The organism is Mucilaginibacter sp. Mucisp86 (assembly GCF_047324315.1).
In the GTDB taxonomy this organism is placed as follows: Bacteria; Bacteroidota; Bacteroidia; order Sphingobacteriales; family Sphingobacteriaceae; genus Mucilaginibacter.
Window position 1 is genome coordinate 57,672 of record NZ_CP168503.1, and the last position, 230,686, is coordinate 288,357.

Genomic DNA, 230,686 nt, shown 5'->3' on the forward strand with positions numbered 1-230,686 from the left:
ATCGTCCATTGTAAAACGCCTTTATTGTTTGCCAGCACCACAATGTGCCTTTTTGAGCAGCATACCAGCGTAGTTGTATCATTGATCATGTAAGCGCTGCCCATCCTGCCGTTAAAAATTTCTTTAGGCAATTTGATATGCATGGCGATGGCTGAGGTCTGGGCTTTCTCATCAATTTTCATTGCATACACGCCCGACTGGTGTTTCTCCACCCCGTTATCAAAAAACATAAGGTTTCCCTGCTTATTAATGTGGGCGGCGTGGGCTTGGGTAAAGTTGCAGTCGGCAGGCATAGCAATCGTGCCACCCTTACCAAACTTGTAAATTACTTTACCATTATGCGAATCTATCTTCCAGATCTGCCCGTTGTTATAAAACGACATCAGGTAGTTACCATCAACATCATAGTTAAGGCTGTTGGCATGCATCCAGTCTTTCTTAGTTTTCAGGATCTTAGGATCTTTCAGCGGATCCATTACATCAAACACACTCCACTTATAAAGCTGTTTACCTGTTTTATCCATCACCATAATGCCATCGCCGTTAACAGTATCCTGCTTGCCGCCACCAACTGATGTGAGATCCATGATTTTTTTATCAACAAAAATGGTTACCAGCTGGCCTTTATCGTTCTTCAATATTTCGTGATGAATGGTTTGTTTAAAATCGCCCTGCCCTTTGGTGAGGTGGAGCAAAGTATCGCCCAGCATATTGATCTCCAAAATCTCGCTGCCGTAACTTGTAGGTTCGTCGTTGCGGCCTAAAATAGAAAGCAAGGTTTTATCCTTTGTAAAGTTGATCACCTTAAATCCCAGCCTATCAATCATGTGGTACCACCTGATCTGTCCTTTAGCATCAACCAAAAACGCCACACCGGGCGCATAACGTTTATTGATAAGCATTAAACCATCATTGAACTGTGCTGGCAAGGTGGCTTTCGCGGCAACTTTTGCATTAAATTGCTCCTGCAAAAACAGTGGTAACTGGTGCGATTTAAAGGTATGGGGTTTGCTCACAACCGTATCGCCACCATCTACAGTTACGATATGATATGAGTAAGTGGTATCAGGCAAAATATTGCAGAGTACAAGCTTATACGATGTGCCGTTGCCGGTGGTGGTCGACCGGTATTTTACCGGCTGCTTACCTTCTATCCAGTATTCGGCGTACAGATCAACAGGCTTGCTGGTCATAACATCAAGCTTAATCTTTAACTCGTTGTTGTTGTACAAACCTATATGAATTTCTTTTACCAAGTTACCGCCCGAACAACCACAGATGATTGAAACTAATAACCCCGCCGCTAAGACTTTAAACCAATGCTTCATCACTAAATTTTGTAATACCGGTTAAACAGTAAAGAATATACAACCTTTTACAAGCTATATATTCTTTACCAATATTTGAATTGTATGCTTATTGTTGTCTGCCCGAATTATTCAGGTTAGGGTTAATGTTAACCTGGTTAAGCGGATACGGGAAATACTCGTCGCGCGGCAACTGTACGGTATTGGTTTGGCCAATACGTTTTAAGTAAGCATTCACGACCACATCATATTTTCCAAAACGTTTCAGGTCGGCCCTTCTTTTGCCTTCATAATACAGCTCCCAGCCACGTTCCTGTAATAAAGCATCGCGGAAAGTTGCCTGGGTAAGGTTAGCTTGTACCAATAACTTGGCGTGTGCCCTGCCTTTAACCTGGTTTACCAATGAAACAGCCTCGGCAGTTGGCCCGCCTAACTCGTTTAAAGCTTCGGCGCGGCTCAATAATACATCTGCATAGCGTAAAACATCAACACTATGACCATCATAGTAAGTGTTAGCACCGTTTGGATCGGCATACTTCATGGTTGCAACGTCCGGCATATATAATACGCCATCCGGAGCGGTAGCGCCCTGCGAAGGAGCTTGTTTGTGCGTCAGCCCGTCAACACCCTGGTATTGAGTAAAGAACATTTTCTTGCGATCGTCCTCATCGCCGTAGCTGTTGTAAAAATCCCAAGTTACAGCATAGTATTGCCACCTGTCGGTTAACACCGGATGGCTCAGCGGACCAAAGTGGTTCAATAACTCTGTTCCATTAACATTAGCATCGCTTAATACCGAAAAGATATTTTCAGAGCACCATGTATTAGATTCTTTAAACAAACCCTCGTAGGTTGGATATAACTGGTAAATTCCTAAATCTATTACCTGTTTAGTCAAATCAGCAGCCTTTTGCCATTGGTGCTCACGCAGATAGATTTTGGCCAGCAGGAACATCGCTGCCCCCTTGGTAGCGCGGCCAACATCATTGGTTGTATAGATATCGCTTTTGGTATAATCTGTAGGCAGCACATTGATTGCATTTTGCAGATCGCTGATCATCAGCGCATCAACATCCGCAACAGGACTTGGCGCAGTCTGGGCCTTATAATCAGGATTGGCTACATCTTTTTCGGTATTCAAGATCACCGGCCCCCAGGCGTCGGTAAGATCAGAATAAGCAATTGCACGTAAAAATTTCATTTCGGCTAAAAACTGATTTTTCTGAGCATCTGTGATACTCTTCATTCCCCCGATATTGTAGATAGCGTTATTGGCATTGGCTACCAGCTTATAGATCTGCTTGTAATCCTCAGCTATCAAACCATTGGCCGAGTTCCACTGCACCAGTGATAATTGCCCAGGGTCGCCAGCGTAGCTACAGTGGCCTACATCGGTGGTTAAATCGGTAAGGGCGAAGTGCCTTACTGTCCAATAGTCGAAGTTATCACCAACAGACGGACCTTTCAGACGGGCATAAACCGCGTTCACGGCCGCAATAGCGTCAGACTTGGTAAGAAATGCATTTTGGCTTGTTAAGCTACTGTATATTTTAGGTTCAAGGCTGGATTTGTTACACGAAAATTGTGTAATAACCGTAGCTGCAAGGAGTAGAATATTATATTTTTTCATTTGATTTAAATTTTGTTGATCCCTTAAATGGATAATTCATTAATGGATAGATGCCTTAATACCGAACGTTACCGTTTTAAATGCCGGGAAGGAGTTAAAATCTAAACCACCTCCAAGAGCAGACCGGATCGGAACCTGGCCAGGGTGTGCGCCAGTGTCATCGGCATGTACGTTTGCTTCCGGGTCGGTACCTTTATAACCGGTAATGGTCCACAGGTTTTGCGCTTCGGCATAAATCCTGATGCCTTGTAAAATTTTCATATTTTGAAATAACGAGGCCGGGAAGTTGTATGCCAGCGTAAGCGATTTCAAACGCACATAAGAGGCATTTTCAACAAAACGTGAGTTTACGTAGCTACCATAGGTGCTCAGGTAATAACCTTCACGCGGGATAGATGTATTTTCGTTTTTACCTGCAACAAACCTGTTCAATGCAGCTGCTCCGGTTGTTGATTCCAATACCATGTTGTTCATATTGTACAGGTAGTAATCAAATGCTCCCTGGAAAAATATACCCAGATCGATGCCTTTGTAATGAAAATCGTTACCAAAACCGGCCATGTAATGTGGGTTTGAGTTGCCCAGGTAAGTACGGTCGGCCGGAGTAATTACACCATCGCCATTAACATCTTTGTATTTAGGGTCGCCTGCTTTTGAATTTGGTTGCGGGGCATAGCTTCCCCCTGTTTTTATAACACCCTGGTATACATACCCATACAGCTCACCAAGCTCAATACCTGGTACAACCCTTGTAAACTCCTGGCCCGAAACGGTACCGCTTGGGTTGGCGGTATTAGTGCTTATTATTGTAACCCCCGGACCTAAATCTAACGCCTTTTGTTTGTTGTAAGCAAATGTCACTGTAGTATTCCATGACAGGTCTTTGCTGCGCAGGTTGCTGGTATTTACCGAAAGCTCAATACCCCTGTTTTGGATAGCACCGCCATTGATCCATTGTGTTCCATTAGTAGCGCCCCATTGTGCCCCAATCGGTACCTGGATAAGCAGGTCGGTAGTTTTTTTACTGTAATAATCGATACTTGCGTTGATACGGCCATTAGCAAAGCCCATATCTAAACCAATATCCAATTGTCTTGTTGCCTCCCATTGCAGGTTAGGGTTTGCAAGATTTTTGGGCTCGATACCTGGTTGTAGCTGGCCGCTTCCGTTAAGCACTGTGCTGTAGGGCCCAAACGTTGCAAGATATAAACTTGCAGGGATACGGTCGTTACCGGTAACACCGTAGCTGACACGGGCTTTTAAATTAGAAAAAGTATTCAGATCTTTTACAAAATCTTCATCAGTTAATTTATAAGCCACAGCACCAGCCGGGAAAAAGCCAGAACGCTTGTTTGAACCAAACTGCGATGAGCGGTCATCACGATAAGAGAATGACGCAAGGATCTTATCCTTATAGGCATAATTTAACCTTGTGAAGTACGAGGTAAGAAAAGCCTCCGCTTTGCTGCTTCCGTAACCATTACTTAATGATCCTGCATTTAAATTATAATAAAGGAACGCATCAGTTGAAAAACCTTTTGCGCCGGAAAGTAATGATTCGGCAACATCTTTTTGGTTTGACGTACCTAACAATACAGTAAAATCGTGGTCTTTTTTAATATTGAACTTATAAGTCAAATAGTTTTCAGCAATCCACCTGAAGTTTGAATAGATCTGCTCTGCTGCCACACCACCCTGTTTTGCGCCTGCAATTGTTGTTGATGGCAGGTATTGGCCTGTAGTGGTTTGATTAAACTCCGTACCAGCTGTAAGATGGTAAGTTAACCCATTGATGATCTTATAATCCAAACCAACATTGGCATTGATCAATTTATTGCCACTGTTATTTGTTGGCTCCAGCAAACCTGCTAATGCGTTGGTTTTGGTACCCTGGGTAACGTAATAATTGTATGTGCCATCAGCATTATAAGGTGCCACGTTTGGTGGTGCAGTCAATAAGCTAAACAAAGGTGCGGTGATATCGCCTGAGTATGATTGTAAAGTTGAGGTTGAATTTGCACCATAGAAGTTACCGCTGATTTTAATGTTTTCATTCACCGTTTTTTCGGCGCCTATTCTTGCGGTATACCTTTCAAAACCGGTATGTTGCAGTACACCTACCTGTTTAATGTGGTTACCGGCGATATATAATTTTGAGTTCTGGTCGCCTGCGCTTAAGCTGAGGCTTTGATTTTGAACTGTAGCATTGCGGGTTGCCAGTTTTAACCAGTTGGTATTGGCCACCTGGAAACTTGATGGATAAGGTTGAGGCTTGCCATCTTCAAGAGCGGTAGCATTTTGGATATCAGTATACTGCTGACCGGTTAACAGGTTGGGCTTATATGTTAAATATTGCGTACCGCCAGATATATCAGCATCTAAAGATACTTTACCATTTTTTCCTTTTTTGGTAGTGATCAAAACAACACCATTACCACCTCTTGAACCATAGATGGCAGTTGCAGATGCATCTTTCAGCACCTGGATGTCTTCAATATCGTTAGGGTTTACCTGGCTACCGGCTTCACTAATGAAACCGTCAACCACATACAGCGGCGCTGTAGAAGTATTGATGGAGTTACCACCCCTTACGGTGATATTGATTCCAGAGCCTGGCGCAAAGCTGGCCTGTTGTACCTGTACACCGGCTGCTTTACCCTGAATAGCCTGGCCGATGTTAGATGTAGTACCGCCAAGCGTGAGGTTATCACTTTTGATTGAACTGATGGACCCGGTAAGGTCGCCTTTTTTAACGGTACCGTAACCTACTACTACTACTTCATTCAGTTTGTTGAGGTCTTCCTGCAAAGTAATAGTTACGTCAGAGGAACCGCTAATTGATACTTCCTGTGGTTTATACCCTACATAAGAAACAACCAATATTGTTGAATTACCTTTTAATGTAATTTTAAACTTACCATTAACATCAGTTGTAGTGGTATTTTTAGCACCTTTTTGGGTAACGGTAGCGCCAATTACCGGACCGTCTTTATCTTTTACGCTACCGTTGATTACTGTTTGCGCATTGGCAAGTACCGGCAATAATAGTAGCAGGCAACAGCACATCAATTTAAAAAGGCCGTTGATCTGCCTCCTTAAATAAATGTGTTTGCTGAAGCCCTGATCGGGGTTTGAGTAAATTTTAATCATACGTGGTGGTGTTAGTATTAATTAATTGTTAGTTTTCTGTTGCGATTTAGCCCTGTTTTTGAATATTGGAAATTAGAGATACCGGATTTTGAAAGCAAAAAATCGCCCCTCCAAACACAGCGCAAACGTTTGCTTTGACCTAAAACAAGCCTACGCAAACGTTTGACTCAAAGTAATTTGCGGTGATAATTGGCAATAATTGAGGTTATTAGAAGTGTTAAACAAGCCTTTATTATGAGGAATCAGGAATTAATTTTACGCAATCGGCGTATTTAGGGCTAACGATCAAAGAATTTGATTATGAGCAGGTTGAAAAAAAATTATGTCATTGCGAGCGCAGCGTGGCAATCGCATGCTATACAGAGCGGCCTGCTTCCGTGCGATTGCCACGTTGGCTTATAATGACGCAATCGTAAGTTATTGATTATTAAGCATGTTTTTTGATCGATTTTTATAACATGGGCGTTGCCTTCGGCCCGGGCTTTCCGTTACAAGTCCTCGCCTTGCCCGCGCACAAACCCAGCGCTCGCTGCGGGCTTTTCACTGCAATCCCTCGCGGCCCCCGCGCAACATCCTTAAAATATATTTTACGCGTCACCATGGTTTTTCTCAGGGATTCCCTGGTGGTTACTCAATGACATGTATTTTGGCTATTACGTTAAAAAAGTAAAGCCCGGATTTTGGCCAGGCTAAACATAGAACATGCAAAAAATATAAACGATAATTAAAAGCCGCTATCATCAAGCGCGAAGGTATTTTTACGCTCCTTCCATTTGCCTTTGGTAAAATCAGGGAACTCCACACTGGCGTTACCTTCTTTTAATGATCTGGTTGATAAAGGTGTAATTACACTCATGGTAACAGAGTCATAAACATCAATAGGTGTTTGACGTTTTTGCTTAACCGACTCTACGAAAGCGTTAAACACAAACCAGTCCATACCTCCGTGACCGGCGCCTTCGGCAAACTTTTCGTATTTTTTCCAAAGCGGGTGGTCATATTTATCAAACCATTCTTTTGCAGGGTCCCATGAATCGTCTTCCTTTGATTTATGGTCGATGTACACGCTTTGGTTTACATCCATCCACAAACCTTTAGTACCCTGCACCCTGAAGCCTAATGAATACGGGCGAGGCAGGTGAGTGTCATGGCTCAGCATTACGGTCTCGCCATTGGCGCAGTTGATCATGGTGGTAGTAACATCACCGTTTTTATAATTGATCTTAGCATTCGGGTGGCCCGGAGATAGTTCCTCTACATAGGCCGCCAAACCGCGGGCTTTTGAACTGAATGACACCAGGTTGGTAAAACGGTTACCGGCATTGATATTGGCATAGTGCATACACGGACCAGCGCCATGTGTTGGGTAGATATCGCCATCCACATCAATATTGAATTGCGTTCGCCATTGCGCTTCGCTCAAAGCTTTAGGGCCAAACTCAACGCCGCCTCCGTAATAATGCTTGCCGTCATTGAATAATACACCTCTTAAATTGTGCTGATATCCGCCTTCCAAATGCAGGATTTCGCCAAACAGATCCTGGCGTGCCATGTTCAAAGCAGCCATCACATCACGACGATAGCAAACGTTCTCGAGCGTCATGTACGGCATCCCTGTTTTTTCAGATGTACGCACAATATCCCAATGATCTTCTACCGTAAGACCTGCAATCACCTCGCAACCTACGTATTTACCGGCTTTCATGGCATCAATGGCCTGCGAATGGTGAAACTGCCACGGCGTAGCAATAATTACCGCATCGATATCTTTATGATCAAGCAGTTTTTTGTAGGCATCCAGTCCGCCGGTGTATTCCTTTACGGGCGCATGGCCTTTTTTGGCGATGTATTCGCGGCAAATTTTCAGTGAACTTTCCTGCGTATCGCAAATGGCTACGATCTCCACATCATCACGAAGCAAGCCTTCGGCAATATGGCTCATACCACGGGCACCTACGCCAATGTAACCTAAACGGACTTTTGCAGGAGCCGAAGCAAACAGGCTTCCCGAAGGTAAAATGCTAAAACCGGCTGCCGCTATTGCGCTGGTTTTCAAAAATTGTCTTCTTTCCATATATAATTTTGAGGTTTTTGGGGCTTATTTATTAGGGAGTTTTTCAAATTCAATTAAAGGTTTTTGCTTTGTTGCGCTGCGATCGTAGGGAGTTTTAAGCGGGACATAATTATTAAAGAAACCGCCATTCTGAAGGAAGAACTTATCGCCTTCTTTTCCTCCTGCATAATCCTTACGATAGTTGGCATTAGCCGTAGCATCGCCGGTATAAATAGCATGCGTAAGCTCCAGCCAGTTATTTTCGCTGTCTCCTATCCACTGGTTGGTAAAAAAAGCCTTGCGGATCTTATCACCGTTTTCGGGTTCAAAATTTTCCACAAACGAATACAAATGTGTTAAGTAAGTGGCCTTTTGCGGGCGGGTAAAGCTCGCTACCAGAAACCATTTATCTGCAGCTACATCTTTAAAGTATGCAGTATAAGTAGTTGTATGTTTTGCATTATCCGGCTCGGCACCAAGCAAAAAGGCGTAGGCTTGCCCGGCTTTCCAGGGAAAGCGCATATAGCTTTGGCCGCCAGATCCTTCATTGCCAAACTCGCCGATGTGTACATTACTGCCGTGTTTAACAAGTTTAATACGCATGCTATCGGGTATGCTTTTAGGATCTTCGGTATTAAAGGGGCTCCATACCGAAAATAATACACGGCGTTCGGTTGCCGAATTTACCTGCATACCGAAATATCCCTCGCCAAAACCATCGGCCATAAAGTATGAACCTATTACGTCCTGTCCTTTGGGTACTATGATCTCATTATAAAACCATTTTACTTTATTCTCCTTATCTGCAGCCACAGGATAACGTAAATGCACCGACGGGCCCCTCCTGCCAAAATGAAACGAGCTGCCTTTTGTAACATAAGCAATATCGCTATCCGTTTTTTGCAGGGTAACTACCAGGTCAGATACATCTGCATAAACAGCACCGGTTTTGTTGATCCCTTTTAAACTTACCTTTATATAGCCGGGGTTGGTAATATGTACCTTTCCGATGCTTATGGTATCAAATGTAGTGTTGCTTAGTTTTTTAGTGAACGTATTTTTCCCTGTTGATAGTTGTAACGCACTACTACCTTGCGGAACCCGTACCACCAGCGCAAGCTGAATATCCTGCGGAACGCTAAGTCTGAAATAAATATCAGCAGTTGATTTTGGGCTTTTCAGACCAATTAAGCCTTCATCAGTAATTGTATCTGGCGCACTTACCCAGGCGTTGCCGCCAAGCGGAATTATATGACGCAATTTGCTTACGTCGATACGTGTGTTTTGCGCGATAGCAAATTTGCTACTGATCGTAATAAATAATAGCGAGAGATAAAATATGGTCGTTTTCTTAATCATTGGCTTATCAAGCTGGTACGGTTTCATAAATGTAATCGCATTAATGGCTTTAATAAAAAATAAACCGTGCAATTTTCAACGCAAACGTTTGAAAAATGGCCATAATTATCCTTTTATTGGCATTAATTGATTAGCAGGCATTTACTACATATAACTTCCTTTTCAAAAAATGGAGGCAAGCATCACTTCAGTAGCCTTTATTTGTTCAGAATCTTCATCACAGCCAGGTGCATCTGTGATTAAAACAGATGATTTCAAATGCGGAAAGGCCGATATTCAAATCTCACCAATAACAGCTGAGTAAGGTTTATAAATTAGTTATCATAAACGCAAAACGCAACGCAAACGTTTGCAATTGAGCCCAAAACGGCCATAATTTGATAATAATCGCTTAACTTTAACTATAAAAACAACATTAGCTCATCATTAATGCAAACAAAGCCAACTACTATAAAAGAGATAGCGCAAATATTAGGCATCTCAGTGTCCACTGTGTCAAGGGCCCTGCATGACCATCCAAGCATAGGGCTAACCACGAGGGCAAAAGTTAAGAAACTGGCCGGCGAATTAAATTATGAGCCTAATCAAACTGCCATTTTTTTGCAAAAAGGCAAAACACTTACCATCGGTGTTATTTTACCCGAGCTCTCGGAAGCCTTTTTCTCATCGGCGATAAGTGCTATTGAAGACACTGCCTACAAAAAAAATTATACGGTACTGCTGGCACAATCACATGACGATGAGCAAAAAGAAAAGCAACTGGTTGAAAAAATGAAAAATCACCGGGTTGATGGGCTGCTTGTATCGGTGGGGAAAAACACCTCATCCTATCAACACTTTGAAAACTTAAAGAAATATAATATCCCTGTAGTTTACTTCGACAGGATCCCGTCTATCCCTAATATCCATTATGTGGCTTGCAACATGGAAATCGGCACTATCGAAGCAGTTAGCTATCTTTTAAAAAAGGGTCACCGCGCAATTGGTATGATCAACGGGCCGCAAACCATGGTTGCCACCGGCGAACGTAAAGAAGGTTACATCAAAGCCATGACCAAAAACAGGCTTAAGTATGACCCTTCGCTTATAGTTTCGTGCGATTTGACCGAAGAAGGAACAAAAAAAGCATTGGATGAATTATTAGCCAGCAAACGCAAACCAACCGCAATAGTAACGTTTAATGATTATGTGGCGCTTTTTGCTATTAAACATGCAACTAAATTAAACATCAGGATCAATAAAGATCTTGAGTTTGTAAGTTATGCCAATTTACCGCTTATCCATTATATGGAGAATATTCCTGCTGCCTCGGTTGAACAATTTCCTTATTTACAGGGGCAAAAAGCAACCGATATACTGATGGACCTCCTGCATCACCAGGATACCGGAAGCAATGAACCAAGCGCCTTTTATAAGGTTATCATTGAATCGCAACTGGTTGAAAACAAAAAATAAATCCAAACAAAAAACACTCAAACGTTTGCGCATGGCTATCGCTTTTCAATTAGCTATGTTTGATGAGTTAATACCTATAATATGTTTAATGATATCCTTATAAATTTTGGATTAAACGTTTCTGAACATGATATCCAGCCTTTTGGCTCGGGTTTGATAAACCATACTTATAAAATAAGTAGTATTAACCAGGCTTACATCCTTCAGCAAATCAACGATTCTGTTTTCAAACACCCCAATCATATCGACAATAACCTGGTACTGATAAAACAATACCTTGATGAAACCAATCCTCAATACCTTTTTGTAGCACCGTTAAAAAGCCAAACAGGGAAGTCCATCATTCAAGCTGCTGATGGCAAGTATTACAGGTTGTTTCCCTTTATTGAAGGTTCGCATACGGTAAATTTTTTGCAGGACACTAAAGAAGCTTATAGTGCCGCCGTACAATTTGGCCGTTTTACCAGGCTGTTAAACCATTTTGATATCAGCAAACTTGAATACACGCTTACCGATTTTCATAACCTGAAATTACGCTCTGAGCAGTTTGAACAAGCACTTCAAACAGCATCCGATGAAAAACTAAAACAAGCATCCAACGAAATAAAAAAAGCCCGCGGCTATGTAGAAATACTGCATACCTATAACCAGTTTACTGCAAACGAGGAAATTAAGCTACGCGTAATCCATCACGATACCAAAATAAACAATGTATTGTTCGATCAAGATCAAAATGCGCTTTGCCTTGTTGACTTGGATACAGTAATGCCTGGTTATTACTTAAGTGACGTTGGCGATATGATGCGCACCTATTTATCACCGGCTAACGAGGAAGAAAAAGATTTGGATAAGATTGTAATCAGAACCGATTTCTTTAAGGCTATATATAAAGGGTACATGAGCGAAATGGGGAGTATTCTTACCGAAACCGAAAAGCAATACTTCATTTTTTCGGGTAAACTGATGATCTATATGCAAGGGCTCCGCTTTTTAACCGATTTTTTAAATAATGATGTTTACTACGGGGCACAATACGAAGGCCATAATTTAATTCGCGCTAAAAACCAGTTTAAACTGCTTGAGGGTTATATCTATGCCGAACCCGCATTCAAAGAAATAATTGCAGGCGTTGATAAAGAATTACTGGCTGTCACTAACGATATTTAAAATACTATCCGGCGAGCCGGGTGGCATAATGTTACCAACAAACCTTGCACCGCCATCACTAAATTCATACTTTCGACGCCCGTATCAGCGCGCGTTGGTATGAATCAACGTTGAGAGAGCAGGATTTATGAAAGTAATTATAGCCGAAAAACCATCTGTAGCCAGGGAAATTGCAAAAGTTTTTGGAGCAACCACCAAAAAGGATGGCTATATTGAAGGCAAAGGTTTCACCTTTACCTGGGCTTTCGGTCACCTGTTACAGCTTGCTGCACCGCAGGAATATGGTTATTATGGCTGGAGCGTTCAGCACCTGCCTATGCTGCCTCCAAAGTTTAAACTTTCTATCCGTAAGGTAAAAACCAAAGATGGACTGATAGATGATCCTTCGGTAAAAAAACAACTGGATACTATTCAAAAACTATTTGACGAAGCCACTGAGATCATTGTTGCAACGGATGCCGGGCGCGAGGGAGAACTCATCTTTCGTTACATTTACTATTATTTAAAGTGCAAAAAGCCTTTTAAAAGACTTTGGATCTCATCCCAAACTGATGAGGCTATAAAAGAAGGTTTTCGCAACCTGAAACCAGGCAGTGATTATGACACACTCTTCAATTCGGCTCACTGCCGGTCGCAGTCAGATTGGTTAGTGGGGATGAACGCCACGCAGGCACTAAGCCTTTCATCGGGGATTCGTGGTGCCGTACTGTCCCTGGGCAGGGTGCAAACCCCTACCCTTGCCATGATCTGTTCGCGGTATCTTGAAAATAAAAACTTTGTACCCGAAACATTTTACCAGGTAAGTATTCATCCCGATAAAGACGGGCAGGTATTTAAAGCCATATCTTCCGAAAATTATAAAACAAAGGAAGAAGCGCAAGCTGTGCTTGACCAGGTACAGGATGTTGAGGGCGGCTTTCCGCAAGGCGGCCACATTTTACAGGTGGAAGCAAAACCGCGTAAAGAACCACCTCCGCTATTGCATGATTTGAGCAGTCTTCAACAGGAGGCCAACAAACGTAAAGGCTTTACTGCCGACCAAACCCTTACCATCCTCCAAAACCTGTACGAAAATAAGTTGGTTACCTATCCGCGTACCGGCAGCCGCTATATAGGCGATGACGTTTTTGCAGGTGTGCCGGCACTAATTGCAAAACTGGAACAGCACCCGCTTTTTGGCAAACAGGCCATTGCACTGGGCAGTGCCACATTGAATAAACGAAGTGTAAATGCTAAAAAAGTAACCGATCACCACGCCGTACTCACTACCGGCGAAAACCCGCACCAGCTTTCACCCGATCAGCAGGCTGTTTATGATATGGTAGCAGGCAGAATGCTGGAAGCATTTCATCAGGATTGTATTAAAGAGGTAACCAAAATTGTGGTACAATCTGGCGCAAAGTTCAACGCCAGTGGTACGGTGATCCATACTGCAGGTTGGCGTTCTGTGTTCAACGATAAAGAAGACGATAAAAAAGACGAAGAAAACGCCACGCTACCAAAAGTAACCCAGGGTGAAAACCTGCCCATAACAGCCAAAGCCCTCCTCGAAAAGCAAACCAAACCCCGACCGTTGTATAACGAGGCTACCTTACTGAAGGCGCTGGAAACAGCAGGCAAAGAAATTGACGATGAAGAACTTCGCTATGCCATGAAAGACAGCGGTTTGGGTACGCCGGCAACAAGGGCAGCCATCATTGAAACCCTGCTAAAACGCAATTATATCATCAGGGAAAAGAAAAACCTGGTGCCTACTCCCACTGGTATTGCCGTTTATGAGGTAGTAAAAAACCAACAGATAGCCCAGGCCGAACTTACAGGAACATGGGAAAAACGTTTGGAAGAGATTCGTTCAGGTGCATCTGTCACTGATTTTCAGAATGAGATTAAAACTTACACGCGCGCCATTACTTCCGAACTGCTGGCGCAGGGAAAATCATTAAAAATTCCAACTGCACAAACCTCTGAAACTAAAGCAACCGCATAAATGGTTTAGCTTACCTTTTTCTGAGCGAGATAATATAGTAATCGCCAATATATTTGAACGGCCAGGAACCTTTTAAGCTATCTTCCCAACCAGTCAATATTTTATAAGCCCGCGGATGTTTTTCGGCAAAACCTTCAATATATGATGGTGGTACTATGGTACATAATCCCTCAACGCCCAGTATATCAAATTCTTGCTTTAGACGTTTTTTTATGTACGACGGATTGTAATAAAAGCAATCAAAATAAACTCCTTCAACATGGGCTTTGCGGCCTTTACTGCTAAAGAACCTGCGGAAAGCCGTTTTGAATTTACCTTTAAATACCAATAAAGTTTCCCAAAGGCAAAACTTTGGTAACACCACTAAAGTCACCATGCCTCCCGGATTTAACAATCCGGCAAATGAACTTAATACTTTATCCAGTTCGCCGGTACAATTGAGGCCCGCGAAATTGGAAAAGATCAAATCGTAAGGACCTTTATTGTTTAACTTCTCAAGCTCTGTGTAGGAACAAAGCTCATTGCTTACCAAATGCTGTACTCCATGTTTTGCTACCTTTTCACGTAATTGCTGCTGCATCCCTTTTGAAATATCCGTGGCATGGGTTTTGAAACCTTCCTTTGCAAAAAACAGCGCATCCTCACCGGTGCCACTGTTCAGTTCCAGGATACTGCCGCCGGATTTAAGATATTTCAAAATATGATCGCGCACCCGTTTGCGTTTGTAACCGATAATGGTATCGCCCGAATACAAGTCATCAAAAATTACCGATTGGTTGCTGAACGCGGCTTCGGCAAATTGCTCATTTATATGTGGTGCAGCTCCGGTCATATCGCCTTTTCAAATTTTTCCAGCTTTAGTTTTTCAAAATAGGTAAGCGGCGCATAATAAAACACAGATAATGCCTTTTTTATACTGTTTGCCGAACTTCCGAACGGATCTTTAAGCAACTTTTGCAAACTGTTTTTAGCCAGGTGCTTGTGATAGTTACGGTGTACATATTTATGCAATTGCTTATAGTAATAAGCCGGATAGGTATTCTTGAACATCAGGGCCATTTCGTCGGAATCTGTCCAGTTGGTTTTCTTCTTCAACTCGGTTTTAACACGCTCATAAAAACCAGTACCGGGCAGCGGGTATGACACTGATATACCTATCTCATAGGGAAGTAACTGATTGATCATATCAATGGTAAGCGTGATATCATCACGGGTTTCTTCCGGGTAACCAAATTGGATAAAAAACGATGGTTTAATTCCATGCGCCTTCATGAGGTGCGTGGCAGTGTGGATCTGGTTGATAGTAATGCCTTTATCCATGGCATCAAGTACTTTCTGCGACCCACTTTCGGCGCCTATCCATACATTTTCACAACCGGCTGCAGCCAAAGCCCCTACAGCTTCCTCCTCTGCCAGCAAATCGGCCCGCGACTGGATCTTGAAACGGATCCTGATACCTTCCTGCCCCAATAGGTTGGCAAATTCCTGCACCCAACCCGGTTTCAGCCCGAAGATATCATCACAAAACCAGATATGGTCCATCCCATATCTTTCTTTCAGCATTTTGATCTCACTCACGATATATTGCGGGCTGTGCGAGTTGTACCGGTTGCCATAAATTGGTTTGGCGCACCAGTTACATTTAAAAGGACAACCACGGGTAGTAACCACGTTAATTGAAAAATAGCCCGCGTTCTTCATCCACATTTCCCGGTAGCTGTCCATATTTACCAGGTCCCACGCTGGCATTGGCAAGCTATCCAGTTCCTTCAACACGCCGCGGGCTGGTGTTTTAACGATCTCGCTGCCGTTCATATAAGCTAATCCTTTTACGGCAAAATGATCGGTGCTACCATTTTTGATATGCTCGGTAAGCTCAACAAGGGTTTGCTCAGCTTCGCCAAGGATAACAAAATCGGCACCCGCGGCCAGATAGGCCGCATATCTGTCAGTCGAATCCGAGCTTGAAACAATTACCGTGCAGCCTCTTTCCTTCGCCAGTTTAGCCATTTTAAAAGCGGCTTCGCGCATGTTGGTGAGGCACATTTTGGTGAGGTAGTTGAACCCATCATCATAAATCACAAAAAAATTGGGTTTATTCTGCTCAATGACCTGTATTACCTCATCGGGGTTACTTACAAACATGGTATCAAACAGGCTTACGTTATAGCCATGTTGGCGCATTAAAGCAGCAGCATATATAGTTCCGAGCGGTGCATAAGGCTGGCCTATGCCCCATTGCTTGGGATCAAACCGTAAAAAGTAAGAATGTGTAAACAGTATATTGTTCATACGTTTTTTAAACCCTTTGTTTTAACTCCCCTCTTGAGAGGGGGCGCGTAGGGCGGTGTGGCTGCTGGGGTGTGTTTCTGCGCTGGTTATATCTTATAAATAACACACCTCTCCACCCCTCTCAAGAGAGGGGAATCGCACCGCCCTGCGCTTTTTTTATAGTTATTTTCCTTATCAATCCAACCTCGCCAAAGGCGATAAATTAAGTGAGCATACACACTTCATACAAGTAGGGTCATTAGCCATATCCAGTGTTTTACGAAATTTGATCGCTTCTTTGCTATTCAAAATATCCTCCAACCTATTATCCCGAATGTTACCTATCGCCTCATGAAAAAAACATGGACGAACCACACCATCAGCCTCAATCACTGCCGACACCCACGGCGCATTGCACTTTTTAAAGGGAAACGCATTATGGCCATAAAAAGCAGCATAGTAACCATAAATATCCTGGATCTTAGCAGGTGATTCGGCTACGAACCTGGCGGTAAAATCACTTTTATTGGCAAGCACCTGGTTTACTATCTCCTGAAACTCGGCAAGTTCATTTTCGGTTGGCAATATCTCATGTTGCCGGGGTTCGGCCCAGGCGGTTTGGCGGTTAAAGGCATGGCTGCTAACATCAGCAGGTAAAAAGCTTACCTGGTCTATACCCATCTGCCTTGCTGCTTCAATAATGGCCGGCCAATTCCTGTAATTTAACCTGTGAATCACTGTACGGGCAGTAATGCGATATTGGGGTTCGAGAGATTTGATATACTCCACTCCTTCCTTTAGTTTCCTGAATGCCCCCGGCACATTTCGAATAGCATCATGCAACGGCTCATCACCATCTAAGGAAACAATCAAATCATCAACCCATCTTAAAATATCAAAAGCGTTTTTCCTGATAGACAGACCGGTCGACAGCAATGTGACCTTGATCTTTTCGGCACGCAAAATTTCGCATAGCTTGAAAAAATTAGTATTCAACAAGGCCTCTCCACCCGACATCAGCACCTGTTTGGTACCAAATTTTCGTAAAGCGCCTAACAGATCCGTTACATCGGCTTCGGTAAGCTGTTTCAGATTTTTGTTATCCTTCCAGATATCACACATTACACATCGGCAGTTACAGGCGCTATGCGGCATCAGGATTACGATAGGAAGTGCAGCAATGCGGTGCGTTTGCAGTGTGCGGAAACGCTGAAAAGTATGATATAATGATTGACCTGTCATCTGCATCAATTAAAATCCCTGAATTTCTGGCTGTCTGTAGCGCCAAACCTTTTGTAACAGTTTTATCTCGTAAGGATACCGGTACATACTGGCCTTATAGCGCATAGTAGCTACCAGTTTAATAGCCATACGTTTTATCATATTCAGCCTGATATCGGTTACTGTTGGATACACCCCGTTCAGTACCGTTTCAAAATTCCTGATCTTATCTATCATCTCAGGCGTAAGCCAGGGTGTAAGCGGGTTTTTACGAAGATCAAAGGCTTCCCATGCCGGGCTGATCCAGTCTTCCAGCGTTTCCGGAAAGCGAAAACCGCTTTTCATTACCTGTTTAAACAGTTCCGAGCCTTCGGTTGGCACGGGGCTATAGGTATAGATCACGATCTCTGTTTTGGGGTTAACAGCTTTTACCTTTTTGATAAAATCTATCTCAAAATCAATTTGCGATTGTACCTGTTCCTGCGTCGGAGCCGGCGTGCCGAGCACAAATGAATATTCGGGAATGATGTCAAATTTCTTCAGGCGCTCAGCAAATTCAATGATCTGATCACCGGTTTGGGTGCCACCTTTGTCCATTTGCTCCAAAATAGCATTGTTGCCGCTCTCTGCCCCAAAGAAGATTATCTTACACCCCGATTCGCGAATAGCTGCCAGCGACGAATCCTTGAACTTCGACATGGTATCAATGCGGGCCATGCCCCACCAGGTCATGTTTTCGGGTTTTATCAACCGGGCAAATTCAACCGCCCGTTTTTCTGATACAAAAAAGTTATTATCATGAAACTCAATAGCATCGGCGCCCCATTTGTCTTTGATATATTTTACATCATTATAAACATTCTGAGCTGATTTTGCCTTCCACCTCGCTTCATAAATTGGCACCACCGCACAGAAAGAGCAGGTAAACGGGCAACCGATACTGGAATGATAAGCCATCGTTTTTTCGCCCAGATAGGTTTTACCCAGAAACTTGGTGATGGGGTAAAAAGTATTCAGCTTGTCGTAGGGCAACGCCGGCAGGCTGTCCTGATCTAAAAGGTCTTCTTTAGCCGTTTTGATGATCTTGCCATCCGTTGCTTTATAAATGAGGTTACGGATAAACTCATAAGGCTCATTCTTTTCCAAAGCATCAATTAAAGCCGGGAAGGCATGATCGCCGGGCCCATTGATAATAAAATCAACGTAGCCCGAATATAAAACCGCGTTAGGTTGATTTGACGGAAAATATCCGCCCCAGATCATTTTAGTATCAGGATATTTTTGTTTGATAATTTTTGCCGCGATAATGGCCTGTCTTAACTGCGGCCCGGGCATCACCGTAAAACCAAAGTACTTAAATTCGCCCGTGCTCAAATAGCTATCTATCTTAACCATCGGGTCGTGCTCACAATTGCCGTCAACAATTACCCAATCATATTTTCCATCAACCGAGGCCGCGATATTGAGTATCGAATTAGGTATGCGATACTTGTTATTAGCGCTACGCGGGTTAAACAATAATATTTTGTTCATCTGTTAGTATCAATACTTTGCTTTCACTTTCAATCCCCCGGCAATGGGTTTATTTTTTAATTTAAGCGACCAGTAAAGCACCCCTGCCAGTACAAAGCCAACATTTCAAATAAAACCCATTGCCTAACTCAATCACAAATGCGGGGGATTGCCCATACAACAATTATCTCTGAGCCTCTGCACAATTGCTTCTACATTAATAAATACGCCCCGCTTTTCGCTCTGGTTGCCTGAGTTTATAAATAAAATAGCTGGCAACCATTATTATTTACCAGCCGTAATTGCTGATATAAGGTTATTAATTAAACACCCCGAAACAGTGATCCAAACCGTAAAAAACTATATTAAGCAACGCTTTTTTCCGCCCAATATCCTCGAGAAAAGTTCGGTGGATGCCTATGATATCTGGGCTGAGAATTATGATGCGCAGCCCGGCAACCTCATGCTTGACCTTGATGAGATGTTATTCCCCCGTTTGGTTACCGGGACAATCATCACCGGTAAAAATATAGCCGATATCGGCTGTGGTACAGGGAGGCACTGGGAAAAGTTATTTGCGCTGAACCCCAAAAAACTAACCGGGTTTGATACCTCGGGCGGCATGCTGGCGCGCTTACAGCAAAAATTTCCTTCGGCTAATATTTACCGCATTACTGATGATCTGTTTGGCGGTATATCCCCGGGAAGTTTTGACACCATAGTTTCAACGCTTACTGTTGCCCATATTAAAAATATTGAGGCCGCCCTGCAGGCCTGGATGCACATCCTGAAACCTAAGGGCGATATCATCATTACCGATTTCCACCCGCATACGCTGGCCAATGGCGGTAAGCGCACATTTAAACATGGCGATAGTTTTATAGCGGTTGAAAACTATGTGCACCCGGTAAATACCATTAAGAACCTGCTGTTGACCAGGGGTTTCAGACTGGTTGCCGAAGAAGAAATTAAGATAGATGAAAGCATGAAGCATTATTATGCCGATAAAAACGCGCTTCATGTTTATGACAGATATAATGGATTCCCTATTATTTACGGATTGCATTTGAGAAGAACAGATGGTACTGAATAATGTGACGATACCGGGAAACGATGCCGCGGTGAGCATAAGTATAAACGAGGGCAAAATTACACAGGTTGGCCCCTCCGTTGCTTACGACCGCGAACAGCTGACCTTTGTTGACGCCATAACTTTCCCGGGATTGATCAACTCGCACGATCATCTTGATTTTAATCTTTTTCCGCAACTCGGCAATCAAACTTATAAAAGCTATACCGATTGGGGAAAACATATCCACCGTACATATGCCGAAGAAATTTCGTCGATATTAAAAATTCCCGTTGCCCTGCGCGAACGCTGGGGCATTTATAAAAACCTGCTCTGCGGTGTAACCACAGTAGTAAACCACGGCGAAAAAGCTACCATAAATGACCCGCTAATTACCATTTTTGATAATTGCCAAAGCATCCACTCGGTTCAATTTGAAAAAAATTGGAGAAAACGGCTCAATAATCCCCTTAAAATAAACCAACCTGCGGTGATCCATACCGGTGAAGGCACAAACGCTGCAGCCCACGCCGAAATTGATGATCTCATTAAATGGAATTTGTTTAAGCGCAAACTGATAGGTGTACACGGCGTAGCTATGGATGCCCGGCAAGCTAAACATTTTAAAGCATTGATCTGGTGCCCCGAATCCAATTATTTCCTGCTGAATAAAACGGCGGCTGTTGATCAGCTTAAAACAAAAACCCGTATTTTATTCGGTACCGATAGTACGCTTACCGGGTATTGGGACATCTGGTACCACATCCGGTTTGCGCGAAAGACGAAAATGCTTACCGACCATGAACTGTATCATTCATTGACATCGTTGCCAGCGCTAACCTGGAACCTGAATACAGGTAACATTGCCGCCGGACTTGATGCCGACGTAGTTATAGCCAGATCAAACGGTAAAACAAGTTTGCAGGCGTTTTATAATGTAACCCCTGATGATATTTTACTGGTAATGCATAAAGGGCAGATTCTTTTATTTGATGAATCACTTTACCACCAGCTTACCGGCATCATAAACCAAAGCTACAGTAAGCTATTTACCGGCAGGCATTTCAAATATGTACAGGGTGATATCTACGGGTTAATGGCCGAAATAAAACGCTATAAACCCAACGCCAATTTTCCAGTACCTTTTCCCATACAGCCGGCAGCATGAGCATCATTAAAAAAATATGGTCGGGATCAAAGCGCAAAGCAGCTTATTTAAGCGGCGATGCCCGTCATGTTTTAGGCCTGGACAAGACTCTGTATCAAAATGCCCGCGGAAGCCGGATTGTGCTTTATCACAACGTCTGCAAAAGTGATCCGCATAAATTTAACACACTGTTTTTAACCGCCGAAAGGTTTGAAGAACATCTGCAATACTATAAGAAGTACTTCAATGTGGTTTCGCTTGATGATTATTATAAGGGCAATTTCAGCGGTCAAAAATTTAATATAGCCCTTACTTTTGATGACGGACTGGCTAACAACTACCATTATGTATTGCCTTTGCTCACTAAATACCGCATTCCGGCTACATTTTTTGTTACAGCCATCCGCGATGCCGGTTTTGATATTTTATGGAACGATATGCTAAGCATTGCCGGGTATTATGGGCCCGCCAGGTTCACTTATAAAAATGAAACTTATCGTAAAAACAGGAACAACAAATACGTTGATGAAAACGGCACACTTTACGCCGACAAGCTGAGATCGACAGGATTTAACGAAAAAGCTGCGTTAATGAGTTTTCTGGAGCAGCTTACGGGCTTAAGGGCAAACCGGCTGAATGACGATTACTGGTTGCAGATGACTCCTGCACAGATCAAAACCATGTCTGCCTCGGCATTTGCTGCTATTGGCGCGCATAGTTACTACCATAATGATTTGGCACGTATTGGCCCGGCAAGCGCAGCCAGTGAGATGACCATGTGCAAACAATATCTTGAAAACATTACAGGAAAGCCAATCAACAGTTTTGCTTTCCCTTATGGCTCATACAATGAGCAGGTTTTAAAAGATGCTAAAGCAGCCGGTTATACCCAACTGCTTGCCACAGATTTTATTAAACCCGATGACGGGCAGGATAACACCATGCGTGAACGCTTAACCATTAATCCGTTCATATCCATTCCTAACCAGTTAAACGCGATAATAAGGGGGAGATATGCATAACGACGAGTATAGGATAGAACGATTGACAGGGGAGCGACTTGCCGATATGACAAGCCTGCACAAGGCTGTTTATGGCAAAACATTGCCATCAGACTTTTTTTCAAGGAAGTATAACACCGCATTTACCAGCGTAATGTACACCGGCTACCTGGCCTATGCGGGCAATGTACCCGCGGCCTTTTACGGTGTGATCCCCTGTTTTATTGAATGCGATGGTCATCCCGTTTTGGCGGCGCAATCGGCAGATACCATGACCCATCCCGATCACCAGGGTAAAGGATTGTTTATTACACTCGCCCAACGCACCTATGAGCTTTGTCATAAAGAGGGAATCCAAATCCTGTTTGGTTTTCCGAATCAAAACTCCCTGCCGGGCTTTGTAAACAAGCTCAACTGGCAAGTATCGGCACAAATGGAATGTTTCATCATCCCGGTTAAAGCGCTCCCGCTTGAAAGATTGGCAAACAAATTCCCGGTTTTAAACGGATTATATAGGTTTTATGCTAAAAACCTAATTAAAAGGTACGAATCTCCTCAAAAAGGAATAACAAGCTCATTAATTAACGAAGGTTTCTACAGCCTGCACAGAGACAGCAGCTACCTTAGCCATAAAACATATACCGAAAGTTTCACTATAAAAACCGGCAACTCTTCGGTTTGGTTCAGGATTGCCGGAGGTATGGTGATAGGCGACATTGACTTTGTAACTGATGACCTTAGCGATATTATACCCCGGCTCAAAAAAATAGCCGGGCGATTAGGGTTACAAAAACTTCAGTTCCAGGCCGACAAACGATCTGAATTAAATGCGTTTTTAAAACTCCATGCAGAGCCTATCCCCTCGTTCCCTGTAATTGTTAAAGACCTTAGCTCACGAACACCGCTTGATAAATTGGCATTTGCATTTGCTGACATAGACATTTTTTAGATATGATAACTCAACCGATTAAAAAGCTGCTGTTTAACGGGAATCCCGTCAAAACCTTCTATATAACTCGCCTGCAACAAAGCCAGATCAGGGAGAAGGTTTTTTTAAACGTTGCAGGCAAAAGTTTGGATATCACCCGCAACAACAGCATGATCTGCCTTGATCCGTTTTGTATGGCGGCCTGGTTGCCTGCTAATGAAGCGGCCAACCTAAACCCGGCAAATGCGATTATCGAATTTAAAACGAATGGCATGCTGAGCGCTTCTATCAGTGTATCGCTTATTGAAAAAATGGATACAACAAAAGGCAGCCTGCTTTTATTCAGAATAGACCAGGTAAAAAACCATCAGCTTAATGCGTTGAAGCGTGAAATGCTTTTCAGGTATTTTTTACGATCAAAGAAGAATACGTATGATAGCCGCAGGATTGTAAGCGCCCTATACTCCTATCCCCGCAGTATTATCATCGTTTCTTATGCAGATGAGGCGTATTGCAATGTTTTCCCGATGGATATTCATGGCTTTATTGAGGAAGAGGGCATTTACCTGCTGGGCCTGCGTACAACCAATATCACCTTAGATAAGATCCTGAATGCCGGTAAGGTAGTGGTTTGTGATACGGATACAGTTGATATCAACTCGGTTTATAATTTAGGCAAACATTCCAGTACCGCTCCTACCCCTGTTAAAGAGCTGCCTTTTGATACGATTCAAAGTGAAGTATTTGGGTTTCCCGTACCGGCATGTTCGGGTGGCTATAAAGAAATAGAAGTATTTGAGCATAAAAAAATGGGCTACCATATGCTCATGATCGGTAAGGTGATCAACAACAAGGTTATAAAGACCAATCCCGAATCATTATACCATGTAGGTTTTCTACAATTTCAAAACAGTAACTATACCAGTATCGAGGGGCTATTTTAATGAGATACGTTTTTGTAAGCTATAACTATACACCCGAGTTTGATGATCCTAAAGCATGGTTTGTTCGCACGTTAGGCTATACCGGCCTTATGGACCAGCTAAGTAAACGGCATGAGGTAATTAACGTGAAACAGATCAGCTATGAAGGCATTGTTCATCATAATAATATAGCCTATCACTTTGTAAACTTCAGCAAAAAAAAGCTTTATTTTAATTTCAGGCTTAACCTGTATGTCAAGAGTTTAAACCCTGATATTGTGATATTCCACGGACTTCATCAGCCGGTTCAATTGATTCAGCTTGGATTAATGTTAGGTAAGCGCACCCGAATAATAGTTCAAAACCATGCCGAGAAACCTTTCCCCGGCGGTATAAAAAAGAACCTGCAAAAACTGGCAGATAACTATGCTGATGCCTACTTGTTTGCTTCGCATGATATGGGGCTGGAATGGGTAACTGCCGGCAACCTCAAATCACCGGATAAAATACACGAGGTGATGGAAGTTTCCTCTGTATTTTTTCCGATTGACCGTACAGAAGCTATGGCTAAAACAAACGCAAAAGGTAAGCCGGTATTTTTATGGGTGGGTCGGCTAAATGACAACAAAGACCCGCTTAACGTGGTCAGGGCTTTTTTGAAATTTGCCGAAAACGCGCCAGGCGTAAAGCTATACATGATCTATCACACGGAAGAGCTATTGCCCAGGGTAAACGAGTTAATAAATGCCTCGCCAAATAAAGAAGCTATTGAACTGGTTGGTAAAGTACCTCATGCCGACTTGCTCTACTGGTATAACAGCGCGGATTTTATTATCTCCGGGTCCCATTATGAAGGCAGCGGAACTGCAATTTGCGAGGCCATGTCATGCGGGTGTGTGCCGATTGTTACTGATATTTTATCGTTCAGGATGATCACCAATAATGGTGAGTGCGGTACGCTATATGAACCGGGGAATGAAACCGCCTTACTTGAGGTACTCATGCAAACCAGTCAAATGAATGTGGCAGAAAAGCGTCGCCTATCCATTGAATATTATAAACAAAACTTATCATTTGAAGCCATTGCAGAGAGGATTGAAGAGATAGCAGCGAGCCTTTAAATTAAACTTATAAACTAAGAGCGTAGAATTTTGTCTTGCGTTCGTTTTAACGAGCGATGCAATAGCTAACCCATGTTAAGAGGCTGTATCATAAATCGTGATACGGCTTTTTTTTGACTTATTCGGATACTTAACCGACATATTGTTTTCGGTTGACTCTACTGACAAAAAGGGGGTTAACAGGGTTAACACAATTTAGCGCTAATTTTCAATTAAAATATTCATAATAAGATAGTTAAGTGTTTTTTAAACCCAAAAAGCGTTAACCCCCTTTTTATATAAACATTGTCGGCTAAATTTCAATTCATAGGTGACACAACACCAAGGGGCGTCAATTTAATTTATGACACAACCTCAAGGTGGTAAAGACGGGAAAATAATGCTTTAGATACTAAACACATCTTTCATTTTCCTAACATTATCCCTGATATCGTAAACCAATACCGGGTCATTTTCAGTATCAGTACTGTCGAGCACGCTGTGAATAGCCTGCTCAACCCCGGCCATATCATTCACAATATGCCAATTGGCTATATCGGCATCCATAGGCTTAACAAAACTTACCACTTTGGCACCGGCGTAAAGGGCTTCAAGACACACAGAGCCAAAACCTTCATATTCCGACGGGTGAAATAAAACCCTTGAGCGCTGCATCATTTTAAGTACATCGTCATGCTGAAGTTCGCCTGCCAGAGTGATATTATTTTCAAGGTGTTTTGATTTAATCAGGGCTAATAAATTCTCCTTTTCCGGACCGTCACCACAAATTACAGTTTTGATACCGGGGTAACGCTGCTTCAGGATAGCAACAGCTTCAACAAACAGGTGAAACCGCTTTAATGGGATTAATGAACCTGCACCTAAAATATCAATGTCTTTTTCGGTGATTAACTGGTCAAACAATGAAGTGTCAATCCCTACCGGAATGATATTTGCAGGCTTTACCTGATAGTTTTTAGTAAACTCCCGAACAATAAAATCTGACAACGCTATCAATTCCTCCCCTTTTGGTTTTATCCGCTTAGCGTACCTGTTTCCGGCTTTGGCATCCTGCCCCAGCATCCAGCAGCGATGTTTAATATTGTTTGTCCGGGCAAAATAGTGCCCAACAAAAACACATTCGTCAAACCAAAAACTTAACAAGCCCACTATTTCATACTTTTTATTCAGAGCAGATAAAGTTCTCCATACCTTCATCCATGTGTTCAGCCTGAACAGTTTACCGCGCCCCATCCCTCCAAAACTCATGACTTTTACACCATGCCAGTTATATCTGGCTGCAAAAAACGGATATTGAAAACTTAATACAATGATATTCAGCTCCGGATTTTCGGCCTTCAATGCCCGTACAAAAACCTGTTGAGGGGGCAAGCAGGTAGTATCAGCTTCATTTTCGGGAAAACCGGGACTCAGGATAACTAATGTTTTTTTGCGATTATACATTGGGGGATATTACTTTATTACAAATAGCCAAACTGTTTTTGTTATGCGTGATCAGAATGATCATTTTACCCATCCGGGCCAGTTGCTGCAATTTCATTAACAACTCATTTTCGGCATCTGCATCCATCTCACTGAAAGGTTCATCCAATATCAGCAGATCATGATCATGATATAGTGCCCGTGCCAGCATAATCCTTTGACGCTGTCCACCGCTAATATTTTTACCATTTTCAGTAATGACCTTGCCCATGCCTTCATGATATCCGGCAATCAGTTTATTTAATCCACAGAACGCTAATACCTCTTCCACCTTCTGTTCATCGGGCGCCACATCATCAAGTATTATATTTTTAAGAATGGTATCGTATAAAAAAAACGGTTGCTGCTTTACCAGCGAGATATTTTTACGATAAAGCCGGCGCACTGCCGCAGTAGCGTTTTTATTATTAATATAAATCCCTCCTTCAGTTGGTTCTAAAAAGCCCGTCAAAAGATTAATGATAGTTGTTTTCCCCCGGCCCGAATTACCCGAAATGCCTGTAATATCGCCGGGGATTATTTCAAAAAAAAGTTTATCTAAAACAGGTTTATCGGGATAATTAAAACTTACGCCTTCAAATCTCAGCGATATGATGTGTTCATCAATGATTTCATTTAGCTGTGGCTTTTCGTTTTGCCAGATTATCAAATCGGCCAGAATAAACTCATAAGTTTTCATTTGCCCGCTGCTATTCAGGATTTTTACAATACCGGGGATGATCTTATACGCCGCCGCCACAAAAATGCCGATGGTAAGGATGCTAACTATGGGGGTACCGCCGATTAATTTATTTACGGCGATGAGAATAAAAAAGCCCAGCACAGCAAATACTTCCATCAAACGCGATGGCAGGTTTTGCCAGGTTTGCTGCGATGCTATATTATGATTAAGCTGCCGCTGATAGCTAAAAAAACGGCGGCTGAAGAAATCGTTTTTTTGATAGATATTACTCTCCACATAGCCCGACAATGACTCGTTTAAATGCTGAAGCGTTTTTTCACTTACCGTTTTGATCTGCCCCCGGATGGATTTTAGCTTGCTCTTGATAAACCAACCCAAAGCTGCAACGGGCGGCAGCAGTAACACAAACAGCAACACAAACAAAGCCGGATGATATAGCATAATAGCCCCAATGGTAAAAAATATCAATACCGTTTGAGATATTATTTGCTGAAAATTGGTGAGGATATAATGGCTGAATTCGATAGGTTGCTGGCTGATTCGCCGGGTATGTATCGATGAATCAATATGGATAAACTGATCAAAACCTGAATCAAGATAATTTCGGATATTACGCTCGGACAGTCTCGACGCTACCTGATAAAAAAAATGATGCTGCGCGTTCTGGGCAAGGAAACCGATACAATTTTTTATCGCGAAAAGCACCAAAAACACCCCGATAAACCACAATGATTTATCATTGACAAGACTGGCCGGTAAAAAATTATAATTATTATTGATGCCTTGCTGCGTATAAAAATTCACCATTAGCAGCAGCATTGCTAAAAAGGCAACATCCAGCAAGGCTATAGCAATATCCGCAATAATTAACCCGATAAGCCTTCGCTTTTCAGATTGATTAAGGATGAGCAGAATACTTTTTAAAATTTGCTTCAAGTGGGCGATAACAATAAAACCAGGTTCATCGCTGGCTTTATTATTGATTACGTTTTACACAGCTTTAGGGTTGCTTTGCACATTTGGCGTAAGGCGCCCCAGGATACAATTAAAAATGTACTATTCCAATCTGCCACTCCGATAAATTACAAGCATAGTTTAATAATCGTTGTAAAATTGTTAAATTTCGGCTTCGCATTTATATAAAGAAGTAAAACAACCTTCATGAGTTTAGAACCTTTCCTTGCCGTATTTGTGATTACCCAATACAGGAGACACTTAAAAATTGATGGACTGCTTACCAAGTGGAACAAATACCTTAACATAGGCTATTATATAGCTATAGCAATTTTTATATTCGGTGTAAGCTTTGACCACGGGGAAAAGCTTACAACGATAATTTCGCACTTGTTTTTTTTAGGCGTAGTAATATGTCCTTACTATATCGACGACCTGAAATCAGGCAAACAACTGGCCTTTGCGTTGATCCCCTATGCAATTTTAGGATTGATAAAAGATGTATTTGAAAAGTGGTTTCCCAACTTTTATGACAACCATGAAGGCACTTTTCAAAGCTTCATTGGATTCGCACTCATCTGGGCGTTTTCACTTTGGCTTATCAGCCGTAAGCAAACCAAAGCGCTGGAAAATGAAAGAAAACAACGCTTTGCCGAGCAGGAGCAAAACCGTATGATGGCCGCTATGAAAGTAAACCTTGAAAGCGAAGTACGAGAACGCACAGCCGAGTTGACAAAGCAAACAGAAGAATTACAACAAGCCCTTTCTGAACTTAAAAGCACCCAGGCACAGTTGATCCAATCGGAAAAAATGGCCTCCTTAGGTGAGCTTACAGCCGGTATTGCCCATGAAATTCAGAACCCACTGAACTTTGTGAACAACTTTAGCGAAGTGAGCATCGAACTGCTCGAGGAACTAAAAGAAGAGGTACTTGACAAATTACCCGATGATGTGAAAGAAGATGCGGGCGATATCATTAACGACATTACCCAAAACCTGAGTAAAATAAATCAGCACGGCAAACGCGCCGACGCCATTGTCAAGGGCATGCTGCAACACTCGCGCGCTACAACCGGCAAAAAAGAGCCAACCGATATCAATGCACTTGCTGATGAATACCTCCGCCTAAGCTATCATGGCTTACGCGCTAAGGATAAATCATTTAACGCCGGCATGAAAACCAGCTTTGACCCCGATCTGGGTAAAATAGAAGCTATCCCGCAGGATTTAGGCCGTGTGTTGCTTAATCTCTTTAACAATTCATTTTACTCGGTTTCCGAAAAAAAACGAGGTCTTGGCGAGGGGTATGAACCGACAGTAACGGTTAATACTAAAAGGGTAAAATCGCCGGCAGGGGTCAATATGGTGCAAATTACGGTGGAGGATAATGGTACAGGCATCCCGCAAAAGGTGCTGGATAAAATTTACCAGCCCTTTTTTACTACCAAACCTACCGGGCAGGGCACGGGTCTCGGGCTTTCTATGAGCTATGATATTATTACAAAAGGGCATGGCGGCGAATTGAAGGTTGAAACTGCCGAGGGCGAATTTGCACGTTTTATAATTTGCATACCCGTTGGCAACGTTGCCCAGAGTTAAACGCCGGTAATTTTTACGTTTAAGCCCAATAAAACCACACAAAAATTTAACTTTGAAGTACTATGAAAATACTTGTTGTTGATGACGAGGCCGATGTTCAACCCTTGTTTTTACAACGTTTCAGAAAAGAGATCAAAAGCGGCGAAGTAGAGTTCAATTTTGCGCTATCCGGAGAGGAAGCGCTCCATTTTTTGGAAGAACATCATTCGCAGGTGGTCCTGATCTTGTCTGACATTAATATGCCGGGGATGAGTGGTTTGGAGCTGTTACGTAATATAAGGCATAACTATGAACAACCACCACCGGTAGTAATGATGATCACCGCCTATGGCGATGACGAAAACTATAAACAATCAATGGAGCTTGGCGCCAACGACTTTTTAACCAAGCCGCTTGATTTTAACAACTTAAAAGACAAACTTAAACACTTAGAACAATAATGGCCAAGATACTGGTAGTAGATGACGAGCAGGACCTGGAATTACTGATCAGGCAAAAATTCAGGAAAAAGATACGGGAAGGCGTGTATGAATTTGTATTTGCCCAAAACGGTTTTGAAGCGTTAACTCAACTGGCCTCCCACCCCGATATTGACGTGGTTTTAAGCGATATCAATATGCCCGAAATGGATGGGCTAACCCTGCTTACCAAATTGCCCGATGCCAATCCTATATTAAAAGCGGTAATGGTTTCTGCCTATAGCGATATGGATAATATTCGCACGGCCATGAACCGGGGCGCGTTTGATTTTGTTTGCAAGCCGGTAAATTTTCAAGATCTTGATATCACCATCGAAAAAACGCTGCAACACGTTATCGAGCTCAAAAAAACCATGCAGGCCATTAAGGAAAACAATATCCTGCGTATGTATGTGGATGAGAACGTGCTCAACTTCATGACCCACAAGGAGTTTGAGAACAGCCTGCTAAGTAATGAAACCATTGAAGCGACAGTGCTCTTTATCGATATATGCGGTTTTACCGCCATTACCGAGCACGTTGCTGCAAATACCGTTGTTGGCATGATCAATAAGTACTTTGATGTAATGGTACAGGAAATCATAGCACAAAATGGCCATATAGATAAGTTTATGGGCGATGCCGTGATGGCCGTTTTCCGTGGCGATTACCACCTTGACCGTGCCATTGATGCAGCTTTGGCTGTGCGGGATAAAATGCATGAGGCCGATGAGATCCAGGCGGGCGACAAAACTTTTAAACCCTCTGTTTCTATAGGCATCAATTCGGGCGAAATGATCTCTGGCAATATCGGTTCGGCCACATTAAAACGGCTGGATTATACTGTAATAGGCGATGCCGTTAACCTGGCCCAGCGCCTGCAAACCGTGGCACAAGCCAACCAAATCATTGTAAGTGCCGATGTTTATGAACAGGCAAAAGGTTCGTTTGCACTTAATAAAATTGGAGAGGTAAGTTTGAAAAATAAGGCTAATCCTGTGGAGATTTACGAGGTGGTGGATTAAGTCTTAAGTCGGGAGTAAGGAGTACAAAGTCGTCAAGAATCAAAGCTTCAACAATTGCACTCGTCTTCAACGGGCGCTTAAAATGGGTTGGCGATTTCATCGCATGGGCGTTATAAACGCAAGCCTTTATTAAGCACTTCTGCCGTTGTTGGTGTTGCCACCACAGGTGTTCGGAAGATTTTTAATTCCCTCCTTGGGGAGGGGTGCGTCAGAGTTGTGTAGTGGCAGGGAGGGGTTTATGCGCCATTTCAAACGGGTAATCCTATCGGTGAAACCCCTCCCTACACCCTCCCAGGGGCTACTGTGTGTACACAATTAATAAAAAAAGGTTAGACATTTGGGAGATGGAAAAGCCGGTTAACTCTAACCCCGATTTTGAGGGGGTATTTGGAGACAAGCGAATAGGAAAACGTGCAGCACAGGTATTAAGAAAGCTGACAACAGGTCGAAGTAGTAGTTTACGGGAGATCACGGAAGATGAATCGGAACAGCGTAGTTTTTACCGATTATTTAATAATGAAAGTTTTAGTGAATCGGGGATTATAAAAAGTATCACAGCGCGATGCAGTGAATTAAGCAAAGGCAGACATTTATTGTGTATACAGGATACGACAGAGTTTAACTTTTCGGCAAAGCAAAGGCGTATAAAGCCGGAAAGTGGATTGGGGACGACATCCAGGAATGATATCCTGGGATTTATGTTACATAGTAGTTTGGTGGTGGATGCTGACAGAAGCCATGCATTAGGCTATTCTTTTATCAAGACATGGGAAAGAGCGGAAGCGACACCCGAAAAGCAGGGCCGTAATTACCGGGATCTTCCTGTCAAAGAAAAAGAGTCGTACAAATGGATAGAGGCAGCCAGGGAGAGTAAAGATTTGTTGAAAGATGCCAGTACGATAACCATTGTTGCTGACCGTGAAAGCGATATTTATGACCTGTTTGGTGTAGCAGAAAAAGATCGGGTGCATCTGCTTATCCGTTCCAACCACGATCGTCAGATCAGCGGAAAATTAAAGCTAAGTACATGCCTGGAGGCCTTGCCTGTAATGCATACTTATAAGTTATCCATAGCAGGCGATATCAGGAAAAACACCACTAAGCGTGTTGCTGAAATGGGGCTAAAATGGTCAGGGGTTGAACTGTTAAAGCCAAAGTCATGCAAAGATGAGCAATTGCCGGACGTTCAGCAGATTTATGTAGTGGAGGCCATTGAGCAGGGCCGGAAAAATGGTATTCACTGGCGGATATTAACAACCCATCAAGTCACTACATCGGAACAAGCTTTACAGATCATCCGCTGGTATAAGGAAAGATGGCACATTGAACAGATTCACCGGTTATTGAAAACAGACGGCTTCCGGATCGAACGATCCCAACTGGAACAGGGATGGGCTATTCGCAAGCTTACTTTGCTGGCTATGATGGCAAGTCTGCGGATCATGCAGATGATGTTATCTTATTTAGATGATAATGAACAATCTATAGATGAGGTTTTTGATAAGCAAGAGCAAAAGTGTTTACAAATGATAGGCAAGAAAATGGAGGGAGAAACCGAAAAGTTAAAGAACCCAGTAAAAACAAATACCTTAAGATGGGCTACATGGATAATTGCACGAATGGGCGGTTGGAAAGGATATACATCACAAAGAAAACCAGGCCCTATTGTATTACAAAAGGGCCTGGCCAAATTTTACAATGTGTATGAAGGATGGTTACTCTTTCAAGATTATAACTAAAAAGATGTGTACACACAGTAGCTCCCAGGGGAGGGAATCGCACAATCCCCAGCTTTTTTTATTTCTTCCGAACACCCGTGGTGACAACACCAACAATGGCTACGGTTATAATTTTTTCATTGAAGCTGGAAGCTTAAGCAATGCCCACTCCGGGTTACGCTCCGCTAAACCCGAAGTAGTCTTGTTATTTAACAGTAATGCCATCCTTTTGGGATGGCATTACTGTTTTTCGCTGTAAACGACTTATGACTTAAAACTAAAGACTTAGAACTTTCAATTAATGATCCCTTACCTTTTTCTTCAACACCCCGCCGGCAGCTTCTTTAATACTATTAGTAAATACGAAAGCTTTAGGATCGATGCTATGAACCAGGTTTTTTAACCTGCGTACTTCTAAACGGGTTACCACAGTGAAGATGATATCTACCGGTTGGTGAACATCAAAACTCTCCTTCATAAAGCCACGCTCACCTTTGTAAATCGTGATCCCACGACCAAGTTCCATCACAAGTCGTTCTTTAATGATCTCACTTTGACCAGAGATGATATTTACCGCCGTGTATTCTTCCAAACCGTCAATAACAAAAGTGATGGTGCGCGATGCTGTGTAATAGGTTAAAATGGAGTACAATGCTGTAGGCAAACCCAATTCAACAGCTGCTATCAGGAAGATGATAATGTTGATACCTAAAATGATCTCGCTAATGGTGAAACTGCTGCGTTTCAGCGTATATAAAGCCAATATCTCTATACCATCCAGTGCGCAACCGCCACGAATGGACAGCCCTACACCCAGGCCCATAAACACGCCACCAAAAATAGACACCAATAGTTTATCCTGGGTTATAACCGGGTATTCTATAAATTGCAAACACAGGCCAAGTCCAATTACACATGCAAACGTTTTTAATGCAAATGATTTATTAACCTGGAACATGCCCATGATAATAAAAGGGATATTGGCTATGATAATTACATAGGCTATATTGAAATGATAAAGCTCATGAATTAACAATGAGATGCCGGTTACCCCGCCGTCAAAGAAACTATTGGGTACCAAAAAACCTTTTAAAGCGAAACCGCAGAATAAAATACCAATGATAACTGTTACTACATCTTTGATAACTTCTTCAATTTTTAAACCCGGCTGTGTCATTAATAGCAGTATTTTATAGTCGTTGTGTGATAGCTGTTAAGTGTTCGTTCTTACATTCAGCCCTGAGCCTGAGCGCAGTTTGGGTGAAGTAGTGATGGCTCTGCAGGAATTTCACCTGCTGCCTGTCCCACTCCAATTCCGATTCAAGGTGATCTGTAATTACAAGTTCCGAAAATAACCTTTTACTGAGGATAAAAAAATCATTTCGGCCCAAATAATCTAAATCGGCATCACAAATTATCTGCCCTAAATGATTATGAGGGCTTTGCGGCATTTTGGTTGCCATAATAATATCGCAAACCTGCTCAATTTCATCAGTAGTATAACCAAATTGAGGTAGATATTCTCGTGCGTTTTTGCATGAGCTTTCCTCATGATTGGCTTGCCCAAATAAAAAACCCGAATCATGATAATAAGCTGCAGTGAGCAATAGCTGTAATTCGTGCCCGCTTACCTCCTCACCCGCCGCAATTTGTTTTGCCGCGGTATAAACATCAAGGGCATGATCGGCATTATGGTAATGAAAATGTTCGGGGAGTTCGTTTTTTATTTTGTCGAGGATAAAGTCCCCGGCTTGTTCTACTTGCATTCAGTATTTATAATAGGCGCTAATATATAAATTTAGGAGGGATGCGATGATCGGGAAAAATCTTATTTAAGATAGGAGGCTCCTATGGAGCCATTTAGATTCTGTCTATTTTACGACTCCATCGGAGTCTCCTATATCGATAATGATGATTGCCCTTTTTTTATCAAGAACAAAGAGATTACATTTCCACAAACATGTCAAATTCAAAATAGATATGGATTCAACTGGCACAATCATGTACCTCTACATTAAAAACAAAACCTAAACAATTATCTTAGCACAATGAACAGCTGGTTTAAAAACTACAAAGGCATCATCCTATTAATAACAGGTATCATCATTGGCAGCATTGCCGGAGCTGTTTTAGGTAGTAAGGTGGAAATAATTAAGCCCATCGGTGATATTTTCCTAAACCTGCTGTTCACGGCTGTTGTGCCGCTGGTTTTCTTTGCCATAGCTTCGGCCATTGCCGCGCTGGATGGCTCGCAAAAACTGGGGAAATTACTTGGCGTTACCTCGCTGGTATTTGTGTCAACTGTTGTGATTGCTGCTGTAGTTACCATTATAGCCATCTGGATCTTCCCAATTCATCAGCACCTGGTAGCCAGTCCTATCACCGAGGCTATCACCAAAAAGCCCTTCGGCGATCAACTCACAGCTTTGTTCACCACCGGCGAGTTTTACCAGCTATTATCCCGTAAAAGCATGCTCGCCATGATCATTTTTGCAGTGATTACCGGTTTTGCCACACTGCATGCAGGTGAAAAAGGCAAAGCTTTTGCCGGCTTTTTGCATAGCGGTAACGAGGTTTTCAAGAATATTTTTAGCCTCATCATGAAAATAGGGCCAATTGGATTGGGCGCTTATTTTGCATACCAGGTTGGCGTGTTTGGCCCGCAATTATTTGGAGGTTATGCGCGCTCTATGGCTTTGTATTATGGTGTCGGCGCTTTTTATTACCTGGCTTTGTTTAGTCTTTATGCATTTATTGCAGGCGGAGTTAGCGCAGTTAAGCGCTATTGGAAAAATAATATCGTACCATCAGCAACGGCTGTGGGCACCTGCAGCAGTATAGCCACTATACCGGCAAATTTAGATGCCGCTAAAAAAATGGGGATTTCCGATGCTATTGCCAATATCACTATTCCGCTTGGGGGTACTTTGCATAAAGATGGTTCAAGCATCTCATCTATAGTAAAAATGGCGGTGGTGTTCGCGCTATTCGGTAAAAGTTTTAATAATGCCGAAACTATAATCATAGCACTTGCCATGACCGTTTTGGTGAGCCTTGTTGAAGGCGGCATACCCAACGGCGGTTACATAGGCGAGTTACTTTTTATTTCCGCCTATGGTTTCCCGCCTGAAGCGCTTCCTCCGGCTATTATCATTGGCACCCTGGTTGACCCAATGGCAACCTTATTAAACGCCACCGGAGATACTGTTGCAGCAATGTTAGTAGCCCGGTTTACGGAAGGAAGAGACTGGTTACCCCCTGCCCCCTAAAGGGGGAATCCTGATAGATTATTCACTTAATATTACCGATATGCTTCACATCCTTTATATTATAGCTATCATCGCCGAAGCCATGACGGCTGCCCTTTCTGCAGGACGAAGAGATATGGATTGGGTTGGCGTTTGTATTATAGCCTGGGTAACAGCATTAGGTGGCGGCACTGTTCGCAACATATTATTTAATCACTACCCCATGAGCTGGGTTGAACATCCCGAGTATTTGGTGATTACAGCCGGGGCAGCCATATTAGCCGCTGTCATCGCCCGCATCATGACCAAAATGAAAACGTTGTTCCTTTACCTGGATGCCCTCGGTTTAGTGGTATTTACCATTATTGGCTGCCAAATAGCGGAACAGATTGACCTTCCCGCACTTATTATTTTGCTAAGCGGCATGATAACCGGCTGTGCCGGCGGCGTACTGCGCGATGTATTATGTAATGAGGTACCGTTGTTGTTTCGTAAAGAAGTTTATGCAAGTGCATCCATTGTTACCGGGGCATTTTATTTAGGGATTGAACATTTAGGTGCGCCCGCTGGGATATCTATAGTAATAGCCTGCGTTATTGGTCTAACGCTGCGTTTGCTGTCGATCAAATACAACTGGCAAATGCCCAAGTTTGTGTACCGGGAAGAATGGCATTGATTCTTGATTTCGGAATTGGGATTTTCGATTTCGGATTTTGCTTTACGTCAGCTGAAAGCTGACACGTTGGTTCACCACGGGCTGAAAGCCCGCGGCAGTTGTGTATAAAACAGCAAGGCGAGGTTTTCACCTCGCCTTGCTGTAAAAATATCCACCATTGTTCCCCCTTCAGGGGGTTAGGGGGTTACTCCGTACTCAACGAATACGGAACATCGCTAACCTTAACACCTCTTGCTTTATTGGGCTGAGGTGCCATATTAAAGTTAAGCACAGCGCCCTTTTTTAGCTCTGAGTGGCTTAACCAGGTTAAATCATATGGTTTGCCGTTAACATTTAATGTGTTGATATATTTATTAGCAGGGCTGTTATTGACTGCGTTGATCACAACTTTTTTACCATTATCGAGATTTAGCGTAATTTTCTTAAACAGCGGTGTACCTAACACGTATTGGTCGCTGGCCGGGGTTACCGGGTAAAAGCCCATAGCCGAGAACACGTACCAGGCAGATGTCTGGCCATTATCCTCATCTCCGCAGTAACCATCAGGGGTAGCTTTGTAAAGTTTTTCCATAGCATCACGCACGTGGAATTGGGTTTTCCATGGCTCGCCTGCATAGTTGTACAAATATATCATATGCTGGATAGGCTGGTTGCCATGCGCATACTGCCCCATGTTCATGATCTGCATTTCGCGGATCTCGTGAATGGTTTCGCCGTAGTAGCTATCATCAAATACCGGCGGCATGCTGAACACCGAATCAAGTTTGGTAATAAACTTCTGACGACCGCCCATCAAATCAATCAAACCCTGCATATCCTGAAATACGCTCCAGCTGTAATGCCAGCTATTACCTTCGGTAAAGGCATCACCCCATTTAAACGGACTGAATGGTTTTTCAAACGTACCATCCTGGTTTTTACCACGCATCAATTTGGTTTCCGGGTCAAACAGGTTTTTATAGTTCATGGCCCTTGTTTTGTAAATGCCTATCTCTGACTCTGGCTTGCCAAGCGCTTTACCTAATTTATAGATAGCAAAATCGTCGTAAGCATACTCCAATGTACGGGCCGCATTCTCGTTGATCTTAACATCATAAGGCACATACCCTAATTTGTTATAGTACTCTACACCCTGCCTGCCTGTAGCCTGCGGACCAGCATTGTTGGCACCATGTACCAGTGCGTCCCATAAAGTATTGATATCGTATCCACGCAAACCTTTTAAATAAGCTTCAGAAACAACAGAAGCTGAGTTATTACCGATCATCACCGCCGAATAACCCGGGCTTGACCATTCAGGCAACCAGCCACCCTCTTTATAGTCATTGATGAGCCCTTCCTGCATTTCTTTATTGATAGACGGATAAACGAGGTTCAGGAAAGGATATAAAGCCCTGAAGGTATCCCAGAAACCGGTGCCGGCAAATTTATAACCCGGGAACACTTTACCAGTAGATGCGCTGTAATGTACAATCTTATTGTCTTTGTCTATTTCGTACAATTTGTTCGGGAAGAACACCATGCGGTAAAAGCATGAGTAAAAAGTACGCATCTGATCAACCGAGCCTCCTTCAACCTGCAAATGGTTCAGGGTTTTGTTCCAAACGGCTTTTGCTTTTTGGCAGGTTACATCAAAACTATCCTTACCCTGCTCGCGCTCCAGGTTAAGCTCAGCCTGTTCAATGCTGATGAATGACGATGCCACACGCAGATGAACTTTTTCGCCTTGCGTAGTTTTAAAACCAACTAAAGCGCTCGCATGCTCAGCTTTCAGCTCAAGGCCATCAGCCTGTGTGGTATCGCTGAAAGTATGTGCATAAGTGATCGGTTTATCTACATAAATAACAAAGTAGTTTTTAAAGTTTTTAAGCGGTCCACGCCCGTATTTAGTAGAGTAGCCTACGATCTTCTTTTGATCGGGCATGATTTTTACATATGAGCCTTTATTCAGCGCATCGATCACAATAAACGAGCTATCAGTTTGAGGATAAGTAAACCTGAATTGAGCCGAACGCTCGGTAGGCGTAATTTCGGTAGTTACGTCGTGATCGGCCAGGTAAACGCTGTAATAGTAAGGTTTAGCGGTTTCGGCCTTGTGCGAGAACCAGCTGGCCCTTTTATTTTGGCCTACCACAGCGTGTTTGGTAACCGGCATAATGGCAAACTGCCCATAGTCGTTCATCCATGGTGATGGCTGGTGGGTTTGTTTAAATCCGCGGATCTTGTGCGCATCGTAGGTGTATGCCCATCCATCTCCCATAACACCTGTTTGCGGTGTCCAGAAGTTCATGCCCCATGGCAGGGCGATGGCGGGATAAGTGTTACCATTTGAAAGGTCGTAGTGTGAATCGGTACCCATCAACGGATTGATGTATTCAACAGGGTCGGTAACTTTATTAACCTGCTGAGCAAAAGTACCCGAGGCCAGCAACACGGATGTGATAAGTACCAGGGCTTTTTTCATTGTCTAATGTTTTGTTTTTTGGTGAAACGTTTTACCAGCCGTAAATATAAAAGACTGGCTTGATATGGCCAGTCTTTTATGTGTATTATTTGCAATATACAATTACCAACCCGGATTTTGGGTCAATTTACTGTTAGTGCTGATTTCACGCTGCGGTATAGGCCACAGGTAGTATTGTGTTTTAAAGGTTACCCCCTGTTCAGTTTGTGAAGCTGTAGGATCGGCAAAGGTATTTGACTGAGGCAGGTAAGCCATGTGGGTACGCTGCATATCAAAGTACGCTTTGTTTTCATAAGCAAGCTCATGATAACGCTCCCTCCAGATGGCCTCGCGAAAGGTATCTTTAGTTAAATTGCTTAACGGGGCCAGTTTGGCACGTGCACGGATAGCGTTAACCGCCGCATAAGCATCGGCAGTTGGACCATTTACTTCATTTGAAGCTTCAGCATAAATTAACTGAGCTTCCGGTAAACGCAATAAAGTCCAGTTCTCATCACTGTTACCGCTTTGTGCAGCACTTTCAACATGGAAATATTTGTAAAGTGCATGCTCACCAAATTGGATGATGTTGCTCGGGTTACCGTACTGCGGATAGCTTGAGAAATAAAACTGACGCTCCTGTGTACGAAGATCACCCGATTCATAGCTTGCTACAAATTGGTTGGTTGGGATCATAGCACCCAGGTGGTCACCATATGCACCAACCAACAGGTTGAAAGGAATAGTTAACTGAGGTATAGCATTGGTTTGAGTACCTACCAGGTAATTGATCTGGAATATTAATTCCTGTTGATTTTTATGAGCATTATCATGCAGGTAAGCATAATCGGTAAACAATGAATACCAACCCAAAACAGGTTGAATTTCAGATGCTGCTTTAGCATAGTTTTCAGTTTGCTTAAGCGGGAAACCTGCAGTTGTTAAGTAAACGCTGGCCAGTAAAGTTTTCACCGCACCCAATGAAACACGGCCGGTTGCATCAGTATTTGGCATACCGGATGCTTCAGCTGCCTGCAAATCGGCAATGATTTGTTTATAAACATCGGCTACAGGTGTGCGTGAAGGATACAAATCAGGGCTGCTTACACTTTGGCTTTTAGTTATCAAAGGAACATCGCCATACAGCCTAACCAGGTGATAGTAATAAAATGCCCTAAAAAAGTAAGCCTCACCTATCAGCTTCTTTTTTAACCCGTCATCCATAGGTGATATGCCGGGGATATTTTCAATAGCAAGATTAGAGTTGGCAATGCCTTTATAGCAGTTGTACCATACAGTTTCAAAACCTGGGTTAACCGCGTCTGTACGCTGGTGGATCACGTTACCGTTGTTCACGCTTTGTCCTAACGAAGTAGCGTGGCCGGCAAATAGCTCCAACGTAATAAAAGGGCTTTCACCATAAGCATCTCCGTTCTGGAAAAAATACATTACGTTATATAAACCATTTACAAAGGTTTGAGCCTGATTTGAGCTGGCAAAATAATTACTCTTAACAAAGTTACTCTTATCTTTTTCATCAAGATATTTTTTGCAGCCACTGCCGGTAGTAGCAGCAAGGATAAGTAAAAGACCACCTACCCGGTATTTTTTTAAGTTAAATTTCATAATATGATATTTTAACATTTTTTAAATTAAAGACTAACATTAACACCTAACAGGAAAGTACGTGGTTTTGGATAATCGTAAAACTGGATACCCTGTGTAAAGTTGCTTGAGCCGTTGTAGGTTGATACCTCTGGATCGTAACCGGTGTATTTGGTTATCAGGAACAAGTTTTGCGCCTGTGCATAAACCCTTAAGCGGCTCAACTTTAACTTTTTAAGAATATTGTCATTAAAGGTATAGCCAAGTGTTACTGCCCTGCCACGGATAAAATTACCGCTCTCAACTTTGGTTGAATAGATCTCGGTTTGATAACGCACGTACGCAGGTCTGCTTTCGGCGATGCTGGTGTTTTGGTTAGTTGGTGTCCAGGCGTTAAGTACAGTTGCGTAGCTGTTAGCCTGACCTGTACGGTCCTGACCAGAGTGACGGGTAAGGTTCATGATCTGGTTACCGTAGTTAAACTGCAGGTCAACACCTAAGTCGATGTTTTTGTAACGGAAGTTGTTGCTGAAAGTACCGTAGCCATCAGGTATTGATTTACCCAAAACCACTTTATCGGCAGCGCTAACTTTGCCGTCGCCATTAGTATCCTGTATTTTCAGGTCGCCTGGTAACAAGCCATATTTAGCAGCTTCAGCGGCTTCAGCGGTACCCCAGGTTCCAAGCACTTTGTAACCATAGAAGCTACCGGCCGGCAAGCCAACACGCATCAGGTTAAATTGCGACAGGAAGGTTGGGGCAAGGAAAATATCATCATTAGATGCACCTAACTGAAGGATCTTGTTTTTTAAGAAAGAAATATTAAATGTTGAGTTCCAGGTAAAGTCCTGAGTTTTTATCGGAGTAGCATTGATCGTAAACTCCAGACCTTTGTTTTGTAAACGGCCTATATTCTTATATACCGTTTGAAAACCACTTGTTTCCGGTAGCGGTGCATTTAATAATAACGCTTTGGTTTTTTTCAGGTAAGCATCAGCTTCAATGTTTAAGCGGTTGTTGAACAAGCCTAATGAAAAGCCTAAATCATACTCAGCAGTTTTTTCCCATTGCAAATCCTCGTTACCGATAGAAGTTTGGGTAGTACCTACTGCGCTGTTACCGCCGAAAGCATAGCCAACAGTATTGATGTTTGCCAGTGAACGGTATTCGCCAATTTCGGAGTTACCGGTTAAACCATAGCTCAACCTGAATTTCAGATCCGATATAGTTTTATTATCTTTTAAGAAATCCTCCTGCGATGCTCGCCATGCAAACGCCGCAGATGGGAAGAAACCATATTTTTTATTAGTACCAAAACGTGATGAACCGTCTTCACGACCGGTTAACGTTAACAGGTATTTTTCGTTATAGTTATAATTCAACCTGCCGAAAAATGACTGCATTTGCCATGCATCGTAGTCAGACTCCGGCTTGTTAGGTACAATACCGGCAGATAAGTTGTAATACTGATAAAAATTGTCAGATAATGTACCGGTTGATCCTTTTAACCGCAGCTGCTGATAGTTTTGACGCTCGGCACCTACAACAAAGTTTACATTATGTACCTTATTAAAGGTTTTGTTATAGGTAAAGTAGTTTTGCCATTGCCAAAACGTTCTGTTAAATTCTTCTATTGAAGCCGAGCTGTAGCTTTGACCGGCAACAGGGCCACCAACAAGCCCGCTTTGGGAAGCAGGATTATAATTGGCAGATGTGGTTACACCTAAAACACTGCGGAATTCAAGACCTGGCAACAGGTTTAAGTTCAAATAACCATTACCACTGAATATACGGTTACGGGTAAGCGACTGAATTTCATTGGCCTGGGCTACCGGGTTATCACCGCCTTCAAGGTTTGGATAATCGGTACGTTTGCCATAGGTTCCGTCAGGATATCTTACAGGAATAAAAGGCACCATCTCAATCAACATACGCGGGATATTGTTACCGCCTGTACCCTGATCCTGGTTGCGGCCATCCTGGTAGTTATAGTTTAACGTAGCGCCAACTTTAACCCATGGCTTAATCTGGTTATCAACTGTTAAACGCACATTGTAACGTTTCAGGTAGCTGTTAAGGATAATACCTTCATCATCGGCGTAGTTCAGGAATAAACCATAGTTGACATTTTCGGCACCACCGGTAAACGAAACGTTATGGTTTTGGCTTACTGAAGTACGGGTTGTAGCTTTTTGCCAGTCAACATCATACAACGGGTTCAGATTTTGGTCGAACAGTTTACCGATGAGGGCTGTTCTTTGTGTTACAGGATTGCGGTCGGTATAGTCGCCTGCAGCCCAGCCGGTAGGGTCGTATTTTTTGATATTAGCGTAAGAAACATCCTCAATCTGCATAAACTCTTTTGAGTTAAGCACAGGTATTTCCTTAAACATATGGTTTACTGCCATATAGGCATCATACGAAATAGTACCGCCTTTTTTACCTCTTTTAGTAGTAACCAAAATTACACCGTTTGCACCGCGTGTACCATAAATAGCGGTTGATGATGCATCTTTCAGTACGTCGATAGTTTCGATGTCATTAGGATTAATAGCGTTACCGCCTTCAGTCCAAACTACACCATCCACAACATACAATGGATCGGTATTGGTATTGATAGAACTGTAACCACGGATCCTGATTTTGGTTGCGCCACCTGGTGCACCAGAGTTACTTGATACGTTTACACCGGCAATTTTACCTGACAATTCCTGCTCCAGATTGGTTTGCGGGCGCTCCTGCAGTTGCTTTGCACCTACGCTGCCCACCGAACCGGTAAGGTCAACCTTTTTAGCGGTACCGTAACCAACTACAACCACTTCGCTCAGCGCTTTTGGCTCTTCTGTCAAAACAACGTCGATCTGGCTTCTGCCGCCGATAGGTACTTCTTTGGTTGTATAACCAATAAATGTAAAAATCAGTGTACCGTTACCATCGGGTGCATTAATGGTGTATTTACCGTTAATATCGGTTTGCAAACCAACATTGGAACCCTTTACCCTAACAGTAACACCCGGAAGCGGACCTTTGGCGTCGCTTACCGTACCTGTTACTTTAATTGGGGCAACAGCTACCTGCGATACAACAGGCTCATCCTTCTTTTTTACAACAATGGTTTGGTCAAAGATTTTGTAGGTAAGAGGCTGATCTTTAAAGCACTGATCAAGTGCATTTTCTATAGATACATTTGCAACTTCAATGTTGATAGCTCCGGCTTTTGATACATCCTGTTTATCATACATGAAATGATAGCCTGTTTGCTTTTCAATTGAACGGAGTACTTTTTCAACGGTAGTGTTTTTTTGGTGCAAAGTAACTATCTGGCTATAACTTTTGGCACTCACATTGGTAAGGGCCGCAATTATAATAAAGGCAGTTAGCTTCATGGCCAATATAAATTTGCGTAATTGAGGCCATGCCAAAGGCGTGGCCTTAGAATTAAAATTCATAAGTTTGTAGAGTTTGGGTTAAACATTAACTTTCAATTCGTCGATTGTAGATTTTTGGGACCCAGATATTTAGGCCGGGAAAGTACTGCGAATACTTCCCGGTTTTTTTATATGCTGATTTTGGGGTTCAATACACATGTTCAAACACATGATAAACCGTTTTACCATCTTGGGCCCAAGGGGGGTCGGGCTAAATGATCTTAGGTATTTCTTCCATCATAGGGTTGTTTAAATTGTTAACAATTGGTTGCTTAATATAGTAGGTATAATAATTATGCTATTGTTGTATGGTAATGCGCTTATCTTCAATTTTAAATTTCACCCCGGCATAACCAAGCATGTTCATTAATTCGGATGCTTTTACATTTCGGGAGATCCTTCCTGTAAATTCGCGCTGCGGTATTTTGCCTTCATAGGCCACCTCAACATCATACCAACGGGCAGCCTGCCTCATAATGGCATCTATCCCCGCATCCCTGAATTGAAATATTCCGTCTTTCCAGGCTATTTCATCATCTACATCAACATCGTTAAGTACTTTCAGTCTGCCCGCTTTATTGAGTAAAGCCTGCTGTCCCGGCTTTAAAATGCCGCTTGCAGTACCGTTAGTTATTTTCACCGAACCTTCTAATAAGGTAGTTTTCATTTCGGCTTCGTCATTATAAGCCATTATATTGAAATGCGTACCTAAAACCTCCACTATTGTGTTGTCAGATTTAACCCTGAAAGGCATCTGCGGGTTTTTACTAACCTCAAAGTAAGCTTCGCCGGTGATGGTGACCTCACGCGTTTTGCCCGTAAACCGGGTTGGAAAACTTAATGATGATGCCGAATTCAGACAAACCTTGCTCCCATCCGGCAAAACCAGCTGATATTGGCCGCCACGCGGAGTTGAAATAGTGTTTATAACCGGAGCATCAGCATTAGTACCAGCTTCATAAACCAGCTGGCCGTTACGGGTTTTATTGATCCTGGTAGTTCCCTGCTGTGCCAGCAAACCATTTTGTGCACTATCAAGTGTGATGTTTTTGCCATTGGCCAGAGTTAAAACAGCTTTGTTGCTACCCGGTAAAGCATCATTCTTAAGATGAGTTTTGGCAATGGTCTTTTTTGTGACAACCTGTTTTTTTTGATTGCTGTACATGTAGGCGCCAAAGCCAACAATAAATAAAAGCGAAGCGGCAACACCCAACCTTCTCCAGTGCAAATTATTCTTCTTCACAGGCAGAGGATCGGCTTGTTCGATATTCTCCCGTAAGATCTGGTTGAGCATATCCTCACTTTTCGCCCTGTCAAAAAGAGGCCCCTGATCATCAAGTTTATCCCAGGCTTGTTGTATAACCGAAGCAAGCTCCGCATCAGTTGCCGATGAGTTGATGATTTCAAATAGTTCATCACGCTCGGCCTGCGTTGCGGTGCCGTTATAATAAGTATTAAACAAATAATCAAGCCGGGCGTAAAGTTCGCTCATAGTAAATGTTTTTCGGTATAACTGTATAATTGGCTACAGTGAGTTGGGGCAGATCTCATATACATGACACCTGATAGATTAAAAAAGGGGGTATTACTTTTTAAAAAAAATAAAAAAAGTGAATTAATGCCATTACCAATGCTATAACCTCCATATGCTCATGCACATAGTCTTTGATTGAAGTAGTAGCAATTTGCAGGTATTTTTTAACAGTTTCGCGGGATAGCTCCAACTCGTCGGCAATTTCGTGATACTTTAAACGGTTATGCCTGCTCATGAGGTAAACCTTTTGCTGCTGGGGAGGCAGCTGATCGATGGCCTCGTCAATCAAATTATAATACTGGTCTGTTACCTGCACTTCGGCGTTAAAAGGTACAATGCGGGTTTCTTCTAACTTTTTTAGCTGTATTTGCTCACGGGCGACCTTTCGCAAACAGTTTAGAGCGTGGTTTTTTGAAATTACAAACAGGTAAGCCTTGAAATTATCAACCCCGGTTAGTGTTTCGCGGGTCATCCAAATCTTCATGAAAACGTCCTGCACAATCTCCTCGGCCAATTCAACAGAATGGGTTATACGCAAAATATGAACGCCTAAACGCTGATGGTAAGCTGAAAACAACTGCCGGAAAGCAAACTCATTACCCTGAGCTACTTGCAAAAGCAGTTCTTTCTCATTTGATTGAGTAAATTCAAACATAGGCTAATGTATGGTTGCTGCAAATATTATAAAAATCGCAGTATTTGCAGCATTAATAATTATATCGATGAAATCAACATATAACTATAAAGAAATCGGAATGTTTTAATAAAAATACAACGGGCTCCTATTCCCAATAATTATTTAACTATTAAGTATGTATTAAATAAAAGAGAATCAATACAATGGCGTTGGCAAACCATCCAAACTAACCCTGTTTTTTTCTTGTTTATAATCGGCCAGCCCCTGCTCGCCTTTCTTTTCGGCCCATTTCATAGCATAATCACGCTCGCCTAAATACTCATAAAGTGGTACGCTGAAACCACATGAAGTTTGCACCATGTCAATATCTCCCACTATTATTTGCCGGGTTGCCATATGGATCTTAAAATGTGACGACAACTCATTCCACTCATCATTACTACTATCGGGTAAAATACTGTAACCTTTACCATATAAGCGCAGAATGTTTGGAGGTCCGTCAAAAGCGCAAAACATAAAAGTTATGCGTTGGTTTTCGAGCAGGTGGGCGGCAGTTTCATTACCACTGCCAATAATATCCATATAAGCTACCCGGTTATTGGAAATAATCCTGAAACTGGCATTATCTTTTGGTGAAAGGTTTACATGCCCACCGGAACTCAACGGAGCTGTTGCCACAAAAAATATTTTTTGATGGGCGATGAAATCCTTGTGATGGTCAAGTATCTCATTAAAAAACTTACCCATAATAAAAGGTTTTAATTAACGATACTCAAATATAAGCATAATCGTTTTAGCATCACGAAAAATAAATAGCCTGGGCCAAAATCATCTCTGAATATTTTGGTCCAGGCTCAACGTTAATCCCTTCAATGTCTCTATCGTATACTCCACCTGCTCGGCGTGTACATCAAGATGTGTTACAAAGCGGATTCGGTTTTTACCTGTATCACTTGCTTTAATACCCTTTTCAGCAAGTTTAGCAAGTACAGCGGCAGCCGGTTCAACCGTATCAAACAACACGATATTAGTTTCAACCGGGACCACATTACCTACCCATGGCAAACGGCCCAACTCCTCACCTAAAATACGGGCATGGGCGTGGTCTATCTTCAGTCGTTCAACATGATGGTCAAGCGCGTAGATCCCCGCGGCAGCCAAAAAGCCGGCCTGGCGCATACCACCACCTAATACTTTGCGAATGCGGCGTGCATATTTGATGGTTTCTTTATCAGCTAATAAAACCGAGCCTACGGGTGCGCCTAATCCTTTTGACAGGCAGACCGAGATACCATTAAAATACTTTCCATATTCAACCGCAGCATCACCGGTGTGGGTGAGCGCATTAAAGATGCGTGCACCATCGAGGTGAAGTTTTAAACCTTTCTCCCGGCACAGACTGGCTATAGGGTTGATATTTTCGAGCGTATAACAACTACCACCACCTTTGTTAACGGTATTTTCCAAAACTACCAAGCTGGTATGCGGATAATGGATATTTTCGGCATTGATCTCGGGCTCTATCATTTCGGACGTAAGGATCCCGCGGTAACCCTCTAATAGCCGGGTTGAAACCCCGGAGTTAAAGGCTATCCCCCCACCCTCATACCGATAAACGTGCGCTGTTTGATCGGCAATGAGTTCATCAAGCGGTTGTGTAAAACATTTGATAGCTATCTGGTTGGTCATGGTGCCCGAAGGGCAAAATATAGCCGCTTCCATACCAAACATGGCGGCGGCTTTAGCTTCAAGGGCGTTTATGGTTTCGTCCTCGCCAAAAACATCATCCCCTACTTTGGCGCTCCACATAGCTTCGAGCATGCCGGGCGTTGGCTTGGTTACTGTATCGCTTCGTAAATCAACAGTCGTCATATTAAATTTATAAAATTTGCGTTCTTTGTATCAGTATTCTGAACATGTTATGCGCTCAATTTTAATCATTTTATTTTTCATGCTGTGTTTTGTATCAGCAAAATCGCAAAAATGGCAACAAGGTAGCTTTACCGATATAAAGGGCAACCGCGAAACCGGGCTGATCCGCACCAATCCTTCAGGAAAAGGGCCGATAAAAGGTGAAGGTTTTATTGAATTTAAGGACAATGAAAAAACTAATCCCTATAAATTAAGCGCCAGCGATTTAAGATCATTTGTTGTTGGACAGGATAGTTTTGTTGTGGCACACGCTCCGGCAAACGAATCATGGACCAAAGAAGAGACCGACTTTGTGAAAGTGGTACTTGATGAGCCCGTGAGATTATACATGGCTAAAGGAGGCAAAGGTGGCGGTGGCAGCGGCTTCGGCATTACACCCGGGATAGCTGCAGGATACGGCACCGGGGGTTATGGCGGTGGAATTGGAGGCGGCATAGGTATTAACCTTGGCGGCGGCGGTGGCCGGGGTGGCAGCTCAAAAACAACATACTATTATGGCGAAACCACCGCCGGCATGAAACGCCTTACTGACGAAAACTTTGAAGATATCATGAGTGACATCATGGGCGATGAACCGGACCTGGTTGATCAGATCCACGAGCATAAATTTAACCTTAAGAGCATTGATAAGCTCATCGCTAAATTTGATGAGCTGCAAAAAGCAAGACAATAGATCTCTTTATCAACCGACAAACCAATAGATGACTATCTGATACTTTCAGGTAGTCATTTCTGTTTATAAACATGTGTAATTTACTTTACTCGATACAGTTTGTCTCAAATCTCACGTCTCAAATCTACTATCTCAATTTCTTTTTTCTTCCCTGACCATCACGTGTTTAACCACAAATATTAACAAACCAAAAACTATTTATCGTAATTAAAAGTTATTAAACTATAGTAATTAACCAAATAAATAACTTTTAATTAAAAAATATCGATACAAACGGCTACTCATTACATTTTAATTCACTAACAAAAACAGAAAGAAAGATGAACATGAAAAAGTCAGTTTTAATAGCCGTTGCTTCGTTAGCTATCGGATTTTTCTCAACCCAGGCGATGGCTCAGACTCAGGACACTGCTAAAACAACTGCTGCTCCTGCAGCTACATCAACAGCTACTGCATCGGGTGATGTGGTTGGCGTGATGGCAACTTCAACTAATTACGCGCCAATGGCACTTGCAATAAAATCAGCACAGCTTGAGCCAACTTTGCAGGCACCTGGCCCGTTCACCATATTTGCGCCAAACGACGTAGCTTTTAGCAAATTGCCAAAACCGCAGTTTGACGCACTGATGAAAGATCCGGCCAAATTTGCACCTATATTGAAATATCACGTAGTTGCAGGTAAATACACCAAAACGGATATCATTAAAGCCTTAGGCGCAGGTAAAGGTAAAGCCGACCTGAAAACTATCGACGGGCAAACATTGCATTTGTCAGTAAATGATAAAAGCAACCTGCAGATCACCGATGCGAAGGGTAACGCCGTATTGGTTACCGCATTTGATACAGAAGCAAGCAATGGCGTAATACATGGTATTAATGGCGTTATGATGCCTTAGTCACAAAACACTTTGTTTAAATTTTAAATCCATGAAAAACCCGGCCTATGAAGCCGGGTTTTTCATTTATGGCTGCGCGCAACCCAGGAATCTTTGGTTAGCTGATAGTCAAGAAAAATATGCTCGCCATTATCGGAAGGGAAATGACCAGCGAGATAAAAACCATTTTTTATAAGTAGCTTAACTGAGCTTTCATTTCCCCCGACCGGACAGGCAGCTATCACCTCAAAGCCTGCCGTTTCAAAACCATACTTAAGCACCGCTGATAAAGCCTCCTGCATTAAACCCTTTCCTTGTTGGTCCGGGTAAAGCTCATACCCAATTTCTGCCTTTTTATCGGTCAGCTCAAGGTTCCAGTAGCAAATGGTTCCAATGAGATCGTTATCGTCTTTTAGCGTTATAGCCCAGTAAAAACCCTCGCCCCTGCTTATTATGCCTTCTATCTTTTTAATAAATGAGCGTGCTCCATCAATAGTAATATCGTTGGAACGCCCAAGATATTTATTCACTTCGGCATTGGAGCGGATTGCCATAATCTGCGGAGTGTCGGAATCAAGCAATCCGCGCAAGTGCAAACGATCGGTAGTTAGCAAAGGCATTTCAGACATATGAATAGCTATTTGATTTTCTTATTTTCCCTGTCGGCAATAAATACAACGGGTAAGCCTACACAAATTACCAGTGTTAACATCCCCGATAGGATGGTGCTTACAGGGATATGATATCCCGGCTTCGTGGTTATTTTGCTTAAAGGCACTACACCTAAATTCATAATAAGCCACGCCGCAATACCGTAAATAACCGCTACGAAGTATTTATTGCGCAACCCGTTATAAAAGAAAGGATAAAGCAGGAAAAATACCGCACTAAATGAAAAAGCAATAACGTAATGAAATATTACGCCAGCTACGATAATTTCGGCACCTCCCGCAAAAGCCGCCGGACCGAAGGCGCCGCTGGCAATAAATTTAAAAATAACGCCAGGATTTACTTTATAATTCAGGATCATGGCTGCAAGCCCATCGAGCGTACCCGTTATAAACCCGGCGAACAGAATATTGACAAGTTTACTTTTCTTCTTCGGGTTTACTTTTTTTAACATGGGTAGAAATTATAGGGGCTAAATTTATGCTTTTAGAACGCTGTTTAAAAAAGAACAGAAAGTTTTTTGTAGAGATGCATAATTGCGTCTCCCGGAGGACAAGCCGATTTAAAGGCTCCTAATCCTGTCGGAAATTGCATGCGGGAGACGCAATTATGCGTCTCTACATTAAAAACAATCAAATTTAAATAGCTTTTAAGATGCTATAAATTATATATGAAATACATTTTTAACCAATTGGCTTCCAGCAATCAGATTATCACTTCAGATATTTATCCATAAAATAAAACACCCTTTTTCTGATATCTTCAGCATCAAACATTACCCCGTAGTGAGGTGCATTAGGCACAATGATAAGTTCATTTTTTACTCCTGCAAGTTTAAGGTATGAACTTAGCAAAACCGATTGCGTATAATTGACCGATTCGTCCTTTTCGCCCTGAACGATGAGAAATGGAGGATCGTTTTTATCAACGTAGGTGACCGGACTTGCTATATTAGCCAGATCGGGCCGGTCGATAGGGCAAGCGCCGAGCAGCAGGTTAACCGGGCTTTTAGGATCATTCACATCGCTGCCTTTTAGCGACAGGAAATTTGACGGGCCATAAAAATCAAGCGCGAGCTTGATTTTAAAATGAGGCTTGTTTCCGTTGGGATAAAACTCCTTAACATTATTGTTATTGGATAAAGTCAATAACGATGCCAAATGCCCTCCGGCCGAAAAGCCAATCACCCCAAACTTATCCCTGTTAAGCTTATATTTTGAAGCGTTTTGATACAGAAACTCAATGGCCTGGTTACAATCCTGGATCTGTGCTGGAAATGGCGCAGTGGTACTCCAGCGATAATCGATAGAGGCCACAGCATACCCATTATCAATAAAGCCCTGAACGGTTTTCTGCATATAGCCCATGTCGGCATATTTATCGTTCAGCATCCAGGCACCGCCATGAATCCAGATAATAACAGGGTAGCTACCTTTTGCCGTTGGTGGCAGATAAATATCCAGCAGATGCTTTTTTAAAGTATCACCGGCATAGTTTATATCTCCGTACAATATAGTACCCTTTGGAAAAAATGGTTGTTTGGGGCTTGAAGTTTGGGCATGCGTTAATGCAGATAAAATGCAGATCAGAACGATCAGCAGGGTTTGGGCTATCTTTTTCATAATTGGTTAATTGCTTAAAGATAACGCATATCCTTAAAAATCAGCAATTAAATCCCCACCGAAAAATACAATACCCAGGCTATAAATAACAATTGCAAAGGAATGCGAAACCATAGGTAGCCGGTGCCGCTGCCATCATAAGTGGCCTTTTCAAAATTTACATGCTTGATAGTGGCATTGATATTTGCAGGAAGCATCACTACAAACATGATGAGTAAAATAATGCCTGCTATGTGCCTTGTGGCATTAACAATTAGCAAAGGCCCAAGGACTATCTCCATTACACCGGTTAAATGAACTAACGCACCTTTAAATGGAATAAAACCCGGCATCATCATGACCATGCCTTTGGTAAACATAAAGTGCCCCAACGATGCAAACCAAAGCATCAGCATCATGGCAACGTTACCACTCAGGATAATATTCCAATCGTCAATAAAAAGCCGCGAAATAACGGCCGTAAGGATAAAACTTATGATGAGAACGAGCAGGACTTTCATAAGGATTAAAGTAAGGTTAGATGTTAAGGTTAAGAGACTTCCTGTTTTATTAAAAGAATCAAAAAATCGTATTCATTAGCGGGTAATTTCAACTCACTTGCAATATCGACTACCATTGAGTAGAGTGCTTTGTTTATCTCAACATTATATTCATATATCTGGGTTATCACATGATCAAAACTTAGCCCTAATTCGTTATATTCAAGATAGTCTTTAGCTATTGCCAAATCTTTTCCACTTAAGCCCAATTGCCCGGCTAAATCTATCAGCACTAATATGCGGCCTTTGATACCTTTGTTTTTAAACCAGCCAACATATCATTGATCTTATTTACGCCTTGATCAACTGCTCCCCTTCAATCTTCTTTTGCAGTTCCAAAATAGCACCAATAAGTGCTTCGGGGCGTGGCGGGCAGCCCTGTACGTATACGTCAACCGGGATCACCCGGTCAACGCCTTTTACAACGTGGTAACCATGCTGCCAGTACGGGCCGCCGCAGTTGGAGCATGACCCCATCGAGATCACATATTTAGGCTCGGGCATTTGCTCGTACAGGCGTTTAATGCGTTCGGCCATTTTAAAAGTAACAGTACCTGCAATAATGATCACATCGGCCTGGCGGGCAGACGGGCGGGGAAAAACACCAAAACGGTCAAGGTCATAGGTAGAAGCCATAGAGCCCATCATTTCAATGGCGCAGCAGGCTATACCAAAGCTAAGCGGCCATAATGATGATAAACGCGCCCAGTTAAGCAGGTCGTTCATTTTGGTTACCACTACACCACCGTTCTCACTTGTTATATCGTTATTCATTTGCAGGCTTTTTAAAGGCGGGTTTAAACATAGGCTTACGTGCAGGCTCTGTTGACGGAGTGGCAGTAGCAGCGGCGGTTGCTGCAGTAGTTGTTATTACCGTATCAATATTAAAATCTTTTACTGTAAACCTGCTCTGCTCCTGGTTTAACTGCTCATACAATGATGGCGGGATATGCACATCAGTGTGTGGTACAATAGGTTTGGGTTTTATCCAATCCAAATCGCCTTTGCGCCAAACGTATATCAATCCTACTATCAGGATGCCTAAAAACACAAACATTTCGGCAAGCGAAAGCCAACCCCAGCGCGCATCCTGCGCAGCAATTTCATGACTGCCAAACACTGTTGCCCATGGAAAAATAAAAACCATCTCTACATCAAACAGCAAGAAAACCAGTGCTATAACATAAAAACGCGGATTAAAGGGTAACCACGCATTACCGGTAGGTTCTTCACCGCATTCATACGAACTTAATTTTTCGGCATTGGGATTATTGGGCGCTAAAAGTCTGTTGATAAAAAATATCACGCACACCATTATTATCCCCGTAATAATAAAGATGAGTATCTTTCCAAATTCTGATATTTGCGAAACATCCGTCATGAGTACAAATTTAGTAAAACAAACAGATTTTGACGCTATAATAATTGGTGGAGGCGCATGCGGCCTCATGTGTGCCGTACAAGCAGGCTTTTTAGGCAAGCGGGTACTGGTGCTTGAAAAAAACGACCGCGTTGGCGCCAAGATCCTCATCAGCGGTGGAGGGCGTTGTAACTATACCAATCTTTATGCTACCGATCAACAGTTTATTTCTCAAAACCCACATTTCTGTAAATCAGCCTTTTCGCAGTGGACAGTTGATGACACCATCAGCTTTTTTGAAACTTATGGCATTACCGGCAAGGAAAAAACATTAGGCCAGCTTTTCCCGGTAAGCGATAAAGCAAAGGATGTAGTTGAAGTTTTTACTAACCTCTGCGATGATCTTGGACAGGAAATCTGGGTTAATGCCGAGGTTAAAGCAGTTGAAAAAACTGACGATGGGTTTACAGTACGCGCCGAAGTAAATGGCAAGCAGGAATATATAAGCGCCACCGGCGTAGTAATGGCTGCAGGCGGTTTACCCATCCCCAAAATGGGCGCTACCGATTTTGGTTTGCGTACTGCGCGAAACTTCGGTTTAAAAGTTACCGATACCGCCCCTGCCCTGGTGCCGCTAACCATTACCGGTAAAGACCAGCCCTGGTATGAGCAACTTTCAGGTAACAGTATTTTCTGTAGAGTTTGGAACGACAAGGCCAGTTTTGAAGAAAACATCCTTTTCACCCACTGGGGCCTCAGCGGACCGGCTATATTACAGATCTCCTCCTACTGGAAACCCGGTGAAACCATTAATATCGATCTTCTCCCCAATCAAAACATTGCCGACCTCATTCAACAGGAAAAAGAAACCAATGGCAAAAAAATGCTGCTGGCTTACATAGCATCCTTATATACCCGCAAGTTTGCCGAAGCTTTAAGTGATAAACTCCCGGCCGAGAAAAACATGGCATCATTGACTAAAGCTGAAATCGAAAGTATCAGCGCACTCATTCACGATTTTAAAGTAAAACCTGCAGGCGATAAAGGTTATGACAAGGCCGAAGTTATGCGCGGCGGAGTGGCTACCGATGAGTTATCATCCAAAACACTGGAAGCTAAGAAAGTACCCGGATTATTTTTTGGCGGTGAATGCGTGGATGTTACCGGATGGCTTGGGGGCTATAATTTTCAATGGGCCTGGGCAAGCGGCTTTGTTATTGCGCAAAACATATGACCGTTGATTTTTTTGATTACGCTGATTCGTTGATGTTATTGCCCATTTGCCGTCGCTCGGCTCCAGCCGAGTGTCAGTTATTTCCAGGCCTCTGGCCTATATGCCCTCAATAGGCTGACGTCGTCGGCCAGAGGCCGTGGGATAGTTAGCCACTCGGCAGGAGCCGAGCGGCGGCAAGGATAATTGTATTTTGAATAGCGTTTAATTACCTACCGCTCCACTATCTTATAATTTCTATACTCGCCAACGCGCCAGCCGGTAAGGTCCTCAATTTTTTGCAGTGCCTTTCGGCGGAAATCCATACCTGCCCTCAGCTTTTTGGAGTCGAAATCGATATTCCAGTTGGTAGCCGCTATGCGTTTTTGTATAGGTGCAGGGTGTGTGCCGGTAAAGCGGATCAGGCGATCTGCATTACCATAATCAAATTCATAAGTTTCGGGCAGGTGTTCAGCAAACCAGGTTTCATCGTGATAAAACTTGTTGAAGTTACGTACCTTATGGGTTAAGCCCTGCGGAGGCTTGGCCCAGCCGTAATGATATATATAAGCATCAATAAGCTTTACATTTATCTTGCGATCATCAAGCCTGAACCCTTGAGCATCGCGATACGAGTGAATCCCTTTAATATTTTTCAGCAAACGGATCTCGCGGCGGTACCAGCGTCTTGAATGCCCGTAATAATCATAGGAGCCATAAAAGTGTAAATACTTAAACAGTAAGCCTTCAATATTGGGTTTATTTAAAGCTTCCTGCATTTCCTTTTTGATAAGCGGGTGATATTTCTCATGTACCGCTTCATCTCCCTGGATATAAAAGCACCAGTCGGCATCGGGCGATATGGCGGCGAAAGCTTTATCAGTCTCCACTGCAAATACCCTTCCACCTTCCCGTAATGACTCGTCCCAAACAGAGTCAATAATTTTAATGATCGGCGAGTTAATGCCCTCAATCAATTGCCGGGTACCATCATCTGAATTACCCACTACTACAATAAACTCATCGCAAAGCGGTAATATTGAAGTAATAGCCTCAACAATAGGATAATCGTTACGTACAGCGTTTCTGATAAAGGTAAAACCGGATACTTTCATAAGCGGTGTAAAGATAGGCAAGAGAATTAAAATTTGCGGATAGAATCAAGACTAGCAGATGCAAGATTAAGGCCTTCTTTCAATGAGTACTATCAATTTGTGACATTGGGATTAACGCATTTTGCCCGCCGATGCGTTACTTTGCACATAATAACATACTGTACAATTAGCAGTAATCCATATCAATAAATATCACTATGAAGGCACTCGCCAGGCAACTTTTTAAAACTTTTCTTTTTTCGGTAATCATATCTATAGTAGCAAGCTGTATATATTACGCACTTCAGCACAAAGGTGTAGGTGAAGATCTGAAAGCAATATTGCCTTCTATATCTGAAGGTGTGGCCTTTTTGAACATCATCATTTTTGTGATGACATTACCTATGCTGTTTTTAGCAAACCCGGCTTATTACAATAATCTCTCGATACGACTGGTGCTTTACTATGCAGGATCAATTGTGTTCACAATTACCGCTTTCAGGCTGCAGCTAAGCCCCGAAAACAAAGCGGTTTACTTTATCACCGCAATTACATTTGTTATAGTGCATAGCGTTTTTTATTACCTGATGACCAAAAAACGTCGTTGAACCATTGTAGTTTAAAGCATTTGTAGGCTTTTTGAAAGATTTAGGCTAAACTTGCAGTTGCAAAATATGAAAGCATTTTACGGAGATTTAAAACTGGGTATTTTAGGCGGCGGGCAACTGGGCCGCATGCTGATACAGCAAGCCATAAACTATAACGTTACTGTTAAAATACTTGATCCCGACCGTGAAGCACCTTGCCGCAAACTTTGTGATGAGTTTACGGTAGGCTCACTGGGCGATTATGAAACGGTATATAACTTCGGCAAAACTGTCGACCTGCTTACCATCGAAATAGAGAAGGTTAATGTTGATGCCCTCGAACAATTGGAAAAAGAAGGTGTAGCGGTTTATCCGCAGTCACGTATTATCCGATTGATCCAGGATAAAGGCCTGCAAAAGCAGTTTTTCAAGGAAAATGATATCCCAACTGCCGACTTCCAGATCATATCATCGCCACAGCAGCTTCAGCAAAGTTTAATCCCTTTCCCTTATATCCAAAAATTGCGTAAGGATGGCTACGATGGCAAAGGCGTATATAAAGTAATTGACGAAAGTTATCTTGCCGGCGCCTTTAAAGAGCCGAGCCTTATTGAAAAATGGATAGATTTTGAAAAAGAGATTGCAGTAATTGTTGCCCGTAATGAAAACGGCGAGATCAGCACTTTCCCAATGGTTGAAATGGAATTTAACCCTAAAGCCAACCTTGTCGAATTTTTGATAGCCCCATCTACCCTTCCGTTCGCCATACAGCAAAAAGCAGAACAGATTGCCAAAAAAATTGCCGACAGCCTTAAAATTGTAGGCTTACTGGCAGTTGAAATGTTTTTAGATAAGCATGGCCGCATCCTGGTTAATGAATTGGCCCCGCGTCCTCATAACAGCGGTCACCAAACCATTGAAGGCAACGTAGTATCACAATTTGAGCAGCATTTAAGGGCGATATTTAACCAGCCCTTGGGTGATACCGCCTGCCTTAACAATGCCATTATGGTGAACGTATTAGGCGAAGCCGGTTACGAAGGTCCCGCAATTTATCAGGGCATTGAAAAAGTATTGAAGGTACCGGGAGTATATATCCATCTTTACGGCAAAGCGCTAACCAAGCCATTCCGAAAAATGGGTCATGTTACTATTGTTGACGCAGACAGGGAAAAGGCGATAGAAAAGGCAAGATTTGTACAAAAGACACTGAAAGTAATTAGTTAGTTTAGTTGATGGTTCATAGATCATAGTTCATAGCAGAAGCAATGGCATTTAGATTTGAAGATCTCCAGATTTGGCAGAAGGCCATGGATTTGGATGAACAAATAAATCAGCTAACAAAAACATTTCCCAAAGAAGAAATTTATATTTTAACATCACAGATAAAACGCGCAGCTGATTCTGTTGTTCTGAATATAGCAGAAGGATCAACCGGGCAAAGTAAAGCAGTTTTTAAGGTCTTTTTAGGTTATTCTCTAAGATCTGCCATTGAAGTGGTAAGCTGTCTTTTTATTGCAAAAAGAAGAAACTATATCGCTGAAGAAAACTTTAAAGATTTATATACTGATTATGAAGTTTTGGTAAAGATGATCACGGCTTTGAAAAATGCCATTTAACTGATCTTCCCATGAACCATGATCTATGAACCATGAACTATCAACCATGAACAACAACACTACAAAAGTCGCCATTATAATGGGCAGCAAATCGGATCTGAATGTAATGCAGGATGCTGCTGATGTTTTAGCCGAATTAGGCGTTGAATATGAAATAACCGTGGTATCGGCCCATCGTACGCCTGATCGTATGTTCAGCTATGCCCGTGCCGCTGCTGATCGTGGCATAAAAGTAATCATCGCCGGTGCCGGCGGTGCAGCTCACCTACCGGGTATGGTGGCATCATTAACACACCTGCCGGTTATCGGTGTGCCCGTAAAATCAAGCAATTCTATCGATGGCTGGGATTCTATCCTATCCATATTACAAATGCCAAATGGTATCCCTGTAGCAACAGTAGCTTTAAATGCAGCCAAAAACGCAGGGATCCTTGCAGCCCAAATCCTTTCAACCGGAGATGAATACCTGGTAAAGAACCTCATCGACTTTAAAGAGAACCTTAAAAAGAAAGTTGAAGAATCGGCAAGGGAAATGGAGGATAGTGATTAGAGATTGGAGGTTAGAGATTAGTTAGCTCAAGCTTATACAAATTGAATGAGAAAAGGCCATAGTTTACTACGGCCTTTTCTCATTTCTAAATATTATAGTCTAATCACTAATCTCCAACCTCTAATCTCTCACACTAATTCAAAGCCGGATTTTCAGGAAAATTAGCAATGTGGGCATAGCGCTGACCAAGGCCGATTACTACCTGTCGCCATAGATTTTGTTCATCGAGGGTAAACAATGTTTCTATATCAAACTTGTTGGTCACAATCCAGCTGTCTTCTTTTATTTCTTCATCAAGCTGCTGAGGTGTCCAGCCCGAGTAACCGGCAAAAAACTTAATTTCTTCGGTGCTTAACTGATAATTGGATACCAAATATTTCACCTGTTCAAAATCGCCGCCCCAGTAAAGGCCGTCGGCTATTTCAATGCCCCCTTCTATTTTATCAGGTGCGCAATGGATAAAATGCAATGTGTTTTTGGCTACGGGGCCGCCCTCATAAACAGGCATTTCGGAGTATGAAACATCGGGCAGTACATCGCCTAATAAATATTCACTTTGATGGTTCAGGATAAAGCCCATAGCTCCGTCCTCAGAGTATTCTGTCAAAATTATTACGGATCTCCTGAAATTCGGATCCATCATAAATGGTTCCGAAATAAGTAAATGGCCTGCCGCGGCCGCTATAGGACTAAGCATAAAGTTTAGCGTTTAAATACATAACAAGCATAGTAAAAATATGTTCAATTATGAATAATGATTTACATCATTATATACGGTTTAATTAATTTGTAAGTTTGCATTGAAATGAATCAGCAGGAAATACAAAATTTAAGGCAGGACTATAGCGCATCTACGCTGTCGGAAAATAGCACCAAAGCCGATCCTATTAAACAGTTTGAACAATGGTTTAACGAAGCTTTGGAAGCAAAATTGCACGAACCCAATGCTATGACGCTTTCAACAGCTACCATAAATGGCAAGCCCTCGGCACGTATTGTACTTTTAAAAGGCTTTCATACAGGTGGTTTTATATTTTTCACCAACTACTTAAGCCGTAAAGGGAAAGAAATAGCCAAAAACCCGCAGGGTGCACTTACATTTTTTTGGGGAGGCCTTGAGCGCCAGGTGCGTATTGAAGGCACTATCGAAAAAGTAAGCAAGGAAGAATCTGAAAAATATTTTCACTCGCGCCCTAAAGGCAGCCAGGTTGGTGCGGTAGTATCGCCACAAAGCCAGGAAATTGAAAGCCGTGAACAGCTTGAACAAAAATGGAATGAACTCGAAGCTGAATATGCCGATAAGGAAGTGCCCAAACCATCCTATTGGGGCGGATATGTCTTAAACCCACAATTGGTTGAGTTTTGGCAGGGAAGGCCAAGCCGTATGCACGACCGCATCCTGTATAAAAAAACTGATAAAAAAACCTGGAAAAAAGTACGCCTTGCACCATGAATTTTGATGATATTAAACAACTGCTCACCGAAAAATTTGGTGATACTGTAATTGCCGGCGAAGAAACATCGGGCTTACAGCCAGCCCTGCTCATTAACCCTGATGATATTACAGCCGTATGCATGGAGTTACGTAATAATCCAAAAACTTATTTCGATTTCCTGTCGAGCTTGAGCGGAGTGCATTATAACGACGAATCAAATCGCTTTGGTGTGGTTTATCACCTGGCTTCTATCCCATACAAAACACAGCTTACTTTAAAAATAAGTAAACCCCACGAAAAAGAAAGTTCTGAACTGCCCGAATTTAAAAGCATAACATCCGTTTATCGTACTGCCGACTGGCACGAGCGTGAAGCCTACGACTTGCTGGGTATTTACTTTGAAGGTCATCCCGATCTTCGCAGGATTTTGCTGCCCGACGATTGGGAAGGCTTTCCTTTAAGAAAGGATTATCAGAACGCAGAGTTTTATAAAGGCATCAGGATAGATTAGTAGCTTATTACAAACCTATATTTTGCTATTTTAAGGTTTAAGCAATTTATCCAACTTTAGCCGCTACTACAAACAGGGGATTGCTCTTTAAAATAATTTGATGCGTCTGAAAAAATCGCCAAAAGAAATTCTCGCACTAATTATTTGTCAGGCTTACCACAATTAATCGAATTACACGAATTTTCAATTGCATAAATTAAAAATTCGTGTAATTCGATTAACTTGAGAAAATTAGTGTAAAAATTTCTTATTCGCTCACCTCCATTTTTTAAAAGCAATTTCCCTACTACAACAGCCCTATAATTGAAAAAAAAAGCTGATTTTTGATATCTATATTATAGTATAACTATACTATATACGGCTACTAATTTAACAGCATATAAAATTGGTCATTACAAACCCTAAATACGAAGAAGCCCTACTCAGGTACAATAAAAAGATAGCCGACGCCAGCGTTGAGGATATGATCCTGAATGTAGGTCCGCAGCACCCCTCAACTCATGGTGTTTTGCGTCTTGAACTCATTACCGATGGTGAAATAGTAAAAGAGGTTATTCCCCATATTGGTTACCTGCACCGCTGTTTCGAAAAACATGCCGAGTCGTTAACCTATCAGCAAACCATTCCTTTTACTGACAGGCTGGACTACCTGGCTTCCATGAATAACAGCCATGCCTTTGTAATGGGGGTTGAACGTATGATGGGTATTGATAAGGATATCCCTAAACGTGTAGAATATATCCGCATGCTGGTTTGTGAACTAAACCGTATAGCGTCGCACCTGATAGCCATCGGTACTTATGGTATTGATATAGGCGCATTTACCCCCTTCCTATGGTGTTTCAGGGATAGGGAACATATTATGGGCATGCTGGAGTGGGCATCGGGCTCGCGCATGTTATATAACTATATTTGGGTAGGAGGTTTATTTTACGATCTGCCGGTTGGCTTTGAAGAACGCTGCCGCGAATTTGTAGAATATTTTAAGCCCAAAATGGTTGAGCTTAACCAATTGCTTACCGATAACCAGGTGTTTATATCCCGTACAGCCAATGTTGGTGTTTTACCACTTGACGTAGCTATAAACTACGGCTGCTCGGGCCCCATGTTACGCGCCTCGGGTTTGAAATGGGATTTACGCCGAATTGATAACTATTCGGCCTATCCTGAGATTGATTTTGAAATCCCAATTGGCCGGGGCCTGATGGGTAAAGTTGGCGATTGCTGGGACAGGTATAAAGTACGTGTTGATGAAATTGAACAATCATTAAAGATTGTTGAGCAATGCCTTGACCGTTTGCAAAAAGAGCTGAAGCGCACGCCCGATTTTGATCCCCGTGCTAAAATGCCGCGCAAAACCATTCCTAAGGCGCAGGATTATTATGTACGCTGCGAAGGCGCCAAAGGTGAACTGGGCTTTTATTTTATGACAGACGGCAAATCAGAGATCCCAACCCGCGTAAAATCCCGCGGACCAAGCTTTAATAACCTTTCAGTATTGCCCGAATTATCCAAAGGTGTATTGATTGCTGATATGATAGCCATTGTAGGCTCAATCGACTTTGTTTTAGGCGAGGTTGACAGGTAAGCTGTCTGAACTCGAATTTATTGAACTAAAGGAATTTATTGAATTTTTCCTACATTCTGTCCATTATTTAATTTCATAAATTCGAGTTCAGACACACAAAAAAAGAGACCCCTCACGGCGTCTCTTCTCATTTTAATATATTAATTTTTATTGAGTGGGCTAATGATTACTGGTTATATACTTTAACCATAAAAACATAGTTTTTAAGCTTATTGCTTTGTTGAGTACGGCTTAAGCCGGCCAATTTGTTCTTAGTATTCAAATTAAGCGTTTTTGACAATGAATCTGTTGGGATGTTCTGTATCGCTTTTAGCAGGTAAGTTGACTTTTTAGCAAAATATGCGCCTGCAACCTGCGTTTGACGCGCGGTAATAACACCTATCACATTTCCTTTCTCATCAAGCAACGGGCCACCTGAATTGCCTGGGTTTACAGGCACAGAGATTTGATATTCGGTGGTGTCGCCCGAATAATTTGCTGCTGAAGCAAGATAACCTCCTCCATAAACCATATTATCGGCAGGGTAACCAAGTGTGTATACGCTTTCTCCCAGATCACCTTCTGCCCTTTTAAGATTGTATGGTATAGGGCCAAGATTTTTAAATAAAGGATCATTGATCTGTAATATGGCCAGATCATACTTAGGCTCCGTATAAATAACCTTTGCATGGAAGGATTCCCCCGCTGCATTCTGTACATAAACTGAATCAGCATTTTTTATCACATGGTAGTCTGTAGCCAGGTAACCATTTGATGTTAGTGCAAAACCAGTGCCCCTGAAATTGGCGGGCGGGGTAGTTGCTTTAGGCCTTACAGGCGTACGACTGCCCACGTTAACATTAATACGCTTAACTTTATTATCAATAGAATTGATTTTGCCTATCAGTTCCTCATACTTTGACTTATCGTTATTAAGCTTACCTGTAACAATCAATACGCTTAACACTGCAAATATCAGCACCGAGGCTGCTACAGATATCTTTGAATGATGGTTACGCCACATACGTACAATCCATACCGGGTGGATCATCACTTCTTCTTTCAGTGCATGAACATCAATTTCGGCATGAATAGCGTTCAAGCGATTTTCAAGCTCAAGGCGTTCGCCATATTGCTTAAGTAAGCCAATAAACTTAATATGTTCAGTAACTTTACTTTCAACAGCCGCATCGTTTTTGCGGAGCAGCTCAAATTGAACACGCTCTTCTGCAGTCATACTGCCGTCAAGGTACCGTTCAATAAACTCCGTAAGTTGGTTATCACTCATCTCTTGATCTCCTTATTTTTGCTGAAAAAACAATTTCTTCAGCCTTTGCAGGCATTTGTACTTTTGGGTTTTGGCATTATCCGCATTGGTATAGCCAAACCGCTCGCAGATCTCCTGCATCGATCTGTTTTTTATATAAAAGTCCTCCATAATGGTTTTACAGGGTTCGCCTAATAACTGGAGCGCACTCTCCATTTTACCAAACTGAATATCCCGCTCACTATGGTTGTCTATTTCTTCTTCAACTGGCAGGTGCTCTTCAAAATCCCTGATATCGCCACCGTACCTGTTCATCTGGCTTAACCTTTTTAGCCAAAGCCGCCTGCAAACCGAGTATATATAGGTTTTAAGCTTACTGTTAAGCTCAAAATCACCTGCTTTAACTTTATTGTAAAGAACTATAATGGCTTCCTGATAAATGTCTTTGGCATCATCCTCATCGCCATTGTTGTTAATGATCAACTGTAATATCATCGGAAAATAAGTTAAGTAGAGCTTCTTCAGCACTATTTCCGAATTATTAAGTATCCCAAGAACTATTTCACTATCTGTTGGAGCCGAAGCTTTTAAGTCTTTATTCACTCTTAATACTATTTAGGCCAAATTGTAACCCACTAATTATCAAAAAAAATCAAACTAAAATAAATTAATAACATTAGCATTACATTTCATTCCCTGTAACAATTGCATTCCGCTTAAAGTTTATATTTAATACCGTATGGTAAACAAGGTAACCCAATGTTAAAAACTATGCAGGCAAATCTGCAATAAAAAAACCGCTTGCAAAAACGCCTGCATTAAACTAATAATCCCAAGAATTTACAATTAGTTAAATTTTGATGGGTTACCTTTTTCAATAACTTGTATTAATCATCAAACGATCACAAAAAAAATTAACATTTAAAACTTCAAAAAATGAAAAATTCATTCAAATTAGGTTTCTTAGCTTTAGTTCTTGCAGCTTCTTTTTCAGCTTGTGGCGGTGACGCTAAAAAAACTGAAGGCGATACTACTAAAACTGTAGTTGATTCAACTAAAGTTGTTACCGATTCAACTAAAGTTTCTGCAGATACTACTAAAACTGCTGCTGATACTACTAAAAAAGACACCACCAAGAAATAATTATTTCTGATAAAATAGAAAGCCGTTAAATATCATTTTTAATCTTTTTCTATTGATTTTTTAGTTATCCATCAATAAAAAAGGTGACTCGTAATTTTTTTCAAAATTATGGGTTACCTTTTTTTATTTCTGGTATTAAGGTGTAAACTATTAAATCACTTATTTAAAAAATTAAACATGAAAAATTTCAAATTAGGCTTTTTAGCTTTAGCTATCGCTGCTTCTTTCGCTGCTTGTAAAGGTTCTTCTTCAGCTTCTTCTGCTGATTCAACTAAAGCTGACACTTCTAAAATGGCTGCTGACACTACTAAAGCTGATACTACTAAAAAAGACACTACTAAAGCTGCTGCTGACACTACTAAAAAAGACACTACTAAAAAGTAATTTAACTTTTTATGTTAAAAAGCGCCCTGGTTTTCCGGGGCGTTTTTTTTTGCTCAACACCAGCCAAACAATTTCAACTGATATTGCTTAATGTGTTAAGCAATAAAACATGAGATATTCAGAATGGAAAACGCTTAATGCCGATGAGCGCAAAAACATTGGCTGGCACCGCCGCCCTCACATACGTACCGCTACCCTTTTTACTATAATTTTTGCTATAACATTTACTATTATATTATTCGGGATAAGCAAGAACAGCACCGTACATCTTAATCGTAAACCAACGGCAAAAGAAAGTTTTATTATGGCAAAGCTTTTTGTGAAAGAAAAACTAAAGCAACCTCAGAAAGCGGTTTTCCCTGACGCAGGCTTTAAGTCGGTCATTGATACAACAGCCAATATCTACCAGGTACAATCAACTGTAAAAATTGAAAACGATAATGGTAAAATGGAACAATCGGCATGGGAAGTTAAAATGCTCTATACAGATGGCGACTGGGCCGAGAAAAACAGCTGGCAGGTTAAGGATATTACTATCCTTCCGCAACCCTTAAACTAATCCTTATTACTACAAATGAAAAGGAGCAGTTATAATACCGCCCCTTCTGCTAACTTAATAATAAAAAACAACCCTTTTAGTGAACGCTATCGCGCAGCGCTTTGATCTCATCGTGCGCGTCAAGCAATTCACTTTCCTGTTGGCTGATAGTTTCGCGCAGATAAGCCGGCAAATTTTCATCTTCAAGTGCTGTGCGATAGGCCTTTAAAATAGCATCTTCACCAAATTCGCATTCTTCTAATACGTTATGGGTATCATGTCCGGTAAAAGCAGCTTTTACGTCGAGCCAAACCCTGTGTATTTTACCACTGGTAGTTGTGCCGGTTTCAATATCTTTTCCAAAAGCACTAACCTCAGTACCCAAAGCAAGTTTGTAACCCTGGCTTTGACCTATAAGCCTTGTGAAAATCGACTTTAATTCAACGTCATCATCTTTCAAATCTTTTGAAGCACGTTGATAGCCTTCAATCCTGTCATTGTTGATCTGAATCAGATCATTCAAAATTTGTACGGTTGCTTGTGTGTTTTCCATGATTAGATGTTTTTATACTATAATCAACCCATCAAAAATTAAATTGTTTAATTAATTATATAAAAAATATCTCAAAATGAAATTAACCTTTGCCACGAAAAAGCGAAATAATCCAGATGATAACAGCGATTACCACGACAACAGCTATGATACCGGTGATAGCCCCTGCTTTAAATATTCCGGTGATAACGGAACAGCTGCTTAATGTTAACAACACAAATCCCAAAAGTAAAAAATGTAAGTTTTTCATGATAAATATTTAAACAGATAAAGTTTAATGATTGGTTTATTCCAGGTCATTATTATGATAACAGGAATACAATAATCAGGCCTCTTTGATGTTAAAACTAAACGGATTGAATGTATGATAGCAGATGAGTAATTCCGAGCTAATAACTGTATACGGATGTATACAATTTACAGCGGTATTGTTAAAAATAACTTAATGTTACAACTGCACTTCGATCAATAAAATATTTTGCAAATAACAGTAGCCTGAAAAACAAATGTTAACAGCATGTGTTAATATAGTAACATTATAAACCACCATAAGATTATCAAAAATTTATTGAAGGTTTTAAGTTTACACCTGACTCTGTAGTTGGGTGATGTTTTATAGTATAATTTATTTGTTAACACTTTATTCCCACCAACTATGACAATACAGGTACAACCCAACATTCAATGTGAAAACTGCATTAAATGCGGCAGAAGGCCCCATGTTGAACAACATAAAAAATACTGGGTGCTCACCTGCCCAAACAAGGCCTGCAAAAATTCGGTAAAATCCCTCATCGTTGATTTTGCCACCTGGAACAGGCTCAACAAAAAGGCAAACGAAATACCAACCACAACTGAAACATTAAAACGTATCGCTTAACAGAAAAGAAAGTAAGAATAGTAAATCCACAAAAAATTTCATGGCTTTAACCCAGATGAGTACTTTTACGCGCTACTCTACTTGCTAAGCTATGACAAATGCACTTCTATCAATAAATAAAGCAACTGTACGTTTTTTAAATACAACATTATTTACCAGCTTAAACTTTAATATAAACAAAGGCGAAAGCTGGGCCCTTATCGGCGAAAGCGGATCAGGAAAGAGTGCGCTGTTACAAACCATAGCAGGACGTTTTAACATTACGGGAGGCGCAATAGATTATCATTTTTGGAATGACTACTCCAAATTTTTCAACGCAAATGATATTGCCACGCCACATAAACTGATTGCGCTGGTTGAACCTAAGCACCATTTCCGCAATCTTTCAAATACTACAGATTTTTACTATCAGCAGCGCTATAATTCATCTGATTCCGAAGACGCACTTACAGTTACAGACTATCTAAATACAGTGCCCCGATTTTCATATGGCAATGCATCCTGGACAATTGATAAAGTAGCTTCCTTATTAAGGCTGGAAACATTACTTAACAAACAGATCATCAAACTATCAAACGGCGAAACCAAACGCCTGATGCTGGCTGCCGCATTGCTTAAAAACCCGCTACTATTGATGCTTGACAGCCCCCTAACCGGGCTGGATGTAAAAACCCGTGAAGAATTTAATGGCATTATTGAGCAAATTACAGCTTCGGGTATTGATATTATCATGGCTACCTCAATTCATGAAATCCCTTCTGCCATCACTCATGTTGCGGTATTAAGTAAGGGGGCTATTGTTCATGAAAGTATCAAACAGGATTTTAAAGCCGAACTTTTTGAACAGGATAAAACCGATACCATTGACACAGACCAGTTACGCGCCCTGCTCAATATTGATAAAAACCCTGTTGCTTACAATCATATTGTAAAAATGGATAAGGTACATATTCAATATGGCGATAAGGTAATACTGGATGATGTAAACTGGCAGATCAATCCCGGAGAACACTGGGCTTTATTAGGGCCAAACGGGGCTGGCAAATCAACATTGCTAAGTTTAATTAATGGTGATAATCCGCAGGCATACGCCAACAACATTGTTTTATTTGATAAAAAACGCGGCACCGGCGAAAGCATCTGGGACATCAAAAAGAAAATCGGTTTCGTATCGCCCGAACTGCACCAGTACTTTCCTACCGATAACAGCTGTTTACAGGTAATCGAGTCCGGCTATTACGATACCCTTGGCCTTTTCAGACAGAGTAATAAAGAACGCGCCGAAATAGCTTTAAGATGGATGAAAGCTTTAGAGATTGAAAAGTACGCCCGTGTGCTGCTCAAAAACATCCCGGCAAGTGCACAACGCCTTTGCCTGCTGGCCCGTGCATTGATCAAAAATCCGGCATTGCTGATTTTCGATGAACCCTGCCAGGGCATGGATGATCATCAGCAACTCCATTTTAAAAACCTTGTTGATACCATTTGCAGCCTCGGTAGTGTTACCCTTATCTACGTTACCCACTATCAGCATGAAATACCTAACAGTGTTGATAAAGTTTTAAGGTTGGATAAAGGGAAGGTGGTTTCTTGAGATTAAAGGTTAAAGGGAAATACTTTCAATAACCGATTGTTTTAACCATTACATTTATTTGTCAATTATTTAACAGCGCACAAAATCAAATTATCAACTTGCGTATATTTGCCTGATATGAATACAGCCGATCTGTTGCAGCGCGCGTTGCGGTTTGATTTTTTAACGCCTGAAGAAGGCGTTTACCTGTATAACAACGCCTCAACTGCCGAGTTGATGTACACCGCCAACGAACTTCGTAAAATACAGGTTCCGCATGGTAAGGTTACCTGGCAAATTGACCGTAATGTTAATACCACCAACGTTTGTATAGCCAATTGTAAGTTCTGTAACTTTTTCCGCCGCCCGGGCCACGAAGAAAGTTATATAACCGATATTGAAACTTATAAAAAGAAAATTGAGGAAACTTTCCGTTATGGCGGCGATCAGCTGCTGTTACAGGGAGGCCACCACCCCGATCTGGGACTAAAATTTTATACCGATCTCTTTCGCGAACTGAAAAAGCTTTATCCTAAGCTGAAACTACATTCATTAGGTCCGCCGGAAATTGCGCACGTTGCCAAATTAGAAGGCATGCCACATATTGAGGTGTTAAGGGCGATGAAGGAAGCGGGTTTAGATTCATTACCAGGAGCCGGTGCCGAGATCCTGAACGACCGTGTTCGCCGTCTGATATCAAAAGGCAAATGCGGCGGTAAAGAATGGCTTGATGTAATGCGTGCAGCTCATCAGCTCAACCTGCCAAGCTCCGCTACGATGATGTTTGGCCATATCGAAACTATCGAAGAACGTTTTGAACATTTAGTTTGGATCCGCGAGGTACAAGCCGAAAAACCGGAGGGGCACTACGGCTTTATAGCATTTATTCCATGGCCATTCCAGGACGATGGAACCCTATTACGCAAAGTACGCGGTATCACCAACAATGTAACCGGCGACGAATATATCCGCATGATTGCCCTGAGCCGCATTATGCTTCCCAACATTAAAAACATCCAGGCTTCATGGCTTACCGTTGGCAAACAGGTTGCTCAACTTTGTTTACATGCAGGAGCCAACGATTTTGGATCAATCATGATTGAAGAAAACGTAGTATCGGCTGCCGGCGCACCACACAGGTTTACAGCCAAAGGTATCCAGGAGTCCATAAAAGAAGCTGGCTTTGAGCCTCAGCTCCGTACCCAGCGGTACGAGTGGCGCGATATCCCCGTTGAAATTGAAGAACAAATTATAAATTATTAAGTCCTTAGTAGCAGTCGCAGTTGCAGTAAAACAAAATAGCTGCAACTAAAAACTGCAACTGCCACTAACTAAAATGGAACAATACATAGAGGCCCTAATTTTCGCGTCTGAGCAGGCAATCCGGCTGGAAGAGATCATGTACTGCCTCCAGGCTGCTTTTGAACGCGATTTTACCAACGAGGAAGTAATCGATGCCGTAAGCAGGATCCATGAAAAATATCAGCATCATAGCTTAGCCATCGAGCTGGTAAAAATTGGAAATGGCTACCAGTTTCTCACCAAAAAGGAATACCATGCCGTTATTAACCTGCTGCAACTGCAACGTTCAAAGAAAAAACTGAGCCAGGCAGCTTTGGAAACTCTTGCTATTATCGCCTATAAACAGCCGGTGACCAAGCCCGATATTGAACAGATCAGGGGTGTAAACTGCGATTATTCGATCCAAAAATTACTCGAAAAAGAGCTGATAGCTATAGTAGGTAAATCAGAAGGGCTCGGAAAACCTATACTTTACGGTACAAGCAACTTGTTTATGGACTATTTTGGAATCAACAGTATTGAGGAATTACCTCAACTTAAGGATTTTACAAACAATAATGCCACTATAGGCGAGCAATCAGAATAATTTTAATTTCTGTTTTAAAAAAAATCAATTTTAGTTATTTTTACTATTGAATCGATAGGGATAACAGATTTGAAAAAACGCTTTTCTTTATCTGATTTTAATTATTATTATTGACGAAGTTTAATTTATAAAATCCATTACAATGGGAGCGCCAAAGAAACCGAACACTAAAAAGATTCAAGACTCTGATAACGATGCGGAGGACGATGATCTGGAGCCAAAAGCAAAGAAGAAGTACGATGACGATGATGATGACTTTGACGGCCCTTTAGATGACGATCTGGGCAGAGGGGGCTATGAGTCATTTGATGACGACGACGAAGACGATTATTAATATATAAAAATATACTATTTTGTAAAGCATTCAGACTATGCCTCTGGATGCTTTTTTTATTATCTACCGGCAACAAAACGCATGAAAGTAACTGAAATACAGGACAAAGCATCAAAAAAAGCATTTCTGGATGTGGCCCGCATCATTTATAAGAATGACCCTAACTGGGTTTGTCCGCTTGATAATGATATTGAAGCCGTGTTTAATCCGGCGAAAAACAATTTTCATCAGCATGGTAAATGCACACGCTGGATCCTGACCGATGATAACGGCCAGCTGATTGGCCGTGTTGCGGCTTTCATCAATGAAAAAAAGGCATATAACTATGAGCAACCGACAGGCGGCATGGGTTTTTTTGAGTGTATCAATAGCAAAGAAGCTGCTTTCCTGTTATTTAATACTGCAAAAAACTGGCTCAAAGAAAATGGCATGAAAGCCATGGATGGCCCTATCAACTTTGGCGAAAACGATAACTTTTGGGGCTTGCTGGTTGAGGGCTTTACTCCTCCCTCCTACGGTATGAACTATAATCATCCATATTACCAGGCTTTTTTTGATGAGTATGGCTTCAAAACCCAATACGCACAAATCACCAACCATGTTGATGCCCATAAACCCTTCCCCGAGCGGTTTACCAAGATAGCCAATTGGGTGGCCCAAAAACCAGGATACGATTTCAGGCATTTTGAGATCAAAAAAATCGAAAAATTTGCGGCCGATTTTATTGAGGTTTATAACGATGGCTGGAAAGATTTCGAAAATTTTGTGCCCATTACTCATAGTACCATTATGGAAAGCTTTGAAAAAATGAAGCCCCTGATGGATCCCAAGCTAATTTGGTTTGCCTATGTTGATGATGAGCCGGCATCCTTCATGATTATTTTACCCGATGCCAACCAGATGCTTAAACCGCTTAACGGTAAACTTAACCTGATAGGCAAGCTCAAATTTTTATATTACCGGTGGAAAGGCGTATCCCGTATGCGGGCTATTGTAATGGGCACCAAACAGAAATATCAAAAACATGGCCTCGAATCGGCAATGTTTATAAAATTAAAAGAATATGTATTGCCATTAAAGCGCTATGACGAACTTGAATTATCGTGGGTAGGCGATTTTAACGACAAGATGATAGCCATTCATGAAGCAGTTGGTGCTACATTCGGCAAAAAGCATTTAACAATGCGTTATATTTTTGATTAGCCCGGCACAAACCGGGCCTCAAAAATTATGCGGTTACTTTTGAATGTCGAAGTTCTTCAAATAGTTCAATTACTTTTTTCTGCAAATCAATTACTTCAGTTTCGCGGTCCATTAGGCGCTTGTTAACAGTTTCCAGCTCATTAACAAATTTCTGATCCTGCTCGGTATCATTAAAGGTAAGCAACTGAACTACAGACATTTCAAACAGATTGGCGATCTGCTCAAGTCTTGACAGGTTTATATCCGTAATCCCCGTCTCAATCTTTGAGAAAGCAGGAATTGAAATATCCAATCTCTTTGCAACGTCCTCCTGACTCCACCCCTTTTGATGACGTAATAATCTGATTTTTTTTCCGAGAGTTTTCATTTGGTTAAATTAATAGTGTAGGTTTCGCAAAAGTTAATTACTTTACAATAATATTTATTATCACGCTAATTATCAACTAATTTGCGTAAAATTTTATTTTAAAGTGTAGTTAATTGTTGCGATTTGTAAATCCTTTAAATTAAAGCAAATTAATCCTTTTAAAACATACCCGTAACATGGTATTTTTCCGAATAATTCAGGTTCGGGATTTTCATCCCATTGTAATTTAGTGCGCAAAAAAGCGTAAAAAATTCTTCTTTTTAAAATTTATGTTTCATTTTTGTACTGTAATATTTTTTATTACAGATAAATGAACGGACAATTTCAAATAGCAACCCATGTATTAACCCTGCTTTGCAAGCAGCCGGGCGAATTATTATCGTCCGAATACGTGGCCGGCAGCATGAATGTAAACCCGGTTCTGGTACGTAAAGAGATGCGCAAATTGCGCGCCTGCGGGCTTATTGAAAGTAAAGAAGGTAAAACCGGCGGCTACAGCCTGGCCCTTCCTCCGCAAAAAATCACCCTTGCTGATGTTTATAAGGCTGTAAAACTACCACCAGCTTTGGGTCAGGCCAAAAACAAGCCAAATCCCGCCTGCCCTGTCGGCAAGCAAATTGGAGCACATCTTGATCATTTAGCCGATGACGTTGAAGCGGCCATTATTAAAAAATTAAGCACTATAACCATTTTTGATTTTGTAAATCAATTCGATTAAAAAAATTTAAAACAAACTGTAACAAATTTAATTACAATATAAAAACCAAAACACCATGAAATTAGCACTAATAGGAGCCACAGGCTTTGTAGGAAAAGCAGTATTAGCCGAGGCTTTACTACGCGGATACGATGTAACCGCCATTGCCCGTAACCCGAAAACTGATGTTGAAAACGCTAAACTAACGCTTAAAACCGCCGACGTATATAATGTTGATGAATTAACAGAAGCTTTGAAAGGCCATGACGCTGTAGTAAATTCATTCAATGCCGGCTGGACAAACCCCAACTTATACAATGACTTTATCAAAGGCTCCGAAACTATACAACAGGCAACCAAACAAGCCGGGGTAAAACGCCTGTTAGTTGTTGGCGGTGCCGGTAGTCTTTACATAGCTCCGGGCGTACAACTGGTTGATAGCCCACAATTCCCGGCCGAATGGAAAGCCGGCGCTACCGCAGCCCGTGACTACCTGAACGTCATTAAAAAAGAAGAAGATTTAGACTGGACGTTTCTAAGCCCAGCTATTCACCTGCATCCTGGCACCCGCACAGGCGTATACCGCACAGGTACAGACGAGCCGGTATTTAACGGCAAGCACGAACACGAAATTTCAGTTGAAGATTTAGCAGTTGCTATTTTGGATGAACTGGAAAACAATCAGTTTGTGAAGAGACGGTTTACTGTGGGGTATTAAGCCCCCTCTAAATCTCCCCCTAAAGGGGGAGACTTCTAATAAGCCCTCTCCCTTTAGGGGAGGGTTTGGGTGGGGCTTTACTTAATAAACTTAGCAGCCACCCATTCTTTATCTTTTTTGTGGGTGATATATTTTAAACCATACTTCCGCGCCTCATCGGTAATGATATCCAGATCAGGTGATTCATAGAAACCGCTGAAATAGATTTCACCATCTGTTTTTAACACCTCGGCGTAGCGTTGCATCTGATCAAGAAGAATATTACGATTGATGTTTGCCAGGATAATATCGTATTGCTCATCCGGGATAACTTCTTTTGAACCACAAAGCGGCTTGATGTTGCCCACATTATTCAAAGCCGAATTCTCGATAGTACTTTCATAACAAACCTGGTCGTAATCAATAGCCGTGATATCACCGGCACCCAATTTAGCGGCTATAATAGCGAGAATTCCGGTGCCGCAGCCCATATCAAGTACTTTTTTACCGGCAAATTCATTCTCCAGCATCAGCGCCAGCATCATGGCCGTGGTTTGATGGTGACCGGTACCAAACGCCATCTTAGGATCGATAACAATCTCATAATCAAATTCGGGCTTAGGTTCATGAAAGGTAGCCCTTACGTAGATCTTATCCCCTATTTTTATCGGCTCAAAATTACTTTCCCATACCTCGTTCCAGTTTTTTTGTGGAATAAGGTTTACCTCATAACTAAATGTAAACAGATCTTTATAAGGCAATAGTTGCTCATCAAGCGCCTGCTGATCAAAAACATCTTCGGGAATGTAAGCTTTAAAGCCAAGCTCAAGCTCTTCAAAAGTATCAAAACCAATTTCACCCAAAGCGTTGATTAGCAGGTCTTGCTGGTAATCTTCGGTTGTTATGGTAGTAAAAAATAGTTCGTAGTAATTCATTTTAATTTTTTTGCCATTAAATTCAACGGGATTGCCGCCGATAAATAGAGTGATTTTAACCTGCAACTTCGGGTTCAATCGGTTCACTGTCATTGCCTACTCTTTTTCTGTCGAGTAAATACAGTACAACGAAGTTAACCAGCCAGTAAACAGCCTGTATTTCGGTCATGTACCACCAAAAGCTTAGTAAGGGTTTGTATCCTTCTTCGGGCAGCCATATGATATAACTGAGGGCTCCGGCAAATAGTATGCAAACCAGGGCAATGCAGGCTCCGGCAATAAAGCGGGCCGAAGCACCTTTATGTTTAACCCAATTCCATAGTGGTATAATGATCAGGTATTGGGTGAGGACTCCATCGGCAAGCAATAGTCCCCAAAAAAGGCTAAAGTAGGCCATGAGGCTATACAGGTTACCATTACCAATTTCACCAATGCGCATAGGATGATTGGGCATATTAAAATACACCACCGTCCAAAACACACCAAAGTCGACCAAAACCGGTAAAAGAACTTTTAAAAGCTTCATGCTTTTTAGATTTGAGACGTGAGATTTGAGATATGAGATTTTATTTTTTCAGTAAACATCACATACGCTCATTATGTTTGGAATTAAGCCCGGGATTGTCTCAATACTCAAATCTCACGTCTCATATCTTATTAATTTGAGACGTGAGATATGAGATTTGAGAGTTTATTTTTTTATAAACAGCACAAACCCTATTTCTGTTTGAAATTAAGTTTGAGCATTGTCTCAGATCTCATATCTAAAATCTCATATCTAATATTAATTAAATGTTTTAACGATATCTGTAAAATCGCGGGACTTCAGGGAAGCACCACCGATAAGGCCACCATCGATATCCGCCTGCGCAAACAGTTCAGCAGCATTGGTTGGGTTGCAGCTTCCGCCGTATAAAATGGTTGTAGCATCAGCAACTTCCTGGCTGTATTTAGCAGCTATCTCTTTACGGATAAATTCGTGGATTTCCTGTGCCTGCGCAGATGTAGCAGTTACACCTGTACCGATAGCCCAAACTGGTTCATAAGCGATAACCAATTTTGCAAATTGTTCAGCATCAAGATGGAAGATACCTTCAACCAGTTGAGTTTTGATCACGTCAAAATGTGTATTGGCTTCACGCTCCTGCAAAGTTTCACCAATGCAAAAGATAGGGCGAAGATCATTTTTTAAAGCAGTATCAGTTTTTTTTGCAAGCAAGGCATTGGTTTCGCCAAAGTACTGGCGGCGCTCTGAGTGGCCAAGGATCACATAAGCAGCACCTGTAGATTTGATCATCTTAGCCGAGATCTCACCTGTGTAAGCACCTTTTTCTTCCTGGTGGGCATTTTGTGCACCAACAGCTATTTTGCTATAACCTTTCGACAATTGTACCAGGCTATGAATGTGGATGAACGGACTGCAGATCACTGCTTCCTGCGTGCCGGTAGCCTCATCTTTTACCATGTTGATGATCTCTGAAAATAAAGCTAAACCTTCATTGTAATCAAGGTTCATTTTCCAGTTTCCGGCAACGATTTTCTTTCTCATGATTTTATTTTTTTAGTGAGTGGTTGATTAGTTGATTAAGTGAATGGCTATTAACGGGGACCAAATGATGTAATGAGTTTCCAACTACTCACTTAATCAACCCAATAAACCAATCACCGAATTAAAACTGACGATACTCCTTCGTCTGTTCAAATATGGCTGTTAATATATTCTGTTCTGTTTCGTCAAAATCACGGTGTTCGCGGCGGTCAAACACTTTTTGCGCGGTTTCAAACATTTTGTTCATCAAATAAACATCAAAGCCCTGCGCCCCGCCCCATGAAAAATCGGGCACGAAATGACTTGGGAAGCCTGCACCAAACACATTGGCACCCACGCCTACTACAGTCCCGGTATTAAACATGGTATTGATGCCGCTTTTAGCATGATCGGCCATGATTAAACCGCAAAATTGCAAGCCCGTTTTACGTAAGCGCTGCGTGCTATAATCCCAAAGTTTTACCTCGGCATAGTTATTTTTCAGGTTGGAATTGTTTGTATCAGCACCAATATTACACCATTCGCCTAAAACCGAGTTACCAAGGTAGCCCTCATGCCCTTTAGACGAATATCCCCAGATCACCGAGTTATTTATCTCGCCGCCAACACGGCAATATGGACCAATGGTTGTTGCGCCATAAATTTTAGCGCCCATTTTTACCTGCGAGTGTTCGCAAATAGCAAACGGCCCGCGGATATGGGTACCTTCCCAAACTTCGGTATTAGCCGAAAGATAAATAGGCCCATTAGTGGTGTTAAATGTAGAGCATTCGGCTACAGCCCCTTCTTCGGCAAAAAAATCGCTGCCAATAACAACGTTAGTTGAGCTGATGGCTGCACTGGTGCGCCCTTTGGTAAGCAGTTGAAAATCTTTACGCAGCTCTATATCATTTTTCCTGAAAATATCTTCAGGATATTTGATCGATACAAAAAGGTTAGCGTAATTTATCGCATCGGTAAAATCGGCACCGGCATTAAAGCTTTCTGCATCTGTAGCATTGAGCCTAACAGCTATTAGCTGCTCGTTGTATTTTAGCGCCTGCCCAATTTGCAACTTATCAATTGCTTCAACCAGGTTTTCATCAGGACATACGGCACCATTAATAAAAACGTTATCAGCTTCAATATTGGCCGGAAACTTTATTTTTAAGTAATCAAGCGTATGAAACGAATAAGCGCTGTTTAAATGGCTGGCCCATTTTTCGGCAATGGTGAATATACCGATGCGAAGATCGGCTACAGGCCTGGTAAAGGTAAGGGGCAGCAGTGAAAGGTGTGCGTTATCGTCAAAAAGGATAATTGCCATGGCGCAAAAATAAAAAAAGTCCCGACTGCAAAGCCGAGACTTGTAAATATTTAATCACACAAAAATTACTTTTTGTTGTAACGTGAGCGGAATTTATCGATACGACCTGCAGTATCAACCAGTTTCATTTTACCGGTGTAGAACGGGTGCGAAGTGTGCGAAATCTCTAATTTAACCAATGGATATTCGTTACCATCTTCCCATTTAACGGTTTCGCGGGTATCGATGCAAGATTTAGTGATAAAAGAGTAGTCGTTTGACATATCTTTAAATACAACTAACCTATAGTTTGATGGATGCAGATCTTTTTTCATTATATTATATAAACTTACCTTCTGTACTTTACTTAAAAGAGGTGCAAATGTAATAATAAAAGTGAAAACTGGAAAAGCAAATTAAAAATAGTTTATTATTGTTCATGGATGACAGTTCATGGTTCATAGCCGGGTATAGAATCGCATTTATAAAACTGGATATTAGGCAATTAAACACCCTCTATCTTTTTGTCTGAATCCGGATTTATTGAATTCAGGGAATGTGCAGAATACTAATCAAATTCGAAAAATTTTCAAAATTCAATAAATTCGAGTTCAGACACTCATCTCCTGGCACAACTCAATTAAAACGCCATTAGCACTTTTAGGATGCACAAAGCATACCAGTTTATTATCAGCGCCCAATTTGGGCTTATCGTTAAGCAAAACAAAACCTTCAGCCTTTAACCGTTCCATTTCGGCATTAATATCATCTACCTCAAAAGCTATATGATGAATCCCCTCGCCTTTTTTTGTTATAAACTTAGCTATAGCGCTATCATCATTCAGGGCTTCGAGCAATTCAATTTTATTTGGCCCGCTTTGCAGAAAAGCAGTAAGCACGTGTTCGCTCTCTACAGTTTCGGTTTTATATACCGGTGTATTCAGTAGTTTGGAGTAAATCTCGCCTGCCAATTTAACACTGTTAACCGCTATGCCAATGTGCTCCACTTTGTTCATGTCCAAATATTGTAAATTATTGGTCAGCTTTGATAAATTGCGAAGTATTTTAGCTGAATTTAGATAAAAACTTGCGTATCTTTGTTTTGTTAATATATTTCAAAAGGACTATGAATATCCCAATTTATTTAGATAACAATGCAACAACACCGATGGACCCAAGGGTACTGGAGGCTATGTTACCATATTTTAACGAAAAATTTGGTAATGCGGCAAGCCGTAACCATGCATTTGGCTGGGTTGCAGAGGAGGCGGTTGATTACGCACGCGAACAGGTTGCCAAATTGATAGGCGCATCTGAAAAAGAGATCATCTTTACCTCTGGTGCTACAGAATCAGATAACCTTGCTATTAAAGGGGTATTTGAAATGTACAAAGACAAAGGTAACCACATCATAACCGCCGTTACAGAGCATAAAGCTGTGCTTGATGCCTGCAAACACGTTGAAAAAATGGGCGGTAAGGTAACTTACCTCGCTGTTAAAGAAGATGGTTTGATTGACTTGGCTGAACTTGAAGCAGCAATGACCCCTGAAACCATCCTGGTATCTATCATGTATGGCAATAACGAAATCGGCGTTATACAGCCGGTTAAAGAAATAGCTGCCATTGCGCACAAACATGGCGCTTTGTTCATGACAGATGCTACACAGGCAGTTGGTAAGATCCCGGTTGATGTAAATGCCGACGGTATCGACTTATTAGCCTTATCAGCTCACAAAATATACGGCCCCAAAGGTGTTGGCGCATTATACGTACGCCGTAAAGGACCAAGGGTTAAAGTTACCGCTCAGATGGACGGTGGCGGTCACGAGCGCGGTATGCGTTCTGGCACCCTTAATGTACCGGGTATTGTTGGTTTAGGTAAAGCCTGCGAACTTTGCGCCCAGGAAATGGAAAGCGAAGCAAAACGCCTTTCAGCTTTACGCGATAAACTGCAATCAGCTTTAACAGTACTGGAAGAAAGCTATGTAAACGGTAACGTGGAACACCGCTTACCACATGTTGCTAACATTTCATTTAAATATGTTGAAGGTGAAGGTTTGATGATGGCAATGAAAGATCTGGCTGTATCATCAGGTTCGGCTTGTACTTCTGCTTCGTTGGAGCCTTCATACGTATTGAAAAGCTTAGGCTTGTCTGATGACCTGGCACACTCTTCTATCCGTTTTGGCTTAGGCCGCTTTACCACCGAAGAGGAAGTTGACTACGCTGTTGAAGTAACCAAGAAAGCGGTTACCCACCTGCGTGATCTTTCACCACTATGGGAAATGTTTAAAGAAGGTATCGACCTTAACTCAATTGAGTGGGCAGAACACTAATTGAATTTGAAGATGTGGCAATTTGAAGATTTGAAAATTGCCCGTAATTTCAGTAAATTAAGGATTAAAAATATATTTAGATAAGATTTTTGAGAGCGATCCATGTATCATTTTCAAATTTTCAAATCATAAAATTTTCAAATTAAAAAGACAATGGCATATTCAGATAAAGTAATCGATCACTACACTAACCCCCGCAATGTGGGCACTTTGGATAAAAGCAGCCACAAAGTAGGTACCGGTTTAGTTGGTGCACCTGAGTGCGGCGACGTAATGCGCCTGCAAATTCAGGTTGATGATAACAATGTTATCACCGATGCAAAATTTAAAACTTTCGGTTGCGGTTCGGCAATCGCTTCTTCATCATTAGCTACTGAGTGGCTTAAAGGCAAAAGCATTGATGATGCTATGAAAATTGACAACATGGACATCGTTGAAGAGCTTGCCCTTCCACCGGTAAAAATTCACTGCTCAGTTTTGGCAGAGGATGCTATCAAAGCAGCGATCAATGATTTCCGCGTTAAAAACGGCTTAGCGCCAATTGAAAGCGAAAAAGTACATCACTAAGAAGATGTGAGATGTGAGATTTGAGATCTTGTGTGACTTTACAAAAAGTATTTTTCAATCTCTCATATCTAACGTCTCACATCTCAAATCTAATTAATTTGATTTGATGATTTGCGATGGAGCTTGGTCTCATATCTCAAATCTCATATCTCAAATCTATAAAAATGGTAACTGTAACTGATAAAGCAAAAAGCAAAATAGAACACCTGATGCAGGATGCAGGGCTTGATGCCTCTTATTTTCTGCGTGTATCTGTACAGGGCGGAGGTTGCTCTGGCTTATCATACAATCTTGATTTTGATAACGAAGAAAAAAAAGGTGATCAGTTTTTTGAAGACCGCGGCGTTCGTATGGCGCTCGACATGAAATCATTCCTGTACCTTGCCGGTACTGAGCTTGATTTCTCTGACGGCCTTAACGGCAAGGGCTTCAATTTCCACAACCCTAACGCCAGCCGCACCTGCGGTTGCGGCGAAAGTTTTTCGGTATAAATATTCAACCTTAAAATATAAAAAGAGGCGCGATGAGCGCCTCTTTTTGTTTACACTCTGCCGTGGGCTTCCAGCCCGTGGGCGTTCGGAAGATTTTTTAATTCCCTCCTTGGGGAGGGGTGCGGCAGGCTTGTGCAGTGACGGGGAGGGGTTTATGCGTCGTTAAAGCAGATAAGCCTGCCGTCGAAACCCCTCCCTACACCCCAATGTCATTAAGTTAAGAAAATCCCCCAGAGGGGGAACAGGTTTGTAGCACATAATATACCGAGAATAACCGTGCCAGAGGTACGGAACATCGGAGTTGTGTACCTCTGGCACACTAAAAATCCAATTTATTTCTATTTCTACAAACCTTTTGCACCTCTGGTGCAGCCTCTAAAACTGTTAACTTAATGACATTGCCCTACACCCTCCCAAAGGAGAGAATCGCACAATCTCCTGCTTTTTTTATCTTCCGAACACCTATGGCTTCCGGCCCGCGGTTAAGTATGGCTTTATCTTTTAGCTAAACTATTTAAAACATATCCTCAGGCTTAACATCATCGGGTACAGCTTGTTCCACACTCCAGTGTTCTGCAATTTTACGCCCGGCCACCCTGAATATCTCATAAAACACAAACGTTTTGCCGTTCCTATTAAACTGCGACTGTACTACAACAAAATCACCTTCGGAAATAATCCTGTGAATTTTCACAGCTCGTTCAGGCTCCGAAAGATAACCTGCCAATCCCTTGCCCGATGCAACCACAGAAGCATCATGCTCAACATAAGCAGGATTAATAAACTGACTGGCAGATTGTTTATTTAAGATTACTTTATAAAATTGATCGACAATAAGCCTGCTATCTTCTGCAGAAGCATGATGTTCAATTTCGGTTGTGCCATTGGTAGCAGTTATGGCTTTCCCGCTTTCATCGGGCAGGGGCTGTATAGCATCCCAGTGTTCCGTTAACATCCCATCCTTTAACTTAAACAGGTCAATCACAGCCATACGCTTGCCCATAAATGAAACATCAAGGTGAAGTACTACTAAGTCACCATCCTGTATCGCCCTTACTATTGGTGACCTTGCACCTTCGGGCGGTGACGGCAAGGTTTTCAGAAAATTAATCATTTCCGTTATCCCTGCCCTCCCCTGCTTAACGGTTGGATTATGTTGCTTATAACCTTCAATTATAAATTCGGGGATCAGTTCGGTTTTACGTTGCCCTACTATCTGCTTATAAAAAGACAGTACTTTTTGTTTATTGGTTATGGTATCCATATAGGTACGTGATTTTGCAGCCCGGGCATTGCATATTAAAATGCAGCATACACCCAATGCCAATATTTGAGTAATTTTCATTACCGGTTAAATAAAAATGATCAGAAATTTTCAGATAATACTAAACACTGCCGCAAAAAGCAGCGTGTTATCGAGCCCGTACCAACAGGCCGGGCCTTTAGGCGACCCTTGTTTTATATGTAGAGATTGTAATTATCCCGTGAAGATAGGGAAAGTTTAGAGATTTCAGACTTACGAAGTTTTAAAAACTTCGTAAGTCTTTTTCGGGCTTGGCAATGCCTGTCAAAATACCTTAATCACCTGCCCTGTAATGGCCCCAAGCACGCTTTTAACATAAGCATTGGCTACTTTGTCCATAGCAACAGGCTCATGGCCAGGAAAATACTCAAAGAAACCCGGCGAATCTTCAACAACTCCGGGGCTTACCGCATTAATCCGCACGCCGTTTTGCAATTCGATGGCGGCACTGATAACAAAGGAATTTAGCCCTCCGTTAATAGTTCCCAGATTTACACCATTTATAACAGGATCTTCGGATAGAATACCTGATGTAAGCGTGAATGAACCTTTGGCATTAATATGACGCTGGCCTATCAGTACCAAATTTACCTGTCCAAGCAGCTTGCTTTCAATTCCCTTTTTGAAATCAGCCGGCGTTGTACTTGAGAGCGGACCAAAATGCCCTGAACCGGTGGTACTTATCAACGCATCAAACGGCCCAATCTTTTCATAAAACGATTCAATTGATTCGGGCGAAGTGATGTCTAACTGAAAAGCCCCGCTTTTAGAACCTGCTGTTATAATCTCGTGCCTGCCCTGCAACACTTCAGTAACCTTTTTGCCAATAGTACCCGAAGCACCAATGATAATTATCTTCATAGTATATGTTTTTTGTACAAGTTAACAAGTGTCAGCATAAATCAACATCATCACAAAGTAAAACACACCCAGTTTGTCAAATACCTGTGTCAATGCTTGTTTTTATAAAAATAGATTTAGATTTGTTTCCAATATCCGATTATATAAATGACTAAAAACACTGCGCTTTCAACTGTTCCGGGTTTCATTCGCAATACCGTTGCCAACATTCACCCTTTAGATCATACTTTCCTGCTTCATAAGGTTAAAGATACCTGGGTTGAGATCAGCTACGGCGAGGCACTGGAAAAAATAGATGCTATTTCGGCCTGGTTTCTGCATATCGGCATCAGGAAAGGCGACAGGCTTTCGCTCATTATCGAAAACGGCCCAAATTACGTTTATTATGATCAGGCCCTGCAACAGATCGGTGCGGTTAATACTTCGATATATCCAACCCTTACAGAAAACGAGATAGAATATATCCTGAACGATTCAGGTGCACGTACCATCATTTGCGGCAATCCATTCCTGTTTAGGAAAGTTTTAAAGGTGGCAAACAACTGCCCTGAGCTGATCCGCCTGATACCTGCATTTGATGACTTCGAAAAATTCAGCGATAAAGTAAGCTTAAATGCAGGTGTAATTGGCTTTGAAGAAGTAATTGCCGAGGGGCGCAAATTGTTGGAGCAATATCAGCACGCCATTAATGCGGCACGTGAAGCCATCTTGACAACTGATACTTCATGCCTCATCTATACTTCAGGCACCACAGGTGTACCTAAAGGCGTGGTTTTAACACATCATAACCTTACTCAAAACGCGATCAATAGTTTAATCCAGATCCCGTTTGTTGAAAAAACCGACAGGTTTTTATCGTTCCTGCCACTATCGCACGTGTTTGAGCGTACCATTTACCATATAGCCATTTACCGGGGATCACAAATAGCCTTCGCTCAAAGCCTTGAACTATTGGCAAAAAACATGGCCGAAGTTAAACCTACTATACTTTGTTGCGTACCACGTTTGCTGGAACGCATCCACGACAGGGCTATCAAAAGTGGCACATCAGCAGGTGGCATCAAAACCAAGATTTTCCTTTGGGCATTTGAAATTGGCAAAAAAGTGCGCCTTGCACAGGAAGCAGGCAAATCGCCCAATGTGATGTTAAAAGCACAGCATGGCATTGCCGAGAAACTGGTATTCAGCAAAATCAAGGAAAAAACCGGCGGACAACTTAAATTCATGGTATCGGGCGGCGGTGCACTGCCTAAAAATATCGGTGAGTTTTTTGGCGATCTTGGCATTGTGATTTTAGAGGGCTTTGGCTTAACCGAAACATCACCGGTGATGGCCGTTACAGAGCGTCACAGGGTAATTTATGGTACCGTTGGCCGCATCATTCCCGGTATTGAAGTGGCCATCCAAAATGTGGATACCAAACACATCTACAGCATACAAACGCATGATAACTTTAAGGAGGATACCCTGACCGAGGAAGGTGAGATCATTGTTCGCGGGCATTGCGTAATGAAAGGCTACTGGAACAAGCCGGAAGAAACCGCCACAGTTATCGATTCGCACGGGTGGTTCCATACCGGTGATATCGGTCGTTTCTTCCGTGGCAACCTTCAGATCACTGATCGCCTGAAAAACATGCTGGTGAACGCATATGGTAAAAACATCTATCCAACCCCAGTGGAGAATACCTACCTCAAAAGCCCTAAAATTGAACAGGTATTTTTAGTAGGCGATAAACGTGAATACATTGCGGCTATCATAGTGCCCGCACGTGAAACCCTGCAGGAAACTTTTAACCTTCAGAATGAGTTCTTTGAGCGCCCCGAAGTGTTCATTGATGATAAAGAAATTGTCGACTGGATTGGTGCCGACATCCGTAAATACAGCAACGAACTGGCCAAATTTGAACGTATCAAATCATTTAAAGTAAAACGTAACCCTTTCAGCATGGATGATGGCGAGATCACCCCTACCATGAAAGCCAAACGCAAGGTTATCGAAAAGAAATATGCTGCCGATATTGATGAGCTGTATGTTGGAGAGACGGAGGAAGACTAACCGTTGATGGGCTTTTGATTACGTTGATTTCGCTGATGTCGGAACCGGGATTTGGGGAGATTTATCGGATTAGCGGAATTTAATTAATCCAAGCCTCAGAAAAAATCAACGAAATCAGCGCAATCACTTAAAATCAACGGTTAAGATTTACTAACTTTGTTAGCATGAAGCGATCAGGCAGTGCTGACTTACCTTTACATTATGGCTACGTACCACTGTGGCTTGCCGAACGAATGGCTAAGCTTGGTCTTGCAGTGGTAGAAACCATTGTGATGGACTATGGCAAGGATGAAGTTCTTCGCCGGTTAAGCGATCCTTTTTGGTTTCAGAGCCTGGGCGCTGTTATGGGGATGGACTGGCATTCCTCAGGCATAACAACCTCCGTAATGGGCGCTTTGAAAAAATCTATTAACCCGCACAGCCGTGAGTTGGGCATTTACATTTGCGGGGGAAAAGGCAAACACTCCAAACAAACCCCAGCCGAGCTTTTAAAAGTAGGCGAAGCCACCGGGCTCAATGGTAATTACCTGGTAAAATGCAGTAAACTAAGCGCTAAGGTTGATAATACCGCCATTCAGGATGGCTTCCAGCTTTATACTCATAATTTTATTTTAAGCGATACCGGCAAATGGGCTGTAGTACAGCAAGGCATGAGCGATGCCAGCAGCACCGCCCGCCGATACCACTGGCATTCGGAGCAGCTAAGTTCATTTGTTGATGATCCGCATACGTTTATCTACGGAAAAAACAATGGCTATATCCTTAACATGACGGATAAAGAAGCAGGCAACTCACGCAATGGCGTTATGCAGATTGCTGCCGAAAATCCCGGTATCATGATCAGGGAGATCAGCAAACTGGTAATGCCCAACCACCATGAGGTTTATGCCAAAGATGTAGACCTTAAACGCCTTGGCGCGGTACTTTGGCTGGCCCATGAAAAACAGCCCAAAGATTTTGAAGACTTGCTGTTATTGCAAGGCTTAGGGCCGCGCACTTTACAATCGCTGGCATTGGTAAGTGAAGTAATCCACGGCACCCCTTCACGGTTTAAGGACCCGGCCAGGTTTTCCTTTGCTCATGGTGGCAAGGATGGCGCTCCGTTCCCCGTTCCAACCAAAGTTTATGATGAAACCCTAAGCACCCTTCAAACGGCTATTTATAAGGCAAAAATGGGCAATAACGATAAAAACGAAGCCATTAAACGCCTTTCCCAAATAGCCCAAAACGCAGAGAAAGATTTTACACCCAATGCCAACTTCGATAAGGTTATCGAAAGAGAGCGTAACGACTCATGGAAATATGGTGGCCGTACAGTTTTTGGCAGAGCAAAACCACCTGGTGAGCAGCAGCTTAAACTATTTTAAAGTAGTACTAATAAACTTTGCAGTATCTAAATGAGCCTGTAAACCGGGTAACATTTTATTGGCAAAATCGGCCAGGGAGGTGTTTTTCTTATCTTGCCCTACTATTTTATACAAAGCTATCTGATCGGTATGGTCATTGATAACCATTTGTATATACGCCTTATCAAACGCTCCTGCTTTCTTTACATCCAAATCATTGATCATTTGCTGATGGATGGGGCTTATTATGGCCGAGTCCGTAATCTGGTTATCGGTTTTGAGTTTCTTGAAATCATCGGCCAGCATGGTATGATCATCAATCATGAGTTTGGCAAACTGGATAACCCGCTGATTTTTCGAATTCGCAATTGCCAAACCTGAAGCCTTTACCGAGGCAAGGGTTGACTCTTCGCCACTTTTAAGAAACAACAGGCCGTTATCATCTATTTGCGTTTTATTGTAGTTATTAGCTTGCCGGTTGCTTTGGCAGGCCTGCAATACCAATAAAAAAAACATGAAAAATAAAGCGCTTGTTAATCGGCTCATGCTGATAGTTTAATGATCTAATTTAACAAAAAAAGGCAACAATAGTTTTCATATCTCTTTTAAAACGATCAAGGCTTACTATCCGGAAAACAACTGATTAATAACACTTTTACTCTTCAGTTCCCCAAAGAGCTAATTGTTATTTTAAATGTACACTTGAAGTGTAAAAACCACACTTGTATTTTTTATGCCTCTTCTTTAAATTTAAAGTTGCCTCATCAACAATATCCTTTGCTAAAATTTAATATTTAACATCACTCTAATCATCAGTCTTAAAAAACTGATAAACAAAAAGTTAACTCAAATAAAACAAATTGATTTTTTAGACAAATACAATATATTGTAAATATTTTCTTACAAACAAACAAAAGGGCATCAATGTTGCGGCAATGTAAAATGAACAAACTAAACGAAACCTTTGAACTATGATAAACGCGGAAAAAATCACATGTTATTGCTTCAATAAAGATTGCGCTGCCTCGATATATAACGATACTACCTGTTTATCAATACAAGTCCCCCTCGAAGTAGCGTTGTCACGTACATTAAATTGTATTGAATGCGGTGCTGAGCTACTGTCTCCATTGTTAATAGAGATAAAAAAAGACATTCTTAATCTTATAAAAGATGATCAACAGCATTCGGTAGCTATTATTGATGATGATATCATTTTTCACGAAACGGTTAAAATCATTTTAAAAGATAATTGGTTAAATGCAAGCTTTTATATGAACCCTGAACCGGTATATAACAAGTTATACAGCAACCGCAATAAACATGCGGAAATACCTAATATTATTTTCCTTGATCTGGATATGCCGATAATGGATGGCTGGGAGTTCTTAGATCTGTTCAATAACATCCATCGCTCGCTTGCAAAGCTGGTTTCTATTTATATTATCTCAAACTCCGTTGATCCTTCCGACCAGAAACGGATGAAAGCATACCCTTTTGTTAAAAGCTTTATTTCAAAACCCTTAACCAGGCACTTTTTAGGTAAAATCAATGAGGAGGTTTCAAAAAACGCTGCTGGTCTTGAACTTAAACCGGCATCTAACTGGTAGCCACTAAATTTATTAATCAGGAATACAAAAAGGGAGCCCCAGGTTTCCTTTTTGTGTTTTATCTGGTTTTAAAAAAGCCGGGGCTAAACTTTACCTTTGCCAAATGGACTATTTTAAAAAACTGCTCAACCTGTTACAAACTGAGCAGGACGAAGACCGCCAGGCATACCTAAAACTCACCGAAACATCCTCAGCGACCGATCGCCGTGCAGCAGGACTTACCTGGTACCCTATAGCCATTAAAGGTACCGAAATAAGCAGGGGCGATTATCTAACCGTTGAGGTTGAACGTCCTTCGCACCAGGACCTCAGCCACCAGTTCAGGTTTGGAGCTTCGGCAGCATTGTTTTCAAATCATGATCCTAAAACCAGCCGGGTAAATGGCACAGTATCCTATCAGGGTGGTAACCGGCTAAAATTAACCCTGAACACCGAAGAATTACCCGACTGGAGCCGGAATGGAAAACTCGGCATCGATCTGCTGTTTGATGATAACAGCTACGATGAAATGCAGAAGGCACTCAAACAGGCTGCTAAACTTATCAACGATAATAAAGATGGCCACCTTACCCGTGTATTAACCGGGCAAAGCACTCCAACATTCATTCCCGAAACAATTCATTATCCGCTTCAAGACTTAAATGATTCACAACGGCAAGCTGTCCAAAAAATAGTAGAAGCGCAGGAGCTCGCTATAGTTCACGGGCCTCCGGGTACGGGCAAAACAACTACACTTGTGCAGGCCATTAAAGCACTTATAAAGCAAAATAAGCAACAGATCCTGGTAGTGGCGCCAAGCAATACTGCTGTTGACCTGCTTAGTGAAAAGCTGAGCAATGAAGGTTTAAACGTACTGCGCATCGGCAATCCGGCAAGGGTGTCTGAAAAATTAATGGCTTTAACTTTAGATAGCCGGATAAGTGCACATGATGATATGAAGGAGGTCAAAAAGCTTAAAAAGCAGGCTTCCGAATACAAAAACATGGCGCACAAATACAAGCGCAATTTTGGCAAGGCCGAGCGCGACCAGCGCAAGGCGCTTTTTGATGCAGCCCATCAACTCATCAGGGAAGTGGATAAAACCGAACAATTTATTGCCGAAGACCTGATCAGCAAAGCGCAGATCATTACCGCAACACTTGTTGGTGCCAATCATTACACTATACGGGATTTAAATTTTCATACCGTAGTTATTGATGAAGCCGGACAGGCCCTTGAACCCGCCTGCTGGATCCCTATATCGAAAGCGAAAAAAGTGATCCTTGCCGGCGATCATTTGCAGCTCCCTCCTACCATTAAATCACAACAGGCTGCAAAGGGCGGACTAAGCACTACATTGCTTGAAAAATGCGCTGCCCTGCATCCTGAGGCGGTTGTTTTACTTGAAGAACAATACCGGATGAATGAGGTCATTATGGGCTTTTCATCAAAAGAATTTTATGGCAACAGGTTAAAGGCAAATACTTCTGTAGCCAACCAGCTGTTATTTCCGGGGGATATTCCGCTGAGCTTTGTGGATACTGCGGGTTGTGGCTTTGATGAAAAGCAGGAAGGTACAAGTACCGCTAATCCTGAAGAAGCCGCATTCCTGTTTAAGCACCTTCACAAACTGGTTGGTGAACTTAAGGAACATTATCTAACGGAAAACTTTCCAACCATTGCAGTTATTTCTCCATATAAAGAACAGATCCGGATTTTAAACCAGTTACTGCTGGATTCGCCGGAGTTGATGGTTTATGCCGATAAAATTGCAATAAATACAATCGACAGTTTCCAGGGCCAGGAACGTGATGTTGTTTACATCAGTCTCACCCGAAGTAATACCGAAGGAGAAATCGGCTTCCTGAGTGATATTCGCCGCATGAATGTGGCTATGACCCGCGCCCGCAAAAAACTGGTGATGATTGGAGATAGTTCAACCCTGGCGTATTCTTCTTTTTATGCAGATATGATTAGTTATGCCGAGCAGCTAAACGGCTATCAAAGTGCCTGGGATTACGCAGGATACGATTAAACGTCAATTGTTTGTTACATAAGCTTTAATACTGCTACAGGTTGGGATATTGGTTAAATTTATCCTTTAGCCTCATAACCAGCGCTGCCATGAATTTTAAACTGCATAACCTATCCAAACCTGTTGCTTTCATAAGCCTATTTATTTTTTTGGCCCAAACCGGTAAAGTATCGGCCCAAACCAATGCTGATGACCCGCACTTGGGTATCATTCCCGCACCTGCTTCAATCACCAAAAGCAACGGTACATTTACTTTTACTCCGCTTACATCAATCAAAGCAGATAACCCGAAAGATAAAGCTGTTTTATGGCTGAAAGATTACCTGCAGGAAAACCGGCACCTGAATATTAAAATAGCGAAATATAACTCAAAACTCAAGGCGGCAAAAAGCAAAGGCCTGATCCTGACTTCAAAAGGAACCAATAAATTACCTAATGAAGGCTATAAACTCAGCATCACACCACGCAATATCATTATAGTTGGCAAGGATGCGGGCTTGTTTTACGGCATTCAAACTTTACTACAACTTTTCCCGGTTGAAAATGCAACCACTTACAAATTACCTTGCGCGGTAATTGAGGATTCGCCCCGTTTTGGGTACCGTGGGATGATGCTGGATGTATCCCGTCATTTCTTTACCATTCCGCAGGTTAAAAAGGTAATCGAGCTTATTGCATCTTATAAATTGAATACCTTTCACTGGCATTTGGTTGATGGCCAGGGATGGCGTATCGAGATTAAAAAATACCCCAAACTTACCGAAGTGGGTGCATTTCGCCAGCAAACCATGTTTGGCAGTAACCGCGACTGGCCCGATTCGCTTAGTTACGGCGGTTTTTACACCCAGGAACAAATTAAAGATGTGGTTAAATTTGCGGCCGACCGATATATTAACGTGGTCCCAGAAATTGAAATGCCTGCCCATTCCGAAGCTGCATTGCGTGCCTATCCCGAATTTAGATGCGATACCGTTGCCGGCCAAAAAGCCCCGCGCGATATCAATAACCTGTACTGCCCTACCGAGCAGACTTTTACCTTTTTACAGGATGTGCTTACTGAAGTGATGGCGCTGTTCCCAAGCAAGTACATTCACATTGGCGGTGATGAAGCAGGTAAGGAACCCTGGAAACAATCGGCCTTTTGCCAGGCTTTGATGAAGGAAAAAGGCCTGAAAGATGAAAAGGAATTGCAAAGCTATTTTATTCAGCGTATTGAGAAATTCATCAACTCCAAAGGCCGCAGTATTATAGGTTGGGATGAGATACTGGAGGGTGGCCTTGCCCCTAACGCCACAGTAATGAGCTGGCAGGGTGAGGAAGGTGGTATTAATGCTGCCCATCAAAAGCATAATGTGATTATGACACCGCAAACTACAGGTAACTACTTTGATCATTACCAAAGCAGCTCACCACAGGAGCCGGTATCTTTTGGCCGTTACGCCACTTTGGAAGAAACTTATAATTATGATCCGGTTTCAAAGCAATTAACTCCCGACGAACAGAAATATATAATAGGCACCCAGGGTAACCTTTGGACAGAGTACGTACCTACCGTGGCCAAGCTTCAATACCAAATCATGCCGAGAGTTTTCGCCTTATCGGAAGTGGCATGGACCCAACCTGTCAATAAAGACTACACCAATTTTTCAGAAGTACGGTTGGCTAAACATTTTGCAAGATTAGATGCCATTAGCTACAACTACCGGGTACCAACCGCGTTAACCACTATCGATACCATGGTTGTAGGTCCTCATTTCGTATATACCTTAAAATCGGTTGTACCGGGTGCTAAAATCTATTATACACTCAACGGCCGCGACCCATTGGATACTGACCTTCAGTATGACGGGCCAATCACTTTCTCCATACCGCAAAATGAGAAGAGGGAATTGCGGACAAGGGTGATCACACCATCCGGTCGCAGGAGTATTGCTACCCGCACTCTAATGTACAATAAAGCGCCATTACCTCCAGTAAACTACACGGCCAACAAACAGGGGATTAAATACAAATGGGCAAAAAACACATTTACCTCTCCCGATCAGCTTAGCTATGCTGCACCACAAGATTCGGCTATCAGCAATAAACTGGATGCCGAACCTTTGAAAAAAGACAACCCTAATTTTGGTGTGGTTTATGACGGTTACGTGAATATTTTGGCCGATGGTACTTATAACTTTACGCTTGCAAATTATGCCGCCAGCCAATTGTTCATTGATGGCGTGCAACTAACAGAAGCTGAATATGCGCTGCCACTGGCAAAAGGTTTTCATCAGATAAAGGTAAAGTACATATACAATGCGCCACCACCGCCAACAGGCAGGTACAGGCCCCGTGTAGCTCCGCTTAAAGTATATGTTACAGCTCCCGGAAGTTTTGAAAAGAAGGAGCTTAACGCAGCCGATCTTTATTTTTGATACATGGAATTAGGTATAAGCACCTTTGGCGAGGTACATCCCGATGGCAAGAGCGGCAATGCTTTAAATGCCCACAAGCGGGTTCAGGAATTATTGGAAGAAGTAAAACTGGCTGATGAGGTTGGCCTGGATGTTTTTGCCTTCGGCGAGCATCACCGGCCCGACTTTGTGATCTCAGCACCTGAAATATTAATCTCTGCGGCAGCAGCTATCACTAAAAATATTCGTTTATCAAGTTCTGTTACCGTATTGAGCTCGGCCGATCCGGTGCGCACATTTCAAAATTTTGCTACTGCCGATCTTGTTTCGGGTGGCCGGGTTGAAATGATAGCGGGCAGGGGTTCATTCATTGAATCGTTTCCTTTGTTTGGTTTCGACCTGAATGATTATGATGCATTGTTTACTGAAAAACTCGAAATGTTTTTGCAGATCAATAAACAGGAAATTATTTCATGGAAAGGCAACTTCCGGGCGTCGGTCAGAAACCAGGGTGTATACCCTCGTCCATTGCAATCAGAGATACCAGTTTGGATAGGCGTTGGCGGCACCCCAGCTTCAGCAAAAAGGGCTGGAACACTAAACCTTCCTATGATCATTGCCATATTGGGCAGTGCGCCAAAACATTTTGTGCCTTTTGTCGAGCTTTACCGGGAATCGGCAGCTAAAGCCGGGCATGATGTAAGCAAACTGCAATTAGCTATCAGCTCGCAATTTTACATTGCGGAAAACTCACAACAGGCAGCTGATGAATTTTATCCAAGCTATGAAGCCCTCATGACCCGTGTTGGCCGCGACAGGGGCTGGTCGCCGATGACAAGGGAGCAATTTGAATACCTGCGCGATTTTGGACCATTGGTTGTTGGCGATCCGCAGCAGGCTATCGACAAAATCATGCAGCAATACGAGCTTTTTGGCAATACCCGCTTTGTAGCCCAACTGGTTACCGGCTTTACCAAACACAAAGATATTTTAAAAGCTATTGAAATTTACGGTACAAAGGTAGCTCCCGTTGTTCGCAAAGAAACCAAAGCAAAAGTTTAGGCTTTTGCTTTGGTTAAAAACGCTTCAATGATGGTTACCGCAGGATAGCCACCGTCTCCACTTACATCCTCAATCTCACCTATATAATTGCCATGACCACCGGGCAGGATGCAAAGCTCAGCATCAGGTAACATACGATATAATTCCAGGGTATGTTCTGGCCTGATCACATCTTTATCCCCGGCAATCACCAACGCCGGCATTGTAATAGAACGAATAGCGTCATCGCCCCAGTCTTGAAAAGCTTGCATACGACTAAGGTCCCGCTTATGCATTATTTCTAAAGCAGCATGATCATTGTTTATAGCGAGAAACGCCTCCTGCAAAGGCTTGGGCATACTATCCAGGGTAGCGTTTTTCATAAAATCCCAAAACCAGGAGTCGAAACCGCTGCGTTTATAAAACGAGGAAGCTATGATGATTTTATGTACTAATTCTGGATGCCTGATCGCCAACTGCATTGCGGTGTTACCACCGTTGCTAAAGCCCATGATATCAGCCTGTTTTATATCCAAATGTTTAAGTAAAGCCGCAATGTCATCAGCATCCTGTTCAAATGAAGTGGGCACGCCCCTATCTGGCGTACGCCCGTGCGCCTGTAGATCTACCCCTATTACCTTGTGTTTTTTTGCAAAAGTTGACAACACACGACCAAAAGTAACATAGATATCTGAACCTCCGCCGTGAACCAGCACCAACGGGAAACCCTCACCATGAATTTCGTAATACATTTTCAGGCCATTAACAACGGCATAGTTACCGGCAATATTTGTTTTTGTCATATGCATAGGTTTTAATTCAATACAAACTTAGTTGTTTGAAGATAGGGAACCGGGTAGTAAATATGACAATTTGAGGTATAAAAAATGACAGCTCAAATTATTGCTGTATAGCCATTGCCGTCACAGCCTGCAGATACCATGCGGCATGAGGCAACCACTGCTCTGTCCAGCGCCATTCGTTGCCATCGTCTTTCGTTTTAAAGTCGATACCACTTCCGTCAGGATTTTCCTTTTTACCAGTGATACCATTGGAGATTCCACCTTTGCCGGAGCCATGCCCAAAGTTCGAACTCATGTAAGGCACATTGCTTTTACCAAACTGGTACATAAAACACATTTGGTAAGGGTTGCAACCCAATATCCAGGCTATTTGGTGCGAGGCATATTCGGCCAGTTCTTTTTTTACGCCCCAGCCACCTTTCTCAGGATAAATTAACCTTCCTCCTATTAGTGCCGCAGTAGCCAGCGAGCCGAGGCGGGCGTTTTCGCCCTGCCACCACCAGCCGGTTTCATTTTCATGCGGAATAAAAAAACCATCTTTTACTGTACCCCTGAATTTAAACGACTGCCGGGCGTACCCAAACGGATTGTCGACATTAGCAGTAACTTTAAGATTATAATCTAAAGCCTTTTTTATGGTAGATAAGGCTGCGGTACGTTCATCTGCATCCTTTTCTTTGTCGAGATATCTGCATAATGCAACAACAGGCATTCCCGCATCTGCTGCATGCCAAAAGGGCCTGTCACCATCATCGGCAATAAAATAACCTGCGGGGCTCATTCGCTTATTCAGGTTTTCGGCACGCTTGCGGGCTTCGTCCCGGTAGAGGGTGCTATCCGTCGCTATCCACAATTCGGTAGCCGCCATCAGGGCACAATAATCGTCAATGATGTTTTCCTTACCATCGTCATCATATTTAGTATTGTTTATCAGCAGATGAGCAAAGGCCCGCTTAGCGGCAGCAAGATATTCGGCCGATTTAAAATCACCGTCTTTTTTCAATTGAGAGATCCTTGCCAATGATGCTATAGCCATTCCACCGCCCTCACGAAACGCGGCCTGGTATTCATCGGTAGTAACGCTGTTTGCCTTTAACCCTACAACTCGCCTTGCTTTAGGGTCTTTATTAAAGTAACTGAACACGATCATATAAAAATAATCGTCTTTCGATAAGGCACGCATCATATAGTCGGCCCCCCAAAGCGCTTCGTTTACCATGCCATCATAAACGTTTAGTTTATTTAATAAACCCGGAGCTGTTTGCACCGTGTTGATCATCGACCACGTTACCAGGGGAATTTGCTGGGGCGACACGAAATTGGCATAAGCTAAATGCGAAAAGTACTTGCTCACATCACCCGATGCATCGCACCAGCCGCCGCGCAGATCAACGGTTTTATCGCTACCGTAAAGCTGAACAACGGAGTCGGCCTGTAGTTCGGTTGGCGTGTTGGCCCGTTGCCTGTTATAGTAACTTAATATTGAAGGGATGGTAGCCATCGCCAATGCATTATCTTTGATCTCGAACCAATCGGATACCGCCCCTTTATTTTTGCCTATCATAAGCCGGTATTTACCTTCGGTTTTAAATCCTGAAAAATCGGCCTGATAAAAGTATGCGCCCTTTGCCCACTCATCTACCTGTAAATGCTTGCTCAATTTTCCGGTAAAAGTTATTTTGCCCGCCGCATTTTGCAATTGAAATGTTGTACCCGCGGCAAATTTAGCATCGTTACGTACAACGATGGTCTTTGCTCCACGCGCGTCGTATGCCACCTGATTCATGTAAAAAACAGGGTCGGCTTTGCATAAGTAGCAAAGCAGCGTAAAGAAAATTGAAAGGATAATTTGGCGGTTAAACAGGTTCATGTAAATGCAGATTAATTGGCAAAATGGAATGCCTGCAATTTACAGCATTTATGCACCCGGTATCGCTTACGCAGCAAAAACCTGCCCCTAATTTACCACTACAAAAACAAAGCCCTGCTTACTTGACATATGCAGGGCTTTGTAATTAATGCTATTCGGTATTACTACTTCTTCTTTTTGTGCGATGATTTATGGCTGCTGCCAGATGATGACGACTTTTTAGAAGATGACGATTTCTTCGAAGATGAATGTTTTGACGAAGATGATGAATGCCTGGACGAATGTTTGGAAGAATGTTCTTTTTTAGACGAACGGCCATGTCTGTGCCTGCGTGTCGGCCTGTCTTCGTCACCATAATCTACATTCTCAGGCTTAGGCATCCTCCTGATCTTAGGGCCAAAGTCAATGGCTTCGTCATGGAAAAATTTATCGAATGGATTGAAATAATAGATATTGGCCGCATCGTAAATCTTGATACTTGCTTTTAAGCGGTTGTTAAATGCTTCCTCGTCTTTTAATTCGGGTGCTGTCCAACCAGCTTCGGCTAAACCTGCTATCCGCGGAAATAACATAAAATCAAGGCGTTTTTCAGACCCTATCATTTCTGTCCAGATGTTGGCCTGTACACCTATGATCTGTTTTGACTGTAAGTCCTCGTTGTTTTGTAGTTGTTTTTCAGGGAAACCATAAACGCTACCCACCGTATTATATACCCCTTTCCACCTCCGGCCGGAGATATGATCGGCATCCTGCACAAAATCAAAGTACATTGGTAAACGTGGGCAAAGTACCACCTGGTAACCTTTTTGAACCGCCAAATGCAGCTGTCCCGGCAAATTCTGTCTCCACCAAAAAATAATGGTTTTATCAGCAGGCAGGTTTGTACCTGTTGCTTCGTCCCATGCCAATACTTTATCACCCGCATTGATAGCAGTATCAGCTACGCGTTTAAAGAAATAACGTTCCAATTCACCCACATCAGCAAAATTATTCTTCTGCATAAAGTTGGCAATTGAAGGATTAAGCGACCAGGCCTTAACACCCAAAGCAACCTCATCGCCACCTAAATGGATCATTTTAGAAGGAAATAATGCACTGGTTTCCTTAATGATATTACCAAGAAACTGGTAAGTGCTATCGATTGCGGGGTTAAACGTAAAATTAGGATAGCCTTCAACACTGCCACCACTAAACTGCGGATATGCTTTGTTGGCGGCAGTAGCATGGCCTGGCATATCAATTTCAGGGATCACAGTTATAAACCTTTCGGCAGCATAAGCAATGATATCTTTGATTTGGGCCTGAGTATAATATTGAGGGTCTGCTACTGAATCGCTGTAATTCCCAATTCCACCAATCAGCGTTAACTTAGGGTATTTTTTAATCTCTAAACGCCAGCCTTGCGCATCGGTTAAGTGCCAGTGAAATTTGTTGAGCTTATAATACGCCATCCAATCAAGGATTTGCTTCACCTTTTCGGCCCCAAAAAAATGGCGCGATTCGTCGAGCATCAATCCACGCCATTGATAACGTGGGGTATCGAAAATGGTTAAAGATGCTAAGTTGATACTTTCGCCACGTGGCTGATCTTTGATCATCTGCAGTAAAGAAACCACGCCATAAAAAACCCCGTCGCGATTGCTTGAGGATATAGTGATTTCGTTAGCAACAATTTTTAAAGAATAGGCCCCGGCAGTAGGGTCGCCATTGGTTAAAAGCAAATGAATAACGCTGCCTGCATCTTTATTATCAACAGCAAGCGTAAAACCGGCTAATTGGTTTACCTGCTTTTGAAAATATCGGGCTATCGGCAATAACGAAGCATCATTTACACCAACAGTACTATGATTGTTAAAAGTAAACTGCCCTGTACCGCTAACAACAGACTTAGGCTGAGGGATTATATTGACATTTTGCGCCCGAACGGAACCGCAAAACAGAAGAAATACAAGTACGATCTTAAGCTTCATTTAAAAAACAACTCAAATAGTTTGGGGCTGCTATGATATGAATTTTCTTTCAAAAACAGGGTAATTTGTTTGTAACAAAGTGTTTAAATGATATAACAAGAATCTTTTTACCTCAAAAACACGCAAGTAGTATACATTATAAAACAAAAGCGGCCCCGAGTATTCAGGGCCGCTTTCCGTTTTCATAGGGGTAGATAAAGATTATTTCCAGCCGCCGCCCAATGAGCGGTAAAGCTCGGCATTGGCGCTAAGTTGAGCCATTTTAATAGATGCTAATTCAAGTTCACCTTGCAGTACGTTACCTTGAGCGGTAATCACTTCAAGATAAGTAGCGAGACCATTTTTAAACAACATGCTGGCATTAGAGGTAGCCTGTTGCAATGTTTTAACACGGTTTGCAGCAATAGCCTGTTGTTCTTTTAATTTTTGAAGCCTAACCAAAGCGTCAGATACTTCGCCAACTGCATTTAATACAGATTGGCGGAATTGGATCACTGTTTTTTCGCGGTCAACTTTGGCAACTTCATATTGGGTACGCAACTGCTTGTGCTGTAACAAAGGTTGGGCAATCCCCCCAGCAACTGTACCGAACAATGAAGCAGGGATGTTAAACCAGTTACTTGATTTAAATGAGTTTAAACCACCCTGACCTGTAATAGTTAATGAAGGATAAAGCTGAGCTTTGGCAATACCAACCCTCGCGTTAGCAATGTTCAAAGCCAGTTCAGAGCTCCTTACATCAGGCCTGCGGCTAACCATAGCCGATGGCACACCTGTTGAAAGGGTTTCAGGAAAGCTAATGTCATTAAGCGTAACGTTGCGTTCAATTGCGTTAGGTAACCTGCCTGCTAATATGCTTAAACCGTTTTCCTGAACATTGATATCCCGTTCAAACTGAGGAACCAGCTGCGCAGCCGCTTCCAACTGAGCCTGGGCCTGCTGAACACCTAAAAGGGTTACCTGGCCGGCATCGTACTGCAATTTGATGATGCGTAAAGTACTATCATTCAGTTTTACGTTTTTCTTTGCAATATTCAGCTGCTCATCAAGCATCAGGAGGTTATAATAACCTTGAGATACGCTTGACACGATATTGGTTTGGATAGCCCTTTTAGCCTCATTAGTTTGCAGGTACTGTGCTAAAGCTTCGCGGTTTTGACTGCGGATTTTGCCCCAGATATCGGCCTCCCATGAAAGGGCTAAATTTGCATTATAATCTTCGATATGTTTAGTACCGATGCCATATTGCTTAATGCTTAAACCATTGATGCTATTGTCCGACGGACGGTTTGTACTTGCGGTAACGTTTAAACCTAAAGTAGGTGCGTAGTTCCATTTAACCTGTTTAAATTGCAACTCGGAGGCTTCAATGTTTTTAACCGCCACCTGCATATCGTAATTTCTAACAATAGCACTGTCAATCAACTTTTGAAGAGCGGCATCGGTAAAAAAGTTTTTCCATTGTAAGTCGGCAATGCTGCTGGTATCACCAGTAGTAACCGCGTTCCTGAAGGTTTCAGGTTGCGCGTCCTTTGGCGTAGCAACATCTTTTGAAACTTTACAGCCGGCAAGCACCACCAGTGCTAAAGCCAAACTGCCTATTATATTTTTCATTGTTATATCTTTTTTAAACTATCACGGATTTAAAGGTCCGTGATAGTTTTAGTTGATGTTTGATTGATTAAGCTGAATATTCGTTTTCAAGCACGGCCGCATCTTTACCATGACCTGTGCCATTGGTACCAACTGGTACAGGTTTACCGCTAATGCGTTCCTGCAAGCCCTGGAATATCACGTATAGTACAGGTATGATAAACAAACCTAACAGTACGCCTGAAACCATCCCACCTGCTGCACCAATACTGATAGAGTGGTTACCCTGTGCAGATGGACCGGTAGCGATACTCATCGGGAATAAACCGAATACGAATGCCATGGAGGTCATGATGATTGGACGGATACGGAGCTGAGCAGCTTCAATAGCCGACTGAACCAGCCCATGCCCTGCCCTTCGCCGTTGCACCGCGAACTCTACGATCAGGATGGCGTTCTTCGCTAACAAACCGATAAGCATGATCAGCGCTACCTGTACATAGATGTTGTTTTCGATACCGGTTAAGCCTAATACAATGAACACACCGAATAAACCTGTAGGTATTGAAAGTATTACCGCCAATGGCAGGATATAACTTTCATACTGTGCTGATAACAGGAAGTATACGAACACCAAACACAACAGGAAGATCACTGTTGACTGACCGCCTGAAGCGATCTCCTCACGGGTTTGACCGGTGAACTCATAAGCAAAGCCTTGTGGTAACTGCTCTTTGGCAGTTTCCTCTATCGCTTTGATGGCATCACCAGAGCTGTAACCTGGTTTAGGAATGGCATTGATCTCGATAGAGTTAAACAGGTTGTAACGTGAAGCAGTTTCTGAACCATACACACGGGTTAATTTAACCAGGGTATTGATCGGCACATTTTCGCCTGATTTGTTTTTAACAAACACACGGTCAATTGCTGAAGGATCAGTCCTGTCGGCAATATCAGCCTGAACAACCACACGATAGTATTTACCGAAGCGGTTAAAGTCCGATGCCTGTGCAGTACCAAAGTAAGCCTGCATAGTTGAAAGGATATCTTTCACACTTACACCTAACTGGTTGGCTTTTTCATCATCAACTTCTAATTGTAATTGAGGGTAATCGGCTTTATAAGAAGTAAAGGCGTAAGCAATTGCGGGTTTCGCCATTAGCTTGCCGATAAAGTTATTAGCAACACCGCTAAATTTATCAAGCCTGCCGTTGGTTTTATCCTGCAGCATCACATCCAAAGCTTCCACGTTACTAAATCCCGGAACAGTTGGAAAACTGAACACGAAGAAAGTACCACCCGGTATACCTGCTAATCTACCTCTAACTATATTTTGTATCGCATCGATATTTTTAACCTCACCCCTTTCTTCAGTGGGTTTTAACAGCAAGAAGATTACACCGGCTGATGGACTGCTGGATTGGGTTAAGAAGTTAAAACCAGACAACGCGGTAACAAATCGTGCAGACGGCAGTGTTTTCAACTGATCTTCAGCTTGTTTAAATGTTTTATTAGTTCCCGCTAATGAAGTACCTGATGGTGTATTAACAGCGATGGCCACAAAGCCCTGGTCTTCTGTTGGGATAAAACCTGTCTTGGTTTTGTTTACCATATAAACAGTGGCAACAACCACTAAGGCAAGGCCGGCCATACTGATCCATTTATTGCGGATCAAAACTTTCAGGCCCCCGACATACCTGTTGGTCATGTAATTAAACCCACCGTTAAAGCCTGCATAAAATTTCTCTGCAAAGCTTTTCTTAGGTGCGTCATGACCGTTTTCACTATGTTTATTCTTTAAGAATAAGGCAGCCAAAGCCGGGCTTAAGGTTAAAGCGTTAACAGCTGATATAATGATGGAAATAGCCATAGTTAACGCAAACTGGCGATAGAAGATACCTGTTGAGCCCGTCATGAAACTCACCGGTAAAAATACCGCCGCCATAACCAGCGTAATAGATATAATAGCACCGGTAATTTCGTGCATCGCTTCAGTAGTCGCCGCTTTAGGGCTAAGGCTTGGGTCATGTTCCATTTTGGCATGCACCGCCTCCACCACTACAATGGCGTCATCCACAACGATACCAATAGCCAGCACCAAGGCGAATAGGGTTAACAAGTTAACCGAGAAACCGAACAGGTTCATGAAGAAGAACGTACCGATAATAGCAACCGGAACCGCTATAGCTGGTATCAACGTTGACCTGAAATCCTGCAGGAATATAAATACTACGATAAATACCAGTATAAAGGCCTCAACCAATGTATGCTCAACCTGGTTGATAGACTCATCAAGGTCGGTTTTAGTACGGTAGAACTGGTTGTATTTGATGCCAACAGGGAAATCTTTAGATAATTTCACCATCAGGTTATCAATCGCAATCTGAATTTCATTAGCATTTGAACCTGATAACTGGATAATACCAATAATAATACCGTCGTGGCCATTCAGGTTACTTACACTATTATATGAATAAGCGCCCAGTTCAACGCGCGCTACGTCTTTCAAACGTAATACAGAACCATCTGCATTTGCACGGATAGCGATATTTTGATATTCTTCTGGTTTGGTAAGTTTACCTTTATATTTAATTACATACTCAAATGCTTCGTTGCTGCGCTCACCAAATTTACCTGGTGCCGCTTCAAGGTTTTTGTCCTGTATAGCTGCGGTTACTTCGGCAGGTGTAACATTGTAGGCTGCCATTTGGGTAGGATTTAACCAAACACGCATGGAGTAATCCTTAATACCACCAAAGATACTTGCAGAACCTACACCCGGTATACGTTTAATTTCCGGAACGATATTGATCTGTGCGTAGTTGGCTACAAAGGTTTGATCGTATTTCTTAGGATCTTCAGAGTAGATCGCCATAGCACCAATAAAACTGTTTTGCTGTTTGGTGGTTGTAATACCATATTGCAAAACCTCGGCAGGTAACTGGCTTGAAGCCTGAGAAACACGGTTTTGAACGTTCACCGCTGCCTGATCGGGGTTGGTGCCTTGTTTAAAGTAAACGGTGATACCTAATGTACCGTCATTACTGGCGGTGGAAGTCATATAGGTCATATTTTCCACACCGTTAATGGCTTCTTCTAACGAAGGGGTAACGGAACGCAAAATAGTTTCCGCATTGGCACCCGGATACACAGCAGACACTAATACCGACGGAGGGGCAATATTAGGAAACCGCTCTAAGGGCAATTTTGTTAAACCAAGCACACCCACTATCACCAGCAATATGGAGATAACAGTTGAGAGTACCGGTCTTTCTATAAATTTCTGAAACATGACTTTAAAGTTTAAGTGTATGTATTATTTCTTAACTACAGCGGCAACTTTATCTGAAGCCTTTTGAGGCTGGATCACCATGCCTTCCTGTAGTTTATCGATGCCCTCTAACACGATCTGGTCGCCGGCTTTAATAGCCTCTTTATCTTTAACCAGGTAGTGATCGCCCGATTTACCAACGATGTCGATAGCTTGCTTTTTAACTTTGCTGCTATCACCCACGATAAATACGAATACTTTGTCCTGCATTTCAACAGTTGCCGATTCCGGCACGATCAAAGCATCTTTATGGCTCAGGCTCAAACGGATCTTACCGGTATTGCCCGAACGTAAAAGACCATCAGGATTTGAGAAATTTGCCCTTAAGGTGATAGCACCGGTGTTTTTATCAAACTGGCCGTCAACGATATCAATTTTACCTTGTTTAGCGTATTCGGTGTTATCAGCAAGCAATAATGATACTGAAGGAACATTTTTCAATTTATCTTTCAGGCTGGCACCCGGATATTGTTCTTTAAAAGCTACGAAATCCTTTTCGCCCAATGAAAAGTAAACGTGTACGTCATGTACGTCTGATAGTTGAGTTAATGGAGCAACATCTGCGGGAGCAACAAGGCTACCTTGTTTCTTAGCAAGCAGGCCGATATAGCCGCTAACAGGCGCTTTTATTAAGGTATAACCTAAATTGATCTGCGCGGTAGCTACATTAGCTTTAGCCGATTCGATATTGGCTTTGGCTACATCAGCAGCAGCTTTAGCTGTTTTTAACTGGTAGTCAGATACTACTTTGTTGGCAACAAGCGGAGTTAATTTTTCAACTTCCAGTTGTGCGTTTACCTGTGCTGCTTCAGCCGCGTGTAAGCTTGCTAATGCATTATTTAAAGCTGCGCGGTATGGTTGCTCATTAATTTTAAATATTGGCTGGCCAGCAGATACGAATGCGCCTTCGTCAACAAATACTTTATCTAAAGTGCCGCTTACCTGTGGTCTGATCTCTACGTTAACAGTACCTTCAATTGAAGCAGGATATTCCTGGAAAGTAGTTTCGGTACCTGACGCAATTGTAGCAACCGGTAATGCCGGCGGCGGTGGTGCTGTTGGAGCCTGCGGTGCAGATGAACATCCATATAATGTTAAAGCTGCAACTGCTGCTAAAAGGAGTGTTTTCATGAGTGATGATTTTAAGAGTGGTGAATGGATAGGGTTAGAATAAGCCGTTGGGCTTGTGATATATGATGATTTGATTGTTTTCATTGTTTTATTATTGCCGATCATTTTTCAATTGAGATGCCAGTTACATACTTAATTGACTATCAATTATTTATATTTATACTATTTGATTTCCAATGCCTTATATCGTTATTTTCACGATTTTTCATGACGATATACCGAAACGATGTGTGCTAATTACAGCAATTGCATAAATTAGATGTTACAACACCGTTAAATCGTTTAACACTGTTAAATAGATTGTGTGGGTTGTTAGTGAGCTTTTTCATTGTATTAAGAGTTTGTTTTAAAAAGTGCTTAACAGTTACTTAACACTGTAAGATAATTTAACAGTGTTGTTTCCAGGTCACAAAAGAACAGCGTCTTTCATCGATCTGATGATACCGCCTATGGTATCTTTCAAAACCTGTCGGTTAACTTCGTCAGAGAAACCTCTGCTTAGTAAGTTTATAGATACCAACCCATGTACAACCGACCAAAAAGTGTAGTATTTGGTACAGATCATTTCGTCGTTAATATCCTTAATATGCATAACCTGCATAATAGCCTCACTGATCATGGTAGTGAAACGCTGCGCTTCGGGCATTGCTTTTACCATCTCGCAGCAGCAGTTCATCTGTACGCCAAACATAACCTGGTAAAGTTCCTTATTATCAAAAGCAAAATTCCAGTATGCAAGCCACATGGCCTCCAGTTGCTCTTCAGGACGCAGATAGTTTTCTTTTGCTACCTCCATATCTTTGGCTAATATCAAATAACCTTTGCGGGTAAGTTCCATTAGTATGGCATCTTTATTTGCAAAGTATTCATATATAATAGGGGCGGTATATTCAATTACGTCAGCAATTTTACGCATGCTTAAGGCTTGCCAGCCTTCATGCTTAACTATGTGGAGCGCGGCATCCAGAATATTGACCCTGGTTTCCTCTTTTAAGCGCTGAATTCGTTCTTTACTTGCCATTTTGATTACACTATTAAATCATTTAACAGTGTTAAGCAAAAGTATAACGGTTTCAGAGATTATTTACCATCCCTTTGTAAAAAACGTTTCATCCAATTGTCATGGATTAAACCTTTTTGGGGCAAATCCAGTCGGCAAACGCTTATTTTTTTACCAGGTAAACCAATTGCCCAATATGATAGCCCTGGTGTATAGTACGATTAATCAGGATATTCAGTCTGTTACGGTGCGGCTCTTGTGCAAAATCATCCGCAGAAATAGCGCTATGCGGCTTAAACCAATCTTCGGGCTGCATGGCATTCATCCGTTCGGTCAACACCTCATTTACCTTAGCCCAATATTGTTTTAGCTCGGCCAATGAAGGTTTCTCCAAACCTGAATTTTCAGGACTTTTCACAAATATTTGATCGAGCTGAGGATAAAGCCTCTCACCCAGGCCTAAATAGCTAAACATTCCATCACTAACAGCAGTAAGGTGCCCCAACAGGTAAACACCGCTGTTTCGGCCGGGGGCCGTTTCAGCAGCGATGGCTTCGTCAGTCAGTTTATCGAGTAAACCATTTAAGCGACTGTTTTGTAGTTCCCAATTGGAAACTACCATCTTGATAAACAATTCGGTTGACGGTTGTACGGTGGTTTCGGTAATGTTTGTGCTCATTTTTTGCAGATGTAATATCAAACCGGCTGATTCGATATTACAATTATAAGCTAAAACATAATCGAAGTTATATTGATGAACTTATTTGACAAAACTATGATACCGCAGGCTCGTCTTCAATTTTCCTTACCATCCATATCATCATGGCGGCAAAAGCGGCAACAACGAAGAAAGCAATCTGCAGGTTGGCTATCTGGGCAATAAAGCCAACTATTGGCGGTATGATAACAAAGCCAAGATATCCCACCGTAGATATAGCCGCCAATGCCTGGCTGCTGTTCATTGTTTTGGATTTACCGGCCATGCTAAATACCAGTGGCACTATACACGATACGCCCATACCTATCATAGCGTAGCCCAAATAAACAGTTAATGTATATGGCAAAAACACAGATACCAGCAGCCCCGACAGAACCAATGCGCTGCTGTAAGTTAAAACCTTTTTAATGCCAATGGCAGATACTACCCTATCGCCTGCAAACCGGCCGATGGTCATGGTAACCATGTAAACTACAAAACCGGCTTCAGCGAATGATTTGGTAGCATGTACAACCTTTTCAAAATAAACGCCGCTCCAGTCGTACAAAGTGTTTTCGCAGGCCATTGAAGCAAAACAGATCAACGAAAATTTAAGCAAATGTTTATCAGGCATAGAAAATACCGATTTGTTGGGTGTTTCGGCAGGCTGATAATCATATGTCGACGGATAAAATATTACTGAGAGAACCAGCATCGCTACTCCCACAAACAATAAATGATATGACGGGGCCACGTTAAACAACACCATTACATAACCTACTGCTGCCCCGCCGAAGCCGGCCAGGCTCCAGATGCCGTGAAACGTTACCATAATGGATTTATCATACAAAGCCTGGATCCCAACGGCCTGTGAATTCATGGACAAACCCAATATATTACGTGTAGAACCTATAAAAAACAAAACAACGATCAACTGCCACATATATGCCGCAAAGCCTGGCAGGCAAAGCACAATACTAAAGGCCAGTGCTCCTATCAACATCATTACGCGACTGCTGAAATATTTAATCATTTTGGCAGTTAAAGGCATGGTAAGCATCAAACCAACAGGCATAGCAAACAACACAACCCCTAACTGGGCTTCATTTAAATTAAGCTGATGTTTTATAGACGGAATACGTGAGGCCCAAGAAGAGTAACCGAAGCCCGAAACAAAGAAGAATACACTGTTGGCAATCCGCATTTTTGATTTGCCTGCAGCCGTTAGCTGATCCATACCGCAAATTTATGGATAAATTGCATGTATAGATCCTGTTACTTTAATTTAATGCTGCTTACATACAAGGTTGCAATTGTGCACAAGGATTTTCATTTTTTTGCTCTTTATGAAAAACCTTGTTGAAGCCCTGTTGTACATAAGTTAAACCTAAGTTTAAAAGCGCTGAAACCTGCAATGGTGTAGTATCAGGCAGTGTAAGTGATATGATGTGCGATAGCAGTTTCATGATTACATTATCGTTTCCGGCTGCAAAATTGCTACAATAAATCTGAAAAAAATTTAACGTACATTAACAACTGACGTTAGGCAGATAATTGCATGCAAGTATGATAAACAGCTGACAATGTAGTGTTTAAATATGTTTAAAATTTAGCCATTTAAACCAATTATCCGCCAATTGCAATATTGAGGCGTTTGTTTGTAAGCCTGTTTATTTAGCTTTACTTTTGAGATAAGTATTTAAATGAAAGACACCACCAAAACTTTGAGTTCAGGACCTACATATAAAGCAGCCGGTAAAGTGGCAACCATTATCGAAAGGCATTTCAGGCATTTTCATGCCAAAGCGCTTGCCGATAACAACGAGATAGACCTTGCGCCTACTCCCAGCTGCACCACTATCGAATCACTTATCGATATCTCATTTTGGGCAAGTTTGCGCCGGGAAGAAGGATTTTCACCAAAATTCACCCTGGCTTTTTTGCCGCCCGAAGCCGCCGGTCAGCCGTTGTTGTTTGGCGGCAAAATTAAACTCGCACCTAATATCCTGACCAAATTTGCTTCGGCAGTACAACAGCCGGGCATTCATTTAGGCATCTGGATAGAAGATGATGAACTATACATCTGGGGAACCACCCTGGCTATTCCGGCTTACTGTTTTGTACTGGAAGTAATTGAACCCGGATTGCTGGTGATCAAACATCGCCGTATCGAGGGTTTTGGCAAATTTGTAAATATAGCCATATTAAAAGGCGATGACATTAAAGTAGTTGACGAGCACGGCTCCAGCATTTCTGATTGTCCTAATGTACTTTCGGCCATGCTTGATTTTACTTTGCCATCCCTGTGGAATGATCCGGTAAACGTATTAGTTCAACTGGCTACTTCTATGCAAGCCCACAAACGTGGTGGCATATTATTAGTTGTACCCTCCGAAAGCGAAGAATGGCGCAAATCTATTATTACCCCGATCTCCTACCCTGTTGATCCTCCCTTTTCAGGGCTTACCGATCTGATGATTCACGAAGGCATCGACCGTTACCACACCTCATGGCAGGAAAAAATGCGCCGTGCGGTTGATACCATAGGCGGATTAACTTCGATAGACGGCGCTACCCTAATAAATGATAAACACGAGTTGCTGGCTTTCGGTGCCAAAATAGGCCGCTCAGAAAAAAGTTCGCCTATCGAAGAGATCGTGGTAACAGAACCTATTGTTGGCTGCTCAACCCGGGTGATCCATCCTGCTCAAAATGGCGGTACAAGGCATTTGGCAGCCGCACAGTTTGTTTTCGACCAAAAGGATGCCTTAGCACTGGTTGCCTCTCAGGATGGCCGGTTTACGGTATTTGCATGGTCGCCGGTTGTAGGCATGGTTCATGCACACCAGATAGATATATTGTTGCTGTAGATCATCAAAACTCGAATTAAATGGATTATTCGAATCAACAGAATAGAAGAAGGATAGCGGAGACAAAATTCGATAAATTCACAAAATTCGTTTAATTCGAGTTCAGACAAAAATTTTGCTTCAGCCTTAATCGCAATTCAACAACAAATCGTAATATTTTCTCATCAGCACGGTATCATAATTAACCAGCGACTGATAGGCTTCTGAAACAAGTTCATTAAGGATAGATGAACCCAGCTGACCGCCCCCATTTGGGATGGAGTCGTAATAAATAATGATTTCTTTAACCCTGATTATTTCATACAGCAACTGCTGAACCAAATCAGTCTGAGTACCCGCCTGCATTCCAGCCGAATTTTTATTCAGGAAATCTAAAGGATCATTATTAGTAGCAGGGGTCATTTTTTTATCAAACAGGATCGGAATTATGGTTTTACCAACTATATCTTAACAGTTAATAAGTTTAAACATCCGCTTTTTGTTTTAAAAAAATTAAAAAAAAATAAAACTAAATAACAAAACCCTCATAAAGAGGGTTTTGTTATTATAAAAAATTGCTTAGTTATTCTGTTTTGGCTCCGGTTTCGGCAATAAAACTTTGCGCGATAGTTTCAGTTTACCTTGCTTATCAACGTCAAGCAGTTTTACCCTTACCTCGTCACCTATCTGGAAGATACCATCCATAGTTTCAATACGGCGGTGATCAATTTCAGATATATGCAGCAAACCATCTTTACCAGGCATGATCTCAACAAACGCACCGAAAGGCATGATCGATTTCACTTTGCCTTCGTAAATTTCGCCTACTTCTGGTTTTGAAGCGATAGCGCGGATACGGCCTAAAGCTGCATCAATAGAAGCTTTGTTATCTGCAAAGATCTGAACGATACCCTGGTTGTCTTTTTCCTCGATAGAAATGGTTGCGCCTGTTTCACGCTGCATTTCCTGGATAATTTTACCACCTGGCCCGATAACTGCACCAATAAATTCTTTGTCGATTTTGATGGTAACGATACGAGGAGCGTGTGGTTTGTAATCTTCGCGCGGCTGTTGGATAGTTTTAGCCATTTCGCCAAGGATATGCAAACGACCGTCTTTAGCCTGGTTTAACGCATTGGCTAACACCTCGTATGAAAGACCGTTGATCTTTAAGTCCATCTGAACAGCAACGATACCATTTTTAGTTCCGGTTACTTTAAAGTCCATATCACCTAAATGGTCTTCATCACCCAGGATATCAGAAAGGATAGCATATTTGGTACCCATTTCGTTGGTGATCAAGCCCATCGCAATACCTGATACAGGCTCTTTAATTTTAACACCAGCATCCATAAGCGCTAATGTACCGGCACAAACTGTAGCCATTGATGAAGAACCGTTTGATTCCAAAATATCAGAAACCACACGAATTGTGTATGGGTTTTCATCTTCAGAAGGCAATACTTGTTTCAATGAACGCTGAGCCAGGTTACCGTGACCAATTTCACGACGACCGGCACCCCTGTTAGGCCTAACCTCGCCGGTTGAAAAACCAGGGAAGTTGTAGTGTAACATGAATTTCTGGTAACCGTTGATGAAAGCACCGTCAATCATTTGCTCGTCATCCTTAGCACCTAAGGTTACGGAAGTTAATGATTGAGTTTCGCCACGGGTAAATACAGCCGAACCGTGAGCAGATGGCAGGTAACCAACTTCGCTCCATATCGGACGGATCTGGGTAGTAGTACGACCATCTAAACGTTTGCCTTCGTCTAATACAAGGTTACGAATGGCATCATACTCTACATCGTGGTAATATTTTTTAGCAAGACCTTTAGTGATATCGTCAATCTCACCTAAAGTTTCGATATAGGCGTCACGTACTTCTTTAAATTTAGCACCACGCTCTTCTTTTGCAGATGCAGCAGAAGCAATGGCGTAAACCTGGTCATAAGTAGCAGCGTAGATGGCTTTTTTCAAATCCTCGTTGCTGTGCTCATGGCTATAAACGCGTTTTTCGGTTTTACCAACTTCAATGGTCAGTTCTTTTTGAGCTAAACATTGTAATTTGATAGCGGTGTGTGCAAATTTGATGGCTTCAACCAATTCATCTTCCTGGATTTCTTTCGATTCGCCTTCAACCATGTTGATATCGTGCTCGCTGCCTGCAACAATAAACTCTAAAGTTGCGTTTTCAAGCTGGCTTAGGGTTGGGTTAATCACTAGTTTACCATCAATCTTAGCAACACGTACTTCAGATATAGGGCCATTAAAAGGGATATCAGATACTGCCAAAGCAGCAGAAGCAGCTAAACCGGCAAGGGCATCAGGCATGATATCTTTATCGGCAGATATTAATGAAATCATCACTTGTGTATCAGCGTGATAATCTTCCGGGAATAATGGACGCAAAGCACGGTCAACCAAACGTGAGATCAAAACCTCATAGTCTGATAAACGGGCCTCGCGGCGTAAAAAACCACCCGGGATACGGCCTGTTGCAGCGTATTTTTCCTGGTAGTCAACAGATAATGGCAAGAAGTCAACACCTTCTTTAGCTTCAGGCGATGATACAACAGTAGCCAGTAACATGGTATCACCCATTTTTACCACTACCGAGCCATCAGCTTGTTTGGCCAACTTACCTGTTTCGATCTCAATGGTGCGTCCGTCGCCCAGATCAATAACTTTTTTAATTACGTTTAAACTCATCTTTTTTTGTTTGTGATGCACTTTTCATCTTCGGGAGCGCATCGGATTTTATGTTTGTAAATATATGTTTCAAAAGTAAAAAAGCCATCCTAAAATGGGGATGGCTTTTAAATAAAAAAGGAGAGAATTACTTAATGATATCCCTTAGCTGTAAAGCTTTGATGATAGCACGGTACCTTTCAATGTCTTTATTATACAGGTAAGCAAGTAACGCACGGCGTTTACCTACTAATTTTTGTAGCGATAATTGAGTTGAAAAATCCTTTTTGTTTTTTTTCAAATGCCCTGTTAAGTGAGCAATACGAGTAGTAAATAAAGCTACCTGACCTTCGGCTGAACCTGTGTCAGCTGCTGATTTACCATGTTTTGCAAAGATCTCTGCCTTTGCTTCTTTACCTAAATACATTACTTGAATAATATTAAAGCGTTAACTATTTTATTAATTGTGGGTGCAAAGATAGTGATTAATTATGCAAAAGCAAGGGGTGGGCAGATTTGTTTTTGATGGTTAATGAATGGTTGACTGGGTTGGATTAGTTGAGTGGTTGTTTGTATTGAATTAAGTGAATGGCAGGTTAGGATAAGACCTTTATAGTTGTCTGAACCTAAATTTTAAGAATTAACAGAATGATAAGCACATTCAAAAAATTCTTGAAATTTCGTAAAATTCGATTCAGACAATAAATCCGAAATCGAAAATCCAAACTCCGAAATTAATAATGGCGTTACCTGCGGCCCGCGCTATCCGCTCATACGCATGCAGGCCTTACGCTTGGGCCGGTACCCGCTCCTATCGCTAACGCAGATTTCGTTAAAACTTAAACCAACCACTCACCAAATCAACTACTCACTCCAAATCAAAATCGGTGTAATCACTCTCCAATCGGTGTAATCCCAAAAAATAAAAATCAACGGTTCCCCTCTGTCCAGCTTTTAAAAATGGCAGCCTGTAGCGGATCAGGATTTGGCAACGGCGTTATTTTAAATGTCTTTTCCCTCAGCCTGCCTAAAACAATGGTTACGTCTTTTCTTTCGCCATTCTTTAGCAAACCCAGTGTTAAGCTATCTCCTGTATTTTTGGTTTCGAAAGCGTTGAAAAGCACATCCTTTGTCGCAGGTGCACCGTCAACAGTAAGTATAACCGTACGGCCTCTGATACCTTTATCCCAGGCTGGTGATTTATAAGCAACTGTATTGATCCGGAGGGTATCGCCCTGCTGCCTCACATTAAGGCCGGCCCATGATTCGGAAACTACTTTAGTAGCCGTATCTACAGCTAAACCACCATAAGCAAAATATTTAGGGTAATCCGGCGGTTTTACGGTTGATGCATATTCAAACACCTCGGTTAAAGGCACACCGGCCATTTTTTCGCATTCGTTCCTAAACTCCTGTTCTGTAAAACCGCGGTTCAGCTTTTTGTAATACTTGTAATAAAGCAGGCGCATTACATCATCAAGCGTCTTTTTGTTTTGCGTGGCGTGGCGAATGCTAAAATCCAGCATCAAACCCAAAATTGGCCCTTTATCATAGTAAGAGATGGTTTTATTAAAATCATCGCCCTGCCTGCCGTTCGGTCCGTCGTCCCAGGTATTGTAACTCGCCTGCGTTGCAGACTGATATAAATGCCCCGGCTGGTTTTCGTAGTTACGCAGATTGCTCTGAAAATCGCCGAACATATCTTCGTTATTCATTAAACCGGCGTGCCTGGTTATCATGTATTCATAATAAACTGTAAACCCTTCAGATACCCAAAGCATATTGGTATGGTTCTCCTTCGAGTAATCAAACGGACCAAGCTCAACCGGCCTGATGCGTTTTACATTGTAATGGTGAAAATATTCGTGTGCTATAAAATTGTAAAGCTTTTTGCGGGCTTCGGGCGTATTAAAACCTTCGCCACCGCTAAAACTTAATGAGGTTGAGTTTAAATGCTCAATACCTCCACCACCTGCACCTATCGACAGAAAAGTATAATGTGTATAAGGTATTTCGCCAATGATATTACTGCCGGTTACTACAATCTTTTTCAGATCGTCCATAAATCCCTGCCTGTCGAAAGCGGGCAGCTTATAACCGATAAAGTTATGTGGTTTGTTTTGCACGCTGAAAGGTGGTAAAACTTCCAGTTCGCCCATTAAAAACGGACTGTCATAAAGCACATCAAAATCGGCTGCTTTGTAAACATGGTATTGCCCTTTAAGCGTATCCAAACCGGTAGCCACCAAATCTTTCCATTTGCTGTAAGGCTTCATTTTGATGGTAACCGGGTGACGTAACTCCTGCTCAAGGTACATGAATAAACCACCGGGGGTGATATAACCACGCGTTTCATCCAAATAAACGTTGCCTACAAAGGGAACAACGGCTTTTACATCATACGAGATCCTGACGTCACCAGCCGAAGGGTTGCTAACCTTCCAGATATCTTTAGTCGGCTTCTCAAATTTCAGCGTATTGCCCTTGGCATCAGTAACAGTAAAATTTTGAACCGCGCCCGCAAAGTTGATCAATTGGTAATACCCGGGCGTCCAAACGCACATTTTAAAATCGAGCGTTTTGAGGTGGGTTTTGTTGCTGAGCTCAACATGATACAAATGATCGGCGGCCTTTTCCATCGACACCGAATAGTGCATATTAACAGGCTGCTGAGCCAAAGCGCCCGCGCAAAAAAACAAGTTAAATGATAGGGTTAACTTAGATACTAATTTCATTACCGCAGAGGATTTTGCCCAATATAATAAACGGGGATTTATTTATCCGGCCACTTATCGGAAATTAGCCTGAAAGATGTGGGGATCTATTTCGGGGAGATAATTACCTGAAGACTTACGAAGTTTTGAAAACTTCGTAAGTCTGGGATTCTACGACTTGTCATGGGTAGGAATGTAGCTATGACATATGGGGATATTTTCTACAAAACTAACCACTCACCAACCAACCCAATCAACCACTCACTACTTTTCTATCCTCTCCAGCGCAAACAAAAACGCATAATTCAAAGCTTCTTCCTTTAAATAATCAAACCTGCCCGATGCGCCGCCGTGGCCATAATCCATATTGGTATGCAGCATGAGCACATTGTTATCCGTTTTATTGGCACGTAGCTTAGCCACCCATTTGGCAGGCTCAAAATACTGCACCTGACTGTCATGTAATCCGGTTATCACCAGCATGTTTGGATAGGCTTTCTTCTCCACGTTTTCATAAGGCGAATAGCTTTTCATGTATTTATAAGCCTCCTCATTTTTAGGATTCCCCCATTCATCAAATTCGTTGGTAGTTAGCGGGATACTTTCATCAAGCATGGTATTCACCACATCAATAAACGGCACCTCGGCTATAATACCATGCCACAGATCCGGGGCCATATTGGCAACCGCACCCATCAGCAAACCGCCGGCGCTCCCCCCTTCGGCATACAGGTGTTCTTTACTGGTATATTTTTGATCAACAAGGTATTTGCCGCAATCGATAAAATCGGTAAAGGTATTTTTCTTTTTCATCAGTTTGCCATCCAGGTACCATTGACGGCCCATCTCCTGCCCGCCCCTGATGCCGGCCATCGCAAAAACAAATCCCCTGTCAAGCAAACTCAATCGGGCACTCGAAAAATATACATCATTGGTGTAGCCATATGAACCGTAACCATAAAGCAGTAAAGGAGCCTTGCCATTCTTTTCAAAGCCTTTTTTGTAAACTAATGATATCGGCACTTTGGTACCATCTGTTGCGGTTGCATAAAGGCGCTCGGTTACATAATCATCAGCTTTGTAGCCACCCAAAACCTCCTGCTGCTTCATCAGTTTGGATTCTTTGGTATCCATATTATAATCAAAGGTTGATGATGGCGTGGTGAGCGAAGTATAACCATACCTTAATACCTTACTGCTATAATCGGGATTAGCACCTACATAAATAGTATAGGCAGCTTCCTTAAAGTCAACATAATGCTCCTGGTTTGATGCAAGGTTACGTACCCTGAACTGATTCAAGCCATTTTTACGTTCAGTGATCACAATGTAATCTTTAAACTCTTCAACACCTTCCAGCAATACATCCTTGCGGTGAGGAAGTACTTCTTTCCAATTACTGCTCTCGGTTTTATCAAGCGGACATTCCATCAGCTTAAAATTGATGGCATTTTGATTGGTTACTATCAAAAACTTATCGGCAAGGGCTGTTACACTATATAATACATCTTTAATGCGTGGCTGAAAAACCTTAAATGCTTCATTTGGCTTGCCTGCATCCAGGTACCTGAACTCGGATGATAAAGTAGCCCGAGACTGGATAAAAATATAATCGCCTGATTTTGACCTATCTACATCAATGTAATTTGATTTATCTTTTTCTTCGTAAACAACCACATCAGCTTCTTTTGAGCCTAAGGTATGGCGTTTAATCTTTTCTGTAAGCAGTGTCTCGGGGTTCTTGGCCGTGTAAAACAATGTTTTATTATCCTTAGCCCAAACAGATCCGCCGCTGGTGTTAACTATTGCATCGGTATAGATCTCTCCAGTTTCCAGATTTTTGATATGGATGGTATACTGCCTCCGCGAAACCATATCAATACCGTAAGCCAGCAGTTTATTATCCGGGCTGATATTAAAACCAGTTGCCGAATAGTAACTATGTCCCTTGGCCATTTCATCCACATCAAGCAGCACTTCTTCCTTAGCATCAAGACTACCTTTTTTACGGCAGTATTTGTAATATTCCTTTCCCTCGTCCGTACGGGAGTAATAATAGTACCCGTTTTTAAACACCGGCACCGATTCATCTTTCTCCTTGATCCTGGCCTTCATTTCATCAAACAATACCTTCTGAAAGTTTTTAGTACCGCTCATCATGGTATCCTGGTAAGCGTTTTCGGCTTTCAGATAGTCTACAGCTTTGGTACTGTCGGGACCTTTCTTAAAGTAGTCGATCATCCAGTAATAATTATCGGCAACGGTATCATTATGGATGGCGCGGATATGCGGTTTAACTTCGGCAACGGGCGGTTTTACATCGGGCCATTTATACATAGTACCTTGAGTATTTTGTTTACATGAAGATGCAATAATCAGCAAACTTACCGGAATAATGATTTTTTTCATCGGATAAATGGTTTAAAGTACTGAACCTTTTAAAGTTAGGCTTAAGAAATGGGAAAGGCAATAGGGTGTAAAAATCAAGCTGCATATTTATTTCCCCTTTAAAATCCCTCTTGAGAGCTATCATGTGGACACATCTTTTTAATATTATCATTGATAGAAAAAATGTCATTTCGACGAGCCAAGGGTGGGGTTTGTGCGCCAGAGGCGAGGAGAAATCTTCTACGCCCTGCTTTTACAGATATGGTTGTGGAGCCGGATGTAGAAGATTTCTCTTTCGCTCCATCACTCAATCCGCCACTGCTCTATCGAAATGACAATTTTTTAAAGATGTGTCCACACGATAGTCTTGAGAGGGGCGCGTAGGAATGAGCGGTAGCAGGGGTGTGTTTCTGCGGTAGGTTTGTCAAAGCACAAACACACCCCTCCACCCCTCTCAAGAGGGGAATCGCACAAGCCTGCGCTTTTTCCTTAAGTTAACGGCTATGGCTCCACGTTTAAAACTGCGGGAGGAAAGCGGCAGGAGGGGTTAACAGGGTTAACAAAATTCCGGATATACTCAACACAAACAAATAACAATCAATAACTTAAAAAAAAAAAAGATTAACACCAAACCATTCACCTAATCAACCCAATCAACCACTCACCTCATCCCTACAACAAAAAATCCACCTGCTATTGCTAACAGATGGATAGGGATATAAATTAAAACAATAAACTACTAAGCTAAATTACGGCCGGCATTTACAATACCGTAAACCGTACGGATCACCAGCTTATTATATACATCGTTAAGCTCGGTATCCTTTTCATAGTTAATACATTGTAACGCATAATGCTGAATGATCACCAGCGGCAACACGATTTTTTCGCGGATAGCTATAGAACGGCGTTCAACCGGGTATTCTTCCATCAATACGGTACTGCCGGTTAGTTCAAGCAGCATTTCGCGGGTAAGTACAAATTCATCCTTCAGCATTTTCCAGAAGGCGCCAAATTTTTCATCTTTTTCAAGATAAGCAGTAACGCGGAAGTCAGATTTAGACATGGACATCATACAATTATCAAGCATAGTTTTAAAGAAACCCGATGTTTGATAAAGCTCTTTGATCTCGTCCCAGCCGCCGCTTTCTTTAACCTGCTTAAGTGCTGTACCTACGCCATAAAAACCAGGAATACTTTGTTTCAGCTGACTCCATGAGGTTACGAAGCTGATAGCTCTTAAATCCTCAAGCTTCAATTGAGCACCCGCATTACGTTTGGTTGGGCGACTGCTGATATTGATCCTCGACAGTAATTTCAGCGGACTGAATTTTTCGAGATATTCTACAAATAAAGGATGTGCACGTAAATCAACAAACAACTTATAGCTGATGTCTGCCATCTGCTGGATAAGTTCTTTATGACGACTATCCAACAGATCGTTACGGTTAGGATGCAGGGCCGAGATAACACCAGCGTTAATCAGCTGCTCCATATTAAACCTTGCAGTTTCAACCGAGCCATATTGCGAACTTACGGTTTGCCCCTGTATGGTTAACTGAATATGCTCGTTGGCGATCTCCTTACCCATCGACGCGTAGAACCGGTGTGTTTTACCACCGCCACGTGCCGGCGGGCCTCCCCTGCCATCAAAAAATGCCAGTTGAATACCGTATTTGCGGGCCATAGCGGTTAACTCAACTTTGGCTTTGTATATCGACCAGTTAGCCATCAGGTAACCGCCGTCTTTAGTACTGTCAGAGAAACCAAGCATGATAGTTTGCTGGCTGCCCCTGTTTTTCAGATGCTCGGCATAAAACGGATGTGTGTAGAGTTGCTCCATGATACCTGCTGCATGCTCAAGGTCATTCACGGTTTCAAACAGTGGCATAAAATCAATGCTCAGGCTGTCTTTTTTCCAGCCGCTCCATAAAAACAGGTCAATCAGCTGCAGGATATCAGATGCGCGCTGGCAGTTACTGATAATAAAGCGCTGACAGGCCCTTTCGCCGTTACCTTCCTGAATTTGTTTAACCAGCCTGATGGTATCCAGCGTATCGTGGATCATGGCATCTTTTTCTTCTTCAGGGCAAATAAAATCCGCCTCTTTAAAAACGATGCTCTTTACTTTTTCATCCTCGCTCAACTCACCATAGCCTTTGGCTACACCTGTATCAATGTTTTGGGTACCATATTCAAATACCTTACGCAAAATGCGGCTATCCTGCCTGATGTCAATTGTGGCAAAATAACATCCAAACAGGCGCACCTTCTGGATCATATCCTCAACAATATCTACAAACAGGCCGTCATGATCTTTAAGGATAACTTCTTTTATAGATAACAACAATTCCAGTATCTCGCCCTGCAAATTAACCGGTGTTAACTGCTCGTTAGCATTTTTATAAAACAGGTTCTCCAATTTGGCCATAGCCTGCTCTACACCGCGGAAAGTGATACGGCGTTTCAGGGTTCTGAAATCGCGGTAATAACAACGGAACAGGCGCTGTCTTAAAAAGCTGGCAACTTCCTTGGTGGTTTGCGTAGTTACGTTAGGGTTACCATCACGGTCGCCGCCCGGCCAGAAACCTAATTCCAGGATCTGGCGGCTTGCTGCATCGATATCAAATTCTTCTTCAAGCTTAGCCTGAATGTCTGAGACCGCATGGTAAAATATATTTTCCAAAAACCAGGAAAGGCTGATAGCCTCATCAACCGGCGTTGGTGATGTTTTATTAAAGAAAGGTGTTTTACCCAGTTGCTGCAGCAATACATCGATACTATTGATATCGTTTGTTTTTACCGCCTCAATCAGATCGGTCATGATGCCAAGTACTGTACCCGGATAAAACTGCGTTGGGTGAGCGGTAAGTACCAGGCGAAGGGAAAAATCCTTCAGCTTTTCGCTGATGTCCTGGCGGCTTTCATCGCTGATGGCTGCGTGCTGCAATAAGCTTTGCAAGGTGCCGCTGTCATCGAATTTACCTATCTTATTGAATGATGAATCTTCAATAGCATCAAACAAAACCACCTGGCGTTCAATGTATTGAATAAACCTGAACATACGGTTAATCTGCTCGCGATGATCAATATCCGGTACGTATTTTTCAAAAAACGACTCAATAATAGCATCGGGCGAATCATGTGTGATGGCACCCTTTTCGCAATGCGAACTGAAGAACGGCAATAAAATACCGGTATCCTTTACCTGGTAAAACGGAAGTGTTTGAAACAAACTGTTATATAACTCAAATCGGGTAACAACCTCGTTATTGAAGGCTGCTTCTCTTTGGCTGAGTTTTAACGTTGGCGACATAGTAAAAAATTAAATTGAGGTAAAATTGATTGGTTTAGCTTTTGGCCTTTTCCGGGGGGTGAATTTACTGATCTTTAATTTAAATTCACTAAAAAGTAAATATTTATTAACACAATTCTTTAATTAATATCATTTTTGTAAAAAAATGCCAAAAATTTAAGGTTATGGAAATCCAAAACACCATTTTGGGGCTATAAATTATATTTAATAAAAACAGCCCGAATAAACAAATTTGCTTATAATAGTTGTGTTATTTATAAAGCTGCTACTACCATGTCTACAAACATCAGGGAGATAAAAAGTTTTTTTTACAGTCAATATTTTTCTGATGGCATCCGGATCTGTATAGGTATTTTACTACCCTCCCTGCTGTTAATGCAGTTTGATAAGTTTGATCTTGGCCTTACGCTTTCACTGGGCGCGCTATGTATCTGTGTTATCGACACCCCGGGTCCGGTATCGCATAAACGTAATGCCATGGCAGCCGGTAACCTTTGCCTGTTTCTGGTAGCCGTTATTACCGGCTTTGCGCGGCTCAACGTAATTACACTCGGTATTGAGATCACTTTCTTTGCTTTCCTGTTTTCTATGTTCACTGTTTATGGTAACAGGGCAGCATCCGTAGGTACCTGCTCGTTGCTCATCATGATCTTTATGATGGATAAAGCATTGGCCGCGCCAGAGGTACTGGGTTATAGTGCTAAGATTTTGGCCGGTGGTGTATGGTACATGGTTTTCAGCCTGTTATTTTTTGGCATTCGGCCCTACCGGGCAGCGCAGCAGGCCCTTGGCGAAAACGTGACCGATATAGCGCGCTTTTTAAGAATTAAGGCTGATTTCTATTTATCGGACACAGATATCGACGAAAATTATCGCAAGTTGGTTTCCAAGCAGATCCAGGTAAGTCAGCACCAGGATGCCGTACGCGAACTGCTGTTTAAAAGCCGCATTATGGCCCGCGAATCAACAGCGCCGAGCCGGATTTTAGTTTTAACCTTTGTTGACCTGGTTGATATCTACGAGCAGATCATGGCTACGCACTACGATTACACCTATATCCGCGAAAAATTTAAAGATACCGGCGTACTCACGGAAATAGCCCGCATTATCCATAATATGGCCGATGAGCTTGACGATATAGCCTATATTGTATTATCCAACACGCGTCGCCGGCACCTTACCGATTTTAATATCGAACTGGAAAAACTAAAAACAAAGATCGACTCCATCGGCAAAAACAACCAGGAAACCAGCAATCTTGTACTGAAAAAGATTTTGGTTAACCTGCGTTCGCTTGGCGAAGGCATCAATAATATATATAAATACTACAGTTCTAAAGCAGCCGAATCATTAAACGAGCCCAAGGGCGACGTAGAATACACCGCATTTGTAAGCCACCAGGATTTTGCAACCCATATCTTCTTCGACAACTTCACACTGGCATCCGGCGCTTTTAAACATGCACTCCGGGTAGCATTGGTTTGCTTAGTTGGTTTTGTTACGGCCAAACTGGTGTCATTAGGCCACCATAGCTACTGGGTGCTGCTCACTATTATTGTAATATTAAAACCAGGCTTCAGCCTTTCCAAGCAACGCAACTACCAGCGTTTAATAGGCACCATCGGCGGTGGCGTTATAGGTATAGCCATACTCACCTTTATCCCTAATGCTACAGCGCAGTTTATTTTCCTTGTGGTATTTATGATGGGAGCTTACAGTTTCCAGCGCCTTAATTATGTGGTGAGTGTTATTTTCATGACACCTTATGTATTGATATTATTTAAGTTTTTAGGCGTTGGATTGTTAAACGTAGCGCAGGAACGGATCTTGGATACCATTATAGGTTCAACCATTGCGTTGGTAGCCAGCTACCTGATATTCCCAACCTGGGAGTTTGAACAAATTCAGGAAACCCTGAGGGATGTAGTTGTAGCTAATATCAATTACCTGGTTACCATTGCCGAAAGCATTTCGGGCAAAATGATCAGTATTACTACATACAAACTGGCGCGCAAGGAAGTATATGTGAAATCGGCCAACCTTTCAGCCGCTTTTGAGCGTATGACATCAGAACCCAAAAGCAAGCAACGCAAAATAAAGGACATCCATAAATTTGTGGTGCTTAACCATATCCTTTCGTCGTATATAGCTACCATAGCATCGGCACAAAGTAAAAAGGAAATACCGGTAGCACACCCTGAAGCTATGAAGCTGATTAAAAAAAGCATAACCGTATTAAATGATACCGGTCAAAAGCTGGAAGCACAACATATTGAATTTAATATCGGTAAAATCCCCGCTATTGATCCTGAAGCCCAAAAACCGGTAGTGTTGGCCGAAGATGCCCTGCTAAAAGAACAACTGGGTTTTATTAATAAGATCAGCTATGATATAGCTAAGATCACGGATAGTATATTAATAGAACCATGATTTTTAGGATTAACGGATGGATAGGATTTGATTTATAGGGTAAAACCTATATAGTCATCCAGGTTCGAAAAATCCTGTTAATCATTCAATCACGAGAATCACGGTTCAAATAATATGTTTAAACCTTTAAATTAAAATATTTCCGAAAACAAAAAATACCGGGTTATGTGGATAGGTTCGTGATGATTTTTCCCTACTTTAGCCATTGATGATACCCGTTGTTTCAAAATTACCCCAAACCGGAACCACCATATTCACCGTCATGTCGGCCCTGGCCAACGAGTTGGGCGCAATAAATCTGTCGCAGGGTTTTCCCGACTACAATTGTTCGCCCGATCTGATAGAGCTTGTAAATAAAGCTATGAAAGAGGGGCATAATCAATATGCCCCCATGGCTGGTGTTATGGCTTTAAGAGAACGCATTGCCGAAAAAACTGAAAAGCTTTACGGCGCTATTTATAATCCGGAAACGGAAATTACCATAACAGCAGGCGGTACGCAAGCCATATTTACGGCTATTAGTGCTGTAATACATCCTAATGATGAAGTGATCATTTTTGAGCCCGCTTTTGATTGTTATGCCCCGGCCATTAAGTTAATGGGCGGCGTTGTAAAATCAATGGCGCTTGAACCACCCAATTATCGTATTGCCTGGGATATGGTAAAGAGGTTGATTAATCAAAAAACAAAAATGATCATCCTTAACTCGCCGCATAACCCAACTGCAACTATTCTGCATAAGGAAGATATTGAACAGTTAAGTGCATTGGTTAAAAATCAGGACATACTAATATTAAGCGATGAGGTATACGAACACCTGATCTATGATGGCGAAACCCATCACAGCATGGCCCGCTATCCCGAATTACAGCAACGCAGTTTCATCGTAGCATCTTTCGGCAAACCTTTTCATGCCACCGGCTGGAAGGTTGGATATTGCATGGCGCCTGCCTACCTGATGAGCGAGTTCAGGAAGGTCCACCAGTTTTTGGTGTTTGCCGTGAATACCCCTATCCAATATGCTATTGCCGAGCATTTAAAAAATGAAGAAACTTATCTTGGTCTGGCAGAATTTTTCAGGGAGAAACGCGACTACTTCAGAAAAGGCCTGGAGCAAACTCGCTTTGAACTTTTACCATGCTCCGGATCATACTTCCAATCAGTGAGTTACCTCGGAATAACCGACGAAAAAGATACCGACTTCTCTATCCGAATAGCAAAGGAATTTGGAGTAGCATCCATACCTGTTTCGGCTTTTTACAGCAAGGGGATCGATCACCATGTGTTAAGGTTTTGTTTCGCCAAAAGACAAGAAACTTTAGATAAAGCCGTTGATAGGTTAATTCGTATTTAATTTTTGGTTAATGGTTCATAGTTAATGGATCACGGCCGAATCTTTTAAGTTTAATTTTGGCTATGGTTCATAGTTCAGGAACCATAGCCAAATTGTATAAATTTTATCAGTATGGATCAACCAATCGCCATGCATTTTTTGCCATGAACCATGATCCATCAACTATGAACCAACTATTATGGAAAATCTAAAAATTACTGTTTTTCAAGGCTACCTTTTTTGGGAAAATACCGATAAAAATCTTCAAAATATTACCCTCAGGCTCTCGGGCGGGATCCGCGAGAAAACAGATCTCATCATACTGCCCGAAATGTTCACTACAGGTTTCACCATGAATGCTGCCGAACTGGCCGAACCCATGAATGGTAAAACCATGCAATGGATGGAAAAAACAGCCAAACAGTATGACTGCGTAATAACCGGAACCATTATTATTAAAGAGGGCGGCAAGTACTACAACAGGCTAATTTGGATGCGTCCCGACGGAACGCATGAACATTATGATAAACGCCATCTGTTTGCACTTGGCAATGAACATAATACTTACACTGCAGGTACCAAAAAACTTTTTGTAGAACTGAACGGCTGGAAAATTTGTCCGGTAATCTGTTACGACCTGCGTTTCCCGGTATGGCTGCGCAATATCGACGAAAACCCTTACGACCTGCTCATTGTTGTAGCCAACTGGCCCGAGCGCCGGGCGGCACACTGGCGTACCCTGATCCCTGCACGTGCTGTCGAAAACCAATCGTACGTAATAGCGGTTAACCGTGTAGGTCATGACGGCAACGAAGTTTATCATAGTGGAGATTCTACCTGTATTGACCCTAGCGGCAAGGTAGTTTATTACAAACGCGATGAAGAAGACCTGTATACCTTCAGTATCATTGGTGATGAAGTTGAGAAAGTACGCACCGCGCTGCCCTTTTTAAAGGATGCAGATGATTTTGAGATTAATGTCTGAACCAGAACCCGGATTTGGGGGGATTTTTAGGATTAATTGGATTTGCTTTTCTCAACTGCCAAGCAAAAAAATCAAGCAATCCCGAAAATCTTCCCAAATCCTGGTTCAAACAAAAATTCGGCAATCCTGAAAATCCCCCCAAATCCGGGTTCAGACTACCATTAGTTTTTCTTCACTTCATACAAAATTCATAACCGTTTTGAACTTTTGTAATGTAGAATTGATGAAGGAAACATGCGTACTATAAAATCCCTGCTATTTATATCACCCTTATTTTTTAGTTTACTAACACAAAAGGCCGAAGCACAAACAGATACACTAAAGATCACTTTCCCTGATGCTGAAAAACAGTTCATTGAAAATAACCTGAGCCTTCTTGCCCAAAAGTATAATGTTGATGCCTCAAAGGCACTCATTCAACAAGCTAAACTATGGGACAACCCCGTTTTAAGCACCGATCAAAACATTCATGACGGTAGCACCAATAAATTTTTCAACCACTCAAACAAAGGCGGACAAGTTTTCGTCCAGTTAAACCAGGTATTTGCCACTGCGGGCAAACGCGGCAAACAGGTAAAGGTAGCCGAAGACGATGCCAAAGTTCAGGAAGCTGCTTTTAATGACCTGATGCGCAACCTGCGTTACAACCTGCAGCTTGACTTCGGTCAGCTGGCATCTTTGAACGCGCAGCAGTTGGTTTATCAAAACGAAATCAAATCGGCAACAGAACTGGTTAATGCTATTCAAAAATCATTTGATGTAGGTAATACTTCCATGAAGGACCTCATCCGTTTGAAAGCCCTGTTATTTGGCTTGCAGAACGATATGGTTGAAAATAACCGCCAGATCAACGACCTGCAAACCGAGCTTAAAACGTTGCTGCAAACTAAGGAAACTACGTTTGTACAACCCATTGTAAACGATAAACCGGTTGAAACTGTTGATCTTGATGTGCAGTCGCTTATCAGCCAGGCCATGACCAACAGGCCCGATTATCTGTCAAACCAATACCAGTTAAGTTCGGCAACCCACAACCTTGCTTATCAAAAAGCGCTTGCGGTGCCTGATGTAACTATCGGTGTATCATATGACCAAAACAGCAGCTACGCCCGCAACTATTACGGCTTACAGATTGGTTTGCCAATCCCATTGTTTAACCGAAACCAGGGTAATATCAAATCGGCACAGTATAACATAAAAAGCCAGGAGAGCACTTTAAAACAAAGTGAGTTCCAGCTTAAAAATGATGTTGTTGCTGCTGTTAATCAATATAAGCTCAACGTTCAATTATTCTCTACCCAGCAAATCGCCTTTAATGAGCAGTATGATAAACTGTTTGGCGCAATGCTTAAGAGTTTTCAGCAACGCCAGATAAGCCTTGTAGAGTTTGTTGATTTTTTTGACACCTATAAGGATACCAAATTAAAAATATTGCAACAACAATATAACCTGCAAAAAGCCATTGCCGACCTCAATTTTGCTGTTGGCACTACCGTAATAAAATCCTGACTAACTTTATAAGACTTACTATGATGAAAAGAGAAACGCTGTTTTCCGGCATCTCAGCTTTGCTACTACTTGCCGCCTGTAAAGGCAAAACTCCTCCTGCTGTTGAAAACAAACAGGTAACTGTGAGCGATTCGATGGCAAAAATTATCACTATTGATACTGCCAAGATCGCTACCATAAAAAATGAGCTTACCCTTTCGGGCGAGGTATCATATGATGACAATACCGTTGTTAAAGTATTCCCTTTCTCAAGCGGACAGGTGCTGGATGTAAAAGTTTCGCTGGGCGATAAGGTAAGCAAAGGTCAAACCCTTGCTATTGTACGCAGTGCCGACGTTGCAGGTAACTATACTGATTTGAGTTCGTCAAAATCAGATCTTGCGATTTACAAACGTCAGCTTGAACAAGCCGAATATTTGTACAAAAACGGCATCTCAAGCGAGCGCGATTATACCGAAGCTAAAGAAAATTACAATAAAGCCGAAGCTGCTTACAGCAAGGTAAAAGATCAGATTGCCATTAACGGCGGTGGTAACACCAGTCCCGGTGGTACCTTGGTGATCAAAGCTCCTGAAAGCGGTTTCGTGGTTGAAAAAAACATTACGGCAGGCGGTTTCATCCGCCCGGACAACGCTAACAGCATGTTCACCATATCAAACATGAAAGATGTTTGGATCTGGGCTAACGTGTTTGAATCAGACATCAGCCGTGTTAAAGTAGGTTATACCGCCAAGGTTACTACCATTGCTTACCCCGATAAAGTATTTACAGGCAAAGTTGATGCGGTAAGCTCCGTGCTTGACCCTGATAATAAGGTATTAAAGATCAAGATCGTGTTACCTAACGATGGCATGCTGCTTAAGCCAGAAATGTTTACCAGTGTGATCATAGCCAACAGCGAAAAAGCACAATCAGTTGCCATACCCGCCAAAGCCGTGGTTTACGACAACAGCAAAAACTTTGTAGTAGTTTATAACAGCAAAGACGATTTGAAAGTACGCCAGGTAGCAGTTATAAAAACGGTTGAAGACACCACTTATATATCATCTGGTTTGCAGGCCGGCGACAAGATCATATCTAAAAATCAGCTGCTTTTTTATGATGCCATAGCGGGTAATAACTAAGTACCGGTAAACTGAAAATTGTCGGGCTTAATTCCTGGCAGCCACGTTTTTAAAATAGAGATACTACAATGAACAAGTTCATCAAAAATATTATATACTTCTCGCTCAGGCACCGCTACTTCGTGTTTTTTATGACACTGGTATTGGTTGTTTTGGGTATCTGGAGTTACTCCAACACTCCCATCGAGACCTTTCCCGACGTTACCAATACGCAGATCATCATTATAGCCCAATGGCCGGGCCGCAGCGCCGAAGAAATGGAAAAAATGGTTACCATACCTATGGAAACCGTTTTAAACTCGGTACAAAAAAAGGCTAACCTCCGTACCACGTCATCATTCGGTTTATCATATGTCCGCATTATTTTTGATGACGATGTTGATGATGCATTTGCCCGCCAGCAGGTATTAAGCCGCCTGGGCAATGCCGATTTACCCGATGGTGTTAAACCGGAGGTTGAGCCGCCCTATGGCCCAACAGGTGAGATCTTCCGCTATACATTAAAGAGCCACACTAAATCATTACATGAACTTACAGCCATTCAGGATTGGGTACTTGACCGCCAGTTTAAATCAATCCCCGGTGTAGCCGACGTAAACAGCTTTGGCGGCGAGGAAAAAACCTACGAAGTGAGCGTTAATCCTTCGCTATTACAAAAATATGGTCTTACCTCGCTTGATGTTTACAACGCTATCAATCGCAGTAACATTAACGTGGGTGGGGACATTATCGAAAAAAACGACCAGGCCTACGTGGTGCGTGGTATCGGCTTGATCAATAATATTGAAGAGATCCAAAATATCATCATCAAAAATGTAAACAATGTTCCTATCCTGGCACGTGACATTGCTGATGTAAAAGAGGGTGGTTTACCGCGTTTAGGCCAGGTTGGCCGCGATAAAGCGAATGATGTTATTGAAGGTATCGTGGTGATGCGTAAGGGCGAGAACCCTGCCGAAGTACTGGAACGCATCAATGATAAAGTTAAAGACCTTAACGCACATATTTTACCTACCGACGTAAAGATCTCTACTTTTTATGATCGTACCACGCTGATGGATTTCTGTACCGAAACCGTTATCCATAACCTTTGCGAGGGTATTATCCTGGTAACCGTTATTGTATTACTGTTCATGGCCGACTGGCGTACAACCCTTACTGTGGCAATCATTATTCCGCTGGCCCTGCTATTTGCCTTTATTTGTTTAAGATTAAAAGGCATGAGTGCCAACCTGCTCTCGATGGGCGCTGTGGATTTTGGTATCATTATAGATGGTGCGGTGGTGATGGTTGAGGGTATTTTCGTGGCGTTGGATCACAGGGCCAAAGAAGTAGGCATGCAGAAATTTAACGGACTGGCTAAGCTTGGTTTGTTCAAAAATATCGGTGCAGAGATGGGTAAAGCCATCTTCTTCTCTAAACTGATCATTCTAACCTGTTTAGTGCCCATCTTTGCTTTCCAGAAAGTAGAAGGTAAAATGTTCTCGCCGCTGGCTTATACTTTAGGCTTTGCATTGTTGGGCGCATTGATTTTTACCCTCACTTTAGTGCCCGCACTGTCAAGTATTTTACTAAACAAAAACGTAAGAGAGAAGCATAACCCGGTTGTATTGTTCTTCGAGAACGGCATCCGCCGCATGTTCAGTTATACATATCGCAACCAAAAATTGAGCTTGATAGTAGCAGTGGCCTTTATGTCAGTTACTTTCTTCTCAGCCAAATTTTTAGGATCAGAATTCTTGCCACAGCTTAATGAAGGAGCCCTTTGGGTAACTGCCCAGTTGCCGATGAGTACTTCATTGGAAAGTTCGGTTAAGGTTACTGATAAAATGAGGCAGATCCTTTCAACCTTCCCCGAAGTGAAACAAACCTTATCGCAGGTTGGCCGTACCAATGACGGTACCGATCCTAAAGGCTTCTTTAACGTACAGATCCAGGTTGACCTTCTGCCTAAAAAAGAATGGAAACGCCATATCACCCAGGAAGAACTGATCTCCGAAATGGATAAAAAGCTGAGTCAGTTCCCGGGTATCGTGTTCAACTACTCGCAGCCTATTATTGATAACGTAGCCGAAGCTGTTGCAGGTGTACCGGCATCCATGGCTGTAAAAATATTTGGCCCCGATTTCCAGGTGCTCGACCAAAAGGCCGATTCGGTAATGGCTGTGCTCAAAAAGATCCAGGGGGTTGAAGACCTTGGTATCTTGCGCAACCTTGGTCAGCCGGAGTTCCGTATCGAGCTTGATCAGCGCAAAATGGCGCTTTATGGTGTATCAACTGCCGATGCTAACTCGGTTATTGAGATGGCCATAGGCGGTAAAGCAGCCTCACAATTATATGAGGGCGAACGCAAATTCGATATCCGGATCCGTTATCAAAAACCGTTCAGGGATACCCAAAGCAAAATTGAAAACCTGATGGTGCCAACCCTTAACGGTTCAAAAATCGCCATCAAAGAAATCTCAAAGATCACTACGCTTACTGGTCCGGCGTTTATTTACCGGGATAACAATATGCGTTACATCGCTGTGAAATTCTCGGTACGTGGCCGCGATTTAGGTAGCACCATTGCCGAGGCACAGGATAAAGTTGGCGCAGCAGTGAAATTAGATCAGGGTTATTCATTTACCTGGAACGGTGAGTTTGAAAACCAGATCAGGGCATCAAACACTTTAGCACACGTTGTGCCGGTTTGTTTGCTGGTGATATTCCTGATCCTGTTCATCACCTTTGGCAATGCTAAAGATGCAGTTTTGGTAATCCTGAACGTGCCGTTCGCGCTGATAGGCGGTATCCTGGCACTGCACATTACCGGCACCAACTTCAGTATTTCGGCAGGTATCGGTTTCATAGCCTTGTTTGGTGTGTGTATCCAGAATGGTGTAATTCTGATATCAGTCTTCAAGAAAAATCTTGAAGAAAAGATGCACCTTGATGAAGCTATCCGCGAAGGCGTGATATCACGTGTACGCCCTGTTGTAATGACCGCCTTAATGGCCGCCATTGGTTTGATGCCGGCAGCTATTTCAACAGGTATCGGTTCGGAAACGCAAAAACCCCTGGCTATAGTGGTAATCGGAGGTTTGGTAACTTCAACCATATTAACTTTATTGATATTGCCTATCATTTACGCCATAGTGTACCGTTTAATCCACCGTCGTGAAAACCGTAAGCTATTGAAAAAAGTAGGTATGATAAAGGGATAAGATTGAGCACCAATTATTTCGAATTAAACCGAATTTCACGAATTGGTTATATAAAACAAATAGCGATGGGTCTGTACCTATCGCTATTTGTTTTTCTGATCATTATTGTCTTAACAATAAAATAGTGACCGTTCCTGTTAGTAAATATTCATGGTAATTAGTGTAATTTGTGCACACTCAAATCATATAATTGGTTTTTAATAATATGTTATTTATAAAGCCCGCATTCCGTTCTGCTTTACCGGTCGCCTTGTTGCTTGTTCTGCCGTTTTTATCATCGGCACAAAAGAAAAAAGAAAAGGATAAGGACTATGCTCAACTGGTTGATCCTTTTATCGGTACCGGCGGGCACGGGCACACTTATCCCGGCGCGGTAATGCCTTTTGGCATGGTACAGCTTAGTCCTGATACAAGGCTTGAGGGTTGGGACGGCTGCTCGGGCTATCATTATACCGATAGTTTGGTTTACGGCTTTTCACATACGCACTTAAGCGGCACAGGCGTACCCGATTATTGTGATGTGCTGTTTATGCCCACCACCGGCGATCCTAAATTCAAAAACACCGAATACCGCTCGCACTTCAGCAAAAAGAATGAGGGTGCTACGCCCGGCTATTACCATACCCTGCTTGATAAATACAACATCAACGTCGAGCTAACAGCCACTCCCCGTGCAGGAGTACATCGTTATACTTATCCATCAACTGATAAAGCAAACATTATTATCGACCTGCAACATCGCGATGAAGTACTCGATTCATGGATAGAAGTAGTAAACGATCATGAGGTACGTGGTTTCCGCATGTCAAAATCGTGGGCCGATAAACAGCAGGTATATTTTTACGCCAAGTTTTCAAAGCCTTTTAAAACCTATGGAATAGCGTTAAACAACGAAGTGCAAAACGGGCAAAGCAAAGTTCGGGGTAAAAATATAAAGTTGTTTTTGCAGTTTGATAATCCAGGCGAAGTGATCAGCAAAGTGGGTATTTCTTCAGTAAGTACTGAAGGGGCTTTGAAAAACCTGGATGCCGAAGTACCTGACTTCGACTTTAAAAAGATCCAAAAGGAAGCCAAAATAGCCTGGAACCATGAGCTTAATAAAATCCAGGTCGAGGGTGGCGCTCCCGCGCCTTCAGCACAAGCTCAGCCTATGGGCGGTACAGGGCCGTATAGTTATGCTCCTCCCGTCAAAAAGGTGGTTCAACCCGATTATGCTAAAATAAAACAGACTATATTTTACACCGCGCTATACCACAGCATGGTAGCGCCAAACATCTATAGCGATGTTGACGGGCAATACCGGGGCATGGATCAGCAGGTACATACGGCCCAGGGATTTGATTATTACACCGTGTTTTCCCTATGGGATACCTACCAGGCCGAGAACCCGCTGTTAACGCTGATTGATCGTAAACGCACACTTGATTTCATCAAAAGCTTTTTGGCGATGTATGATCAGGGGGGATTATTGCCGATATGGCCGCTGGCTACAACCGAAACTTATTGCATGATCGGCAACCACTCCATCCCGGTTATTGTTGATGCCTATGCTAAGGGCATCCGCGATTTTGATGCAGAAAAAGCTTTTACGGCGATGAAAGCCGCCGTAAACCGCAACCAGTTTGGCCTGGATAATTATCGCAAAAATGGTGCAGTACAATCAGATGTGGAAGATGCCTCTGTGTCAAAAACATTAGAGTATGCTTATGACGACTGGTGCATTGCGCAGATGGCCAAAATGCTCAACAAAACTGATGATTATATACAATATATTCAGCGTGCGCAGTATTGGAAAAACGTTTTCAACAATCAAAACACATTTATGCAGGCCCGTGCAAACGGCGGCTGGCTGGAACCTTTCGATCCTACAGAGATCAATGGCAATTATACCGAGGGCAACTCCTGGCAATATTCGTTTTTGGTACCTCATGATGTAGAAACCCTGATTGATAAAATGGGCGGCAAACAGGCATTTGAAAACAAGCTTGATGAACTGTTCAACACACAATCAAAGCTAAGCGGTAGTGATATCCCGGATGTAGCCGGGTTAATAGGTCAATATGCACACGGTAATGAGCCAAGTCATCACATGGCTTACCTGTACAACTTCACCGACTCCCCTGACAAAACCCAGTTTTATGTAAGTCGTATTTTACGCGAGGAATACAGCAACAAACCTGACGGTTTAGCAGGCAATGAAGATTGCGGACAAATGTCGGCCTGGTACGTGATGAGCTCGTTGGGTATCTATAACATCGCCCCTGGTCAGCAGGATTTCCAGATTGGCATACCGCAATTTGATAAAGCGGTGATCAACCTGGAAAACGGCAAAAAATTTAATATCATAAACCCCGGTGCAGGCATTACCCGAAGCAACATTTATCTGCAGGGCATGAACCTTGATAAAAAAGTGTACAGCAAGCTTTTTATCAACTATGATGATATTGTAAAAGGCGGCGATTTTGAAGTATTCACCGGCAGGCTGGCTAACAGGATCTTTACCCAGGATCTGGAAAAACCTGTTTCAAAGATCACAGATAACCTGATCATTCCTAACCCATATATCATTGCACCGGCCAAATCGTTCAAACAACCATTCAGCATCCAAATCAAAGATCAGGATGCTGATGCGAAGATCTACTACACGCTCGATGGCTCTGCTCCTACTGCATCGTCAACACCCTATACGCAGCCAATCAATATCAGCGATAATATCACGGTAAAAACCATTGCCATAAAAGATGGTAAAAGCAGCTTTGTTGACGAGGCAAGTTTTATCAAACTCCGCAACGATATTAAACTGACTATAATTAACAAATACCTACCTAACTACCCGGCCAAAGGCGATGAATCATTAATTGACGGGCAACATGGAACTACCAATTGGCGCTTAGGCAACTGGCAGGGCTACCAGGGTAAAGATTTTATTGCCGTTGTTGATATGAGCGCGGTTAAACCTATCAAGCAAATTAGCATCAACACGCTGCAGGATAGCCGCGCATGGATCGTGTTCCCTAAATATGTACAGTTTTGGACATCAAACGATGGTAAAACCTATAAACTGGCAACTACCGTTAATACCAAAGTCGATATTAAGGATACCAACGTACAAACACAGGAGTTTACCGCACTGCTAAACACCAATGCCCGTTATATTAAATTAATTGCCAAGCAATATGGCCCGCTTCCCGAATGGCATGAGAACAAAGGCAGCCAATCCTATATTTTTGCAGATGAAATAACTGTAGACTAAATGTGCAAATTTCAGATGTGCGGATATGCAAATGAATAAAGCCCGATGTTTAAAATGAATAAAACTATTTCATTTTTAAATAGTTAGCTTTATACAAAAAACTTTACCACACATGGAAAATTACAAACCTACCTCTGACGACGGTAAGACCGCCGGAATCATTAGTTATTTTACGCTTATCGGGTGGCTTATTGCTTATTTTGCATTATATACCAACAATAAAACATCGCTTGCATCCTACCAGATGAGGCAAACCTTGTTGTTTCACCTGGTATCAATTCTTATTTCATGGATTGCCGGTTTTATTATAGGAATAGCCTTTGTAACATCAGGGATATTTATTGGCGCGTCCATCCTCTGGATTATACGCCTGGGCTTACTGGTTATTTGGATCATCGGTTTAATTGGCGCAATTAACGGCGAAAGAAAACCAATGCCGCTTATTGGAGAACCCGCACAAAATATGTTTTCAGGACTTTAAGTCGACAGCAGGCAGACTTACGAAGTTTTTGAAACTTCGTAAGTCTTAATAGCAGCGTTACTGCTTTTCTAATCCCCCCTTAGCTTCCCGAAGCTTGTCCATTTCTTCCTTCGGCAAAACAGGGAATTCCAGCTTCAACTTTTTCAAGGTATCCCTGATTATTGTTGATATTGCAATACGGGTAAACCATTTCTTATCAGCCGGTATCACATACCAGGGGCAATCATCTGTTGATGTTTCGTTAATGGCTTTTTCATAAGCTTTCATATACTCATCCCAATGTTCCCGTTCTGCAATATCACTGGCCTGGAACTTCCAATTCTTTTTGGGGTTATCTATCCGCTTCAAAAACCGCTTCTTTTGTTCTTGTTTGGAAACATTAAGGAAAAACTTGATCACAACAGTACCGTTACTATGGATATGTTTTTCAAAATTTCGGATGCTCTCGTACCGTTGTTCCCAAAACTGTTTATCAATATCTTCTACTTGTTTTATGGCCGGGTTATTTTCTTTTAAAACAAGCTCGGGATGCACCTTAACTACCAGCACGTTTTCATAGTGCGACCGGTTATGAATCCCAATGCGCCCCCTTTCGGGTAGGGCCTTATAATGCCGCCATAAAAAATCATGGTCATAGTCTTCTGAGCTGGGTTGTTTAAAGCTATAAACCTGGCAGCCCTGAGGGTTTATGCCAGACATGGTGTGTGCAATAGCGCTATCCTTCCCGGCTGCATCCATCGCCTGAAAAATAATAAGCAATGAATAACTATTTGAGGCATAAAGTTGTGCTTCCAATTTAGACGTTTCAGCTATCAGTTCATTCAACACCAAATCGGCATTTTCTTTTTCGTAACTATCGCTGAATGCAGGGTCATAATCGCTCAGCGAGAATTTAGAATCACTCTTTATTTTAAATTGTTCGGTCAAACTTTTCATATAAATAGATATTCATACAAAGTACAAAAAACAGTATAAAGTTTTAATGGCTTGATTAAAACAAGCCCTGCAGCCTGTAACAGCCGATTTTTTATATCCAAAACAGCGTTTGATTTATTTATTGTGTACTTTGCACCTTATAAATATGTATCATACCAGTGTTAACCTAAAATTTACCTGTCTATTTTACGTTGTTTATATTTGTCAAACAGCATTATGATGTAGTGCTATAATTTTTCATCTTTACCCAATGTTCAGACGTATACGCAATCGCTTTTTAAGATACTTCGTCATATTCATATACTTCGTTATCATCTTTTTTTGTTCGATAGAACTTAACTTCCTCTGGCTTTTCGGATACTCACCCGACATGCAGGACATTAAAAGCCCCGTACTTTCAGTAGGATCAGAAGTTTATACTGCCGATGGTAAACTCATAGGGCAATATTATAAGGAAAACCGCTCACCTATCGAATTTAAAGAGATCTCTCCCAACCTTGTAAATGCCCTTGTAGCTACCGAGGATGCGCGTTTTTACAGTCACGGAGGTGTGGATTTTTACTCCTTTTTCACCAGCGTGCTTTCAACCGCCAAAGGTGATAAGCGAGGTGCCAGTACCATAACCCAACAATTGGCCAAAAACCTGTTCGAAACGCGTAAAAAGAAATCGCAGGGGGTAATTAAACACATCCCGTTGTTGCGGACAGTGGTTTATAAGTGTAAAGAATGGCTTACGGCCTTTAAAATTGAGCATGTTTATAGCAAGCAGCAAATACTGACATTGTATTTCAATACCGTGCCGTTCGGTAATAATACTTATGGTATAAAAACGGCATCCTTAAAATATTTTAACAAGCAGCCGGGTACTTTAAACCCAGCCGAATCGGCATTGCTTATAGGCATGCTGAAGGCTACATCAAGCTACAACCCTATTAAAAACCCGCAGCGTGCTACCGAAAGGCGTAATACCGTTTTGGGGCAGATGGAAAAATATAAATACCTCACTGCTGATCAATACAAAAGTAACGTAGCGTTGCCACTCTCGCTTGATCTGAGCTATGTTGAAGATGACTCGCATGGTGATTCATACCTGCGCCGCGCAGTTGAAAAATGGCTGGATAAATGGTGTAAGGATAATGATTATAACCTTTATGAGGATGGTTTAAAGATCTACACCACCATCGACTCCAAGATGCAGCAATATGCCGAAGAGGCCGTTGCCGAAAAAATGAAGATGCTGCAAAAACGCTTCTATAACCTATGGGGAAACAAAAACCCGTGGCGCGATTCAAAAGGCGTTGAGATCAAAGATTTTATTCTTAAAAACGAGCAAAGGCTGCCTATTTATAAGCTACTTGAGAAAAAATATAGTGGTGACACCGTAAAGATCCAGGATTACTTTAAAAGCAAGAAGAGAATGAAGGTATTTACCTGGCATGGTGAACAGGATACCACTTTTTCTACCATAGATTCCATTAAATATTACGCCAAAATCCTTAATACAGGTATGATGACCCTGGAGCCGTCAACCGGTAAAATAAAGGTTTGGATAGGCGGTATCGATCACCGTTTCTTTAACTACGATCACGTAAACCAAAGCCGCAGGCAGGCAGGTTCAACCTTCAAACCGTTCGCTTACCTTACTGCGCTCGACAATGGTTTTACCCCTTGCGATAAATTCACCGACAAACCCGTATCTATCAAATACAAAGACAACGGCGAAGACAAAGTTTGGGAACCTAACAACGCCGATTTCCATTTCTCCTATCGTGAAATGTCCTTGCGCTGGGCTATGGGCAAATCTGTAAATTCTATTACCGCACAGCTTACCGAAAAAGTAGGCTGGGATAAAATAGTAGAATATGCTCACCGTTGCGGTATCGAAAGCCCGCTAAAGTCGGTTCCTTCGGTATCCTTAGGGTCAAACGATGTTTCGGTTTATGAAATGGTTAGGGCGTACAGCACGTTCCTTAACAAAGGCGAAAAAATTGACCCGCTGCTGGTTACAAAGATCACCGATCAGCAGGGTAACGTGATACAGGAGTTTAAACTTAAAACCGAAAAGGTATTAAGCGAAGAAACTGCCTGGCTCATGCTTTACATGTTCCGCGGCGGCATGGAAGAACCAGGTGGAACTTCGCAGGCGCTGTGGGAATATAACGGACTTTGGAAAAAAGACAACCAGATAGGCGGTAAAACCGGCACCTCGTCTGATTATGTCGACGGATGGTACATGGGTATCACCAAAGACCTTGTAACCGGTGTTTGGGTTGGTGCCGATGACCGTTCGGTACACTTCACCTCTTCCGAAACCGGCGAAGGATCACATACGGCCCTGCCTATCTTCGGCAGGTTTATGGAAAAGGTTTATGCTGATCAGTCATTAGGATACACTTATGGTCCGTTCCCAAAACCATGGACCAAGATCACCAAAACCTATAACTGTCCGTCGCCACATATTGAAGAAGATACAACATCAACGGATAGCTTAAGCAACCCTATTGATACAACAGGCGTAACACCTGTACAGGAAAGCAATCCGGAAAACCCGGAAAGTACGCCGCCTAACCAGCGATAAACAGGTATAGGCGCTATTTTCATAAGTGAAGAGAAAATGAATAAGGTTGTTTTTTGAATTAAGAACAACCTTATTTTATTAAATTAGCCATATCTATTTAGCATAAATAATATATGAATAAAGTTTACTCACTTTTCAATAGAGTTAAAAAGCACACCATTATATTTATTTGTTTTGTTGGCTCGCTGCTGATCAGCACCAATGTAAAGGCGCAATATTTTGGCCAAAACAAAGTAAGGTACAAAAACCTCAAGTTTAACGTTTATAAAACCCCGCACTTTGAGATTTACTATTACCTGAAAAATGATAGCATGGTGAAACGCTTTGCCCAGGAAAGTGAGCTTTGGTATACCCTGCATCAACAGGTTTTCAGGGATACCTTTAAACACGCCAACCCCATAATTTTATACGCCAATCACCCCGATTTTCAGCAAACTACAGCTATCGACGGCGAAATTAGCGTGGGCACCGGCGGTGTTACCGAAGGCCTCAAAAACCGCGTGGTAATGCCGGTAATGGAAACCAACCAAACTACCAGGCACGTTATAGGCCACGAGTTGGTACATGCTTTCCAATACCGCTTGTTGATGGGCCATGATTCATCCGAATATGAAAATATAAACAACATTCCGCTTTGGATGATTGAAGGCATGGCCGAATACCTGTCGTTAGGTAAAAAGGACACTTACACAGCTATGTGGATGCGCGATGCCTATCTGAACCATGATATCCCTACCGTTCGTGACCTTACCGAAAGCAGCAAATATTTTCCATATCGTTATGGCGAGGCGTTCTGGTCCTTCATAGGCTCAACTTATGGTGATACGGTGATAGTCCCGTTCTTTAAAAACGCAGCCAAATTTGGTTTGGAATATGGCATCAGAAGAACTTTTGGCTACGACGACCGTACGCTTTCCCGCCTTTGGAAAAACTCTATCGAAGCTACCTATAAACCGTTTTTAAAAGATACCACCCAAACACCAAAAGGTATCAAACTCATCGACAGTAAAAACGGCGGCGATCTGGTTGTTGCTCCATCTATTAGCCCCGATGGTAAATATGTAGCTTTCCTGTCGGCCAAAAGTTTGTTCAGTATTGATCTTTACCTGGCCGACGCCAAAACCGGGCGTATATTACGAAAGCTCACGAGTAAGGTATCCAACACGCATATTGATGAGTTTAACTTTATCGAATCGGCAGGTGCGTGGTCGCCGGATGGGACTAAATTCGCGTTCAGTGTATTTAGCAAGGGTCGTAACAAGCTTGATGTGGTCGACCTGAAAAGCGGTAATGTAATTGATGACATCTCTATGGAGCAGGTTGCCCAGTTCAGTAACCTGTCATGGTCGCCCAATGGCAAGGATATCGTTTTCCAGGGATTGGTAGAAGGCCAAAGCGATCTGTACTCTTATAACTTCGATACTAAAAAAATCAACCAACTTACCAACGATAAATTTTCTGATTATCAGCCAAGCTATTCGCCCGATGGTAAAAAGATCATCTTTTCGAGCGACAGGACAACCTACGACCAAAGCCTTGAACAGGATATCCCTTTCAACCTTGCCGAGCTTGATCTGGCAACAGGAAAAGTAACCGACATTAAAATTTTTAACGGAGCAAACAATCTGAACCCGCAATATTCGGCCGATGGTAAACAGATCTACTTCCTGTCAAACCGCGATGGCTTCCGTAATTTATACCGCTACACCATAGCCACGGGACAGATAGATCAAATGACCAACCTGTTCACTGGTATTTCGGGCATTACAGAATACTCTCCGGCTTTAAGTATTTCCAACCATGATGATGTAGTTTATTCTTATTACCGCGCACAAAAATATTCTATTTACAACGCTAAAGCATCCGACTTTACACCGATTGTAGTGCAGCCGGGCGATGTTAATTTTGCAGCAGGTACCTTGCCGCCCAATCGTTCTGTCGGTGTAGACCTGATCAACTCCAACCTGAACAACTTTTTGGCTTACCGCAAAATCCCAACCGATTCGGTTAAGGCAATTCCGTTCCGCTCCAAATTCAAACTCGATTATCTGGCTGGTAGCGGCATCGGTGTTGGCGTTAGTAACTTTTATGGCACAAGTCTTTCAAGCGGTATCCAAGGCGTATTCAGTGATATCCTGGGTCGTAACCAGATCTTTGCCGCTGCTTCGGTAAACGGACAAATTTATGATTCGGGTGCTGCTGTAACTTATGTAAATCAAACCGGCAGGTGGAACCTTGGTGTGGGCGTTTCACATATACCCTACCAGTTCGGCTTCAATACATCCACTTACCCGGTAAAAAATGTGGGTGGAAAAAATCAAACGGTTTACTCTGATAATATCGACATTATCCGCAACTTTGAAGATGCAGGCAGGGTGTTTACCTCCTATCCCATATCAAGAACTACCCGCTTTGAAGTGAGCGGAGCAGCCTCGCACAACTATTACCGTGTTGACCGTTACAGCGATTATTATCTGCTTGATACCACCATGGTTAATGGTAAACAACAGGTAAGTATTGGTAATTACATCACATCCGACAGGAAAAAAATCCCTAACGATGAGGAATCAGCAACCCTTAATCAAAATTACGGTTCAACCTATTTTTATAATTTAAAATCATATTCCATTTTAACGCTTTCGACAGCTTTAATTGGCGATAATTCATTTTTTGGTGTAACAGCGCCATTAAATGGGTTCAGGTACAGGCTTGAAGCCGGCTATAACTTTGGTACCTACCGTTTCTTTTCGCCTACTATTGATGTAAGGAAATATGTACGTACCGCGCCGGTTACTTTTGCAGCAAGGTTCTTTGCAACCGGCCGTTTTGGTGATGATAAAGGACTTTATCCGCTATTTGTAGGCTATCCTTTTTACATCAGGGGTTATGAGGGTCAAACGTTTTATAATAACGGCAAGGCCACCACTAATGGCTTCACTATTGATCAATTGTCAGGGAGTCGCCTGGCAGTGTTCAACTTTGAGGTGCGTTTGCCGTTTACCGGGCCCGAAAAATTGGCTGCTATAAAATCAAAGTTCCTGTTTACCGATCTTAACTTATTCTTCGATGCAGGATTGGCCTGGAATGCAGGCGACCATATTTACTTCCAGAAAGATCCGCCGGTAATTGGCCAGCAGGATTTTGTTGATAACACAGGGAAAGTAACTACTCAAAACCTTTACGGCCGTGTGCCTGCTTTAAGCGCGGGTATTTCCCTGCGTATTAACGTATTTGGTGCTTTTATTTTGGAGCCTTACCTGGCTGTTCCGTTTAACCGCAGCGACGTTAAAAAGCCGTTGTTTGGTTTAGGCTTTACACCGGGTTGGTAATAATTGCTTATTGTAAAATAAGAAAAGCGGCTGATGGCCGCTTTTTCTATTTTAACTTTCGTCTCAATATCAAACTACGGTAATAAAATATGAGCAGTATTCATCCATTTCTTAATCAGTGCAACCCGGTCTTTCATAAACTTAGGCCCCCAGAACAAGTTCGACCAGTCATCAAAGTTTTCGTACTGAAAGCCAAAATAAAACACCCAAAAGCCAAAGCCTAAATATGGTATGGCGGCAATTTCCTCATTCGATAATGGCCGAATTTTACGATAACTATCAACAAAAATGTGAAATGCATCACGGGCTTCCCTCTCAGAGATTTTGCCGTAAGTAAACTCTAAAAAGTAATGAATAAAAAAAGAGGTAATATCATAAGCCAATAACCCTTTGCCCGCAAAATCAAAATCAAAAAAGGTTATCTCATTATCAACGGTGAAATGAAAGTTTTTCGGGAGAAAATCAAAATGACAATAACCATAGCCGAAGTTCCCATCAAATTGCTTATACCGCTCAATTACTTCCCTGGCGGTTTGTTTTAGATAGGCATACTCCTCTTCTAACCCAACAAATGCAGGTTCAAGTATTTTAAGCGGATTAACTATAGTGGTATCCACCGAATAAACTTCACGATAATGATGAAGCTCAATTGACGAAGTGATATTATGTATGGCCGCCATCTCCCTGCCTACAGTTTCAAGCTGCCGATCATTCATGGCATAAATAACACTGCCTTGTGCCCAGGAAAACAAAACACCATACCGTGTACCTTCCGCAGCATTGAAAACCTGCAGTATTCCTCCATTCATATCAGAAATTGGCCGGGATACTTTAGCTCCTTTTTCAAACAGAATGGTCAATAATTCTACTTCGCCTTTGATCTCTTCCAGCTTACGGTGGGCATCCCTGTAAATTTTGAAAATGTACTTTTCAGTCACATTTTCTATAACATAAGTATCGCTCACATTACGGATCAATAAGCGGCATGTTGTATCGTCTAAACCATAACTTTCCCGAAGTTTTACATTCAGTGCTTTTGAGGATAAGGTTGAATATTGCGTAGGGAAGATTTCCATAGGTCAACAAAGGTAGTTTATAATCTACAACCCGGCTATCCATTTTAAAACCTATTTATATTTTGTATGTTTAACTTATAACTTACACACTATGAAAAAGTTACTGCTATTCATATCAATTGCATTTTGCCCGCCATTATTACTGGCCCAAACTAACGACAAAAGCAGTAATACAACAATGCTCCCGGCCAATGATATTGTAAAAAATATATCCACAGCGCCCAATACACATACATTTTATATTTTTATTCAAAAAACAAACCTGTCGCTTACTTACACCAGCCGGGGACCAATCACCATATTTGTACCTGTTGATAGCGGATACAGCGATATGCCTACCGGCAAGTTTGACTCTCTTGCTAAACCGGCGCATATTTGGGAACTTACTGATTTAGTTGCCTACCATGCCATTGCCGGGCAGCTAAAAGCAAGGGACATTCAGAAAAAGATCAATAAGGGAAAAGGCACGGCCACGTTTACCACGCTTTCGGGTGGAAAATTGTTCGCTAAAATAGATAGCAATAGTAACATTGTTTTAATTGATGGCAACGGAGGTAAAAGCGTGATCAACCAGTTTGATATAAAACAAAACAATGGTATAGTGCACCTGGTAAGTAAGGTATTGGTGCCTAAAAAGAAGCTGATATAAACAGACTGTCAAATGACAATCCCGGTATAATATAATTACGTATTTGAGTTATAGTATGTAGAAACTTTCTGCAATAAAAGGAAGCATCTATAATTAAAATAACATCAAAACATAATGGGTTATGAAAACACTCATCTTAACAGCAATAACTTTAAGCATCCTGACAGCATTAGGATGTCAAAACACCAGTGGACAGGATGCTAAACGAAAATTGAGCAAGCCGGCCGATGAATGGAAAAAGACGCTTACATCCAATCAATACCATATTATGGTTGAAAGCGGCACCGAGCCACCATATCAGAACGAGTATTGGAACAACCACGAAAAAGGTGTTTATGTAAGTGCCGCAACCGGCGACACACTATTCACCTCGGATGATAAATTTGATAGCGGTACGGGCTGGCCAAGTTTTGTTAAACCCTTCGACCCGAAAAAAGTAGCAATAATTACTGATAACAGCTACGGCATGAGCCGCGATGAAGTTATCGAAAAAAGTACAGGCTTACACCTCGGCCACGTATTCGATGATGGCCCTGCCGACCGCGGCGGCAAAAGGTATTGCATGAACTCAGGGGCTTTAAAGTTTATTAAAAAGCCATAACCCTGCGGTTGGCATTTAATGACGGGCGCAGCTGCGGCCTTACACGTAAGCCCTGCTCATATTTTAACCCAATGGTCAGGTCTATCCAATCGGCGTTAACAGCCCTGATCATTTTTTCTTTTTGCGGACGGGTATAAGTGCTCACCACTTTAAAACGTTCCATAGCCTGCTCTTCGGTATTGATCTCCTCAAAGTAAACCAAACGGTTAAGTTGCTGTGCATTGTCAAAAAACAAAGTTGGCATTTCGCTGTAAAACTGGATGGTTTTCATCAGGTCTGAACATAAGCCTACATGCAGATTTTTACGGTTCCTGTCGGTAATGATATAAACAAAACGTTTCATTTTATGATAAAAAATTTGGTGAACAGATAATTATTACTAACTTTATGAGCATAAAATTACTAATAAATTTAGCAAATTCAAATTTTATGTCAATAATTTCACAAAATATTAAGTTTCTCCGCAAAAAGAAGGGTTTAACGCAGCAGCAATTTGCGGACGAATTAGGTATAAAACGTTCATTAGTAGGCGCATATGAAGAAGACCGGGCCGACCCTAAATACGACTTACTAAAAACATTAGCAACCTATTTTGATGTTACTATTGATGACTTCATCAACGAAACCATCAACGAAAAATGGCAGCCAAAGCCAAAAGGTAACCCTGCCAACCTGCGCATCCTGAGTATTTCTGTTGACAAGGACGAAAATGAAAATATAGAAATGGTGCCCGTAAAGGCAAGCGCTGGTTACCTTAATGGTTATGCCGATCCTGAATACGTCGCACAGCTTCCGAAGTTTTATCTGCCTATGTTTAAACAAGGCACTTACCGTGCTTTCGAGATCAAAGGCGACTCCATGCTTCCCCTTGTATCCGGTACTATTATAATAGGTGAATATGTAGAGAATTGGGGCGACGTCAAAAGTGGCGAAACTTACGTAGTAATATCTAAAAATGATGGTGTGGTTTATAAACGCATTGGCAATAAATTTAAAGAAAACAAAAAGCTAAAGCTTATTTCTGATAATCCGGTTTACGAACCTTATGAGATATCCGGCGAAGATGTACTGGAACTATGGAAGGCTAAAGGTTATATTTCAACACAGTTACCAACACCATCGCCAGAGCCTACCATGGAAAGTTTAACTGCTATGATGGCCCAGATGCAGCGCTCCATATCTAACTTACAGCAAGGCAACAATTAAGTTACATCAGCTTTTTTAAACTATTACGATATATCTTTATCATACTGATAAAACGTAAATTAAATTAAAAAGCTATGAAAAAATTATTGTTAATGTGCTGCTTCCTTTTAGGGATTTCGGCAGCCAGCCATGCGCAGGGCGGTATGAGGAGGAGCCCGGAGGAAAGAGCAAAAGAATTGCAAACCCAGCTTAAATTAACAGATGATCAAACTACGAAGATCACCGCAGTTTACAAAGAGCAGGCTACTAAAATGGACAGCGTGCGCACTGCTGCCAATGGCGACAGGGATGCCATGCGCTCAGCCATGCGCCCAATGATGGAAGCAACCAATACCAAGATCAAAGCTATTTTAACAGCAGAGCAGGCTGCTGCCTATGACAAAGCAATGAAAGAAAGAATGGACCGCATGCGCCAGGGTGGCAGTGGCCAGTAAAACATTATCACATATAAGAAAGCGGCCAATGGTCGCTTTTTTTATTTTTGCATAAAACGAAGGATATTGAAACCAGCCGAAGATTTTTTAAAACACAAACTACAGGAGCGGCAGGAAGCAGGCACATACCGTGAGCTTAAACCCGAAAACGGCCTGGTTGATTTTTGCTCTAACGATTATCTGGGCTTTGCCCGTTCACCTGTTCTGAAACAAAACATAGCAAATGAGGTAAATAACCATCCGCTTAGTTTAAATGGTGCCGCCGGGTCAAGGCTGCTATCGGGCAATATACAATATGCCGAAGACCTGGAAAGCCAAATAGCCACCTATCATCAAAGTGAAGCCGGCCTGCTTTTTAATTCGGGTTATGATGCTAATCTGGGATTGCTGTCGTCCCTTGCCCGGCGCGGCGATACTATAATTTTAGATGAGCTGGTGCATGCCTCTGTCATCGACGGCGCAAGATTAAGCTATGCCAATCGTTATAGCTTCCGGCACAACGACCTGGAAAGCCTGGAGGCCAAGCTAAAAATAGCTAAAGGTAATTGCTACGTGGTTATCGAAAGTGTTTATTCTATGGATGGCGATACGCCTCCCCTTTTGGAGTTCCTTAATCTCACAGAAAAATATAACGCTGCCCTCATTGTTGATGAAGCACACGCGGTAGGCTTATATCCTAAGGGATTGGTTTGCGAACTTGGCCTGCCGGAAAGGATTTTTGCCCGTGTAATAACATTTGGTAAGGCCTTAGGCGGCCACGGGGCAATAGTGCTTGGCAGTAATGATCTGCGGAATTACCTGGTCAATTTTGCACGATCTTTTATCTATACAACCGCGGCATCCTTCCACCAGCAGGCGGCGATCAAAATGGCATATCAGTTATTGGGAAACGCTCAAGAGGCTATCATCAGCCTAAAAAAGAATATTGAATTATTTAAACAGGAAGTAAATACAGGCGAAAGTTTCAATTTATTAAACAGCGACAGTCCTATACAATGTATTGTACTTGGGAGCAATGAAATGGCCCGGGAAACCGCTAAGCAACTGCAAATGAATAACCTTGATGTGAGGCCTATCCTAAGCCCCACGGTTGCGCAGGGCACCGAACGCATCAGGATTTGCCTGCATAGTTTTAATACCGAAAATGAGTTAACTTTGCTGGCTAAAACGATTAACAAATTTGTACAACTACATGCCCGATAAACAACCGATATTTATTTCCGGCATCGATACCGGGATTGGTAAAACACTGGTTTCGGCTATTTTAACCGAAAAATTAAACGCGGATTACTGGAAGCCTATACAGTCAGGCGATCTTGATAAAAGCGATACGCTTAAAGTTAAAAGCCTCATTTCAAATAAGATTACCCATTTTTTCCCGGAGGCTTATGCCCTCACACAGCCTTTTTCTCCCCATAAGTCGGCTGCACTTGATAAAGTAACTATCGACCTGGAAAACATCGTTCTGCCAAAAACAGATAACCAATTGATCATTGAAGGAGCCGGTGGTTTGATGGTGCCCCTGAATGATAACTTCCTGATCATTGATCTGATTAAACAGCTTAACGCACGAGTTATACTGGTAAGTAAACATTATTTGGGCAGTATTAACCATACCCTGCTTTCGTTACATGCGCTAAAAAAATATGGTATCCCTATTATGGGTGTGATTTTCAACGGCGATAAGGATATCTATTCAAAAAGCTATATCCTTGATTATTCGGAAGTAGCTGATCTCGGGCAGATCCCGGAGTTTAAAACTATCAACAAAAAAACTGTTAAAGAGGCCGGCAAGTTTATTACCTTGTAACACCGGCAATTTGATAAACCGATATTTCGCCGGTTTCTTAAACATATACTATGAAGAACATTACCGTAATTGGCTCCGGAACGATGGGTAACGGCATTGCACATACCTTTGCCCAGCATGGCTTTGAAGTATCGCTGGTTGATATCAGCGATGACGCCCTGAGTAAAGCGTTGCAAACTATCAGCAATAACCTGGACAGGCAGGTAAAAAAGGGTACTATAAATGAAGAAACAAAAACCCAGACCCTGAGCCGCATCCGGGTTTTTACCGACCTGACTGAAGGCGCTCAGCATGCCGACCTTGTAATAGAAGCCGCCACCGAAAACCAGGAAATAAAACTAAAACTGTTTAAGCAGCTTAGCGACATTTGCAAAGATACCGTAATAGTTGCTTCCAATACCTCATCCATATCTATTACTAAAATTGCCTCAGTTACCAAAAATCCGGGCAATATAATAGGCATGCATTTTATGAACCCGGTACCGGTAATGAAGCTTGTAGAGGTAATACGGGGTTATGCTACTACCGATGCTGTTACCGAAACCATCATGGAGCTTTCGCGCACTTTAGGCAAAGATCCGGTGGAGGTAAACGACTATCCCGGCTTTGTAGCCAACCGCATTTTAATGCCCATGATAAACGAGGCTATTTACACTTTATATGAGGGCGTTGCCGGCGTTCAGGAAATTGATACGGTGATGAAACTGGGTATGGCCCACCCTATGGGTCCACTGCAACTGGCTGATTTTATAGGTCTTGATGTTTGCCTTGCCATTTTAAAAGTTTTACATGATGGCTTTGGCAACCCTAAATACGCCCCTTGTCCGCTATTGGTAAATATGGTAACTGCAGGCCATTTAGGGGCCAAAACGGGCAGCGGGTTTTATAAATACACCCCAGGCAGCAAGGATTTGGTTGTAGCTGATAAATTTAGCGCCTAAACCCGGTTAAACTTTCGATGTTGGAGGTTGTCAATAGTAATTATACTGAACAACTAAAAACATCTGAAAATGAAAAGCATTGCTAAATTAGGAATAGTACTCGCCTTAACAGGCTCATTATTTGCATCATGCTCAAGCCAGGCTTATGTAACCGAACAACCGGTTGAACCGGTTTATGTGCGCCCGATAGCTCCTTACCCTAATGCCGTTTGGGTACCCGGCGAATGGGTTTGGCGCGGTAACCACTACGTTTACCGTCAAGGCTTTTACGCGCGACCACGATATAATCACGTATACGTACAAGGCCACTGGCAACCAACCAATCGTGGTTATGTTTGGGTGAGGGGATATTGGAGATAATCTCGCCCCCCCAGCCCCCTAAAGGGGGAGTTATAAAAAGAAAAGCCTTTAGCGATTGTCTGCTAAAGGCTTTTGTATTAACAATCATTGTTCCCCCTTTAGGGGGTTAGGGGGCTCTACATCCTTTCAGGCACTTCAATACCCAAAAGCTTCATGCCTTTGCTGATCACTTTAGCTGATGATGCAGATAAGGCTAAACGGAATTGTTTTGAATCCTCGTCTTCAGCCTGCAATATCGATTTTTCGTGGTAGAACTTGTTGTACGTTTTGGCAAGCTCATACACGTAATTGGCAATAACAGCCGGGCTGTAACCTTTCGCCGCTTCTTTCACTGTTTCGGGATATTTGTTGAGCAACACGATCAGATCGCGTTCAACACCTGCCAATTCAGTTACAACCGGTTTAATTTCAGCATTATAATCAGCCCTGCTTAGCACTGATTTGATACGGGCATGGGTATATTGAATAAATGGCCCGGTATGTCCCTGAAAATCTACCGATTCGTTTGGATCAAACAGCAAACGTTTTTTGGGATCAACTTTTAACAGGAAATATTTTAGGGCTCCCATACCTATAGTATGATATAACGCAACCTTATCTTCTTCGCTAAAAGCATCAACTTTGCCCATGGCTTCGGTTTGTTCTTTAGCTGTAGTTTCCATTTCGGCCATCAGGTCATCGGCATCAACTACTGTACCTTCACGTGATTTCATTTTGCCCGATGGTAAATCAACCATACCATATGAAAGGTGAAATAACCCATCCGAACCGATTTTACCCAATTTCTGCAGTATCAGGAACAACACTTTAAAGTGATAATCCTGCTCGTTACCTACCACATAGATGGATTTATCCATATGGTAATCATTATACTTCAACTGTGCTGTACCCATATCCTGGGTAATGTAAACCGAAGTGCCATCACCACGAAGTACAAGCTTTTCGTCAAGACCATCTGAAGTAAGGTCTATCCAAACCGAGTTATCTGCTTTTTTAAAGAATACACCTTTTGCAAGGCCTTCTTCAATAATATCTTTACCTAAAAGGTAAGTGTTCGATTCGTAGTAGTATTTATCAAAATCAACACCAAGTTGCTTATAGGTTTCAGCAAATCCTGCATAAACCCAACCGTTCATGGTTCTCCAAAGGTTCATTACCTCTTCATCGCCGGCTTCCCATTTTTGCAGCATCTGCTGAGTTTCAATCATGATAGGTGTAGCATTTTTGGCTATCTCCTTGATCTTATCTTCCTCGCCGGCTATTTTATCATCCAACTCACCGATTAGCTTTTTGTTTGCCTCGTCGGTTTGTGCGCGTTTTTCCTTAACCTTGGCTATGGTAGCTAATAATTCTTCTATTTTTACCTGCTGGTTTTCTTTAAAGGCGGAGAGATTGAGTTTTTCATAAACCTCATGCAATACGGGCTTAAGCTGTTCCCTCAGTTCCTTATCAAACAATACATAATATTTACCAACCAGGTGATCGCCCTTCATGCCTGATGATTCGGGAGTTTCGCCATTGCCGAACTTTTGCCAGGCCAGCATGGATTTACAGATATGGATTCCGCGGTCATTAACCAAGTTGGTTTTGATCACCTCATACCCATCGGCAGCAAGGATCTCAGCAACCGAATAACCTAACAGATTGTTACGGATATGGCCCAGGTGCAGCGGTTTATTGGTATTGGGAGATGAATACTCCACCATTACCTTTTGCCCATTAGGTTTTGCTACCGCGAAATCATCGGCAGTAATATGATTATATAACTGGCTGATCCAGTATTCATCGCTGATAGAAAGATTAAGGAAACCTTTGATCACGTTAAAGGAAGCAACTTCTTTCAACTCGTTTTTTAAGAACTCCCCTATTTCGGCACCTGTTTGTTCAGGCCCCTTGCGCGAAAATTTGGTAAACGGGAAGGTTACTATGGTTACCTGTCCTTCAAACTCCTTACGGGTTTCCTGTATGCTAACGGCAGCCGGTTCAATGTCAGTTTGGTATAGTTGTTTAACTGCTTTTACGGCTGCTTCAATAATAAAATCCATTCGGCAAAATTAAATAAAATGGGCGGATTGAAAATATTAAAATGGTGATGTTTCTGCTTGGGTTTACGCGGCACCTATGGAGCCGAATTTCGGGATGCTATAAACACGATACTCCTACGGAGTTAAAAATGGCAGTCTTCCAAAACTCCGTAGGAGTATCGTGTTTATAGAGCCGAATACGAACCTGATTTTGGGCTCGGTAGGCGCCTCGTATATCGTTTATCCCAGCAATCGACGACTTATTCCCTGCACATTCTCGTTAACAAAGCCTCATGCTGAGGATATTGTAACACCAATTCGTCACGCTTAGCCATTTCAAACTCGCTAAAATCAAAACCTGGCGCAACGGCACAACTCACGAGTGCAAAACCCTCTCCTGTTTTTAATTCGGCGGCAAACCATAGCCCGGCTTGTACAATAACCGAAAAGCTACCTGTATTTTCATCGGACAATTCATGACTTATCAAACTGCCATCTTTTTGGATCACGTGAATGACCAATGGCTGCCCCTTGTGAAAATACCAGATCTCATCAGATGCAATACGATGAAAACTGGAGAAATCCGCATTCTCTAATAAATAGTAAATGGAAGTGCAGGCGTTTTTAACATTTGTCTCGCCAATACGGTTAACCTGCTGTTCGGAACGAAAAGTCTCTTTGTAATAACCACCCTCAGGATGGGGGAACAGGTTTAACAATTGGATATAGTACGCTGCATTTTGAGTTTCCATAAAACAAGTATAAAACAAAAAGCCCCCTTTTCAGGGGACTTCCGACATAATTAACCAACCAAAGAAAACCTGTCTTATTTGAAGCTTGTTGTTCCGTCGCCCTGGTAAGCATAGCGGAAAGTATAGTAACGTGATGCCGGCCTGGTAGTAAGATCAGCAAACGCGGCAGTTGTAGTGTTTGGATTGCCCTTGTAATAGCTGATCATTTCAACCTTAGCGTATTTGCCGTCAGCAGTTTTGATCACGAATATTTTACCAGGTACGGTAAGGATAGCGTGCTGCGGCTCGGTAGTAGCGGTATAAGTGTACCAGCCCGAAATGGCAGGAGCGCCCGTTGCATCGCGTTTATAACCATCTGCTGGTGCTGTGGTTAATGTTTCAAACGTGCTGCTCACTACCTGGGCCTGGGTTGTCCCGGTGCCTGATGTACCACCATTTGTAAATATGCTGGTCGATTTAAATTTAAGGTCCCATTTAGTAGCAGAAGCAGTATCAGCCCCTGTAACCTCTGCTCCTGTTGCAAGGCTGAAATAAACGGTTGCCTTTGATGCACCATCAAGATCAGCAATGGTTTTAGTGGTAAGCTTGCTTGCTGCAGGGGTTGGATCGTCGTTGTTTTTACTGCATGATGATACCAGTAATATAGTCGCCGCGCCGAATACCAATGATAAAGTTTTGAATTTGTTCATGTGTGTTTATGTATGATAGTTTAATAATTATTGCTTATTAAAATTGTAGGCCACACCGACGTAGATAAGCCTGCCGGGCAGGTTCAGGATCACCTGCGGATCTTTATGGTTAAACAGGTTTTGCGCAGTTAACTGCAAACGGAGTGCATTATTCATAAACAGCTTTGAAACTGACGCGTTGATCAACATGTAGCCGTTGGTATATTCATCGTCCCGGTTTACAATGCCATTGCCATCGCTGTCTTTATAGCCATATCTTCCGCGATAAATAGCCCTTACCGAGGTGTTGATGCCTGTTTTTTTGTCGTAATAGTTGAGCCTGATGTTGTAGGTATATTTTGACCTGCCGAGCAAACCGCCATAGTCACTCCGTTTTAATACTTTGGTGAGATTGGTTTCAGGGTCTTTGGTGAAAACCTTGCCAGCTTTGATCTGGTCAAGCACATCCTGGTCATATGCTTCGAGGTATTGGAAGCCGCCGCCTATTTGAAGGGGTTTAAAAAGCTGATAAGTAACATCGGTTTCTACCCCCTGGGTATATACTTTATTGAGATTGAAGTAAGAGAAAACCGATTGCCCGTTTGTTTTCAGGGCGATGGCAGCTGTCTCGATTAGGTTGCTGATGTTATTGCGAAACAGGTTGGCAGTCCAATAAAGTTTAGTAACTGGTTTATATCTGAAACCAAAGTTGAAAGCTGTCGAACTTTCGGCGTTTAATCTTTTAAGTGTCGAGGGATCAATCAATACTGTTTCAATCTGTCCCTCCTGCTGTAAGCGCGCTATCCCGGCTTTTGCCTCTTCGTAACCAAATACACTATAGCCAACTTCGGCATTGGTAAAGTTGAGGTAAAGCTGCCTGAAATCAGGTGCTTTGTATCCTTTACCTGCCGAACCTAATATGGTAAGCTTATCACTAAGCGCGTAACTTGCCGCCAGTTTAGGACTAAACTGCGATTTATAAACACTGTGCGCATCAAACCTGCCGCCTCCTATGATGTCAAGCTTTTTTACCGGGATCCAATCCGCCTGGAAATAACCGTAACCGCATGTAAATGACTGCTGCTTGGTATAGCGTGTAGCCTCTACAGTTTCATACTGGCCGCCAACACCTGCTGTCAACTTTAAATTATCCCGAACCGCATAATCGTCCTGTACCTCGGCACGGTTAAAGGTTTGGGTAAAGTAAGTTTGATCGTAAACTGCATTGTCATCCTCATACCTGATATCCGAATTGGTTTTATAAACCGAGCGGTAAAGCTGCAACACTGAAACATCCTTTTTGCTGAAGCGATGGGTAAGTACAGGCGCGATATTGAAATCCTTTTCGGTGCCTTTACCTGAAGCAAAGCGGTTATTATCAACCGAAAAACGGCTGTCCTGATCATTGGTAAAATACCTTACAGATAACTTCAGACTGGTATTATCATCAAAGCGATAAGCTGTTTTGCCGTTAAGTGTATAGCCATGAAAAGGCGAAACCGTTGGAATGCCTGATGCCGGTTGCAGGCTGTAGCCTCCGCTGCTATTGCGGTTGGCAAAACCGCTGATGTAAAATTTATCCGTTTTGTATGATGAGTTCAGGGAGATATCGGCATTTCTATTGGTACCATACCGCCCGGCCGCGCCACCCGAAAAGCCTTTGGCTGGCTCGGCTGTAATGATGTTCACTACGCCGGCCATTGCCTCCGAGCCGTAAAGGGAAGATGTAGGGCCTTTAACTATTTCTATCCTGTCGATATTATTGGTGGAGATCCTTGATAGCTCCAGGATACCAGTACTGCGACCAATCAGCGGCAAGCCATCTATCAGGATGAGGGTATAAGCCGGATCAAAACCCTGGATCTGGATGCCCTGTCCGTGCGGATCATCCAAAATGTTAATGCCGGTTTGTTCAGATAAAACCTCGTTGAGGCGCACCAACCCTCGTTTTTTTATTTCTTCGGATGTGATGCGGGTTATCGGGATAGGTACCTGCTGTAAACTTTTTGCGGTTCGGGTACCTGTTACTACCACCTCTTTTAATTGCTTAGTGCTATCCTTCCCTGTTGTGTCGCGTTGTGCAAAAGCAACAGTTGAAACCAACAAGACAAGTATCAAAGGAAGAATAATTTTCATTTATTTAGACTAATTAAAAATAATGATGCAAATTTGTAGCATAGCTAACCTATTTGGTTAACGCCAAACGGATTGAAAACAACGCTAAACGGATTTTATGCACACTGCCCCTACCACTGCTTCACAAACCAACTATATTCAATTACACTACCCGGAAGGTTTTACCGCCGCATGCCTTGAGGAGAGAGGTCACGAAATAAGATTTACCGACGGCGGTGTTAAAATAAATGAATGCTGGTTTGATGGGATTTGTGTTGTATACAGTATTCTTGATTCTACCCGGTCGTTCTCTATTAGTATTGATTGCCCTAAGCCAGGTAGGGTCATGCTTTTCATGTTGGATGGTAAAACGGAAGTTGCCCCCGGGAAAACATCGATAAGAATAAGTAAGGGCAATAGTTATTCCATTTGCAGGGCCAACCTAAATGTCAATGTATTACTCCATGGTAACACCTCGATGTTGACCATATGTATTGATGAATCATTTATAGAAAAGTTATCTGCCCAGGGTGCTTTGCCTGACGATGTAAAAAAACACCCCGATCATTTGATTAAAAAGGATCTGAATACCAAGGCACAATCCATCAGTAACAACATTTTAGACAATGCCCAAAGCCCTTATTTAAAACGCCTGTTGCTTGAAGCCGGCATAGTGGATTTACTAATCAAATTGCATCAACCAGAGGAAACAATTTTGCAACCTATTTTAAGCGAAAGTGATAAAACCCGCTTACTGGAAGCCAGAAATATAGTGGAGCAAAATTTAAAACAGCCATGCTCATTAACCGAGCTTTCGCGCAAAACCGGGCTTAATGATTTTAAACTAAAAAAGGGGTTTAAAGCATTGTTTGGCAACACTGTTTTTGGTTACCTGGCCGAACTCAGGATGAATCTCGCCCATAAATTACTCCAAGACGGTCGCAGCGTCAGCGAAGTGGCCGAAACCGTGGGCTATAAAAACGCACATCATTTTACAGCAGCTTTTAAAAAACACTATGATATGCTGCCAAGTAAGGTTGGCAAACTCATGTTTATTATGATGGGGTGCTGGACCTGGATGTAATATTGAGTTTATAATTCCATGTGATGCGTCTCTACATAATCGTTTACTAATCACTCCTTAAACAACTTCAAAATCCCTGTCTGGTTATTCTGTTCTGCCAGTTTCTTAGCTGAGATCCCCTGCTTGTTCTCTTTATTAAAATCGGCGTCAAACCTCATCAACAATCGGATCTGATCCAGTTTAAATTTCCGTTTCACTGCGTAAAACAGTGCCGTATTACCATCTTTATCAGCAAAGTTTACATCGGCGCCATTACTTAAAAACCATTCGGCCACTTCAAAGCGTTTCCAGTTGTATGCAGCCATGAACGGGGTATCAATGCCAATACCATTATCAGTTTGTGCCCCGTAACTTTTGAACAATCCGGCAGCTATAACATCGTTGTACCAGGCGATGGCATACATACAATGCTCGGGATCAGCACCTTTGGCCAGCAGATATTTATATAACAGCTCATTTCGCCCCCTCGTATAGGCGTACCAAAGCGGTGTGGCCGGGAAAAACCCGCAGTCCTCTTTGATCCGGTGAACGGAATTAAGATCCATGCCCTTTGCCAGCAATAATTTAAGCATGGCCAGGCTATCTTCGGCTTGTGCCGGGCGTTTGGCGATTTCAATACCGCACAGGTAATGAAGCGCGTTTTTACCGCTGTCCTCTGCCCAGGTAAGCCATTTGTGATCCTTTTCGATCATCGCTTTAACAGCTTCAACATTGAGATCTTTTATGTGCTGAATAAATTTGATCATGGCTTTTTCCCTTTTATTTATCCAGCAAAGTCAACCAGGTTTTTATGGCGTTTCGCAAAGCTCCTTCTTTTGCCGCCACTTCGTCCATATTGTGAAAAAAAGCTAACTGGCGGCCGTCTGCATAATCGCCGGATAGCAAACCTGATGTATCATTAATCTTTGCTCCAGTAGGAAATACCAGCCTGATACAATCTTTTTGGTATACGTTTGTAACTATGATATATCTCTTATACTCTTTAGGATCAAAGGGTTTCATTTCACCAGTATATAAAAAACTCGGTGCATTCCACTTGATATGCTCCCCAATTTCATCGTCAACAGTCAGGATGATTTTTCTCAACGCTTCTAAAACCTCCTTTAATGGATGATCGAGCTTTTGCATATAGGCATCTACACCGGCCGAATCGGCAAGTGTGACTGGTTTGGCGACTTTGGCTTTCATGACAAACAGGCAATAGATTAGTTTTGAGGCTTTATCTAAGTTAAAAAAAAGAGTAGTTAATACCAAAGGAACCTTAAATAGTACCACAAAACAAGCCTGCATCATCTTAACTTTGGTGTATCAAATCAGAATATTACCATCATGGAACAGAAGCTGCCACTCCCCCCTTTTAATTTTGAAACCGCCACTCAAAAAGTGCAATTAGCCGAAGACGCCTGGAACAGCCAGGATCCGGCAAGAGTTTCATTAGCATATACAATTGACACCGAATGGCGCAACCGCTCGGAATTTGTGAACGGCCGCGAACAGGTTGTTGAATTTTTAACCCGCAAATGGCAAAAGGAACTCAACTATAAACTAAAAAAAGAGCTGTGGGCTTTTACAGATAACCGAATTGCAGTACGGTTTGAATATGAATATCACAATGCCGAAGGTGAATGGTTCCGCGCTTATGGTAACGAGAACTGGGAGTTTGACCAAAACGGGCTCATGCAAAAACGCTATGCCAGCATCAATGATTTGCCCATCAAACAAGAAGACCGGCGGTTGTAAAAATAAAATAACCCCTTATACAAGCCGCCGGCCTTTATAAGGGGTTAACATCAATGTTAAAATAATCAAGTAAAAAGGTTTAGGGTTCCTCTTTGGTTAGATTTATAGGCGTTCAAAGTGATTTATACATTCTCGCGCCTTTAACGGTCATTAACACTCCAACATTTTTATTCTTATCAGGGGTACAAATATTAAATCGGGATTATCTTTCTATCTCAAATTTCGTTTAAGTACTAAAAATCAGAAAGGGTGAAATCGCCCTTTTTTTAGTTCAAAACAGATAATAAAATGAAATATAAGTACATTATTTTTCCTACTTTGCATTATAGCTAACCCCAGTTAACAGATATAACCTTTAATTAATGCAAACTGCTATTTCAGCCGCCCCTATAAAAATTGCTATTATCGATAACCACACTTTGTTCAGGCAGGGTATGATTAGCCTGCTCGAAGATTTTAATGAGGTTGAAGTCCTTTTCGACGCTGAAAACGGGGAGGATATGATCAGTAAACTTAAAAAGTCGCCCTTGCCTGATATTGTGTTGATGGACATTACCATGCCTGTGATGGATGGCTATAAAGCTACTGCCTGGCTGCGGGAAAACCACCCAACGGTGAAAGTACTTGCGTTAAGCATGTCTGACGAAGATAAACCGATCATAAACATGCTTAAGAATGGAGCTGTTGGCTACATGCTTAAGGAATCAAAAATCAGGGACGTAGTTTATGCAATGCAAACCATCCAAAAGCATGGATATTACCTTAATGAACTGGTAAGCGGTAAATTGTTGTATACCATGCAAAATAAAAACACACCGGCCGATAAATCGAAAGAACTTACGTCAAATGAGCTTACCTTTCTGAAACTAAGCTGCTCAGAACTTACCTACAGGCAAATTGCGGATGAAATGAACCTGAGCCCACATACTATCGATAACTACCGCGAATCATTATTTCTGAAGTTTGGGCTTAAATCAAGAACCGGCATGGTGCTTTTTGCTATCAAAAATCAGATCATAACTGTTTAAGGCCTTTACTGATAGCGATCTGTTTGATAATATTTTAAAAAATCAGCTTAAATACAAAAGGGATCACAATGATTCCCAGACTAATCAATACATAATTGCGGTAGAGTTTACTTCCCCTGCCCGGATATAAGCTCATCAACTTATTATAGCGGTCATTGTTAAAAATGAGCAGGTAATTTAATATTACAAAGGGGATAAAAAACACGAGTAACCCGGCAATAAAAGCATTTATGGCTTTATCCCGGGTTAGGTCGAGCGTAAAAAGGATAGGGATATCCGTAAAAAATCGAAGAATAAACAACAGGGTTAACAGGTTAACACCCTGAATTAATGATATAGGGATAATTGTAAATGCTTTCCAATTACCGTCTGTCCCCTTCTTTGCCCTCTCCTGGGTAATGGCATCAACCCAAATCTTATAATAAATGCTTAACATTTGTCTTTGATTTAAATGCAACTATTTTAACTAACCCTTAATACCACACATAAGTTTGCATTAGTGTTAAGTAGCTGATATTTACTATATTCCGTTAGTAATGGCAATTCGTTACGACATTTCGTCATCCCTGGGTCATGCACAGCGTTAAAATATTCATTATCAACAAGATGAAAACAAGGCATAAGTATTGAATTAACCATAAGGCTCGTTAATAAATAATAAATCACAACAATATCACTAACCTTAAAACACATCACCATGCCAAATCATTTATCAACGTTCGGAGTTATCCATACTGCAATAAGTCTTGTAGGGGTTGCTATCGGTTTTATTGCCTTGTTTCAGGACGGTAAGATCATTCCTAACACCAAAAACGGAAAACTTTATGGCATCTTCACTGTGCTGGCCTGTTTGTCATCATTCCTCGTTATGAAAACCGGTCACCTGAGCAGTGCTCATAACCTTTCAATTTTAATCCTGATATTATTACCAATCGTCTATTATGCTCCGTCATTGCGCATTTTTGGCGGCAAGGCCGATTATGTACAAACCGTAGGTATGACGGCAACATTATTTTTTTCATTGATACCGGCTGTGGTTGAAACGCTTACAAGGCTCCCTGTTGAACAACCACTGGCCGATGGGCCCGATTCGCCTGTAGTAAAAATGGGGCTTTTAATTTTACTGGTATTATTTATCATCATTATGATATACCAGGCAATTAAACTGAAGAGCCAACGCAAGGGATTTAGCCCTGCCATATAATTGCTATCTGCCGATACATTAATATATTAACTGTCTGGGGCCTGCCTGTTTTTTACGGGCAGGCATTTTTGTTTCACTACAATACTTCTACACGGAGCTACACCAATATCAAAAGTTCATGTAATGCTCATAGCTACTTGAAATAATGTTACATTTATTGAAAGCTACCCTGTATTAAAATCTCCGTCCACAATGAAAGATATTAAGAGACGATCATTCATTAAACAAACATTATTGGCAGGCGCAGGCACCGTCCTCGCCCCTCAATTATTAAGTGCTCAACAAATTGATGATCAAAAAATCAAAAGCTCTGATACTACCAAGCCGACCTCCGGAAAAAAAGTAATTGTTGCAGGGGCCGGCATTACAGGCCTTTGCTGCGCATACGAATTAATGAAAGCCGGTCATAATGTAACCGTATTGGAGGCTGATGGCCGGTATGGCGGGCACGTGTTTACGGGCAGAGATGGTTTATCGGACGGTTTATATGCCGACTACGGAGCCGATCACATCACCAAACCCGGCTACGAAAAGTTTTTTGAATATGTAAACGACTTTAAGCTTACAGCCCTGCCCTATCCTCATGCCGAAGGATCGGCCGCCACACCCGACCGCAATGGCCTACGCATGATTGGCGGTAAGTTTTATACAGACGCCGAAATGCAAGATCCGGCTGTATTAACCAAAATGGGCTTTAATGAACGTGAGGTTAAATTCCTTGCCGAAAATCCTTTTTATGGCCTGAGCTCCTTCTACCTTAAAAAATACAGCGGTAAGTTCACCGACCCATATCAGCCTTTTGGAGTTGGTTATGATGATTTTGATAAAATTCCGGTTAGCGAGCTTTATAAAAAAGAGGGAGCATCTGCGGCGGCACTCGCTTATCTGGGTGGGCAAAGGACTTCTGCATTGTATCATCTTTGGAGGGCTTATGTTATGGAATCGCGGGGCATTCCACTATCCGAAGGTGATACCTATCATTTAAAAGGCGGCAACGAACAATTGCCTATCGCCTTTGCCAAACGCCTGGAAAAAAGGGTAAAATTAAACCATCGCATAACCGCTATCAACCATTCAGCTACTCATGTTACGGTTAAATATAAGCCCTATGGGAAAACTGAACAGGAAATGACTGCCGACTTCCTGGTAAACTGCATAACGCTGCCCATATTTAAAACTATCCCATTATCCCCGCCCCTTTCACCCGAAAAGCAGTACGTGGTTAATCGTACCACTTATTCATCGCACCCGTTTTATGTATTTGAGGCGAGCAGCCGTTTTTGGCTTGATGATGGTTTTAAAAGCATTAATATGGAATTTGAACATCCCTTTATATCATCTATATGGGAAGAAACGAATGAAGTTGGCAGTGACAAAGTGATCCTGAAAGCATATGGCCCCGGCGGTATTACGCCGCAACAGGTGCTTGATGCCTTCAGGCAGGTTTACCCGGGCAAACACGATACCATTGAGCAAGCGCTAACTAAAGACTGGACACGCGATGCATTTGCCCCCGCCTGTGAAATGGAACCATTCCCAATAGGACAAATGCACCGCTTTTGGCCCCAGATCATGAAACCCGAAGGCCGGATCTATTTTGCCGGCACTTATGCCGATAATTTAAGCAGGGGGATGGAATCATGTATCCGTTCGGCTCAGCGTGTGGCCGGCGAAATTGATAAAGTATAAACAAAAAAGCACCCCGGTTGGGGCGCCTAAAAACAAAACTAAATCAAATAACTTTATCTGGGAGCACCATCGCAAAAACGCTTTTCGCAGCCGCGCCGGTAGCGTCTTTATAGGTTAAGGTCAATTTATGGTCATCAACAACAAATGCCGAGTTTACGTAAAATTGAGCATCAGAAGGCTCAGTGCTGATGACATTACTACCTTCACTTACCGTTTTTTTGGCTATATCTATATTTAACCCATTCCCTTTGGTGCTAAATTTTCCAGTATACTGAACTGTAGTTGAATTACCGTTTTTATAAGCTACGTCAACAAGCAAAAATGTACTATCTGATGCAAATAGTAAATAACGCACTTGTTCTCCCTCTTTTATTGGGGTGTACCACTGGCCCAAAAGGGATGTGTTCTTCAAAACAACAGGTTGCTGAGCTTTATCTTTTTTACAGGCAACCAGGAAAAATAAAACCGCTATGAACAGACTTGCAGCTAATTTTCTAAATATCAATACAGGTTTTATCATAAAGTGAAGGTTTAACTATTATTACGATACTTACCGTCGTTTCGCTACATCTATAATAAAAAAAGACCGCCCGGAATAGAGCAGTCTTTCAATATTTAAAGTTACCGGTATTTTAGTCGGCCTTGCTTACCCTGCCTGAGCCGGCGTAATGAGTTTCTCCAATTGTCGCCGTACCGGAATATACAACACTTCCAGAGCCTGAAATACGGGCCGAAACAGTTTTACTGGCAATTACATTAACATTTCCTGAGCCGGCAATCGAAGCTTCAACAGTTTCTGTCTTTAACGATTTTCCGTTGATCTCTCCCGAGCCCGAGATACGGCAATCGGCCATGCCTGTGCTTCCTTTAACATCAATGGATCCTGATCCGCTAATCTTCAGATCCAATGTACCTGATTTAACAGCAGTTTTAATATTTCCTGAACCGCTTAAAGCAATTTTGGCATGCTCGCCGGTTATAGTTCCGTCAACGGTTGCGTTTCCGGAGCCGCTGTTAGCAAGATATTCAAGGCTTTTGGCGGTAATGTAAATATTAGCGCGCTGAATATTACGGTGGTTTTTCCAATGGTCTTTAAACTCAACTTTTAATATGCCGCCTTCTACTTCGGTTTTTATATCGTCAACTATATTGGCGTCAACATCAAGCTTTAGGCTTTCGGTCCCGTCAATTTTTATAAATACGTTAAACGGCCCCCCGCAGGCTATACCGTTGAAGCCGGATACATTTCGGGTTACGGTTTGTGCAGAAGCATTAAAGGCCATCGAAACGGTGAGTAACGAAGCCATCATTGAGAATATTAGTTTTTTCATGATTGCGTGTTTAAGTATATGACGCTGTTTTTAAAAAAACGTTGCAGTGCTTTCTTATTTTTATTGCTGATCAACCTATCTCAAAATAGTAACCGGCCCCGATAACGGTGGCTTACCCGTTTTGAGATCAATGATATAAAAATAGGTACCTGCTGGTAGCTGCCGTCCGTTAAAGTTACCATCCCAGGGCACGCCGTAGCCTATTGAGTGGTATAACCGTTCGCCATACCTGTTAAACACATCTACAGTTGAGCTTTCATAAGCTACCAATCCCTTTACCTCCCAATAATCGTTAAACCCATCGCCGTTGGGTGTAAAAGTATTAGGCACGGTAATATCAGGCGATACCTTAATGATAGTTTGGCTTTGATTAACACAACCGCGCACATCCGTAACATAAAGTGTGTAGGCAATATCGGCATCACCGGTAACTACGGGCTCTTTTATTTTGTTATTGCTTAAACCAACATCGGGCAGCCACAAATACTGAACATTATCATCGCTTACGGTTGGCGTTAATGTAATGGTATGATTTTTCAATACATATCTTATCCCTCCGGCATCAACGGTTGGCGGCGGTATAAATTTAATGATCATATCGTCGCTGGCTGTATAACACTGTCCGGGTGCATTTGCGGTAAGTGTGAGTTTTACCGAACGATTTTTGATATCATCTTCAGAAGGAGTATAAACCGCACCCTGGGCATTCTCGGCATACAGCAACGTTCCTGTACCGGAGCTTGTCCACTTGCCGCCACCCGGTATCAGGATATTTCCATCCAACTTTATGGGAGCCCGCTTTGCGCAAACTTCCAGATCGGTACCGGCATTGGTACCCGGTGTTTTGCCAAAGGTTATAGTCATTTCGGATGTGGCGATGTTGCAATCATCTTTACTGGTAGATTTGAGCAGAAGGGTTACGGATCCTGCCGCCCGGTCTTCGGCTGATGGTTCATACTTTGCATTTAATTCAATATCTGAAGGTAAAAACCGACCTGGATTTGCGCCTTTCTTTGACCACACACCGGTTTTGGTACCGCCTCCAATTTCGCCAGCCAGCTGAATATACTGATCGGTGATGCAAGCCAGTATATTACCGCCAGCATCTGAAGTCGGCAATTTGTTTACGAAAACGTCCCTGGAAACTACCGGGCTGCTGCAACCGTTAACAGTAACAAACAACGAATACGGGCCTGCCATATTTTCGGTAGCAGTAATTTCGGGATTTTGCAAGGCCGATTTAAAACCATTAGGGCCGGTCCAGGTATAAGTTGCGTTTGGAATGGTTTGTACATTTAACTTAATAGTATTATTTACACATACCGGCGAGTTCGTCCTCACATCGGGCACTGGTACCTGGGGGTTTACTTTCACCACATAGGCAAACGGTACGCCATCGCATTCAAAAGCCGATGGCGTGATCACATAAAGCACATCTATAGGATACGTTGTTTTATTGATCAGCACTTCATCTATTTTATTACCTGTTTTGTTAGTCACTGCAGCATTACTGATACCGGCAACAGTTGCCCGGCTCCAGGTAAATTTTGCCGACGAAACATTGGAAGTGATAGTATAATCAACCGGCTCGCCGCTACAGGCTGTGCCCGACGGCTTACTGGTAACATTAGCCGAAGGATTAACAGTTGCTACCCATTTAAATGGCACCCCGGCACAATTGCTTGTTTGATAATTATAAACATAAGTAACATCAACAGGTGCATTGGTGGTATTAAATAATACTTCACGTATAGTACCTGCCATTTGCCCGGATACAGCCTGGTTGCTAATCCCCGGAACCGCATCCCTCGACCAACTGGAAATTACACCAGGAATACTAAAGGTTATGGTATAGTTGCCGGCAGTCATGTTGCACAAGGTGCCGGTTGGAGCACTGGTAACCTGTGGCGATGGATAAACAGTAACCACATAACTAAATGGAGTACCTGAGCATCCATTAGATACAGGCGTTATTAAATAAGTAACATCAATAGGATCAGCCTTGGTATTCACCAATGTTTCGGTTATTTGTGCCGATGTTTGGTTAGATACCTCAGCATTGCTGATTCCTGCTACAGTTGCCCTCGACCATAAAAAAGTAGTGCCTGGTTGATCGGCAGTGATGGCATAACTTTGCGGCACACCACTGCAAACATTATCTGCAGAGCCACTGGTGATAACCGGTAAGGGGCGAACCGTTACATCAACTTTAGTACGCTCACTAACACACCCGTCAACAACAGCTTGCACATAATAACTTGTATTAGCAATTAAGGCCGGCGTTGCGTAAGTGTTTTTGATAGATAGCAAAGTGCCCCCAACAGGCGCATCATACCATTGATAAGTCCCTTTTGAACCGGTAGCGGTTAATGTTGTATGACTGCCTTCGCAGGCCGGCACATTGTTTACCACCGGAGCAGGTGGTGGTTCGCTAACGGTAACTGTAACCGCGGTCATATCACTGGTAACATCGTTAATTGTTGTATTTACATAGTAGGTTGTTGTTTGTGTAAGCGCGGGGGTAATAAAATTAGGCCCAGTTGATAACAGCGTACCATTTTCGGCTGCGCTATACCAACGGTACGTCCCTCCCGGACCTGTAGCTGATACTGTAGCTATACTCCCCATACATGTAGTTGTACCGGGGGCTGTTGGCGCCCGTAGTGTTGAGCTGATATTAATAACAACCCTGTCAATCGCCGCCCCGCAAATACCCGATGGGTCATTGGAGGTTAGGGTAAGTATCACCTGCTTTTCGCCCGCGGCGGGGATATAAGTAGTAGTCAAATCTGTGGCATCAACAAATCTACCCAATCCACCCGACCATCTGCCGCCGTTAACACCGTCTATACTGCCTGCCATTTTCGCGGTCTCCCCTGGTTGTATCGCCTGATCGGGTCCTGCATCTGCTTTTGCGCCCGGGTCTATCGTTACCTTTGCGCTGGCCGTACTCCCTACTGTTCCGTCCGGGTTGTAAATTGTATTGGTAACCTCGTATGTACCCGGTATTGTTTTGCTCAAATTAATTTCGCCGGTTGCCGTGCTGATAAAAGCCAAGCCCGATGGCGAAGCTGAAAATGTACCTGCGCTTGAATTTGGTGGAAACATCGGCTTCGGATTAGTCCCGTACTGGCAAAACGGCCCTCCATAGGTAAACTTTGCATCAAATATGGAAACAATTTCTATCCCGGCGCTGTAGGTTGAAGTACAGGGTCCATTCCCGGTAATAGTAATGATATATTTACCCGGTTTGCTTGCCTTTACATCAATTTCGCCGGTATGAATATCTACAAATACCAAACCTGCCGGCGACGAACTGAAAGTACCACCTGAAGGATTGTTTATTATTGGCTTGGGATTAGGGCTAAGCGGACTAAATGTGCCCGATGTATAAAGAAACTGTGTTTCATCGGCTGAATTAATTGACACTGTTACCGGTACACGGCTGCTTACACAATCGCCAACCCTGCTTTGTATATAATAAGTTGTTTTCTCCGAGATGATAGGCGTATTAAATGTGCTGCCGGTAAATAAAGGGCTTGTTGAGGTTGGCGAAGCAAACCACAATATGTCCCCCTCACCTGCAGCTGTTAACTTTGCCGATGTACCGGAACAAACGGAGGTATTAGAGGCAGCCGGGGGCGACGGCTGCGGATTTACCTTTACAGTAACTGCCGTGCGCGCACTTATACAACTATTTGATGCACTTTCAACATAATAAGTTGCATTTGCAGTTAAATTAGGTGTGACGTATGTTGCCCCTGATGACAGGATTGTGCCTCCTGCAGCGCTATCATACCAGGTAAAACCTGCGCCATTTCCTGTCGCTGTAAGCACAGCCGACCCGTTATAACAAACAGTTGTTGCCGGCACCACAGGAGCGGTTACCGGTGGGATAACAGTTACCGGCACTGCCGTCCGGGCACTTGTACAGCCGTCAACCATGATTTGTACATAATAAGTAGTGCTTACCGTTAAAGCAGGGATTGTGAAACCAGCTTCTGACGATAAAAGCGAGCCTCCTGTTGGTGCATCGTACCATTGATAAGTACCATTAATTGCCGACTTCGCCGTCAATGAAGTCACAGTTCCCGAGCAAATCACAGCTCCAGTTGCAACCGGCGCCGCTATAAATGGACTAACAATCACTTTTACAGGTGCCCGGTCACTTACGCAGCCCGCAGCCGAACTATTTTCAAGATAATAAGTAGTGGTTTTGGTTAATGCTGGCGTTGTAAACTTTAAACCCGATTTCAATAAACGTCCACCAGTTGGTGCATCATACCAGGCATATGTACCGGTAGGATTTGTTGCAGCAGTTAATGTTGTCACCGAACCATAGCATATGGTGCTTGTTTGAGGCGCAGGTGCCGCAGGTATTGGGTTAACCGTTACAGTTACCGGTACGCGCGGGCTTATACAATCATTAAGCACTGTTTGTACATAATAGATTTTGGTAGCGGTTAATACCGGCGTTGTATAATCCGGGCTGGAAATAAGCGGGGTGCCGCCGGTTGGCACGTCAAACCATTGAAAAAAACCGGCAGATGCATCTGCATGTAAGCCGGCTACAGAACCCGAACAAATGTTAGCATTTGAAGCCACAGGGGTAGCCGGTGGTGGGTTAACCCAGGCAGTAACGGGTGTAGGCACGCTGGTACAATCGTTAATTACAGCAACAACATAGTAAATTGTCGTCTTAGATAACGGCGGGGTGGTAAACGATGGCCCCATCCCTAAAACTGTGCCGCCCGCAGCCGATGCATACCAGGTATAACTTTGCCCTCCGCTTGCTGATAAAGTAACACTTCCGCCAGAGCATGTTGCCGCGCTTGTAACATTCGGTTTGCCGGTTATGTATACCGAAACTGATGTTCGCGGACTTGTACAGCCGGCAACCGTGGTTTGCACGTAATATGTAGTTGATGATAATATAGGAGGCGTAGTAAAAATGGCTGAGCTTGCCAAAAAGTTGCCTCCAGTCGGAGCATCGAACCATTGGTAATCGCCGCCCGGCCCGGTTGCGGTAAGTGTAGCCGGGCTATTTTGACAAACCCCTACACTTTTAGCCGTTGGCGCAGCAGGAGTATTTGCATCAGCAATAGATATACTTTTTGTAACACCTTTGCAGCCGGTTGTTTTATCGGTAACAGTTACCGTGTAGGTTCCTGATTTGTTTACGCTGATGATGGCACCTGTTTCACCCGTGCTCCAAACATAGGTATATGGCGCAGTACCATTAACAGCACCCGCTGTCAATACCACCGAACTGCCCGAACAGATAGTGGTTGATGATGCCGTGAGATTGGCATTCAAAGTGCAGTTTTGCGCTTTTACCTCGAACGACAATAACAGGAATAATAATACTAATAAACGGTTGTTCATGAACCTTTCACAAAGCCTTAAAAATCAAAACCAAAAATTGACAGGTTGTTAAGGCTTCTATTTGCGAAACGATTTTTATTCAGGGTAAAAAATAGTTTAGCCACCGCCATAACAAATCAGGTAGGGTATTATACGGCTTGCTTGTTCAAATTGTTCAGATAAAATGCATTTATTATTAACCTTACAGAAATTTTATTTCTATTTAAAATAAATACATTAAAAAACACACCAATGTTAACTTATTAGAAATTAATTTACCAATAAGAAAACAACATCGATCTTATACCTTCTATTATTAAAAATGGCGTCGAAAATCAAACATCAACTGCTTGATTCCCGGAGCCCCGTCTCACGCTATTGGAGTAAATACCTATTCTAAAAACTTAGCTTTAAGCTCTTTGATATCCTTATTGGTTAACCCCACCTGCGTTTTAAGGTAATTATCGATAGATCCGTACTGTTTTTTAATAGCTGTAAAAGTGGCATCAAGGTATTCTTTTTTAACGGCAACCACATCTTTGGCAACAGCTTCGTTAACCTTCAAAAATTGCACCATTTGTTTAGCCATTTTTTCGTTTTCGGCAGCGCGGTAATAGTTTGATGCCTCATAATCCTTCATAATAGTTTCATAAGGAACGCCTAAACTATATAACAACAATGCAGCACCAATACCTGTACGGTCTTTACCTGCGGTGCAATGAAATACAAGGCTTTTATCTTCGGGCATAGCCAGCAGTTTACCGAAAAATGGTTTATATCTATCGGCCAGATAAGTGGTATTGCTGTAATAGTCTACCATGATCGAATCGCCGTGAGTTTTACCTTTAAAACTTTGCATCATGTTGCCTACATTATCGCTTCCGGCAGGGCATAAAATATAATCGGTATTAGGGTTCATGCGGTCGGGCGCTTGTTTTGATTCCTGCGTGCCACGTAAGTCCACATCATAGGCAATCTTACGTTCGGCCAATGTAGTCAGGTCCTGATCTGTAAGTTTGCTCATATCGGCACTGCGGTATATTTTGCCCCATTTTACATGATGCCCGTCTTTGGTGGTATAACCACCCAGATCCCTGAAGTTTACCGCGCCCTGCAGTTCCACCTTACGTTTGGCGCTATCAGCAACCTGCGCGCTAACTTTGCTACAAAGCAAAGTAATGGCCAATGCTGATAAAATTATTTTTTTCATATCCTTTTAAATTATAAAACAGGGACATTTGTGAGTGCCCCTGTTAAAGTTTTAGTTTAGTTATTTTTTATTACTTGGTTAACCAGGTATCCTTAGTAAGGTCATCAGTACCACCAAACTGCGATGCAAGAGCAGCCTTATTGTTTGCTGCGTTATATGCACCTTCAGAAACAGGGTACTGCCAGCGACGCGGGATCAGGTTATTTGGTGTACCAATACCGCTACCACCCTGGGTAAAGGTAGGTATGCCGGTTCTCCTGAAGTTATAGAATGCTTCCCATCCCGAGTTATTGAACATAGAAATATATTTCTGTGTCAGGATTTGAGTTAAACCTGCTGCGTTATCGCCTGCATAAGCTACTTTGCTCATGAATGTAGGAATATCTACAGTAGCAGTACCCCAGGTATCGCCTTGTTTTAAACCTTTAGGATTAATTGAAACCTCTGATGATGAAATCGGAAAAGTAACAGTTAATGCCTGCCCATTGGTTAAACCAAACAATGCCAGTGAAGCATTGATACCGTTGTTATACCAGGTTGCGGCGCTACCTGTAGCCCATCCCCTGTTTATACCTTCGGCAATGTTAAAGCACATTTCAGAATAACCGATAAATACAAACGGCTCGGCATTTGCGCCTGTTGCAGAAACATAATAGCGGGTGTAATTGCTGAAAGAGTACACACCATTATTTGAGCTGGTTAACAAGGCTGGTTGTGCCTGGTTCATGTCCGAACCAACATAGGCCGAAAAATCGCCTATAGCTTTACCACCGCTAATCTGTAATGGAGCAGGTGTAGACGTTGCAAACAAACGCGGATCTGATGTTGCAGTTTCAATATTGATATAGGTACTGCCCGGATTAGCGAAGTTATTGTAAGGGTTTAAACCTAATGAAAAGGTTGAGTAACGGTTAACAGTATTAAAACGATAAACCAAGTTATCACCGTTTCCGGTCATGATTGGGTATTTGGTTGGATTACCTAATATAGCTGCAAACTGCTGAGGAATTTGCAGGTCGGTATTATCTGCAGCACGTTTGCTCAGGCTGATCAGGACACGTAAACGGTAAGCATTGATCACTTTTTGCCATTGCTGATAAGTAAGGTTAAAAATATCGCCCTGATTTGCATCGATAGCGGTATTGGCAAGGCTTGGGTTAGCAGTCACCAACGCACCAATTAATGTATTAGCGGTTTCCAGTTGAGCAAGTGCAGCTTTGTAAACATCATGCTGTGTATCATACTTAGGTGTAAGATTTGACGGGTCACCAGCTTGTGAAAATGGAATATCACCAACCCTTTGGCTTAACCAAATGCCTGAGTAAGCTTTGAAAAACTCGCCTAAAGCATAATACTTATTCGTTTGATTACCTAACTGAGCTGTAGCCTGTTGCTCAAGTTTAAGCGCATACTTTAATATATCGTAACTATCGGCACTGTTACCCAAGTTATAGGTATTAGTACCCCTGTAGTAAGAATAGTTGGCAACTATGTATTGATTGGCAACCGCTGTATAACCAAAAGGTTGCTCATCGCTGCGGATCAGGGTGGCAGTAAGGTGGTTTAGCAATAATGACAAAGGCACTATTGAGCTTGAACCAGCCACGTTGGGGTTATTAATCAAATCCCCTTTCTGACAGCCGGTTATCGATACCATGCCCATTGTTAACAACAGGGCTAATGGGATTAATGATTTTATTTTCATAAATTTTCTTTAAATCAATGTGATAATTAGAATGTTAAATGGATATTGAAACCGTAACGACGGGCTGTTGGGCTTTCAAGGTCGCTTCCGCCATTTCCACCAACTAAACTACGATCTGACGCATTATAGCCTGATGCAAACTGATCAAGGTCAATATCTTTGCGTGCTGCAAAATAAAGCAGGTTCCTGCCCACAACCGAGAAGGTTACTTTCTTAATGAACGAACCTCTTAACATACTTGCAGGTAATGAATAACCCAGGCTTGCCTCACGCAATTTTGCATATGAGCGGCTGATCATATAGTACTCGTCAAAATTGCCGCCTATACCACTTGATACATAGCTCTGAACAGTAACAGGGATAGTATTTGGAGCAAAAGTCAGGTCTTTTAAGTTAGCTATCTGACCACCAACAAATATTGGCGTACCGCTTACAATGTGAACACCGGGGCCAACGTATGATGGCGTTGCACCTACAGTACCTTCATTAGTAGTGTTCCACTCAGCTAAACGGGCTGTACCGAAAGCACCGGTAGCAGTTTCCAAAGCGGTACCACCATTCATTGACTGGTAGTAAGTTCTGTCGTAAATTTTACCACCGATACGGCCATCAAACTGGAAGCTTAAAATAAAGCCTTTGTAAGTGAACGTGTTGGTAATACCAAATGAGAAATCAGGGTTAGCGTAACCTAACAAGCCCTGGTTGCTGATGCCACCCGGAGAAGTAAGAGGCACACCACCAGATACTTTACCGCTTGCGTCAACCGAATAAGTATTAACGATATTACCGTTACCATCTCTTACAAATTTGGTACCGTAGATAGCGTCTGGTCTGTCGCCAACAACATAGTTGTGGTTGTTTTGCTGTAAGGTAGTTACGCCCGGATAAATTGATTTAATAGTTTCTTTGTAAGTTGAGTAGTTTACGTTAACATCCCAGTTAAGACCATTAGGGTTTTTCAATACAGAACCCATCAACTCAATTTCGAAACCTCTTTTACGTGTAGTTACACCATTTACCAATTGGTTTGTGTTGCCTGTAGAGGTAGCTACACCCAATGGGAAAATGTTAGGACCATTCTCGGTAGTAAAGTATGTACCGTTTAAACCTAAACGGTTTCCTAAGAATTTAGCGTCAAAACCAGCTTCGTATGATTTAACATCGAAAGGTTTGATTTTGTCGTTTGAGATTGTGTTTGATAAAGTAACCGAAGGCGTACCGTTGTAGAAAGTCGCGGTGGCGATAGGTGACGCATTCAGGTAAGTTGGACCGTTGTATGGAGTATACAATTCGGTACCGTAACCTAATATACCACTAACCGGTTTTGAGTTCCAGCCGGTACCCAATGCAGTTGAATTTAAAGCATTATATGAAGTACCGATAGTGGGTGAAGTTAAACCACCTTTAACGTCGGCAAATGAACCACGCACTTTTAAGAATGAGATAAACTCAGGTAATTTAATATAGTCGGTAACAACGCTGCTAATAGCTACCGATGGATAGAAGAAAGTGTTATTACCTGAAGGTAATGTCGACAGGTGATCTACACGGTTTGTGGTATTAATACTGAAGTAATTTTTGTAACCAAAATCAAACGAGTAGTAACCGCTATATACCTGCATTTTTGAATCAAAATTGTAGATATAAGGTTTACCAGCCGAGTTATTAAGATTGTACACCCCTGGCAAAGCTAAAACCTGTGTTGTACCCCAGTCAGATTTGTACGAGAATGACCTTGCGTTGCCACCCAATAAACCAGAGATATTCCAGGCACCGAATTTATGGTTGTAAGTAAATGTCAAATCGGTATTATTATCTAACAGGTTACGGTCGTCCTGCCTGTAATCGCCGTACCAGCCAAAAGTATACCATGAAAGATATTGGTTAAGGTTGGCACCTGCAGGTACCTGCTCGGTATTTTGCTCGTCATAAGTATTTAAAGCTTCGCGTAAGCTAACATTTAAATCCTGGGTAATTTTGTAGCTCAATTTTAATGACCCGTAAATAGTTTGTTTGGTTCTGCCTTTGAGCCATTTATCAGCAATAAACCATGGGTTATTTAAACGGCCGTATTCCTGGGCGTACTGTTGTAAACCCGGAACACCCTGCGGGCCCTGGTAAATATTTTTCAGTGCATTTACATCATAATCTGCAGAGCCATATACCTTAAACATGTATACATAACTTTGCGGGCTGTAATCAACGTCAGGAATGTTTGGCGAATACAATTGATTAAGGTTCAAATCGCCTTCAACACGCAATTTTGGTGTGATATCGTAACCGGCAGCAATCTTGAAGTTGTCGATATTTAATTTAGTGTTAGGGAAATCACCTTTTTGGTAAGTGTGGCCATAAGAAATATGCATATCATAGTTTGATCCGCTGGCCGCTATAGATAGCGAGTTGGTATTGGTGATACCGGTTTGCACAAAGTTTTCAAAGTTTTTTGCACCGCGGGCTAACCAGGGCGTTTTTTGCCTGATACCGGTTGTAGCGTCATAAGGGCTGTCATACTGCTGGGTTTGGAAAACACCGTCAAAACGCGGGCCCCATTCAGGTAAACGCTGGGTATTATCATACAATACGTTACCGTAAGTATAGGCAAAGTTACTACCGCGGCCATACTCGGTTTGGCTTTTTGGCAATACAAGAAAACCTTTTTCAAGTTCGGTAGTGCTGTTGAAATCTACCTGCCAGCCTTTTTTATCTTTTGAACCCCTTTTAGTAGTGATGATGATAGCACCATTAATACCGCGGAAACCGTAAAGGGCCGCAGCATTAGGGCCTTTCAATACAGTATAAGTTTCAATATCATCGGCGTTATAATCATAAGTATCGGAGTTTACCGGCTCGCCGTCAACAACGTACAATACATCTTTACTACCGCGTAATACCACTGTTGGTGCACCGGCAAACTCTGCGTTTGCGCCAATGCTTAAACCTGCAATTTTACCGGCCAATGAGTTTAAAGGGTTAGCGTCGCGGGCAGTTGTCAAAGCATCACCTTTAACCTGCGATTGCGAGTAGCCTAATTTTTGAAACTCTTTTTTAACACCTAATGCTGTTACTACAACTTCGGATAATGCTTTTGTATCAGATTTTAAATTAACAGAAAGGTAAACTTCTGTACCTATTACTACCTCCTGAGTAGTAAAACCAATAGTATGGAAAACAAGCGTTTGGCCTTTGCTTGCTGAAATGGTAAAACGACCACCTTCGTTGGTAAGACCGCCTTGCTTGGTGTCTTTAATTGTCACGCTTACACCCGGAAGCGGCTGATTGTTATCGTCTAAAACGATACCCCTGATTGTTAAGGTTTGAGCTTGCAGGCTACTGAAAGTAAACATGCAAACTACCATAACCAATAGCAACCGTGAAATTTTAAGTAAATTTTGTTTCATTGCAATACAGTTAGTTTGCAACAAAACTACCCCCGGTGTATTAAGAAAGGATTTTCATATTAATAAGATAGGAATAAGGATTTATGAAGAAATGTATTTTTAGTAGACATTTCACCGCTTAATGTTAAATATTCCTTAATTCTTTTAACATTCATACAATTTGGCATACGCCTAACCTAACCAACTCAAAACCAAACAATAACAAAAAAGAGCCGAAATCTTTCTGATCAGATTCCGGCTCTTTTCTTTATAGTTTACACAGACTTTCGCCAGGATTAATTACAACCTGAAATTAAGCGATATATAAGGATACCAGCCCTCGCTTGAATGGCCTGCCAGTATTTGCAATACCGTTAAACTTGCAGGTGCAAAATATAAGCCACCGCCGGTACCTGTGTGCCATTTATCCGAGTGTTCGTCATCAATCCAAACGCGGCCCGCGTCATAAAAGCCTACCAAACCTAACTGTCCCGGTATAATGTAGCTCGCAATATCTGCAAGTTTAATCCGTCCCTGAAAATTGTTAAACACCATGTGCTTACCTGCAAAACGGTTTTGCAGGTAACCAAGCAGGTTACCCTGCCCGCCTAAAAACATTGACTGGTAAAAAGCAGGTTTACCAAAACTTACACCGCCGCCAACACGATCAGATAATACAATAGCACCTCCCGGGGTTAGCTTTTGATAATAAGTAAACTCAGGCCTGATCTGTACAAACGATTTTGAATAACTGTTAAGCCCTTCATACCCTTGTACCGTTACTGTAAAATAGTATCCTTTTGTAGGCAGGATATTATTATCGCGCTGGTTTGTAGTATAGTTTATCAACGCACCAAGATGCGCTTTATCTTTTCCAACCGTTAAGCTATCGTAAGATTTGATGAGCGATGTTTGATTGATGAACCGCCCTGTATTTTGTGCAAGATCAAGGTGATAAAACTGAAACGAAGGACCAACGCTGATATTACTATTTTTGCCTGTATGCCAGCGTAAAGCCGGATCAAACTGATAGATATCATACCGGGTACGATAGTAAGTACGATAGCCCGGAAATTTATTTAAAGGACTTTCATTGCCCAAACCGAAAAAGTTCACAGTATTATCCGGCGACTGGATGTTGGCCTGCATAATAAAATCGGCTTTGCCGATGGCATCTATCCACTCGCCCCTGTATTTGATCCTGAAAGCATCCGTAGCAAATGAATGGGTTATCATTACCTGCTGTAATGTTGAATAAGGCAACTTCCTGAACCCGTCATGACCGGTATATTGAAAACCCAGGCCAAGTAAAAAGCCATCGTCCTTATTTAATGCAGCAGTGGCAAGCGGCATCCACACATTATATACGTTAGTTGGTAAAAACCGGGTATTTGAGGTATCGTTTGAAAGATGTTTATTTAGTTGGCCAACATTGCCGGTAAAATTGGTGCTATCCCGCCGTCCGTAAAATTTGATTGTTTGTGCCGACTGCTTAATTTCAACAGTTTTACTGCCTGCACTATCAATCAGCCTTAACTTAATAGGCGAATTAGCATTATCAATAACGATGCGGTCGTCCCCGGCAGAAACATACAATCTTATTTCTTTGGTAATTTCCGGCTTGTATACCATATCCATAAACTGATCTTTGGTTTCGCCATCTTTATTCAGTTTATTAATTGTTATACGCATAGCGTTGTCCGGGGCGTCGGCAACGGTGATCAGCTCGCTTTTATCGGTAGCACGGATATCCACTATCCTATTCGCAAATTTATAATACTCGCTCATTGCTGCCGGTATATTATCCCGGCGTTGTTTTAATATGGCAAGCAACTCGTTATGCCTCAATTTATAGCTTTCTGCAGGCAGGCGTTTTAAACCCTCTTCAAGTACGGCGTCAGTTTCGGCTTTAACAAACTCGTTGGCAATCTGCATCCATCGTTCGTAGCTTATTTGCGCATCCGGATACTGTTTCATGAACCTTGTTTTGAACAGCGAATACTTTACATGCGGAATATCCCCGGTAAAATCTTCAAGTAAAGGATCTATCCATGGTAACGCAGCAATACTCGGAAACAGGCCCTGTGTAACATGAAATACCTGGTCACGATCACGCGGTACGGCGGTATAGGTTTTTCCTTTACCATTTTTAGTATCAGCCCAGCGCCACTGATCTTCATGCCTGTCCCAATCGCCCATCAATAAATCGAGCATCCGGGCGCGTAAAAAGCCTTCCCCATCTACCCTGTTGTCATAACTTCTTAGTAATTGCCCCTCCATTTTAAGAGTATTATCTGATGAACCGGAAGGCTCCCTCTCCTCTATCAAACATACGGTACCAACAAATACCTTGCTATATTGTCCAAGCGCCGGATCTTCGGCCACAACACCTATAATGGGGTTAGCATGTGCCACACGCGCAGCTTCGGCAAGGGGCGGCACAATCAAAGCCGAATATGGGTGCTGACCGCTAAACTCGTCGCCAATCCAATCAACGGCAAAGGTACCCTGCAAATTTTCGGGTAATAGCTTATCCGGCGTTTTTTCAACGCTGCGCAATACCCACTCGCGGCCGGTTTTATCTTCCAAACGCAACGACTTTGATTCCAAACCACCACCTTGTTTAATAGGTGATAGTCCGCCATTTATTTGCGATAATTTTATAACCGGAAGCTTCACTTTCATGGCCCAGTCCTTACGATAATTTTCGCCGAACAGCCAACGGTGAATCCCGCTTACATCATCATATGAAGCATGAACACTTACAACGGTGCTGTCCGGAAATTTTTGCCAGGCCGACGGCGCTATAGCCTGGGCATTAACATACACTGCCGAACCTGTAAGAAATAAAAAAGCAAGTATCTTTTTTGTCATGAGGTAATGTGTTTAAGATGTAGGGACTTAAAATACAATAAACTAAGTGGCTTACAAGAGGCATACCAAACACACAAATATCTAAAATACAGACACTTAATAAAAATCAACACAAAAACAAATGGCGATATATCGTTATTTGTTAAAAGATGATTCTGAATATCACAATAACATAGTTGCAATTGTAATTGCCTTTAAAGCTCTTGCACAGGTATAAAAATAATCAATCTGCAATTATTTTACATATCAAGCCGGCGGTTATGTTATTACCTTGCTGATATTGACCGATAAACATTTTGTGGTAAACAGTTGCGATATGGTAAATTTCATTAGTTTTATGATTGTATGACCCGCAACGATAAATCGCCACACATCCTTAATGCAGCATCAAACTTACTGGGCCTATGCTTTGTGGTGCTCACTTCATTAAAATTCCTGAAACTTTCCGAACGCACCTATATTGACGAAACAGTAACCATAGCGCTTGTTTTCTTTATGCTGAGCTGTATACTTTCGTTTCTTTCCATCAGGGGTAATATAAAACCTGGTGGCCGGTCAGAAACAGTGGCTGATTATCTTTTCCTGGGTGGGATGATCGTGCTATTTGTTACTGCTATACTGATCTTGTTCAAAATAATGGTTTAGTTTACCTGCTTAAATTGTAAGCGGATGTAAAAATTTTATCACGAGATTTGTAGCACCAACAAACACAACTTACCATGTCAGGTATTGGCCCTATCCCGCCCGAACAACTGGAACAAGCTGGTAAAGCTGCAATTGCAGGCGATGTTTTGAAGCTTGAAATGCTTCTTAAAACTTATGGCCTGCATCCTAAAATACTTGAAAAATATACAGGGGCGGGTTTAAATCCTGAAGACAACAATCTGATAAATACCCGGCGTATTATAGCCCACACCCATCACTTTAACCTTTGGGAGGAATACGAAAACTTTAACATCAGTTTAAATGAGGAAAATTCTGCAATAGCGTTATTTGAGGCCGCTGCAGACGCCATAGCAGATGGCAATGCCAACTTGCTTAAAAACCTGCTTAGGCAAAATCCTGCTTTGATTGATATGCGTTCTTTACGTAATCATCGTTCAACCCTTTTAATTTATGTTGGCGCTAACGGCATTGAAAATTTTCGGCAAAAAACGCCAGCTAATGCCGTTGAAATTGCAGAAATTCTGCTGAATGCAGGTGCTGAAGTAAACGCAGTGGGATTAATGTACCGGGGTAGTACTACTTTAGGTTTGGTTGCAACCAGCGTTCACCCCGTAATTACAGGCGTGCAGAAGCAACTGATGGAAATACTCATTAACCATGGGGCCGATCCCAATATTGCTGTTGCGCCCGATTATACCGAAGGTTCGCTTATTGTTGCATGCCTTGCCAACGGGCGGGGCGAACCAGGGAAATACCTGGCCAATCATGGTGCAAAAGTCAATCTCGAAGCAGCTTGCGGCATAGGCGATCTGGATAAGGTAAAAACCTATTTTAACGATGACGGCGTACTCGTCGATAGCAGTTTAGATTCTGAAAGAGACGCAGGTATGATTTGGGCTTGCGAATACGGTCATTTAGATGTGGTTAAATATTTGCTGGCACGGGGCACCCCGGTTGGTATTCACTCGGGAGGGATGACACCGTTACATGGCGCAGTGCTCGGCGGATATTTGGATATTGTTGAGTTTTTACTATCTCAGCATGCTCCTCTCGAAGTAAAAAATGATTATGACGGAACTATATTGGGGCAAGCTCTTTGGTGCGGTTATAATAATCCTAAACCCCAAACGCTGGCTATTATTGAAAAACTAATCAAGTCCGGTGCCCATATTGAATACGACTGGCAACGATATATCGATGATCTCCGCGGGCGGCTTGCGTGAAACCTGTTACTTATGGTGTATTAATAGCAGGTACGGCATGCGTCTTCAACCCTAAATGCTCTTGCCAATCTGTTACGAAAAAAAGCGCTTAATATAACAATCCCGAATGGAGAAAACGCTTTGTAAGAAAAATTTTGCAATAGTATAAATTGATTGTAACTTGTATTTCAATTAACCTTGGCTGCATTTTACGTTTTTTTAGTTTTATCTCCTGCACTATAACACTCTGTTTAAGGCAATTAACAGAGCGCGACGTTTGTTAATAAATAATTTACTGAAAATTACGGCTTAACGATTTGATAACTTTGGGTTTTCATTATTTAAAAACTACCCTCCTACATTTATCAAATCATAAGTTTTAGCCGGATATGGCAACTTCTTATTTAAATTCTGAATTAGGATTTTGTAAAGAATTGCCCATGCAATATTTTGATTTTTGATATGATAACTACTCAACCTAACAATATTACTGTGCCATCCGGCCAATTTCTTTTCACGACGATTAACTACAGAATCTTTACAAAATCGGTCTATACCTTAATGCCTTTCACAAACAAAATTTCGGGAATTAAAGCTAATTGAAATAAAAGGATGAAGAAAATATTATTCATTACCGGTTCAATTAACCAAACCACTCAAATGCACCAGATAGCTAATGAGCTGCCTGAGTTTGACTGCTGGTTTAGCCAGTTGTTTACTGATAACACTACCTTAAATACCATTATTAATAAAACTACCCTGCTCAGTGGCACTGTACTCTCTACCAAATTCAGGCTCATTTCTGAAGAGTATCTTCAAAAACATGCTTTGCAAATTGATTTCAGGGCACAGAAAAACAAATATGACCTTGTTGTATTTTGTACCGATTTGATTGTGCCCCCGCGCATGCGTAACATTAAAACCATTTGGGTGCAGGAAGGTATGATTGATCGTTACACTCCCTGGAGCAGTGTTGTTAAAGGCCTAAAGCTTCCCCCTACGCTATGCGGCAATACTTCACTAAACGGATCGTCAAACATCTGTGATGTTTACTGTGCGGCATCGGCAGGTTACAAACAGTACTTTATGGGCAAAGGCACCGCCGAAAGCAAAATTGTTGTAACCGGCATGCCAAATTATGATAACCTGGTTCAACACGTAAACAATGATTTTCCGCATCATAACTATGTAATGGTAGCCACCACAGATATGCGCGAAACATTCCGCATTGAAAACAGGATTGCCTTTATTAAAAAAGCAGTAAAAATTGCCAATGGACGTCCATTACTCTTTAAGCTTCACCCTAATGAGAATGTAGAGCGTGCTGAAAAAGAGATCTATGCCAATACACCGGCCGGTACATTGGTATACAGTAAAGGCAATACCAACCACATGATAGCCAACTGCTGTGAGCTCATTACCCAATACTCAACGGTAGTTTATACAGGTATTGCGCTGGGCAAAAAGGTTCATTCGCTTTTTGATGTCAATGAGCTTAGAAGGCTTGCACCTATACAAAACGATGGGGCTTCGGCGAGAAATATCGCTGCCATTTGCCGCGGTTTTTTAAACCACAGCGGCGATAAAAAAAGCTTTGACCCGCACTTGGCTATGGATAAATACCAGCTTAAGCCAGACGTCCAATTAACCGAAGAACTAATAGCTAACTGGTAATCATTTACCGTGAAACAGAAAATCTTAATAGTAGTACAGGCCCGCATGGCTTCGAGCCGTTTACCGGGTAAAGTAATGCTGCCTATTTTGGGTAAAAGCCTGCTGGCAAGGATGATTGAACGGCTTAAGATGATCAGCCATGAGGCTGAAGTGATCATTGCCACATCCGAAACGCCTGATGATGATATCATCATCAATGAGGCTATTAACATAGGGATCCCTTATTATCGCGGCAGTCTGAATAACCTGCTCGACAGGCATTACCAGGCATCAAAGCTTCATCATGCGGATATTGTATTAAAGATCCCATCTGATTGCCCGCTTATCGATCCGCGTATTGTTGATCATGTATTGGATTACTTTTTTGCCAACCAAAACAACTTTGATTTTGTAAGCAACCTGCACCCGGCAACTTATCCCGATGGCAACGACGTGGAGATCATGACCATGGAATGTTTGACCAAAGCATGGGAAGGTGCAACACGCGAACTGGAACTGGAGCATACCACTCCTTATATCTGGGAAAATCCACAATTGTTCAGGATTGGCAATGTAACCTGGCCTGCCGGTTTAGATTATTCCATGTCACATCGTTTTACGATCGACTACGCGGAAGATTATTATTTCATAGAGCGTGTATTCCGCGAGTTATATACAGATAACAATCATTTCTCGTGCGATGATATCCTTAACCTGCTAACTCAAAAACCCGAGATCTATAACATCAATGCACAATATGCCGGGGTAAACTGGTACAGGCACCATGTAGATGAATTAAAAACCATTACCTCCGCCCAAACCAAACAGGCACCCACAAAAAACTTACAGGAATTATAACAAGCGAATGATAACAGTGGAGAACAACAATTACCAGGAATTAACAGACACCGCTCTGAAGGTACGGGAGCACATCATCCGCATGTCTACCGATGGCGGGTGTTTTACAGGTGCATCGCTATCGGCGGTGGATCTGATTGTTTATTTATATAGTCGCTTTTTGAACATCAATAAGGATAATCTTGATGATCCAAACCGCGATTACCTTTTTCTGTCAAAAGGCCATGATGTACCTGCCTTGTACGGCACCTTTGCCGAACTGGGTTTATTGGAAAAAGAACGTTTAAAAAACCACCTGCTGCTTAACGATCATATTTACTGGCACCCCAATACAAAAATTCCGGGTATCGAGTTTCATTCAGGCTCATTAGGTCATTTGCCATCGGTAGCCATTGGAGTGGCTATGGACTTGAAGATCAGCGGCAGCACCAACAAAGTGATTTGTATTTTGGGTGATGGCGAATTGAACGAAGGTACTTGCTGGGAAGCTATGCTGGTGGCCAATGCTTATAAACTGGATAACCTGCTGTTTGTAGTTGACCGCAACCATTTCCAGGCTAATATGCGTACGGAAGACCTGATTCCGCTGGAGCCGCTTGCCGATAAGTTTGAGGCTTTTGGCGCGGCGGTTAAAAGAATAAACGGCCACAGTTTTGCTGAGCTTGACGAAGCTTTCGGCGCCTTCCCTTTCCAGGCCGGAAAACTGAATGTAATTATTGCCGATACCGTGCGAGGTAAAGGCCTGCCAAGCATACAGGAACGCGCCGACAGGTGGTTCTGCAATTTCAATGCAGACGAAATCCAGCAACTTTTACTGGAGCTGCATGGCCAGCACAATACAACATTAACATCAGAAACTTTAGTGGTGCGATAAGATGAGTTACGAAGAACTTTTAACCCAAACAGCGCTTGCCAACGAGCAGGTGATTGTAATGACTGCCGAAAACCGCGCGCTGGTACGCAACCTGCCCGGCATATTAGGCAAACGCTTTATTGATACAGGCATTACCGAGCAAACCATGATCGGCGCAGCGGCAGGACTTGCCCTGCGTGGCCGTACGCCTGTTGTGCATGCGCTCGCTGCTTTTTTAACCATGCGCGCGTTTGAGTTTGTACGCACCGATGTTGGTATAGCCAATTTGCCGGTTAAGCTTAGCTCGTTCATCCCCGGTTTTTTATCAGACGGTAACGGGCCAACCCATCAGGCTATTGAGGATATCTCGATCATGAGAGGTATCCCCAATGTAACAGTATTTGCCCCGGCCGATGAGGATGACCTGGTAAAAATGCTACCCCAGATCTGGGAAAGTAAAAACCCTGCCTATACCCGCATCAATACCCGTAAGACCACTTATATCCACGAGCCTTTTACCATAGGTAAAGCCGAAGTAATAACAGAAGGCAGCGATGTAACCATCTTAACCTATGGTTTGCTGTTTGAGCAGGCACTGATTGCCGTTGAAATGCTGAAAAGCGAAGGCCTTTCTGTTGGTTTGATCAACATGCGCAGCCTTAAGCCGGTTGATGAGCAAGCCATACTGAAAGCATCGGCACAAAGCAAGCTGGTAGTTACGCTTGAAGACCATTTTTTAACCGGAGGTCTTTACACCATCGTGGCCGAAGTTTTATTAAAACACCGCACAACCGCCAATGTATTGCCTATGGCTTTGAACGAAAAATGGTTCAGGCCGGCACTGCTTCCTTCGGTATTGGAGCACGAGGGTTTTACCGGTAAACAAATTGCCGAAAAAATACTGGGCTACCAAACTGCCCACAACCAACCACAAATTTTAACACCTGAATTTTCAGAATAAAAATATTGATCATGGCTAATAAAATAGACCTTAACAACGATTATCCAAACATTACCGAGTCAGATAAATTATACGAACGTGCTTTAAAAGTTCAAAAACCGGTTACCCAAACCCTTGCCAAAGGTCCGGGGCAATTTACCAAAGGCATAGCGCCAAAATACCTTGTAAAAGGTAAAGGATCGCATGTGTGGGACGTTGACGGTAACGAATACATCGATTTAAACTCGGCCATAGGCCCAATTTCGTTGGGTTACGCCTACCCGGCCATTGATGAAGCTATCCGTCAGCAATTAAATGATGGTATTACTTTTTCCCTGATGCATCCTTTAGAGGTTGAACTTTCAGAACTGGTACAACAGGTTGTGCCTAATGCAGAAGCGGTAAAGATCTCAAAAACCGGTGCAGATGTTTGTTCGGCAGCTATCCGCGTAGCACGTGCCTTCACCGGCAGGGATAAAGTATTTTGCTGTGGCTACCACGGCTGGCATGATTGGTATATTGGCATCACCAGCCGTAACTCAGGCGTGCCTGAAGCTATCCAGGACCTTACCTATACTTTTGAATATAACGACATTGAATCAGTAAAAGCTGCTCTGGATGAAACTGTTGCTGCCCTGATATTGGAGCCCTTCATTTTTGAAGCGCCAAAACCGGGTTACCTGCAGGAATTGGCCGAGGTATGTAAAGCCAACGGCACCCTGCTCATTTTTGATGAAATGTGGACCGGTTTCCGCATAGCAGTGGGCGGTGCGCAGGAGTATTTCAATGTTAAAGCCGATCTGGCCGTATTTTCAAAAGCATGTGCCAACGGTATGCCTATAGCATTATTAACTGGCCGTGCAGATATAATGGAGCTGTTCAATTCAGAAGTATTCAGCTATACCACATTTGGCGGCGAGGCTTTATCATTAGCAGCCTGCATCGCTACCATCAATGAACTTCGTGATAAAAAGGTACCGCAATATCTTGACGAACATGGCGCTTTATTAAAAAATGGCTACAACAGTCTTGCCATTGAATTAGGCGTTGACAAATACACACGTTGCGTTGGTTTTAACTGCCGCAGCATGGTAACCTTTACTCCCGATGCCGGCAACGGACTGGAAGTAAAAACCTTCATACAACAGGAAATGATAAAACGCGGAGTACTTTGGGCGGGTTTCCACAATATGTGCTACAGCCATACCACCGAGGATATCGACTACATCCTCGCAGCTTACCGCGATGTATTGCCATTGCTAAAAGCAGCCATCGAAAGCGGCAATATCAAAGATCAGCTAAAAGGCGAAGTGTTAGAGGCCGTTTTCCGTAAGGTGAGCAATTATAACATCAAACCTAAAAGTATAGCCTGATCATGGACCTGTTTTCATTAAAAGGGAAAACTGCGGTAGTAACGGGTGCTTTAGGCCTCATCGGCCGTAAACATTGCGAAGCCCTTGCAGCAGCAGGCGCAAACGTAGTAGTAGCCGATATAAACGCCGAAGAAACCAGGGCATTTGCCGCCCAATTGGGTGATAACCATTTGGGTTTGGGCGTTGATGTAACCAGCAAAGACTCATTAATTACCGCACTCAATGCAGTGCTTGATAAATATGATTCGGTTGATGTATTGGTAAACAACGCCGCCATTAACGATAAATTTGAAAACCCGGCCATGGCCAAAGAGCTATCTGCGTTTGAAAACTATCCGTTAGAAGCTTTTCAGCAATCGCTTAACGTAAATATTACCGGGGTGTTCTTATGCTCGCAGGTATTTGGTACGCAGATGGCCTTGCACCGCAGCGGCAGTATCATCAATATAGCATCAACCTATGGAATGGTTGGGCCTGATCAAAGCATTTACCGCGATTCGCGCGGGCAGCAAACTTTTTACAAGTCGGCAGCCTACCCGGTTACTAAGGGTGCTATTATCAATTTCACCCGCTTTTTGGCCGCCTATTGGGGGCATACCGGTGTACGGGTAAACACCCTTTCTCCCGGCGGTGTTGAGGCAGGGCAAAGCGAAGATTTTATTGGCAACTATTCAGCAAAAACTTTATTAGGGCGTATGGCCCAGGCGTCAGACTATCAGGGCGCACTTATATTTCTGGCCAGCGAGGCATCGGCATACATGACCGGCGCTAACCTGGTTGTTGACGGAGGATGGACAGCTATTTAATTTAAACCAACTATTATGAACGAGATTTTGAAACAAAAAGCGGCTGGCATTAAACTATTGCTAACCGACAACGATGGGGTTTTAACAGATGCCGGAGTATACTACAATCAAGACGGCGAGCTTTTAAAAAAATTCAGCATGCGCGATGGTATGGGGGTTGAGCGCCTTCGCAAATTTGCTGGTGTAAATACAGGTATTATCACCGGCGAAAACTCGCCTTCATTAATTAAAAGAGCTGAAAAATTACAGATCACCGAACTTCATTTAGGTATAAAAGATAAGGCAACTATTTTCAAAGAAATCTGCAACCGCTTAAATCTGCAGCCAAACGAAGTTGCTTTTATCGGCGATGACTATAACGACCTGGAAGTAATGAAACTGGCCGGTCTTACTGCATCTCCTGCCGATGCTTTGCCACATGTTAAAGCACAGGTTGATTTTGTAAGTTCATTAAATGGCGGCGATGGCTGCTTCCGTGAATTTGCAGAGATGATCATCGAGGCTAAAAGCGATAAATATCTGTCGGGAACAAGAAATGGAAGCATCACGCTACAAAACGGCCGCGTAATTGGTAAAGGACAGCCAAGCTATATCATTGCCGAAATTGGTATTAACCATAACGGTTCACTTGAAATTTGCAAAAAATTAATTGATGAGGCCGTGGCTGCTAAAGCTGATGCCGTTAAATTCCAAAAACGCACACCGGAAATTTGCGTACCGCGCGATCAGTGGGAAATTATGCGCGATACCCCGTGGGGCCGCATCACTTATATCGACTACAAACGTAAAACTGAATTTGGTATAGCCGAATATGCAACCATCGACCAATACTGTAAAAAAGTAGGTATCGATTGGTTTGTATCTGCCTGGGATGCACCATCTGTTGATTTTATGGAGCAGTTTGATACCATCCTCTATAAATTAGCATCAGCATCATTAACTGATTTCGCTTTGATTCAGCGTATACTGGAAACCGGTAAGCCGTTAATGCTTTCAACCGGCATGTCAACAATGAAAGAGATCGAAACAACCATGGATTATATCAATGCCTTTGACGAAAACTATCCATTGTTTATCGCCCATTCAACTTCGGCTTACCCATGCCCTCCGCACGAGCTTAACCTTAAAATGATCCAGACCCTGGAAAATAAATATCCGGGCATCCCTATCGGTTATTCGGGCCACGAAACAGGTTTGGCAACTACCGTAGGTGCTGTGGCTATGGGCGCAACCTTTGTTGAGCGTCACTTTACGCTTGACCGTGCCATGTGGGGATCTGATCATGCGGCATCTGTTGAGCCGCAAGGCCTGCAACGTTTGGTACGCGATATCAGGGATGTTGAAACCGCAACAGGTGATGGTGAAAAACGTGTTTACGAATCAGAACTTGCGCCGATGAAGCGTTTGAGGGTAAACATCAGCGACGAATACAAAGAAAAACCAAGCGTTAAATAATGATGTCTCCGGAAAAACTAACTACCATAATTACGTCCATTATCCTTTTTTGCTGGATAGGATTTGTCATAGCCTGGGAAAGGATTTCACCTTACAGAAAAGGTTTGAAGTTTTTCAGGGAAGGCTTTTGGATTGATTTAGTGTGGTATACACTGATACAAAGCTACTTTTTGAAGATCCTCATTTTCGACTATATCATTAAACCCTTAGAGGCGCATTTTGATCTGTCGCATCTGCATTTAATAAGTAACTGGCCTGTTGTATTGCAAGTGTTGTTTTTCCTGTTTACGCATGACCTTTATATTTACTTGTTTCACCGCTTTCAGCATTCCAATAAATTTTTCTGGCGAATTCATGAGGCGCACCATTCTGGTAAGGAGGTTGACTTTCTGGCCGGTTCGCGTTCGCACATCATGGAAATCGTCATCAATCAAACTATTGAGTTTGCACCTATCATTTTGTTAGGTGCAGACCCAATAGTTATACCGATAAAGGCTATGTTAGATGCCATGTTTGGCATGTTTATACACGGCAATATCAAGGTAAACATGGGCAAGCTTAAATACATCATTAACTCGCCACAATTGCATTTATGGCATCACGCCAATTACCAGGAAGTTTTTCACGCCAATTTTGCGACGAAATTCTCATTTTGGGATTACCTGTTCGGTACGGTTTATGATCCGGGTCACACACCTGGCAACAAACCCGAAAACTGGGGCCTTTACTATGATTACCCAAAAGATTACTTTTTACAGCATGCCTTTAGCGTAAAACGCTTTGACGAAAAAAAACTGCTCAAATACCGATGGTTTAACTGGTATTATAACCTACGGCCACGATTTATGGATTGGCTGCAAAAAGTTACTCCGGCTAAAATAAATAAGACACATCAATTGGAGACTGAGGTGCAACCCGTTACTTTAGTAACCGAACAAGAAAACGTACTACAACAAAACTGATAACATATTGGCCTGGTTTTATATTTTAATCGCAGCCGCATTTGAAGCGGCCTGGACATTCTCGCTAAAATTCATGAAATTCAGCGATTTGAAGGCACTCCGTCTTAATTCTGTTTTAAGTCTGCAACATGGCCTGCCGGTATGGTTACCTTTTGTAGGTTATATTATATTTGGTATTGGTAATATCTATTTCTTTTCGCTGGCTATAAAACTGATACCAACAGCAGTAGCATATGCTGTTTGGACGGCTGTAACACTCATTCTGATTAAATTGGTAGAGGTTTCGTTTTTAAACCAGCGCCTCTCCTATATGGAAATATTTTTCATGCTACTGATCATGACCGGTGTTTTGGGCTTAAAATTTTATGGTCCGGAAGTGAAATAAGAATGGCTGTTATCTGCCTAAAGCTTCCTTTCTTAGTTTAGCCTTCAAACCATCAAACCGTACCCAGTAAAGGTGGCAATCCTTTTCGCTGGTGCCTTTGGTATAAATGAGGTATTTACCATCGGGAGTAACGTATTCGCCCCAGCGGTGTGCATCACCATCGTTAATCAACGGGCCCAGATTCAGCGGTGTTGTCCAGCTGTGATCGGACTTACGGAAAGTGATCCCGAGCTCACACTCATAATCCGGCTTTTCCTTATAACTGATAATCATATATGACTCATCAGGCGCCACATAAAAATCGCCATCGAATGCAGGCGTATTGATAACCGGGCCAAGGCTTTTAATAACAGTATCCGTCTTGGAAATGGTAAGCGTGCAAAAATCGTAAGTACTATAATCTTTTACATTTCCCGCATTAGCATTGCTGCCAACATAAAAAGTTCCGCTGTTGGTCGGCATAAACTCATACAGGCCGTAATTCTTTGCCAGGAAAACCACCGGATTTGTCCAGCCTGTTTTATTGCGATGCGATATAAAGACATAAGAGTGTTTACCATCGCCCCTCCCCGCAAAGTACATGCTTTTCCCATTGATAGAAAAAGTTGGCGTAAAGTAATCGTAATTAAGTACAAAAGGACCACGCCACCTATCACCGTCATATTTAAAATAACGGAGCCTGCTTCCTTTTGAGTTAAACCAATGCATGGAGTTTCCATAATAAAACTCCTTGCCATCTGCTGAGAAAGCCGACCTGCCCATAGCTATGCCGCTATCGGGCACTAACATCTGTGGTGCGAAAACACGCGGGGTATCATTGGGCCGCCGCTGCCCAAGATAAGCTTTCTTGCTGTTGAAAAAGTTGCTTTGAGCGCTAACACTGCTATAAAAACAGCACAACACAAGCATAAAAATCAAACTCCTCATAATAACTTGGTTAAGTTTATTTTATTGAATTTATGATCTGCAAAACAAAATTAGCGGTGGTAACTACAAACACTGGTTCAAACCCGTTCAAGTTTGTTTCAATTAAAATCAAACCGGTTGTATGTACCATATTCCTCCAGATTGCCCTCGTACATTAGTGTAAATCAAAATAAAAACACTTATGAAAAAGACCTTTTTACTAACCATCACCACCGCCCTGCTTGGCAGCGGCGCTATGGTAAATGCAGTCGGCAGTTTAGAAGTGCCAGCCGCTGTAAAGCAAAGCCTTGCCAAAAAGTACCCCAATGCAACCAAAGTAACCTGGGAAAAAGAGAAAGGAAATTTTGAAGCCAACTGGGGAGGCAAATCTGGCGAGGGTACTTCGGTGACTTTTACCCCGAAAGGCGAATTTGTGGAAGAAGTGGACGCCATACCGGTTAACCAGCTGCCATCTGCTGTTTTTGAATATGTTAAAACAAATTATAAAGGCGCAAAGATCAAGGAAGCAGGTCGTGTAACCGATGCTACAGGCAAAAAGATGTTTGAGGCGGAAATAAAAGGGAAAGACCTGTTATTTGATGAAAAGGGGAAATTTCTTAAAGTAGATTGAATAGGCACGTCACAATGCTGTTAACCTTAAAATAATACATTCTTCAGAGACAATTCAAATTTAATTTGTACGTTTAGGAAAAAAGAAAGCATATTCCCGGCGTACACCCGGAAATATGCATAAAACTGAACCCTTTTGTTTTTTTAATCTACCACAATTTGCTATCTTCTTTTGAGATTTCTTGCCGTACATCAGGTTCATTAAGACGGCTATTCCCATATATTTTAACTCTACTTTTTATAATCCCGCTCTGTGGCATGGCGCAGCAGCCTGATAGTGTAAAAAAAACATCGGCACAAATAATAACAACTATCCGCGGACAGGTGGTGGATGATGTTTCCGGGCAACCACTTCCGGGTATTAACGTCAAAGTTGTTGGCGGCAGGTATGGAACCATTGCAGACCCCGATGGAAAATTTGAGTTAAACGCTCCGGGGGCTTTTACGCATGTTACCTTCTCTTACATTGGCTATCAAACCCTTACCAAAGTGATCAAACCCGGACAGGTTAATGTTTTGCATATAAGATTACACGGCAGTCAAACCCAGTTAAAAGAAGTCACCGTAGTTGCCGGAAAAAAACAACGTTACCGCAATAAAGGAAATCCCGCAGTTGAGCTCATTCAGCAGGTTATTGACCATAAAAAGCAAAACCGGATGGAAAGCGCTGATTACCTGCAATACGACCAGTATGAACGGATTAATTTGTCATTTATTGATGTTCCGGCTAAACTGATGAACAGCCGTTATTTTAAAATGTACCAGTTCATGCTTGATACGGTAAAAGATAACGGGCAAACCCAGGTGCTACTCCCCACCTATCTCAGCGAAAAACAGTACCAAAATTACTACCGCAAAGATCCTGCTAAGTCCATCCGCATATTAAAAGCTCAAAAGGAGGCTAACATACTTAAGTTTATTGATACAGCAGGCCTGGATATTTATATGAACCGCCTTTACGGTAATGTAATTGATATTTATGATAACAATGTTTTTATCATCACCAACCAGTTCCTGAGCCCTATTGCCGATCACTCTCCCAATTATTACAAATTTTTCATTACCGATACCATACAAACAGGCAAAGAAAAACTGATTGAACTAAGCTTTACACCACGCACCAAAGGCGATTTGCTTTTTGAAGGTAAACTGCTTGTAAGTATGACCGGCAACTATGCTGTGCGAGGCTGTGAGCTTGATGTAAACAAGCAAATCAACATCAATTTCATGCGAACGCTCAAGATCACGCTTGATTTTGAGCAGAACCCTAACGGCCGGTATTTTTTAAGTAAAAGCGATGTTAAAGCCGACTTCGGCATTTTGAAAAACAAAGGGCTTGGATTAATGGGAGAGCGAACAGTAATATTTTCCAACTACATAACGGACAAACCGCTTCCAGCCACATTTTATGAAGGTAAAGAATTGCAGATAGCTCCTGACGCAGACAAACCCGACACCTCATACTGGGCTCGTAACCGGCCGGATACGCTGTCCGATCATCAGTCAAAGATGTACCCGCGCATCTCCAGGTTAGAAAAAATGCCGCAATTTAAACGGGCAACCTGGTTTGCAGCTACTTTTACAGGCGGTTATGCTAAAGCGGGGCCTGTGTTGATTGGCCCGATCGGAACAATTTACTCACGTGACAGCCAGGAAGGATCACGGTTTCAGATTGGCGGGCGCACCAATCCCGAGTTAAGCAAATCAATTTATTTTGAGGGTTTTGGCGCTTATGGTACGCGCGACAAGGCTTATAAATATAATATCGCAACTTTCTACTCATTTAATAAAACACCTTTTTACCGCTACCCCAACGATTACCTTAAGGCCAGCTATTTAAATGATGTCGACGTACCGGGAAGAGATCTTTCAACCATCAACCAGCAGGCTGCGCTTTCATCGTTTTCGACAGGAAAAACAATCTACTGGCTTTACAGCAAGATCGCTAAAATTGAATATGTAAAGGATTTTGAAAACCATTTTTCGTTCGATCTCGCATTCAGAAACTGGAACCAGCGACCTGCGGCCTCTCTGCTATTTCAATACAATAACGACGCCAATACATTGATGCACGACCTAACCACCAGTGAGCTCAACCTCGCCTTCAGGTATGCACCGCATGAGCAAATCTTACAGGGAACAGTATACCGCCGCACCGTCTACAGCAAATATCCGATCATGAATTTGCAGATCAATCATGGCTTTAAAGGCTTGTTTAACGGTGCTTATGATTTCACGAGTGTTAAAGCAAGCATCTTCAGGCGCTTCTACCTATCTCAGCTTGGTTATACTGATATTACTGTGCTCGGAAATTATTTAGTAGGTAAAGTGCCTTTCCCGCTCCTGAACATCGCCCCGGCAAATCAATCGCTGGCTTATGACGAGGATGCCTATAACCAACAAACCTATCTTGAGTTTGTAAGTGACCATTATGCCGGTATCAACTTAACTCATAGTTTCAGCGGTTTTTTACTGAATAAAATCCCGTTGATAAAACACCTGAAATGGAGAGAGTTTCTGTCGGCCAAAGTGCTATTCGGCGGCTTGCGTAACGAAAACAATCCACTCTATTCACCTAATTTGTTCCGGTTCCCGGTAGGTGGCAACGGAGCAAATGGCACTTATGCTTTAGGCACTAAACCTTATATAGAAGCCGGAGTAGGTGTAGGTAATATCTTTAAGTTTTTGCGGATAGACGGGATCAAAAGGTTTAACTATCTTGACCACCCGGGAGCCGCGGAATATGGTGTTAAATTTAGCTTCGCCCCGGATTTTTAAAGGAAAAATTAAATATTATAAGTATTCATTGCCGTTGACTAAAGTCAACGGAATAATCGTAAAACAAGGAGGCTTTAGCCAAAATACCACCTGAATAGTTCGGCTAAAGCCAGCTCTTACTATTTACTTTACCGTTGACTAAAACCAACGGCAATGAAACCTTTATTTTCAAACTATACCATTTACTACTACAACCGGGACTTATATAATCGCATTTAAAAATTACAATCTTTTCCAGGATCGATATTTTCCTTGTCGCGCGAAAGAACAGCTTCACCATTCTTGAAATTAACAATCCAGATACTGTCATAATCGTCATCAGGCCATTTCAGGTTATCCTGTTTTACACCTAATGATCGTACAATTGGTGCTATACCGCCATGTTCCCATACCACCAATATTACACCGGTGCGGCTTTTTAAATCGGCAGCCAAGCCTAAAGAGTCCTTTTCTGTACGGGAGCTATTTACCGTTAAATTGAACTTAGCTGCAAGCGGCACAATAGTTTGAAACATCCTGGAATGTTTGGTAGCTTCACCCAACCCTAAGCCAGGCACAAATATCTTATCAGGAACACCAAATTTTGCTGTTAGTACAACCGGTAATTTTAGCGATCTGTTTATCCCCTGGCAGTTCAGATTATCACCTTTAACCGGCTTCTCGGCGTGACGGATAAATACAATTTTTAAATCAGCAGATTGAGCCTTAACCGACAGCATAGCTAATGGAGATATGATAGATAAAAATAGGATACAAATGACTTTTTTCATTTTGTAATTGAGTTTATAAAAAAGGATGAGGCTGTATCATAAGTCAATTGCCCCCTCGGTGTTGTGTTACATATGAATTGAAATTTAGCCGATGATATTTATACAAAAGTGGGCAAGCATGCTTTTTGAAGAAAACACAACCAACTAACTGATTATTAGATACATAATTAAATATCTATACAAAAAAAGGGGGTTAACACTTTTTTTGAGAAAATCGAACTCAATAAACTGATTATCAATTACATAATTAAATGTTAACCCTAAATTATGTTAACCCTGTTAACCCCCATTTTGTTAGTAAATTCAACCCGGAATTATATATCGCTTAAGTATCTGAATAAGTCAAAAAATGAGGCTGATCATGATTTATGATACAGCCTCATCCTTGGGCAAATAGTTACTAATATTAATGCTGATTTCCGGAACCGTTTAACTGGTATGCGCCCAAATCGGCACCCGGTAATGTAGCCTCTGATAAACCATAGATCTTATCCAGCGGTACTGTAATAGATGGCTTAATAGTAGTATTGCCCTTACCAATCAACGGCGAGCTGGCCAGCAAATGGAAATTGAAGTTCCCGATAGCGCTGTATTGGTACAATGGGTGGCCAACAGTAGGAAGCGGGAAGTTCAGGAACATCGGGTTATTCTTCTGTACAACATCACTACCATCATAAATAGATCCTAAAGTATAATTTGAAGGCAGGTATTTTGCAGATGTTGTGATTGAAGGGATATCCGTGCTTTGCGGCTGCGTGATATAACCGGTTGGGTAAAACTGGTTGGCTACACTTAATGAATCGGCCCATTGATAGTTATTACCGTATGAAAGGTGGGCAACATCGGCAACCGGGCTGCCTACCACACGATAGCCAAACTTACAGTTAATAGCTACGTTGTTATAATACATACCCGCTGCACCTTCTTCAAAGTTAATACAACCACCACGACCGCTTTGCACCTGGCGATAACCACCGCTAACAAAGGTGTTATTATACATAACGATATTAGTTTGCGGAGCACCGGTAGCCTGACCTTTGTTTGATGCCTTTTGTCCGTTGGTTGCAGTACCGATAAACATATTGTAGGCCATGGTACCAACAGTACCGCCCTTGGCATTTAGACAATCACCTCCGCTAACACCGTTTTTTTCAAAAGTATTTCTGAAGATTGCAATTTTACCGGCCGAGATCCGGATCGGGTCATCCACCCCACCGTACAACCAGGAATCTTCCATGATAAAGTTTCCGTTATAGTTGGCAAATAAAATACTGTATTGATTGCCTGTACCTGAGCCTGCAATGGTTGATGTAGCTTTCCCCTCGGTTAAACCGGCGTATTCCACGTGTGTCCACCTCAATACTAACAATTTACAGGTAGGGCCGCCTATAATACCTTTCCACTTACCTGCATATGCCGGGTCGGCGGCGGCAGTAAGGCCACCCGGGGCATCATTTTTTACAATACCCGGAACGGTGATCCAGTTAGGCTGATTTTTTGAACCGTTACTTACCAGGGTACCAAGTGCTATAAGGCTGCTTCCGGCGCCCATGTTCAATGTGACCCCTGGCTGCATTAGCAACGTATCAGTTGGATTAATTACCAAATCGCAACCATCTTCAACAGAATAGGTCTTACCACTAAGCATAGTACCTTTTACCGGGATTACTGTTGAACCGCTTGAGCTGCATGAAAGCGGCGCCTTATCACTTACCGGGTTAGCTGCCGGCGGCGTATAGCTGTAAATGTCCATGTGCTCACCTTTCCATTTCTGGCAACCGGAAAATGCCGCTGCCATTAGGATACAAATAACTGGGATTATATATTTTTTCATCGTTGCTTTTATTATAATTTATACCTGAAACCACCAAGGAATAGTGTTTTGTAATAGTCGCTTTGTACAAGCGTTTGACCTGCAATGTCTTGTTTGCCTAAAAACTCCTGCTGTTTTGCATCAAGACTACCATGCGGGTATTTCAAATAGATTTTGCTGGCCGCGTTGGTGATATTATTAACCTTGCCATAGAAAGAAAACCTTTTGGCAATCGTTTTTTCGAAAGAAAAATCCAGCTGATTGTAGGCATGCTGATAAAAGTCGAGATTATAATATGGAGATACCTGCGCCAAACGTTCGCCGGTGTATACAAATGCCAGCTGCATATCCAAACCTAACTTCGCGCTTTTGTACAGTACAGATGCGTTCCCCACATGGTCGGCCTGACCTTGCAGCGGACGTGTTTCATTCACATTGGTTTGCTGTAAACCTAAAGTAGGATCATTTGAGTAAAGCAATTTGTTAGTGGTAATCCTTGAGTGAGTATAAGTGTAGTTAACTGAAAAACCTATCACACCAAAGAATTTAGTGGCCAAAGCTTCAAAACCATAGTTGGTAGCATTGCCCGGATCATTTTGAGGTTTAATAACCTGCGAGCTCGGGCCACCATCACGAACAACGAAATACTCAATAGGATTATAGATCTTTTTGTAAAAAGAACCTAACAACAACTGGTCGGCACCGCCAGGGAAAAACTCATAACGTACGTCGTAGTTATCGGCTGTGATGTGTTTTAAGTAAGGGTTACCTACCTGGTCAAAATATTCGCCTGTAACTTTATATGGCACCTGCTCGCCAAAACCCGGGCGGCTGATTGCCGCATAGTACGATGCACGGATATTTTGATTATCTGTTAATTGATACTTTAAATGGATACTTGGTAATACATCTGTGTATTTAATATTACCGCTTCTTTGTGTAACTGTTTCCGGCGATTGGGTAGCATAAGTTAAATCGGTATTTTCAATACGTACACCGCCTAACACCTGTAGTTTCGGGAACAGATCAAACTTAACCTGTAAATATTCCGCGTTATCATTTTCTCTTACATGATAGTTGTTTTGCAGATCAGGGTTATTAGCACCGATACCATCCGCTACCGAATTGAACGCAAAAGGAATAGAATTGAAATTGTTGTTGAATAAGGTTGATTTACCACCGGTTAATGAATAGGTGATATAATCAGCATCCCTCACTTTGTGGCGATATAAACCACCTGCAGAAAATTCAACATTTTTACCGGCGATTTTGGGGGTATAGATCAGGTTGGCATATCCGGAAAGGTCTTTATCCCTGTTATTTTCCCAATGATGATCTAACTGTGTATTGTTATCAACTTCGGCAGTAACTGCTCCCGAATTATTCAGGGTTTTATTGGCGTCATAGAAAAACTCAGTTCTATCCGGCTGGTGCCTGGTAGCTTCAGAATATACTCCATCCCAGTTTAAACGCCACTCGTTGCCAAGCCAGTGATCGCCATGCAAGGTTGAGTTATAGATACTTTGCTTAGTTAGCATACTTCTGTTTGAGATGGTGATCTGCTTGCTTAATCCGGTTGAGTTTAAACCCAAACCAAGGGTATCAGAAGTAAAACGCGATTCAAATTCGCTTTGATGAATATAAAGGTTGTATAACGAGATCTTATTGTTGTTATTAATCGCGTAATCTATCTTATTATGAATACCTACGCGTTCTGTTTGGGTTGAATAGGTGCGGTCGTACGCATCAGAAAACTGTGGTGAGTTTGGCAGCGGGATAGCTGATGGCTGCGCGTTTGGTGTAAGCTGCTTTGAGTTAGAGCCACGGTATATATTCTGATAGCTTGCAGATACGATAACGCCTAATTTTTTATCCAAGAACCTGTCGCCAATAGTGATACCGGCGGTTGAGCTAAAAGGAGTTGAGATATTTTTATCGCTTGTGAGCGCTTTATTGCTGAAATCGGCATAGGTAGCTGCATAGCTGTTGCCGTTAATTGCCGCCGGAGATTTGCTGTTAGGAGATGCGCTAAAACCAACAAATGGCCTGTTTGATGAAAACAGGGTAGAAAAGCCACCCGATACGTTAGCGCTGAAAGTAAACTGGCTTGGAGCACTTTTCATTACCAGGTTCATCACACCGCCTATGGCATCACCTTCCATATTGGGAGTAAGCGCTTTGATCACTTCAAGTCTTTCCAGCATTTCTGAAGGGAATATATCCATAGGTACAAATCGGTATTGGGCATCAGGGCTTGGTATTTTAATACCATTTACCAATGTTGAGTTGTAACGCTGGTCCATACCCCTAATGATAGCGTAACGGCCTTCGCCGCTTGCCGAACGCTGGATGGTTACACCGCTAACACGCTGCAAAGCGTTAGCCACCGTAACATCGGGTAATAACTTAATAGTATTTGCCGAAAGTACGTTGATAACCATCGGTGCATTTTTTTCAATACCACGTACAGCCCCATCAGACTCTTTGTTTGCCTGGGCTTTAACCTGTATTTCGGTCATCTGCATATCGGCATCCTGCAAGGCTACGTTTACCGTAATGACATCGCTGGCTGATGTAATATTACCCTCTTTAATTTTAGAAGGGCCGTAACCAACATAATTTACCTGTAATTTGTAAGGTCCATTCTTTAAATTTTTGAAACTATAAGAACCATTAAGATTAACCGCAACAAATTTGCTAAGCCCATCCTGGGTTAAATGTACTGTTGCACCGGTAAGGGGTTCGCCGGTTTTGGCATCGGTTACCTTTCCCTTTATGGTTTGCGCCGAGGCTGCAAAGGAAAATAGCAGGCATACCGAAAATAAGAGTAACAGCCTGTTAAGAAAGTAAGAGTGTTTCATGAACAACGGGTTTAATTTTCCGCAAAGAAACCCGCTGAAAACTGGAGAAAAATTGAATAAAGACGCCTAAAAATAATACATAACCAAAACTTAACATACACTTAACAACCCGGCGATTAAAGCGCTTTAAAACCCATCTTATATTAAAATAGGATTGTCAACCACAGTCGGCAAATATTGGTTATTATGTTTACAGCTTACCATTTGATAAGCTGTAAACGTAAATTGAAAAAAACCAGATTACACAGGAAAACTCCTTAAGTTAACCCGTTTTCATTTAGTAAGTTCCGTTTGATAAAGTACCTCTCCCTGGTAATTTATCGCCTTTACGTTTAATCGTTTCTCGTCCAGAGCAAAATACATAAACCCGTGTTCCGACGCCTGGAAACGGCTATAAGGAATACCCGGCGTAACCTTTGTAAGTTCGGAACCCGCACCTGAAATAAACTGATGTGTAAAGCCATCGGGTTTCAGATGTTGTAGCGAATGCTCATGCCCGGAAAGATAAACGTCAACTTTGTGCTCTTCAAAAGTTTCGGTCAATGCTTTTCTCATAGTTAACGTATCGTAGTTTTCGATGCGGGGCCCTACTGTATAATAAGGATGATGCCCTATCACGATCTTCCATTTTATATCTTCCGACGCGTTTGACAAAGTCTGATTGAGCCATAGCATTTGTTTTTTAACATATGAGGCCTGTGCTTCATGTAAAAAAGGATCCGTATCAATAAAAATCAAAAGCGCCTTCGCTTTAGCCTGAGGCTTCTTTTCCTTTGGTTCTTTTTTGACGGCTTCATCTTCGTTATTTTTAGCCTTGTTCAGGCTTATTTCTTTCGAGTAATACCGTGCCGGCATACTCCAGCGGCGGCTTATTTTGCTGTACTTGATCTGGGCATCAACATCCGAATGGTAGTCGTGATTGCCCAAAACCGGGTACCAATCGCATTGCAGTGAATGCGCGGTATAAATATTCTCGAACGAATAATGCCATAAGGGATCAAATTCGCTGATTACACCTTTAGGATAAAAATTATCCCCTACAGAAACTACAAAATCATTTGGGTGCGCCGCTCCCCAAATCCCCATCTGCTTACCCACCTCCAGCTGATCGTATTCGCCGTTGCGGCCCCAATCGCCCAGGGCCATAAAATGCAAGGAATAATCATCTTTAATTGCCGGCAGCAAGGTCAGGTCTTCACTTTTTAAATGAGTTACTTTGTTTGCGGCCAGTGCACCCAAAGGTGCAATAAGCGAAGCACCTATGGCGGAGAGTGCAGTATTTTTTACAAAATCCCTTCTTTTCATTTCAATATTATTGCTGACGATAAACAAGTAATTTAAAAGTGCCGGGCTTCATGGTTTTGGTTCCCTGTTCATAGTCGGCAACCGGGAAGTAAAGCTTATGTGTATCCAGGTCAATAGCCATGGTTTTAGCCCGGTATTGCGTGGTTAAAGTTTGTGCCGCACTGTAAGTATCAGGGGTATTTTGTTTAAAGATGCTGGCAGTTCCATCGCCATTTGAGGCTACTAATATTTTTTGAGCCGGATCATATACAACTGCGTCAACACCGGCACCGATAGGCAGGGTTTGGATCACTTTGCCCGTAGGGATATCAACTACGCTAAGTCCCTTGTTTTCGCGGCAAACGGTAAACAGCTTTTGGTTGGCTTTATCCATAGCTATACCTGTTGGGCCACCACAAGGACTTAAAGTATAATTTTTTGTTATCTTTAATGTTTTTGTGTCAATTACATTCAGGCTGCTTTTGTCTTCCAGGTTGTTGTATATAGTTCCTTTACCATCGGCCACTGCAAATTCAGGGGCGCCCCCCATGTCAATTGCAGCAATTTGTTTCATTAACACCGGATCGATAACACATGAGCTGCTGCTATGTCCGTTAAACGTGAAAACCTTTTTTGAATAGGGATCAAAAATAATGGCATCGGCACCTTTATGATCTAACGGAATGCGCGTAATAACTGCCAGCGCTTTGATATCAAATACGATAACTTCATCAGCTTTACCATCGCTTATAAAGCCTTTATTAAGCTCATTGTCAACAGCTATGCCGTGTACACCCTTCATATCGCCAATGGTACCCTTAACAGTTTCCGTTTTCAGGTCAACTACATTTACTTCGGTGCCGTGCGATGCATATAAGGTATGATTAGGCTGATCGATAAATACATAGTCATAACCGCCATTTCCCGGTAAAGCGATGGTTTTATCCAATACATAGTTCTGCGCAGATGCATTTGACAGACCTAAAAACAGGCCTGCATTTAAAAGAAAGAAAAACGCTATTTTTTTCATGTTGATGTTGTATTAAAACTGATGCTTAATGTTTATTACCCTGACCATCGCTGGTATAAGCACCCAGATCAAGGTTGTATTGCGTATTGCCGGCGCTAAATGCCGGCGATGTGCTTTGTAAACGAAAATCGTTGGTATTAGGATAGCCGTTAGGTGCTGCTACCGTGCCATCAAACTTTACGAACATTGGATCCTTATCCCCTATCTTTTTTGAGATCAGATCGGTAGGCTGAGGTTTTCCTAAACCAGATGGAGGATAAAATCCATCCCTGATGTTGATCTTTAAAGTGGGGTCTACTAAATCGGCATAAGTATCAACCGTGGCGTAAAAAAGGTTATTTCCATAGGTTGTATGTGCGATATCGCCATCGTCAAACAATTCAATTCCCCGATAATCGTTAACAATAATATTATTGAAAATATGGCCAATAGCATTCACGCCCACAGAAACAGCCCTGCCCGGTTCGGCCGAACCCCTTCGCCAGCCGTTTGAAACCAGCGTATTATTATACACATATACTTCAGTTTGCGGAAAGGGCTTGCTCGAACTGGTTTCAAGCTTAACACCTGAGCCTGCCTGGCTAAAAATTACGTTATAGGCTACTGTACCGGTAACACCTGTTTTGAGGTTAATGCCTTCTCCATCGGTACTGCCCGATGAGCTGATTGTATTTCTTAAAATGGTTACTTTGGCACGGTTGCTCAAGGCCATCAAATCGTCCTGTCCGTTGGTAAACCATGAATCTTCAATATCTACGTTTATGGCAGCCTTAACTTTTAATGTTCCTCGGGCACTTCCGGAAGCATCGGGCCCGCCGGTGTTATCAACGTGCGTCCAGATAATGGTTATGGCCTGCGCTGTATCACATTGAAAACCGCCCCAGGTACCGGGCTTGTTTGAATCGGAGTTAAAATAAACCGGCTGATCTTTTGTGCCCACAAGCTTTAATACGCCCTGAATATTAATCTGCGAATTGTTTTTCACAATAACATTTGCGCCGGGTTGCGCATAAAGCGTATCACCTTTTTTTACGGTAACATCTGCAGTTACCGTATAAGTTTCCCCGGTTACTAAAGTACCTTTTACAAACCCGCTGATATTACCCGGCTGTATCGGACTTGATGTAGGGATCTTAATTTGAGTAAACGTGGTCAGTTCAGCTTTTTTACAGCTGTTAAAGGTTACAGTAGCTATAAAGCCGACTGCCAACATTAATATATATTTTACTTTCATGGGTTTGATGCTTTTATAATGAATACCTGAAACCTAAATTGAAACTCACATTGTACAAATCTTTTGATTGAACAAGATTATTGATCAATACTGTTGTAGGTGTGTTGAGTAGGTTGTTCACCTTAGCTGTTAAAACAAAATGCTTGGCCACCTGCTTTTCTCCTGATAATGCCAGGAACGATTGCGGTTGCTGATAGTAATCATATCCATAATTTGGATAGATCAACGACAGCATTTTACTGGTATAGGTATATGCTAACTGAACAAAAGCCTTTTGCTTATCATTTTTGTATAATAACGACAGGTTTAATACATCACCGGTTTGCCCCTGTAATGGACGGCTTTGCAATCTGGGCACCGTTGTAGATACTCCGCTCGCATCGGTAGAGGTATAAAGCTTTGTAGTTTTTATGTTAGAATAGGTATAAGTGTAGTTACCTGACACCCCAAGATCGCCAAAATATTTACTGTAGACTATTTCTGCGCCTGTTACTTTAGCGGTACCAAAGTTTTGCGGTGAGGTATTAAGCTGCCCGTTTTGTGAATCATTTAAAGCAAACTCAATTGGGTTAGTGATATTTTTGTAAAAACCTCCAATAAATAATTGTTGTTCTTTACCAGGAAACAGCTCATAGCGAATATCATAATTATCAGCTTCGGTATGCTTTACAAGCGGGTTACCGGTAACATCGGTACTTTCACCAAGGGTTGGGGTTGGCACCAGCTCATATAATGCCGGGCGGGCTATCGATTTAAAATAAGATGCCCGTAAGTTTGAATTTTCGGTAAGCTTATATTTTAACTGAACACTTGGTAAAACATCTGTGTAAGTTTTTTTCGCATTACTGCGGATATCCAGAACCACCGGATGGGTATCATATCCCTGTTTAGTACCTTCAATACGTACACCACCAATAACAGCTAAATTATCCAGTAGAAGTTTAACTTCGCCATAACCGGCAGTGATATCTTCGTAAGCTGTATAATTGGTTTTATCACTCTGATCGGTACCTGTTTGATTGTACACTACAAAATCGGCCGAATATATATCGGTAAAGCCGCTTTTGCCGCCATTGTCAGTTGCCGCAGGCCGCAAAATGTATTCGTTTTGATGGTTATAGCGCGTACTATGCCTGTAAAGACCACCGGCTTTTAGTTCGATAGCACTTTTCTCGCCCAGGCCCGTTTTGTACCCGATATTGGCCATAGCACTAAGGTCTTTATTGCCGCTCTTTTGCCAGATTCTTGATATATTATCAAAATAATCGGGGGTACTTGTAAAATCGGGATTGATTAAATGGTTGATGGATATATCGGCCCTGTCCGGCGCGTTTTGAGTAGCATTGCTGTAAACACCTGCCCAATCAAAAAGAAAATGTTTTTCAATAACATGCTTACCGCTCAGTTTAAGGTTTTCAACATACTGGTTTTGGATATTTGAACGGTTGTCATTAAACACGGTACCTGTTCCTGGCCCTATCCTACCGCCGTTACCTCCCAATATGGAAGTATCAATGCTTAGGCGTGTTTGCGCAAGATGAGTATAAAGGAAAACGTTATCAACACTCACCTTGTTATTATCGTCAAACTTATAATCCAAATGAGCCGACAACCCATTGTTTAATTGCTGGGTTGAATAAGCCCGGTTGGCCACGTCAGAAATAACCGGCTGGAAGTTCTTGCCTGGCCTGATATCAGGCTGGGCTACGTTAAATTCTGAATTTGTTCCGTAAAATTGGTTTTGATAGCTATCGGCAATAATAAACCCTAACTTATTATTAAGGAACCTGCGACCGTAAGTAAAACCGAGTAATGCGGTTGGTGGGGCATTCTTCTTGGTAAAGTCAAGGTTAGCCCTTGAAAAATAGCCCGGAGGAGCGTTATAAGCAGCTCCAAATCTTTCGGTCGGGCTTTTACTTTGAACTGCGCCGTGATAAAAATCGTCAAACCTCCGGTTAAAGAAAATGGCGCTGTAACCTATCGAGCCGTTTGCCTTAAAATACTCGTACTCGGGCGCATCTTTAAAAACCAGGTTCACGGTTCCGCCTATTGCGTCGCCTTCCATTTCGGGTGTAAGGCTTTTACTTACTTCAACACTTTCCAGCAGATCTGAAGGAACTATGCTTAATGAGATGAACCGCGAAACCGGATCGGGACTGGTTACTTTAACACCATTAACTAAAGTGTTATTATAACGGGGCTCCAAACCTCGTATAATGGCATATGCTTCATCCGAGCCGCTATTACGCTGGATGGTTACTGCAGAAACGCGTTGCAGGGAGTTTGCAGCGTTAATATCCGGCGACCTTTGCATGGCCTGTGCAGACAGCACGTTAATAATATTGTCGGCCTTGCTTTCCTTGCGGCGGGACGACGATTCTGACTCAGCGCTGGTTGTTCCGTAAACTTTAACTGTTTTAAGCTCTTCGGGCTTTTCCGAAAGCGGAATATTCATTACAGACACCTTGCCGGCCGTAATGGTGATATCCTGCTTGTACTCAGTATAGCCTATATATTTTACTTTAAGCTTATATGAGCCAGGGCTAACACCCGTTATGGCATAGTTACCAAATGCATCGGTAACCGAACCTCCGTTTTTATTATCAAAATGAACAAATGCGCCGGTTAAGGGCTCTTTTGTTTGCGCATCAACTATTTGTCCTTTTATTTCTCCTGTTTGTGCAGAAGCAATAGATGTGAATAAGATTAACAGGAATAACAGGTAAATTTTATTGATCATATGGCATGTGTTTTTTGACAAAACACCATGCTAAATCTGGAGTAATACTGAATAAACCCGCCTTTACCAAATCGTTAATCAACTGATAACCATACATTAACATTAGCAACGTTAATCGCCGGCTTTGTGAATAATTTAAACACATACTGAGCATATGAAGTTAACAAATTATACAAACCCCGGCGGCATTTTTATTGAGCCGTCGGGGTTTAATAACTTTATTGAACTGTTTGCTCATCAACCGTAATAGCCGGCGGAATCAACTCATAAACTATCGGCGTTACAATCCTTGATAATAAGGTAGAGCTGATTAGCCCTCCTATCAACACAATAGCTAATGGGGATATCAGCGGATTGGTTGAAATGGCTATCGGGATTAAACCGCCGATAGCTGTTAGCGAAGTTAGCACAATAGGTAAAAACCGCACCTCACCAGCTTCGCGGATGGCATCCTGCAAACTCCTGCCTTGCTGCCGCAACTGGTTGGTAAAATCAACCAGCAAAATAGTATTCTTAACCTCAATACCGGCAAGCGCTATCAAACCTATAATAGCCACAAACGACAGCGAGTTTCCTGTAACCCAAAGTGCCACGGCCGCCCCTACTACCCCAAGTGGGATAACAGAAAGGATAATGAGCGTGCTTTTAAAGGTTTTGAATAACAGCACCAATACAGCCACAAATACAAACACAGTTACCAGGATAATACTCATAAAACCACCAAAGGAGTTATTTCTTGATTCAACCTCACCGCCCATTTCATAGCTGTATCCCGGCGGCAATTTCAGCTTATCCATTTTTTGTGTTACATCATCTATCACCCGGCTCACTAAAAAGCTTTTTTGTACGTTGGCCTGTACCGATACTACACGCTTTTTTTCCTGGTGATTGATAACCGCCGGCGAGGCTTCCAATTGCAGGTTGGCTACCTGGTTAAGCGGCAGCGCGCTACCCAGGGCATTGTTCACATACAAGTTGCGAAACGCATCCATACTTGGGCGGCCTTCCTTAATGCGGGTAAGCAAAACAGTATAGCCGTATTTGTTATCGTTGTTATAGTACGTACCCATATCGAGCCCTGTAACAGCCAGCCTTGCAATTTGGTCGACAGCTAAGGAATTAACACCTAATTGCTGTGCTTTTTCCTTATTTACCGCTATGCGAATATCGCTCTTCAGCAAACTTACCGGGTTATTTACATACATGGTACCTGCTGTTTGATGCAGCAGTTTTTCAACTTTAAGCGAGTAGGCACGCAGGGTATCCAGGTTATCACCAAATAAACGCACTTCTATCGGTGCAACTACCGGCGGCCCCTGTTCAAAGTTTTTCACCTCAACCTTAGCACCGGGATAATGGGCCCAGCGATTTTGTAATTTCTGGATGAGGGCGAGCTTTTCATCCGGCCGGGTATCATTATCAAGCTGTACAAACAGCTGCGCAAAATCGCTGCGGTTATTTTCAGCAATTACATTGTAATAGATTCTCGGGTTACCGTGGCCTACGTTTGTTGCATAGTATTTTATAAGCGGCTCCTGCTTTAACTGTTTTTCTATCTGCCTTGTAATAGTATCGGTATAAGGCAAATTAGACTGATTGGGGGTAGTGATATTGATCAGGAACTGTGGTTTCTCTGAAGATGGGAACAGGCTAAAACCAATAACCCCGAATAAATAAATAGAGGCCGTAAACAATACAACTGCAACGCCAATAGTTAAAAAGGGCTTCTGTAATGCTTTATCCAATAAACGGGCATAACTACCATGGATGAGCTTTTTCAATCCCCGCATGATGAGATTGCCATCCGGATGACCTGTATGGTTTTTCAGTAACCGGCTTGATAAAAATGGGATAAAAGTTAAGGATACCAGCATTGATGCCAGCACACAGAATATTACTGCCAGCGGCAAACACCTGATAAAATCGCCCGAGCCTTCGGGTAAAAATACCAGTGGCATAAAAGCAATAATGAGGATCACAGTACAGCCAACAACAGCCTTACCAATTTGCCCGGTAGCTTTCAAAGTAGCCTCAAGCCGGCTATGGCCTTCCAGCATCCAGCGTTCAATGTTTTCAACCACTACAATACTATCATCAACCAAAAGCCCCAGCGCCACAACCAGGCCTACAATGCTCAACTGGTTAAGGTTAAACCCGAAAAGCTGCAACAATACAATCCCTATTGCCAATGAAAGCGGGATAGAGATCATTACAATAACCGCCGGGCGAAAACCTAAAGGCATCAGCGTAACGGCCACCAATAAAATAGCGATGATAAAATCGTGGCTCAAACCTGTTAAACGTCTGTTCACGTTATCAGCCTGGTCAAAGTTTTGTACCAGATCGATATTAGCGGGCATCAGCTTTTTGAAGCTTGCAAGCACCCTACTATAATCGGCCTGGGTTTTGTTGATGTTTTCGCCATCCTTTTGGGCAGCTACCACAAATACGCAGCGATGCCCGTTAAGGCGTGTGATATGTTTTTCTTCACCATAGCCATAGTATACATGAGCTATATCTTTCAGTAAGATATTGTTTCCGTTGGCGGCATAAACAACTGTTCCGTTCACGGCGTCGAGACTGCGATAGTCATTACTTTTAATATTGAACGTTAAGTGTGCCGCATCAATGCTGCCACCGGGAATGCTGGCCATTTCGCTGTGCAAACTGTTTACAACAGCACTTACCGGCAGGTGCATCTGGGCCATTTTTTCCAGATCAAGCTCAACACGTACCTGCTGGCCGGGCAAACCGTAGATTAACACCTGTTTAAGCGATGATACTTTCTCTAACTCGTCCTGTAGCTTCTCGGCGTAATGTTGCAACTGGCTACGGGCCGCATTTTCTGATACCAGCGCGACCTGCAACACGTTTACATCAGTTGGCTGTTGCTTCTGGATTTCAATACCGGCCACGTCTGTTGGTAACTCGCTTCGCTTATTATTTACTTCGCGAACTATTTCCTGGTATTTGGAATCGATGTTACTACTGTATTTATATTCAACCCTTAATACAGCCACACCGTTTGAAATGGTAGTACGAATGCGTTTAATATCGTCCAGGCTTCCGATGGTTTTCTCTAATGGCGTTACTACCCTATCCTCAATATCACGCGGACTTGTGCCCGGATAGTTAACAATAACCAGGAACGAAGGCGGGTGCATCTCCGGATCTTCTGAGCGGGGCATGTTAAGCATAGTGGTTATCCCTAAAACAATGATCATGATAAAGATCACGAGGGTAAACTGGCTGTTTTTTACAGCATAATCCGAAATCTTCATCTGGCAGCAGTTTTAGGTGATTGAACTGTAATGGCGCTATTGTCAGTAAGATAAGCCGAGCCTGATATGATCAACGCCTTTGCATTGGCCAGGCCACTGCTTACGGTTACCGTATTTTTGTCGATACCTGCAACCGTTACCTTTACTTTACGAGCTGTTTTGTTATCATCGGTTACAAATACATAACCGCTGTTGCCATCACCATCTAACAATGCATCATATGGGATTTGCCAGGTACCATTTTCTGTAGTTGCCGGCCGTGCAGGAGTTATAACGGCTTTGCCAAACATTCCGGCGGCAATTGCCTGAGGCCTTTTACCGGTTATAGTGATGTCTGCACTAAAAGTACCTGTTGCAGCATCCACCCCCTCAGATTTGCGGCTAACTGCGCCCTGCAACTCCCGACCCGGTATTGCTGTAGTTTGAATAATTGCCTTGTCATGTAGCTGCAACACAGCCCATTGGCTATCACTGATGCCAACCCGCAACATCCACCTACCTGCCTCTGCACCATTGGTTTGCAATACGGCTGTGCTTGCCATAACCTGCTGGCCAACATTGGCCAGTTTACGCAAAATATAGCCATCCTTCGGCGCCCGAATCTCTGAATATTGGCGGTTAAATGTTGCCGTTTTTAGCTGTTGCTGGGCTTGCTGCAAAGTGGTTTTACTGTTTTGCAATTGCTCAAGCGTGGCCACGCTGTCTTTATACAGGTTTTGGATACGCTGGTAATCACGCTGTGCCTTTTCGGTCGCGAGGCTGGCCTGCTGTACCTGAGCATTAATTTCGGTGGGGTTAAGTGTCGCCAGTAACTGACCTCTTTTAACCGCATCACCCTCTTTTACATTCAGGCTGCTGATAATGCCGCCAATTTTAAAGGAGAGCATTACCTCATCGTCTGTAGTGAACTGCCCCGATACGGCCATTGGCGCATTGTTGCTTTGCTGTTTCAACTGCATGATCTGTACAGGTATGGTATCGGCAGCACCGTCGTTACTAACAATGGCTGGATGCGATTTGCAGGCATACATAAATGGTATGCATAGCAATAAACCGGTGTATTTAATTTTTTTCATATCGATCTGTTTTAGTTGGAGTTATTAATTGGATAAGTAGCCTGATCACGTTCGAGCTCGGCAAGGGCAATTTGAAGATTAGCCTGTGCACCGGCCATTTGCAGGCGCGCACCTGTTAGCTGGTCCTGCGCATCTACCAGTTCAAGGTATAGAAGTTGTCCTGCACGATAAGCTTTTAGCTGATCATTATAATATTTAGCTGCAAACTGAAGCTGTGCGGTAACGCTTTTGTATGCTGCTTTAGCCGATTGGTAGTTATGATAAGCCTGATCGAGCTGTAATTGTAAAGATTGTTCGGTTTGATCGAGTTGCGCGGTAGCGGCATTAAAGTTGGCCCTTGATTGTTCGGCTTTATATTTACGCTGTCCACCTGTAAAAATATCCCACTGCAGGTTTACGCCCCATAAATAGTAGCGGGTTTTGTTGTTCACGTTAAAATCAAAGCCCTGCGAACCCAGGTCGATAAATGTATTGAGCTTAGGTATAAAGCCCGAGCGCTGCAATTTATAATCGAGCGTGTAAACCTGCTGCAGGGTACGTAATTGCTTTAACTCTTCGCGCTGTTTTGTACCTGCGGAGGTATCAGGAGTAGCGATAATATCTGCTATGGCTTCGGGTTCAACAATAATTGTGTCCTGTAATGGACGATTGAGTAAAAAGTTAAAATATGATTTGGCGTTTTGTGTACCATGCTGTGCCTGTATAAGAGCGGCGTTTGTTTTTTCTCTTTCAGTTTGAGAGCGCAGTAACGCTGTTCCGTTCCGTACACCGTTGCGCAGCATGCTTTCATTTTCGCGGATGTTTTCCTTGATTAAAACCTTCCTTTCATTTCATAGTAAGCTATGCTGTATGGGATCGTCATCTGTAATAAACATTTCATCCTCTTATAAAACACATAAACATTTCTTCACCATATGTTGATATCATTCTTCCTTTTAATCAGATTTCATATGCCTGATTTTAAAACCTTCATTAAACTTGTGGTTCTGAAGATATAATGCTATCATAAAAATATCAAAGATTCGTTGAGTCGTTTTGTGCAGTATGGAATGGGTGTGCTTTCAATTGATACATCCTCATCTCGGTTAAACGGTCTTATTTCTTGTCATCATTTTCTTCATAAGTCCTTTCATCTTATTTTTCAAACCATCCCTCTGTCAATTCAGAATACATGTCCCTTTCACTTCAGCAAAACCTTGTGCTGTCAATCAAATTGCTATTTTTATTGCTTGTTTCTAGTTTTAAACATTCAAAACATACAAATCGTCAAACTCATTTTGGCTAGTTTGCTTTGGTTTGTATGCAAATCCTTTATGCAGCTGTAATCAGACATTCATCTCAGCAAATCATACATCACATCGTTTCATCTTCCAGTATGAAAGAACAATTCTTTCAAACTCTGTCAGTGCATCATATGTAATATCAGCAGACCTGAATATTTTTATCCCAACAAAAATGTTTAACTAATTCTGTTGTCGCCATCGGTGGAACCACCAGTGTTACGGCAATCGTCTTCCATGGTTGATCGAAACTGTGGACCGACTGTACTGATCGCAGATCTTCAGCGGCGCCAGCACAATTAAACACAAACCGTGTGCATTGCGCCCCAGGCAACCGCGGCGCTGCGCTCTCCCGTGGACGGGTACGCAGCTCGCTTTTGTCGTCACGTCGACGTGTCGCTCGCGCTTCGCTCAGGTTGCGCCGGTGACCTGTGGATCTCCAGATCGGCATTCCTTCGCGCTGGATCGTGTTTTAATGAATCAGGGTTAGAGTTTGACCAGATGAATCGCAGCTTTACCACCCCTGCTCGGACACTCAAACAGATCTGTATCCAGTGCTTCCTTTTCAGCTTCTGGCAGTTAAGGCGCAACCTGCAGGCAATAAAGAAACAGTGTCGCGAGGCCAGATATCATGGACGCAGGGACGCTGTTCGTGGCTTCAGGCGATGTGCTGCGGATCGGATGTTTTAGCGCATCGCCATCCTCCGGACATCGCCATGTCTGCTGATGACCCTAAAGCCAGGCTCCTCATTCGTTTTCAATCCTTTCTCGCCATCCGTTATGCCAGTCGTTAATACGCGCAATATTAATGATAGGTGACGTTGTTCTGGCAATTCATTGCAGTTCGACAACGTTCTGGTTTAAGTCGCCTTCACCAGCCATCGTTATCCAGGCCATACGCGTCGGATCGTTGTTGACCGCTCGTTGTTGGTAATCAACAGGTCAATTTCGGACGATCGTCATGATTAATGGTGGTTTTGCATATTCGCAACGGTTTCGTTAAATCCTTCTGCCCGACAAGCTGGATAAAAACGTCGACGCCGAAAGCCAGACGGCATTGCGCTCAGTTCGTTGTTCTTCAGGCATAAAGATTTACTTAATGCCGTAAGTGAGCTTTCCCGGTTGTTACGTGACATTGGGATCGCGGCTAAAATAGTAAACAGGGAAATTAATAAAGCCGGGCTTGTAGATATTTTAGGTGATGCAGGGTCATCCAATATCCAGGGCGAGTCGCAAAAAAAACTGGATATTTATGCTAATGAGCAGTTTATTGCGGCTTTAAGAAGCGGCGGGGAATGCTGTATAGTTGTTTCGGAAGAAAATGATGAATACCTGGTTATTGACTCGGATGTTTCAAAAGAAGCAAACTATGTTGTTGCACTCGATCCTTTAGACGGGTCATCCAACATCGATGTAAATGTAGGCGTAGGTACCATATTTTCCATTTACAGACGAAAATCGGAGAAGGACAAATCATCCACCAACGAAGATGTATTACAACTTGGCACCGAGCAGGTAGCTGCCGGGTATGTTATTTACGGCTCCTCAACCATGTTGGTATACACTACAGGAAAGGGTGTAAATGGTTTTACCCTTGATCCTTCCATTGGGGAGTTTTGCCTTTCACATCCTAACATGACCGTACCTGCAACGGGAACAATTTATTCAATAAATGAGGGCAATTACATTCATTTTCCGGATGGGGTAAAAAAATACATTAAATATTGCCAGGTAGAAGACCCTGATACTCAAAGGCCGTATACTTCCAGGTATACCGGATCGATGGTGGCGGATATTCACCGTACCTTGATAAAAGGCGGCATCTTTATCTATCCTCCCACTACTGGTGCAAAGAAAGGAAAGCTACGGCTCATTTATGAATGTAACCCGATGGCTTATATTATTGAACAAGCCGGCGGCAAAGCATCAGACGGGTATAAAAGAATTATGGAGATTGAAGTTAAGGAATTACACCAACGCGCATCCATATTCATTGGCTCAATGGATATGGTACTCAAGGCTGAAGAATTTATGTCATCATTCTCCCCTAAATTATTTGTAAAATCGTTTGAAGGGGAAGTAAAGATTCAATAATGACCTTAAAAAATGTAATAGAGATCATGTTAAGCACCAGCTTTGTGTAAAGTTTCCTTCACAATTCCAGGCATTAATTGTTGGTTAAAAATGCTGGACAAAACTTAGATCCGGACCATCGTAAGACAATAAATGACGAAAATTGTTTTTTCGTTTGAACTAAAATTGTCATCCGAATGTCATGAAGTGTGAAATTCTTTACAACTATACGTGTTATAAATACACACAATTTTATACGTTCAAACAACAGAATCGGCACTTTTGAACTATCTAAGCTTTTAGTCTATATCTTTAGGAAAAAATTAACGGTAATTTTTAATATAAGACCACGTTTCGAGGGCTTAATTAAAAATTATAACATGCAAAAAACAAAATCCTTAAAAAAAATGACTTTTGGCAGTTTGGCATTGAGTACGCTCATCCTGATTGGAAGTTGCTCCAAAAATGCAGAGACGCCAGTAACCGTTCCAATTAATGATTTAAATGCCAGCGCAAGCCTGGCAACAACAGCCACATCTCCTACCGTTTACACGATCGCTCCGGCTTCAATCCGGTTAGATGAAGGCTATGCTTACAAAATCAGCCCCATTTCTGTAAGCGGAGATTCAAACACTGCTCCAACCGCTTCAACACTCCAGGTTTATGAAAACGGTGTTGCATTAGGTCCGGCCCACTCGCTCCACGCTGACATCAGGGACATCGGTAAAGGTCGTTTCAGCCACTGGGATACCGGTTTGTACTTCTCAACTTCCGACAACAGCAGCCCGATCACGAACGGAAGAAAGTACACTTACACCCTTAGCGGTACGGCAAGCAGCGGTACTACAACCACTGCTCCTGCTACAGGTAACTCAACAACAACAGCAACCGGCTCGGTATTAAGTACAGTATTAACTGGTTACGCTGCTGTTAACGGAACTACAACCGGTGGTAAAGGTGGTACCACAGTAACTGTAAACACACTTGCTGCGTTCAAATCTGCCGTGGCAGGCAATTCGCCAAAGATTGTGTATGTTTCCGGAACAATTAGCGGATCAGGCTTAACTCCTGTGTATGTTGGTTCAAATACCACCATCATCGGTAAAACCGGCGCCGTTTTATCAAGCCTGAACCTTTACCTGTTCACTGTAAGCAATATCATTATCCAAAACGTTACATTTAGAAACTACGTAACCGAATGCGGTGTTTACGTTAAATTCCAGTCGAACCACGTTTGGATTGACCATTGCGATTTTGCTACAGACCGCAGCCATGGCTGGGATTACTGGGGTAAAGACATCGGCGTTGCCGAAGGTTCTGACTACGTAACCATTTCATGGAACAAATTCCATGACACCTACCTGTCATTGCTTATTGGTTCGGTAACAAGCGATGCTGTTGCAGCCAACACCGGCAAACTACACGTTACAGTTCACCACAACTACTGGTACAATGTATCTGAAAGGGAACCAACTTTGGTATTCGGTAGCATCCACATGTACAACAACTACCACTTAAACAATGATGGTTATTCTATCGGCGCAAGGTATGGTGGTACAGTAAGGACAGATAATGAGTATTTCTCAGGCTGTAAAAAACCACTTACTACTAACTTAGACGGCGACCCTGTAGGTTACTTCAGCGGTACATCAACCAACATTTATTCTAATTGCGGTGCCAACGACATTACCTCATCTCTATCAAGCTGGACTCCATCTTACGCTTATAGCACATTGCTTGATGCTGCTGCAAACGTTCCGGCAGTTGTAACAGCAGGTGCTGGTGTTAAAACAGTTAATTAATTAAAATTATTCACCCCAAGCTTGGTTAAGCAAAAGGCCGCTTTATGTGTTATCATAAGGCGGCCTTTTTCGTAGCTTCGGAGTGCACTGCGCAATATTAATTGAGGGTACGGGTTTAGTTATTGCTAAGGTATTGAACGTTAACTGCCGGCTTCAATCTTTTCTTCATGAAAGCCACAATTGTATCGGTATACAAATTGGCTCCCCTACTGTTTAAGTGCGCCCTGTCCGAGTAATATTCCGGGTTTTTAAAATATGCATCGTTGGTAAAATCATGAAAAATAACATGGTTGCTATTGCAGATACTTTTCATTTTCAGGTAAGAATTTTGTTGGGTATCATCATTATATCTTGGTGATACAAAAACAAACAATTGAATTTTTTGCTGCTTACACTCATTTATAAACAAATTCAACGCATCTACATTATCGGCCGATATACTGTCGGAATATGGCTTAAGCGATGTACGGGTTGAAACCTTACTTGCATCCATTTTATTAGTCAGAGGATCAAACCCCATAACAGCGTTTCCTGATGATAAAAAGTAATGTTGAAATATCGAAACCACCTGGCCATTATAGCGGTAAGTTTGAAGATGGCTTTTTAACAACTCCAATTTGCCTTTCTTTTCAATCATATTGCCAACAATGTTCGATTGTTTTAAATAAGGCAATAGTATAGAAAGCCTGCTTTTTTCATCTTCCTTTTCACTTAACACATCGCTGGTTACATCTAAAACAATCACCTTGGGGATACGGCGCTGCAATGCCAGCTCGAATATCGCGGTACTGTATAAAAGCCCCTCGCCATCCCTGCCCCCATTAAAACAACTTAATTTCAAACTATCTTTTATCAATGAAGAGTTATAGTGATGCGAAGCCCTTGAGCTCCCTAACACCAGTACATCCTCATTTAAATTATAAACTACATGATTAGCCACAGCATATTCGCCCGAAGCCTGGTGAGTAAAAAAATAATAAAGCATCGCTCCGGTTATCTGATCAATGGCTACAAAAGCTATCACCATGATGAGCAACCTGGTAAAAAATTTATTGCTATTTGCTTTCAACTGCTTCATAATTTAAAACTGAAAATAAATAAACTGCCCGCCATCAAAAACGCCAAACAGCAGGATTACAAAAATCAACCCTAAATAGGAAGCCATGCGGACCCCCCAATTTTCATTATGCAGAAAACGTAGTGAATGAAGATTGTACTCTTGTTTTAATTCATAAAGAAACAAGGCAGCTATCGCCATAAAATCATATAAAAAGTAAGTAGGTTCGCCTATAAAAAAGCCTGATTTATAAACAAAAACTCCTTTTAACAAACCCCAGGCCTGTTGTAATGAAACAGCTCTGAAAAAGATCCAGCTTACGGTAACCAGCAAAATTGTAAAGGAGATGTTTAAAAAATTAGCCCAAAAACCAGTTCCTAAACCCATTTTATCCGCCAGGGTAGCCCTCCATTTTTGAGTCGCCATTCCGCAGATGAGGTAAAACCCGTGTAAAGCGCCCCACACAATAAATGTCCAGTTGGCGCCATGCCACAACCCGCTGATCATGAACACCGCAAACAGATTAAAATACAAGCGACCTTTACTAACCCGATTACCACCTAAAGGGATATACACATAATCTTTAAACCAGGTTGAAAGCGAAATATGCCACCTGCTCCAAAACTCGCTTATACTTTTTGCAAAATATGGCCTCCTGAAGTTTTCCATCAATTTAAAGCCCATTACCCGGGCGCTTCCTATGGCTATGTCCGAATACCCTGAAAAATCACAATAGATCTGCACCGCAAAAAACAAAGAGGCCAGCACAATTGTGGCCGATCCGTGCTCTGGATAATTGCTAAAAACCGTTTTTACATATATAGATAACCTGTCGGCAACAACAACTTTTTTAAAAAAACCGATCAGCATCCTTTTTAACCCTTCAGAAACATCGAGCGTATTAAAATGATGGTCCTCTTTAAACTGATGCAACAGATTTTGTGGTCGCTCGATTGGCCCTGCAACCAGTTGCGGATAAAACATTACATATAAAGCATAAATACCGAAATGATGCTCGGCCTTTTGGTGCCCCCGGTACACTTCAATGGTGTAACTCATGGCCTGAAAAGTGTGAAATGACAAGCCTATTGGGAGCAGGATCTGTAAAAACGGGATTGGGTTAGTGTACCCCATCCAGTATAATATCCCCGATAAATTGGCATTAAAAAAGTTGAAATATTTAAATACGGCCAGTACCCCAATATTTGCCGTAAGGCTAAGTATTAACAGCAGTTTCTTCTTTTTAGGGTCGTTAACTTTTTCAAGGTAGATACCTGCGGTATAGTCAATAATTATAGTAAAAAACAGGATAAGGATATATATAGCCTTAAAGAACATATAAAAATAACAGCTTGCCGAAAGCAGCAACAGCCATCTGAATTTATGCGGTAACAGGAAATATAAAACTGTTACTACAGGAAAAAACAGCAGAAATGTAAATGAGTTGAATATCATTGTCAGGTCCTATTGGTTAATTAAACCTAACTGAAAATTAAATGATATAAAACAGTGTAGCTGCAATCGTATATCATTCTGTAAAATCAGGCAACAAACTTCACAACCAAAATATGGCGCGGAATTTTCAAATTCAGGAATACAGTATGGTAACCTTATGTAAATCTGTCCCCCACTCATTTAACAAGAAATACCCCCAACTATTTTACCATTACTCCATACCCAACTAAAATGTAAAGTAATTTATATCCTTTTACATCTTTAAACGCTTAAAATGCAGCCAGATTTACAATTTACGGGCAATTGAACGGAGCTTATATTTTATTGACAGCTGATTAAATAATTTTACTTACCAAGTAATTATAAACTGAATTTATCATTTAAAGCCTTAAAACTATGTGCGGAATTGTTGGTTACATCGGGTCAAGAGATGCGTGGCCGGTTGTGTTAAACGGTCTCAAACGATTAGAATATCGTGGTTATGATAGCGCTGGTATTGCTATCATAAATAATACAGGTTTCAACGTGTATAAAAAAACCGGCAAGGTGGCCTGTCTTGAAGCCCACACCGCCGACAAGGACAAAAGTGGTCATATTGCTATAGGACACACCAGGTGGGCTACACATGGCGCACCATCTGATGCCAATTCGCATCCACATAGTTCAAATGATAACCGCCTGCACATCATCCACAACGGCATTATCGAAAACTACCTGATCCTTAAAGAAGAGCTGCTTGCCCGCGGGCATACTTTTAAAAGTGAAACTGATACCGAAGTTCTGATCCATTTAATTGAGGAAATTCAAAATATCGAACAGACTGATCTGCTGGAGGCTGTTCGTCTGGCTTTAAATACAGTGATAGGCGCATATGCCATAGTAATTATGGACCGGGAGAACCCCGATCAGCTGATTGCCGCCCGCAAAGGTAGTCCCCTCGTTATTGGTGTTGGGCAGGGTGAGTATTTCATTGCGTCAGACGCCACACCTATCATCGAATACACTAAAAACGTAGTGTATTTAAAAGATAACGAGATAGTTTTGGTAAAGCCTGACGGGCTATTGATAAAAAAACTGGATAACGTTGTGCAAACCCCGCTGATCCAGGAGCTGGAACTGAAGCTTGAATCATTAGAAAAAGGCGGCTTTGAGCATTTTATGATGAAAGAGATCTTTGAGCAGCCCCGATCTGTAAGAGATTGTATGCGCGGCCGGATCTTTCCTCTTGAAGGAAAAGTAGAGTTAGGCGGCATTAAACAATATACCGACAAGCTTAAAAATGCGGAACGGATAATTATTATTGCCTGCGGTACCTCATGGCATGCCGGCTTAACCGGCGAATACCTTATTGAAGAATATGGGCGCATTAAAGTAGAGGTTGAGTATGCCTCCGAATTCAGGTACCGCAACCCCATAATCACGGATAAGGATATTGTGATGGCGGTATCACAATCGGGCGAAACTGCTGATACATTAGCCGCCATTGAGATTGCCAAAGAACGGGGCGCAACAATTCTGGGAGTCTGCAACGTTGTGGGCTCGTCAATTCCGCGTGTAACGGATGCAGGGGTTTACACCCACGCCGGGCCGGAGATAGGTGTGGCATCAACCAAGGCCTTTACAGCACAGGTTACGGTTTTAACGTTGATAGCATTATATATAGCGCAGCATAAAGGCACCTTAACGCCCGCCAAGCTCACCAATATGCTAACCGAGTTGGATACCATACCTGATAAAATACAAACACTGCTGCAGGACAATGATTTGATTGAAGACATTGCATCAAAAATAAAAAATGCACCTAATTGCCTGTTCCTGGGCAGGGGCTTTGGCTTCCCTGTTGCTTTGGAAGGAGCCTTAAAGTTAAAGGAGATCTCTTATATCCATGCCGAAGGGTACCCCGCTGCCGAAATGAAGCACGGTCCCATCGCGTTAATTGACGAACAGATGCCAGTGATCTTCATCGCCACCAAAAACTCATCGTACGAAAAGGTGATCAGCAATATACAGGAGGTTAAGGCCCGAAAGGGAATTGTGATAGCTATTGTTACCCAGGGCGATGTCAAGGTTAAAAACATGGCCGATCACTGTATTGAGATCCCCGATGCCGACGAAGCTTTTTTACCGCTGCTGGCTACCATCCCACTACAACTTCTTGCCTATCATATAGCCGTAAAACGGGGCTGTAATGTTGATCAGCCCCGTAACCTGGCCAAGTCAGTTACGGTGGAATAATTTGTAACAATTAATCCAAACAAACACAAAAAAGCAGGCCTGAAAACCTGCTTTTTTTGTGCGCTACTCTCCTGAGTTGTATCCCTTATTATAGGAAAATACAGCTTAAATACCGTAAATACGACACTTTTTTCTCAACCCTTTACACATGTCCGCTTTGCCGCTTTACATGTTCTGTAAAGACTAAGATACATGTTTACAAAAAAGCGGCAATCGACTAAAACCGTATACTATCGTTACCCAAATAGATAAATTTGATTAACCAAATAAACCAGTTCAAATAGTTCCCTAAACTCTTTAAACTATTGATGATGAAAAAAATTAATACATACTGTTTCATTACAGCACTACTGTTGATGACCGGCTGCGCCGGGAGCCGTAACCTCGTTTATTTCAGCAACATGGCAAACACAGGTGCTGTAAATAGCAATATGGGAGGAGCAGTGATCATTCATCAGAAAGATATCCTGAGTGTTACCGTTAACAGCTTAAATCCCGAATCAAACCTGTTATTCAATGGCAACAAAAATGTGGGATCAGGTGTTCCGCTAACTCAAACCGGATATAAAGTAAATGAAAATGGTTTTGTGAATTTACCGCTTATAGGCGACTACAAAATCGAAGGACAAACCATAGAGGAAGCCCAGGCCGAGATAGCTAAAAAATTAGCCGCATTTGTTAAAAGCCCGGTGGTTGATATCCAGCTTCTGAATTTTAAAATAAGTGTGATAGGCGAGGTTAACAAACCATCAACATTTATAATAACTGATGAAAATGTAAACTTACTTGAAGCATTGGGCATGGCCGGTGATATGACAGTTTATGGAAAAAGGGAAAATGTGCTGGTGATCCGCACTGAAAACGGGCGCAGAACAATGAACCGCCTTAATCTCAACAAGATTGAATCAATGGATTCGCCTTACTTCAACCTTAAACAAAATGATATTGTATATGTAGAGCCTGATAAATCAAAGGCAGTTGAATATAGCCAGAACACACGGCTGGCACCAATAGTAGTTGCTTCAATTTCGGCATTAGCTGTATTGGCTGCAGTGCTTTTAAAAAGATAATAAAGTTTAGTGATACCTAACAACGGTTGATATGGATAATAATTTTATTTTAAAAGAGCCTTTGCCAGGCAACAAGTTCAGGTCAAACATCAGGCCTTATTTAAATGGCTGGTATATATTCCTGATAAGCATGGTTATTTGTTTAGCCGCTGCATGGACATACCTGAACTACGTTACCCCGCTTTATAAAATAACAAGCACCCTCCAGATACCCGACGATAAAAAAGGCGACGGTATTTTAAAAGCAACCGCATTTAGTGATCTGAACATGTTCCAGGAAACCAAAACTGTGGATAACGAAATGGAGGTACTGCGTTCAAAAGATTTGATTTATAAGGTTTTCGCAAAACTGAATATGGAAACCTCATATTTTGATGAAAGCGGCTTTACAACAAAAGAGCTATATGGCGACGAACGGCCCTTTAATGTCACAATCAAACGGCTCGGCAAAGCTGCTTATCTGAAACAACTGTATCTGCAGCCATATTCACAAGGTAAATTTTTGCTTAAGGAAGAAAATAAAACCTGGATCTATAATTATAACCAAATAATTAATCATAAAGATTACTCATTTAAGGTAGAAAAGGGCCCGGGCTACGCAAATAATGGAACACCCATACTTATCCAATTTAACAATCTGACCAGGCTTGCCGCCTCCTATAGCGCTGGGTTATTACAGGTTAACCCTGTTATTAAAGAATCAAACACTTTAACCTTAAGCCTGGTTGACGCCGTACCCGAAAGAGGTGTTGATATTTTAAACAATATCATATCTACTTACAATGCCGAAAATGTTGTTAAGAAAAACGTTACAGCTGTAAATACCATATTATTTATCGACAAAAGGTTGCACGATTTAGAGAATGACCTTTCATATACAGAAGGTGATATTGAAGCCTTTAAACAAAAAAACAGCGCTGCTGAAATAAATACAAGCACACAGGTAAACCTGACAAAATCTGCCGAGTATAACCAGTTACTTGAAGAATCAAACACTCAATTGGGTATTGTGAACTCAATTGAAGCGTATTTAAAAAACTCGGCTAACCAATATAATGCTGTGCCCAGCACCATGGGATTAAAAGATCAGGCGTTAAACACATTGGTTAGCCGTTTCAACGATCTTCAGTTAGAAAGAAACCGCATGCTTACCAGTGCAAACCCTGACAACCCGCTTGTTCAGAACCTGAGTAACCAGATAGGCTCCCTGCGTGTCAATATCCTCGAAAACCTTACCAACATCAAAAAAGGGTTCTCTATCGGGCATCAATTACTCAAGGAAAATTCCGCACAATATGACTCGCGCATCCGCTCGGTTCCGTCAATTGAAAGGGGGCTTTTACAGCGAAGCCGTGAGCAGGGGGTGAAAACCAATTTATATCAATATTTGCTGCAAAAAAGGGAAGAAACGGCTTTGTCCTTGTCTGCCACAATCCCTTCATCACAACTGATTGATAAACCTGCTGCCAACCCGGTAGCTGAATTCCCCAAACAGCAACTCACTTATTTATTCGCAATCATAGCCGGATTGCTCATGCCTGGTGTTTTCATTTTCCTGAAGGATAAATTCAGTGTAAAAATTAAAGATCAGTCAAGCTTGCTCAACATTAAAGGAATTAAAATCCTTGGCGAGCTATGCCATAACTATGAAGACAACAGTTCTGTAGTTATCTCAAACGGAAGTAATACCAATATTTCAGAGTTATTCAGGTATATCAGGAGCAATATCGGCTTCCTGAACCAGGGAACACAACATAAAACCATGCTGGTTACATCGTCTATGAAAGGCGAAGGAAAAACTTTTTTCAGTATTAACCTGGGATTAACCCTTGCAATGCTCAATAAAAAGGTGTTGATCATGGAGTTTGACCTTCGCAAACCCGATTTGCTGAAGAATATTAACATGGAGCAAACCAAAGGCATTACTGATTTTATTACCGGTAATACCAATTCGCCGGCCGAATGTATCCAGGCTTATAACGAGGCCGACAACCTTTTTGTAATGGGGGCCGGAAGCAAGGCGATTAATCCGGCCGAATTATTATCAGATAAAAGGCTCGACCTGCTTTTTGGCTGGTGCAAAACCCAGTTTGATTATATCGTGCTTGATACATCGCCTGTTGGCGCCGTAGCCGACGCTTTTAGCCTGGCCAAATACGCCGAACTGAGCATTTATATTGTACGCTATAATTATACCAACACCGAACAATTAAGTATCCTGAGGGATATTTACGATAATGATAAATTAAATAACCTTATGGTAGTGTTTAACGATGCGAAGAAAGAAAATCGGCAGGCCTATGCCTACGGCGGTTACGGATACGCATCGGCTTATGGCAGCTGATAGCTTTCATTTTTACATGCCATAAAGCCGGGACTAATATTATAAACTATTAGTTCGATTGTTTTATTTGAATACCGCTGTTCCATGTGACTGGATTGGCGAAGCCGCAAGCAACCTAAGTTGCCACTGTTATGAACCAAATAACCGGGTAAAACCGGAGATATATAAACCGTTAGTTCCATTATTTTTTACTTGCAGATAACCAGTGTGACTGGATTGGCGAAGCCGCAGGCAGGGTAAAAACAACTATTTAAGTTTTAAATTAACGGGTAAAACCGCTAAATATTATTGTAAACCTTTAGTTCAAATTATTTTCATCTTCCGCCTAACCATGTGACTGGATTGGCGGAGCCACAGGCAACGTTAGTTGCAACTATAAACCAAATAACCGGTAAACCCGACGAGTATTATAAACCATTAGTTCAATTATTTTTTATCACCGCCTAACCAATGTGACTGGATTGGCGGAGCCACAGCCGGCGCAGGTTACAGCAGTTATAAACCAGGCAGCCAGGTCAATAATTTCAATTGATACGCTTCTGCATAACACAATCATCACTCTGTAGGATGTGAGTGAGTTGGCGAAGCTGTAGCAGGCCGTCAACACCCCGATCCAACTTTTATCATTTTATGGAAACCCAATTAAGAGCACCGCAATTTCGCATGACAAATTATCATGAAAAAAAATGGCTTGTTATTTACACCAAGCCCCGATGGGAAAAAAAGGTGGACAAGCTTTTAAAGCAAAATGGCATTGAATGTTATTGCCCGGTCAGAGATATAGTAAATCAATGGTCGGACAGGAAAAAGGAGGTCAGTGTCCCGCTGTTTAGTTCCTATGTATTTGTTCATGTTGATGCATATGAGCAATCAAGAGCACTTTACGTTATGGGGGCATTAGGTTTTGTTTACTACATGGGCAAACCTGCAATAGTAAGGGATAATGTGATAGACGAGATCAGGACAAACCTCATACGCTACAAAGACATGGAAATTATAAGCCTTCAAAATCTCAGTGTTGGCGATACGGTTAAAATAAAAGATGGCGCTCTTGTAAATCAAATGGGTAAGGTGCTGCAGATACAGGGCAAAAATGTATTAATGGTTTTTGAAACCATCAATTGCGCTTTAGTAACACGCATTTCAATCCAAAACTTATCAGTTCATAACATTAGCGGAAATCATGAAAATTGAGAATTATCAACCTAAATTAGGCATTATCGGTCTTGGTTACGTAGGCCTGCCCCTGGCAGTTGAATTTGCAAAAAAATACAAGGTCATTGGCTATGATATTAATGTGGACCGCATTAATGAACTCAAATTGGGTATTGACCACACCCTGGAGATCGACTCCGAACAATTGAACGCGGTAATTACACCTGTTTGCACAACGGCAACCGGTTTATATGTTACCGACGAGCTTGAGAAACTGAGGCAGTGCAGCATTTACATTGTAACAGTACCTACCCCGGTTGATAAAAACAACCGCCCAGACCTTTCTCCGCTAATAAATGCCAGCCGCGCAGTAGGCAAGGTTTTAAAAAGGGACGATATTGTGGTATACGAATCAACCGTATATCCAGGGGTAACGGAAGATGAATGCATGCCCATTTTGGAAAAAGTATCAGGTCTTACTTATAATGTTGATTTTTTTGCCGGTTACTCGCCTGAAAGGATCAATCCGGGCGACAAATTGCATACGGTATCAAAGATCCGCAAAATAACCTCCGGCTCAACTCCTGAAGCTGCCGAAACTATAGATAAGCTTTATCAGTCAGTTATAACCGCCGGCACATTTAAGGCCCATTCAATAAAAGTTGCCGAAGCAGCCAAAGTAATTGAAAATGCCCAGCGCGATATAAATATTGCTTTTGTGAACGAGCTGGCAATGATCTTTAACAAGCTGGGCATCGATACCCACAAGGTATTGGAAGCTGCAGGTACAAAATGGAACTTTTTAAATTTCAGGCCGGGTCTTGTTGGCGGGCACTGCATCGGCGTTGACCCTTATTATCTTGCACAAAAAGCGCAGGAAGCAGGCTATCACCCCGAAATTATACTTGCCGGCCGCCGCATTAACGACTCAATGGGCAGCTATGTTGCCGATCAGTTTATTAAACAAATGATTTGCCGCGGCACTTCGATAACCGACAGCGAAGTACTGATACTAGGCTTCACCTTTAAAGAAAACTGCCCCGATGTTAGGAATACCCGGGTAATTGATATCGTAAAACGATTGAAGGAGTATAAAGTAAAAGTACACATTCATGACCCCTGGGCCAACGCGGAGCATGCTAAAAAAGAATATGGCATCATCTGCGAAAACGGAGAATCAAAAACCCGCACCTATGATGGGGTTTTACTTGCAGTTGCCCACGAGGAGTTTAGAGAAATGAATGTAAAAGCGCTTTGCAAACCCAATGCTGTATTGTACGATTTGAAGGCCTTTTTACCTGAAGATGTTGTTAACGCCCGGCTTTAAAAACTATGAGTTATAAACAAAGAGCCGTATCAGGCATAGTATGGGCGCTGTGGCAGCAACTAAGCTCAAAGATAGTAAGCTTTGGCATATCCATATTTTTGGCGCGGATCCTGGAGCCCTCGCAATTTGGTTTGTTGGCTATGCTGTCGCTTTTTATTTCGGTAGGTAACAGTCTTTTGGATGGCGGCCTTACAGCTTCCCTGATCCGCACCACCGATGCCAATCAGCGCGATTACTCAACCGTATTCTATTTTAATATCATTGGCAGCAGCATCCTGTACCTATTGTTATTTTTAACAGCACCGCTCATCGCAGCTTTTTATCATCAGCCGTTATTAACTTCGGTAGTGCGCGTATATACTTTAATTTTGATCATAAACGCATTTTTTGGAGTACAAAGTACACTGTTGGTCAAGGACTTAAAATTTAAAAAACAAACCAACATTCAAATCCCCTCAGCCATTGGCGGCGGCATCTTAGGCATTATACTCGCAAAATCAGGATACGGTGTTTGGAGCCTTGTTTGGATGGGATTATGTACATCCTTTTTATCAACAGCAATTCACTGGATCACTTCAAGCTGGCGACCTGCACTAATATTTGATAAGGCCTGTTTTAAAAAACACATCCACTTTGGCTACAAAATGACACTGTCGGGTTTAATTGATACAGTTTATCAAAACATTTACCTGATCATCATAGGTAAGTTTTTTTCGGCAGCACAGCTTGGCTACTACAGTCGGGCCGATTCAATAAGCCAGCTGCCCATTAGTAATATTTCCGCAGCTATAAATAAGGTTACCTACCCTATGTTCGCAGAAATATCAAACGATCCGGTACAGTTAAAAAACGTTTATAAACGGCTCATGCAACAGGTAGTATTCTGGAATGCTCCGGCACTCATCATGCTGTGTATCATTGCCAAGCCACTGTTCCATATTTTACTAACAGACAAGTGGTTACCGGCCGTCCCTATCTTCCAGCTATTATGCATAGGCGGTATCATGTACCCCCTGCACTCATACAACTTAAATGTGCTGAAAGTAATGGGGCAAAGCGCTTTGTTTTTAAGATTAGAAGTTATTAAAAAGGTTTTGAGCGTTGTCGGGATCCTGTGTTTTATTCCCTTCGGGATCTATGGCTTGTTATACTTTCAGTTGTTTTTTAATGTGATAGCCTACTACATCAATTCCATTTACAGCGGACGCTTAATTAACTACCCGGTTACCGAACAGGTAAAAGATATTTTACCTACAGTGGCATTAGCCGGGGGTATTGGTCTGTGCTGTTATTTTCTTGACAGGCTCCTGATCAACGATTTTTTCATCCCTACTATGCAAATTGGCATATTACTCATAGTATTTGCCGTAGTTTATTACGGAGCCAGTTTATTAATTAAGCTTTCTGCTATTAAAGATTTTAACCAATTAATCCTAAAACGATGATTCCCGTAACCAAACCATTTCTCCCTGCCGAAAAGGAATTCAGAGCTTATGTAAAAAGTATCTGGGAAAGACAATGGCTCACCAACAATGGCCCGCTTGTAAATACCCTTGAGTTAAAATTAAAGCAATACCTGGGTGTTAGCCATATGCTGTTTGTTACAAATGGTACAATAGCATTGCAACTGGCTATTAAAGCGCTTAAATTAAGCGGGGAAATTATCACAACACCATTTTCATTTGTTGCTACCACAAGCGCTGTTGTATGGCAGGGCTGTGAACCGGTATTCGTAGATATCGATCCCGGAACCCTCAACATCGATCCTACAAAAATCGAGGCTGCAATCACCCCACGAACATCAGCTATACTGGCAACACACGTATTTGGTAACCCCTGCGATATAACTGCCATACAGGCCATTGCCGATAAACATAACCTTAGGGTGATATACGATGCGGCACACTGCTTTGGTACCTTTTACAAAAACCGCTCGGTATTTGAATATGGCGATATCAGCGTAACCAGCTTCCACTCAACCAAATTATACCACACTATTGAAGGCGGAGCAGTATTTACCCAGGATCCCGAATTATTGAAAACTATGGCCCTGATGCGCAACTTTGGATACTCGGGGGTTGACACCTTCTCTGAAGAAGGCATCAATGCAAAAAACAGCGAGTTTCATGCAGCAATGGGTTTGTGTAACCTGCGCCATGTTGACGAAATACTTAAAAAAAGAAGGTATTTGTATGAGCAATATCTGCTGCGCCTGGAAAACCTGGATGTTCAGTTCCAGAAACTTGAAAACGAACAGGATTACAATTATGCATATTTCCCTATAGTTTTTCAAACAGAGGCGTTGATGCATCAAAGTAAAGCAAAATTAGAGCTGGCGCAGATCTATTGCAGGCGGTATTTTTACCCTTCTCTGTCATCGCTGCCATATGTAAAAAAACAACCGATGCCTGTTTGCGATTCCATAGCCTCGCGGGTAGTTTGCCTGCCGCTGTATCACACGCTATCGCTCTCAGATCTCGATCTTATATGCAGACTGTTATTACGTGCTCAAAACTTTGACAGTAATTTCAAACCCAAACATTTTGGCACACTGGTTACAGATAAAATCGAATCTGAAATAAACGTGACAGCTGTGAATGTAAATGGATCAGTATGATTGATGAAGAGATAATGGTAAGTATCCTCTGCATTACTTACAACCACGAAAAATTTATCGCCGAAGCCATCCAGAGCTTTTTGATGCAGAAAACCAGCTTCAAATATGAGATCATTATCGGCGATGATTGCTCGACAGATAAAACTCAATCAATAATTAAGCTCTATGCAGAAACCTGCCCCGGCAGAATAAAGCTTGTAGCCTCCCCCACCAACCTGGGCACGCATAAAAACTTAATTAATTGCCTTGCGCAATGCAGGGGTAAATATATAGCACTTTGCGAGGGAGACGATTACTGGACCAATGAATATAAACTACAAAAACAGGTTAATTTTTTAGAAAACAATGCAGAATTCATTATATGCTGCCATTATCATAAAGTAATAAACACCAGCAATAAAACACTTTATGTTCATCCTAACCCAACGCCGCTAATACATACCTATGCTGATTTACTGGCGGGAAAACAGGAAGAAACCAAAACGGCAACTGTAGTTTATCGCAACATACCTGAAACAACGCAGGTGTTTTCCACACCCTGGTTTTTTGAATGTTTTGCAGGCGATAAAATGTTTAAACTTTGGGCCACCCATAATACCGGGGGCAAAATTTACGTAATGCCCGAAGTAATGAGTTGTTACCGCAGGCATGAAGGGGGTGTATGGAGCATGATCAACGCCAAAGCACGCATGGAAATGGTTATCAGCGATTTTAACCTGATCATCAAAAATTTCACATACTCTGCAATCGCTAAAAAAAAGCTACTGCTGCTTTATATAAAACGCTATCTGCTATTTGAATTACAAAACAAACGGTTTCGCAAAGCATACGATACACTAAAATACCTGCTTTAACTAACAGAGCATTTAACACTCAAAATGAAAATACAAGCCGCCCCCTTTTCAAAACCCGTTCTGTTTTTCATTATTCCTTCGCTTAAAGGCGGAGGAGCAGAAAGAGTTATCATTTCGCTTGCCAATTACTTTAATAAAAACAACTTCCAGTCGGTACTTATATCTTTAAACAATGATGTTCCGGCATATGAAATTGACAATGATGTTAAAGTGTTTTACCTGACCGACCGTCAGAGAAGCCGGTTAGTTTACAGGATTTATCACATCGCCGAAACTTTTTTTAAACTCATAAAGTTGTTGCGAACTCTAAAACCGGTGTGTGTGTTATCATTCATCACATCGGCCAATATTTGGGCCGGCATCACCTGTTGGTTAAACCGGGTGCCTTACATTGTTTCAGAGCGTACCTCTCCCGATAGAAGCGTTATCAGCTTTAACTATCTGCATAAGCAACTGGCTTTAAACTTATATAAAAAGGCAGCAGCAGTTGTTGTAAGCGCTAAAGGCGTTGAGGATTGCCTGCTTAAAGACAAAGACTTTAAAGCACTCCATAATATCGAACGTATAACAAATGCCGTTACTATTTTCCAACCGCCATCAGATCAGAAGGTTCATCATCGGAGGTTTATTTTAGGGGTCGGCCGTTTGGCTTATGTGAAAGGCTTCGACATCCTTATTGAAGCCTATGCAAAATCAGGCCTCACTGATGTTGACCTTATTATCATTGGCGATGGCGAAGAACGTGCTAACCTGGTTTGCCAAATTTTTAACCTTGGCTTAAGAGAACGGGTACTGTTACCCGGCAGCAGGAACAACCTTCAGGATTATTACAGCCAGGCCGAAATGTTTGTTTTACCGTCCCGAAATGAGGGATATCCCAACGCTTTAGTTGAGGCCATGAGTTTTGGATGCCCATCTATAGCGGTAGACTGTAATTTTGGCCCTTCAGAGATTATCATCAACGGCGAAAACGGGATCCTGGTAAACAGGGCTTCCATCAGCGCTTTAGCCGGCGCCATGCAGCGTTTGGCCGGCGATGAAGTGTTAAAAACCAACCTTGGAAATCGGGCCCGTATCATATCTCAGACCAACCATCCCGATAAAATATTGGGAGAATGGGAAACTTTAATGAAAAAACATGCTGCCGTAACTGAAGCAGCAGCAGCATTAACAAGCGGTCAACCGGCTTTATAACCATCAATCTGTTCATATGCTACAGTACTTAATTCGTTTGGATGATTTGTGTCCCACAAATAACCTCCAAAAATGGGAACGTTTTTTTACGTTGTTTGACAGGTATGGTATCAAACCAATCATAGCGGTTATACCGGCTAATAAAGACCCTAAACTAAAGGCTTGCGGTAACTTCAACCCATACTACTGGCAACTGGTACGCGAGCTTCAGGATAAAAATTATGTGATAGGCATGCACGGTTTTGATCATTATTACATCAACCACAACTCGGGTTTGCTGAAAATGAATAACAGATCGGAATTTGCAGGCTTACCCTTAGAAACCCAAAAAGAAAAAATAAGAAAGGCTGCGCAAATTTTCAGGCGCGAAAATATTAACCCAACTGTCTTTATCGCACCGGCGCATACCTTCGATCGTAATACATTACTGGCTTTGCATGAATATACCAACATTAAAATAATAAGTGATGGCCTGCTCAAATCACCATACGTAAGATTTGGCTTTAACTGGGTACCGGTTCAATTATCAGAAGTTGAACAGAAAACAAAATACACCTGGACATTCAACTATCATCCTGAAACCTGTCCTCCCAGGGCTTTTGCTGAACTTGAAACTTTTATAGAAAAGAACCATCACCTTTTTGTGTCACTGGATAACCTGGATTTTTCAAATTATACATGGGCTGATGCCGTTGCCGAAAAATACTGCATTTATAAACGATTAGCACGTGATTACGCTCAAAAAGCAATTGCTTTTATGGAACGGATCCCTGCCGGAAACTAACATTATTTAAACCTGATATGAAAATTTCTTTTGCGCCACCTTATATTGACCAGACTGTTATAAATGAGGTAATGGATACACTAAACTCAGGCTGGATAACCACCGGCCCTAAAGTAGCCGCGCTTGAACAGCAAATGAAACAGCTTACAGCTTCGGATGCGGCTGTTTGTGTAAACTCATGGACATCGGGTGCTATCCTGATGCTGAAATGGTTTGGGATAAAGGAAGGCGATGAGGTTATTATCCCGGCATACACCTATTGCGCTACCGCTTTAAGCGTATTGCATTGCGGAGCTACCCCGGTTATTGTTGATGTAGATAATGACTGCTGCATTTCAACCGAAGCCGTGATCAAGGCAATAACCCCAAAAACAAAAGCAATTATTGCTGTTGATATAGCCGGCTGGCCATGCGATTACGAAGAACTAAAGGCGATCATCAATAACCCGGAAATTAAAAAACTATTTGTTGCCGATAGCCCAAAACAAAAGGTTTTAGGCAGGATCCTTTTAATTGCCGATGCAGCACACTCTATTGGTGCAACCATAAATGAATTACCTGCGGCAAAGTATAGTGATGTTTCCATATATTCCTTTCACGCAGTAAAAAACGTCACTACGGCCGAAGGAGGTTGCATTTGTATCAATTTGCCGGCCTGCTTTGATCCGGCCGAGGAACACCGGTATTTAAAACTATATACCCTTAACGGGCAGACCAAAGATGCCTTTACCAAAAGTAACGGCGGCGGTTGGAAATACGATATCCTGTT

General features: G+C 42.2%; 185 protein-coding genes (2 of these 185 only partly in view). 96 read left to right on the forward strand and 89 right to left on the reverse strand.

Translation table 11 applies throughout. The annotated features are described in order from the left end of the window. The 5 genes from ACEN9X_RS00180 to ACEN9X_RS00200 form a co-directional block, all read right to left on the reverse strand. Nucleotides 1-1,193, reverse strand: the 5' portion of a protein-coding gene (locus tag ACEN9X_RS00180) for an aryl-sulfate sulfotransferase (RefSeq protein ID WP_413668481.1). Its footprint begins 73 nt before the window's first position; only the first 1,193 of its 1,266 coding nucleotides appear in the window; its start codon is at nucleotides 1,191-1,193; its stop codon lies off the left edge, out of view. A gap of 223 nt (nucleotides 1,194-1,416) precedes the next feature. After that, nucleotides 1,417-2,937, reverse strand: coding sequence for a RagB/SusD family nutrient uptake outer membrane protein (locus ACEN9X_RS00185; RefSeq protein WP_413668482.1), 1,521 nt, complete (start codon nucleotides 2,935-2,937; stop codon nucleotides 1,417-1,419). Nucleotides 2,938-2,976: 39 nt separating this feature from the next. Beyond that, the gene (locus tag ACEN9X_RS00190; protein ID WP_413668483.1) at nucleotides 2,977-6,087 is read right to left on the reverse strand and encodes a SusC/RagA family TonB-linked outer membrane protein; all 3,111 of its coding nucleotides are present in this window, start codon (nucleotides 6,085-6,087) and stop codon (nucleotides 2,977-2,979) included. Nucleotides 6,088-6,811: 724 nt separating this feature from the next. Then, entirely contained in the window at nucleotides 6,812-8,161 is a 1,350-nt protein-coding gene (locus tag ACEN9X_RS00195) for a Gfo/Idh/MocA family protein (protein WP_413668484.1), read from the reverse strand. Nucleotides 8,162-8,185: 24 nt separating this feature from the next. After that, nucleotides 8,186-9,526, reverse strand: a complete 1,341-nt coding sequence (locus ACEN9X_RS00200; RefSeq protein ID WP_413668485.1) for a DUF3472 domain-containing protein — start codon at nucleotides 9,524-9,526, stop codon at nucleotides 8,186-8,188. 402 nt (nucleotides 9,527-9,928) lie between these two features. On the opposite strand from ACEN9X_RS00200, the gene ACEN9X_RS00205 reads away from it, so the two are divergent. The 3 genes from ACEN9X_RS00205 (at nucleotide 9,929) to ACEN9X_RS00215 (ending at nucleotide 14,108) form a co-directional block, all read left to right on the forward strand. Beyond that, entirely contained in the window at nucleotides 9,929-10,954 is a 1,026-nt protein-coding gene (locus ACEN9X_RS00205; protein ID WP_413668486.1) for a LacI family DNA-binding transcriptional regulator, read from the forward strand. Between the two features lie 81 nt (nucleotides 10,955-11,035). Then, nucleotides 11,036-12,121, forward strand: a complete 1,086-nt coding sequence (locus ACEN9X_RS00210; protein WP_413668487.1) for a phosphotransferase enzyme family protein — start codon at nucleotides 11,036-11,038, stop codon at nucleotides 12,119-12,121. A gap of 127 nt (nucleotides 12,122-12,248) precedes the next feature. Next, nucleotides 12,249-14,108 (forward strand): DNA topoisomerase 3, encoded by a 1,860-nt coding sequence (locus ACEN9X_RS00215; protein WP_413668488.1) that lies wholly within the window; start codon nucleotides 12,249-12,251, stop codon nucleotides 14,106-14,108. Nucleotides 14,109-14,118: 10 nt separating this feature from the next. On the opposite strand, the gene ACEN9X_RS00220 is transcribed toward ACEN9X_RS00215, so the two are convergent. The 4 genes from ACEN9X_RS00220 to ACEN9X_RS00235 form a co-directional block, all read right to left on the reverse strand. Beyond that, complete coding sequence (locus ACEN9X_RS00220) at nucleotides 14,119-14,940, reverse strand: class I SAM-dependent methyltransferase (protein WP_413668489.1); 822 nt, start codon at nucleotides 14,938-14,940, stop codon at nucleotides 14,119-14,121. Continuing rightward, a complete protein-coding gene (locus ACEN9X_RS00225; RefSeq protein ID WP_413668490.1) occupies nucleotides 14,937-16,400 on the reverse strand; it encodes a B12-binding domain-containing radical SAM protein in 1,464 nt (487 codons plus the stop codon). Before ACEN9X_RS00225 ends, ACEN9X_RS00220 begins: the two co-directional genes overlap by 4 nt. Nucleotides 16,401-16,574: 174 nt before the next feature. After that, nucleotides 16,575-17,621: a radical SAM protein gene (locus tag ACEN9X_RS00230; protein ID WP_413668491.1), complete on the reverse strand. Its 1,047-nt coding sequence runs from the start codon at nucleotides 17,619-17,621 to the stop codon at nucleotides 16,575-16,577. 9 nt (nucleotides 17,622-17,630) lie between these two features. Then, nucleotides 17,631-19,133 carry a B12-binding domain-containing radical SAM protein gene (locus ACEN9X_RS00235; protein WP_413668492.1) on the reverse strand — a complete coding sequence of 501 codons (1,503 nt, stop codon included), beginning with the start codon at nucleotides 19,131-19,133 and terminating at the stop codon, nucleotides 17,631-17,633. A 319-nt stretch (nucleotides 19,134-19,452) separates the two neighbouring features. Between ACEN9X_RS00235 and ACEN9X_RS00240 the strand changes: the two genes are divergently transcribed. The 6 genes from ACEN9X_RS00240 to ACEN9X_RS00265 are packed head-to-tail and all read left to right on the forward strand — an operon-like array spanning nucleotide 19,453 to nucleotide 25,301. Next, nucleotides 19,453-20,205: a class I SAM-dependent methyltransferase gene (locus ACEN9X_RS00240; RefSeq protein ID WP_413668493.1), complete on the forward strand. Its 753-nt coding sequence runs from the start codon at nucleotides 19,453-19,455 to the stop codon at nucleotides 20,203-20,205. Further along, the gene (locus ACEN9X_RS00245) at nucleotides 20,192-21,349 is read left to right on the forward strand and encodes an amidohydrolase family protein (RefSeq protein ID WP_413668494.1); all 1,158 of its coding nucleotides are present in this window, start codon (nucleotides 20,192-20,194) and stop codon (nucleotides 21,347-21,349) included. Before ACEN9X_RS00240 ends, ACEN9X_RS00245 begins: the two co-directional genes overlap by 14 nt. Beyond that, entirely contained in the window at nucleotides 21,346-22,350 is a 1,005-nt protein-coding gene (locus ACEN9X_RS00250; protein ID WP_413668495.1) for a polysaccharide deacetylase family protein, read from the forward strand. Before ACEN9X_RS00245 ends, ACEN9X_RS00250 begins: the two co-directional genes overlap by 4 nt. After that, entirely contained in the window at nucleotides 22,343-23,278 is a 936-nt protein-coding gene (locus ACEN9X_RS00255) for a GNAT family N-acetyltransferase (RefSeq protein WP_413668496.1), read from the forward strand. Before ACEN9X_RS00250 ends, ACEN9X_RS00255 begins: the two co-directional genes overlap by 8 nt. Nucleotides 23,279-23,280: 2 nt before the next feature. After that, a complete protein-coding gene (locus ACEN9X_RS00260; RefSeq protein ID WP_413668497.1) occupies nucleotides 23,281-24,201 on the forward strand; it encodes a hypothetical protein in 921 nt (306 codons plus the stop codon). After that, nucleotides 24,201-25,301, forward strand: a complete 1,101-nt coding sequence (locus ACEN9X_RS00265) for a glycosyltransferase family 4 protein (protein WP_413668498.1) — start codon at nucleotides 24,201-24,203, stop codon at nucleotides 25,299-25,301. Before ACEN9X_RS00260 ends, ACEN9X_RS00265 begins: the two co-directional genes overlap by 1 nt. A 384-nt stretch (nucleotides 25,302-25,685) precedes the next feature. Here ACEN9X_RS00265 and ACEN9X_RS00270 read toward each other — a convergent pair whose 3' ends face one another. Continuing rightward, entirely contained in the window at nucleotides 25,686-26,744 is a 1,059-nt protein-coding gene (locus ACEN9X_RS00270; protein WP_413668499.1) for a glycosyltransferase, read from the reverse strand. After that, nucleotides 26,737-28,401: an ATP-binding cassette domain-containing protein gene (locus ACEN9X_RS00275; protein ID WP_413668500.1), complete on the reverse strand. Its 1,665-nt coding sequence runs from the start codon at nucleotides 28,399-28,401 to the stop codon at nucleotides 26,737-26,739. The genes ACEN9X_RS00270 and ACEN9X_RS00275 overlap by 8 nt, the downstream gene beginning before the upstream one ends. 225 nt (nucleotides 28,402-28,626) lie before the next feature. Here ACEN9X_RS00275 and ACEN9X_RS00280 point away from each other — a divergent pair, with 225 nt between their 5' ends. The 4 genes from ACEN9X_RS00280 (at nucleotide 28,627) to ACEN9X_RS00295 (ending at nucleotide 33,240) form a co-directional block, all read left to right on the forward strand. Further along, nucleotides 28,627-30,018 carry an ATP-binding protein gene (locus tag ACEN9X_RS00280; RefSeq protein WP_413668501.1) on the forward strand — a complete coding sequence of 464 codons (1,392 nt, stop codon included), beginning with the start codon at nucleotides 28,627-28,629 and terminating at the stop codon, nucleotides 30,016-30,018. A 62-nt stretch (nucleotides 30,019-30,080) separates the two neighbouring features. Then, the gene (locus tag ACEN9X_RS00285) at nucleotides 30,081-30,458 is read left to right on the forward strand and encodes a response regulator (protein ID WP_413668502.1); all 378 of its coding nucleotides are present in this window, start codon (nucleotides 30,081-30,083) and stop codon (nucleotides 30,456-30,458) included. Next, a complete protein-coding gene (locus ACEN9X_RS00290) occupies nucleotides 30,458-31,501 on the forward strand; it encodes an adenylate/guanylate cyclase domain-containing protein (RefSeq protein WP_413668503.1) in 1,044 nt (347 codons plus the stop codon). Before ACEN9X_RS00285 ends, ACEN9X_RS00290 begins: the two co-directional genes overlap by 1 nt. Nucleotides 31,502-31,845: 344 nt before the next feature. Then, nucleotides 31,846-33,240, forward strand: a complete 1,395-nt coding sequence (locus ACEN9X_RS00295; RefSeq protein WP_413668504.1) for an IS4 family transposase — start codon at nucleotides 31,846-31,848, stop codon at nucleotides 33,238-33,240. A 277-nt stretch (nucleotides 33,241-33,517) separates the two neighbouring features. Here ACEN9X_RS00295 and ACEN9X_RS00300 read toward each other — a convergent pair whose 3' ends face one another. Next, nucleotides 33,518-34,396 carry a YitT family protein gene (locus ACEN9X_RS00300; RefSeq protein WP_121810611.1) on the reverse strand — a complete coding sequence of 293 codons (879 nt, stop codon included), beginning with the start codon at nucleotides 34,394-34,396 and terminating at the stop codon, nucleotides 33,518-33,520. A gap of 13 nt (nucleotides 34,397-34,409) precedes the next feature. Further along, nucleotides 34,410-34,985, reverse strand: a complete 576-nt coding sequence (locus ACEN9X_RS00305; RefSeq protein ID WP_413668505.1) for a hypothetical protein — start codon at nucleotides 34,983-34,985, stop codon at nucleotides 34,410-34,412. A 282-nt stretch (nucleotides 34,986-35,267) separates the two neighbouring features. On the opposite strand from ACEN9X_RS00305, the gene ACEN9X_RS00310 reads away from it, so the two are divergent. Then, nucleotides 35,268-36,488, forward strand: a complete 1,221-nt coding sequence (locus ACEN9X_RS00310) for a dicarboxylate/amino acid:cation symporter (protein ID WP_413668506.1) — start codon at nucleotides 35,268-35,270, stop codon at nucleotides 36,486-36,488. A 40-nt stretch (nucleotides 36,489-36,528) separates the two neighbouring features. Continuing rightward, entirely contained in the window at nucleotides 36,529-37,143 is a 615-nt protein-coding gene (locus ACEN9X_RS00315) for a trimeric intracellular cation channel family protein (RefSeq protein ID WP_413668507.1), read from the forward strand. A gap of 184 nt (nucleotides 37,144-37,327) precedes the next feature. Here the strand turns inward: ACEN9X_RS00315 and ACEN9X_RS00320 are convergent, their stop codons facing one another. The 7 genes from ACEN9X_RS00320 to ACEN9X_RS00350 all read right to left on the reverse strand — a co-directional run bounded on the left by ACEN9X_RS00320 (nucleotide 37,328) and on the right by ACEN9X_RS00350 (nucleotide 48,662). Then, nucleotides 37,328-39,607, reverse strand: coding sequence for a GH92 family glycosyl hydrolase (locus tag ACEN9X_RS00320; RefSeq protein WP_413668508.1), 2,280 nt, complete (start codon nucleotides 39,605-39,607; stop codon nucleotides 37,328-37,330). A 102-nt stretch (nucleotides 39,608-39,709) separates the two neighbouring features. Beyond that, on the reverse strand, nucleotides 39,710-41,212 hold the full coding sequence (locus ACEN9X_RS00325) for a RagB/SusD family nutrient uptake outer membrane protein (protein ID WP_413668509.1): 1,503 nt from the start codon (nucleotides 41,210-41,212) through the stop codon (nucleotides 39,710-39,712). A gap of 26 nt (nucleotides 41,213-41,238) precedes the next feature. Then, a complete protein-coding gene (locus tag ACEN9X_RS00330) occupies nucleotides 41,239-44,640 on the reverse strand; it encodes a TonB-dependent receptor (protein ID WP_413668510.1) in 3,402 nt (1,133 codons plus the stop codon). A 277-nt stretch (nucleotides 44,641-44,917) separates the two neighbouring features. Next, complete coding sequence (locus ACEN9X_RS00335) at nucleotides 44,918-46,111, reverse strand: FecR family protein (protein WP_413668511.1); 1,194 nt, start codon at nucleotides 46,109-46,111, stop codon at nucleotides 44,918-44,920. Between the two features lie 100 nt (nucleotides 46,112-46,211). Further along, nucleotides 46,212-46,808: an RNA polymerase sigma factor gene (locus ACEN9X_RS00340; RefSeq protein WP_413668512.1), complete on the reverse strand. Its 597-nt coding sequence runs from the start codon at nucleotides 46,806-46,808 to the stop codon at nucleotides 46,212-46,214. Between the two features lie 177 nt (nucleotides 46,809-46,985). Beyond that, nucleotides 46,986-47,537 (reverse strand): pyridoxamine 5'-phosphate oxidase family protein, encoded by a 552-nt coding sequence (locus tag ACEN9X_RS00345; protein WP_413668513.1) that lies wholly within the window; start codon nucleotides 47,535-47,537, stop codon nucleotides 46,986-46,988. Nucleotides 47,538-47,618: 81 nt separating this feature from the next. Then, a complete protein-coding gene (locus ACEN9X_RS00350) occupies nucleotides 47,619-48,662 on the reverse strand; it encodes a threonine aldolase family protein (protein WP_413668514.1) in 1,044 nt (347 codons plus the stop codon). 49 nt (nucleotides 48,663-48,711) lie between these two features. On the opposite strand from ACEN9X_RS00350, the gene ACEN9X_RS00355 reads away from it, so the two are divergent. After that, nucleotides 48,712-49,395 (forward strand): hypothetical protein, encoded by a 684-nt coding sequence (locus tag ACEN9X_RS00355; protein ID WP_413668515.1) that lies wholly within the window; start codon nucleotides 48,712-48,714, stop codon nucleotides 49,393-49,395. 326 nt (nucleotides 49,396-49,721) lie between these two features. Further along, nucleotides 49,722-50,291 (forward strand): fasciclin domain-containing protein, encoded by a 570-nt coding sequence (locus tag ACEN9X_RS00360; RefSeq protein ID WP_413668516.1) that lies wholly within the window; start codon nucleotides 49,722-49,724, stop codon nucleotides 50,289-50,291. 62 nt (nucleotides 50,292-50,353) lie between these two features. Here the strand turns inward: ACEN9X_RS00360 and ACEN9X_RS00365 are convergent, their stop codons facing one another. From ACEN9X_RS00365 to ACEN9X_RS00395, 7 genes are all read right to left on the reverse strand, one after another. Beyond that, the gene (locus tag ACEN9X_RS00365) at nucleotides 50,354-50,899 is read right to left on the reverse strand and encodes a GNAT family N-acetyltransferase (protein WP_413668517.1); all 546 of its coding nucleotides are present in this window, start codon (nucleotides 50,897-50,899) and stop codon (nucleotides 50,354-50,356) included. Nucleotides 50,900-50,907: 8 nt separating this feature from the next. Beyond that, a complete protein-coding gene (locus tag ACEN9X_RS00370) occupies nucleotides 50,908-51,393 on the reverse strand; it encodes a hypothetical protein (protein ID WP_413668518.1) in 486 nt (161 codons plus the stop codon). Nucleotides 51,394-51,652: 259 nt separating this feature from the next. Continuing rightward, entirely contained in the window at nucleotides 51,653-52,561 is a 909-nt protein-coding gene (locus ACEN9X_RS00375; RefSeq protein ID WP_413668519.1) for an alpha/beta hydrolase fold domain-containing protein, read from the reverse strand. Between the two features lie 47 nt (nucleotides 52,562-52,608). Beyond that, on the reverse strand, nucleotides 52,609-53,061 hold the full coding sequence (locus ACEN9X_RS00380) for a hypothetical protein (RefSeq protein WP_413668520.1): 453 nt from the start codon (nucleotides 53,059-53,061) through the stop codon (nucleotides 52,609-52,611). Between the two features lie 29 nt (nucleotides 53,062-53,090). After that, nucleotides 53,091-53,333 carry a MafI family immunity protein gene (locus ACEN9X_RS00385; RefSeq protein ID WP_413668521.1) on the reverse strand — a complete coding sequence of 81 codons (243 nt, stop codon included), beginning with the start codon at nucleotides 53,331-53,333 and terminating at the stop codon, nucleotides 53,091-53,093. Between the two features lie 58 nt (nucleotides 53,334-53,391). After that, the gene (locus tag ACEN9X_RS00390) at nucleotides 53,392-53,874 is read right to left on the reverse strand and encodes an NADH-quinone oxidoreductase subunit B (protein WP_112655155.1); all 483 of its coding nucleotides are present in this window, start codon (nucleotides 53,872-53,874) and stop codon (nucleotides 53,392-53,394) included. Further along, complete coding sequence (locus tag ACEN9X_RS00395; protein ID WP_413668522.1) at nucleotides 53,867-54,481, reverse strand: NADH-quinone oxidoreductase subunit A; 615 nt, start codon at nucleotides 54,479-54,481, stop codon at nucleotides 53,867-53,869. The genes ACEN9X_RS00390 and ACEN9X_RS00395 overlap by 8 nt, the downstream gene beginning before the upstream one ends. Here ACEN9X_RS00395 and ACEN9X_RS00400 point away from each other — a divergent pair. Continuing rightward, a complete protein-coding gene (locus tag ACEN9X_RS00400; RefSeq protein ID WP_413668523.1) occupies nucleotides 54,480-55,694 on the forward strand; it encodes an NAD(P)/FAD-dependent oxidoreductase in 1,215 nt (404 codons plus the stop codon). The genes ACEN9X_RS00395 and ACEN9X_RS00400 overlap by 2 nt on opposite strands. A 209-nt stretch (nucleotides 55,695-55,903) precedes the next feature. Here ACEN9X_RS00400 and ACEN9X_RS00405 read toward each other — a convergent pair whose 3' ends face one another. Continuing rightward, nucleotides 55,904-56,785 (reverse strand): glycosyltransferase family 2 protein, encoded by an 882-nt coding sequence (locus ACEN9X_RS00405; RefSeq protein ID WP_413668524.1) that lies wholly within the window; start codon nucleotides 56,783-56,785, stop codon nucleotides 55,904-55,906. A 197-nt stretch (nucleotides 56,786-56,982) separates the two neighbouring features. On the opposite strand from ACEN9X_RS00405, the gene ACEN9X_RS00410 reads away from it, so the two are divergent. The 4 genes from ACEN9X_RS00410 (at nucleotide 56,983) to purE (ending at nucleotide 59,520) form a co-directional block, all read left to right on the forward strand. Next, nucleotides 56,983-57,372, forward strand: coding sequence for a hypothetical protein (locus ACEN9X_RS00410; RefSeq protein WP_413668525.1), 390 nt, complete (start codon nucleotides 56,983-56,985; stop codon nucleotides 57,370-57,372). Between the two features lie 66 nt (nucleotides 57,373-57,438). After that, complete coding sequence (locus tag ACEN9X_RS00415; protein ID WP_413668526.1) at nucleotides 57,439-58,578, forward strand: 5-(carboxyamino)imidazole ribonucleotide synthase; 1,140 nt, start codon at nucleotides 57,439-57,441, stop codon at nucleotides 58,576-58,578. A gap of 41 nt (nucleotides 58,579-58,619) precedes the next feature. Beyond that, the gene (locus ACEN9X_RS00420) at nucleotides 58,620-58,970 is read left to right on the forward strand and encodes a four helix bundle protein (protein ID WP_413668527.1); all 351 of its coding nucleotides are present in this window, start codon (nucleotides 58,620-58,622) and stop codon (nucleotides 58,968-58,970) included. Nucleotides 58,971-58,995: 25 nt separating this feature from the next. Continuing rightward, the gene (gene purE, locus ACEN9X_RS00425) at nucleotides 58,996-59,520 is read left to right on the forward strand and encodes a 5-(carboxyamino)imidazole ribonucleotide mutase (RefSeq protein WP_413668528.1); all 525 of its coding nucleotides are present in this window, start codon (nucleotides 58,996-58,998) and stop codon (nucleotides 59,518-59,520) included. 133 nt (nucleotides 59,521-59,653) lie between these two features. Here the strand turns inward: purE and ACEN9X_RS00430 are convergent, their stop codons facing one another. Beyond that, the gene (locus tag ACEN9X_RS00430; RefSeq protein ID WP_413668529.1) at nucleotides 59,654-60,217 is read right to left on the reverse strand and encodes a YqgE/AlgH family protein; all 564 of its coding nucleotides are present in this window, start codon (nucleotides 60,215-60,217) and stop codon (nucleotides 59,654-59,656) included. 108 nt (nucleotides 60,218-60,325) lie between these two features. Between ACEN9X_RS00430 and pdxH the strand changes: the two genes are divergently transcribed. The 3 genes from pdxH (at nucleotide 60,326) to ACEN9X_RS00445 (ending at nucleotide 63,055) form a co-directional block, all read left to right on the forward strand. Continuing rightward, entirely contained in the window at nucleotides 60,326-60,973 is a 648-nt protein-coding gene (gene pdxH / locus ACEN9X_RS00435) for a pyridoxamine 5'-phosphate oxidase (RefSeq protein ID WP_413668530.1), read from the forward strand. Beyond that, nucleotides 60,970-61,467 carry an NADH-quinone oxidoreductase subunit C gene (locus ACEN9X_RS00440; protein ID WP_413668531.1) on the forward strand — a complete coding sequence of 166 codons (498 nt, stop codon included), beginning with the start codon at nucleotides 60,970-60,972 and terminating at the stop codon, nucleotides 61,465-61,467. Before pdxH ends, ACEN9X_RS00440 begins: the two co-directional genes overlap by 4 nt. Nucleotides 61,468-61,930: 463 nt before the next feature. Next, nucleotides 61,931-63,055: an NADH-quinone oxidoreductase subunit D gene (locus ACEN9X_RS00445; RefSeq protein WP_413671168.1), complete on the forward strand. Its 1,125-nt coding sequence runs from the start codon at nucleotides 61,931-61,933 to the stop codon at nucleotides 63,053-63,055. Between the two features lie 166 nt (nucleotides 63,056-63,221). Here the strand turns inward: ACEN9X_RS00445 and ACEN9X_RS00450 are convergent, their stop codons facing one another. After that, entirely contained in the window at nucleotides 63,222-64,322 is a 1,101-nt protein-coding gene (locus ACEN9X_RS00450) for a S1C family serine protease (RefSeq protein WP_413668532.1), read from the reverse strand. A gap of 12 nt (nucleotides 64,323-64,334) precedes the next feature. Continuing rightward, the gene (locus ACEN9X_RS00455; RefSeq protein ID WP_413668533.1) at nucleotides 64,335-64,904 is read right to left on the reverse strand and encodes an RNA polymerase sigma factor; all 570 of its coding nucleotides are present in this window, start codon (nucleotides 64,902-64,904) and stop codon (nucleotides 64,335-64,337) included. Nucleotides 64,905-65,237: 333 nt separating this feature from the next. On the opposite strand from ACEN9X_RS00455, the gene ACEN9X_RS00460 reads away from it, so the two are divergent. The 3 genes from ACEN9X_RS00460 (at nucleotide 65,238) to ACEN9X_RS00470 (ending at nucleotide 66,387) form a co-directional block, all read left to right on the forward strand. Then, nucleotides 65,238-65,444 (forward strand): hypothetical protein, encoded by a 207-nt coding sequence (locus ACEN9X_RS00460; RefSeq protein WP_413668534.1) that lies wholly within the window; start codon nucleotides 65,238-65,240, stop codon nucleotides 65,442-65,444. 177 nt (nucleotides 65,445-65,621) lie between these two features. After that, a complete protein-coding gene (locus tag ACEN9X_RS00465) occupies nucleotides 65,622-65,828 on the forward strand; it encodes a hypothetical protein (RefSeq protein ID WP_413668535.1) in 207 nt (68 codons plus the stop codon). A gap of 109 nt (nucleotides 65,829-65,937) precedes the next feature. Next, nucleotides 65,938-66,387, forward strand: coding sequence for a hypothetical protein (locus tag ACEN9X_RS00470; RefSeq protein ID WP_413668536.1), 450 nt, complete (start codon nucleotides 65,938-65,940; stop codon nucleotides 66,385-66,387). A 76-nt stretch (nucleotides 66,388-66,463) separates the two neighbouring features. On the opposite strand, the gene ACEN9X_RS00475 is transcribed toward ACEN9X_RS00470, so the two are convergent. Then, on the reverse strand, nucleotides 66,464-66,919 hold the full coding sequence (locus ACEN9X_RS00475) for a PA2169 family four-helix-bundle protein (protein ID WP_413668537.1): 456 nt from the start codon (nucleotides 66,917-66,919) through the stop codon (nucleotides 66,464-66,466). Between the two features lie 76 nt (nucleotides 66,920-66,995). On the opposite strand from ACEN9X_RS00475, the gene ACEN9X_RS00480 reads away from it, so the two are divergent. The 7 genes from ACEN9X_RS00480 to ACEN9X_RS00510 all read left to right on the forward strand — a co-directional run bounded on the left by ACEN9X_RS00480 (nucleotide 66,996) and on the right by ACEN9X_RS00510 (nucleotide 72,797). Continuing rightward, the gene (locus ACEN9X_RS00480) at nucleotides 66,996-67,124 is read left to right on the forward strand and encodes a hypothetical protein (RefSeq protein WP_413668538.1); all 129 of its coding nucleotides are present in this window, start codon (nucleotides 66,996-66,998) and stop codon (nucleotides 67,122-67,124) included. A 450-nt stretch (nucleotides 67,125-67,574) separates the two neighbouring features. Beyond that, nucleotides 67,575-67,799 (forward strand): hypothetical protein, encoded by a 225-nt coding sequence (locus ACEN9X_RS00485; protein ID WP_413668539.1) that lies wholly within the window; start codon nucleotides 67,575-67,577, stop codon nucleotides 67,797-67,799. 91 nt (nucleotides 67,800-67,890) lie between these two features. Next, complete coding sequence (locus ACEN9X_RS00490) at nucleotides 67,891-69,393, forward strand: ATP-binding cassette domain-containing protein (protein ID WP_413668540.1); 1,503 nt, start codon at nucleotides 67,891-67,893, stop codon at nucleotides 69,391-69,393. Nucleotides 69,394-69,510: 117 nt separating this feature from the next. Continuing rightward, nucleotides 69,511-70,635: a cyclic dehypoxanthinyl futalosine synthase gene (gene mqnC / locus ACEN9X_RS00495; RefSeq protein WP_413668541.1), complete on the forward strand. Its 1,125-nt coding sequence runs from the start codon at nucleotides 69,511-69,513 to the stop codon at nucleotides 70,633-70,635. Nucleotides 70,636-70,708: 73 nt separating this feature from the next. Continuing rightward, nucleotides 70,709-71,260 (forward strand): SMC-Scp complex subunit ScpB, encoded by a 552-nt coding sequence (gene scpB, locus ACEN9X_RS00500; protein ID WP_413668542.1) that lies wholly within the window; start codon nucleotides 70,709-70,711, stop codon nucleotides 71,258-71,260. Nucleotides 71,261-71,402: 142 nt separating this feature from the next. Further along, nucleotides 71,403-71,594 carry a hypothetical protein gene (locus tag ACEN9X_RS00505; protein WP_413668543.1) on the forward strand — a complete coding sequence of 64 codons (192 nt, stop codon included), beginning with the start codon at nucleotides 71,403-71,405 and terminating at the stop codon, nucleotides 71,592-71,594. Nucleotides 71,595-71,675: 81 nt separating this feature from the next. Beyond that, a complete protein-coding gene (locus tag ACEN9X_RS00510; RefSeq protein ID WP_413668544.1) occupies nucleotides 71,676-72,797 on the forward strand; it encodes a GNAT family N-acetyltransferase in 1,122 nt (373 codons plus the stop codon). Between the two features lie 25 nt (nucleotides 72,798-72,822). On the opposite strand, the gene ACEN9X_RS00515 is transcribed toward ACEN9X_RS00510, so the two are convergent. Beyond that, complete coding sequence (locus ACEN9X_RS00515; protein ID WP_090524822.1) at nucleotides 72,823-73,164, reverse strand: helix-turn-helix domain-containing protein; 342 nt, start codon at nucleotides 73,162-73,164, stop codon at nucleotides 72,823-72,825. A 310-nt stretch (nucleotides 73,165-73,474) separates the two neighbouring features. Here ACEN9X_RS00515 and ACEN9X_RS00520 point away from each other — a divergent pair, with 310 nt between their 5' ends. Both ACEN9X_RS00520 and ACEN9X_RS00525 read left to right on the forward strand, forming a co-directional pair. Further along, entirely contained in the window at nucleotides 73,475-73,882 is a 408-nt protein-coding gene (locus tag ACEN9X_RS00520; protein ID WP_121227240.1) for an Rrf2 family transcriptional regulator, read from the forward strand. Between the two features lie 55 nt (nucleotides 73,883-73,937). Next, nucleotides 73,938-74,579, forward strand: a complete 642-nt coding sequence (locus ACEN9X_RS00525; RefSeq protein WP_413668545.1) for an NAD(P)-dependent oxidoreductase — start codon at nucleotides 73,938-73,940, stop codon at nucleotides 74,577-74,579. 77 nt (nucleotides 74,580-74,656) lie between these two features. Here the strand turns inward: ACEN9X_RS00525 and prmA are convergent, their stop codons facing one another. The 6 genes from prmA to mce all read right to left on the reverse strand — a co-directional run bounded on the left by prmA (nucleotide 74,657) and on the right by mce (nucleotide 79,343). Beyond that, nucleotides 74,657-75,493 carry a 50S ribosomal protein L11 methyltransferase gene (gene prmA, locus ACEN9X_RS00530; RefSeq protein ID WP_413668546.1) on the reverse strand — a complete coding sequence of 279 codons (837 nt, stop codon included), beginning with the start codon at nucleotides 75,491-75,493 and terminating at the stop codon, nucleotides 74,657-74,659. 55 nt (nucleotides 75,494-75,548) lie between these two features. Beyond that, nucleotides 75,549-76,019 carry a hypothetical protein gene (locus ACEN9X_RS00535; RefSeq protein WP_413668547.1) on the reverse strand — a complete coding sequence of 157 codons (471 nt, stop codon included), beginning with the start codon at nucleotides 76,017-76,019 and terminating at the stop codon, nucleotides 75,549-75,551. 258 nt (nucleotides 76,020-76,277) lie between these two features. Continuing rightward, nucleotides 76,278-77,042, reverse strand: a complete 765-nt coding sequence (tpiA, locus tag ACEN9X_RS00540) for a triose-phosphate isomerase (protein WP_413668548.1) — start codon at nucleotides 77,040-77,042, stop codon at nucleotides 76,278-76,280. Nucleotides 77,043-77,163: 121 nt separating this feature from the next. Beyond that, on the reverse strand, nucleotides 77,164-78,348 hold the full coding sequence (locus ACEN9X_RS00545; RefSeq protein WP_413668549.1) for a GlmU family protein: 1,185 nt from the start codon (nucleotides 78,346-78,348) through the stop codon (nucleotides 77,164-77,166). Nucleotides 78,349-78,413: 65 nt separating this feature from the next. Beyond that, entirely contained in the window at nucleotides 78,414-78,662 is a 249-nt protein-coding gene (locus ACEN9X_RS00550) for a type B 50S ribosomal protein L31 (RefSeq protein ID WP_090524811.1), read from the reverse strand. 276 nt (nucleotides 78,663-78,938) lie between these two features. Further along, nucleotides 78,939-79,343, reverse strand: coding sequence for a methylmalonyl-CoA epimerase (gene mce / locus ACEN9X_RS00555; protein ID WP_413668550.1), 405 nt, complete (start codon nucleotides 79,341-79,343; stop codon nucleotides 78,939-78,941). A 110-nt stretch (nucleotides 79,344-79,453) separates the two neighbouring features. On the opposite strand from mce, the gene ACEN9X_RS00560 reads away from it, so the two are divergent. From ACEN9X_RS00560 to ACEN9X_RS00570, 3 genes are all read left to right on the forward strand, one after another. Next, complete coding sequence (locus ACEN9X_RS00560; protein WP_413668551.1) at nucleotides 79,454-80,665, forward strand: IscS subfamily cysteine desulfurase; 1,212 nt, start codon at nucleotides 79,454-79,456, stop codon at nucleotides 80,663-80,665. A 153-nt stretch (nucleotides 80,666-80,818) separates the two neighbouring features. After that, nucleotides 80,819-81,232, forward strand: a complete 414-nt coding sequence (iscU, locus tag ACEN9X_RS00565) for a Fe-S cluster assembly scaffold IscU (protein ID WP_076378185.1) — start codon at nucleotides 80,819-80,821, stop codon at nucleotides 81,230-81,232. A 164-nt stretch (nucleotides 81,233-81,396) separates the two neighbouring features. Next, on the forward strand, nucleotides 81,397-81,723 hold the full coding sequence (locus ACEN9X_RS00570) for a HesB/IscA family protein (protein WP_413668552.1): 327 nt from the start codon (nucleotides 81,397-81,399) through the stop codon (nucleotides 81,721-81,723). Between the two features lie 514 nt (nucleotides 81,724-82,237). On the opposite strand, the gene ACEN9X_RS00575 is transcribed toward ACEN9X_RS00570, so the two are convergent. Beyond that, nucleotides 82,238-83,068, reverse strand: coding sequence for a nuclear transport factor 2 family protein (locus ACEN9X_RS00575; RefSeq protein WP_413668553.1), 831 nt, complete (start codon nucleotides 83,066-83,068; stop codon nucleotides 82,238-82,240). Nucleotides 83,069-83,290: 222 nt separating this feature from the next. Next, nucleotides 83,291-83,887, reverse strand: coding sequence for a short chain dehydrogenase (locus ACEN9X_RS00580; protein ID WP_413668554.1), 597 nt, complete (start codon nucleotides 83,885-83,887; stop codon nucleotides 83,291-83,293). A gap of 147 nt (nucleotides 83,888-84,034) precedes the next feature. Here ACEN9X_RS00580 and ACEN9X_RS00585 point away from each other — a divergent pair, with 147 nt between their 5' ends. Then, nucleotides 84,035-85,945 carry an AMP-dependent synthetase/ligase gene (locus ACEN9X_RS00585; protein WP_413668555.1) on the forward strand — a complete coding sequence of 637 codons (1,911 nt, stop codon included), beginning with the start codon at nucleotides 84,035-84,037 and terminating at the stop codon, nucleotides 85,943-85,945. 164 nt (nucleotides 85,946-86,109) lie between these two features. Next, complete coding sequence (locus ACEN9X_RS00590) at nucleotides 86,110-87,312, forward strand: DUF763 domain-containing protein (protein ID WP_413668556.1); 1,203 nt, start codon at nucleotides 86,110-86,112, stop codon at nucleotides 87,310-87,312. On the opposite strand, the gene ACEN9X_RS00595 is transcribed toward ACEN9X_RS00590, so the two are convergent. Continuing rightward, a complete protein-coding gene (locus tag ACEN9X_RS00595; protein WP_413668557.1) occupies nucleotides 87,304-87,837 on the reverse strand; it encodes a DUF4142 domain-containing protein in 534 nt (177 codons plus the stop codon). The genes ACEN9X_RS00590 and ACEN9X_RS00595 overlap by 9 nt on opposite strands. A gap of 425 nt (nucleotides 87,838-88,262) precedes the next feature. Between ACEN9X_RS00595 and ACEN9X_RS00600 the strand changes: the two genes are divergently transcribed. From ACEN9X_RS00600 to ACEN9X_RS00615, 4 genes are all read left to right on the forward strand, one after another. Continuing rightward, entirely contained in the window at nucleotides 88,263-88,901 is a 639-nt protein-coding gene (locus ACEN9X_RS00600) for a two-component system response regulator (protein ID WP_413668558.1), read from the forward strand. A 103-nt stretch (nucleotides 88,902-89,004) separates the two neighbouring features. Next, complete coding sequence (locus ACEN9X_RS00605; RefSeq protein ID WP_413668559.1) at nucleotides 89,005-90,915, forward strand: AAA domain-containing protein; 1,911 nt, start codon at nucleotides 89,005-89,007, stop codon at nucleotides 90,913-90,915. Between the two features lie 89 nt (nucleotides 90,916-91,004). Further along, nucleotides 91,005-93,332 (forward strand): family 20 glycosylhydrolase, encoded by a 2,328-nt coding sequence (locus ACEN9X_RS00610; protein ID WP_413668560.1) that lies wholly within the window; start codon nucleotides 91,005-91,007, stop codon nucleotides 93,330-93,332. Between the two features lie 3 nt (nucleotides 93,333-93,335). Continuing rightward, nucleotides 93,336-94,373 (forward strand): Atu2307/SP_0267 family LLM class monooxygenase, encoded by a 1,038-nt coding sequence (locus ACEN9X_RS00615; RefSeq protein WP_413668561.1) that lies wholly within the window; start codon nucleotides 93,336-93,338, stop codon nucleotides 94,371-94,373. On the opposite strand, the gene ACEN9X_RS00620 is transcribed toward ACEN9X_RS00615, so the two are convergent. The 10 genes from ACEN9X_RS00620 to ACEN9X_RS00665 form a co-directional block, all read right to left on the reverse strand. Beyond that, nucleotides 94,370-95,155: an alpha/beta fold hydrolase gene (locus ACEN9X_RS00620; protein ID WP_413668562.1), complete on the reverse strand. Its 786-nt coding sequence runs from the start codon at nucleotides 95,153-95,155 to the stop codon at nucleotides 94,370-94,372. The genes ACEN9X_RS00615 and ACEN9X_RS00620 overlap by 4 nt on opposite strands. Before the next feature lie 97 nt (nucleotides 95,156-95,252). After that, nucleotides 95,253-97,025, reverse strand: a complete 1,773-nt coding sequence (locus ACEN9X_RS00625; protein WP_413668563.1) for a glycoside hydrolase family 9 protein — start codon at nucleotides 97,023-97,025, stop codon at nucleotides 95,253-95,255. A gap of 164 nt (nucleotides 97,026-97,189) precedes the next feature. After that, nucleotides 97,190-98,995: a beta-N-acetylhexosaminidase gene (locus ACEN9X_RS00630; RefSeq protein WP_413668564.1), complete on the reverse strand. Its 1,806-nt coding sequence runs from the start codon at nucleotides 98,993-98,995 to the stop codon at nucleotides 97,190-97,192. A gap of 201 nt (nucleotides 98,996-99,196) precedes the next feature. Continuing rightward, nucleotides 99,197-100,609, reverse strand: coding sequence for an efflux transporter outer membrane subunit (locus ACEN9X_RS00635; protein ID WP_413668565.1), 1,413 nt, complete (start codon nucleotides 100,607-100,609; stop codon nucleotides 99,197-99,199). A 67-nt stretch (nucleotides 100,610-100,676) separates the two neighbouring features. Beyond that, a complete protein-coding gene (locus tag ACEN9X_RS00640; RefSeq protein WP_413668566.1) occupies nucleotides 100,677-103,880 on the reverse strand; it encodes an efflux RND transporter permease subunit in 3,204 nt (1,067 codons plus the stop codon). Nucleotides 103,881-103,904: 24 nt separating this feature from the next. Further along, the gene (locus ACEN9X_RS00645) at nucleotides 103,905-105,050 is read right to left on the reverse strand and encodes an efflux RND transporter periplasmic adaptor subunit (RefSeq protein ID WP_413668567.1); all 1,146 of its coding nucleotides are present in this window, start codon (nucleotides 105,048-105,050) and stop codon (nucleotides 103,905-103,907) included. A 406-nt stretch (nucleotides 105,051-105,456) separates the two neighbouring features. Beyond that, nucleotides 105,457-106,071, reverse strand: a complete 615-nt coding sequence (locus tag ACEN9X_RS00650; RefSeq protein WP_121227285.1) for a TetR/AcrR family transcriptional regulator — start codon at nucleotides 106,069-106,071, stop codon at nucleotides 105,457-105,459. A gap of 142 nt (nucleotides 106,072-106,213) precedes the next feature. Further along, on the reverse strand, nucleotides 106,214-106,729 hold the full coding sequence (locus ACEN9X_RS00655; protein WP_413668568.1) for a DinB family protein: 516 nt from the start codon (nucleotides 106,727-106,729) through the stop codon (nucleotides 106,214-106,216). Between the two features lie 94 nt (nucleotides 106,730-106,823). Next, the gene (locus ACEN9X_RS00660; RefSeq protein ID WP_413668569.1) at nucleotides 106,824-107,984 is read right to left on the reverse strand and encodes an MFS transporter; all 1,161 of its coding nucleotides are present in this window, start codon (nucleotides 107,982-107,984) and stop codon (nucleotides 106,824-106,826) included. Between the two features lie 58 nt (nucleotides 107,985-108,042). Beyond that, on the reverse strand, nucleotides 108,043-108,213 hold the full coding sequence (locus tag ACEN9X_RS00665; RefSeq protein WP_158604066.1) for a hypothetical protein: 171 nt from the start codon (nucleotides 108,211-108,213) through the stop codon (nucleotides 108,043-108,045). A gap of 237 nt (nucleotides 108,214-108,450) precedes the next feature. Here ACEN9X_RS00665 and ACEN9X_RS00670 point away from each other — a divergent pair, with 237 nt between their 5' ends. Beyond that, nucleotides 108,451-109,617, forward strand: coding sequence for a putative sensor domain DACNV-containing protein (locus ACEN9X_RS00670; protein WP_091210494.1), 1,167 nt, complete (start codon nucleotides 108,451-108,453; stop codon nucleotides 109,615-109,617). A gap of 126 nt (nucleotides 109,618-109,743) precedes the next feature. On the opposite strand, the gene ACEN9X_RS00675 is transcribed toward ACEN9X_RS00670, so the two are convergent. From ACEN9X_RS00675 to ACEN9X_RS00700, 6 genes are all read right to left on the reverse strand, one after another. Then, the gene (locus ACEN9X_RS00675) at nucleotides 109,744-110,019 is read right to left on the reverse strand and encodes a hypothetical protein (protein ID WP_110584774.1); all 276 of its coding nucleotides are present in this window, start codon (nucleotides 110,017-110,019) and stop codon (nucleotides 109,744-109,746) included. 156 nt (nucleotides 110,020-110,175) lie between these two features. Next, on the reverse strand, nucleotides 110,176-112,308 hold the full coding sequence (gene pnp, locus ACEN9X_RS00680; protein ID WP_413668570.1) for a polyribonucleotide nucleotidyltransferase: 2,133 nt from the start codon (nucleotides 112,306-112,308) through the stop codon (nucleotides 110,176-110,178). Nucleotides 112,309-112,435: 127 nt separating this feature from the next. Beyond that, nucleotides 112,436-112,714 carry a 30S ribosomal protein S15 gene (gene rpsO / locus ACEN9X_RS00685; protein WP_090524765.1) on the reverse strand — a complete coding sequence of 93 codons (279 nt, stop codon included), beginning with the start codon at nucleotides 112,712-112,714 and terminating at the stop codon, nucleotides 112,436-112,438. A 502-nt stretch (nucleotides 112,715-113,216) separates the two neighbouring features. Beyond that, complete coding sequence (locus ACEN9X_RS00690) at nucleotides 113,217-115,022, reverse strand: M61 family metallopeptidase (protein ID WP_413668571.1); 1,806 nt, start codon at nucleotides 115,020-115,022, stop codon at nucleotides 113,217-113,219. A 243-nt stretch (nucleotides 115,023-115,265) separates the two neighbouring features. Then, nucleotides 115,266-117,410 (reverse strand): S9 family peptidase, encoded by a 2,145-nt coding sequence (locus ACEN9X_RS00695; RefSeq protein WP_413668572.1) that lies wholly within the window; start codon nucleotides 117,408-117,410, stop codon nucleotides 115,266-115,268. Nucleotides 117,411-118,128: 718 nt separating this feature from the next. Beyond that, entirely contained in the window at nucleotides 118,129-120,705 is a 2,577-nt protein-coding gene (locus ACEN9X_RS00700) for a phosphoenolpyruvate carboxylase (RefSeq protein ID WP_413668573.1), read from the reverse strand. A gap of 273 nt (nucleotides 120,706-120,978) precedes the next feature. On the opposite strand from ACEN9X_RS00700, the gene ACEN9X_RS00705 reads away from it, so the two are divergent. The 8 genes from ACEN9X_RS00705 (at nucleotide 120,979) to ACEN9X_RS00740 (ending at nucleotide 135,026) form a co-directional block, all read left to right on the forward strand. Continuing rightward, entirely contained in the window at nucleotides 120,979-123,135 is a 2,157-nt protein-coding gene (locus ACEN9X_RS00705; protein ID WP_413668574.1) for an FUSC family membrane protein, read from the forward strand. Between the two features lie 208 nt (nucleotides 123,136-123,343). Further along, nucleotides 123,344-124,489 (forward strand): methionine aminotransferase, encoded by a 1,146-nt coding sequence (locus ACEN9X_RS00710; protein WP_413668575.1) that lies wholly within the window; start codon nucleotides 123,344-123,346, stop codon nucleotides 124,487-124,489. Between the two features lie 178 nt (nucleotides 124,490-124,667). Further along, nucleotides 124,668-125,453: an amidohydrolase gene (locus tag ACEN9X_RS00715; protein WP_413668576.1), complete on the forward strand. Its 786-nt coding sequence runs from the start codon at nucleotides 124,668-124,670 to the stop codon at nucleotides 125,451-125,453. A 234-nt stretch (nucleotides 125,454-125,687) separates the two neighbouring features. Further along, complete coding sequence (locus tag ACEN9X_RS00720; RefSeq protein WP_413668577.1) at nucleotides 125,688-126,962, forward strand: TolC family protein; 1,275 nt, start codon at nucleotides 125,688-125,690, stop codon at nucleotides 126,960-126,962. A gap of 20 nt (nucleotides 126,963-126,982) precedes the next feature. Then, nucleotides 126,983-128,086, forward strand: coding sequence for an efflux RND transporter periplasmic adaptor subunit (locus ACEN9X_RS00725; RefSeq protein ID WP_413668578.1), 1,104 nt, complete (start codon nucleotides 126,983-126,985; stop codon nucleotides 128,084-128,086). Nucleotides 128,087-128,154: 68 nt separating this feature from the next. Continuing rightward, entirely contained in the window at nucleotides 128,155-131,292 is a 3,138-nt protein-coding gene (locus ACEN9X_RS00730) for an efflux RND transporter permease subunit (protein ID WP_413668579.1), read from the forward strand. Between the two features lie 205 nt (nucleotides 131,293-131,497). Further along, the gene (locus tag ACEN9X_RS00735) at nucleotides 131,498-134,545 is read left to right on the forward strand and encodes a GH92 family glycosyl hydrolase (RefSeq protein WP_413668580.1); all 3,048 of its coding nucleotides are present in this window, start codon (nucleotides 131,498-131,500) and stop codon (nucleotides 134,543-134,545) included. 112 nt (nucleotides 134,546-134,657) lie between these two features. Then, a complete protein-coding gene (locus ACEN9X_RS00740; RefSeq protein ID WP_413668581.1) occupies nucleotides 134,658-135,026 on the forward strand; it encodes a hypothetical protein in 369 nt (122 codons plus the stop codon). Nucleotides 135,027-135,083: 57 nt separating this feature from the next. Here ACEN9X_RS00740 and ACEN9X_RS00745 read toward each other — a convergent pair whose 3' ends face one another. Together ACEN9X_RS00745 and ACEN9X_RS00750 are read right to left on the reverse strand one after the other, a co-directional pair. Beyond that, nucleotides 135,084-135,962: a polyphosphate kinase 2 family protein gene (locus tag ACEN9X_RS00745; protein ID WP_413668582.1), complete on the reverse strand. Its 879-nt coding sequence runs from the start codon at nucleotides 135,960-135,962 to the stop codon at nucleotides 135,084-135,086. A gap of 243 nt (nucleotides 135,963-136,205) precedes the next feature. Continuing rightward, the gene (locus tag ACEN9X_RS00750) at nucleotides 136,206-136,343 is read right to left on the reverse strand and encodes a hypothetical protein (protein ID WP_413668583.1); all 138 of its coding nucleotides are present in this window, start codon (nucleotides 136,341-136,343) and stop codon (nucleotides 136,206-136,208) included. Between ACEN9X_RS00750 and ACEN9X_RS00755 the strand changes: the two genes are divergently transcribed. Together ACEN9X_RS00755 and ACEN9X_RS00760 are read left to right on the forward strand one after the other, a co-directional pair. Beyond that, nucleotides 136,333-138,540: a penicillin-binding protein 1A gene (locus tag ACEN9X_RS00755; protein WP_413668584.1), complete on the forward strand. Its 2,208-nt coding sequence runs from the start codon at nucleotides 136,333-136,335 to the stop codon at nucleotides 138,538-138,540. The genes ACEN9X_RS00750 and ACEN9X_RS00755 overlap by 11 nt on opposite strands. Nucleotides 138,541-138,653: 113 nt before the next feature. Beyond that, nucleotides 138,654-141,869, forward strand: a complete 3,216-nt coding sequence (locus ACEN9X_RS00760) for a DPP IV N-terminal domain-containing protein (protein WP_413668585.1) — start codon at nucleotides 138,654-138,656, stop codon at nucleotides 141,867-141,869. A 74-nt stretch (nucleotides 141,870-141,943) separates the two neighbouring features. Here the strand turns inward: ACEN9X_RS00760 and ACEN9X_RS00765 are convergent, their stop codons facing one another. Continuing rightward, nucleotides 141,944-142,945 (reverse strand): phosphotransferase enzyme family protein, encoded by a 1,002-nt coding sequence (locus ACEN9X_RS00765; RefSeq protein ID WP_413668586.1) that lies wholly within the window; start codon nucleotides 142,943-142,945, stop codon nucleotides 141,944-141,946. Between the two features lie 91 nt (nucleotides 142,946-143,036). Between ACEN9X_RS00765 and ACEN9X_RS00770 the strand changes: the two genes are divergently transcribed. Then, complete coding sequence (locus tag ACEN9X_RS00770) at nucleotides 143,037-143,594, forward strand: fasciclin domain-containing protein (protein ID WP_413668587.1); 558 nt, start codon at nucleotides 143,037-143,039, stop codon at nucleotides 143,592-143,594. Between the two features lie 121 nt (nucleotides 143,595-143,715). Continuing rightward, on the forward strand, nucleotides 143,716-144,195 hold the full coding sequence (gene msrB, locus ACEN9X_RS00775) for a peptide-methionine (R)-S-oxide reductase MsrB (RefSeq protein WP_413668588.1): 480 nt from the start codon (nucleotides 143,716-143,718) through the stop codon (nucleotides 144,193-144,195). Here the strand turns inward: msrB and ACEN9X_RS00780 are convergent. Next, a complete protein-coding gene (locus ACEN9X_RS00780) occupies nucleotides 144,182-144,538 on the reverse strand; it encodes a GIY-YIG nuclease family protein (RefSeq protein WP_330858928.1) in 357 nt (118 codons plus the stop codon). The two genes, msrB and ACEN9X_RS00780, sit on opposite strands and share 14 nt — an antisense overlap. 86 nt (nucleotides 144,539-144,624) lie before the next feature. Here ACEN9X_RS00780 and ACEN9X_RS00785 point away from each other — a divergent pair, with 86 nt between their 5' ends. The 6 genes from ACEN9X_RS00785 to ACEN9X_RS00810 all read left to right on the forward strand — a co-directional run bounded on the left by ACEN9X_RS00785 (nucleotide 144,625) and on the right by ACEN9X_RS00810 (nucleotide 148,946). Continuing rightward, nucleotides 144,625-145,401: an XRE family transcriptional regulator gene (locus ACEN9X_RS00785; RefSeq protein ID WP_413668589.1), complete on the forward strand. Its 777-nt coding sequence runs from the start codon at nucleotides 144,625-144,627 to the stop codon at nucleotides 145,399-145,401. A gap of 74 nt (nucleotides 145,402-145,475) precedes the next feature. Beyond that, nucleotides 145,476-145,835, forward strand: coding sequence for a hypothetical protein (locus ACEN9X_RS00790; RefSeq protein ID WP_413668590.1), 360 nt, complete (start codon nucleotides 145,476-145,478; stop codon nucleotides 145,833-145,835). A gap of 66 nt (nucleotides 145,836-145,901) precedes the next feature. Further along, nucleotides 145,902-147,038, forward strand: coding sequence for an aminotransferase class I/II-fold pyridoxal phosphate-dependent enzyme (locus ACEN9X_RS00795; RefSeq protein WP_413668591.1), 1,137 nt, complete (start codon nucleotides 145,902-145,904; stop codon nucleotides 147,036-147,038). Then, nucleotides 147,028-147,645 (forward strand): dethiobiotin synthase, encoded by a 618-nt coding sequence (gene bioD, locus ACEN9X_RS00800; RefSeq protein WP_413668592.1) that lies wholly within the window; start codon nucleotides 147,028-147,030, stop codon nucleotides 147,643-147,645. The genes ACEN9X_RS00795 and bioD overlap by 11 nt, the downstream gene beginning before the upstream one ends. Nucleotides 147,646-147,695: 50 nt before the next feature. Continuing rightward, nucleotides 147,696-148,586 carry a 3-hydroxybutyryl-CoA dehydrogenase gene (locus ACEN9X_RS00805; protein WP_413668593.1) on the forward strand — a complete coding sequence of 297 codons (891 nt, stop codon included), beginning with the start codon at nucleotides 147,696-147,698 and terminating at the stop codon, nucleotides 148,584-148,586. 69 nt (nucleotides 148,587-148,655) lie between these two features. Continuing rightward, nucleotides 148,656-148,946 carry a hypothetical protein gene (locus ACEN9X_RS00810; protein WP_413668594.1) on the forward strand — a complete coding sequence of 97 codons (291 nt, stop codon included), beginning with the start codon at nucleotides 148,656-148,658 and terminating at the stop codon, nucleotides 148,944-148,946. Nucleotides 148,947-149,062: 116 nt separating this feature from the next. Here ACEN9X_RS00810 and argS read toward each other — a convergent pair whose 3' ends face one another. From argS to ACEN9X_RS00830, 4 genes are all read right to left on the reverse strand, one after another. Further along, on the reverse strand, nucleotides 149,063-150,991 hold the full coding sequence (argS, locus tag ACEN9X_RS00815; protein WP_413668595.1) for an arginine--tRNA ligase: 1,929 nt from the start codon (nucleotides 150,989-150,991) through the stop codon (nucleotides 149,063-149,065). 239 nt (nucleotides 150,992-151,230) lie between these two features. Then, on the reverse strand, nucleotides 151,231-151,722 hold the full coding sequence (locus tag ACEN9X_RS00820; RefSeq protein WP_413668596.1) for a cupin domain-containing protein: 492 nt from the start codon (nucleotides 151,720-151,722) through the stop codon (nucleotides 151,231-151,233). Nucleotides 151,723-151,796: 74 nt separating this feature from the next. After that, the gene (locus ACEN9X_RS00825) at nucleotides 151,797-152,411 is read right to left on the reverse strand and encodes an HmuY family protein (RefSeq protein ID WP_413668597.1); all 615 of its coding nucleotides are present in this window, start codon (nucleotides 152,409-152,411) and stop codon (nucleotides 151,797-151,799) included. A 27-nt stretch (nucleotides 152,412-152,438) separates the two neighbouring features. After that, entirely contained in the window at nucleotides 152,439-154,526 is a 2,088-nt protein-coding gene (locus ACEN9X_RS00830; RefSeq protein ID WP_413668598.1) for a TonB-dependent receptor plug domain-containing protein, read from the reverse strand. Between the two features lie 97 nt (nucleotides 154,527-154,623). Between ACEN9X_RS00830 and ACEN9X_RS00835 the strand changes: the two genes are divergently transcribed. Then, on the forward strand, nucleotides 154,624-155,589 hold the full coding sequence (locus ACEN9X_RS00835; protein ID WP_413668599.1) for a helix-turn-helix transcriptional regulator: 966 nt from the start codon (nucleotides 154,624-154,626) through the stop codon (nucleotides 155,587-155,589). Nucleotides 155,590-155,639: 50 nt separating this feature from the next. On the opposite strand, the gene ACEN9X_RS00840 is transcribed toward ACEN9X_RS00835, so the two are convergent. Then, entirely contained in the window at nucleotides 155,640-156,335 is a 696-nt protein-coding gene (locus ACEN9X_RS00840) for an ankyrin repeat domain-containing protein (RefSeq protein ID WP_413668600.1), read from the reverse strand. Nucleotides 156,336-156,348: 13 nt separating this feature from the next. Then, nucleotides 156,349-156,777, reverse strand: coding sequence for a DUF1801 domain-containing protein (locus tag ACEN9X_RS00845; protein ID WP_413668601.1), 429 nt, complete (start codon nucleotides 156,775-156,777; stop codon nucleotides 156,349-156,351). Nucleotides 156,778-156,918: 141 nt separating this feature from the next. Here ACEN9X_RS00845 and ACEN9X_RS00850 point away from each other — a divergent pair, with 141 nt between their 5' ends. Together ACEN9X_RS00850 and ACEN9X_RS00855 are read left to right on the forward strand one after the other, a co-directional pair. Further along, a complete protein-coding gene (locus ACEN9X_RS00850) occupies nucleotides 156,919-157,329 on the forward strand; it encodes a DUF1348 family protein (RefSeq protein WP_413668602.1) in 411 nt (136 codons plus the stop codon). A gap of 362 nt (nucleotides 157,330-157,691) precedes the next feature. Then, a complete protein-coding gene (locus ACEN9X_RS00855) occupies nucleotides 157,692-158,357 on the forward strand; it encodes a response regulator (protein ID WP_413668603.1) in 666 nt (221 codons plus the stop codon). A gap of 34 nt (nucleotides 158,358-158,391) precedes the next feature. Here the strand turns inward: ACEN9X_RS00855 and ACEN9X_RS00860 are convergent, their stop codons facing one another. Next, nucleotides 158,392-158,793: a hypothetical protein gene (locus ACEN9X_RS00860; RefSeq protein WP_413668604.1), complete on the reverse strand. Its 402-nt coding sequence runs from the start codon at nucleotides 158,791-158,793 to the stop codon at nucleotides 158,392-158,394. Nucleotides 158,794-159,054: 261 nt separating this feature from the next. Here ACEN9X_RS00860 and ACEN9X_RS00865 point away from each other — a divergent pair, with 261 nt between their 5' ends. Next, nucleotides 159,055-159,561 carry a hypothetical protein gene (locus ACEN9X_RS00865; RefSeq protein WP_413668605.1) on the forward strand — a complete coding sequence of 169 codons (507 nt, stop codon included), beginning with the start codon at nucleotides 159,055-159,057 and terminating at the stop codon, nucleotides 159,559-159,561. A 192-nt stretch (nucleotides 159,562-159,753) separates the two neighbouring features. Continuing rightward, the gene (locus ACEN9X_RS00870; RefSeq protein WP_413668606.1) at nucleotides 159,754-161,250 is read left to right on the forward strand and encodes a flavin monoamine oxidase family protein; all 1,497 of its coding nucleotides are present in this window, start codon (nucleotides 159,754-159,756) and stop codon (nucleotides 161,248-161,250) included. A gap of 43 nt (nucleotides 161,251-161,293) precedes the next feature. On the opposite strand, the gene ACEN9X_RS00875 is transcribed toward ACEN9X_RS00870, so the two are convergent. From ACEN9X_RS00875 to ACEN9X_RS00905, 7 genes are all read right to left on the reverse strand, one after another. Then, a complete protein-coding gene (locus ACEN9X_RS00875; protein WP_413668607.1) occupies nucleotides 161,294-161,770 on the reverse strand; it encodes a hypothetical protein in 477 nt (158 codons plus the stop codon). 112 nt (nucleotides 161,771-161,882) lie between these two features. Next, on the reverse strand, nucleotides 161,883-162,581 hold the full coding sequence (locus ACEN9X_RS00880; protein WP_413668608.1) for a head GIN domain-containing protein: 699 nt from the start codon (nucleotides 162,579-162,581) through the stop codon (nucleotides 161,883-161,885). A gap of 75 nt (nucleotides 162,582-162,656) precedes the next feature. Beyond that, a complete protein-coding gene (locus ACEN9X_RS00885; protein WP_413668609.1) occupies nucleotides 162,657-167,966 on the reverse strand; it encodes a PKD-like domain-containing protein in 5,310 nt (1,769 codons plus the stop codon). A gap of 370 nt (nucleotides 167,967-168,336) precedes the next feature. Next, entirely contained in the window at nucleotides 168,337-169,155 is an 819-nt protein-coding gene (locus ACEN9X_RS00890; protein ID WP_413668610.1) for a tyrosine-protein phosphatase, read from the reverse strand. A gap of 70 nt (nucleotides 169,156-169,225) precedes the next feature. Next, nucleotides 169,226-170,860 carry a SusD/RagB family nutrient-binding outer membrane lipoprotein gene (locus ACEN9X_RS00895; RefSeq protein ID WP_413668611.1) on the reverse strand — a complete coding sequence of 545 codons (1,635 nt, stop codon included), beginning with the start codon at nucleotides 170,858-170,860 and terminating at the stop codon, nucleotides 169,226-169,228. 26 nt (nucleotides 170,861-170,886) lie between these two features. After that, entirely contained in the window at nucleotides 170,887-174,261 is a 3,375-nt protein-coding gene (locus ACEN9X_RS00900; RefSeq protein WP_413668612.1) for a SusC/RagA family TonB-linked outer membrane protein, read from the reverse strand. Between the two features lie 279 nt (nucleotides 174,262-174,540). Next, nucleotides 174,541-177,114 (reverse strand): BamA/TamA family outer membrane protein, encoded by a 2,574-nt coding sequence (locus tag ACEN9X_RS00905; protein ID WP_413668613.1) that lies wholly within the window; start codon nucleotides 177,112-177,114, stop codon nucleotides 174,541-174,543. A gap of 345 nt (nucleotides 177,115-177,459) precedes the next feature. Between ACEN9X_RS00905 and ACEN9X_RS00910 the strand changes: the two genes are divergently transcribed. The 11 genes from ACEN9X_RS00910 to ACEN9X_RS00960 all read left to right on the forward strand — a co-directional run bounded on the left by ACEN9X_RS00910 (nucleotide 177,460) and on the right by ACEN9X_RS00960 (nucleotide 188,267). Beyond that, nucleotides 177,460-177,759: a hypothetical protein gene (locus ACEN9X_RS00910; RefSeq protein ID WP_413668614.1), complete on the forward strand. Its 300-nt coding sequence runs from the start codon at nucleotides 177,460-177,462 to the stop codon at nucleotides 177,757-177,759. A 74-nt stretch (nucleotides 177,760-177,833) separates the two neighbouring features. Further along, nucleotides 177,834-179,003, forward strand: coding sequence for an ankyrin repeat domain-containing protein (locus ACEN9X_RS00915; protein ID WP_413668615.1), 1,170 nt, complete (start codon nucleotides 177,834-177,836; stop codon nucleotides 179,001-179,003). Between the two features lie 591 nt (nucleotides 179,004-179,594). After that, entirely contained in the window at nucleotides 179,595-180,656 is a 1,062-nt protein-coding gene (locus ACEN9X_RS00920) for a hypothetical protein (RefSeq protein ID WP_413668616.1), read from the forward strand. A 9-nt stretch (nucleotides 180,657-180,665) separates the two neighbouring features. Continuing rightward, complete coding sequence (locus ACEN9X_RS00925) at nucleotides 180,666-181,493, forward strand: cytidylyltransferase domain-containing protein (protein WP_413668617.1); 828 nt, start codon at nucleotides 180,666-180,668, stop codon at nucleotides 181,491-181,493. 7 nt (nucleotides 181,494-181,500) lie between these two features. Next, nucleotides 181,501-182,367: a transketolase gene (locus ACEN9X_RS00930; protein WP_413668618.1), complete on the forward strand. Its 867-nt coding sequence runs from the start codon at nucleotides 181,501-181,503 to the stop codon at nucleotides 182,365-182,367. Between the two features lies 1 nt (nucleotide 182,368). Next, nucleotides 182,369-183,307, forward strand: coding sequence for a transketolase family protein (locus ACEN9X_RS00935; RefSeq protein WP_413668619.1), 939 nt, complete (start codon nucleotides 182,369-182,371; stop codon nucleotides 183,305-183,307). An 11-nt stretch (nucleotides 183,308-183,318) separates the two neighbouring features. Continuing rightward, entirely contained in the window at nucleotides 183,319-184,659 is a 1,341-nt protein-coding gene (locus ACEN9X_RS00940; protein WP_413668620.1) for an aminotransferase class III-fold pyridoxal phosphate-dependent enzyme, read from the forward strand. 2 nt (nucleotides 184,660-184,661) lie between these two features. Beyond that, a complete protein-coding gene (locus ACEN9X_RS00945; protein WP_413668621.1) occupies nucleotides 184,662-185,465 on the forward strand; it encodes an SDR family oxidoreductase in 804 nt (267 codons plus the stop codon). Between the two features lie 15 nt (nucleotides 185,466-185,480). After that, on the forward strand, nucleotides 185,481-186,920 hold the full coding sequence (locus ACEN9X_RS00950; protein ID WP_413668622.1) for an N-acetylneuraminate synthase family protein: 1,440 nt from the start codon (nucleotides 185,481-185,483) through the stop codon (nucleotides 186,918-186,920). Continuing rightward, nucleotides 186,920-187,882 (forward strand): sterol desaturase family protein, encoded by a 963-nt coding sequence (locus ACEN9X_RS00955; protein WP_413668623.1) that lies wholly within the window; start codon nucleotides 186,920-186,922, stop codon nucleotides 187,880-187,882. Before ACEN9X_RS00950 ends, ACEN9X_RS00955 begins: the two co-directional genes overlap by 1 nt. A gap of 7 nt (nucleotides 187,883-187,889) precedes the next feature. Continuing rightward, the gene (locus ACEN9X_RS00960; RefSeq protein WP_413668624.1) at nucleotides 187,890-188,267 is read left to right on the forward strand and encodes a DMT family transporter; all 378 of its coding nucleotides are present in this window, start codon (nucleotides 187,890-187,892) and stop codon (nucleotides 188,265-188,267) included. Between the two features lie 9 nt (nucleotides 188,268-188,276). Here ACEN9X_RS00960 and ACEN9X_RS00965 read toward each other — a convergent pair whose 3' ends face one another. Beyond that, nucleotides 188,277-189,194, reverse strand: coding sequence for a hypothetical protein (locus tag ACEN9X_RS00965; RefSeq protein WP_413668625.1), 918 nt, complete (start codon nucleotides 189,192-189,194; stop codon nucleotides 188,277-188,279). A gap of 181 nt (nucleotides 189,195-189,375) precedes the next feature. Between ACEN9X_RS00965 and ACEN9X_RS00970 the strand changes: the two genes are divergently transcribed. Both ACEN9X_RS00970 and ACEN9X_RS00975 read left to right on the forward strand, forming a co-directional pair. Beyond that, nucleotides 189,376-189,804 carry a PepSY-like domain-containing protein gene (locus ACEN9X_RS00970; protein WP_413668626.1) on the forward strand — a complete coding sequence of 143 codons (429 nt, stop codon included), beginning with the start codon at nucleotides 189,376-189,378 and terminating at the stop codon, nucleotides 189,802-189,804. A gap of 257 nt (nucleotides 189,805-190,061) precedes the next feature. Then, nucleotides 190,062-192,581: a DUF5686 family protein gene (locus ACEN9X_RS00975; RefSeq protein ID WP_413668627.1), complete on the forward strand. Its 2,520-nt coding sequence runs from the start codon at nucleotides 190,062-190,064 to the stop codon at nucleotides 192,579-192,581. Nucleotides 192,582-192,796: 215 nt separating this feature from the next. Here ACEN9X_RS00975 and ACEN9X_RS00980 read toward each other — a convergent pair whose 3' ends face one another. The 10 genes from ACEN9X_RS00980 to ACEN9X_RS01025 form a co-directional block, all read right to left on the reverse strand. Next, nucleotides 192,797-193,351, reverse strand: a complete 555-nt coding sequence (locus ACEN9X_RS00980) for a histidine phosphatase family protein (RefSeq protein ID WP_413668628.1) — start codon at nucleotides 193,349-193,351, stop codon at nucleotides 192,797-192,799. Nucleotides 193,352-193,757: 406 nt separating this feature from the next. Further along, complete coding sequence (locus ACEN9X_RS00985) at nucleotides 193,758-195,185, reverse strand: hypothetical protein (protein WP_413668629.1); 1,428 nt, start codon at nucleotides 195,183-195,185, stop codon at nucleotides 193,758-193,760. A gap of 11 nt (nucleotides 195,186-195,196) precedes the next feature. Continuing rightward, nucleotides 195,197-198,025 carry a TonB-dependent receptor domain-containing protein gene (locus ACEN9X_RS00990; RefSeq protein WP_413668630.1) on the reverse strand — a complete coding sequence of 943 codons (2,829 nt, stop codon included), beginning with the start codon at nucleotides 198,023-198,025 and terminating at the stop codon, nucleotides 195,197-195,199. Nucleotides 198,026-198,298: 273 nt separating this feature from the next. Continuing rightward, nucleotides 198,299-199,330, reverse strand: a complete 1,032-nt coding sequence (locus ACEN9X_RS00995; RefSeq protein WP_413668631.1) for a metallophosphoesterase — start codon at nucleotides 199,328-199,330, stop codon at nucleotides 198,299-198,301. A 7-nt stretch (nucleotides 199,331-199,337) separates the two neighbouring features. Beyond that, nucleotides 199,338-200,339 (reverse strand): YncE family protein, encoded by a 1,002-nt coding sequence (locus ACEN9X_RS01000; protein WP_413668632.1) that lies wholly within the window; start codon nucleotides 200,337-200,339, stop codon nucleotides 199,338-199,340. Nucleotides 200,340-200,364: 25 nt separating this feature from the next. Beyond that, on the reverse strand, nucleotides 200,365-201,573 hold the full coding sequence (locus ACEN9X_RS01005) for a right-handed parallel beta-helix repeat-containing protein (RefSeq protein WP_413668633.1): 1,209 nt from the start codon (nucleotides 201,571-201,573) through the stop codon (nucleotides 200,365-200,367). 13 nt (nucleotides 201,574-201,586) lie between these two features. After that, on the reverse strand, nucleotides 201,587-204,313 hold the full coding sequence (locus ACEN9X_RS01010) for a TonB-dependent receptor domain-containing protein (RefSeq protein WP_413668634.1): 2,727 nt from the start codon (nucleotides 204,311-204,313) through the stop codon (nucleotides 201,587-201,589). 218 nt (nucleotides 204,314-204,531) lie between these two features. Next, nucleotides 204,532-207,594, reverse strand: a complete 3,063-nt coding sequence (locus ACEN9X_RS01015) for an efflux RND transporter permease subunit (RefSeq protein ID WP_413668635.1) — start codon at nucleotides 207,592-207,594, stop codon at nucleotides 204,532-204,534. Then, complete coding sequence (locus tag ACEN9X_RS01020; RefSeq protein WP_413668636.1) at nucleotides 207,591-208,670, reverse strand: efflux RND transporter periplasmic adaptor subunit; 1,080 nt, start codon at nucleotides 208,668-208,670, stop codon at nucleotides 207,591-207,593. Before ACEN9X_RS01020 ends, ACEN9X_RS01015 begins: the two co-directional genes overlap by 4 nt. Nucleotides 208,671-208,681: 11 nt before the next feature. Then, nucleotides 208,682-209,452, reverse strand: a complete 771-nt coding sequence (locus ACEN9X_RS01025) for a TolC family protein (RefSeq protein WP_413668637.1) — start codon at nucleotides 209,450-209,452, stop codon at nucleotides 208,682-208,684. 1,554 nt (nucleotides 209,453-211,006) lie between these two features. Here ACEN9X_RS01025 and fbp point away from each other — a divergent pair. Continuing rightward, entirely contained in the window at nucleotides 211,007-212,044 is a 1,038-nt protein-coding gene (fbp, locus tag ACEN9X_RS01030) for a class 1 fructose-bisphosphatase (protein ID WP_413671169.1), read from the forward strand. 359 nt (nucleotides 212,045-212,403) lie between these two features. Next, entirely contained in the window at nucleotides 212,404-213,825 is a 1,422-nt protein-coding gene (locus ACEN9X_RS01035) for a pectate lyase family protein (RefSeq protein WP_413668638.1), read from the forward strand. A gap of 115 nt (nucleotides 213,826-213,940) precedes the next feature. On the opposite strand, the gene ACEN9X_RS01040 is transcribed toward ACEN9X_RS01035, so the two are convergent. Together ACEN9X_RS01040 and ACEN9X_RS01045 are read right to left on the reverse strand one after the other, a co-directional pair. Then, the gene (locus ACEN9X_RS01040) at nucleotides 213,941-214,903 is read right to left on the reverse strand and encodes a hypothetical protein (protein ID WP_413668639.1); all 963 of its coding nucleotides are present in this window, start codon (nucleotides 214,901-214,903) and stop codon (nucleotides 213,941-213,943) included. Between the two features lie 3 nt (nucleotides 214,904-214,906). Further along, a complete protein-coding gene (locus ACEN9X_RS01045) occupies nucleotides 214,907-216,337 on the reverse strand; it encodes an MBOAT family O-acyltransferase (RefSeq protein ID WP_413668640.1) in 1,431 nt (476 codons plus the stop codon). Between the two features lie 396 nt (nucleotides 216,338-216,733). Between ACEN9X_RS01045 and glmS the strand changes: the two genes are divergently transcribed. The 11 genes from glmS to ACEN9X_RS01100 all read left to right on the forward strand — a co-directional run. Continuing rightward, complete coding sequence (glmS, locus tag ACEN9X_RS01050) at nucleotides 216,734-218,572, forward strand: glutamine--fructose-6-phosphate transaminase (isomerizing) (RefSeq protein ID WP_413668641.1); 1,839 nt, start codon at nucleotides 216,734-216,736, stop codon at nucleotides 218,570-218,572. Between the two features lie 311 nt (nucleotides 218,573-218,883). Continuing rightward, nucleotides 218,884-219,642 carry a polysaccharide biosynthesis/export family protein gene (locus tag ACEN9X_RS01055; protein WP_413668642.1) on the forward strand — a complete coding sequence of 253 codons (759 nt, stop codon included), beginning with the start codon at nucleotides 218,884-218,886 and terminating at the stop codon, nucleotides 219,640-219,642. A 31-nt stretch (nucleotides 219,643-219,673) separates the two neighbouring features. Next, nucleotides 219,674-221,986, forward strand: coding sequence for a GumC family protein (locus ACEN9X_RS01060; protein WP_413668643.1), 2,313 nt, complete (start codon nucleotides 219,674-219,676; stop codon nucleotides 221,984-221,986). 630 nt (nucleotides 221,987-222,616) lie between these two features. After that, nucleotides 222,617-223,180, forward strand: a complete 564-nt coding sequence (locus ACEN9X_RS01065; RefSeq protein WP_413668644.1) for a UpxY family transcription antiterminator — start codon at nucleotides 222,617-222,619, stop codon at nucleotides 223,178-223,180. After that, the gene (locus ACEN9X_RS01070; RefSeq protein WP_413668645.1) at nucleotides 223,170-224,468 is read left to right on the forward strand and encodes a nucleotide sugar dehydrogenase; all 1,299 of its coding nucleotides are present in this window, start codon (nucleotides 223,170-223,172) and stop codon (nucleotides 224,466-224,468) included. The genes ACEN9X_RS01065 and ACEN9X_RS01070 overlap by 11 nt, the downstream gene beginning before the upstream one ends. A 5-nt stretch (nucleotides 224,469-224,473) precedes the next feature. Continuing rightward, nucleotides 224,474-225,913, forward strand: a complete 1,440-nt coding sequence (locus ACEN9X_RS01075; RefSeq protein WP_413668646.1) for a lipopolysaccharide biosynthesis protein — start codon at nucleotides 224,474-224,476, stop codon at nucleotides 225,911-225,913. Next, nucleotides 225,910-227,085 carry a DegT/DnrJ/EryC1/StrS family aminotransferase gene (locus ACEN9X_RS01080; RefSeq protein ID WP_413668647.1) on the forward strand — a complete coding sequence of 392 codons (1,176 nt, stop codon included), beginning with the start codon at nucleotides 225,910-225,912 and terminating at the stop codon, nucleotides 227,083-227,085. Before ACEN9X_RS01075 ends, ACEN9X_RS01080 begins: the two co-directional genes overlap by 4 nt. Beyond that, on the forward strand, nucleotides 227,082-227,939 hold the full coding sequence (locus ACEN9X_RS01085) for a glycosyltransferase family 2 protein (protein WP_413668648.1): 858 nt from the start codon (nucleotides 227,082-227,084) through the stop codon (nucleotides 227,937-227,939). The genes ACEN9X_RS01080 and ACEN9X_RS01085 overlap by 4 nt, the downstream gene beginning before the upstream one ends. A 24-nt stretch (nucleotides 227,940-227,963) precedes the next feature. Then, nucleotides 227,964-229,133 carry a glycosyltransferase gene (locus tag ACEN9X_RS01090; protein WP_413668649.1) on the forward strand — a complete coding sequence of 390 codons (1,170 nt, stop codon included), beginning with the start codon at nucleotides 227,964-227,966 and terminating at the stop codon, nucleotides 229,131-229,133. Nucleotides 229,134-229,149: 16 nt separating this feature from the next. Beyond that, nucleotides 229,150-229,917 carry a DUF2334 domain-containing protein gene (locus tag ACEN9X_RS01095; RefSeq protein WP_413668650.1) on the forward strand — a complete coding sequence of 256 codons (768 nt, stop codon included), beginning with the start codon at nucleotides 229,150-229,152 and terminating at the stop codon, nucleotides 229,915-229,917. A 17-nt stretch (nucleotides 229,918-229,934) separates the two neighbouring features. Continuing rightward, nucleotides 229,935-230,686, forward strand: the 5' portion of a protein-coding gene (locus ACEN9X_RS01100; RefSeq protein ID WP_413668651.1) for a DegT/DnrJ/EryC1/StrS family aminotransferase. It continues 493 nt past the right edge of the window; the window shows 752 of its 1,245 coding nt (coding positions 1-752); its start codon is at nucleotides 229,935-229,937; the stop codon falls past the right edge of the window.

Excerpts from the sequence above, each read along its gene's own strand:
- ACEN9X_RS00670 (WP_091210494.1), top strand. The coding sequence starts at position 108,451 with ATGAAAGACACCACCAAAACTTTGAGTTCAGGACCTACATATAAAGCA.
- ACEN9X_RS00250 (WP_413668495.1), top strand. The coding sequence starts at position 21,346 with ATGAGCATCATTAAAAAAATATGGTCGGGATCAAAGCGCAAAGCAGCT.
- ACEN9X_RS00255 (WP_413668496.1), top strand. The coding sequence starts at position 22,343 with ATGCATAACGACGAGTATAGGATAGAACGATTGACAGGGGAGCGACTT.
- ACEN9X_RS00910 (WP_413668614.1), top strand. The coding sequence starts at position 177,460 with ATGACCCGCAACGATAAATCGCCACACATCCTTAATGCAGCATCAAAC.
- ACEN9X_RS00475 (WP_413668537.1), bottom strand. The coding sequence starts at position 66,919 with ATGGAAAACACACAAGCAACCGTACAAATTTTGAATGATCTGATTCAG.
- ACEN9X_RS00905 (WP_413668613.1), bottom strand. The coding sequence starts at position 177,114 with ATGACAAAAAAGATACTTGCTTTTTTATTTCTTACAGGTTCGGCAGTG.
- ACEN9X_RS00880 (WP_413668608.1), bottom strand. The coding sequence starts at position 162,581 with ATGAAAAAACTAATATTCTCAATGATGGCTTCGTTACTCACCGTTTCG.
- ACEN9X_RS00990 (WP_413668630.1), bottom strand. The coding sequence starts at position 198,025 with ATGAAACACTCTTACTTTCTTAACAGGCTGTTACTCTTATTTTCGGTA.
- ACEN9X_RS00230 (WP_413668491.1), bottom strand. The coding sequence starts at position 17,621 with ATGACAGGTCAATCATTATATCATACTTTTCAGCGTTTCCGCACACTG.
- ACEN9X_RS00760 (WP_413668585.1), top strand. The coding sequence starts at position 138,654 with ATGAATAAAGTTTACTCACTTTTCAATAGAGTTAAAAAGCACACCATT.
- ACEN9X_RS00625 (WP_413668563.1), bottom strand. The coding sequence starts at position 97,025 with ATGAACCTGTTTAACCGCCAAATTATCCTTTCAATTTTCTTTACGCTG.
- ACEN9X_RS00600 (WP_413668558.1), top strand. The coding sequence starts at position 88,263 with ATGATAAACGCGGAAAAAATCACATGTTATTGCTTCAATAAAGATTGC.
- ACEN9X_RS00205 (WP_413668486.1), top strand. The coding sequence starts at position 9,929 with ATGCAAACAAAGCCAACTACTATAAAAGAGATAGCGCAAATATTAGGC.
- ACEN9X_RS00390 (WP_112655155.1), bottom strand. The coding sequence starts at position 53,874 with ATGAATAACGATATAACAAGTGAGAACGGTGGTGTAGTGGTAACCAAA.
- ACEN9X_RS00840 (WP_413668600.1), bottom strand. The coding sequence starts at position 156,335 with ATGATCAAATTTATTCAGCACATAAAAGATCTCAATGTTGAAGCTGTT.
- ACEN9X_RS01085 (WP_413668648.1), top strand. The coding sequence starts at position 227,082 with ATGATTGATGAAGAGATAATGGTAAGTATCCTCTGCATTACTTACAAC.
- ACEN9X_RS00295 (WP_413668504.1), top strand. The coding sequence starts at position 31,846 with ATGGAAAAGCCGGTTAACTCTAACCCCGATTTTGAGGGGGTATTTGGA.
- ACEN9X_RS00650 (WP_121227285.1), bottom strand. The coding sequence starts at position 106,071 with ATGGCAAGTAAAGAACGAATTCAGCGCTTAAAAGAGGAAACCAGGGTC.
- ACEN9X_RS00535 (WP_413668547.1), bottom strand. The coding sequence starts at position 76,019 with ATGAAGCTTTTAAAAGTTCTTTTACCGGTTTTGGTCGACTTTGGTGTG.
- ACEN9X_RS00360 (WP_413668516.1), top strand. The coding sequence starts at position 49,722 with ATGAAAAAGTCAGTTTTAATAGCCGTTGCTTCGTTAGCTATCGGATTT.
- ACEN9X_RS00715 (WP_413668576.1), top strand. The coding sequence starts at position 124,668 with ATGGAAAATCTAAAAATTACTGTTTTTCAAGGCTACCTTTTTTGGGAA.
- ACEN9X_RS01020 (WP_413668636.1), bottom strand. The coding sequence starts at position 208,670 with ATGAAAAAAATTAAATACACCGGTTTATTGCTATGCATACCATTTATG.
- ACEN9X_RS00615 (WP_413668561.1), top strand. The coding sequence starts at position 93,336 with ATGGAATTAGGTATAAGCACCTTTGGCGAGGTACATCCCGATGGCAAG.
- ACEN9X_RS01005 (WP_413668633.1), bottom strand. The coding sequence starts at position 201,573 with ATGAAAGTAAAATATATATTAATGTTGGCAGTCGGCTTTATAGCTACT.
- ACEN9X_RS00740 (WP_413668581.1), top strand. The coding sequence starts at position 134,658 with ATGGAAAATTACAAACCTACCTCTGACGACGGTAAGACCGCCGGAATC.
- ACEN9X_RS00285 (WP_413668502.1), top strand. The coding sequence starts at position 30,081 with ATGAAAATACTTGTTGTTGATGACGAGGCCGATGTTCAACCCTTGTTT.
- ACEN9X_RS01055 (WP_413668642.1), top strand. The coding sequence starts at position 218,884 with ATGAAAAAAATTAATACATACTGTTTCATTACAGCACTACTGTTGATG.
- ACEN9X_RS00210 (WP_413668487.1), top strand. The coding sequence starts at position 11,036 with ATGTTTAATGATATCCTTATAAATTTTGGATTAAACGTTTCTGAACAT.
- ACEN9X_RS00570 (WP_413668552.1), top strand. The coding sequence starts at position 81,397 with ATGGTAACTGTAACTGATAAAGCAAAAAGCAAAATAGAACACCTGATG.
- ACEN9X_RS00750 (WP_413668583.1), bottom strand. The coding sequence starts at position 136,343 with ATGTCCTGCATGTCGGGTGAGTATCCGAAAAGCCAGAGGAAGTTAAGT.
- ACEN9X_RS00970 (WP_413668626.1), top strand. The coding sequence starts at position 189,376 with ATGAAAAAGACCTTTTTACTAACCATCACCACCGCCCTGCTTGGCAGC.
- ACEN9X_RS01035 (WP_413668638.1), top strand. The coding sequence starts at position 212,404 with ATGCAAAAAACAAAATCCTTAAAAAAAATGACTTTTGGCAGTTTGGCA.
- ACEN9X_RS00200 (WP_413668485.1), bottom strand. The coding sequence starts at position 9,526 with ATGAAACCGTACCAGCTTGATAAGCCAATGATTAAGAAAACGACCATA.
- ACEN9X_RS00235 (WP_413668492.1), bottom strand. The coding sequence starts at position 19,133 with ATGAACAAAATATTATTGTTTAACCCGCGTAGCGCTAATAACAAGTAT.
- ACEN9X_RS00245 (WP_413668494.1), top strand. The coding sequence starts at position 20,192 with ATGGTACTGAATAATGTGACGATACCGGGAAACGATGCCGCGGTGAGC.
- ACEN9X_RS00220 (WP_413668489.1), bottom strand. The coding sequence starts at position 14,940 with ATGACCGGAGCTGCACCACATATAAATGAGCAATTTGCCGAAGCCGCG.
- ACEN9X_RS00595 (WP_413668557.1), bottom strand. The coding sequence starts at position 87,837 with ATGAGCCGATTAACAAGCGCTTTATTTTTCATGTTTTTTTTATTGGTA.
- ACEN9X_RS00720 (WP_413668577.1), top strand. The coding sequence starts at position 125,688 with ATGCGTACTATAAAATCCCTGCTATTTATATCACCCTTATTTTTTAGT.
- ACEN9X_RS00365 (WP_413668517.1), bottom strand. The coding sequence starts at position 50,899 with ATGTCTGAAATGCCTTTGCTAACTACCGATCGTTTGCACTTGCGCGGA.
- ACEN9X_RS00825 (WP_413668597.1), bottom strand. The coding sequence starts at position 152,411 with ATGAACAAATTCAAAACTTTATCATTGGTATTCGGCGCGGCGACTATA.
- ACEN9X_RS00820 (WP_413668596.1), bottom strand. The coding sequence starts at position 151,722 with ATGGAAACTCAAAATGCAGCGTACTATATCCAATTGTTAAACCTGTTC.
- ACEN9X_RS00430 (WP_413668529.1), bottom strand. The coding sequence starts at position 60,217 with ATGCTTAGTCCTATAGCGGCCGCGGCAGGCCATTTACTTATTTCGGAA.
- ACEN9X_RS00215 (WP_413668488.1), top strand. The coding sequence starts at position 12,249 with ATGAAAGTAATTATAGCCGAAAAACCATCTGTAGCCAGGGAAATTGCA.
- ACEN9X_RS00755 (WP_413668584.1), top strand. The coding sequence starts at position 136,333 with ATGCAGGACATTAAAAGCCCCGTACTTTCAGTAGGATCAGAAGTTTAT.
- ACEN9X_RS00890 (WP_413668610.1), bottom strand. The coding sequence starts at position 169,155 with ATGAAAAAAATAATTTTATCAGCATTGGCCATTACTTTGCTTTGTAGC.
- ACEN9X_RS00950 (WP_413668622.1), top strand. The coding sequence starts at position 185,481 with ATGAACGAGATTTTGAAACAAAAAGCGGCTGGCATTAAACTATTGCTA.
- purE (WP_413668528.1), top strand. The coding sequence starts at position 58,996 with ATGAACCATGAACTATCAACCATGAACAACAACACTACAAAAGTCGCC.
- ACEN9X_RS00460 (WP_413668534.1), top strand. The coding sequence starts at position 65,238 with ATGAAAAATTCATTCAAATTAGGTTTCTTAGCTTTAGTTCTTGCAGCT.
- ACEN9X_RS00315 (WP_413668507.1), top strand. The coding sequence starts at position 36,529 with ATGCTTCACATCCTTTATATTATAGCTATCATCGCCGAAGCCATGACG.
- ACEN9X_RS00955 (WP_413668623.1), top strand. The coding sequence starts at position 186,920 with ATGATGTCTCCGGAAAAACTAACTACCATAATTACGTCCATTATCCTT.
- ACEN9X_RS01000 (WP_413668632.1), bottom strand. The coding sequence starts at position 200,339 with ATGAAAAAAATAGCGTTTTTCTTTCTTTTAAATGCAGGCCTGTTTTTA.
- ACEN9X_RS00610 (WP_413668560.1), top strand. The coding sequence starts at position 91,005 with ATGAATTTTAAACTGCATAACCTATCCAAACCTGTTGCTTTCATAAGC.
- ACEN9X_RS00675 (WP_110584774.1), bottom strand. The coding sequence starts at position 110,019 with ATGACCCCTGCTACTAATAATGATCCTTTAGATTTCCTGAATAAAAAT.
- ACEN9X_RS00780 (WP_330858928.1), bottom strand. The coding sequence starts at position 144,538 with ATGAAACGTTTTGTTTATATCATTACCGACAGGAACCGTAAAAATCTG.
- ACEN9X_RS00525 (WP_413668545.1), top strand. The coding sequence starts at position 73,938 with ATGAAATTAGCACTAATAGGAGCCACAGGCTTTGTAGGAAAAGCAGTA.
- ACEN9X_RS00980 (WP_413668628.1), bottom strand. The coding sequence starts at position 193,351 with ATGAAAAAAGTCATTTGTATCCTATTTTTATCTATCATATCTCCATTA.
- ACEN9X_RS01090 (WP_413668649.1), top strand. The coding sequence starts at position 227,964 with ATGAAAATACAAGCCGCCCCCTTTTCAAAACCCGTTCTGTTTTTCATT.
- ACEN9X_RS00730 (WP_413668579.1), top strand. The coding sequence starts at position 128,155 with ATGAACAAGTTCATCAAAAATATTATATACTTCTCGCTCAGGCACCGC.
- ACEN9X_RS00405 (WP_413668524.1), bottom strand. The coding sequence starts at position 56,785 with ATGAAAGTATCCGGTTTTACCTTTATCAGAAACGCTGTACGTAACGAT.
- ACEN9X_RS00705 (WP_413668574.1), top strand. The coding sequence starts at position 120,979 with ATGTCTACAAACATCAGGGAGATAAAAAGTTTTTTTTACAGTCAATAT.
- ACEN9X_RS00510 (WP_413668544.1), top strand. The coding sequence starts at position 71,676 with ATGAAAGTAACTGAAATACAGGACAAAGCATCAAAAAAAGCATTTCTG.
- ACEN9X_RS00745 (WP_413668582.1), bottom strand. The coding sequence starts at position 135,962 with ATGAAAAGTTTGACCGAACAATTTAAAATAAAGAGTGATTCTAAATTC.
- ACEN9X_RS00900 (WP_413668612.1), bottom strand. The coding sequence starts at position 174,261 with ATGAAACAAAATTTACTTAAAATTTCACGGTTGCTATTGGTTATGGTA.
- ACEN9X_RS00850 (WP_413668602.1), top strand. The coding sequence starts at position 156,919 with ATGGAACAGAAGCTGCCACTCCCCCCTTTTAATTTTGAAACCGCCACT.
- ACEN9X_RS00350 (WP_413668514.1), bottom strand. The coding sequence starts at position 48,662 with ATGACGACTGTTGATTTACGAAGCGATACAGTAACCAAGCCAACGCCC.
- ACEN9X_RS00830 (WP_413668598.1), bottom strand. The coding sequence starts at position 154,526 with ATGAAAATTATTCTTCCTTTGATACTTGTCTTGTTGGTTTCAACTGTT.
- ACEN9X_RS00605 (WP_413668559.1), top strand. The coding sequence starts at position 89,005 with ATGGACTATTTTAAAAAACTGCTCAACCTGTTACAAACTGAGCAGGAC.
- ACEN9X_RS00585 (WP_413668555.1), top strand. The coding sequence starts at position 84,035 with ATGACTAAAAACACTGCGCTTTCAACTGTTCCGGGTTTCATTCGCAAT.
- ACEN9X_RS00440 (WP_413668531.1), top strand. The coding sequence starts at position 60,970 with ATGAATTTTGATGATATTAAACAACTGCTCACCGAAAAATTTGGTGAT.
- ACEN9X_RS00630 (WP_413668564.1), bottom strand. The coding sequence starts at position 98,995 with ATGAAGCTTAAGATCGTACTTGTATTTCTTCTGTTTTGCGGTTCCGTT.
- ACEN9X_RS00920 (WP_413668616.1), top strand. The coding sequence starts at position 179,595 with ATGAAGAAAATATTATTCATTACCGGTTCAATTAACCAAACCACTCAA.
- ACEN9X_RS01065 (WP_413668644.1), top strand. The coding sequence starts at position 222,617 with ATGGAAACCCAATTAAGAGCACCGCAATTTCGCATGACAAATTATCAT.
- scpB (WP_413668542.1), top strand. The coding sequence starts at position 70,709 with ATGGAACAATACATAGAGGCCCTAATTTTCGCGTCTGAGCAGGCAATC.
- pdxH (WP_413668530.1), top strand. The coding sequence starts at position 60,326 with ATGAATCAGCAGGAAATACAAAATTTAAGGCAGGACTATAGCGCATCT.
- ACEN9X_RS00640 (WP_413668566.1), bottom strand. The coding sequence starts at position 103,880 with ATGTTTCAGAAATTTATAGAAAGACCGGTACTCTCAACTGTTATCTCC.
- ACEN9X_RS01045 (WP_413668640.1), bottom strand. The coding sequence starts at position 216,337 with ATGATATTCAACTCATTTACATTTCTGCTGTTTTTTCCTGTAGTAACA.
- ACEN9X_RS00560 (WP_413668551.1), top strand. The coding sequence starts at position 79,454 with ATGAATATCCCAATTTATTTAGATAACAATGCAACAACACCGATGGAC.
- ACEN9X_RS00265 (WP_413668498.1), top strand. The coding sequence starts at position 24,201 with ATGAGATACGTTTTTGTAAGCTATAACTATACACCCGAGTTTGATGAT.
- ACEN9X_RS00580 (WP_413668554.1), bottom strand. The coding sequence starts at position 83,887 with ATGAAGATAATTATCATTGGTGCTTCGGGTACTATTGGCAAAAAGGTT.
- ACEN9X_RS00375 (WP_413668519.1), bottom strand. The coding sequence starts at position 52,561 with ATGAAAAAGATAGCCCAAACCCTGCTGATCGTTCTGATCTGCATTTTA.
- ACEN9X_RS00845 (WP_413668601.1), bottom strand. The coding sequence starts at position 156,777 with ATGAAAGCCAAAGTCGCCAAACCAGTCACACTTGCCGATTCGGCCGGT.
- ACEN9X_RS00895 (WP_413668611.1), bottom strand. The coding sequence starts at position 170,860 with ATGAAAATAAAATCATTAATCCCATTAGCCCTGTTGTTAACAATGGGC.
- ACEN9X_RS00885 (WP_413668609.1), bottom strand. The coding sequence starts at position 167,966 with ATGAACAACCGTTTATTAGTATTATTATTCCTGTTATTGTCGTTCGAG.
- ACEN9X_RS00445 (WP_413671168.1), top strand. The coding sequence starts at position 61,931 with ATGATCCTGAATGTAGGTCCGCAGCACCCCTCAACTCATGGTGTTTTG.
- argS (WP_413668595.1), bottom strand. The coding sequence starts at position 150,991 with ATGGATTTTATTATTGAAGCAGCCGTAAAAGCAGTTAAACAACTATAC.
- ACEN9X_RS00785 (WP_413668589.1), top strand. The coding sequence starts at position 144,625 with ATGTCAATAATTTCACAAAATATTAAGTTTCTCCGCAAAAAGAAGGGT.
- ACEN9X_RS00280 (WP_413668501.1), top strand. The coding sequence starts at position 28,627 with ATGAGTTTAGAACCTTTCCTTGCCGTATTTGTGATTACCCAATACAGG.
- ACEN9X_RS00330 (WP_413668510.1), bottom strand. The coding sequence starts at position 44,640 with ATGAATTTTAATTCTAAGGCCACGCCTTTGGCATGGCCTCAATTACGC.
- ACEN9X_RS00490 (WP_413668540.1), top strand. The coding sequence starts at position 67,891 with ATGACAAATGCACTTCTATCAATAAATAAAGCAACTGTACGTTTTTTA.
- ACEN9X_RS00335 (WP_413668511.1), bottom strand. The coding sequence starts at position 46,111 with ATGAGCGAACTTTACGCCCGGCTTGATTATTTGTTTAATACTTATTAT.
- ACEN9X_RS00810 (WP_413668594.1), top strand. The coding sequence starts at position 148,656 with ATGAAAAGCATTGCTAAATTAGGAATAGTACTCGCCTTAACAGGCTCA.
- prmA (WP_413668546.1), bottom strand. The coding sequence starts at position 75,493 with ATGAATTACTACGAACTATTTTTTACTACCATAACAACCGAAGATTAC.
- ACEN9X_RS01025 (WP_413668637.1), bottom strand. The coding sequence starts at position 209,452 with ATGCTGCGCAACGGTGTACGGAACGGAACAGCGTTACTGCGCTCTCAA.
- ACEN9X_RS00190 (WP_413668483.1), bottom strand. The coding sequence starts at position 6,087 with ATGATTAAAATTTACTCAAACCCCGATCAGGGCTTCAGCAAACACATT.
- ACEN9X_RS01070 (WP_413668645.1), top strand. The coding sequence starts at position 223,170 with ATGAAAATTGAGAATTATCAACCTAAATTAGGCATTATCGGTCTTGGT.
- ACEN9X_RS00290 (WP_413668503.1), top strand. The coding sequence starts at position 30,458 with ATGGCCAAGATACTGGTAGTAGATGACGAGCAGGACCTGGAATTACTG.
- ACEN9X_RS00260 (WP_413668497.1), top strand. The coding sequence starts at position 23,281 with ATGATAACTCAACCGATTAAAAAGCTGCTGTTTAACGGGAATCCCGTC.
- ACEN9X_RS00450 (WP_413668532.1), bottom strand. The coding sequence starts at position 64,322 with ATGAGTGATAACCAACTTACGGAGTTTATTGAACGGTACCTTGACGGC.
- ACEN9X_RS00305 (WP_413668505.1), bottom strand. The coding sequence starts at position 34,985 with ATGCAAGTAGAACAAGCCGGGGACTTTATCCTCGACAAAATAAAAAAC.
- ACEN9X_RS00865 (WP_413668605.1), top strand. The coding sequence starts at position 159,055 with ATGCCAAATCATTTATCAACGTTCGGAGTTATCCATACTGCAATAAGT.
- ACEN9X_RS00225 (WP_413668490.1), bottom strand. The coding sequence starts at position 16,400 with ATGAACAATATACTGTTTACACATTCTTACTTTTTACGGTTTGATCCC.
- ACEN9X_RS00320 (WP_413668508.1), bottom strand. The coding sequence starts at position 39,607 with ATGAAAAAAGCCCTGGTACTTATCACATCCGTGTTGCTGGCCTCGGGT.
- ACEN9X_RS01010 (WP_413668634.1), bottom strand. The coding sequence starts at position 204,313 with ATGATCAATAAAATTTACCTGTTATTCCTGTTAATCTTATTCACATCT.
- ACEN9X_RS00975 (WP_413668627.1), top strand. The coding sequence starts at position 190,062 with ATGGCGCAGCAGCCTGATAGTGTAAAAAAAACATCGGCACAAATAATA.
- msrB (WP_413668588.1), top strand. The coding sequence starts at position 143,716 with ATGAAAACACTCATCTTAACAGCAATAACTTTAAGCATCCTGACAGCA.
- ACEN9X_RS00690 (WP_413668571.1), bottom strand. The coding sequence starts at position 115,022 with ATGAAATTAGTATCTAAGTTAACCCTATCATTTAACTTGTTTTTTTGC.
- ACEN9X_RS01015 (WP_413668635.1), bottom strand. The coding sequence starts at position 207,594 with ATGAAGATTTCGGATTATGCTGTAAAAAACAGCCAGTTTACCCTCGTG.
- ACEN9X_RS00945 (WP_413668621.1), top strand. The coding sequence starts at position 184,662 with ATGGACCTGTTTTCATTAAAAGGGAAAACTGCGGTAGTAACGGGTGCT.
- ACEN9X_RS00655 (WP_413668568.1), bottom strand. The coding sequence starts at position 106,729 with ATGAGCACAAACATTACCGAAACCACCGTACAACCGTCAACCGAATTG.
- ACEN9X_RS00700 (WP_413668573.1), bottom strand. The coding sequence starts at position 120,705 with ATGTCGCCAACGTTAAAACTCAGCCAAAGAGAAGCAGCCTTCAATAAC.
- ACEN9X_RS00270 (WP_413668499.1), bottom strand. The coding sequence starts at position 26,744 with ATGTATAATCGCAAAAAAACATTAGTTATCCTGAGTCCCGGTTTTCCC.
- ACEN9X_RS00770 (WP_413668587.1), top strand. The coding sequence starts at position 143,037 with ATGAAAAAGTTACTGCTATTCATATCAATTGCATTTTGCCCGCCATTA.
- ACEN9X_RS00590 (WP_413668556.1), top strand. The coding sequence starts at position 86,110 with ATGAAGCGATCAGGCAGTGCTGACTTACCTTTACATTATGGCTACGTA.
- ACEN9X_RS00710 (WP_413668575.1), top strand. The coding sequence starts at position 123,344 with ATGATACCCGTTGTTTCAAAATTACCCCAAACCGGAACCACCATATTC.
- ACEN9X_RS00860 (WP_413668604.1), bottom strand. The coding sequence starts at position 158,793 with ATGTTAAGCATTTATTATAAGATTTGGGTTGATGCCATTACCCAGGAG.
- tpiA (WP_413668548.1), bottom strand. The coding sequence starts at position 77,042 with ATGAGAAAGAAAATCGTTGCCGGAAACTGGAAAATGAACCTTGATTAC.
- ACEN9X_RS00515 (WP_090524822.1), bottom strand. The coding sequence starts at position 73,164 with ATGAAAACTCTCGGAAAAAAAATCAGATTATTACGTCATCAAAAGGGG.
- ACEN9X_RS00985 (WP_413668629.1), bottom strand. The coding sequence starts at position 195,185 with ATGAAAAAATATATAATCCCAGTTATTTGTATCCTAATGGCAGCGGCA.
- ACEN9X_RS00805 (WP_413668593.1), top strand. The coding sequence starts at position 147,696 with ATGAAGAACATTACCGTAATTGGCTCCGGAACGATGGGTAACGGCATT.
- ACEN9X_RS00480 (WP_413668538.1), top strand. The coding sequence starts at position 66,996 with ATGAAATTAACCTTTGCCACGAAAAAGCGAAATAATCCAGATGATAAC.
- ACEN9X_RS00645 (WP_413668567.1), bottom strand. The coding sequence starts at position 105,050 with ATGAAAACACTCCTTTTAGCAGCAGTTGCAGCTTTAACATTATATGGA.
- ACEN9X_RS00855 (WP_413668603.1), top strand. The coding sequence starts at position 157,692 with ATGCAAACTGCTATTTCAGCCGCCCCTATAAAAATTGCTATTATCGAT.
- ACEN9X_RS00660 (WP_413668569.1), bottom strand. The coding sequence starts at position 107,984 with ATGGATCAGCTAACGGCTGCAGGCAAATCAAAAATGCGGATTGCCAAC.
- ACEN9X_RS00735 (WP_413668580.1), top strand. The coding sequence starts at position 131,498 with ATGTTATTTATAAAGCCCGCATTCCGTTCTGCTTTACCGGTCGCCTTG.
- ACEN9X_RS00665 (WP_158604066.1), bottom strand. The coding sequence starts at position 108,213 with ATGAAACTGCTATCGCACATCATATCACTTACACTGCCTGATACTACA.
- ACEN9X_RS00935 (WP_413668619.1), top strand. The coding sequence starts at position 182,369 with ATGAGTTACGAAGAACTTTTAACCCAAACAGCGCTTGCCAACGAGCAG.
- ACEN9X_RS00400 (WP_413668523.1), top strand. The coding sequence starts at position 54,480 with ATGAGTACAAATTTAGTAAAACAAACAGATTTTGACGCTATAATAATT.
- ACEN9X_RS00325 (WP_413668509.1), bottom strand. The coding sequence starts at position 41,212 with ATGAAATTTAACTTAAAAAAATACCGGGTAGGTGGTCTTTTACTTATC.
- ACEN9X_RS00470 (WP_413668536.1), top strand. The coding sequence starts at position 65,938 with ATGAGATATTCAGAATGGAAAACGCTTAATGCCGATGAGCGCAAAAAC.
- iscU (WP_076378185.1), top strand. The coding sequence starts at position 80,819 with ATGGCATATTCAGATAAAGTAATCGATCACTACACTAACCCCCGCAAT.
- ACEN9X_RS00635 (WP_413668565.1), bottom strand. The coding sequence starts at position 100,609 with ATGAAAAATATAATAGGCAGTTTGGCTTTAGCACTGGTGGTGCTTGCC.
- ACEN9X_RS00765 (WP_413668586.1), bottom strand. The coding sequence starts at position 142,945 with ATGGAAATCTTCCCTACGCAATATTCAACCTTATCCTCAAAAGCACTG.
- ACEN9X_RS01040 (WP_413668639.1), bottom strand. The coding sequence starts at position 214,903 with ATGAAGCAGTTGAAAGCAAATAGCAATAAATTTTTTACCAGGTTGCTC.
- ACEN9X_RS01080 (WP_413668647.1), top strand. The coding sequence starts at position 225,910 with ATGATTCCCGTAACCAAACCATTTCTCCCTGCCGAAAAGGAATTCAGA.
- ACEN9X_RS01095 (WP_413668650.1), top strand. The coding sequence starts at position 229,150 with ATGCTACAGTACTTAATTCGTTTGGATGATTTGTGTCCCACAAATAAC.
- ACEN9X_RS00545 (WP_413668549.1), bottom strand. The coding sequence starts at position 78,348 with ATGGCAATTATCCTTTTTGACGATAACGCACACCTTTCACTGCTGCCC.
- ACEN9X_RS00410 (WP_413668525.1), top strand. The coding sequence starts at position 56,983 with ATGAAGGCACTCGCCAGGCAACTTTTTAAAACTTTTCTTTTTTCGGTA.
- rpsO (WP_090524765.1), bottom strand. The coding sequence starts at position 112,714 with ATGTATTTAGGTAAAGAAGCAAAGGCAGAGATCTTTGCAAAACATGGT.
- ACEN9X_RS00195 (WP_413668484.1), bottom strand. The coding sequence starts at position 8,161 with ATGGAAAGAAGACAATTTTTGAAAACCAGCGCAATAGCGGCAGCCGGT.
- ACEN9X_RS00965 (WP_413668625.1), bottom strand. The coding sequence starts at position 189,194 with ATGAGGAGTTTGATTTTTATGCTTGTGTTGTGCTGTTTTTATAGCAGT.
- ACEN9X_RS00420 (WP_413668527.1), top strand. The coding sequence starts at position 58,620 with ATGGCATTTAGATTTGAAGATCTCCAGATTTGGCAGAAGGCCATGGAT.
- ACEN9X_RS00465 (WP_413668535.1), top strand. The coding sequence starts at position 65,622 with ATGAAAAATTTCAAATTAGGCTTTTTAGCTTTAGCTATCGCTGCTTCT.
- ACEN9X_RS00695 (WP_413668572.1), bottom strand. The coding sequence starts at position 117,410 with ATGAAAAAAATCATTATTCCGGTAAGTTTGCTGATTATTGCATCTTCA.
- ACEN9X_RS00870 (WP_413668606.1), top strand. The coding sequence starts at position 159,754 with ATGAAAGATATTAAGAGACGATCATTCATTAAACAAACATTATTGGCA.
- ACEN9X_RS00310 (WP_413668506.1), top strand. The coding sequence starts at position 35,268 with ATGAACAGCTGGTTTAAAAACTACAAAGGCATCATCCTATTAATAACA.
- ACEN9X_RS00995 (WP_413668631.1), bottom strand. The coding sequence starts at position 199,330 with ATGAAAAGAAGGGATTTTGTAAAAAATACTGCACTCTCCGCCATAGGT.
- ACEN9X_RS00940 (WP_413668620.1), top strand. The coding sequence starts at position 183,319 with ATGGCTAATAAAATAGACCTTAACAACGATTATCCAAACATTACCGAG.
- ACEN9X_RS00875 (WP_413668607.1), bottom strand. The coding sequence starts at position 161,770 with ATGATAAAACCTGTATTGATATTTAGAAAATTAGCTGCAAGTCTGTTC.
- ACEN9X_RS00345 (WP_413668513.1), bottom strand. The coding sequence starts at position 47,537 with ATGGGTAAGTTTTTTAATGAGATACTTGACCATCACAAGGATTTCATC.
- ACEN9X_RS00185 (WP_413668482.1), bottom strand. The coding sequence starts at position 2,937 with ATGAAAAAATATAATATTCTACTCCTTGCAGCTACGGTTATTACACAA.
- ACEN9X_RS00550 (WP_090524811.1), bottom strand. The coding sequence starts at position 78,662 with ATGAAAAAAGATCTGCATCCATCAAACTATAGGTTAGTTGTATTTAAA.
- ACEN9X_RS00915 (WP_413668615.1), top strand. The coding sequence starts at position 177,834 with ATGTCAGGTATTGGCCCTATCCCGCCCGAACAACTGGAACAAGCTGGT.
- pnp (WP_413668570.1), bottom strand. The coding sequence starts at position 112,308 with ATGAGTTTAAACGTAATTAAAAAAGTTATTGATCTGGGCGACGGACGC.
- ACEN9X_RS01075 (WP_413668646.1), top strand. The coding sequence starts at position 224,474 with ATGAGTTATAAACAAAGAGCCGTATCAGGCATAGTATGGGCGCTGTGG.
- ACEN9X_RS00340 (WP_413668512.1), bottom strand. The coding sequence starts at position 46,808 with ATGTTTGAATTTACTCAATCAAATGAGAAAGAACTGCTTTTGCAAGTA.
- ACEN9X_RS00355 (WP_413668515.1), top strand. The coding sequence starts at position 48,712 with ATGCGCTCAATTTTAATCATTTTATTTTTCATGCTGTGTTTTGTATCA.
- ACEN9X_RS00505 (WP_413668543.1), top strand. The coding sequence starts at position 71,403 with ATGGGAGCGCCAAAGAAACCGAACACTAAAAAGATTCAAGACTCTGAT.
- ACEN9X_RS01060 (WP_413668643.1), top strand. The coding sequence starts at position 219,674 with ATGGATAATAATTTTATTTTAAAAGAGCCTTTGCCAGGCAACAAGTTC.
- ACEN9X_RS00575 (WP_413668553.1), bottom strand. The coding sequence starts at position 83,068 with ATGAAAATTACTCAAATATTGGCATTGGGTGTATGCTGCATTTTAATA.
- ACEN9X_RS00380 (WP_413668520.1), bottom strand. The coding sequence starts at position 53,061 with ATGAAAGTCCTGCTCGTTCTCATCATAAGTTTTATCCTTACGGCCGTT.
- ACEN9X_RS00835 (WP_413668599.1), top strand. The coding sequence starts at position 154,624 with ATGCACACTGCCCCTACCACTGCTTCACAAACCAACTATATTCAATTA.
- ACEN9X_RS00485 (WP_413668539.1), top strand. The coding sequence starts at position 67,575 with ATGACAATACAGGTACAACCCAACATTCAATGTGAAAACTGCATTAAA.
- ACEN9X_RS00370 (WP_413668518.1), bottom strand. The coding sequence starts at position 51,393 with ATGTTAAAAAAAGTAAACCCGAAGAAGAAAAGTAAACTTGTCAATATT.
- ACEN9X_RS00300 (WP_121810611.1), bottom strand. The coding sequence starts at position 34,396 with ATGACACAGCCGGGTTTAAAAATTGAAGAAGTTATCAAAGATGTAGTA.
- ACEN9X_RS00620 (WP_413668562.1), bottom strand. The coding sequence starts at position 95,155 with ATGACAAAAACAAATATTGCCGGTAACTATGCCGTTGTTAATGGCCTG.
- mce (WP_413668550.1), bottom strand. The coding sequence starts at position 79,343 with ATGAACAAAGTGGAGCACATTGGCATAGCGGTTAACAGTGTTAAATTG.
- ACEN9X_RS00520 (WP_121227240.1), top strand. The coding sequence starts at position 73,475 with ATGAACGGACAATTTCAAATAGCAACCCATGTATTAACCCTGCTTTGC.
- bioD (WP_413668592.1), top strand. The coding sequence starts at position 147,028 with ATGCCCGATAAACAACCGATATTTATTTCCGGCATCGATACCGGGATT.
- ACEN9X_RS00395 (WP_413668522.1), bottom strand. The coding sequence starts at position 54,481 with ATGACGGATGTTTCGCAAATATCAGAATTTGGAAAGATACTCATCTTT.
- ACEN9X_RS00725 (WP_413668578.1), top strand. The coding sequence starts at position 126,983 with ATGATGAAAAGAGAAACGCTGTTTTCCGGCATCTCAGCTTTGCTACTA.
- glmS (WP_413668641.1), top strand. The coding sequence starts at position 216,734 with ATGTGCGGAATTGTTGGTTACATCGGGTCAAGAGATGCGTGGCCGGTT.
- ACEN9X_RS00930 (WP_413668618.1), top strand. The coding sequence starts at position 181,501 with ATGATAACAGTGGAGAACAACAATTACCAGGAATTAACAGACACCGCT.
- ACEN9X_RS00790 (WP_413668590.1), top strand. The coding sequence starts at position 145,476 with ATGAAAAAATTATTGTTAATGTGCTGCTTCCTTTTAGGGATTTCGGCA.
- ACEN9X_RS00415 (WP_413668526.1), top strand. The coding sequence starts at position 57,439 with ATGAAAGCATTTTACGGAGATTTAAAACTGGGTATTTTAGGCGGCGGG.
- mqnC (WP_413668541.1), top strand. The coding sequence starts at position 69,511 with ATGAATACAGCCGATCTGTTGCAGCGCGCGTTGCGGTTTGATTTTTTA.